This is a genomic window from Mycolicibacterium wolinskyi str. Jessa 2025 (genome assembly GCF_049241375.1).
GTDB lineage: Bacteria > Actinomycetota > Actinomycetes > Mycobacteriales > Mycobacteriaceae > Mycobacterium > Mycobacterium wolinskyi.
This window is the reverse complement of record NZ_CP185960.1, coordinates 6911111-7138622: the sequence shown is the minus strand read 5'-3', so window position 1 is coordinate 7138622 and position 227512 is coordinate 6911111. Positions and strand designations below refer to the sequence as shown.

The following is a 227512-nucleotide window of genomic DNA, read 5'->3' as shown; positions in this document are numbered from 1 at the left end:
CTGTGCTGGGCGGAAGGTTGGCGAGGCACATCGACAGCCATGTGCGGACCTGGCTCACGGTCGCCCTCGGCGTGGAAGTCGTTATGTTGACCGCACTTTCGGTCCTTGCCGGCACCGGAGTGCTGCGTTATCACGACAACTCCAAACTGTTCCTGATCGCCGGACTCGCCCTGACCTTCGGCATCCAGAACGCCACGGCCCGTCAGTTCGGGATACAGGAGCTCAGCACCACGGTGCTCACGTCGACGATCGTCGGCATAGGGTTCGACAGCCGCCTGGCCGGAGGTACCGGACAACGCGAGAAGCTGCGCTACGCAGTGGTCGCCACGATGTGCGGTGGTGCGGTGATCGGTGCGACCCTGTCGAGGTTCACCGTGGCGCCCGTGATCGCGCTGGCTGCGGTTGTGGTGGCGATCAGCGCGCTCATCTTCAGGTTCGGTCGCTAGAACGGCGGTGCGCTTGCGCTCGGGCGATGACTGCCGCATCCTATTCTTTGTCGATCAACAAAGAATAGGACAGTCGATGCGCGCATCCGTCATAGAACAACTCGGAACACCGCCGGTCATGGCCGAAGTGCCCGATCCGGTATGCCCGCCCGACGGCGCGATCCTGCGCGTCGAAGCCAACGGCATCTGCCGTACGGACTGGGCGTTGTGGTCGGGCCAGTTCTGGTCCGGCGGGCCAGTTCTCACGGCGCCGTTCGTCCTCGGGCACGAGTTCGCCGGAACGATCGTCGAAGTCGGCGCTGACGTCCGGAACTGGAAGCCCGGCGCCAGAGTGACGTTCCCGATGAACCCGGGCGACGGGACCTGCCAGACGTGCCGAACGGGAAATCAGCAGGTATGTGAACACTTCGCCGATTTGGTGCCCGGTGTGTCCTATTGGGGTGGCTATGCCGAGTACGTCGCGGTGCGGTTCGCCGATGTGAACTTGGTGGAGTTGCCGGAGACGCTGAGCGCGACGGCCGCAGCCAGCCTCGGCTGTCGGTACATGGCGGCGTTTCATGGCATCGCCGAGCAGGCCAGGACGCGCGGCGGCGAATGGGTGGCCGTGCACGGGGCGGGCGGCGGCATGGGACTGGCCGTGGTGCAGATCGCGGCCGCAGTCGGCGCGAACGTGATCGCCGTCGACATTTTCGATGACAAGCTCGAAACGGCCCGCGGCCTCGGCGCTGTGCACACGGTGAACGCCGCCAAGGACGATGCGGCAGGCGCCGTGCGCGAACTCACCAGTGGCGGTGCGCATGTGTCGGTCGACGCCGTCGGAATCGCGGCATCCTGCCGGGCATCGGTGGAGTCACTTCGTATTCGGGGCAGACACGTCCAGCTGGGCCACACCACACCCTCCGAACGCGGCAACGTCGCGCTGCCGATTGACGTCATGATGATCCGGGAACTGGAATTCCTCTCCGCCTTCGGGATGGCAGCACACCGGTTCCCCTCGATGTTGTCGATGGTCAAGGCCGGCACGCTCGACCCTGGGAAGGTCGTCTCCTCAACCGTCGGTCTCGACGGTGTGGGCGGCGTACTAGAGTCGATGGCGGCCTACGGTACAACCGGTGTGGTTGTGATCGACCGATTCTGAGAGCTGCGTGATGGCTGGACGTCCAAGGGAATTCGACCGCGACGCCGCCCTGCGGACAATGCAGGAGTTGTTCTGGCGACACGGATTCGAGGGTGTTTCGATGGCCGACCTCGTGGCAGCGACCGGATTGGCATCCGCACGTCTGTACGCGGCATTCGGATCCAAGGAGCAGATGTTCCGCGAGGCCGTCGAGCTCTACATGCAAACCGAGGGCGGTTTCGCCGACCGGGCAATCGCCGAGGAGCCCACCCTGGTGGACGCCCTGCGTCGCATGCTGCGCGACGCGGTCGACGTCTATGCCAAACCCCATCCGCGCGGCTGCATGGTCGTGACCGCGGCAACCAACTGCACGCCCGGGCACGAAGAGATTCGTGAGTGGCTCGAGAAGCACAGACACGAGAGAGCGCAATCCATCACCGGGGCCGTCCGTGCGGCCAAGAAATCAGGTGAACTGCGCCCAGACGCCGACGTCCAGCAATTGGGTGACTACTTCGCAACCGTGCTGAACGGCCTATCGGTTCAGGCCCGAGACGGCGTATCGCCAAGGCGGTTACGCGCTGTCATCGAGCCCGCGATCGCGGTGCTTCCGCTGCGCTAGAACGGCGGGGGCGCATTGCACTCGGCGACGAAGGCGTCGTTGAGACGTCGTTCGGCGGCGATGGCGCGCAGGGTGTTCTCGGCTCGGGTGTGATTCCGTCTGGGCATCATCACACTTCGGTCGCCGGATTGCGTCGGCACCGAATCGGGCAACACCAGGGTGCCGGTCGGCACAGCAAGAGCGGGAACGTGGAGGCGGCTCCCGGGCACGGTGGTGTACTCGTGTCCGGTGGGCGCGGTCCAGATGACTGTGCCGTCAGGCAGTTGGCGGTCTTTCCAGCCGCCTTCGCCAATCCAGAACGTTTTCAGCAGGTGATGAAAACGGCACAGGCACTTCAAGTTCGACGCATGTGTACACCCCCACGGATGAGGCACCGTGTGGTCGATGTCGCATCGGTCCGCCGGTTTGTCGCAGTAGGGAAAGCGACACGTGAGATCGCGGCAGCGCACGAAATCGGCCAATGCCCGTGAGGGGATGTATCCGGGCTCAGGGGGCGCGTCGCCGGGGTGGATCACCGGCCGCACGGTCGCGAACGGCAGGATCTCGGCCAAGGCGTAGGCAGGCAGGACTCCGCCGCCCAGAATGAACGCGGGCGCGACATCGTCGGCTCGCGCTTCCGGGGGAGGGGGCGCGAGCTCCTCGCTGGTCTCGTCGGCTGACTCGTCCGGCGTGGCGGCCGCAGCCTCGACCGTGGCCCGGTCGGCCACCACATGCACCACAACGTTGTTCGTCGACGCATCCGATGTGCCTGCGGTGCAGTCGTCTCGGCCGCACAGACACGCCAGGTCGGTGCGGGCCGCCAGCGCGCCCATGGCGTCCGAGCGGCGTTGATCGAGTGTGCGGGGATCGTGGGCGCACACCGATCTGGCCATCTCGTCGATGACGCTGTCCACCAACTCGGCGTTGTGCGTCTGCAACCGACCGGACATGCTTGTCGTCCCGGGCTCGTCCCCGGGCGAACCGAAGTCGACATAGCGGGCCCGCACGGCGGCCTTGCCGCGGCGCAGCGCACCCGGATCATGCTCGATGACCAACGCGTCGATGGCCTTGCGGATCGCGCGGTCAGACCACGCGCCCCACCGGGTGATCCGGGCGGCCAGGTCGGCATCGACGCGGGCCAGCGCGACGGGGTCTTGTATGAGATGGGTACACCAGACGATGGCACGCACCAAGTCCTCGTCGACCAGACCGGTGGCGAACAACGCGCCCACCGCGGGCAGCCGGTCGCGCACCACCACGCCGATCCGGGCCTGCGACAGGGCATTCCAGGAACTGACTCCTTGAGACGCACCGAGTTCGGCTCCGACCGCGGCGCTCGGATCCACCCACCACAGCTCGCGATCCTCGGCGGTCGGGGTGTCGGTGCGGCGGGTGAAGATCTCGGCCATCGTGGCGAGTTTGCGGGCGGCCGCGGCGGCCTCGACCTTGGCCCACCCGGCCGCGGTGTCGTTGAGCGTGGCGTCGTCCAAGCCCGCCAGCTCGGCGATCTCAGCGAGCGATCCATCGAACATGTATTCGAATCTACCCATCCCGGCCGGCCCGCCGCACACCAAATCGGTCGCCTGTGGATGAAGTACAGGTTGGGGATAACTCGGAGATCGGGCAGTACTCTCGCGGCTATGCCTACAGTTCTCGTCACCGGCGCGGCGCGTGGCATCGGCAGAGCCATCGTCGAACATCTGGCTGCGTCCGGATGGACCGTGGTCGCCGGCGTCCGTACCGAGGCCGATGCCGCGGCGGTGGCATCGGTGAACCCGGACCGCATCTCGACCGTCATCCTCGACGTCACCGATGCCGGCCACATCGCGGCACTGCCCGATGTGTTACCGCAGCGGTTGGATGCCGTCGTCAACAATGCCGGAATCGTGGTGGCCGGTGCGGTGGAGGCGCTCACCGCGGAGGACTGGCGTAAACAACTCGACGTCAACGTGATCGGTCAGTTCGCGGTCACGCGCGCGGTTTTGCCCAAGCTTCGGGAATCGCGTGGCCGGGTGGTGTTCATCTCCAGCGTGAACGGACAACTGTCGTTGCCCATGCTCGGCGCGTACTCGGCGTCGAAGTTCGCCTTGGAGGCGGGCGCGGATGCGCTGCGGGTCGAGTTGCGGCCGTGGGGTGTTTCCGTTGTGGTGGTCGAGCCGGCGCAGACCGACACCGACATGTGGCGCACGGCCGACGATATGGTGATCCAGACGGAAGCGGCGATGTCGACCGAGCATCGTGTCCTGTACGCCCAACACGTGGCGGGGATGAAGAAGTTCATCCCGATGGCGCGGAAGATGGCGGTGCCCACCTCCAAGGTGGTCGCCGTTGTGGAGGAGGCGTTGACAGCGCGTCGCCCGCGCGCCCGCTACATCGTCGGCTTGGGCAACAAGCTCCAGGTCGCGTTCGTGACGAATATCCCTGCAGCGCTTCGTGATCGCATGCTCGCCCAGATTGCCGGCGTGCCGCGCCGGCGATAGTGGACGAGTTCGTCAAGCGCAATCCGGCTGCGCCGCCGGGGTTCTTCGCTGCCGAGGCGGCAGGCCTGCGCTGGCTCGCTGTCGATGGCGGAGCCGAGTGCGTACGCGTGTTGGCCCACGACGCCACATCGTTGACGTTGCAGCGCCTGAAATCCGTTGCGCCGTCGGCTGAAGCCGCCCACGACTTCGGTCGACGACTCGCCGTCACCCATGACGCGGGCGCGCCGACGTTTGGCGTTGGACCCGACGGATATGACGGTCAAGGTTTCTTCGGGCCGATGGCGCATCCGTTGCCGATGTCATTGGCCGGGCGCGAATCCTGGGGTGAGTTCTACGCCGAGGAACGGTTGCGGCCGATGGCCCGGCTGGCCGCGCCATCGATGAACGGTGCGACCCGCGAGGCCGTCGATGCGGTGATCGAGCTCTGCGGCACGGGGAGATTCGACGACGATGACGCGCCATGCCGCCTGCATGGTGACCTGTGGAGCGGCAACGTGATGTGGACGCCGAACGGTGTCGTATTGATCGACCCGGCCGCGCACGCCGGACATCGTGAGACAGACCTGGCGATGCTGGACCTGTTTGGTTGTCCGCATCTCGGCGAGATACTTGCGGGCTATCAATCGATCCGGCGATTACGCGACGGTTGGCGAGACCGTATCGGTCTGCATCAGCTGTACCCGCTGCTCGCACACGTGGTGTTGTTCGGCGGGGCTTATGAGCGCGAGGTGGAGTTCATCGCCGGCCGGCTGGTCAAGGATTTCTAGTAAACAGCGCAATGCCCAGTGCCGCCCCGAGTGGACGCTTCTACGTAGCAACTGACGCGCGCGTAGATATGGACCATCGCTGGAATGGCGGAGAACGGATGCTTGATACGCATTATCCAGCCCATACGCGTTGAATGCTACGACGGCGTTCGTTTGCTCAAGGGTCAATTACCGCGGCGTGAAAATTTCCTCAGCAACCATAGTGATCGCCATCACGGCGGTGTACGGTGCCTGAGAACAACCTAAGAAATCGGTCGAAAGGACAGCTCGTATGGGCGTCAAACACCGTATGCGTCGGCAACGTGTGAAGAAGATCGCGACTATCGGCGCAGCGACTGCAACGGTGACCGCCCTGACTGCCGGAATAGCCCCGCTGCCCGAAGCGAACGCGGCCGCGGTCAAGCGAGATGTCGACCTGCAGGCCGGCGTGCACATCTTCCCGCCGCCGGACCAGATCGATGATCTCACCAACGGGCTTGGCCCCCAGGTGTACAACCTGTCCCAGGCGATCGGCCACGAGCTGATGACGGCCTTGGTCAACAACGTCAATCTCGCGGCGGCCGCCGAGGCTCTGGGTATCGACTTGGAGACCTTGGCGGCCGGAGTCCTCAACCAGGTGCTGGCCGGCGTCCTGACCGGTGCGCTGGGCGACTTGCCGGTGGATCTCGACCCGGTGTTCGATGCGCTAGCGCTCGGCGGTCTGCTCACCGAGCTGAACGACGCTCTCGCGGCAGTTGGCCTGCCCGGACTCGACACCACCACGACACTGACCGAGTTGCTCAAGCCTCTCGGCCTCGACCTCAGTGACCCGTTGAACCTCGCCGCGGTGCCAGACACCGCAGGCATCAACGTCATCACGGCAGGGCCGATCTTCACTCTTCTCAAGTTGTTCGGCGTCGACCTCGGCTGGGTGCCGTCGTTTCCCAACTCGGTGGCCGACGAGATCAACGGCACGGAGTACCTCTCGGTCACGTCGGCCGAGGTGGACCAGCTACTGAATTCGTTGGTGCCGACCGGCGGGTTGAACCACATTCTGGTGAAGGAAATCCTCAAGAAGATCGAAGACGAGCTGAACCACTTCCCGAGCGTGGTCGACCTTCGTGTACCGATCGTCGTCGGCATGGGACTGGGTGCCTTCGCCGCAGGGGCGGCGTATCAGCAAGTCGTCGACGATCTGCCGAATCAGCCTGGCGGAGCTAATTATTCGGGCAACGATCCGCTCCTCGGTAGCTTCACCCTGCTGCCGATGGTCCTCATCGACAACCCCGGGCGTGCCAACGGCGGCATCCTGGCCCGGATGTATCCGCTGTTCCGGTTGGTCGGGATCGACACCGTCACGCCGAATACCCAGGTGCAGAGCAGCACTGACGGGGACGGGTTGCTGAACGACATCCAGATCTTCGGCCTGGCCCTTGGCGGGGCCAACCTCATCCCGGTCAAGATCGACGCGACGGCGGAGTATCTGCCGCTCTCGGACTTCGCGGCTTGGCCCAACCCGTTCACGATGGCCAATAATGTTGCGGCGGGGCTGTTCCCGACGTACATCCTCAGGGGTCAGACCCTCGACGGCATCCTCACCGACGTCGTGCTGGATCAGATCGCCCAGCAGCTCGGCGAGGACATCACCGACTACCTGGCCGATCCCGGAGACGATCCCACCAAGGGACCGAAACTCAACATCTACATCACCATCCCGGCGCGCAGCCTGCCGCTGCTCGAACCGACCTATCTGGCGTTCGATGTCATCAACCTGCTGACCGGTGCGAATCTCAACAACCCGATCGGAACGGCGTTGAGTCCCTTGCTCACAAGCCTGGTGAATCTCGGCTACACCGACGTGTACTACAACGAGGCGACCGGCGAATACGACCGCACGCTCGACGAAGCCGACGTGCCGACCGCCTTTGGCACACTGCCCGATCTTGACTGGGGACAGGTGCCCGGTCATCTCGTGAACGCGCTCGCGATCGGCGTTCAGAACGCCATCGACGACGGGCTCGTCAACCGGGATGGCCCGGTACCCAACGTCATCGCCACAGTCCTCGGACTTCTCGGCCTAGATGACGCGCTGCCCAACGCCGGTAACGGATTTGACGTCTCCGGCCTGCCACAGGCGTTGGAGAATCTCACCAACGGAGCGCTCGACACTGCCGACGCACCCGACGTCACGACGACCAACTTTGAGCCGCAGGGTATTACGGAAACCGGGATCGGTGCGCCGGACAAGAAGACGTTGAATTTGGATGCCACGGCCGATGCAGACGACACCGAGGCCACCGCCCCGAAGAGGTTGAGCAATGCCGCTGACGACGCCCGTGAGCAACTCCAGACGACGGTCAAGGAGGCGAGTGACCGGGCCAAGGCATCCGCCGAAAAGGCTCGCGAGCGTACTCAGAAGGCTGTGCAGGACGCTCAAGACCGCATCAACAAGGTCGCCGAGAACGGCCGCAAGCAGATCAAGGCAGTGACCGACGGTGTCGAGAAGGCCGTCAAGAACGCGACCGACAAGCAGCAGGACAAGAAGGAGAAGGACGCCGCGTAGCGACGAGCCTGCGCGAAAGGCTGCGCCGCGGATTTGCCGCGTGGAATCCGAAGGTCATGAGAGGCCTTCGCTGTCATTGCTTTCCGGTAATGACGTCACAGCGCATCGTCAACTCCCATATGCAGCAACAGTTCTCCGGAATCACGCTGCAATCACCCACCATTTGCTAGAAGTGCACGTCCATGCCATTTACCGATGACAACATCGGGTAGGCGAAACCCCATGCGATGGCTGGTTTCGGACATCTGCGACAAGTTTTCGGCCTGCCCGCGAGTCGAGCGAATTCGGCCTGGCGCGAACGGTATGCAGCAATGAATCCGTAGCTGCGCCGCGGCATGTATTTGCTCACTGAAATACCGAAGATTGACACCGGAGAAAATTTACGGCAAACGATGTGGGCGGTAGTAGCGTCCCGATCGCCACCTGAGAGAAACCTGAGAGCGGGGCGATGAAATGCGTAAACTGGGAGCGATCCACGAACCTTCGCGGACCCGCCGACGTCGCCTGGATCGGGCGAAGGCAAAGAAGCTGGGCCTCATGGGTGGGATCGCCGCGAGTGCACTCGCGGTGGGACTCACCCCCGCGTTCGCAAATGCCGCAAACAGTGAGACGTACTTCATCGGGTTTCCGGATTGGTTGCCGGTGGGCGGATCGACGTTGCCATCGGATCCGCGGGCGATCAACAACGCCATCGTCGGGGCGAAAGACGACAACCCCCTGATCGCCTGGGGCATCGGCGAAGTCGATCTCCAACCCGTCTGGGTAACGTGGATCGACGGTGTGCCGTCCTACACTCTGCCGGTCGTGGGGCAGACCGGCTCCCACACCGAACCGAACCCCGCCTACCAACCGGCCTATGACGCCGCTTACGACGTCGCGTACAACTTGCCGTCGTTCCTCGGCGGTTGTCGCGGCCTGTCCAACCGCGCGCAGTGCGCCACCAACAAGGCGCTCGCTGCCGTCGCCAACATTCCGCAGACCATCACGGTGCCCGACTTCGGGATCGTCGAACCGGGCTTCTGGACCACGCAGACCGAGGGGCAGTGGGTGTCGCCCAGTGACCTCGGCACCTTGCCGACGGCGGGCCAACTCGCCTATCTCGCATATGCTCTCGAACACGGTGACGCAGGCGCACTCGCCCCGATCCTGAACTGGACCGCGTACCTGACCAACGTAAATCTGATCGCATACGGCGACGGCGCGATCGCGGCCGGGACGGCCTACCGAGCATTTATCGACAGCGTTCAGGGCGCCACACACGAGGGTTATGACCCGTATGAGGTCGGCGCGCCGCAGACCGGGCCGCGCCAGATCGCCATCGTCGGACCGAACGGTCAGGTCACCCTCGTCACGGTCACCACCCAGAACCTTCCGACCCCGTTGCCCACGCCGCAGTACCCGCAGCCCGGCCAACCTCCCGAGTACGAGGTGACGCAGCCCGGCGGCGTCATCGACGTCACGGTGCTGTCGCTTGTGCTGGTGCGGAATCCGGGCCGGGCCAACGGCGGACTGTACGCGCGATTCGCGCCGATCTACGAAGAACTCACGGGCGTCGATCCGGTGAGTCCCGAACGTCAGGATGTGTTGCCGGAAGGCGTGGACCCGGATCTGATCCGCGATCTTCTGACCGGCGGCGACATCAGCATCGACCAACTCGGCAATCTGCAGACAGTGATCGAGAATGCCGACGGGGAGCCGATCGTCATAACCCTCAAGGCCGACATCGGCTGGCAATATGACCTGTTGTCCGACGCTCCCGCGACAGCGAACCCGATCGCATGGGCGAACTCGGTGGCATCCGCCCTGTTCCTGACGAACCTTCTCACCGGAGTCGACTTCGAAAACCTCGGTGCGGGCGGCTACGTTGGTGAAGACGGCACGGTCTACTACACCCTTCCGGTCGATGAACTGCCGCTCTTGACGCCCATGCGGTTGCCCGCGCAATTGATCGGCCTGGCGACGGGCAACACCGACATCAACACACCGTTGGCCGACGCACTCGAACCGGCGCTGGACATGCTGGTCAAGATCGCTTACCCGGACGTCGTGCGCAATCCGGATGGTACGTACACCCGCACGCTCGACGAGTTCGGCGAGCCAACGCTGTTCGGCACCCGCACGCTCACCCGCGAGCAGAGGGCCCTGCTGCCGGGCGATCTCATCGCCGCGCTTGGTGCCGGCTTCGGAGATGAACTGAGCGACAGCCTGATCCGGGTGAAGAACGACGTCGTCGAGACGTTCGACATCGAACTCACCGAAGAGCAGGACGACGCTGTGGAACAGGTCTTGACGGCGCCGGGCACCACGATCAGAAACGTCAGCCGCGACGCCGGTGACGGGGTGTCCCAGGTGTTGACCGCCGTCGAATCGCAACTTCCGGATGAACCGGAAGTCACGCAGGAACATCTGGGCAACGTGCAGCGCAGTGTCGGCAAGTTCTTGGCGGAGGTGCGTGACGGTGCTCCCGAGCGGCCCGGCAGCACAACAACTTCCGACACCGAACTGAAGCGCAAGACGCCGGTGCGCGACGCGGTCAAGAAGGCCGGCGACAATCTCAAGAAAGCTGTCGACAAGGTCGGCGCGGACGTCAAGAAGAAGCTCGGCGCGAATAAGAAGGACAAGAACGAGAGCCAGGACTCGGGTAGCGAGAGCGATGGTTCGGAGTAGTCCGCGCCAAGACCGTCACTACGATTGACCGGTGGCTTCAGTCAGGCGCGGACGCGGAAGGCCTGTCGGCCCCGGTGTCGATGTCGAGCAGCGACGATCAGACCTGCTTGATGCCGCCGAGCGGGCCATCCGTGAGAAAGGGCCTGAGGTAGGCATTGCGGAGGTGGCCGGCGAGGCGGGATTCGTCCGGTCGGCCGTCTACGCGGTGTTCCCGAACCGGGCGGCAATCCTCGCCGCGCTCAGTGAGCGCCAAGCCGGCAGACTGCTCGCGAAGATCACGAAAAGAGCTGATGGCTCAACGGATTTGCGCCGTCGCATGGAGTTGTTCTTCGACGTCATCTGCCAGTGGATGCAGGACGAACCGAACCTCTACCGGGCGCTGGATGTGCACGAGGCGCTTGCCGGCGCGGTCGAGGCGATGCTGAGCGCGTCGCTGGCGGCCGGCGGCGCAAACACCGCGGCCGCCGCGCCGTGGGCGCGCGCGATCGTCGGGTCCGCGACGGTGACCGCGGAATGGTGGATCCGTAGTTCGTCGATGCCGCGTGCGGAGCTCGTCGAGCATCTGACGCGACTGTGCTGGGACGGCGGCGCGGCGCTGCCGTTCAGCCCGTTCGATGTCGACGCTATTGACAGGAAGCAGTCATAAAAGACACCATGTCTTTTATGACTGCACCCGCGTCACCCGAGGTCCATGGACCGTCGCACTACTGGGAAGACGTGCCGGGCGAGTACGACCTGGCCGTCACCGAGATCACCGGCAAGCTGCCTGAGGGCTTGACCGGCACGCTGTACCGCAATGGATCCGGGCGATGGAACGTCGGCCAATCGCGTGTCGAGAGCATCTTCGACGCCGACGGTATGGTGACCGCCTTCGCCATCGACGGCTCCGGAGTGCGGTTCAAGAACCGCTTCGTGCGGACGCAGCATTATCTGCGCACCACGGCCGCCGGGCAGATGGTGCAGCGCGGATTCTCCTACCAGCGGCCGGGAGGTGTACGTGCCAATGCCTTTCGGTTGCCTGCCAACACCGCGAACACGAATGTCCTCGTCGGCAACGATCAACTGCTCGCACTGTGGGAGGCCGGACGCCCGCACGCGATGGATCTCGACACGCTCAACACGATCGGGCTGTGCAGCCTGGATCGGGTGCTGAAGGGACCGATCGGCGCCTACTCCGCGCACCACACCTACGACGCGGTCAAGGATTCCAGGGTCAACTTCGGTTTCGAGCCGTACTTTCCGCGCATCGATCTGCGCCATGTCCGCACCGCGCCCACCAGGTCCGAAAAGCTGCGCCGACTAGGCGAATTGGCCGGCGAAGCCATCCCGCGGGTCCGTCTGCGCCTCTACGAAACCGACAACCGGGGCGTCACCCGTTACCTCAGGGCGGTGCCGATGCCGGGCATGGGTCTGGTGCACGACATGGCGTTGACACGAAGGTACGCGATCTTCGTGGTCAGCCCGCTGCGCATCAACCCGTGGGCCCTGCTCGGGCACAAAACCTATTGGGACGCCATGCGATTCAAGAAGGACGAACCCTCGTACTTCATCCTCGCCCCACGCGACGGCGGCCGTGTTCGCGTCGTCGAGACCGACCCGTTCTACATGTGGCACTACGCCAACGCCTACGAGCAGGGCTCGGACGTGGTGGTGGAACTACCGCGGTTCGCGCCGGAGACCTTCGAGGGCATGCATTCGTGGGTGTCCGACATCCGCACCGACATGTCCCAGATGTATGCCGAGGTCGCACCTGAGGAGCAGCCGAAAGCCGTGCGGATGACGCGGTTTCGGATAACGGCCGACGACCGGGTGACCGCCGAACCGCTGGCCGAGTTGGGATGTGAGTTCCCGCAGATCGATCAGCGCCGCTCGACCCAACCCCACCGGATCACCTACGTGACCGCTCCCTCTGACACCGGTGAGGGGATAGGCCGGTTCGATCACGTCGACGGCTCGGTCCAGACGTACTGCCCGCCGAACAACAAGCTCGTCGAGCCGATCTTCGTGCCCCGTCCCGGCAGTACCGCCGAACGGGACGGCTGGGTGCTGACGGTCGGGTATGACGAAGCGCAGCACCGTAGTCGGCTCATGGTGTTCGACGCACCCCACATCGACGCCGGACCCATCGCGGAAGCGTGGTTGCCGTTCAATCTGCCGATGAGTTACCACGGCGCGTTCACGCCGAGGGTGGCCGCGCTCTAGTTGCGTGCGAGCGCACCCTGCACGAGCTGGTCGATGATCGGCGTCATCAGTTGCGCGTACTCGGCCGTGATGTGATTGTCGTCGAAGAACACCAGCGTGTTGCCGACGATCACCGGGCAGCGGGTGTCCGTACAGAAGAACTCGCTCAGATTCGCATACTGGCCGCCGCCTGCCCGCACGGCCGCCTCCTCGGCGGCAATGCCGTTGTCGTTCATGGCCTTCGCGCGATCCGGCGTACAGAATGCGGCGTCGTCCATGTGGGCGGACAGGCACGTCGGCACCATCGAGTGCGGGTCCGGGACCGGGCCGAGCACCAGGACCCGGGCGCCCGTTCCGCGCAGCTGTGACACCAGCGCCGTCAACCCGTCCAGCCAGGCTCGGTCGTAGCTCACGAAGCCGAAGTCGGCCCCGTAGCGGCGCACCATGTCCAGCACGACCAGTGCGGGACGCTCCTTCTGGATGCGGGCGAGTACCGCAGCCCGCCACTGCTTGCACTCGGTGAACTCCCGGCCGAGGTAGGGACTGAAGATCGGCAGCTTCATCAATGGGCACGTGACCTTGGCCATGGTCTCCAGTCGCCAACCGTTCTGCTGCGCAACCGGTTCCAGCGCCGGCTGCCACATCGCGGCGTGCGAATCACCGATCAGCGCAACCGTCGTCGTCGAATCGGCGTCGCCGGACACACATTCCGGAAGTGTGACGTCCTTCCACGACACCACGCACCCGTCGGCGAACGGCTCGGGTTTGGTGATGTTGTCCAGCGGTGGCGACAGATTCGAGGGAACGGCCCGCAGATCCGCTGATGCCGCGACCGCGGCACGCAACTGCTCCTGCGGCGTGAGCACCCGCTGTTGAGGCGATGCCGGCGACGCGACCGCCGCCACGGGCACCGCGGCCGGACCCGAACCGGTCGGCACCGGACGAATCGCCAACAACACCAGGCCGGCACACACCGCTGCCGCCGTCGCGGTGGCTCCCACCGCCAGGCTGCGCCAGGCCGACGCCCGCAGCGCGGCTGCGAACCGGGCCGGGTTCTCGATCAGATGCAGCGTCAGGATCGCCAGCCCGAGAGCTATCACCACCATCGCCAAGCGGCCGGCCACGCCGAGCTCGGTGCGAAACAGCGCCGGGGCCAACAACAAGGCGGGCCAATGCCATAGGTACCACGAATACGACACCCGGCCGATCGAGCGCATCAGGGGTTTTGCCAGCAGTCGGCCCACGCCGAGGTCGGGCGTCGCGCACCCCGCGCCGATCACCAGTGCGGTACCGAGAACCGGCAATAGCGCCGCGGTGCCCGGGTACGGCGTCGACTCGCCGATCTGGGTGCATGTCACGAGGATCAACGCCAAGCCGCCCCAGCCGGCGACGGCGGCGCAGACCGGTGGCAGCTTGCGCCAGCTCGCGGCGGTCAACGCGATCAGACCGCCCGCGGCCAGCTCCCAGGCCCGGGTCGGCAGTGAGAAGAACGCCCACGCCGGCATGGTGCGCGTCCACGTCAGCGACAGGACCAACGAGGCGCCCACGACGACTGCCAGCACGCCGACGTAGGGCAGTGCGGACCCCGCGTCGCGGCCGCGGCGGGTCAACAGCCAGGCGATACCGAGAATCAACGCCGGCCACAGCAGGTAGAACTGCTCTTCGACCCCGAGCGACCAGTAGTGCTGCAGCGGTGATGGCGGGGTGTCCGCCGCGAGGTAGTCGGTGCCCTCGGCGGCGAATCGGTAGTTGCCGACGTAGAGCGCGCTGGCGATGGTGTCGCCCAAGACATTGCGCGCCTGCAACGGCGGCAGCAGCACGGCGGCCGCGACCGATGTTGCGACGAGGACGACAGCCGCGGCCGGTAGCAGGCGTCGGGCGCGCGCGGCATAGAACTTCGTGAGTTTTATCGTGCCGGTGCGCGACGCTTCGCGCCACAGCAGCCCGGTGATGAGAAAGCCCGATACGACGAAGAACACGTCGACGCCGATGAAGCCGCCGTGCAGCCCCGGCACCCCCGCATGGAAAAGTACGACGGCCACCACGGCCACCGCCCGCAGACCCTCGATGTCGGGCCGAAACTGTTTGCGAGACAGGTGCTCCCGTCCACTCACGGTGCTGTCGCGGCGGGAGGTGACGTCCGAGGATGTGGTAACTCTATTCACTCAAGTACCGATGGTCCCACGAGACTCTGTGGATACCGGGCATTTGTTGCTAGCGTCGTGGCGATGCGGCGAAGGATCGGCACCGGCCTGGCGGCGGTGCTGTGCGCGGTCGTCGTCGGCTGTGAGTCCGGGACGGACACCGCCGCGGCCGACGGGACCTGCAGCCTCGACACCTTGCCACCGCAGGCCGCCGAAACGGTTGAGCTCATCGAAGCCGGTGGCCCATTCCCGTATCCACGCAACGACGGCGTGGTGTTCGGCAACTTCGAAGGCCGGTTGCCCGCGCATGAGCGGGGCTACTACCGCGAGTACACCGTTCCGACGCCCGGGCTGAGCCACCGTGGCAAGCGCCGGATCGTCACCGGGGGCAAGCCGTTGGACGATCCGGCGGAGTACTACTACACCGGGGATCATTACGAGTCGTTCTGCCTGATCGGAGGCATGTGAAGACGTATCGGATCGACGGGGCGAAGGTCGCATCGAAGGCGGATTTCTTCACCGAGATCGGCCGGGCGGTCAACGGTGACGGCGGCTACTTCGGCTCCAACCTGGATGCGCTCGCGGACTGCCTGCGCGGTGGCTTCGGGACTCCCGACGATGGCGGGTTCAGATTCGTCATGACCTCCTACAAACAGGTCAAGACCGCCCTCGGAGACGACACCTGGAGCACGTTGTTGTACATCTTCACCGCCGAGGGCGTCGATCTGTGGCTTGAAGCCTGAGTGAATGCCAAGTGGTACCAGCAAATTTCGGCCCAGGGTGTCACGTGGGCATTCAAGCCGATAACGGCAGGGTGCCCGTGAGTTAGCAACCTGCCTGTGTCGCAACGGGGTTGACAGTTCAGCCCAAAGGTGTGACGGCGGCCGCGGGCCAATCTCCGAAGCGGTTACGCTGGCGTTCTGCAATGTGTTAGCTGAACTCGTGGACCGACGAAAATGACTGAAGCGACCTGGGTGTGACCGTGAAGCTGCCAACCGGAGCGGTGACGTTGATGGCGGGTGCCGAGGGTTCGGCCCGGCTGTGGCAAACGCAGCCGGACGACATGGCGGCCGCGCTCCCGTGGTTGCGTACGACCGCGGTCCACCTCATCGCGCTGAACGACGGCATCCTTCGCTCAGGCCTCGACAACACCGAGGGTTTCGTGGCGACCTTCGGCCGCGCGTCGGACGCGCTGTCCTGCGCCCTGGCCCTGCAATTGGCACCGACAGACCCGTTTTCGTTGTGCATCGGCGTGCACAGTGTCGCGGATGGAGCCGCGAAGCTGTGCGATGTCGCCCACGGTGGCCAGACCCTGATATCGGGCACCACGGTGTCATCGGGGTTCGGCGGTCTACCGGCCGGTGCGACGTTGACGCACCTCGGCAGTCATCGCCTGGACGATCCGCAATGGCAGGAGCGGCTCTTCGAGCTGCGTCACCCCGGTCTGCCCAAGCGCATCCAGCTCTTGGACGTACCCCAGGCCGTGCTCGCCCACGACCTCTTGAACTGATGCCGGGCGGCGTCAGGTGAAGGCGAGCCAGCTGGGCAACGCGCGCTCACCGGAATCGCACAACACCTGACGCGTGTCGCAATTACCGCGTGGCGAGCCCGCGCCGCTCCACATGCCGCCGGTGTCGCGGCGTAGCACGATCGCCGACGAGCCGCCGCCGTCGAGCAACACCGCGTTGTCGGCGCCAAGGCCGCGGAACAGATCCTGCATGTTGTCGGGTGTGTAACTGCCGCCCTGGAAGACATAGAGCTGATCGTTGCCCCGGTTGTAGCCGACCGCCGTGCGGGCAGCGCTCGGGCCGTTGTCGTTGAGTTGACCGGTTTCACCCGGCGCCAACAAACCGATCCCGGCCACTGCGACGAACCTGGCACCGCGATCGAGGAGCCGCTGAATCTCCGGCGAGGCCGCGTCATAGTCGTTGTCGCCCTTGGGCATTATCACGTACGGTGCGCCACCCACCGGGAGGATCATGGTCGCCAGCGCCGACCAGTGTTCGTTACCTCCGGACAGGCCCTGCTTGCCCGCGTAGGCCAGTGTGCCGGTCACCGCGACGTTGGCGCGGCCCTGGCCGCGGGTGTTGTCGACGTAAGCGCCCAGTGGCGAACTGCATTTCGTGTCGCGCCACGAACCGCCTCGTTGGCCGCGCACATCGAAGAAGTTGGCATTGACCGCCATGATCGGTTGACCCAGCACCTGCCAAGCGGCAAGGGGCGCATAGGTTTCCGACGCTTGCCAGAGGCCCTCACCGGTGCGCGCACCAGGGGTGCGTTCGCAGCGCGACTGATAACCCTGGTGAGTGTCGACCAGCAGCCGCGGATTCAGCCGGGTCGAAGCGTTCTTGATGGTCATCAGATGACCGCCGCCGTTGAGGGTGTACGCGCGGCCGTCGGCGGTCAGAAAAGGTGCGGCGAACTGACCGCCGAAGTTGTAGACGAGGTAGGAACCCTTGGTGTTGGCGATCGCACCCAGCAGCAGGGCCTTGGCATCCTCCGCCTTGGCCGCCGGCGGTCCGCTCGTACCGACGGCGGCACACAACGAGAAGATAGCGGTACCCGCTATCACACGTCGCAGCAGCTTTGCCAGCCCAGGCACGGATTACACAATAACCACACAGGAAACTCTGTCAACATAGGTAACGGGGCAGTCACGGTTGCGCATCGGGGTGGTCCCGACTTTGCCGACCGTGCGAAATGCAGTTAGCTGCCGACGTATTCAGCCAGATGCTCGCCGGTGAGCGTCGCGCGTTTGTCGACGAGCTGAGCAGGGGTGCCCTCGAACACGACCCGCCCGCCGTCGTGCCCGGCGCCCGGCCCGAGATCGATGATCCAGTCCGCGTGCGCCATCACCGCTTGATGATGCTCGATGACGATGACTGATTTTCCGGAGTCCACGAGCCGGTCGAGTAGTGCGAGCAGCTGGTCGACGTCGGCGAGATGCAAGCCCGTGGTCGGCTCGTCGAGGATGTAGATTTCGCCCTTGTCAGCCATCTGCGCCGCCAGCTTGAGGCGTTGCCGTTCGCCGCCCGACAGCGTGGTGAGCGGCTGGCCGAGCGTCAGGTAGCCGAGCCCGACGTCGGCCATGCGGTCCAGGATCTTCTGGGCAGCAGGGACTTTCGCATCCCCGTCGGCGAAAAATCCCGTCGCTTCATGAACCGGCATGGCGAGCACTTCGGCGATGTTCCTGCCGCCGAGCGTGTACTCCAGCACCGACGGCTGGAATCGTTTGCCTTCACACTCCTCGCACGTGGATTCCACCGTGGCCATGACACCCAATTCGGTGTAGATGATCCCGGCGCCGTTGCACGCCGGGCAGGCGCCTTCCGAATTCGAGCTGAAGAGAGCGGGTTTGACGCCGTTGGCCTTCGCGAACGCCTTGCGGATCGGGTCGAGCAGCCCGGTGTAGGTGGCCGGATTGCTGCGCCGGGAACCGCGGATCGGGCTCTGGTCGATCGACACCACGCCGTCGCGTCCGGCCACCGAGCCGTCGATCAGCGAGCTCTTGCCGGAACCCGCCACGCCCGTGATGACGACCAGGACGCCGAGCGGGATGTCGACGTCGACGTCTTGCAGGTTGTGCGTGCCGGCGCCGCGAATTTCCAACGCGCCGTTGTTTTCCCGCACCGAATCCTTGAGTGTCGCCCGGTAGCCCAGATGGCGGCCGGTCACCGTGTCACTTCCATGCAGACCGGCCACGGTGCCTTCGAACACGACCTCGCCGCCTGCCGTGCCCGCGCCGGGGCCGAGGTCGACGACGTGATCGGCGATGGCGATGGTCTCGGGCTTGTGCTCGACGACGAGGACCGTGTTGCCCTTGTCGCGCAGCTGCAGCAGCAGGTTGTTCATCCGCGCGATGTCATGGGGATGCAGACCGATCGTCGGCTCGTCGAAGACGTAGGTGACATCGGTGAGTGCGGACCCGAGATGGCGGATCATCTTGACGCGCTGCGCTTCACCGCCGGACAGCGTGCCGGCCGGCCGGTCGAGAGACAGGTAACCGAGCCCGATCTCGACGAACGAGTCGAGGGTGTGCTGCAGGGCGGTCAGCAGCGGCGCGACGGACTTCGCCTCGGCCTTCTTGTCGAGGCTTCCGATCCACTGCGCGAGGTCGGTGATCTGCATGGCGCACGCCTCGGCGATGTTGACGCCCTTGATCTTCGACGATCTCGCGGTCTCCGACAGTCGAGTGCCGTCGCATTCCGGGCACGTCGTGAACGTGACGGCACGCTCCACGAAGGCGCGAATATGCGGCTGCATGGCCTCGACGTCCTTGGACAGGAACGATTTCTGGATCTGCGGGATCAACCCCAGATAGGTCAGGTTGACGCCGTCGATCTTGAGTTTCGTCGCCTCCTTGTACAGAAGCGCGTCCAGTTCCTTCTTCGTGAACTTGTTGATCGGTTTGTCCGGATCGAAGAACCCGCAGCCGTTGAAGATCCGGCCGTACCAACCCTCCATGCTGAAACCCGGGATGGTCAACGCACCCTCGTTGAGCGACTTCGTGTCGTCGTACAGCGCGGTCAGGTCGATGTCGTTGACCGCGCCGCGGCCTTCACACCGCGGGCACATCCCGCCGGCGACGTTGAACTCGCGGCGCTCCTTGACCGTGCGTCCGCCCTTCTCGAACGAAACGGCGCCGGCTCCGCTGACCGATGCGACGTTGAACGAGAATGCCTGCGGCGAACCGATATGAGGTTTCCCCAAGCGGCTGAACAGGATTCGCAACATCGCGCCGGTGTCGGTCGCGGTGCCGACGGTTGACCGCGGGTCGGCGCCCATGCGCTGCTGGTCCACGATGATCGCCGTCGTCAGCCCCTCCAGCACGTCGACCTCGGGACGCGCCAGGTTCGGCATGAAGCCCTGCACGAACGCGCTGTAGGTCTCGTTGATGAGCCGTTGGGATTCCGCGGCGATCGTGTCGAACACCAGTGAGCTCTTACCGGAGCCGGACACCCCGGTGAACACCGTCAGCCGACGCTTCGGCAGTTCGATGCTGACGTCTTTGAGGTTGTTCTCGCGGGCTCCGGTGACCCGGATCAGATCGTGACTGTCGGCGGCATGCGTCATTCAGGGCAGCTCCTGGATTCGGACGGTGTTGCCCGCGGGGTCGCGAAACGCGCAGTCGCGGGCGCCCCACGGCTGGTCGGTCGGCTCCTGCATCACCTCGGCGCCGCTGGCCTGAACCTTCTCGAACAGGCCGTCGACATCGCTGGTCGCGAGCATGATGCTCGCGTAGGTTCCCTTGGCCATCATCTCGGCGATCACGCGGCGCTCGTCGTCGGTGATGCCGGGGTCGGCGGCGGGTGGAGTCAGGACGATGTTCATGTCGGGGCGGCCCGCAGGACCGATGGTGATCCAGCGCATGTCCTCGTAGCCGACGTCCTTGCGGACCTCGAAGCCGAGGGCATCGCGATAGAACGCCAGGGACTCCTCAGGGTCGGTGTGGGGCAGGAAGCTTGCGTTGATCGTGATTTCCATGACGGTCACGCTAGCGGCGAGCCGGAGACCGAAGCTTCTCGATTCCTGATCGGTCTGGTGACCTGTTTGGCGAGGCAGGATGGGATGCCTGCGGTCACATCGGTGGCGTTGCGGCGGTACACGCTCGGCGGCACGCCGACGAGTTCGGTGAAGCGCGTGCTGAACGTGCCCAACGACGAACAGCCGACCGCGAAGCACACCTCGGTGACCGACATGTCGCCGCGCCGCAGCAGGGCCATCGCCCGCTCGATACGGCGGGTCATCAAGTAGGAATACGGGGATTCGCCATAGGCGGCCTTGAACTGGCGCGACAGGTGTCCGGCCGACATGTTCACCCCGCGCGCGAGCGCTTCGACATTCAACGGCTGCGCGTACTCCCGGTCGATCCGGTCGCGCACCCGGCGCAGCAGCTTCAGATCACGCAGCTGTTGGTCGGCCACATCGGCGATCGTACGTCTACCCGGGTATGGCCACGGTCGCGACGACGAAGCGACTGTTCTCGAACAGCGTGGGTGTGCAGGCCACGCCGGTGATCCGCTGCGCGAGCGCGAAGCCTGCCGCACTGAGGTCGACGTCGGCGATGTCGGCCGGATCGGCGTCCAGCGGTATCCCGACGCCACGGATGTCGTCGAGCAGCGCGTCGGGCTCGGCTCCGAACCGTTCGGTGGGGAACAGCAGATCGAAATCGACCAGCAACCGGCCGTCGCGCCACCAGTGGAACCGGTGCACCGCATTGACATTGCGGAAGTGCGAGACGACGGTTCTGTTACCGGACACGGGCTCGATCACGCTCTCCGTGACGCCGGCGTAGCCGTTTATCTCGGCGATCAAGGACCATCCGCCATCGATACCGGCGATGCCGACCAATGCCTGCGACGGGTCATAATCGTCGGGCCAACCCTCGACAACATGCTCGTAGAGGGCGTCGATGCCATGCACCTCGGTCAGCCGATCAGCGGCCAGTGCGCCGACGAGGCGATCCGGCGTGATGTCACTGACCAGCGTCACACAGTGCGCCTCCGCCCACGCCGGACGCCAGGAGTTCCACCACGAGTAGTCGTCGACCGTCGCAGACACAGTTCGTCATTCCTCCTGATCACGGCGGTGCGAGCCGATACACCGCGCCGGCGAAGTCGTCGCTGATGTACACCGCCCCGTCCGGGCCGGTTACTGCGGCGACCGGGCGGCCCCAACGCAGGCCGTTGTCGGCTTGGAAGCCGCCGACCAACGTCTGCTGCGAGCCCAATGTGCCGTCGCGCCAAGCGAAGAACGACACCTCGGGCTCGCGCGGTGACTCACGGTTCCACGAGCCGTGCACCCCGACGAGCGCGCCGGGGCCGAACGGGTCCGGTAGCTCGCCGAAAGCCATGCCCAGCGGAGCGGAGTGAGCACCGAGGGTCTGCTCGACCGGTTCGAGTGCGGCACAGTCCATGCGGCTGCCGTCGGGGTTGGTCTGCACGTCTCGGATGAAAGCGGCGGGCGGTGCGCCGTCGGGATTGCAGTACGGCCAGCCCAATTCGCGTCCCGGGGTCAGTTTCGCGATCGATTCCGGCGGATGTTCGTCGACGTACGACTGCACGACGCGGCCCTCGGGGTCGGCGACGTTGTCCCGGTTGTTGACCGCGGTCCACAGCGTGCCGTCCGGGGCGAACGCCAGACCGGTTCCGTTACGCACACCCGTGGCGAACGGCTCCGGCGGCCCGCCGCCCGGCGGCACCCGCATGATCGTCGCGCGCGGCGGATCGGCCGTGCGGTCCTCGGCGGAGATGTTGCCCGTCGAGCCGATCGAGAAGTACACCGCGCCATCGCTTCCCACCACCACGCTCTTGAGAGCGTGGGCATATGCGCCGTGCAAGTCGGGGCTCTTGGCGTCGGGGAGATCGCCTGCGATGGTGCGGCGGTTCACGGCCCTGCCGTCGACGTAGTCGTAGGCGTCGATCTGATCGCTCTCGGCCACGTACAGCGTGGACCCCGCGAACATCAGCCCGTGCGGTTGGTCGAGCCCCTCCAGCAATGTCTGCTGTTCGGGACGCACTTTCAGCACCTGCCCGGTGCTCGGGACCGATACCAGCAGCGCGCCGTCGGGTGCCCACGTCAGCATCCTCGCCTTCGGGATGCGGGCCATGACCTCGATCGTCCAGCCGGTGGGGATCAGCGCCTGGCGCGGTTCGTCGAGCGGCGCCTCGGCCAGCTCGCCGGGTACCCGCACGGTGGCCGGAGCCAAGCCGGTCGGGGGCTGTGCCGCCGCCGTCGGCGTGGTCGGCGGTGATGCCGGGGGCGGATCGTCGGTGTTCGTACCGCACGCGGTCAGCACAACCGCGGCAGCCACTGCTAATGCTCTACGCCCCAGCGAGACTCGCATGCATCTCCCAGACCAAGATCTCGGCGTTGTCGTTGGCGACGATCCGTTGGCCACCCGAGTCGGTGAGCCGTGCGGCGTCGCCACCCGAGAGCGGGCCCGAGCCCTCGACAGTCACCTCGCCGCGCGCGACGAAGAGATGCACGAAGCGGGCGTGCGGCAGTTCCACCGAGTCACCGCGCCGCAGGCGCGCGCCGTGCAGCGTGGCGTTGCGGTTGTGCAGTGTCACGGCCGCGTCCACGGCGCCCGACGCGATCGGAGTCAGGGTATTGCCGAGTTCGATCTCCTGCTGCTGGTAGCCCGGCGTCACTCCGGCCTGATCGGGCAGCACCCACATCTGCACGAAACGCACCGGCTCGCTTGACGACCCGTTCTTCTCCGAATGCTGCACCCCGGTGCCCGCCGACATCCGCTGCGCCAGGCCGGGATAGATCACGCCCGAGTTGCCCATCGAATCTTTGTGCGCCAGTTCGCCATCCAGCACCCACGTGACGATCTCCATGTCACGATGCGGGTGGGTGTCAAAACCCGCGGCGGGCGAGACGATGTCGTCGTTGTTGACCAGGAGCAGGCCGTGATGAGTGTTGGCCGGATCGTAGTAGTCGCCGAACGAGAAGGAATGCCGTGACTGCAGCCAGTCTGTGGTGGTGACACCGCGGTCGTCGGCGCGTCGGATATCGACGGTCGGGGTCATGCCGCCCAGCCTACCGACGGGGTGGGCTGACCAACCGGTCGATTGACGCCTAATCTGTCGTCGTGGATATCAACGGAGCTAGCGCAATCGTCACCGGTGGCGCGTCAGGTATCGGCGCGGCATCCGCCCGCCAGTTGGCTGCCAAGGGAGCCCGCGTTGTCGTGGCTGACCTGCAGGCGGAAAAGGGCGAGGCCCTCGCCAAGGAGATCGGCGGCGCGTTCGTCAGCGTCGACGTCACCGACACCGCCCAGATCGAGGCCGCGGTCAACAAGGCCACGGAAATTGGTCCGCTGCGTGCCCTGGTGAACTCGGCAGGCATCGGCTGGGCCCAGCGCACCATCGGCAAGGACGGCGAATTCGCGTCGGCGCACAACCTGGACGCCTACAAGAAGGTGCTCGCGATCAACCTGGTCGGCACCTTCGACTGCATCCGGCTGGCGGCGACCGCGATGAGCCGCAACGAACTCACCGACACCGGCGAGCGTGGCGCGATCGTCAACATGACCAGCGTCGCGGCCTTCGACGGCCAGATCGGTCAGGCCGCCTACTCGTCGTCCAAGGGCGGCGTCGTCGGCCTGACGCTCCCCGTCGCCCGCGACCTGTCGGCGGTCGGCATCCGGGTCAACACCGTGGCCCCCGGACTCATCGACACCCCGATCTACGGCGAGGGCGAGGCGTCCGAAGCATTCAAGGCCAAGCTCGGCGAGTCGGTGCTCTTCCCGCACCGCCTCGGCAAGCCCGAGGAACTCGCGTCGATGGTCATCGAGCTGATCACCAACTCGTACATGAATGCCGAGGTCGTCCGCGTCGACGGCGGCATTCGGATGCCACCCAAGTAACTCGTGCACCCGCCGGGCATCGGCCATGATCGTCACATGGCCGATGCCTGGTGGGTCGACGCACTGATCGGCTTGGCCGTCGCCGTGCTGCTGAGCTGGGTGGTTCTGGTCATTGCTCTACTCGTCGTGCGCCCACGCGGCAATCTGCTCACCGAAGCGCTGCGGCTACTCCCGGACCTGTTGCGCCTCATCCCGCGCCTCGCGGCCGACAAGTCGCTACCTCGCGGCGTGCGGATCCGGCTGGCGCTGTTGGTCGTCTATCTGGCGGTGCCGATCGACCTGATCCCCGATTTCATCCCCGTCCTCGGTTACGCCGACGACGCCATCATCGTCACCTGGGTGCTGCGCAGCGTCGTGCGCCACGCCGGGGTCGACGCGGTCCGAGCGCACTGGCCGGGCAGCGAAGACGGATTCGATGCCATGGCCCGGCTGACCGGTCTGTCGCGGTGAGGCTTACCAGTCCGACTCGTCGAAGCGGATCACACCGCGAATGTTGTTGCCGTCCAACATGTCCTGGTAGCCCTGGTTGATGTCCTCGAGCTTGTAGGTCCGGGTGATCATGTCGTCGATGTTGAGCAGGCCCGACTTGTAGAGCGCGACCAGGCGCGGAGTCTCGACGTGGCTGCTGCCGCCGCCGAAGATGTTGCCCTTCAACGTCTTCTGCAACATCGTGAACAGGAACAGGTTGAGCTTGACGTCGGCGTCCATCATCGACCCCATGCCCGTCACCACGCAGGTGCCGGTCTTGGCGGTCAGGATCAGGGCCTCTTCGATGTACTCGCCCTTCATCTCACCGACCGCGATGATCACCTTGTCGCCCATCAAGCCGTAGGTGACGTCGATGATCGGCGCGATGGCCTCGGCCATTGACGGGTAGACGTGCGTCGCGCCGAACTTGAGGGCCTGCTCGCGCTTCCATTCGTTCGGGTCGATCGCGATGACGTGCTTGGCGCCCGAGATGACCGCGCCCTGCAGCGCGCTCATGCCGATGCCACCGACGCCGACGATGATGACCGTCTCACCCGGCTTCACGTCGGCCACGTTGGTGGCCGAACCGAAACCGGTCGGCACCGCGCAGCCCATGATCGCCGCGGTCTCGAACGGCACATCCTTGTCGATCTTGACGACCGAGTCCTTGTGTACGGTCATGTACGGCGCGAACGTGCCGAGCAGGTTCATCGGCGAGACTTCATGGCTGCCGGCGTGGATGCGGCTCGTGCCGTCGGCGATCGCCTTGCCGCCGAGCAGGACCGCGCCCCGGTCACACAGCGAACGGAAGCCTTTCAGACACGGCGGACACACGCCGCATGCCGGGATGAACGCGAGGATGACGTGGTCGCCCTCCTCGATGCCCGTGACGTTCTTGCCGACCTTCGTGACCACACCCGCACCTTCATGGCCGCCCAGTGCGGGCAAGCCGATGGGCGTCGCGCCCGTGGTGATGTGGTAGTCGGAGTGGCACATGCCCGCGGCATGCATCCGGATCTGTACCTCGTCGGCGACGGGGTCACCGAGATCGATCTCGTCGACCTTGAACGGCGAATTGAGTTCCCACAGCAGGGCGCCCTTGGTCTTCATGGATTGCGATAATAGAACACGTTGCAAAATTGTCCAGGGCCGGTCATCTACCTGCGAGTTTGTTTGCTTGCTGTTCTTCTGTCAGGTGGGCGGGTTTGATGGGTGGAAGTTGGTTCGCGTGGCATCACTGGCCACTCGGCGATGAATAATGCGACCGCGCTCGGTCTATCCACCATGACCGAAATCAACGCCAGCATCGTCCCCAATCTGTGGTTCGACCGTGAGGCCGAACAAGCCGCCGAGCACTACATCGCCGCCTTCGGTGGAAACGGCCGGATCACCAACACGATCGCCGCACAACCCAATTCGCCGTCCCCGCAGGATGTGCCGTTGGTCGTCGAGTTCGAACTCGCCGGGCAGCGGTTCGTCGGCATCAACGGCGGCCCGCAGTTCAAATTCACCGAGGCGGTTTCACTGGAGGTGCGGGTGACCGGACAGGATGAGCTCGACCGGCTCTGGGCCGCCCTCGTCGAGGGTGGGCAGGAACAGCCGTGCGGCTGGCTCAAGGACAAGTTCGGGTTGTCGTGGCAGATCACGCCGACCGAGTACTACGACTTGCTCGGCAAGGGTGACGCCGCGGGCGAGGAGCGGTTGATGGCCGCAGTGATGTCCACCATGGGCAAGTTCGACATCGCCAAACTGCAGGCCGCGTACAACAACGGCTGAGGTCGCCGAGCAAACTCCGATTTGGATGTTTGGTCCTGTGTGGTAGACACTACGGCCATGGTGGGCAAATCTCTGACGCCTCCGCCGGGCGGGGCGGGCTAGGTGGCCGAGTCAGGTGGCGACTGGGCGCCGTATCAGCAACTCCAGGAAGCGGCCGCGGTCTACCTGCGGGATCCCCAGATGGCGATGGAAGCCCTGCGTGGCGTCGTTGACCTCGACGCCATACAGGGTTTCACGATGGACCGGTACACCAAGCAGCGCGACGGCCGAGAGGTGCTCTATCAGGAGATCGCGATCACCGACGGCCGCCGCCTGATCCTGTGGATGGGTGATGACCTGTTTGCTGACGACGATGGCGAAGGCTTTGACGACGATGATGACGACGAGCCGGCAGCGGTGTTGTTCGAGTCCGCGATCCGCGTCATCCCGTTGTCTTGGATCTACGACGTGTCGCTCGATGCGAACTATCGCGTCGATGGCCAGCGCAGAGCCCTGCACAGTGTGGAACTCAGGATCTACGTGGGAAGCACCGACTACACCAAGGCAAGGACACCGGAGAAAACGGAGTTCCATTCTGAGGACTTTGTGTTCAGCAAATCGCAGAGTGATGGCGGAGTCGCCCAGGCGCAGCGGCTCATGCAGTTCGGAAAGTTGATGGCCACACATGTCTGACGACTTCGACTGGGCAAGCTACTCGCGCCTTCGCGACGCGGTGATGATCGGAACGCGTGACGCCGATGTTGCGCTCGCCAGGCTGGAGTCGTTCGTCGACCTCGACGCGGTCACGTCGTTCGTCCTCAGCGACAACCGCATGGAATACGACTGGGGCACGTCACTCTGGCAAGAGGTGGCAGTGACCGATGGGCAACGCCTGATCATGTGGCACGGCTGTGACGCGCACTGTCCCGGTACCGAGGATCTCCCGCCGCACCTGACATTCGAATCGTCGGTACGGACTGTGCACCTGTCAGAACTGCGCGATCAGACCGTCTATGCGGAGTACATCGTCGAAGATGACGGGACCCGGGCACTGAGCCACGTGGATGTGAACATGCAGATCTCGCGGCTCAAGAAGACGATTCAGACCACCGTGACAGAAAGCGAACCGCGGTACTCGTACTTGACGTTCAACAAGTCACGTCACGAGCACGGCCTCGCTCAGATGGAGCGGCTGATGGAATTCGGTGCTGCGCTAGCTCGCGGGTAGCCCACTGCCCGTCAGAGCGCGGCAGGCAACCCGAACTTCTCGAACAGCGACTGCTCCATGAACGCCACCACGTGGGAGATGCCGTCGGGCGTGATGTCGAGGACGTGGATCTGGAAGGCCTCGTGCGTGCCGGTCTCCCGGTTGAGCATGTAGAGCGCCGCCGCGGGCTGCCCGTTGGCCGTCGTCCGGATGAACCGCATGTCGCCGGCCTTCTCGGCCGGGCACTTGTGGCGGGTCAGATCGCCGATGGCCTGCGGGCCGCGGTACCAGCTGTCGAACGGCGGCATCTCCCAGATCGCCTCCGCGGTGAACAACTCGACCAGCCTGTCGACGTCGTAGGCCTCGAACGCCGAGATGTAGCGGCTCAGCAGATCCTGCGCCTCGGCCGAGTCCGGTGGCTCGATCTTGTCGTCCTCGGTGGGGCCGACCGCGTCGAGTTGGGCCCGTGCCCGTTGTAGCAGGCTGTTGACGGCGGCCGTCGACGCACCGATCGCGTCGCCGACCTCGGCGGCCTTCCACTGCAGCACCTCGCGCATCACCAGAACCGCGCGTTGCCGCGGTGACAGGTGCTGCAGTGCGGCCACGAACGCCAGCCGCACCGATTCGCGCGACCCGACGATGTTGGAGGGATCGGTCGAGTCGTCGGGGAGGGGCTCCAGCCAAGGCACCTCGTGGTGCTCGGCGATCTCGTCGGCGCCCGCCGAACTCGGCGTGCCAAGGCCGGACGGCAAGGGCCGGCGTTGACGGCCCTCCAGCGAGGTCAGGCAGGTGTTGGTGGCGATGCGGTACAGCCACGTACGCACCGAGGACTTGCCCTGAAAGCCCTTGTACGACTTCCATGCGCGCAGGTACGTCTCCTGCACCAGATCCTCGGCGTCGTGCAGCGAACCGGTCATCCGATAGCAGTGGGCAAGCAGCTCACGCCGGTAGCGCTGGGCGTCGGCCAGGAAGGCATCGGCCGGACTGTCGTCGTCGAGGCGGTGTGCGAGGACGGTCACATTCGTGAGCTTACGCAGCACCACCGACAACTACGATCGATAAATGTCCGAGCGATCGGTGAGCGGCTGGAACATCGCGGGTTTCGTGCTGTTTGTGCTGCTCCTGCCCGTCGCGTACATCGAGTTCATGATCGCTGCCCTCGCGTTCGGGATGTCCACCGACGCGTGTCATGACGAGGCGTGCGACGCGAGCTACCACGAAGAAGCCGCCATCCTCACCGTGGTCGTCGGCATCGTCGTCGTCCTGCTGACCACCGGCGGAGCGATGGTCTACGGCGCGATGCGCGACAAGAACGTCTTCGGAGCCCCGTTCTTCGGGCTGTTCGGTCTCTTCGTCGTCTTCCTCATCGGTCGGGCGGTGCTGCACTGACCCGCCGCCACTACGCTCGCCAGGGTGACCAGCACGCGCAGTGAACAGACCTTCGACGGTGTCGGTGGGGTACGCATCGTCTACGACGTCTGGACCCCCGACGTCGAGCCGCGCGGGGTGGTCGTGCTGTCCCACGGCTACGCCGAGCACGCGGGCCGCTACCACCACGTCGCCCAGCGCTTCGGCGCGGCGGGCCTGATCGTCTACGCGCTCGACCATCGCGGGCACGGGCGGTCCGGCGGTAAGCGCGTGTACCTGCGGGACATGTCCGAGTTCGTCGGCGACTTCCGCACGCTGGTCGGCATCGCCGCCGCCGAACATCCCGCCCTCAAGCGCATCGTGCTCGGCCACAGCATGGGCGGCGGCATCGTGTTCGCCTACGGCGTCGAATACCCCGACGAGTACGCCGCGATGGTGCTGTCCGGGCCCGCCGTCCATGCGCAGGACGGGCTGTCGCCGGTGCTCGTGGTCGCCGCCAAGGTGCTGGGCAAGATCGCGCCGGGGTTGCCGGTCGAGAAACTCGACGCCGACGCGGTGTCGCGCGACCCGGAAGTGGTGGCCGCCTACAAGGCCGACCCGCTGGTCTACCAAGGCCGACTCCCCGCCGGTATCGCGCGGGCACTGATCGGCGTCGGGCAGACCATGCCGCAGCGCGCGTCGGCACTTGGCGTGCCGCTGTTGGTCGTGCACGGCGAGAAGGACCGGCTGATCCCGGTCGCGGGTAGCCGGCTGCTCGTCGAATGTGTCGCCGTCGAGGACGTGCATCTCAAGGTGTACCCCGGCTTGTTCCACGAGGTCTTCAACGAGCCCGAGAAGGCCGTTGTCCTCGATGACGTCACCTCCTGGATCGAGACGCACCTGTGAAAAAGATTGTGGTAGCACTGTTTTCAGTGCTCGTCCTCGCTGCCTGCGGATCGCAGGACGCCGAGAAGCCCGCCGGCTGGTCCGACAACGACGTCAGCTTCGATGCCGACGGCCTCACGATCCACGGCACCTACCGGCACGAGGGCAAGCAAGGTCCCGCCGCGCTGCTGATCTCCGAGAGCGGGCCGACCGACCGCAACGGCGACAACAAGGTCGTCGGACCCATCGGCAACATGCGCCAACTCGCTGAAGCCTTGTCGGACAAGGGTGTTGCGAGCCTGCGCTACGACAAGGTCGGCACCGGCAAGACCGGGCTTGGCCCCTACGAGCAGAAGCCCACCGACGTCACGAGCGCGGTCTACACCACGGGCGCGGCCGCGGCCCTGCGCTATCTGGCCGATCAACCCGACACCGACGACGGCAGGCTGTCGGTCTACGCGGTGGGGGAGGGCGCCATCCACGCCATGACCCTGGCCGGTGCGGGTGACCCGAAAGTCCACTCCCTCGGCCTTTTTCAACCACTGCCCGGCCGCTACCTGGACATCATCACCAACCGCGTGCGCACCGACGGCAACCCGGAGGCGTTGACGACGTGGCTGGCAGCCGTCGAGCAGATCCGCACGAAAGGCACGCTGCCGCCCAATCTTCCCCAGGGTTTGAGCGCGATCGTCAACCCGGGCAACCTCAGCGCGGTCGTGGAAGCCGACAAGATCGACCCGCTGGAGCTCGCCGCGAAGCTGCCCGACGGGGTGCCGGTGCTGCTGACCTGTTCCGATGTCGACAAGCAGGCGACCTGTGAAGCCGAACGTCCGCTCATCGACGCGCTCGGCCACACCGCGCTGACCGTCGTCGAACTCAAAGGCGTCAACCACATCTTGCGTGATGACCCCACCGACAGCATTGCCAACTACAGCAAGCCCGCGCCGCTCTCACCCCAGGTCGTCGATGCGCTGGCAGGTTTCGTGTCGAAGTGATGTCAGTGGTTAGAACTAGGTTGTTTTCATGAGTTTCAGCGAGGAGCGGAGCGGATCGCGCCATGGCTGACGACAAGATGCTCGCGCGCATCGCCGCGCTGTTGCGCCAGGCCGAGGGCACCGACAATCAGCACGAGGCCGAGGCGTTCATGGCCGCCGCGCAGCGTCTGGCGACTGCGACGTCGATCGACCTGGCGCTGGCCCGCGCGCACTCGGCGGAGCGCACCAGGTCGCAGATGCCCGTGCAGCGCACCATCACGATCGGCCAGGCCGGCACCAAGGGCCTGCGGACCTACGTGCAGCTGTTCGTGGTGATCGGGCTGGCCAACGACGTGAAATGCGATGTGGCGTCCAATTCGACGTTCGTCTACGCGTACGGCTTCGCCGAGGACATCGACGCCACGCACGCGCTCTACGCCAGCCTGGTGTTGCAGATGGTCAAGGCGTCCGAGGCGTACATCGCGTCCGGCGCACACCGGCCCACCCCCACCATCACGGCGCGCCTGAACTTCCAGCTGGCTTTCGGTGCGCGCATCGGTCAGCGCCTGTCGGAGGCGCGCGAGGAAGCAAAGCGGGAAGTCGACGAGGCGCATCGCCCGGGTACGGCAATCGCGTTGCGGGACAAGGATATCGAGCTGAGAAGTTTCTACCGCGAGGCGTCACAGGCGCGCGGCACGTGGCGCGCCACGAGTGCGTCGGCCGGATACTCGTCGGCCGCGCGGCGGGCCGGGGACCGGGCCGGCAAACGCGCACGGCTGGGGCCGAGCCAGGAGTTGTCGGGCGCCCGCGGCGCATTGGAGAAGTGACGGCCAAGGACGCCCAGCGGGCCCGCGTGTACGCCGCGGAACAGTTCGTGCGAACGATGTTCGACCGTGCGGCGCAGCACAGTTCACGTGCCATCGACTTCTTCGGTACGTCGCTGACCCTGCCGCCGGAGGCCAGGTTCGCCTCGGTGGAGTCCGTACAGCGCTACGTCGACGACGTGCTCGCACGTGTCGGCGCAGCGCCCGTCACCGTACGGGCCCGCCGTGGCACGACCGCCGCGCACTACGAACTGGTCGACGGTGCGGCGGTGATCGCGGTCCCCGAACGCGACACGACCTGGGCGCTGCGTGAGCTCGTGGTGCTGCACGAGCTCGCACATCACCTGTGCAGCGAAGGGCCACCACATGGTCCGGCATTCGTCGCGACGTACTGCGAGCTGTGCGCGACCGTGATGGGTCCGGAAGTGGGTCTCGTACTGCGCATGGTGTACGCCAAAGAAGGTGTCATCTAACCTTGCGGACGTGGCCGAGCCCCGTGATGTCGATGTCATGTTCGATCAGTTGCTACGCACGGAGGACGAAGCGCTGATCGCGGCGCGCGAATCCGCACCCGCCGCGGACATGCCGCCGATCGAGGTATCGGCGCAGTACGGGAAACTGCTGTCGCTGCTGGCGACGATCTCCGGGGCGCGGCGAGTCCTCGAAATCGGCACTCTGGCCGGCTACAGCACCATCAACCTCGCGCGCGGCATCGGCGCCGACGGCAACGTCGTAACCCTCGAATACGAACCCCGCCACGCCGAGGTGGCCCGCGCGAACCTGCAGCGGGCCGGCGTCGCCGACCGCGTCGAGATCATCGTCGGCGCCGCGCTGGACACGCTTCCCACGCTGGCCGAGCGGGGCGATGTGTTCGACTTCATCTTCATCGACGCCGACAAGGAGAACAACGTCTCTTATGTCGATTGGGCGATCAAACTCGGCCGGCCCGGCTCAGTCATCGTGGTGGACAACGTGACCCGGTTCGGCCGCGTGCTCGAGCCGGCCGCCGACGACCCGCAGGCGCTCGCGGTGCACGACATGCTCGAGCTCATGGGAAACCATCCCCGCCTCGACGCCGCGGCCATTCAGACAGTCGGCGCCAAGGGCTGGGACGGCTTCGCCGTCGCGCTCGTCAGGTGAGTGCGTCCTGCGGATCCTTCTGGACCGGTTTGGGCCACGGCTGCGGCTTCGGACGCTGACGGACCATCTGCGGCCACCAGAACCACTTGCCGAGCAGCGCCGCGATCGACGGTGTCATGAAGGACCGGATGACCAGCGTGTCGAACAGCAGACCCAGGCCGATCGTGGTGCCGACCTGACCGATGATGGCCAATTCGCTGACGGCCATGGACATCATGGTGAAGGCGAACACCAGGCCCGCGGCCGTCACCACCGAACCACTGCCACCCATGGCGCGGATCATGCCGGTGTTGAGGCCCGCGTGTATCTCCTCTTTGAGGCGGGATACCAGTAGCAGGTTGTAGTCGGCGCCGACGGCCAGCAACACGATGACCGACATCGCCAACACCATCCAGTGCAGCTCCAGGCCGATGAAGTGTTGCCAGATCAGCACGGAGAGACCGAAGGCGCTACCGAGCGAGATCACCACGGTGCCGACGATCACCGCGGCCGCCACGACGCTGCGGGTGATGATCAGCATGATGATGAAAATCAGGCACAGCGAAGCGATTCCGGCGATGAGCAGGTCGTAGTTGGCGCCTTCCTGCATGTCCTTGAAGGTGGCCGCGGTACCGCCGAGGTAGATCTTGGAGCCTTCCAGTGGCGTGCCCTTGATGGCTTCCTTGGCGGCCAACTTGATCGCGTCGATGTGCTTGATGCCTTCTGGGCTCATCGGATCGCCCTCGTGGCTGATGATGAACCGCACCGCGTGCCCGTCGGGGGACAGGAACATCTTCATGCCGCGCTTGAACTCTGGGTTCTCGAAGGTCTCGGGCGGCAGGTAGAACGAGTCGTCGTTCTTGGCCTTGTCGAACGCCTCGCCCATGGCGGTGGAGTTCTCCTGCATGGCCGCCATCTGATCCTGCAAACCACCGTTGGTGGCCTGCATCGTCAGCATCATGGTCTTCATCGTCTTCATGGTCGCGATCATGGGCGGCATGGTCGCGAGCATCTGCGGGATCAACGCGTTCATGCGATCCATGTCGGGGAGGATCTGCTCGAAGTCGGCGGTCATGGTGTCGACCCCGTCGAGCGCATCGAAGACCGACCGCATCGCGTAACACATCGGGATGTTGTAGCAGTGCGGTTCCCAGTACAGATAGTTACGGATCGGGCGGAAGAAATCGTCGAAATCCGATATGTGGTCCCGCAATTCGCGGATGTCTTTGACCATGTCGTGCATCTTGCCGACCATGCTGTTCATGGTGACCTGCATCTGCTCCATGAGCGCGATCATCTTGGTCATCGTGTCGATCGTGACCTGCATCGAATCGGCCTGGATCAGCATGTCGTCCATGCGGTCCTGCATGTACTTCTGATTCATGGTCTGCGTGGTGCCCTGCATGCTGATGTTGAACGGGATCGAGGTGTGCTCGATCGGCGTACCCTGCGGGCGCGTGATCGCTTGCACCCGAGAGATACCCGGCACCCCGACCACACGTTTGGCGATGCGCTCGATGACGAGGAAGTCGGCCGAGTTGCGCAGGTCGTGGTCGGTCTCGATCAGCAACAGCTCGGGGTTCATGCGTGCCGGCGAGAAGTGCCGGTCGGCGGCGGCATAACCGGAGTTGGCCGGCAGATCCTGCGGCAGGTAATGACGGTCGTTGTAGTTGGTCCGGTAGCCGGGCAGGGTCAGCAGCCCGATCAGGGAGATCGCGGTCGCGCCGATGAGGATCGGACCGGGCCAACGCACCACGGCCGCACCGACTTTGCGCCACCCACGGGTACGCATGGCGCGCTTGGGCTCGAGCACCTTGCCGAACCGGCTTGCCACCGTGATGATGGCCGGCCCGACCGCGAGGGCGGTGAAGACGACGACCGTCATGCCGATCGCGAGCGGAATGCCCAGGGTCTGGAAGTACGGCAGCCGGGTGAAGTGCAGGCACAGGGTGGCGCCGGCGATCGTCAGACCCGAGCCCAGCACCACGTGAGCGGTGCTGTGAAACATGGTGTAGTAGGCCTGTTCCCGGTCTTCACCGGCACCTCGGGCCTCTTGATATCGGCCGATCAGGAAGATCGCGTAGTCGGTCGCCGCGGCGATCGCCAGCGTCACCAACAGGTTCGTGGCGAACGTCGACAGCCCGATGATCTCGTAATAGCCGAGGAACGCCACCACGCCGCGCGCGGCCGTCAGGCTGAACACCACCATGACCAGCGAGAGAATCACCGTGATGATGGACCGGTAGACCATCAGCAGCATGATGATGATGACCGTGAAGGTCAGCATTTCGATCATCCGCATGCTGCGGTCACCGGCGATCTGCTGATCGGCCGACATCGCGGCCGGGCCTGTCACGTAGGCCTTGACGCCCGGCGGGGCCTGCACGCTGTCGACGATGTCCATCACGGCTTCGACGGACTCGTTGGCCAGTGCCTCACCCTGGTTTCCTGCGGTGTAGACCTGCACGTACGACGCTTTGCTGTCGGAGCTCTGGGCGCCGGACGCGGTCAGCGGGTCGCCCCAGAAGTCCTGGACATGCTCGACGTGCTTCTTGTCGGCCTCGAGCTTGTCGATGATCTCGTCGTAGTACTTGTGCGCGGCATCGCCGAGCGGCTCGTCGCCCTCGAGCACGATCATCACCGAGCTGTTGGACTTGAACTCCTGAAAGACCTCGCCGACGCGCTTCATCGCGATCATCGACGGCGCATCGTCGGGCGTCATCGACACCGTCCGCAGCTTGCCGACCTCTTCGAGCTGCGGGACGCTCACGTTGAGGAACGCGATGATGGCGACCCAGACCAGGATGATCGGGATCGCGAAAGACCGGATCAGCTTGGCGATGCCGCCGTGCTTGCTGTGCTTGGCGCCTGCGGTCGGGAAGGCGTCGGTGGGGGCGTCGTGGTTGCTCATGCAGATTTCACCAAGCAGAAGGTCTGGGCGTTCACGCCGTTGGAGGTTCTCTCGTCTTTGAGTTCGTCATCGACGGTGATGCGGCAGCTGATAGAACTGCCGTTGCCCTGGGCGACGATGTTGGGAAAGACCGAAGGGGCAGTCGATTCCAGCCGCAACGACCAGGGCAGCGCGACCCCGTCGATCCGTTGCGGCTGCGCGTCGAGATCGAGGTAGTTCACGTCAGCGATCGCGCCCGGCTCGCCGTAGATCTCATAGACCACGACCTTGGGATCGAACGGCTTGGTGTCATCGACCTTCGCGCTGGCGATCCCGGTCCCATCGCCGGCGCCGAAGAAGGTGCGTACCCGCATGACGGTGAATGCCCCGACGACCACCACCACGGTAATGAGCAACGGAATCCAGAACCGCTTCAACAGCCTCATGTTCGCTCGTGGGCCTTTCGGATGGGAGGTGTGCAGTCACGTACTGGCCGGCTGCGAAGCGCCACTGCCACTTCACGATCATGTCGGCGTCGGCGAAATCGCGCCAATCCTTATCCGCGCGGCACTGCTCGAAGCCCGTGAACGGGTTCGCCGACATCTCGGTCACCAGCCTGCTGCCCGCGGCACTGAGCGCAGTGATGTCAACGACCATTCGCCGTTGCTCGTCGAATGGAAGGTAGGGCAGCAGACCCTCGACGCTCCAGATCGTCGGCTGGTCGGCGCGGTAGCCGGCCTTGACGAGTTCCGTCGTCCAGCTCCGATCGAGATCGGCGGGCACCGGCCGCAGGTCCGCCGTCGGACGTGCGTCGGCGAGTGCCTCGGTCTTGACGTCGAGGATCGCGGGCTCGTCCACCACATAGACGGTGGTGCCGGCGGGCCAGGGAAGTACATATGGGCGCGGGTCCAGATCCGACGCGAGGAAGATCACTTGGCGGATGCCGGACTCAACGGCTTTGATCAGGTATTTATCGAGGAGGGGAGGTGCGGCGGGGCTCGCCACGCACGAAATTGGCAACGGTGGCTCCTCCCCGCAGATGTCCTTGCCGCATGTCAAATGAAACCTATACAGTCGGCTAACTGCGATCAAGTCGCTCGGTCAATTGACGGTGTGATCTAGCCCGCGCTTGGGTACGCTCAGCGCGACGAAGGGACAGGTGTGGCGAAGACGGTGTCGCCGCGCGGGTTTGCGCGCGAGCGGGTGCTCGAAGCAGCGCTCGGCCTGTTTGCTGAGCATGGTGTCAACGGAACCTCACTGCAAATGATCGCCGACCGCCTCGGCGTCAGTAAGGCAGCGGTCTACTACCAGTTCCATTCCAAGGACGACATCGTGCTGGCGGTCGTGCAGCCGGTTTTCGACGACATGACCCGGTTGGTCCGGATCGCCGAGGCGATGTCGACGCCCGAGGCGCGGCGTGAGGCCGCCGTGAGCGGCATGGTCGAACTGTCCGTGCGGCACCGCCGCGTCACCGCGATCTTCCACGGCGATCCTGTCATCGACAGCCTCGTCCACACCCGCGCCGAGCTTCAGTCCACGATCGAACGGCTCACCGCGATTCTCCTCGGCCCCGACCCGGACACCGCGAGCAGGATCGTGATGTCGATGCTCATGTCGGGCGTCTATGGCAGCGCGACCGACCCCGAGCTCAACGACGTCAACGACGACGACCTGCACCGGGTCCTGCTGGACTGCACGCAACGGTTGTTGCGCGAACCGGCGAGGCCGGTCGTTCAGAGCTAGGCGCGGTGCGACGGGCTAGGGTCCCCTGGCACTGACTTTGACCAGAGGGCTGCTGATCATCGGTTGACGGCCGCAATTCACCGCCCTGGTGTCGAACTCAACGCCAGGGGCGATCGGAGTCAGTCGCCTACCGGCCCTTGCGCGTATACGCACGAAGCAACTCCGCGGCCTCGGTCTGGTAGGCATGTTCGGCCCAGCCCAGCGGCGTGCTTTCGAACCGTGAGTCGGTCACGGATGGGTCGGCCCCCGCGTCGAGCAGGCGCTGGATCGATGTGAGATCGCCTTCCCATGCCGCGTGGTGCAGTGACGTCGCGCCTTCCTCGTCTCGCGCATTGAGGTCGTCCGGCGTGGTCGGCTCGACCACTTCGGCGCCGGCGACGTCGATTCCGTGCCGCGCGAGCAGCTCGAGTCGATCGGTGAAACGATGCGTTGCGGCCCAATCGATTTGGCGCTGCCACATCTGGCTGCGGGTCTCCATCGCCTCACCTAGGCGAAGCTCCCACGGGCTCGGCCCGGCGTCGGCGAGACCGTATGCGAACAGCAATTCGAGGTGCGAATCGTCGGCGCGGAACATCCGGTTGTACAACGTCTGCTGGTCGACCGGATGCGCGCCACGTTGCAGCAACAGCGTCGCGAGCTCGGTGGCGAACGGGTGCCGGGGCTGTCGACGCGGTCCCTGCTCGCCTTCGCCGAAGACTCCGGTCAGCACCGTGAACGGTGTCGACATGCCACACCACAGGTATCCGGCGTTCGGGTCCGCACCGGCGTCGAGCAGCAGCCGCGCCGCGGAGAGCACGTCGTCACGGCTGCGATTCAGCGGTGCCCGTGAGTAACTCAGGTACATCAGCGGAGCCCAGCCGAACGGGCCGCCTCCGATGCTGGCCGACTCGGGGTGGGTATCGAGATGACGGGCCAGTGCGCCAGGATCGGCCGCCGAGGCAGCCGCCCACACATGCCGGTCGACCATGCCGGTGTCGGCGGCCAACAGCTCGGCGGCGGCCTGCCGGCGCGGTGGCGCGTCGGATTCGTTGTAACGCAAGGACGCCCACGCACAGAATCGGTCCGGCGGGTCGATTGAGTGTTCGTCGAGTGCGCCTGGATCGACGCTGAGGTCGGCGGCGGCCTCGAGATAGCGCACCAGGGCGGGCCAGCCGGTGAACCCGTAGGCCCGGGCGACGGTCACATGGGCGTCGTGAAGCGGGAGGCGGTCCTTCGCGAGCGCGATGTCGGGTCGCGGGTGATGCCGATGGACGAGTCCGGTGGCCTGGGGATCGCCCGCGATGACGCCGCGTTGCAGCTTGCGGGCCTCGTCGCGCAGACGGTCGAGGGAAGGATTGTTGGGCAGGGTGCTGGCCATGACGGCCTCCTCTCATGTGCCCGCGTCCGCGAATCGGGCTGAGAAGAGGTCGGTCACAAGCAACTAACCAGCAGGGAGGCTGAGCCTCTTCGAGCGGACGTCGGGCGGTCCTGCGCGCCCGAACGTCACCCTACCGGCCCGCGAGCGACCGCTGAAGTACGCAAATTTGCGGTGTGTCGGCGTACAGACACGGTCGCTCGCGGTGTGAGGGGCAGGGGGCTACTACGTGCAGACGGCGCCGACGGCGGCCGAGCCGACCAGCTTGGTGTACTTGGCCAGCACGCCCGTGGTGTAGCGCGGCGGGAGCGGCTCGAAACCGGCCTTGCGGGCTTCGAATTCGGCCGGATCGACGAGGACGTCGAGCGTGCCCTTGGCGACGTCGAGACGGATGCGGTCACCGTCGCGCAGGAACGCGATCGGGCCGCCGTCGACGGCCTCGGGTGCCACGTGGCCGACGCACAGTCCGGTGGTGCCACCGGAGAACCGGCCGTCGGTCATCAGCAGCACATCCTTGCCGAGGCCGGCGCCCTTGATCGCGCCGGTGATGGCCAGCATCTCGCGCATGCCCGGGCCGCCCTTGGGACCTTCGTAGCGGATGACGACGACATCGCCCGCGGTGATGGTGCCGTCTTCGAGCGCGTCCATCGCGGCCCGTTCGCGGTCGAAAACCCTTGCGGTTCCTTCGAACACGTCGGAGTCGAAGCCGGCGGACTTGACGACGGCGCCCTCGGGGGCAAGCGATCCGCCGAGGATCGTGATGCCGCCGGTCGGGTGGATCGGGTCGGCGAGCGCGCGAAGCACCTTGCCGTCGGGATCCGGCGGGGCGATGTGTTCGAGGTTTTCGGCCATGGTCTTGCCCGTCACGGTCAGGCAATCGCCGTGCAGCAGACCGGCATCCAGCAGCGCCTTCATCACCACGGGCACGCCGCCGATGCGGTCGACATCGAACATCACGTGCTTGCCGAACGGCTTGACGTCGGCCAGGTGCGGCACCTTCGCGCCGACGCGGATGAAGTCGTCGAGCGTGAGCTTGACACCGGCCTCGTAGGCGATGGCCAGCAGGTGCAGCACGGCGTTGGTGGACCCGCCGAACGCCATCACGACCGCGATGGCGTTCTCGAAGGCCTCCTTGGTCAGGATGTCGCGTGCGGTGATCCCGCGGCGCAGCAACTCGACGACGGCCATGCCGCTCTTGCGGGCGTAACCGTCACGGCGGCGGTCGGTGGCCGGGGGAGCGGCGCTACCGGGCAGCGACATGCCGAGCGCCTCGGCGGCCGAGGCCATGGTGTTGGCGGTGTACATACCGCCGCACGCGCCTTCGCCGGGACAGATGGCGCGCTCGATGGTGTCGACGTCCTCGCGCGACATCAGGCCGCGGGCACATGCGCCGACCGCCTCGAACGCGTCGATGATCGTGACGTCGCGCTCGGTGCCGTCGGACAACTTGGCCTTGCCGGGCAGGATCGAACCGGCGTAGAGGAAGACGCTGGCCAGGTCGAGCCGCGCGGCGGCCATCAACATGCCGGGCAGCGACTTGTCGCAGCCGGCCAGCAGCACCGAGCCGTCCAGGCGCTCGGCCTGCATGACGGTCTCCACGCTGTCGGCGATGACCTCGCGGCTCACCAGTGAGAAGTGCATGCCTTCGTGGCCCATCGAGATGCCGTCGGACACCGAGATGGTGCCGAACTCCATCGGGAAGCCACCGGCCTCGAACACGCCTTCCTTGACGGCCTTGGCGAGCCGGTCGAGGGAGAGGTTGCACGGCGTGATCTCGTTCCACGAGGACGCGACGCCGATCTGCGGTTTGGCGAAGTCCTCGTCACCCATGCCCACCGCGCGCAGCATGCCGCGGGCCGCGGCCTTTTCCAGGCCGTCGGTGACGTCGCGACTACGGGGCTTGATATCGGGTTTTGCATCTGAGGGCGCAGAAGACATAGCTGCAAGTATGCCCCCGGGCGTTTACCCTGACCAAACCGATATGCATACCCCGGTGGGGTACCTGTATGCTGGTGTGATAACGCGACGACAATGAGGCGGATGGTGGAACGTGGCTGACGAGTCGGTACTGCATGGCTACTCGCCGCAGAAGGAAAACTACGCGAAGCGGCTGCGCCGCATCGAGGGTCAGGTCCGTGGCATCGCCAAGATGATCGACGAGGACAAGTACTGCATCGATGTCCTGACCCAGATCAGCGCCGTCAACAGTGCGCTGCAGTCGGTCGCCCTCGGCCTGCTCGATGAGCACCTCGGGCACTGTGTCACCCAGGCCGTCGCCGAGGGCGGCGATCAGGCCGACGCCAAACTGGCCGAAGCGTCGGCCGCCATCGCGCGGCTCGTGCGGTCTTAGGTGCCGAGCTCGCGCTCGATCCGTTCGACCTTGGCGGTGAGCTGGCCGGTGTAGCCGGGGCGGATGTCGGCCTTGAGCACCAGGCTCACCCGTGAGGACACGGCCGCGACGGCCTCCACCGCCCGCTTGATCACCGCCATCACCTCGTCCCACTCGCCTTCGATGTTCGTGAACATCGCATTGGTCTCGTTCGGCAGGCCCGACTCGCGCACCACCCGCACGGCTTCGGCCACCGCGGCGCCGACGCTGCCGGAGTCGTCACCACCCGTGGGGCTGACACTGAAAGCAACAATCACATCGTCGATTCTGCGCGGTCGAGGCATTACCGTGACACCCAGATGACCGTGGAATCGCCGACGACGGCAAGCCCGTGGACGCTGCGCGTCACCGTGCAGCTCACGGTGCTCGCGGCGGCCGCCTTCGTCTACGTCACCGCCGAGATCCTGCCGGTCGGCGCGCTACCCGCGATCGCGGCCGATCTCGATGTCAGCGAAGGCCTGGTCGGCACGCTCATGGCCACCTACGCGTTGGTCGCCGCACTCACCACGGTGCTGCTCGTCCGCGTGACCGCGCACTGGCCGCGCCGCCGCACGCTCCTGCTCACCCTCGTGTGTCTGACTGTCTCCCAGATCATTTCGGCGCTCGCACCGAACTTCGCGGTGCTGGCAGGCGGGCGTGTGCTGTGTGCACTGACCCATGGCCTCATGTGGTCGGTCATCGCACCGATCGGTGCGAGGCTGGTGCCGCCGAGCCATGCCGGGCGGGCGACTGCCGCCGTCTATGTCGGCACGGCCCTGGCGTTGGTGGTGGGCAATCCGCTGACCGCGGCGCTGAGTGCGCTGTGGGGGTGGCGTCTTGCGGTGGTAGCGGTGGCCGTGACCGCGCTCGCGGTGACGCTTGCGGCGTGGGCGACGTTGCCTGCGATGCCGTCGACGCAGGACGTCGCTGCGACACCCCGCAAGCACCGCCGCAACCGGCGGCTGATCACGCTGTCGGCGCTGACGCTCGTCGGCGTCACGGGCCACTTCATCGCCTACACGTTCATCGTCGTCATCATCCGCGACGTGGTCGGTGTGCACGGCGCGCACCTCGCCTGGCTGTTGGCGGGTTACGGCGTCGCGGGCCTGCTCGCGATGGCCGCGATGGCTCGGCCGCTCGATCACTGGCCCAAGGCATCGGTGGTCGGGTGTCTGGCAGCGCTGGCGGCCGCGCTGACGGCGTTGACGGGGCTGGCCGTCGATCAACGCCCGGGCCTGGCGACCGTGCTGGTGGGCGCGGTGGCGGTCGTGCTGTGGGGTGCGGCCTCGACAGCGCTGCCACCGATGCTGCAGGCGTCGGCGATGCGATCTGCCCCCGACGACCCCGACGGTGCTTCCGGTTTGTATGTGGCCGCATTCCAGGTCGGCATCATGGGCGGCGCGCTGATCGGTGGCGGGATCTATGACCAGGCTGGCTTGGCTGCCATGGTCGGCACAGCCGCAGCGTTGATCATCGTCGCGATGAGCGGCGTGCTGGCAACGCGAGGCCTGTTCCGAGTTCCCTGCGCCACCAGCGACAAGTAACGCCCGACACGTTCGCGACGATCAACACCGCAGTTCAGCGCCGTTGGCTCGGTCGGTGTCGGGGTGAAACGGCCTCGCGCGGCAGTAGCTGGTCTCCGCGCTGTGCGACACTGGAGCGAGTTGTGCTGTCTGGAGGTAACGCATGCCGAATTCGGCAAAACGCAGACTGATCACCGCACTCATGGCAGCGGGTTTGGTCGGCGGACTGGTCACGGCCCCGTCCGCACTCGCAGAGCCCGTCCCGCCGCCGCCACCGCCGGCTCCGATCGATCCGGCCGCCGCGCCCGCGCCGGTCGTACCGCCGCCGACGGATCCGTTGGCGCCCGTGACGGCAGCCGACCCGGCCGTGCCGGAGCCCGTCAACAACTACGGCGCACCGGCCGTCCCGATCGAGGGCACGCCTGCCGGCCAGAACCCGGAGCCGTTCACCGGCCAGCCGCCGTTCCTGCCGCCGTCGTTCAACCCGGTCAATGGCTCGATGGTGGGCGTCGCCAAGCCGATCTACATCAACTTCCAGCGGCCCATCGCGGATCGGCAGATGGCGCAGGACGCCATCCGCATCACGTCGAATCCGCCGGTGCCGGGCCGGTTCTACTGGGTCACCGACACGCAGCTGCGGTGGCGCCCGCAGGACTTCTGGCCGGCCAACACCGTGGTGAACATCGATGCCGCGGGCACCAAGTCGAGCTTCCGCGTCGGTGACTACCTGGTGGCGACGGTCGACGACAGCACCCATCAGATGGAGATCATGCGGAACGGGAAGCTGGAGAAGACCTTCCCGGTGTCGATGGGCAAGAGCGACGGCAAGCACGAGACCAGGAACGGCACGTACTACGTGCTGGAGAAGTTCCCCGACATCGTGATGGATTCGTCAACCTACGGTGTGCCGGTCGACTCCGCCGAGGGTTACAAGCTCAAGGTGCAGGATGCCGTCCGCATCGACAACAGCGGCATCTTCGTGCACAGCGCCCCGTGGTCGGTGGGTGACCAGGGCAAGCGCAATGTCAGCCACGGCTGTATCAACCTCAGCCCGGCCAACGCCCAGTGGTTCTACGACCAGTTCGGTAGCGGTGACCCCGTGGTGATCAAGAACAGCAAGGGCGCCCTCTACGACCTGCCCGACGGCGCATCCGACTGGCAGATGTTCTAGAACGAGCCGTGAAAAGCGTCCGATCCTGTTGGGTCGGGCGCTTTTTCGTTACCGCTGAGTTCCCTCGCCGAGCAGACGCGCAGGTACCCGGGAACGCGCATTCCAGGGTACGTTCACGTCTGCTCGCGCGAGGAGAGTGCGGCGGCGGTCAGTTCCAGATGCGAACGCGCGCGGCGGGCTCCAGGTAGAGCTCGTCGGACTCGCTCACGTCGAACGCCTCGTAGAACGAGTCGATGTTGCGGATGACGCCGTTGCACCGGAACTCGGGCGGGGAGTGCGGATCCACCGCCAAGCGCCGGATCGCCTCGGCGTCACGGGATTTGGTGCGCCACACCTGAGCCCAGCCGAAGAACACGCGCTGCACGCCGGTGAGCCCGTCGATCACCGGGGCCGGCCCTTGAGCGACAGCTGGTAGGCCAGCAGCGCGATCGACAGCCCGCCGAGATCGCCGATGTTCTCGCCGACCGTGAAGGCGCCGTTCACATGGTGTGCGGGGTCAAGGCCGCGAGGCGTGAACTGCTCGTACTGCTCGATGAGAGCCTTTGTGCGCGCACCGAATTCGGCCCGGTCGGCGTCGGTCCACCAGTCGACCAGGTTGCCGTCACCGTCGTACTTGGCGCCCTGATCGTCGAACCCATGGCCGATCTCGTGACCGATCACCGCGCCGATGCCGCCGTAATTCGCGGCGTCGTCGGCCTGCGCGTCGAAGAACGGCGGCTGCAGAATGGCTGCGGGAAAGACGATCTCGTTCATGCCCGGGTTGTAGTAGGCGTTGACCGTCTGCGGCGTCATGAACCACTCGTCGCGATCCACCGGTCCGCCCAGCTTGGCCAGCTCGCGGTCGGAGCTCACGACGTAGCCGCGGCGGTAGTTCCCGTACAGGTCGTCGCGCTCGATCACCAGCGCCGAGTAGTCGCGCCAGCGGGCCGGATAGCCGATCTTCGGCGTGAACTTGTCGAGCTTGGCCAGCGCCTTGGCCCTGGTCTCCGGGGTCATCCACTCGAGCTCGTTGATGCTGACGCGGTACGCCTCACGCAGGTTGGCCACCAGCTCGTCCATGCGGGCCTTGGCCTCGGGCGGAAAGTGCTGCTGCACATAGAGCTTGCCCAGCGCATCGCCCATGAGGTTCTCCACCACCGACACCGCGCGCTTCCACCGGTCGCGGATCTGCTCGGTGCCGCTCAGCGTGCGGCCGTAGAAGGAGAAGTCCTCGGCGACGAGATCGTCGGTGAGCAGCGCGGCACGCGAGTGGATCACCCGCCAGCGCGCCCACGCTTTCCAGTCCTCGAGATCTTCCGAGGACCACAGCGCGGCGAATGCCGTCAGGAAATCGGGCTGACGCACGACCAGCTCGGCGACCTTGTCCGGCGTCGCGCCGAGGGCCTGCACCCAACCCGACCAGTCGAAGCCCGGGGCGTCGTCGGCGAGCTCGGCGAACCGCCGCAGGTTGTAGGTGAGATCGGCGTCGCGGCGCTTGACCACATCCCAGTGGGCTGCGGCGATCTTGGACTCCAGCGCCACGATGCGCGCCGCGGTCTCGGTCTGATCCCCGCCGTACACCAGGCCGAACATGCCGGCGATGTGCTGCGGATAGCCGGCCAGGATCTCGGCGTGCTGTTCGTCGCGGTAATACGACTCGTCGGGCAGGCCGATGCCCGACTGGCCCATGTGCAGCAGGTAGCGCGTCGAATCCTTGGAATCGGTGTCGACATACACGCCGGTACCGCCGCCGACGCCGGTGCGCTGCAACTCGCCCATTACGACGGCGAGCGCGGCCGCGTCCGGGGCATCGTCGATCAACGCGAGTTCGTCGAGCAAGGGCTGCAGACCACGCTCGGCGATCGTCTGCTCGTCCATGAAGCTGGCGTAGAGATCGCCGATGCGCTGTTCATCGGTGCCTTTCTCGGCCCCGGACTCAGCTGCTTCGGTGATCAGATCGCGGATCTGCTCCTCGGCGCGGTCGTAGAGCGAGCGGAACGCGCCATCGGTGGCCCGGTCGGCGGGAATCTCGTAGTCGGTCAACCAGCGGCCGTTGACGTGGCCGAACAGATCGTCTTGAGGGCGGGATTGCGGGTCGACATGGCTCAGGTCGATACCCGACTTGATGGCTTCTACCGTCACCCCGACATTCTTCCAGACGCCTCGGCGGTGGCCGGGGGCTTGCGGCGCACCGGTACCCTCACGGCCATGCCAGACGCGCCCAGCAAGGACGGACCCGACGAGGCCCCCGACCGCGGTGACGGAATGTTCACTGCTTACGGGGTCGCGTCGGCAGTGCTGGGCGTCATCGCGGTGGCCGCCGTCGTGCTCGCGGCGATGATCTGGTCCGGGCATCGCAGCGACGTCGCCGAGCGCAACTATCAGACGCGCGTGCTGCAGGCCGCGGCCGACTGGACCGGCGTGCTCATCAACATGAACGCCGACACCGTCGAAGCCGACATGCTGAAACTGCACGAGGGCACCGTCGGGCAGCTCAACACCGACTTCGATTCCGCCGTGCAGCCGTACCGGGACCTGGTGCAGCGGCTCAAGTCGAGGACTTCCGGGCAGATCGACTCGGTGTCCATCGAATCCCTCTACCACCCGCCCACCGGTCCGGACGGCGCCGCGCAGCCCGGGCCGCCGCCCGGTCTGAGCGGCATGGTGTCGCGGGTGGACACCGTGCTCGTGGTCGCCACATCGGTCACCGAGAACGCAGGCACCGACAAGCCTCAAACCGTGCGGTGGACGCTGCGGTTGGACGTCTCGGACGTCGACGGAGCGCTGATGATCTCGCGACTGGAGCCGATCCGATGAGAAACCGACTTCGGGTACTGGCCTTCGACATCGCCGCACCACTCGCCGCGATCGCCGCACTCGTCTTCCTGGGCGTCGCCCTGGCCTGGCCGCTGTGGTGGGTCTCGGTGTGCTCGGTGCTGTGTCTGCTGATCGTGCAGGGCGTCGTCGTCAACGTCGTGTTGGCCCGGCGCGACGGCGTCACGGTCGGCACCGACGACGACGGACCGGGTTTGCGGCTCGCGGTGGTCGGCGTGGCCACCGCCGCGCTGATCGCCGCGGTGGTCGTGGGCTACCTGCGCTGGACCGTGCCCGACCGGACCTTCGAGCAGGACCGGGACGAGGTCGTGCGGATCGCCAGCAGCGTCTCGGAGGCCACCGCGACGTTCACCCCGCAGAGTCCGACGGCATCGATCGACCGCGCGGCCGGTCAGATGTCACCCGAGCGTGCCGAGGCGTTCAAGAACGAGTTCGCCACGGTCGCAAAGGAATTGACGAGCCGCAACGTCTCGGCGCAGGCCAGCACCATATCGGCGGGTGTCGAGGCGCTCGGACCGCAGGCCGCCAGCGTGGCCGTGGTGCTGCGCGGTACGCAGAGTGTGCCGGGCAAACCCACCGACAATGCGGTGCTGGCGCTGCGGGTCACGTTGAGCAAGTCCGACGGCCGCTGGCTCGTCGACAACGTGACGCCGCTGCACTCGCGGTGAGCCGGCGTCAGGCGTAACCGGCGAGCCCGGCAGCGAGTTCCGCCTCGTCGCCGTCGAGGTGTCCGTCGAGCGCTTGCTGCAGGGCGAACGTCGCGCGTATTGCGGCCACCCGACCCAGCAGCGACGGATCGGAACCCGCGAGGTGCTCGAGCACCGGCAGGCCGAAGCTCGCCGCGAGTGCGGCAATATCTTCGGCGGGATCGCCCAACATCACCGAATCCCAGTCGATTACGCCGGACAGGCGAGGGCACTCGGCGTCGTGCCGCCACAGCAGATTCTCGCCACCGAGATCACCGTGCACGACGGCCGAGGTGAGGTGCGGCAGCGTGGCCGCGGCCGCCAACTCGTCCTCGGCGCGGTCACGACCGGCCGTCGACATGCGCGGGTAGAGCTCGGCGCGCACCGCGTCCGCGAACTGCCGCCACCGGTCGGCGCCCGCGACCGGCAACGCCGCACGGACCGCCGGGTCGGCGCCCGCGCGCTGCAGTCGGGCGAGTAACCGGCCGCACTGTTCGGCGACTCGCGGCTCATCGAAGAAGGCAGGTTGCAGCGGTTCACCCGCGATGCGGCTCAACACCAGATACGGGGGCTCGCCCGGAGGGGATTCCGCGATGGGCTGGGGCACATCGACACCGAGATCGAGGGCTGACACGATGCGCAGTCGCTTGGCTCGGTCGCCGAGACGAGCGGCGGCCGCCGGCGTGCGCGGATAGCAGACCACCCGCTCGGCACCGAGAACGACGCGATAGAACTGGCCCTCGCGGACCTCGGCGTCGGGGAGATCCGGAATGTTACTTCGCGGCGCGCTGCGCGGCGATCTTGGCGAACCGGTCCGAGAGCCGCTGCATCCGCAGCAGCAGCGACGCCGGCGGGCTGGTCTTGCCCTCCAGGTACGTCGCGAACGACTCGTTGGAAACCCCGATGCGCGACGCGAACTCCTGCGGTTCGAGCTTGGAGCGCCGCAGCATCGCCTGGATCTGGCGGGCCACCTCCGCGCGCTCGGTCGCCTCAAGATGCTCGCGGGTGCGCACGAGCACCTCGGACAGGGCCTTGGAAACGCCGTACGGGCGGGCGGTTTCGAGCACTTCCTCGACCTGGCGCGCGGTGCGGCCGTAAGGGTCGCGCTTGACCGCGGCCACGATGCGCTGCCACACCGTCATGTCGTCGGTTTCCAGCGCGGCGCGGATCGCGGCGGTGGGCCAGTACTCGACCGGGCGGTCGTCGAACGGAGGCTGTCGCGGTGGCTGCTGCTGGGCGCCCTGCGCCGGCCGCTGCCGGGCGTTCTGCGGGCGCTGCCCCTGCGGGCGCGGAGCCTGGGAGCGCTGGCCCGAAGACCGGCCCGAAGACTGTTGACTCGGCGGAACGCCTTCGCGACGCGCATCCCGCGCAACCCGAACGTCGGGGGCCAACGTCACTTCGCCTCCTCCAGCATTGCTACCGCAACCGACAGGCAACGCTGCCTGACCTTTGCCCAGTCTGCAGCCGCGTCGGGCCCCGACATTCTCACGTCGTGCTCGTCGGACGGCTGTGGGTCGGCCAACCGGCGTACCAACTGGGTGGACACCCATCGATTCCGTGGGTGCTGCCCACAGTAATACCGGTCCATGCCCGACAACACCAGAGCTGCAGTTTCAGTTTCCATCGACTCGACAAGATCGGCAAACTCGGCATAGTCGCGGGTGCTGTTCCGGCACATGATCAGATAGCCCTTCAACCGCAGCGTTTCCGCGCCGGTCGGGATCTGCAGCCGGTCCCCGGTGGGCAGCTGGACGTTGGTCGTCTCGACCGGGCCGCGGCGTTCGACGGGCGCCCGTTCCGCATCGGCCTCGGTTTCGAGCGCGTCCACGGCAACCGAGAGCCGGCCGCGCCACATCGTCACCGGATGCACACCCGGCGGGCACGGTTTGGCCTTGCCGGGACGCTGTGAAAGTCGCGTGGTCGGCTGGTGGCAGCCGCTGAACGCCAACGGATCGGTGACGATGATGGTCTGCGGCGCAAGGCTTTTCATGCGTGCGGCGGTTCGTACCATCATGCGCAGATCGGCGCCCGACGGGCCGAGGGCCGAGATGTCGTCGGGGATGATCACCAGATCGGTGACCTCGACCTTGGGCAGCGGCTTCTCGAAGTCGACCTCGGGCAGCAACTTGTCCAGCCAGCGCGGCAGCCACCAGTTCCACTCGTCGAACATCGCCATCAACGCGGGCACGAGGACCAGCCGCACGACTGTGGCGTCGACGGCGATCGCGACCGCACAGGCCACGCCCAGCTGTGCCACGAGCGGCATGCCGGCAAATGCGAAGCCGATGAAAACCGCGATCATGATCAGTGCGGCGCTGGTGATGGTGCGCGCGCTCGTGCTGACGCCGTATGCGACGGCGTCGCGGGTGTTGTTGGTTTGCAGGAACCGTTCCCGGATCCGGGTGAGCAGGAAGATCTCGTAGTCCATCGACAGGCCGAACGTCATGGCCAGGACCAGGGGCGGGATGGTGCTGTCGAGCGAGCTGATCTTCTCGAAGCCCAGCTTCTCGAACCAGCCCCACTGGAAGACGGCCACCAGGCTGCCGTAGGCCGCGGCCACCGACAGCACCGTCATCAGCACGCCCTTGAGCGCCAGGAACACCGACCGGATCGACACCAGCAGCATGACGAACGCGATCATCGCGACGAACGCGAACACCAGCGGCTGCGTGGCGGACACCCGGTCGTCGAAGTCTTTGATCAGCGCGGTGGGGCCGCCGACGGCCACGGACACGTCGGGCCCGGCTGCCGCGGGGAGTTCGGCCCGCATCCAGTCGACCGCCTCACGGGCGGCCATGTCCTCGGGATCCACCGACAGCACCGCCGACAGCAGGGCGCTGTCGTCGTTGTCGGCGAACACCGGCGGCTGCACAGTCACGACACTCGGCGCCTTGGTCATCTGCTGGCGTACCGCGTCGAGCGTCGCGGTGCCCGCAGGCCCCGACGCGTTCCCGTCGGGGAACGTCACGAGCACCCGCACGGGCCCGAGCGCGCCGGGCCCGAGCGCGTCGGCCGCGGCGTTGACCCCGCCGCGGATCTCGTGGGTCGGTTCGAACTGACGCTGCATGCTGTTGCCGAGCACCATCCCGAAGGCCGGGGCGGCGAGCGCCAGCAGCAGCACGACGGCCCCCAGCGCCGACGCCCACGGGCGGCGCATCACCGCGCCGGTCCAGCGGGTCCAGAACCGCGACTGCGTGGCCTCGGCGCGCCGCGACCAGTGCAGGTACGACGAACGTTTGGCGGCCGCGCGGCCGAACGTCGCGAGTACCGCGGGCGTCAGCGTCGTCGAGGTCAACACCGCGACCGCGACCGCGAGGATCGCGCCGGTCGCCATCGACACGAGCACCGGGGTGTTGATGAGGTAGATGCCGGTGACCGAGGCGATGACCGTCAGGCCGGACAGCGCAACCGCCAGCCCCGACGTGGCCATCGCCGCGTCGACGGCATCGGCGGGCTCGCGGCCCGCGCGCAGTTCCTCGCGGAACCGCATCAGGATGAACAGCGAATAGTCGATGGCAAGGGCGATGCCGAACATCGACACGGTCGATGTCACGAACACGCTCATGGTGGTGTACATCGACAGCAGATAGACCAAGCCCATCGTCACCACGACCGTGCAGATGCCGAGCACGAGCGGCAGCGCGGCGGCGGCCAGCGAGCCGAACACCGCGAGCAGCACGATCAGGACGATCGGCAGGTTCCACTTCTCGGCCTGGGCGATGTCGGTCTTGATCGCCCCCGAGGCGGCCGCGCTCAGCGCGCCCTGACCGATGACGTAGTACTTGACCTTGCCGTTCTCGCTCTCGCCGGGTTCCTCGCCGTGTATCCCGACCTTCTGGCGCAGCTGCTTGGCGACGTCGGTGGCTCCGGTGTTGTCGAAGTCCAGTTGCAGGGTGATGACGTAGGGCCGGTCGGGCTGTGGCGCGGGCTGCTGCGGATTGGGCACGATCTTGACGCTCGGCACCTCGGACGCGACCTGCTCCAGTCGCACCACCGCGGCGTTCATGTCGTCGAACGACGCATCCGCTCGCGGGGCGGCGACCAGCGCGAGAGGTGACGAACCCTGATCGGGAAAGTGTTCTTCGAGTTGCCGCTGTACCTGCAGCGACTGCGAACCCTCGACCTCGGCCCCGCCACCCGTCAGATTCGACGACTGATTGAGCGCCAGGTAGATCGAGGGCACCAGTAGCAGCAGCCACGTCGCGAACACCGCCCAGCGGAATCTGCGCAGGCTGCTGCTCAAGCGCATCATGAACTGCTGGATGCGAGGCCCCTTCTTTCTCCCCCGGCGGCGTTGCGTCAGCGTGAGCGTACCTCCACGGGAGTATGGTGGCCCGCCGCTCTCCGCATCTGAGATCGCTCCGAGACGTGCTTTCCGTTACCTGTGCGGTTGCTAACGGAAGTGGTCGGCCCGGCGACATAGATGGCAAGATGGCCCTCGATCTAGATGAGCGTCGGGGGCCCGAGTTCTGTCATGCCGCCGATCGCAGCGTTTGCGAGGAAGTAAACGTTCGCAAACTCGAAGGAGCACTTCCATGAAACCGACCAAGGGTGAACTGCGTCGCAAATTGGCCGTCGCGTTCGCGGCCACCGCAGCTGGAGGCGCCGCCGTCGCCGCGCTCTTGGGGCCATCGGCTACCGCCGCATCCGATCCGTGCGCGGCCAGTGAGGTGTCGAGGACGGTGGGCAAGGTGGCCACCAACACCGGCGACTACCTCGACTCGCATCCGCAGACCAACCAGGCGCTGACCACGATCCTGCAGCAGCAGGCCGGGCCGCAGACGCTCGCTTCCCTGAAGGCCTACTTCGATGCCAACCCACAGGTGGCCAAGGACATGCAGCAACTGCAGCAGCCGTTGCAGAGCCTCGGCACGAAGTGCAAGCTGCCGGTCACGCTCCCGCAACTGCTTGGCCTGATGCAGGCCGCGCAGCAGCAGGGCGCCACGCTTCCCGGAGGTTTGCCAGGAGGGCTGCCGTCGGCACAGACCGTCGGGGTGCCGAGCGCCTCGGTGCCGGCCCAGTCGTCGCCCGCGTCGGCGGTGACCCAGGGCGCAGGCCCGCTCCCCGGACCCGCGACCGTCGTCGGCCGCTGAAACCGGACCCGTCGCGTCGTCGACAGCAGGCCTTCTGAACTGCGGGTTCCGACGTTCTCACGATTGGTTGAGCACAAGGCAAGAAACTCTCCACAGATTCTGCTTAGCTTTCCTAAGCCGGTAACCGTTTGGCGTTACGGCCATCCACATCCGATGAAGGAGCTTGACCATGTTGCTCTCGGCCCGAAATGCCCGGCGTGTAGTAGCTGGCGCGGCCGGCGCCGGCGCACTCGCCGGTGCGATGCTGTTCGGTGCTGTCCCGTCGGCCCTGGCCGAACCGGCGCCCAATCCCCCGAACTGCACGGCCGCCGATCTGGCCGGCGTGGCCGCCGGGGTTTCGGCGTCGACCTCGGCCTACCTGTTCACCCATCCCGACGTGAACAACTTCTTCACGAGCCTCGAGGGCCTGCCGCGCGAAGAGGTCCGTACCAAGGTCCACGACTACCTGGAGCAGAACCAGCAGGTGAAGGCCGAGCTGACCGGCATCCGTCAGCCGCTCGTCGACCTCAAGAACCGCTGCGGTACCGCTCCGGCGCCTGAAACCCCGTAGTCCGAGTGCGGGCGGAAACCATCCCCGCCAGCGGCGAAGGACCACACACGCCCGACGGCGTGAATCGAACGGTGCTGATGGTCGACGACGACCCGGACGTCAGGACCTCGGTTGCCCGCGGATTGCGGCATTCGGGTTTCGACGTTCGGGTCGCGGCGTCCGGCAAGGAAGCGTTGCGGCTGCTGTCGAACGAGTCGCATGACGCCCTCGTTCTGGACGTCCAGATGCCCGAACTGGACGGGGTAGCCGTGGTCACCGCGCTGCGTGCGCTGGGCAATGACATACCGATCTGCGTGCTGTCGGCCCGCGACACGGTCAACGACCGCATCGCCGGCCTGGAGGCAGGCGCCGACGACTATCTGACCAAACCGTTCGATCTCGGCGAGCTCGTGGCGCGACTGCACGCGCTGCTGCGCCGTGCCAGCCATTCCGACCGGCCCTCCGACACCATGACCGTCGGGCCGCTGACCATCGACACCGCCCGGCGTCTGGTGTTCGTCGGCGGTGAACGCGCGGACCTGACCAAGCGGGAGTTCGACCTGTTGGCGGTTCTCGCCGAGAACGCCGGTGTGGTGTTGTCCCGGCAGCGGCTGCTGGAACTCGTCTGGGGCTACGACTTCGACGTCGACACCAACGTGGCCGACGTGTTCATCTCCTACCTGCGGCGCAAACTCGAACGTGAGGGCGTGCCCCGCGTCATCCACACCGTGCGCGGCATCGGGTACGTGTTGAGGGAAGAAACGTGACGATCGAGCCAGGGACGCACGACTAGGTGCGGCTCTTTCGCTTCATCCGTTCTGCGTCGCTGCGTACCAGGGTGGCGGTCGCGTCCGCGGCAGCGGCTGCCGCGGTCGTCGCGGCGTTCACGATCCTGACCTCGCTCGTGCTCGTCAACAATGACGCGGCGCAACTCGACCGCAGGCTCGACTCGATCGTCGACGCCAGCATCAACCCCGAGCACCTGCAGGATCCGCGCCGCGGTGTGCTCACTACGGGCCGGTCCAGGTCGACGGGGCAGGTGGTGTTCCAGCGCGGCTTCCAGTTGCCTGCGCTGCCGCCGGGCACCGAGACCGTCCAGGTCAACGGCGTCGACTATCGCGTCCGCACCATCCAGGTCGACCAGCAGGGCGGCGTGCTGATGTCGATCGGCATCCGCGCCGACAGTATCCTGTTGAGCGCCAACCGAATTCCGCTGTACGCCGCGGTCGGGTTGGTCACCGTGCTCGTCGCGGGTGGGCTGGGCTGGCTGCTCGCCGGCCCGGCGATCCGGCCGCTGCGCAAGCTGACCGAGCACACCTCCAAACTCGGCAGCGGCACCGAGACGATGCCCGAGGTGCGCGGCGTCCGTGAGGCCGAAGACCTCTCCGAGGCGATGGCCGGGATGCTGACCCGGCTGGCGGCCGCACAGCGGGCAACGACGAATTCCCTTCAGGCAGCGCAGGATTTCGCCGCCAACGCCGCCCATGAGCTGCGCACCCCGCTGACCGCGATGCGCGCCGACCTCGACACCCTGCGGATCCACAACCTACCCGAGGACGAGCGCGACGAGGTGGTCGCCGACCTGTCGCGCGCCCAGCGGCGCGTGGAGGCCATCATCACCGCGTTGGGGCAGCTGGCCTCCGGTCAGTTGGCGCAGGCCGAGGACCGCGAGCTCATCGACATCACCGACATGCTCGACCGGGTCGCGAGAGAGAACAGCCGACCGGGCGGACCGGTGAGCATCGACGTTCAGGTCGCCGACGACGTCGGCCTCGTGCTGGGCTGGCCGGGCGGCCTGCGGATCGCCGTCGACAACCTGGTGCGCAACGCCATCACGCACGGCGAGGCCACCCGCATCGTGCTGGCCGCCCACCGCAGCGGGCAGATGCTGACGATCGTCGTCGACGACAACGGCCGCGGTCTGCCGGTCGAGGAGCACGAAACCGTGCTCGGCCGGTTCCGGCGCGGCAGCACCGCCGTCAGCGGGGGATCGGGTCTCGGCCTCGCGCTCGTCGCGCAGCAGGCTCAATTGCACGGCGGTGAGATCCAGTTGTCCGACGGGCCGCTCGGCGGGTTGCGCGCCACCCTGACAATCTCGATGTCGCCCGCGGCCGAACCCGGCCAGCCGGACTGAGCGCGGCGGCGCACGCCCGTCAGCGCCGCGCGCCACCCGAGCAGCAGCACCCCGGTGACGAGCGAGGCGACGACGATGAAGCTCGCGGCCACCCCGGCCGACGTGAGTTTGCGCAGCAGCATCCCGATCACCACCGTGCACACCCACACCGCAATCCCGGTGGGCGCCAACGAGGTCGGACGCTGCCAACCACGCGATACCAGCCAGCCGACGCCCGTGCCCACCAGGAACGGCCACGCGGTCTCGGCGACGCCCGCCACGGTGATGCCCTCGTCGTGGCTGCGCCGCCCGATGGTGCAGAACACCACCACGCAGACCACGTCGGTGAGGAGCGAAAGGGCGCTAGTTCGTCGCATAGGTCATCACGTCCAGTACCAGTGGGCTGACTTCGGATTGGTCGCGGGCTGCGAAGCCCGGCTGCAGCGTAACGGGCCTGCCGTCGATCAACGGATCGAGTGCCCCCATACCGGTCAGCCGGGAGTCGAGCCGGAATGATTTGAGTACGAACGGTAAGCCGTTGGACGCCAACGGGTCCGGGCCGTCCATCACGTGGAAGTGCAGGTGCGGCGCATCGGAGTTCCCGGAGTTGCCCAGCGCGGCGATGACCTGCCCGGTGCTGAGCTGATCGCCCGCCTTGACCTTGAGGCTCTGCGGTTGCAGGTGGGCATAGAACGCGTAGTTGCCGTCGCCGATGTCCTGCACGATGTGGTTGCCGCCGTATTCGTTGAGCGCGAGCCCGCTGGGCGCCGTGCCCGGGGTCTGCTCGGGCAGGCCGTCGAGCACCGCGACCACCGGACCGTCGGCGACCGCGTGGATCTCGGCACCGAAGTCCGGGTAGCTCTCGACCTTGGCCTTGTCGCCGGAGAACAGCGTGCGGTCGGCGCCGAGCTGGACGTAGTCGATCGCGAATCGCTCGGCGGCCCAGACCTTTCCGTTGATCGGGTTGAGCGCCATCCGGTGCGGGGTCATGTCACAGCAGCTGTTGGCGTCCACCCAATCCTCGCCGGCCAGCGGTGGCGAGATCGACACCGGTTTGCGCGTCTGCACCGACACCGGCGCGACCGTCTCGGTCAGATCCGGCGGGATGAGCGGCGGCATGGGTTTTGCGACCTTGACGCCCACGGCGTGGGTGAGTTCGGTCGGAACCTGTGCGGGGTCGTCGGCGACCACGTCGAGCCACACGTATGCGCTCTGACCCGGCCCGAGCACATTCGCACCGGCGGCCGGGCTTCCCACGAGGCGAGTCCAGTATTTGAGGCTGTCACCGGACAGCGTGAGCAGCTTGCGATCGCCGGCCAGTGCACTCACCGACGTCAGGGTGACGTTGCTCGGCATCGTGTTGGTCAGCATCAACTCGTAGGCCAGGTGCGTCCGGCCATCGGTGGCGGGCACCGAAACCGGGGCTGCCAGAACCGATCCGATCACCGGAGTCGCGACCGGAGGAGGCGTTGTGGTCGTCGTCGGTTCCGACTGCGACGTCTCCGCCGACGAACACGACGTCAGCGCGAGCGCGAGCAGCGCCGTACCGGACGCGAGGGTTCGGACCCGCATGGTGTCTCCTAGCGTTCGGTTTCGTTTTCGGCTGCCGTGTCCAGATTTGGCTCCGCCTCGGGCTCGTCAGGCTCGTCGGGGTCGATGTCCTTCTCCGTCCGGAACACGAAGAAGAACACCACCCAGCCGATGGCCGAGATGAAGATCCAGCTGACCAGCCGGTAGATGAGCATCGCGGAGATGGCCGAGGCCAACGTCATGCCCGACGACACCAGACCGGGTACCAGCACGGCCTCGACCACGAGCAGACCGCCCGGCATCAACGGGATCGTGCCCACCGCGCGGGCGGCCGCGTAGGCCACGGTGACGCCGGCCAGCGACGGGTGCCCGCCCGTCGCATAGCAGGCGAACGCCAGGCACGCGACGTCGGCGACCCAGTTGAACATCGACCAGCTGAACGCCAAGCCCAGATCGCGCCTGCCGAGGCTGACCGATTCCAGTTGCTGCAGGATCTCCCGCCATTTCGCCAGACCGGTATCTGTTGGCTTGCCGCGCAACGAGTTCGCCCACGACAGCACTTTCGCGCCGATGCCGTCGATCAGTTCGGGTTTGGTCGCCACAGCTTGACCGAGCAGCACGATGGCAAGCAGCCCGCCCAGCGAAAAGATAAGCGACAGTGGGTTTTTGCTGGCTCCCAGCAGGAACGCCCCGCCGAGCCCCAGCAGCGCCAGCCCCACGATCTGCAGCACGCCCGACATCACGAGCTGCCACGAGGCGATCAGGGGAGTGGCGCCCCAGATGCGCTGCTGGCGGTAGGTGAAGGTCGCCGACAGCACCGGGCCGCCCGGCATGGTGGTCGACAGCGCGTTGGCCGCGTAGTACGCGGCCTCCGAGCGCCACTGTTTGACCTTCACCCCGGCCGAGCGCAGCAGCGTCCGCTGGATCTGCGCGAAGCTGTGGATCGAGGCAAGGGCGGCGACCACCGCGGCCAGCACCCACCACCAGTTCGCCGAGATCAGGCTCTTCCACGCCTTCGCCAACTGGTCCCACACGAGCGTGATCTCGACCGCCAGCACGGTGACCGCGATCGCGATGATCACCCAGCGGACCCACCAGTACTTGCCGCGCGTGGAGCCGGCCCGGTCGCGGGCAGTGTCCGCCGGCGCGTCGTGTGACACGCCCTAAGGGTAGCCGTGCAGGTCGCGCCGACATCGCCGCTCGGCGGGCGCGCCGCGGCTACGCTACCGACATGCTTTCGGATTCCGTTGCCGATGAGTCGGTGACGCCCCTCGTTCGCAAGACTGCAGCCTGGTCATGGCGCCTGTTGGTCATTCTTGGCGCCGTCGTGGCGTTGCTGTGGTTGGTCAAACGGCTCGAGCTGCTCGTGGTGCCGGTGGCGTTGGCCACCATGGTCACCGCGTTGCTCCTGCCTGCCGTCGACTTCATGGACCGCCGCGGTGCGCCGCGCGGATCCGCGGTGGCGCTCGTGCTGCTGGCCGGCATCGCGATCGTCGGCGGCATCCTCACGTTCGTCGTGTCGCAGTTCATCGAGGGTGCGCCCGATCTCGTCGAGCAGATGACGCGCAGCATCGACGGCGTCCGCAACTGGCTGATCGAGGGCCCGCTGCACTTGAGCAGGGAGCAGATCGACCAGGCGGGCAACACCGCGATCGAGGCGTTGCAGCGCAACCAGGAGCAGCTGACCACGGGTGCGCTGTCCACCGCGGGCACCCTCACCGAACTCGTGACCGGCGCGCTGCTGATGCTGTTCACGCTGATCTTCCTGCTGCAGGGCGGCCGCAACATCTTCGCGTTCGTGACGAAGATCTTCCCCGACCACGTTCGCGACCGCGTACGCGACGCCGGGCGTGCCGGCTTTCACTCACTCGTCGGCTATGTGCGGGCGACGTTCCTCGTCGCGCTCGTCGACGCGGTCGGGATCGGCACGGGCCTTGCGATCATGGGCATCCCGCTGGCGCTGCCGCTCGCGTCGCTGGTGTTCCTCGGCGCGTTTGTGCCGCTGGTCGGCGCGGTGGTCGCCGGGTTCTTCGCGGTGGTCGTCGCGCTGCTGTCCAAAGGTTTCGTCTACGCGCTGATCACCCTGGGGCTGATCATCGCGGTTCAGCAGCTGGAAGGGCACGTGCTGCAGCCGCTCGTGATGGGCCGCGCCGTGTCGATCCACCCACTGGCCGTGGTGCTCGCGATCGCCGGTGGCGGCGTGCTCGCCGGAATCGTCGGCGCGCTGCTCGCCGTCCCGGCCGTCGCGTTCCTCAACAGCTCGGCACGCGTGCTGCTGGCCCGAGATCCCGCCGCCGAAGAGGCCAGACAGGAGACCGAAGGCGAAACCATCCTGGAAGCGCCCTCGGACGACCTGTCCGAACGCGAGTAGCCGCGTCTAGAGCCGGCCCTCGCGCCGCAGCAGGTCCTGTGCGCTCATTCCGCCACCGCGCCGCTTGGGCTCGTCGGTGTCGCGGGTGTTGAGCTTCTCGGTCGCCGGATCGCCACCCGCGGGCGGGCGCTGCGCGCTGAACGCCGTCGTGGGTGCGTTGTCGCCGGGCGCCTGCCGCGACTGCGGCATCGCGCGCGTCGCATCGGCCGACGGGCGTGCCGGCGGGGGAGGCGGCGGCGGTGTGCTCTTCGCCGGGCCGTTCGCCGGCCCGCCACGCAGTGCGCCCAACCACGATTCGATCTCGCGTTCCTCGCGCGGAGTGCCAGGTGGCGGCTGGGGTGGCGGCGGAGCCGGTTGGGCCCCGGGTCGCGGCGTGCGGGCCGTCGGCGCGTTGGCATTGCCGGTCGCGGTGTTGACCGCGCTGTTGACCGCGTTACGGACGGCGTTGCGCGCCATGGCGAACCGCGTTGTCGCGGGCTCCTCGGCCTGCTGCGGCGGCGGCCCGATCCGTACCGTGCCTGCGGCCGACGGCGCGTTGGTCCGTATCGGCGGCGCCTGGCGGCTCGGATCGACGCCCGGGTGCGTGGGATCGTGCGGCCGGGGTGGTGGCGGCGGGGCACCGACACCCACCAGTGCACGCTCGTCGTCGGCCGGCTCGCGCACGGTCGGACGCTTGCGCTCGTCGGGCAGTTCGGTCTCGCCGAGGCCGATCTTTTCCTGGATCCGCTTCATCCAGCGCGGCGCCCACCAGCAATCGTCGCCGAGCAGCTTCATGATCGCGGGCACCAGGAACATACGAATGACGGTGGCGTCCAACAGAAGTGCGATGAGCAGACCGAACGCAAGGTATTTCATCATCACCAGGTCGGAGAACGCGAACGGGCCGGCGACGACGGCCAGGACCAGGGCGGCGCCGGTGATCAGCCGACCCGTGGTCGCGGTACCGATCCGGATTGCCTCGGCGGTGGACATGCCGCGTTCGCGGGCCTCCACCATGCGGGACACCAGAAATACCTCGTAGTCCGTCGACAGGCCCCAGATCACCGCGATGATCAACCCGATCATCGGTGCCATCAGCGGCTGTGGTGTGTAGTTCAACAGGCCAGATCCATGGCCGTCGACGAACATCCAGGTAAGGATGCCCATCGTCGAGCCAAGCGTGAGCGCGCTCATCAATGCGGCCTTGATGGGCAGCACGATCGAGCCGAAGGCCAGGAACATCAGGACGGTCGTGGTGATGACCAGGATCGTCACCATCAACGGCAGCCGGGAGAACAGGCTGTGGATACTGTCCTGCTCCAGCGCGGGGGTACCACCGACATAAACGGTGATGCCGTGTGGCGGCTGCAGCGCGCGCAACCCCTCGATGTTCGTCGCCGCGTCGCCGCGGTTCACCAGGCCGTTCTGGATCACCCGCACCGACGGGTCCTTCGATCCGCTGTCGGTGGCCGGGCGTTCCTTCCACATGGCATCGGGATCGTTGTCAGGATCGGTGAACCCGGGGACGGTCAGCGCCTTCGCCCGCATGTCGGCGATCTGCGAGTCGGTGATCGGTTCGCCGTCCTCGCGTTGCATCACCATCGTGATCTGTTCGGTGCGGAAGCCGGGGAAGAGCTTGTCGAACTCCTCCTGGGACTGCCGCACCGAGTTGTCCGGCGGCAGATACTTCTCGCTGATGCCCGCGAGCGTGAGCGAACCGATCGGTATGACGAGCAGAGTCATCACGACGAGGATCGGCGTGGCGAACGCGACGGGCCGTTTCATCACGACGTTGACGAGCTTGCCCCAGAAGCCTCTCTCGACTTCTTCGCGGGTCTTGGTCTTCTGGGTCTTCTCCGCGAACCAGTCGATGATGCGGCGCGAGAAGGGCCAGTTGGCCAGGAACGGCACCTTGAGCAGGGTGCGAACCCCCAGTGCGTCGACACGGGCGCCGAGAATGCCCAGAACCGCAGGCAGCACCGAGATCGACAGGATCGCGGCGAGCATGACCGACGCGATGATCGCGTAAGTGATCGATTTCAGGAAGCCGAGCGGGATCAGCAGCAGCGGCATCGATGACGCGACGATGATCACCGCGGAGAACGCCACCGTTCGGCCGGAGGTCATCACAGATCTTCGTACGGCCGCCTCGGTGTCATAGCCTTCGGCGAGTTCCTCCCGGAACCGGCTCACGATGAACAGGCCGTAGTCGATCGCGATACCTAGGCCCATCATCGTCACCACCGGCTGGGCGAAGAAGTGCACGGGCCCGAATTCGGCGGTGAGCCGCAGAATGCCCAATGCGCCTGCGATGGTCAGGCCGCCGATGATCGCAGGCAGGGCCGCGGCGACCGCGCCGCCGAACACGAAGAACAGCACGACGGCCACCAACGGGATGATGGCGATCTCGGCACGCTTCTGGTCGGTGCCGATGGTTCCGGTCAGTTCGCTCGCGAGCGGGTTGAGGCCCGCCAGTTTGATGTCGCCGCCGTTGACCTGCCGCAGCTCGGGCTCGATGGCCTGGTAGTTCTTGAGGATTTCGTCGTCGTTCTCACCGTTGAGCGGCACGCTGATGAAGGTGTGACGCAAATCCTGCGTCTTCATCTGGCTGACCGTCGGGTCGGTGGTGTCGGGCGCCTTCAGCCACCCGACCCACCCGACGACCTGGTCCGGGTTGTCCTCGACGAATTTGTCCAGCTCTTCGGTGACAGATTTCTGCCAGGCCTTGTCGGTGACCTTCTTGTCGTCCGGCGGGGTGAGGATCGCCACGATGTGGCTGGTCCGGTCACGGCCGTACACCTCGTCGGCCAAGAGCGAGGCCTTGACGGACTGGCTGCCCTCGTCGTAGAAGCCGCTCTGGGTGACGTTGTCGCCCAGACTTATCCCGTAGACGCCGCCACCGAGGCATAGCGCCACCATGACACCGATGACGATGTACCTGAATCGGTACACCGTTCGACCCCACCAGGCGAACACTTACGCTCCTAACTAAAAAACTTGTGTGACCCGCATATCGCACTTGAAACCGGTCATTTGCAGTTGTTACACACGCGAGGTCAGTAGCGATGACAACGGCCGGAATGGCTGCAGCCACGCGCCCTGCTCGGGTAGCGAGTCCAGGCCGATCCGTGGCAGCGGTTCCCGGAAAACACCAGGAATGTCCTCCAGATCGACAAACTCCAAGGTATCCGACGCTAGCGCCCAGCTTGCATGTTCGCGAAATCCAAGCACCTGCACGGGTGTGCCCTCACGGGCGATTTCCTCAAGCGGTTCCCGGAATGCCTGACCATCCGCCGAGGCAACCAGCACCGCCGCCAGCCCCTCACTCCTCCGCAGGGCGATGTGGTCGAGCATGTCGCTGTCGACGTCGCTGTCGTCATCGATCTTCGGTTTTGCGAAGACTGCGAAACCCACGTTACGCAACGCCTCCACCCATGGGCGGACGACGTCCGCGCTACCTGGGGCGATGTTGGTGAAGACGGTGGCTTCGGGCTCGAGGGAAATCGTCGGTTCGCCCTCGGCCGCGGAGGCGGCCGAAAGGTCGGCGGTGTATGCCAGCAGCCACCGGCCCAACGCGTCGAACCGCGGCCGGTGCGCGGCGGTCGGGCGGCCCCCGAGGATCGAACCCAACCCCATGTCGAGATTCGGTGCGTCCCAGACCAAGAGCACCCGCCGGACGCCGGTGCGCGCGGACGTGTCGGCGGGTGAGACATCCTGGCTCAGGCCCTGTTCGATGTCGGGGCTCACAGTCACGGTCGCTTCTCCCAGACCAGTTCGGCGACGTCGGTGCCGGCCAGGGCTTTGCGCTCGTACTTGGTGACGGGCCGTCGCACCGAGATGGGCAGCGCCGAGTTCAGGTCGACGCGACGCAGGAGCGGCTCGGCATCGCCGACTTCGGCGATGTGCTCGGCATATCCCATGTGGTCGGTGGCCGCATGCAGGATGCCGCCGGGGCGCAGCCGGTCGGCGATCAGCGCGACCGTCGCGGGCTGCAGCAGCCGGCGCTTGTGGTGGCGGGACTTCGGCCATGGGTCGGGGAAGAACACGCGCACGCCCGTGAGCGACTCGCTCTTGAGCACGTGTTCGAGCACGTCGACACCATCGCCGCGGATCATGCGGATGTTCGTCACGCCTTCGCGGTCGATGGCGGTGAGCAGTTGGGCCAGCCCTTTGCGGTACACCTCCACGGCGATCACGTCGATGTCGGGCTCGGCCTGGGCCATTGCCAATGTCGACGTACCGGTACCCGAACCGATCTCGAGGACCAGCGGTGCGGAGCGGCCGAACCAGGCTTCGATGTCGAGGTCGGTGACCGGGTTGCCGTCGTCGTCGCGGGCCTGGATGCCCAGGTCCGGCCAGCGCCGGTCCCACGTGTTCTGCTGGCCGCCGGACAGCGTCGAGCGGCGGGTGCGAAAGCTCGTCACCCGCGGAAGGCGGTGGGTCCCGGCCGGGTCGCCTGCGACATCGGATGTCGGGGTCGGTTCGCCGACGACATCAGACTTCGGCGCGTGCATCCGTCCATCGTCGCCTATCGACGGCGAAGTGCCCGCATCGTGGTACAGATTGATACCCAACAGTTGCCTTGAACTGTTAGGTCCCAAACATCCGTTCGCGAGCCTGCCCGGGACGTGCCACGATTTTCTCGGAGGACCGGGGAGCTCACAGGGAAGGCCGCCAGATTTTCGCAGACGAGCTCAAGCGCTTTGCCGACCGCGACGGCGATCAGCGGTTGGCCCAGATCAGCGCGCGCGTGTCGGCCGATGTGACCGTTGCCGTTCACGGTCGTCGCGGGGTCGGTGTCAGCACTGTCGCCGGTGCACTGGCCGACTGCGGGGTGGCGGTGCGCGACTCCGGCGAAATCGCCGTTCTGGTGATCGCCGAGGTGCTCAAACCCGAGGATCGCGCGAGTCTGGCCCGGCTGCGACAGGACGGCACCCCGGTGCTGATCGTGCTCAACAAGGCCGATCTCGCCGGGTCGGGTCCGGGTGGGCCGATGGCCACCGCCCGCAGGCGCGCCGATCAGCTGCGGCGACTGGCCGGGGTTCCGGTGGTCCCGATGGTGGCGTTGCTCGCGGGTGCCGATCCCGCGCCGCATCTGGTGCGGGCGCTGCGGGTGGTGGCGGCCGAGCCGGCCGATCTGACCTCGCCCGACGCGTTCCTGCGCGCCCCGCACGGTTTGCCGGTCGAGGTGCGCGTCGAGCTGTTGGACGCATTGGACCGGTTCGGCATCGCACACGCGGCCCTGGCGCTGAGTCGCGGCGCCGACGCCGACGGGCTGCCCACGCTGTTGCATCGTCTCAGCGAGGTCGACCAGGTGCTTGCCGCGCTGTCGGCCGTCGCCGCACCGGTCCGGTATCGCCGGATGCGTCGTGCGGTCGCCGAACTGCGCGCCCTGCGCAGCGAGTCTGCCGCGCGTTTCCTGGCGGCCGATGAGACCGTGCTCGCGATGATGGCGGCCGCCGTCGACGTCGTGGAGGCGGACGGGGTCGCGGTCGACCGCGGCGATGATCGAAAGGCGCACCTGCACCGCGCCCGGTACTGGCGGCACTACAGCCGCGGTCCGGTCAACGCGCTGCATCGCAGCTGCGGTGCCGACATCGCGCGGGGCTCGCTGCGGCTCCTCGACGGTGCCCCTGACCACCGGGTCATCGGGCGGTGACTGGGCCGGATCCGGTCGGAGCCGCAGACGCCGCAGATGCTGTGGTGGCGGCGATCGACCCCGGGCTCAACTCGCCGGGAGTGGAATCCCGTGACGTCGTGCTGGTGGCCGGCCCGTGGCTGGCGGGCGCGAGCAGCGTGCTGGCGGCGCTGCGCGACCGGATGCCGGAGTACACGTTCGTCGAGTCCACCGAGATGCTCGCCGGGGAAGCACCGATGGCGGTGGTGTTCGTCGTGTCGGCGGCCGCTGTCGTCACCGAATCCGACTGCGCCCTGGTCGATCTGGTGTCCCGATACACCGACCTGGTGGTCGGGGTGCTGTCGAAGATCGACGCGCACCGCAACTGGCGCGAGGTGCGCGACGCCGACGCGGCCGTTCTCGCCGAGCGGGCATCGCGCTATGAGCGGATGCCGTGGGTCGGGGTCGCGGCGGCGCCCGACCTCGGCGAACCCCAGCTCGACGACCTCGTCGAGCTGTTGTCTAAGCGCCTGGCCGACCCTGATCTGTTGCGTCGAAACAGATTGCGGGCCTGGGAAACTCGACTGGAGGCCGTGATCGGCCGGTACGAGGCCGACGGGTCGGGCGCCGACCGCAAGGCGCGCGTGGATGCGCTGCGCGAGCGGCGTGACGAGATCAACCGCAACCGCAGGCTCGCCAAGACCGAACGCAGCATCGCGCTGCGCAGCCAACTGCAGCAGGCCCGGGTTCAGCTCGGGTATTTCGCCAGGAACCGGTGCAACTCGGTACGTACCGAATTGCAGGAGGACATCGCAGGCATCGGCAGACGCCGTATTTCGGGCTTCGAGGCGTACGCGCGGCAGCGGGCCGGCGAGGTGGTGACCGAGGTCGACGAGGGCGTCACCAAACACCTCGGCGATGTCGCGGTCGAGCTCGGTCTGACGCCGCCCGCGCCCGCATCGACGCCGCGGCAGCCCGACATCGCCGCGCCACCGCTGAAGTACCGCAACCTGGAGACGCGGCTGATGATGGTGCTCGGCGTCGGCTTCGGCCTTGGTGTCGCGTTGGCGGTGAGCCGCCTCTTGGCGGGTGCGGCTCCCCGGTTGGCCGTCGCCGGTCTGGTCGTCGGTGCCGTCGTCGGCCTGCTCCTGGCGGGGTGGGTGGTCAGCACACGGGGCCTGCTGCACGACCGGGCGGTGCTGGACCGGTGGGTCAACGACGCCACGACCGACCTGCGGTCCAGCGTTGAGGAGCTCGTCGCGACCCGGGTGCTCGCGGCCGAAACCGCGCTCACGACCGAACTGGCCGGACGCGACGAGACCGAGAGCGCGACCGCGGCCGAACAGATCGCCGCGATCGATGCCGAGCTGCGTGAGCACGCGGTCGCGACGGCCCGCGCGGCTGCCCAACGCGACCGCCGGATCCCGCCGCTGCGGCGCGCACTGGAGGCTGTTCGGGCCGAACTTTATGCCGATTCGGGCGCTACTGACGAGTAACCGGCTTCTTACGTAAAACTGAATCGTTCCTGTGAGTCATCGGACATAGCACTGGTTCACTCTGGGTATGTCACCCGCGTTAACCTCTACCCAAAGGGGCAGCCGTGACCGCGTCGTGACGTGGCTTGGGTATCCACTCACGTTCGACAAAAAAATCCTACGCAGGAGAATTCGATGACCTCAGCGACCATTCCGGGTCTGGACACCGCACCGACCAAACACGAAGGACTGCTGGCCTGGGTTCAGGAGGTCGCAGAGCTGACACAACCCGACCGGGTGGTGTTCGCCGACGGCTCCGAAGAGGAGTACGACCGGCTCACCGCCCACCTCGTCGAGGTAGGCACCTTCCAGAAGCTCAACGACGAGAAGCAGCCGAATTCGTTCCTCGCCCTCTCCGATCCCTCCGATGTCGCGCGCGTGGAATCGCGGACCTTCATCTGCTCGCAGCGCGAGATCGACGCAGGCCCGACCAACAACTGGATGGACCCGGCCGAGATGCGCGAGATCATGACCGGCCTGTACCGGGGCTCGATGCGCGGCCGCACCATGTGGGTGGTGCCGTTCTGCATGGGTCCGCTGGACGCCGAGGACCCGAAGCTGGGTGTCGAGATCACCGACTCCGAGTACGTCGTCGTCTCCATGCGCACCATGACGCGCATGGGCAAGGCCGCGCTGGAGAAGATGGGTGACGACGGATTCTTCGTCAAGGCGCTGCACTCGATCGGTGCTCCGCTGGAGCCCGGCCAGGCCGACGTGCCGTGGCCGTGCAACGACACCAAGTACATCACCCACTTCCCCGAGACCCGCGAGATCTGGAGCTACGGCTCGGGCTACGGCGGCAACGCGCTGCTCGGCAAGAAGTGCTACTCGCTGCGCATCGCCTCGGCCATGGCCCACGACGAGGGCTGGCTCGCCGAGCACATGCTGATCGTCAAGCTGATCTCGCCGGAGAACAAGGCCTACTACATCGCGGCCGCGTTCCCGTCGGCGTGCGGCAAGACCAACCTCGCGATGCTGCAGCCCACCATCCCGGGCTGGCGCGCCGAGACCGTCGGCGACGACATCGCGTGGATGCGCTTCGGCAAGGACGGCCGCCTCTACGCGACCAACCCCGAGTTCGGTTTCTTCGGCGTCGCGCCGGGCACCAACTGGGACTCCAACCCCAACGCGATGAAGACCATCGCCAAGGGCAACACGGTCTTCACCAACGTGGCCAAGACCGACGACGGCGACGTGTGGTGGGAGGGCCTTGAGGGCGACCCCGACCACCTGATCGACTGGAAGGGCAACGACTGGTACCGCGAGTCGGAGGACAAGGCGGCGCACCCGAACTCGCGCTACTGCACCCCGATCGCCCAGTGCCCGACGCTGGCGCCCGAGTGGGACGACCCGCAGGGCGTTCCGATCTCGGCGATCCTGTTCGGCGGCCGCCGCAAGACCACGGTTCCGCTGATCACCGAGGCGCGCGATTGGCAGCACGGCGTGTTCATCGGCGCGACGCTCGGCTCCGAGCAGACCGCTGCCGCCGAGGGCAAGGTCGGCACCGTGCGCCGCGACCCGATGGCGATGCTGCCGTTCCTCGGCTACAACGTCGGTGACTACTTCCAGCACTGGATCAACATCGGCAAGAACGCCGACGAGTCCAAGCTGCCGAAGGTCTTCTTCGTCAACTGGTTCCGCCGTGGCGACGACGGCCGGTTCCTCTGGCCGGGATTCGGCGAGAACAGCCGCGTGCTCAAGTGGGCCATCGAGCGCATCGAGCACAAGGCCGAGGGCCGGTCCACCCCGATCGGCATCGTGCCGTCGGCCGCGGACCTCGACCTGAGCGGTCTCGACGTCGACCCCGCCGATGTCGACGAGGCGCTCGCCGTCAACGCCGAGGAATGGCGTGCCGAGCTTCCGCTCATCGAGGAGTGGTTCGAGTTCGTCGGCGAGAAACTGCCGACCGGCATCAAGGACGAATTCGACGCACTCAAGCACCGGCTGGCCGAGTAGCTTTCGGCGTCTGCTCGGCGCGGGTCAACGCCGCGCCATGTCCCAGAACGCCACCTCGTGCTCGAGTACCTCGCGCACCACATCGTCGTTGCCGTGTGTGACGGCGAGCTCGCCGAGCGCATCGACGTAATCGCCGAATTCCGGTGTGGTCCAATGCTCGACGAAATCGCGGAACTTCGACGTCTCCGATGCGGCATGCGTCCACGCCAGTAAGTAGACGCGTTCCACGACCCACAACGCGGTCACAGCGGTATCGAAAGGTTCGGCGTCGAGGCGGTCCAGCAGCTTCCGGTAGGCCAGCGTGGCGGGCAGCGCTTCCTGCGTCATCTGCAGGCCGCGTCGCCGCGCCTGCTCGTCGAACCAGTCCAGTTCGGCGACCAGTGCCGCGCACCCGGCCGCGAGCGTGGTCTGTGCCCGCCGCGGCGCCCGCGCCAGCAACCGGGCCTGAAACGTCAGCAGGTCGGCGACGAAGATCGCGTCCTGGCACAACCAGCGGTCGAACGCCGCATCGGTGATGGTGCCGTCACGGACGGCGTCGAGGAACGGGTGGCGGGTCGCGGTCGTCCAAAGCTCATCTGACACGCCACGAACAATAGCGACGCGCCCACTTGACACCCGTCAAGTGGCGCCGATTACAGTCGGCTCATGCAGATCCGTGAGCACGCCAAGGCCAGCCCGGACAAGCCGGCCATCATCCTGTATCCGTCGGGAACCGTCGTCACGTTCGGTGAGCTCGAGGCCCGTGCCAACCGGCTGGCCCACCACTTCCGCGAGCACGGGCTGCGGGAGGGTGACGTGGTCGCGATCCTCATGGAGAACAACGAGCACATCCACGCCGTGATGTGGGCGGCGCGCCGCAGCGGGCTGTACTACGTGCCCATCAACACCCATCTGACACCCGCCGAGGCGGCGTACATCGTCGACAACAGCGGCGCCAAGGCGATCGTCGGCTCGGCCGCGCTCACCGATGTCCTGAGCGGTCTCGAAAGCGAGCTGCCGAACGGGCTGCCCGACATCCTGCTGATCGCCGACGGGGACCTCGACGGCTGGCAGCGCTATCCGCAGGCCGTCGCCGATCAGCCCGATACCCCGATCGACGACGAGATGGACGGCGATCTGCTGCAGTACTCGTCGGGCACCACGGGCCGGCCCAAGGGCATCAAACGCGAACTGCCGCATGTGCCCCCGTCGGAAACCCCCGGCATGATGGCCGCGCTCGTCGGCTTCTGGATGCATCCCGATGCGGTGTATCTGAGCCCGGCGCCGCTGTATCACACCGCGCCGTCGGTGTGGTCGATGCAGGTGCAGGCCGGCGGCATCACGACCGTGGTGCTGGAGAAGTTCGACGCCGAAGGCGCGCTCGACGCGATCCAGAAGCACGGTGTGACGCACGGCCAGTTCGTCCCCGTCATGTTCACGCGCATGCTGAAACTGCCGGAATCCGTACGTAATTCATATGACCTGTCGAGCCTGCAGCGCGTCATGCACGCCGCGGCGCCGTGCCCGGTGGAGATCAAGAAACAGATGATCGACTGGTGGGGGCCGATCGTCGACGAGTACTACGCGTCCTCGGAAGCCATTGGCGCAACGCTGATCACCGCCGAAGAGTGGCTGACGCATCCCGGTTCGGTGGGCAAGGCGATGACGAGCGTCGTGCACATCCTCGACGAGGACGGCAACGAGCTGCCGCCGGGCCAGGCCGGGGAGATCTACTTCGAGGGCGGCCAGGACTTCGAGTACCTCAACGACGCCGAGAAGACGGCATCGTCACGCGACTCGCACGGCTGGAAGACGGTGGGCGACATCGGATACGTCGATGAGGACGGGTACCTCTACCTGACCGACCGGCGCCACCACATGATCATCTCGGGCGGGGTCAACATCTACCCGCAGGAAGCCGAGAACATGCTCGTCGTCCACCCGAAGGTGATGGATGCCGCGGTGTTCGGCGTGCCGGACGACGAGATGGGCCAGAGCGTCAAAGGTGTCGTACAGACCGTCGACCCCTCCGACGCCACGCCGGAATTCGCCGAGGAATTGCTGAGCTGGCTGCGGGAGCGCCTGTCGCACTACAAGTGTCCGCGCTCCATATCGTTCGAGGAGCAGCTGCCCCGCACCGACACCGGCAAGCTGTACAAGCAGGAGCTGATCAAGAAGTATTCATGACGTGATCGAGCTGCCGGGTGGTATCCGCGTCAGTGTCGAAACTCCGGACGAGGGCGCCACGTTCACGCTCACCGAGTCCGCGGCCGACGATCGCAGGACGGTCACCGTGGACTCGGTGGAGCACACGCTCGCCGAACTCACCGAGCGATGCGGACGCTGGCCGCAGGCCGCCGCGGTGTGCGACGACGTGTTGTGCAGTATCGACGTCGCCGCACCCGCGTTCGGTGGCGTGATCACCGAGTCGCTCGCATACTCGACTCTGCAGTCCGGACCGGAGTTCGGCCGCTGGCTGGCCGAACGTGGACCGGCGACCGTGCCGGAACTGCCCGATCCGGTGCAGGCCCGCCGCGACGGCAACACCCTGCACGTGCGGTTCAACCGGCCGCGGCGCCACAACGCGTTCTCCACCGACGCCAGGGCCGCGCTGCTCGAGGCACTCGACGTCGCGCGGCTCGATCCGTCCGTCGACGAGGTCGTGCTCGGCGGCAACGGCCGATCCTTCTGCAGCGGTGGTGATCTCGCCGAGTTCGGCTCGTTCGCCGATCCGGCGAGCGCGCACCTCGCCCGCACCCGCCACAGCCCCGCGCTGGTGCTCGACGAACTCACCGCGCGCTTGGGCCGTCGCTGCCGTGCGCGCGTGCACGGCCAGGTGCTCGGCAGCGGACTGGAGATGGCCGCCTACTGCGGCTGGGTGAGCTGTGACCCCCACGCCACGCTCGGACTGCCCGAACTCGCACTGGGCCTGATCCCCGGTGCCGGCGGCACGGTCAGCATCACTCGCCGAATCGGCCGCTGGCGCACGGCCTTTCTCGTGTTGTCCGGCCGTACCATCGACGCTGCGACCGCACTGGCGTGGGGACTGGTCGACGAGATCGTCAGCGTTGGCGGGCCGGCCTGATGATCATCTCGTTGACGTCGACCTCGGGTGACTCGTTCACGGCGTAGGACACCGCACGGGCGATCGCATCGGGCGGGATCGAATCGGCCCGGTACGTGCGCATCGCTTCCGCTGCCGTCGGATCGGTGATGGTGTCGGCGAGTTCGGATTCCACGACGCCGGGCGAGATGGTCGTGACGCGGATGGCGGGGTCGAGCTCCAACCGCAGCCCCTCGGTGATGGCCCAGGCGGCGTACTTCGTCGCGCAGTACACCGCGCCGGTCGGCGCCACTTCATGGGCACCGATCGACGCCATGGTGACGAAGTGGCCGTGACCTTGCCGCTGGAAATGCGGTAGCGCGGCGGCGATGCCGTTGAGCAGCCCGCGGACGTTGACGTCGATCATGGTGTCCCAATCGTCGACCAGCAGTGCGTCGAGTCGCGACAGCGGCATCACACCGGCGTTGTTGACGATCACGTCGATGCGCCCGTGCTCCGACACCGCCCAGTCGACGAACGACACCACGTCGGCGCGATCGGTGACGTCCAGGCGGCGCACGGCCAAGTTGTCGCGCGCCAGTGCGGCGAGGCGGTCTTCGCGGCGGGCACCGCCGATGACGTGGTGGCCTTCGGCGGCCAGTCGGGTCGCGATGGCCGCGCCGATGCCGCTGGTGACTCCGGTGACGAGAATGATCTTGGATTCGCTCATGCCAGCCAGGCTGCCGCGCCGCGCCATCATGAACCAGGGTGCAGCGCACCCAGGCACGGCAGCCGGGCCGCGCATAATGTGGCGGTATGACCGAGCTCGGGGATTACCTGCGCAGCATGCGCGCGCTGGTCGGGCCGGCCGAGGTCGGCTTGACGAGCGTGGGGCACCGGCGCGTGCCCGGGCTGCGGCGTGAGGAGGTGGCGCTGCTCGCCGGGGTCAGCGTCGACTACTACGTCCGGCTGGAGCAGGGCCGCGAGCGGTCGCCGTCGGCGCAAGTGCTCGATGCGCTCGCGGCCGCGTTGCGGCTCGACGACGACGGCCGCGGTCACCTGTTCCGGGTGGCCGGGCTGGCGCCGCGCCCGCGCAGCGTCCGGACGGCCGACCGAGTCGATCCCGCGCTCCTGCGGCTCATGACGGCCTGGCCCGACAATCCCGCGCTGATCTACAACCGGGCGTTCGACGTGCTGGCCGCGAACCCGCTGGCCGAGGCGCTGTTCGGCGACTTCGGCGCGGACGGGAACCTGATCCTGTTGGTGTTCACCGAGCCGAGGGCCCGCGATTTCTATGTCGACTGGCACGACATCGCAGCCAATGCGGTGGCCGGATTTCGCCGCAACCATGGCCTGGCGCCCCATGATCCGCGCGTCGCGGCCGTGCTCAACGAACTGCTCGCCCGCAGCAAGGAGTTCACCGACCTGTGGGCCAGGCACGAGGTCCGGGGAAAATCCATCGCAGCCAAGACCTTTCACCATCCCGATGTCGGCACGCTCACCTTGGAGATGCAGACGTTCGACGTGCGGTCGGCGCCCGGCCAAGAATTGGTGGTCTACCAGGCCGAACCGGCCACGACGAGCGCCGATGCGCTGAAGCTTCTGGGCAGCCTCACCGCCTCGATCGGCATGTGAATAGCATGTGAATTCGTGACTGCACATGGCCAGTTCTTCGGGGGTCCGTACTTCGACGACCTGGAAGTGGGCCAGGTATTCGACACCGCGCCGTCGATGACGCTGACGGCAGGTGCCGCAGCCGCCCACCAGGCGATCATCGGAGACCGGCTGCGGTTGGCGCTGGACGCCGAACTGGCCGCCGCGGTGACCGGCGCCCCCGGCCCGCTCGCCCACCCGGCGCTCGTGTGCGACGTCGCGATCGGCCAGAGCACGCTCGTCACGCAGCGGGTGAAAGCCAACCTCTTCTATCGCGGGCTGGCATTCCACCGCTATCCAGTCATCGGTGACACGTTGTTCACGCGCACCGAAGTGGTTGGCCTCAAACAGAACTCGAACAAGCCCGGGCGTGCGCCGACGGGCTTGGCCGCGTTGCGCATGACGACCGTCGACCAGGACCAGCGCCTCGTGCTGGATTTCTACCGGTGCGCCATGCTGCCGCTGTCCGACGGCGCGGGAGACACCGGCCATACCGACGACCTGACCGCGATCGGTACCGACGCGACACCCGACCCGACGGCAGGGTGGGACGCCGACGCCTACCGGGCGAGGGTTCCCGGCCCGCATTTCGACGCGGCATTGGCAGGTAGCGTCTTGCGCAGCACCGCCGACGTGGTCTCGAGCGCACCCGAGCTCGCTCGATTGACACTGAATATCGCTGCTACACACCATGATTGGCGTGCAGGTGGCAAGCGGCTCGTGTACGGCGGTCACACCATCGGGCTGGCGTTGGCGCAAGCCGGCCGCTGTTGCCGAACCTGGTCACGGTGCTGGGCTGGGAATCGTGCGATCACACCGGGCCGGTGCACGAGAACGACACGTTGTTCAGCGAACTGCACGTGGAGTCGGCCGAAGCAGGTGTGCTGCGGCTGCGCTCGCTCGTGTTCGCCGCTGCCGGTCCCGACGACGCAGCGGACCGCCAGGTGCTCGACTGGCGGTTCAGTGCGTTGTTGTTCTGAGAGATGGTTGTGATGAATTCGGCGGTGCTCGGCCGGGCGCAACAGGTTGCAGACGCGTTCGCCGCCTCCACCGGCGTCGCCGTCGATGCCGCCGAAATCCTGACCGGACGTGCAGCGCTGCTCGGCTTGGCGCCGCACGGCCGCATCTCGGCGGGCGGGGCCACACGTCTGCTGAAGACCGGCGACGGCTGGGTCGCGTTGACGTTGTCGCGGCCGGATGACGTCGCCGCGGTACCCGCACTGGTCGGCGCCGACACGGTGAACAGCGATCCATGGCCGGCCGTCGAAGAGTGGGCGGCCCGCCGCGATGCCGCGCAGTTCGCCGAGCGGGCCCGGCTTCTCGGCCTGCCCGCCGCCGTCCTCGGCGAAACCGCGGCGGCCCAGCCGCGGATCGCCCGAATCGGCGATCGGGGCCCGGCCCGGCCGCTGACCGGCCTGCTGGTCGCCGATCTGTCGTCGATGTGGGCCGGGCCGCTGTGCGGCCAACTGCTCGTGCGCGCGGGCGCCACCGTGGTGAAGGTCGAAAACCCGGGACGGCCGGACGGCACCCGCGCCGGAGCCACGGTGTTCTTCGACTGGATGAACCACGGAAAACTGTCGTACGCAGCAGATTTCGATGACATCGGCCCGCTGCTCAAGACAGCTGACATCGTGATCGAAGCGTCGCGCCCCACCGCGCTCACGCGCCGCGGGCTCGGCCCGGAATCGGCGAGTGCCCGCGACGGGCGGGTGTGGCTGCGCATCACCGGATACGGCACGGCCGGCGAGCGGGCCGACTGGGTGGCATTCGGCGACGACGCCGCGGTGTCCGGAGGTCTGGTCGAATACCACGCCGGGACACCGGCTTTCACCGGCGACGCGATCGCCGACCCGCTCACCGGTCTGCATGCCGCGCACGCCGTCGTGGAGTCCTGCGCACACGGGGGCGGCGAGCTCATCGAGTTCGCGATGGCCGCGGTTGCCGCCGAGTACGCGCCGCTTGCCGGCGACGGCGACGCGGTCGGCGTGGTCGCGCCGCCGCTGTCGCCGTCCGGGCCCACGCTGGGCGCCGACGACGCCGAAGTGCGGCGGCTGATAGCCGAACGTGAGGCGCAGGCATGCTGATTCGGCGTGCGAGCCTGATCGACGGAGCAGTGGTCGACATCCGGGTCGGCGAGCGGATCGAAGAGGTCGCGGCGTCGTTGCCGGAGAGCGAACCGGTGCTCGACGCGGCCTTCGGCACCGTCATCCCTGGCCTGCACGACCACCACCTGCACGTGTACTCGGCCGCCGCCGAACAGGATTCGATCCGGGTCGGGCCGAACCTTGTGCGGGATGCCGCGCAGCTGCGGCACGCGCTGACGACCGCGCAGCCGGGCGGTGACGGTTGGATCAGGGCGGTCGGCTATCACGAAGTGGTGGCCGGACCGCTGGACCGGCATCGGCTCGACGAGCTCACGTCGACCGGGCCGGTGCGGATACAGCATCGCAGCGGCGTCCTGTGGATCCTCAACTCGGCCGGGCTGGATGCCGTCGGGCGACCCGATCATCCTGACGGCAGATTGCGCAGCGCCGATCCCACCTGGGCTGAGCCGTTGCAACGCAGACAAATTCAGGTGGGGCAGTTCAGCGAGCGCCTGGCCCGCTACGGCGTCACCGGTGTCACCGACGCCACGCCCGACCTCGACGCCCTGCCGACCGGCCTACGTCAACGGGTGCACCGGCTCGCACCGGGTAAACGCATACTGCACGACGACGATCTCGACCTGGACGCCCTGACCGCGTGGATCGGCCGCCGCCACGACGACGGCAACCCCGTCGCTATCCATTGCGTCACCGCAGCCCAACTCATCGTGACGATCGCGGCGCTGCGCGTCGCCGGAATCCACCCCGCCGACCGCATCGAACATGCGGCGATGGTTCCCGACGACTGCATCGCCGACCTCGTCGACCTCGGGGTGACCGTGGTGACGCAGCCGAACTTCGTCGCCGAACGCGGCGACCACTATTGCACCGACGTCGCTGAAACCGAACAGGATCAACTGTGGCGCCTGGCGACGCTGTCGGCCGCAGGCGTCCCCGTCGCGTTGTCCACCGATGCCCCGTTCGGTGACGCGGACCCGTGGGCGGCGATGCGCGCCGCGGTGCATCGCCGAACGCCGCGGGGCGTGGTGCTGAATCCGGTCGAGCGTGTCTCGGCGCGCACGGCCCTTGAGATGTTCTGCGGTGTGGCCGAACACCCGGCAGTCCCGCGGACGATCGCGCCGGGCCAGCCCGGCGATCTGTGCGTGCTGTCGGCGGGGCCGGCGCAGGTGCTCGACCAATTGGACGCGGGTTTGGTGGCGGCCACCATCGTCGGCGGTGTCGTGGTGTTCGCCCGGTGAACGTATGGCGCACGCCGGGCATGCCGGCCTTGTTGGCATCGGCCGCACTCGGATTCACCGGGTTCGCATTGCTGTTGCCGGTCGCGCCGATGTGGGCTGTGCACATCGGCGCCGACAATCTCGGGGCCGGCCTGGTCAACAGCGTGCTGATGGGATGCACGGTGCTGGCGCAGCTGTTGGTCGGACGGCTGCTCAAGCGTGTCGGCGCGCCGGTGACCTTGGCGATCGGACTGGTGTTGTTGGGCGCGCCTGCGCTGGCACACATGGCCGCGGGCTCGTTGTGGGCGGTGCTGCTGCTCGCGGCGCTGCGAGGTTTCGGTTTCGGGATTCTCACGGTGACCGGTGTCGACGGCATCGCCGGTCTGGTACCGCAGGAGTATCGGGGCCGCGCGGTCGGGGCATACGGATTGGCCCTCGCCGCACCGCAATTCGTCCTCACCCCGGCCGGGCCGTGGCTGGCCGAGCACGTCGGTTTCGAGCTGGTGTTCGTGCTCGCCGCCGCCCCGCTGCTGGCGGTGCCGCTGGCACTGGCGTTCACCCGCTCGGTGCCGACGCCGCCCCGCACCACCGAGGACCGAATCTCGGTGAGCCGTGGCCTGGTGGGGTCCATCGCGGCGCTCGTCGTGATCACCGCGTCGGGTGGCGCGATCCTCACCTTCGCACCGCAATTCGGCAGTGCGGAGGTGGCATTCGGTGCACTGCTGGGTCTGACCGGTGCGGCGGCGTTGACGCGGTGGCTGGTCGGCGGTGTGGCCGACCGATTCGGCCCGGCAAAGTTCATCGATCCGATGCTGTATGTGGGTGCGATCGGCCTGGTTACGGTCGCGTTCGGGATCGGCGCTCACGGCTTGCTCGTCGTCGCGGGCGCGGTGCTGGTCGGCGTGGCCTACGGATCGTTGCAGAACGTCACGCTGGTCCAGGCGTTCGCGGCGTCCGGCGAACACGCCCGCCGCGCCGTCAGTGTGGCCTGGAATGTCGGGTTCGATGCGGGCACGGGCCTTGGCGCGCTGGCCGTCGGTGCATTGGCCACGTCGAATTCGTTCCCGTCGGCGTTCGCGGCGATGGCCGTCGGATGCGTCGTGGTCGGGGCCTGCTGGACCGTCGGGCGCCGATTGTAAGTGCCCAGCGACGGGTAAACCGTCTGGATGAACCAGTCCGAAGCACCTCTCCTCGACGCCTTGAACTCCTACCACGCGTCAAACCGGTACGGTTTCTCGCCGCCCGGGCACCGGCAGGGCCGTGGTGTGGACGAGCGGGTCCTGCGGGTCCTCGGCCGCGAGCCGTTCCTGAGCGATGTGCTGGCGAGCGGCGGACTCGACGATCGGCGTAGCAGCAACGGCTATCTGACGCGCGCCGAAGATCTCATGGCAGAGGCCGTGGGCGCCGACGTGGCCTGGTTTTCCACATGCGGCAGTTCGCTGTCGGTGAAGGCCGCGATGATGGCCGTCGCCGGTGGTGACGGCAGCCTGCTGCTGAGCCGGGACAGTCACAAGTCGGTCGTGGCCGGGCTGATCTTCTCCGGGGTGACACCGCGCTGGATCACGCCGCGCTGGGACGCCGAACGGCACATGTCTCATCCACCGTCGCCACAGCAGGTCGAAGAAACGTGGCAGCGCTATCCCGACGCCGCCGGGGCGTTGATCGTCAGCCCGAGCCCGTACGGCACCTGCGCGGATCTGGAGGGCATTGCCGAGGTGTGTCACGCGCGCGGCAAGCCGCTGATCGTCGACGAGGCGTGGGGTGCGCATCTGCCGTTCCACGAGGACCTGCCGACATGGGCGATGAATGCCGGTGCGGATGTGTGCGTGGTGAGCGTGCACAAGATGGGTGCCGGATTCGAACAGGGTTCCGTATTCCACCTGCAGGGCGACCTCGTCGACCAGGACCGGCTGTCACAGTGTGCCGATCTGCTGATGACGACCAGCCCGAACGTGTTGCTGTACACCGCGATCGACGGATGGCGCCGGCAGATGGTGCAGCGCGGCCACGAGTTGATGGGCGCTGCGCTCGAACTGGCCGAGCGGACCAGGCACCAGATCGAGACGATCCCCGATATCGAGGTTCTCGACGACGAGCTTCTCGGAGTGCAGGCCTCGCACGACCTCGACCGGCTGCAGGTACTGATCGACGTCGCGGAAACCGGGACGTCGGGTTACCAGGCCGCCGACTGGCTGCGCGAGTACTGCCAGGTGGACATGGGGATGACCGACCACCGCAGGATCCTGGCGACCATGTCGTTCGCCGACGGCGCCGACACCACGGGCCGGTTGATCGACGCGTTGACCCTGTGGCGCAAAGCCGCCGACGACTTCGACCGGCCACCGCGCGTCGATCTGCCGTCACCCGAGGAGATCCAGCTGACGACCGTCACGTCACCGCGCGACGCGTTCTTCGGTCGGGTCGAGAAGGTTCCGGTCGAGGAGGCGGCGGGCCGGATATCCGCCGAGCAGATCACCCCCTATCCGCCGGGTATCCCGGCAGTGGTCCCTGGCGAACGTCTCAATCAGGCCGTACTCGACTATCTCCGAACGGGTTTGGAGGCTGGCATGAATCTGCCGGATCCGGCGGATCCCCAGCTGCGCACGGTCCGGGTGACGGCCTAGCGGGGTCAACGCGTCGCCCACGCACCACCGTTGACGGCCAGTACCTGACCGGTGAGGTGACGCGCGCCCGGCGACGCAAGGAACTCCACGGTGGCGGCGATGTCCTGTGGTGTGCCTGCCCGTCCCGTCGCGGTGGCAGCGATGAGCTCTGATGTGCGTTGACCGGACAGTTTGTCGCGGAAGAACTCGGTGTCGGCGATGTAGCCGGGAGACACGACGTTGGCGGTGACGCCCAGTGGGCCGAGCGCTCTGGACAGCTCGATGTTCCACGATGCGACAGCGGCTTTCGCCGCCCCATAAGAGCCTGAGCCCTGGTCGGCGGCGATCGAGCCGAGCGTGATGACCGCCCCGCCGCTCGCGAGCTTGTGGCGACACGCGGTGGTCATGATGACCGCGGACAGCACGTTGGCGGTGAAGTTCGACAGCCAGGCGTCGGCGACCTCGCGCAGGGTCTGGCCGGGCGCGGAGACGTCGAAGTCGCGGTTGCCGCCTGCGTTGTTGACCAGGACGTCCACGGCGCCAAGCGATTCCACGAACCCGCCGACGGCATCGGGATCGGTGGCGTCGAAGCAGGCGGATACGACGTTGCCCGGCAATGTGGCTGTCGTCTCTTCGAGCACCGCCTTGCGGCGGCCGGTGATGACGACCGAGTCTCCGGATACGGCAAATCGTTGCGCGATGGCCCGGCCTATTCCGGTGCCGCCGCCGGTCACCACGACGGTGCGTCCCATGGTCACTCCTCTGTCTCGGGTAGGTTGTTTAGAGCTAAACGTAGCAGATCGTTTAGTGCTAAACGAGGAGATGGCATGCTTGATCCGCACGACCCCGTCGATGCGATCGCATTGGCGTGGGCGAACGAACGGCCAGGCACCGCGGTCGGATCGATCGGCATCGTCACGCGTGTCTGGCACGCCGCGAAGCTTCTCGGCGAGGACCGGCGCCGCACCCTGGCCGCGGCCGGTGCGGATGCCGCGGTGCTCGACTTGTTGTCGGTGCTGCGCCGCAGCGGCGAACCGTACCGGTTGACCACCCGCGAACTGGCGGAGGCGACCATGATCACCGCAGGAGCGATCTCGCAACGGATCACGCGAGCCGAACGTGATGGCCTGGTCACGCGCACCGCCCGGGTGGACGGCTCACGCAAGGTCGATGTCGAGCTTACGGCCGCGGGCCACGCGCTCGTCGAGCAGCTCGTCGACCGGGTGCTGGGCCGAGAGGCCGAGTTGATCGATCATCTCGACGCCGATCAACAACGACAACTCGCCGAGCTTCTGCGCCGGCTGTTGGACGGTCTCGACCGCAAGCTCGGGAACCAGAAGATCAGCCAGGTCGGTGACATCGCCGAGTAGCACCGCTAAGCCGGCGCGTGGCAGAGCGAAGCCGCCAACCGGAGGTCGTCGACCAAACCGTCGAAGGCGACGTCTCGGTCCTCTTTCGGTCCGCGCAACAACGACGACGGGTGCACGGTCGCCACGAGTTCGGGTTCGCCCGTGGTGACCCCGCTCGGTAGGTGCAGCACCTCGCCGCGGTGCTGGGTGACGCGGAAATCGTTGCCCAGTACCGATTTCGCCGCCGTGGCGCCGAGGAGCACGACGACCTCGGGCTCGACGGCATCCAGTTCGGCCACGAGCCACGGCCGGCACGCGACGACCTCGGTGCGGCTCGGCGTCTTGTGAATGCGTCGCTTACCCCGCTCCGCCTGCGTGAACTTGAAATGCTTGACCGCGTTGGTCAGATACACCGAATCACGCTCGATGCCCCGCCGCGTGCAACGCATCGTCGAGGACCCGGCCTGCCGGGCCGACGAACGGTGCGCCCGCTCGGTCCTCCCGGTCGCCGGGCTGTTCACCGATCAGCATCATGCGCGCATCCCGCGCTCCCGCCCCGAACACCGTCTGACTGGCGTCGCGATACAAATCGCAGCCACGGCAACCCCGGGCCGCGGTGGTCAGCACTTCCAGGTCCCGGGAGTCCGGGACGAATACCTCTGCTCCGGCCATACCGACTGGATACCCACTTTGCCGTTTCAACAGCTTTCGCCGGGGTATGCCGCCATCAGCAAACAGGAGAAGGTAACCATGACCACGGCCGCAGTCTCGGTTGACGACAGCCCGGGCACGTCGACCGGCAAGCGCATCGAACATCGCCGGCGAAGTGTCGAAGCGATTGCTCTGGCCACGGGGTGTCGGGTCGTGGTGCGCAACGCCGTCCGGATGTGGGCCTTGCAGCCCGGTCTGGGCTGGCCGTTGGCTTCGATCGACCGCATGGTGGGCCTGATCCCGCGGCGCATCGGCGCGACAGTCGAGCCGGTGGCCCTACCCACGTGTCGAGCCGAATTCGTGCGCGCATCCGGTGCATCGGACCGGCGCGCGATCCTCTACCTGCACGGCGGCGCGTTCATGACGTGCGGGCTCAACACTCACCGAGGCCTGGTGGCGCGGCTGTCGAAGGCGGCCGATGCGGCCGTGCTCAATATCGGCTACCGGATGCTGCCCGCGTGCGGGTTGGCCGAGGCGATCGACGACGCGCTCGCGGGTCTTCGGTGGTTGCGGCGTCGCGGCTACGACTCGCGACAGGTGGTCATCGCAGGCGATTCGGCCGGCGGCTACCTGGCGCTCGCCACCGCGCTGCGCCTGATCGCGCGGGGTGTCGAGCCCGCTGCCGGGGTCGCGGCGATCTCGCCGTTGACCGATCTCGACCCGGCCCGCAAGCTCGCGCACCGCAACGCACGCCGGTGCTCGATGTTCACCGGCGCGGCGCTGTCGGCCTTCGCACGGTACCTGCACCAGTGTGAACAGGGGCTCGTCCGTGACCGCGATGCGCAGGCCGTGGTGAACCCGGCCGCCGCCGATCTGTCGAACATGCCGCCGGTGGCGGTGCACGTCAGCGGTGACGAATCGCTGTTGGCGGATTCGGAGCTGTTGGCAGATCGGCTCGCCGATGCGAACGTCCGGTGTGATCTGCATGTGTGGAACGGGCAGATTCACGACTTCCCGTTGGCCGCGGATGTGCTGCCGGAAGGCCGGCGGGCCATCCGGTATCTCGGCGATTTCGTCAGGGAGGTGACCCGTACCGGAGGCCACGTCGCATCGAGTTTGTCGGGTCGGGGCCAGGGGTATTCGGCGCCTGGTGCCTGATGCGACGAGGGAGTACATGGTGGCCGACGTAAACGATGGCAAGGCAAATCCGAAACAAGACCAGCTCGACGAGAACCGGGTGGACCGGGCGACCGGATATCTCACGACACAGCAAGGTGTCCGGGTCGACCACACCGACGATGCGCTGACGGTCGGGGAGCGCGGCCCGACGCTGCTGGAGGACTTCCACGCCAGGGAGAAGATCACCCATTTCGACCACGAACGCATACCGGAGCGGGTGGTGCATGCGCGTGGCGCAGGAGCTTACGGGTTCTTCGAGCCCTACGACGATTCGCTGGCCGAGTACACGGCCGCGAAGTTCCTCACGACACCCGGTCTGCAGACTCCGGTGTTCGTCCGGTTCTCCACGGTCGCCGGTTCACGCGGATCGGCCGACACCGTGCGCGATGTCCGCGGTTTCGCCACGAAGTTCTACACCGAGCAGGGTAATTACGATCTGGTGGGCAACAACTTCCCGGTGTTCTTCATCCAGGACGGCATCAAGTTCCCGGATTTCGTGCACGCGGTAAAACCCGAGCCGCACAACGAGATTCCGCAGGCGGCGTCCGCGCATGACACGCTGTGGGATTTCGTATCGCTGCAGCCGGAAACCCTGCACGCCATCATGTGGCTGATGTCCGACCGCGCGTTGCCGCGCAGTTACCGGATGATGCAGGGTTTCGGCGTGCACACGTTCCGGTTCGTAAACGCCTCCGGTAAAGGCGTTTTCGTCAAGTTCCACTGGAAACCGCGGCTCGGCGTGCACTCGTTGCTGTGGGAGGAATGCCAGAAGATTGCGGGTACCGATCCCGACTACAACCGGCGAGATCTGTGGGATTCCATCGAATCCGGCCAGTACCCGGAGTGGGAACTCGGCGTGCAGCTGGTCGATGAGTCGGACGAGTTCAACTTCCCGTTCGATCTGTTGGACTCGACGAAGATCATTCCCGAGGAGATGGTCCCGGTACGGCCCGTGGGGCGGATGGTGCTCAACCGGAATCCGGACAACTTCTTCGCCGAGACCGAGCAGGTGGCCTTCCACACGGCAAACGTCGTGCCGGGCATCGACTTCACGAATGATCCGCTGTTGCAGTTCCGGAACTTCTCGTATCTCGACACGCAGCTCATTCGCCTGGGCGGCCCGAATTTCGCCCAGCTTCCGGTCAACCGGCCGATCGCCGAGGTGCGTAACAACCAGCACGACGGATACAGCCAGCACACCATTCCGCGGGGCAAGACGAGCTACTTCAAGAACAGCCTCGGGGGCGGCTGCCCGGCACTCGCCGACGAGGACGTCTTCCGGCATTACACGCAGAAGGTCGACGGCCACAAGATCCGGCAACGGGCCGAGAGCTTCAAGGATTTCTACAGTCAGGCCCGGCTGTTCTGGAAGAGCATGTCGCCGGTGGAAGCCCGGCACATCGTCGCTGCGTTCGCATTCGAGCTGGGCAAGGTCCACGAGTCGACCGGTATCAGGCCCAGGGTCGTCGAGCAGCTCAACCTGGTGGACAACGATCTCGCTTCACAGGTCGCCGCCAAGCTCGGTCTGCCTGCGCCGAGCGCGGTGCCGATCGAGCTGGACCTGCCGGAGTCACCGGCGTTGTCCCAGCTCAATCTTGTCAGCGGCGGCATCGAGACGCGAAAGATCGCACTGTTGGCCGACAACGGAGTCGACGTGGCGGCCGTCGAGCAGTTCCGCGCCGCAATGGATGAACGCGGAGCGACGGTCGAGGTGCTCGCACCTGCGGGTGGCGGCACGTTGCAGGGCGCGTCCGGCGGTGAGCTGGCGGTCGATCGCGGCATGACGACGATGGCCTCGGTGCTCTACGACGCCGTTGTGGTGCCGGGCGGCGCTGAATCGGTCAGTGGGCTGACCGGTGACGGCTATGCGGTGCACTTCGTGCGGGAGGCCTACAAGCACCTCAAGGTCGTCGCGGCTTTCGGCGACGGTTGCGAGATGCTGCGTACGGCGGGAGTGGGTGAGCAGGTGTCCGAAAGCGGCGACGTCACCGCCGAGCGCGGCGTCGTGACGACGGCCGCCACCGGTGAGGTCTCGGCCGATTTCGTCGACGCGGTTGCCGACGCCTTGGCCCTACACCGGGTGTGGGACCGCGAAACCGACGCGGTGCCGGCGTGATGATCGACGTGTTTCCCCGGCCGGTGCCGTGGGCACCCCACTGAGATGACTGACGAACGCAGCGACGTGACGTCCGAGACCCCCGAGGAAGGCGGTCCGGACGACACGCTGTCGCCAAGTGAGGCAACGGATTCGGACGAGGTGGCCAACGCCGACGGTGACGAGGTCGTCGATCCGCCGGAGGATTGGCAGGCCGCCGATGAGACGGAACCCGAGGAGTCGCTCGACCGCAAGCTCGAAGCCGAAGAACCGGATGTTTCCGCGCAGGAGCCCGCGCCACGTGACATCGACGAAACCGCGGCCGAGCCGAGAGACGTCGAAATCGTGCACCCCGACGACCGGCGCGAGGACGGGCCGGATGACAGGCCGGATGACGGAGAGGAGTCCCTCTTCCCGGTGGTTCGGTGACCGAAAGTCAACCGGCCTGGCGCTGAAGCGTGACCGACGCGGTGTTCGCGTCGGCCTGCGCGGCGATCCCTTGGCCTTTCGCGGTGACCGCCAGCGCGGTGCGGTCCCCGCGGAACAGGTCGCGCGAGAACTCGCACGGTGACCCGTCCTGGTCGTATGTGACGCGAGTGATCAGCAGCAGCGCGGCTTTTGGTTTGATGCCGAGCAGGGTTGCTTCACTGCTGGTGGCGTTGACGGCCTCGATGCGCTCGTCGGCGCGGCCGGCGACCTTGCCGTACTGGGATTCGAGGATTTCGTAGAGGGACCCGCCCAGTTGTTGTTCGAGCAGGCCGGGAAAGGCGTCGGCCGGGAACTGGGCGTGCTCGAGCGAGATGGGGGAGCCGTCGGCCAGGCGGACCCGCTGAATCTCGACGACGTAGTCGCCCGGTCCGAGGCGTAGCGCGGTCCGGGTGGCCTGGTCCGGTGTCGTGATCCGCGTGGACAGGACGCGGGTGCCGGCGATATAGCCCTGGTTGGCCAGGAAGGCCGGCACCCCGACGACGTCGGAAAGGTTGCGTTCGACCTGCCCGTGGCTGATGAAGATGCCGCCGGCCCGGCCGATGACCCGGTGCACCAGCCCCGCCTCCTCCAAGGCGGCCAGAACCTGGCGCAGGCTGGACCGGCTGGTGCCGTAGCGGTCGGCGAGATCGCGTTCACTGCCGAGTTTCGCGCCGGGGGCACCCGCGTTGATGTCGGCGACTATGCGACGCCGCAACTCCTCGCTCTGGATTGCCACCCGGCCCCCTCACCGTGTATTGGTCCAGCCAATTCTAGCCGGAGGTGCCTCAGAGTTCGGCGATGGCCAGATGCGATTCCGGCAGAATCTGCCCACCGTCGACGACCAGCGATTGGCCGGTGATGTAGGCCGCTTCGTCGGTGGCGAAGAACAGTGCCGCATTGCCGATGTCGGCGACCGAACCGAGCCGGCCGGCGGGCACTGCGGAGGCCATTTGGTCGAGGTAATCCTGGCCCATTTCACCGAGACCCTCTGTGACGATGTTGCCCGGCAGCACCGCGTTGATCGTGATCTTCTTGGGCGCGAGTTCCATCGCGGCGGTCCGCAGGAAGCCGAGCTGCGCGGCCTTGCTGGCCCCGTAGTGCGACCAGCCCGGATAACCGGTGATCGGACCCGTGATCGACGACGTGATCACCACGCGACCGTGACCGCTGGCGGTCAGCGCCTGCAGGGCCGCCTGCACGATGTAGACCGTGCCCTTGAAGTTGACGCCGAGCACCTGCTCGATGTCTTCGGGCGTGAGCTCCTCCAACCGGCCCGACGGGAAGATTCCGGCGTTGGCGCAGACGATGTCGAGACCGCCGTGCCGCTGCACCGCCTCTGCCACCGCACGCTGCGCGTCCTCGGGGCTGGAGACATCGGCGCTCAGCGCGCTGACACGGCCCGGCGCGTCGGCCAGATCTGCGACCGCGGCTTCGAGGTCGGCCTGATTGCGCCCGGTGATCAACACGTCGACGCCCGCGTTGGCGAACGTCTGGGCGATGCCGCGGCCGATACCTTTACTGCCGCCGGTGACGATGGCCGAACGGCCCTGCAGAGAAGTGAACATGGCTGTGTCCTTCGGGAATTGTGATGGGCTCAGGTGAGGCTCAGGCCGTCGGAACTGAGGTAACGCTCGGCCAGTTCGCAGCTGCCCGCCGCGTAGCTGATCGCCTTGGTGGCCGATTCTCTGGAGTGGCTGTGGCTGCCCATCCAGGCCAGCAACAGCAGTCTGCGCAGCAGCACGAACGAGGCCAGCATCTCCTCGTCGGCCGCAGGTAGTTCGCGGCGGGTGCGGTAACCCTCGACCCAGGCCGCCTGCCAATCCGGCAACGCCGGGTCATCCTCGATGAATGACACCGCGGTGCCGAAATCGTAGAAATACCAGCCGAATCCACAGTCATCGAAATCGATGACGGTGATCTGCGATTCCCCGTCACCCGGAGCGACCAGCAAGTTGGCCAACCGCAGGTCGGCGTGAATCAGGCCGTACCGGTCGGGTGTGGTGCCGTACTTCTCCAGGCGTTGCCGCAACAGCATCTGGGCCCGTTCCAACAGACGCGTCTCGGTCGGCCCGACGCCTTCCGCGTCCTGCCAACGGCCCCATCGCGGCTGGGCTCCGAGGCTGTGCTCCCAGTCCCACGAGAACCGGCCGAAACCCGCAGGCCTGGTCCACCGCTGCGAATGCTCGTGCAGCGCAGCGGTGATACAGCCCAGCGTGTGGAAATCCTGGACGGTGAGCGAACTCTCGTCGGGCTCGACACCACCCACCATGTCGAAATGCACGACGTGGCGGGTGGTCCCGGCCGGGTCATCGCTCTTCACGCTGACGAGCCGGCGGCCGTCACGCGCGGGCAGCACCGTCGGCACGGTGACATCGCTGTCAGCGCGCAGCGCCGCCAGCCAGTCCAGTTCCGATTCGATTTCGTGCGGGCGGTGATAGTTCTGCCGGTGCACCCGCAGGATCGACTGCGTGCCGCCGTCTTCGACGAGATAGGTGGCGTTCTCCGACAAGTTCAGCAGCCGCAGCGACGCGTCGGGCGAGATGTCGTAGTCGGCCAGCGCAAGCTGCGCGACGACCCGGTCGTCCGAGATCACGCTCATCAGTGCTCCCGTCCTTCGATCCCCGCCAACACCGCCGTTATGCGGTCACGGGCCATCGTGACATCGGCCGTACTGCCGCCGATGTACAGCCGGCCGGCCGCCCCGATCATCTGCACGTCCACCACCGTAAGCCCCGGCGCGGCCCGCTCGGCCTCGTTGGCCGCCACCGCGGCGAACAACGCCGGCGTCATCTCGTACACCAGCAGCGACTGGCCCGGCAGGATCATCGAGGCCTGCCGGTTGCGGTTGAGGATCACCGCGTGCTGGTCGGTGATGTCCTCGATGATGTCGTGGTAGAGCACCCGGGGCCGCAGCTGGTCGGCTGCCTTGTTGCCGGTACCGGCAAGGATCGCCTCGCCGGCCCGGCGGACATCGTCCAGGTTGGCCGAATGGATCTCCAGGACGCCGAATTGCCGTTCGACATAGAGGATTCCGGGCTGCACGCCGGGGACCTCGCGCAACGCCAGATCGATCACCCGCTCGATCGCCAAGGCCGGGGAGACCTCGACGATCAGCGCGTGTTCGCCTTCGTACGGCGGGTATCCCCGGGCCCGGGTCGGTGTCCCCAGATAGGCGGCGAACTGGCGTTGGAGATCCTCGACCAGGAGGTAGACGCGGATCTGGGTGCGGATCCCAGGTTCCCGCGCCGTCTCGGTCACGGTGTCGGGCGGAGCCATGGCTACTTGCTGGACACCGAGAAGTGCGCGCCGAGCTCGTTGTGCGGACGCGGAATGACATGCACGCTGACCAGTTCGCCGACCTGCGATGCGGTCTCGGCGCCGGCCTCGGTCGCGGCCTTGACGGCACCGACCTCACCGGTGACGATCACGGCGACCAGCCCGTCGCCGACCTGCTGACGGTCGGTGATGGTGACGTTCGCGGCCTTCACCATGGCATCGGCGGCTGCCAGCGCGGCCACGTAACCCTTGGTCTCGATCAGTCCGATTGCGTTGCTGGACATTGGTTTCTCCTTATTGGTTGGGGTTGTTGTCGATGGATCCGATGATGAGGGCGTCGATCGGGGGCGGGGTGCCGGTGAACCAGCTCGCGGCCACCGAACCCTGGGCGATGAGGACATGTTCACCGACCCCGCTGCCCAGGACGTCGAAGGCGATCATCCGCGAGCCCGATCCGTCGATCTCGACCTCGAGGAACGCGCCGGCCGGGACGCCGTCGATCCGGCGGGTCGACCACACGTTGCCGGTGACTGTCGCTGAAATCATTTGCGCTCCTTCTCGATCGTGATCCCCAGAGCCCTGGCCTTCTCCCGCGCCAGCGGGGTCAGTACCGCCCGGCGGCCCAGGACGAGCGTGCCGCCCGCCATGTCGGCGATGTGCCGTTCGGTCACCGCACCGCTTTCGATCCGGTGGGTGACCGGACCGCCGGACGTGAGCGGTGCGCCGGCGAGCCGGAAACTCAACCGGCCGGCTTTGAGGTCCGCGCGGGTCTTCGGGCTTTCGAAGAGCCGCAACAGTTTCCGCACGAACGAGTCCAGGTCCTTGTCGTTGGCCAGCCGCACCTCTTCGGTGCGGTTGCGCCCTTCGACGGTTCGCGGTCCGGTGGGTTCCAGACCCATCTGCTCGGCGACCGTCTGCGGCGGTGGCGGGGCCGGCTCGCTGCGTACTGGCGCGGTCTTGAGACCTGCCACGGCTTCGCGGACCACCTCGCGCACCAGCGCGCGCAGTTCCTCGCGGGGATAGGTCATCGCACACCCTGCAGCACGGCCAGCGCGTCCTGTGCGGCCTCGGCGGCCTGTCGGACGTCGGCCTCGGCGCCCGACAGGTACACCCGGCCCGTGGCGCCGATCATCCGGAAGTCGACGACTTTGATGTCGGCGGCTTTCTCGGCCTCGTTGGTCGCCAGGATCGCATACGACGCAGGCTGGACCTCCAGCACGAACAGGGATTCGCCCGGCAGCACCATCGATCCGATCTTGTTGCGGTTGATCAGGAACGCGTGCTGGTGATCGATGCTGGAGATGATCCGGGACGCGAGCACCGTCGGGCGCACCGCGGCGTCGGGGTCACCACCGAGGAAATCCAGGGCGGCGTCGGCGGCGGCCTTGACCGCACCCGTTTCGCCGTGGAACTCCAGATACCCGAATTGCCGTTCCACGACCAGGATCCCGGCCTTCACCTCGGCGTGCTTGAGCGCGACGTCGGTGACCCCCTCGATGTCGAGGCCAGGGGCCACCTCGATGATCTGGGCGGCCATGTCGGCGCGCGGCAACGCACCTTTGATCCAGGTACCCAGATACGACATGGTCTGCGGCTGCAGCCGGTCGATGAAGATGAAGGAACGCAGTTGTGCCACAGCTGTCACCTCTTGATCAGTTGAGCGAGTTCTTCGACGACCAGCGCCCGCAACTCGGCACGCAGCGCATCGAGTCCGGGGTCGCCGGGCCGGTTGACGGTCGGGTACGAGCGGCGCGCCGCGGTGCTTGTCCGGGACGGCGCACCGTCGCGGTCGTTGGAGGCACGCGGATACTCCGGAACCGGGCCGGCCGGCGAACGCCAGGGGTTGATGCCCGCGAAATTGCCCATCACCACGCCGGGTTCGCTGTTGTAGGCGACCCGGGCCCAGTTGACGAGGTTGTGGGGCTGCAGGTTCTCGCCGATCGAGCTGCGGCCGACGAAGCCGGTGCCGATCGTCATCGACGGCGCCAGGTTGGTGTCCAGGCCCGAGCTGCCCGTGCTGTTGCCGACGTTGACCGACACCCGCAACACCGGCACCTGCGCGGCGAAATCGGTGATGACGGCCGGGTTTTCGCTGTGGATGGCCGCCGAGTGGCCGGCACCGCCGATGCGCACCACCGCACGCGCGGCCCGGATACCGCGGGCGGCGTCGGCCGCGGTGGTCATGCCGAGTACCGGGGACAGCTTCTCGTGGGCGAGCATCTCCTCGGCGACCACATCGGTGAACGGCGCGACGAGCACGCGCGTCTTGGGCGTGACCCGCAAACCGGCCTGTCCCGCGATCCATGCCGCATCCCGGCCGACCACGTCGGTGTTGAGGTGTCCGTCGGCGAACATGTAGGCCCGCAGCCGGCGCGCACCGTCCTCGTCGAGTATGTGGGCGCCCGCCCGGGTCAACGCCCCGCGCAGCTTGTCAGCGATCGAATCCTCGGCGATCAACACCGATTCGTTCGTGCACAACACCGAGTTGTCGAAGGCCTTGCTGTCGACGATGCGCTTGGCGGCCGCGGCGACATCGGCGCTCGCGTCGACGAACACCGGCACATTGCCGGGACCGACACCCAGCGCGGGATTGCCCGACGCGTATGCGGCGCGGACGACGCCGGTGCCGCCGGTCGCGACGATGACGTCGGTGCGCTCGTCGGCCATGAGCGCCTGCACGAGGGGAATCGACGGTTCGTCGATGACCTGCACGACGCCGTCGGGCGCACCCGCCGCCACCGCGGCCTCGGCAAGCACCCGCGCGGCGTCGGCCGAGCACTGCTTGGCCCGCGGGTGCGGTGCGACGACGACGGCGTTACGTGTCATCAGAGCGAGGATCACCTTGAAGTACACGGTCGCAACGGGATTGGTCGTCGGCGTCAGGGCCAGTACCACACCCGCCGGCCGGGGCAGCTCGACGATCTTGCGGGCTTCGTCGATCCGTGGGGACACGAAGTCTTCCCCACGGTAGAAGTCGACGATGCCGCGCGAGCACGCCCGGTTCTTGATCACCTTGTCGGCGACGACTCCCATACCGGTCTCGGCGACGGCCTCGGCGGCGAACCGCTCGGCCTGCGCATAGCCCGCGTCGGCCACGGCGTTGACGATGTCTGCCACGGTCGCGGCGTCATAATCGGCATAGGCTGCGGCGGCCCAGCGGGCCCGTTCGAGCATGTGGCCGGCCTGCGCAACGTTTGTCATGATGCTTTTCGTCCCTTCGCAGCGGTCTTGGCCCGGGACACCGCGACTTCGAGGCGGTCCAGGACGTCCTCACACAGTTCACGTGAGAGGAGAAGACCCGGTTTGAACTGCAGCACACGGGGATCCAGCGTCGAAAAGATCGCCCACACCCCGTTCTCGTAGAGCTCGCGCATGACGAACTTGGCGCCTTCGGGATGGTCGAACTCCAGCCCGATCACCACGCCGTTCTGCCGGACGCCGACGAACCAGTCCGGGTGGTCGTCCTGGATGCGGCGCAGCCCTTGGTCGAACAGGTCGGCGATGTAATGCACCATCGACCGCACCTCTGGGCGGGTGCAGATCTCCAGCGTCTTGATCGCCGCGACGCAGCCGAGTTCCGCGCCGCCGAACGTCGAGATGTGGCCGAAGCCGTCCTCGTCGAGCCACTGCGCGGCGCGCTCGCTCAGCAGCGCCGCGGTGATCGGATACATACCGCCCGACAAGCCCTTGCCCGTCACCAGGATGTCGGGGTCGATGCCGTGCTTGGTGATGCCCCACAGCTCGCCGGTGCGCATGAGCCCGGTCTGTACCTCGTCGGCGATGTAGAGCGTGCCGTGCTTCTCGGTCGCGGCCTTGACGGCTTCCAGGTAACCCGGTGGGGGAAGCGGGAATCCGTAAGTGGCCGGGATGGTCTCCATGATGACGGCGGCGACGTCGTTGCCGGCAAGCGCCTGTTCCATGGCGGCCACGTCGCCGAACGGCACCTGGATGAACTCCTCGGGCAGGTCGGCGAGGAACATCTTGGCGAACCGGTCGTCGCCGGTCGCGACGGCCAGGCCGGTGTGACCGTGATAGGCCTTGATGATCGAGACGATCTTGCGGCGCTTGGTGGCATGCCGCGCGCTCTTGAGCGCGATGTCGATGGCCTCGCCGCCGCCGGATCCGAAGGCCACCTTGCTGATCGACGCCGGAGCCGTAGCCACCAGTCGCTGCGCCAGTGCCGTGCGGGCCACCGACGGGAAGTGGTGGTTACCGACGTCGAAGTGCGACATGCCTTCCGAGATCGCCTGCATCACTTCGGGATTGCGGTGGCCCAGGTTGTAGGTGCCGCCGTTGAGATGCATGTCGATCAGGCGGCGGCCACTCATATCCCACAGGAAGTACCCCTCGCGGCGGTCGATCACCAGATCGACGCCGGAGTCGGTCCAGAACTGTGTCTTGTCCGGATTCCAGAACGTTTTGGCTTGTTCCAGCACCTCGGCCTTGGACGCGAATGCGAACGTGCCGTAGTCGTACATGCGGCTCCCTCTTGAGCTACCCGGTAGCTGTGATGGCCCTCACCGTAAACGGTTACAACCATTTATGTCAATGGTTCAGAAAGGGCCTTGCCATAGGCATTTGGTAGTGCCAATATACGTAGGGTTCGCACTGTGGCGCAGGCCACACCGAACGTCCACTGTAACCTGGAAGGTATTCCGCTAGATGACCGATCAAGCTGTCGCTGGTAGCGAAAATGCAGCTCATGATGTCCAGAGACTGAAACGCAACGCCGTCGGCACCGTCGGCGTCATCTTCATGGCAGTAGCCACCGCTGCGCCCATCACGGCAATGGTCGGCAACGTCCCGATCGCGGTCGGCTTCGGAAATGGTTCACACGCGCCGGCCGGGTACATCGTGGCCACGATCGTGCTCGGACTGTTTGCCATCGGCTACGCGACCATGGCCAAGCACATCACCGCCACGGGGGCGTTCTACGGCTTCATCTCCCACGGTCTGGGCCGAATCGTCGGCATGGCGAGCGGCGCCCTCATCACGATGGCCTATGTCGTGTTCGAGGCTTCGCTGATCGGCATCTTCGCGTTCTTCTTCCAGAACCTGTTCCTGTCCCAACTCGGGATCCACATCCACTGGATCGTGCCCGCGCTACTCATGTTGGCGGCCAACGCAATCCTCACGTACTTCGACGTCAACCTGACCGCCAAGGTGCTCGGTGTGTTCCTGGTGACCGAGATCGTGATGCTGGCTCTCGGCGCGCTGGCGGTGCTGTTCAAGGGCGGCGGTCCCGACGGCTTCGCCGTCGCCGAGACGCTCAACCCGATCGGCGCCTTCACGCCAGCGGCGGGCATCGCCGGTGCCAGTGCGGGTCTCGGCTTGTTCTTCGCGTTCTGGTCATGGGTCGGCTTCGAGTCGACGGCGATGTACGGCGAGGAGTCCCGCGATCCCAAGCGCATCATCCCGCGCGCGACGATGCTGAGCGTTCTGGGTGTCGGCCTGTTCTACGTCTTCGTGTCGTGGATGGCGATCGCGGGCACCGGTCCGCAGCAGTCGGTCGAACTCGCGCAGGACGCGGCGACATCGTCGGAGATCTTCTTCGGCCCGGTGCGCGGCACCTACGGCGAGTGGGCGATCACCGTGTTCAACATCCTGCTGGTCACCGGGTCGTTCGCGTGCGGCATGGCGTTCCACAACTGCGCGTCGCGCTACCTGTACGCGCTCGGGCGTGAGGGTCTGTCCGTGGGACTGCAAAAGACCATCGGCGCAACACATCCCAAGCATGGCTCGCCCTACATCGCGTCGTTCGTGCAGAGCGGCATCACGCTCGTGATCGTCCTGGCCTTCCTGTTCGCCGGCATGGACCCCTACGTGCACATGTACACACTGCTGGCGATCCTCGGAACGATGGCGATCCTGATCGTGCAGTCGCTGTGTGCGTTCTCGGTGATCAGTTACTTCCACATCCGCAAGAACCACCCGGTGTCCAAGCATTGGTTCAAGACGCTCGTCGCTCCCGGCCTCGGCGGGATCGGCATGCTCTATGTCGTCTATCTGCTGTGGCAGCACCGCGACACTGCGGCGGGTACCGCGTCGGGCACGCTGCTGTTCCAGCTGACGCCGTGGATCGTGGTGGGGCTGTTCGTCTTCGGCGCTGCCATGGCCACCTACTTCAAGCTGCGCGATCCGCGCCGCTATGAGTTGATCGGCCGAATCGTGTACGAGGACGCCGAAATACGGGATTGATGGACTCGTACGAGCGTGACCTACTGAGGTTCGTCCTCGCGTGGGCTCCCTATGGGGGTCCACGCGAGGACGATGTCTGGCTTGAGTTCGGCATGACGGCCGATCAGTTGTGCGGCCGGTTCGCTCGCGTCGTCACGGGCCTGTTGCCCCGGGTCCGGTCGCTCCCCACGCCGGACCGGTGTCTGCTTGAGCAAGCCTGTGTGTACCTGCGCAAGCAGCGGATGGTGGCCCGGTCAGGCGAACGCCGCCCGTAGGTTCGTGAACTGGCTGGCCAAGAAGTCGCGTGACACCGGCGTCTTTGGTGCGATCTGGTCGAAGCCGTGGAAGGCCCCGTCGACCACTTCGACCTCGCAGGGCACACCCGCTGCCCGGAGCCGCTCCGCGTACGCGAGGTCCTCGTCGTGGAACAGGTCGAGCGTGCCAACGCCGATCCATGCCGGCGCGAGGCCCGACAGATCCTCGTGGCGGGCAGGCACCGCGAGAGCCGGGTCGGCGTCACCGAGATACGCCGCCCACCCGAACTTGTTGCTGCCCTGGGTCCAGAGCCGGTGTCCCGGCGAATCGAGCTCCGGTCCCGTGCTGCGATCGTCGAGCATCGGATAGACCAGCAGCTGCGCGGCCAGTGGTACCCCACGGTCGCGGGCCAGGATGGCCAGCGCAGCGGCCAGGCCACCGCCCGCGCTTGCCCCGCCGATCGCGACGCGTGCGGGATCGACCGTGGGCAACGCGGCCAACCACGTCAGCGCGGAGTAGCAGTCCTCAAGCGCAGCCGGGTATGGGTTCTGGGGTGCGAGCCGGTATTTCACGGCGGCCACCGTGGCGCCGAGCTCGTTGGCGAAGCGCCGGCACAGCGCGTCGTCCTGGGCCGGGCTCCCGAGCACATATCCGCCGCCGTGCATCCACAGCAGCGCCGGGCCGGGTGTCGCGCGGCCGGCCGCCGGAACAACCGGACGCCTGCGCCCGAGGTCAGCGTCAACACCTCGACATCCTTCGGGGTGCGACGACCCTGCAGGCCGGTCAGGCGCTGAAAGATCGGCAGCGTACGGCGCGTGACCAGTTGGCGCGGGATGAAGCGGGCGATGCGTTCCAGATCGGGATGAAACGCGGTGGCCTCAGTGGCTGACGTCACACCGTCTGTTCTACCGTGTGGCGTTCAGTAGCGTGGGACGAGGTCGGCGGTCTCGCAAGAATTTGTCACGTCAGCAGGGTCTCGAACGCCACCCGGTCGCCGCGATACAGCGCCCGCACGATTTCGACGGGCAACCCATCGGTGTCTACCGTGCGGCGGTTGAGCAGCAGCATCGGCATGGCTGTCGACGACTCGAGCAGCGTGGCCTCCCTGGGTGAGGCCAGTGCGGTCTCGATGCGTTCGGTTGCCGAGCCGAAGTCGACGCCGCCGGCGCGGATCGCGGCGTAAAGCGACGTCGACGGATCGAAGCTGTCGTGCAAGTGTCCGAACCGGGCCGAGGACAGGTATGTGCTCTCCAGGCCGATGCGCTGATCGTCGGCGAGCAGTATGCGTTCGAGGTGCATGACCGGCGCGCCCGGCGCAACGTCGAGCCCGGCGGCGAGTTCGGTGGTGGCCTCGACGGTTTCCCACGTCACGAGCAGACGGCCCGGCCGCCGCCCCATCGCGAGGGCGCCCTCGGTGTAGGACTGCAGGCCGAGCGGTTGGGTGAGCTTGGGCCGCGACACCACGGTGCCTCGCCCGCGCCGCTCGATCCGTCCGGCGACCAGCAGCTCGTGCAGCGCCTGGCGCACGGTTTCCCTCGCCACCCCGAATCGCACGGCGAGTTCGCGCTCGGCGGGCACCGGGTCGCCCTCGGCGAGATCGGCGAGCATGGTGTCGAGCGCGGTCCGAATGACGTAGGGCTTGGGAAGAGGCTTCATATCGCCTGCCGGGCAACGCGTTCGGCGACGGCAAGCACATCGTCGATCGTCATCCCGTCAGCGTACGGATCCTTGGCGGCGTCGTCGTAGCGGCGCAGGCGCAACGCGTCGGAAAACCACGGATGGTCGACGAATTCGGCGTCGACACCCGGACCACCCTGGTGGCGCAGCGATACCGCAGACGTGTCCGACAGCGCATAGCCCGGATCGGTCGCCGCGAGATACCGCTTGGCCGCGACATGCGCACCGGCCAGCCAGCCCACTCGTTCGCCGAATCTCGGAGACAGCCATTCGCGCGCGAACAGGTCGTGGCGCTCGGCATGGGGCCCGTGGAACAACGGGCTGTGGGCAAGATCGTGCAGCGCGGCGGCCAGCACCAGTTCGTCGTCGGCGCCGTCGTCGCGGGCGCGGGCCGCCGACTGCAGGGCGTGATCCAGTTCGTCGACGGCTTCCTCGTCCCACACCCCACGCAGTGAGCGCAGTACCCGGCCGACTTCCTCGACGTGTTGCATGATGACAGCGTACCCGGGTTTGGTCTATACCAGTTCTTAACCTGCTGTTCGGCGACACAACACCCTCAGGTGGCGGGACGGACTTGATCAGTCGAGAGGGTCAACGGTTATGCGGGTGACGATCATCGGTGGCGGCATCCTCGGCACAGCCCACGCACTCGAAGCGGTGCATCGCGGGCACCGGGTGGTGCACCTGGAACGCGAAAGGGAGGCGCGGGGCGCCACGGTACGCAACTTCGGCCTGATCTGGGTGTCGGGCCGGTCCACCGCTGAGCTTGAAGCTGCGCTGCGTTCGCGCGAACTGTGGGAGAAACTCGGCGCGGACATACCCGGAATCGGTTTCCGCCCTGCGGGATCCATCACCCTGCTGCGAACGGAAGCCGAGTTCGCGGTGGCCGAAGAGGCCGCGGCCCGCGCCGACGCCGGACATCGCGGTTTCACCCTGCTGGATCCCGAGCAGGTGCGCGCGCTCAATCCCGCGCTGCGTGGGCGTTACGTCGGTGGCCTGCACTGCTCGCTGGATGCCGCGGTCGAATCCCGCCAGGCATTGCCGGCTATTCGTGAATACCTCACTGCCAGTGGGCGTTACGAGTTCGTCGCGGGTTCCGAAGCGCGCGCGGTGGACAACCGGACCGTGCGCGACGACCGCGGCAACCGGTACGAATCCGACCTCGTGCTGGTGTGCGCCGGAGCCGCCCACGGCGGGCTGGTGCGCGACCTCGCCGGCGAACTTCCCGTGCGCCGGGTGCGGTTGCAGATGATGCAGACCGAACCGCTCGACGAACAATTGACCACCGCGATCGCCGACGCCGACAGCTTCCGCTATTACCCGGGATTCGCCGGGCCCGCGCTGGATACCCTGCGTAGCAACGAAACCCAGCATCCGGTCGCCGAGGAGCAGCACATGCAACTGCTGTGCGTCCAGCGGCTGCACGGTGGTCTGACGATCGGCGACACGCACGAGTACGACGAGCCGTTCGGTTTCGACGTGCACGAAGCGCCATACGCCTACCTCGTGGACGTCGTCGAAGAATTCCTCGGCCGGGCACTTCCGCCGATCCGGCAGCGCTGGGCCGGCGTCTACAGCCAATGCCTGGATCCACACCAGTTGGTGTGCCGCGCCGCACCCGAGGACGACGTGTGGGTGATCACCGGTCCGGGCGGCCGGGGCATGACGCTGGGCCCGGCCATCGCCGAGCAGACCGCAGACCTGATCGGTCTCTGAGTAAGGAAGAAGAATGCCGAACGACGATATCCAGCTCGCTGTCATCGACATGGCCGGAACCACCGTGGCCGACGACGGTCTGGTGAACAGCGCCTTCGAGGCCGCCGCCACCGCGGCCGGGATCCCCGCGGAAGGGGAGCAGCGGGAGAACGCGCGTCAATACGTACTCGACACCATGGGGCAGTCGAAGATCGTCGTGTTCCGCGCACTGCTCGACACCGAGGAACTCGCGCAGCTCGCGAACGCCGAATTCGAGCGCACCTACGCCGAGCTGATCGACAACGGTCAGGCTCACGCGATAAACGGTGCGGCAGAGGCGATCACGGAACTGCGTGACGCCGGCATCAAGGTTGCCCTGACGACCGGGTTCAGCGGCCCTACCCAGGAAAAGCTGCTCGCCGCGCTGGGTTGGCAGGACGTGGCAGACCTCGTGCTCGCCCCGGGCGACGGCGTGCGTGGCCGCCCGTACCCCGATCTCATCCTGACCGCGCTCATCCGTCTGCAGGCCGACGGCGTCGCCAATGTCGCCGCCCTCGGCGATACCGCCAACGATGTCGAAAGTGCCCGCCGTGCGGGCGTCGCGATTGCCGCGGGCGCGCTCACCGGCGCGCATGTCGAGGAGCAGTTGCGGGCCGCCGGCGCCACCCATGTCGTGGGGTCGATCACCGACTTCGCAGATCTTTTGCTGCGCTGAGATGACCGATACCGGACTGGGCGACGTCAGCGTTGCCGGCCTGGCCCGGCGGCGGTTCGTCGCGAAGGAACCGGCGACCCCGGCTGTCGTCTTCGACCGTGTCGGCGTGTCGTACGGCCGCGGCGCGCGGGCGACGCCTGCGCTGATCGACTTCAGCCTGCGCGTGGCGCCAGGGGAGACGGTCGCACTGCTGGGACCGAGCGGAGCGGGGAAGTCGACTGCGCTTCGCGCCCTTGCCGGAGTCGTGCGGCCCAGCTCGGGCACGCTCTGGGCGGCCGGTCGCGACATCACCGGCCTGCCACCCGTCAAGCGGGGCATCGGGGTGGTGCTGCAGTCAAGTTCGCTCTTCCCGCATATGCGGGTGGCCGACAACGTCGCATTCGGTCTGCGGGCCCAGCGTGTCCCGCGGCGCGAGATCGAGGGCCGGGTCGCCGAGGCGCTCGGGATGACCGACATGACGTCTTACGGAAGATGTTTTCCGCGTGAGCTTTCCGACGTCCAGCAGCTGCACGCCTCGATCGCCAGGGCGCTGGCCATCCGGCCCACGGTGCTGTTGCTGGACGAACCACTGGCCACGCTGGATGTCCAACTGCGGCAGTCCGTTCTGGTCGAGCTGCAACAACTGAAGAAGACGTTGCCGGACATCGCGATGCTCTACGTCACCCATGACCCGGCAGAGGCGCTCGCGCTGGCCGACCGCATCGCGGTGATGGCCGATGGTCGGCTCGTGGACGTCGACAAGGCTGAAATCCTCTGGAAGCGTCCGCCCACCACCTACACCGCCACGTTCCTCGGCGGAGCCAACCTGCTGCCGTGCACCGTCGGCCGGGTGATCGGCACCTCGGCGTTGGTGACGGTCGCGAATCGCACGGTCAGCGCCGAGGCGCCGCAACCGGCGGTGGGCCGGATCGACTGGGCGCCGGGTTCGGCCGCACTGCTGTGTATCCGTCCGCACGCCTTGCAGGTCGTGTCACTCGGCAATCGCGACGCCCTGCGCGCCACCGTGAATGCCGCGATATGGCGCGGTGCGACGACGCGGCTGGTGGCCTCGGTCAACCAGTTGCCCGACCACTTGATCGAGGTCGACGTACCTGGCCATGCCCGCTTCGAGGTGGGCAGTGAGGTCGGTGTGCGCATCCCCGAACCGGCCGGTGTCCTCGTGCGAGCGGGGTAATTCGCAGTGAACAACTTCGCGAAGTTGTCGACTGATGGGCCGTGCCGCGCGGTAGGCTCGAAAAATGACGGCACGACCGGATACCCGGTACTCCGGACCGAGCTTGGCCAGCCGCGCCCGGTGGTTGCTACACGCCAAGCCTGCCGATCACATGCTGGCATTGAGCGTCGCATCGGCTTCGCTGCCCGTCGTCGGCAAGCACCTGGAACCGCTCGGTGCGATGGCGGCCATGAGTGTGTGGGGTTTCCGCCACATGCCCGACTTCGTCGCCGCATCCGCGAGGTCCTGGCTGGCCCCGGATCCGGCCGGGCTGCGTAAGGCGGATCGAGACAAGACCAATTCCGTTGCTCGGCAGGCACTGCAAAACCTCGTGGCCGCCGCTGATTTGGCGATCGACTGGCCCGCGCCGCAGAGCATGCCGCCGCTGTGGAACACGATCGCGCACCGGCGCAGCGTCTACCGGACCTCCGTACGCTACGGCGACAGTCCGTCGCAGTTGCTCGACGTGTGGCGGCCAAAGGATCTGCCGACCGAACCGGCGCCAGTGCTGATCTTCGTCCCCGGTGGCGCGTGGGTCCACGGCAGCCGCATGCTGCAGGGTTACGCGTTGATGTCGCACCTCGCGCAGCAGGGCTGGGTGTGTCTGTCGATCGACTACCGCGTGGCGCCGCACCATCGCTGGCCGCGTCACATCACCGACGTCAAGGCCGCGATCGCCTGGGCGCGCGCGAATGTCGACAAGTTCGGTGGGGACCGAAATTTCGTTGCGATCGCCGGGTGTTCGGCGGGCGGACACCTGGCCGCCCTTGCCGGCCTGACCCCCAACCACCCCGATCTGCAGGGTGATCTGTCCGAAAGTTCGGACACCACGGTCGATGCCGTCGTGGGCATCTACGGCCGCTACGACTGGGAGGATCGCTCGACCGCCGAACGGGTGCGGTTCGTCGATTTCCTGGAACGCGTTGTGGTCAAACGCAAGATCGACCGGCACCCGGAGATCTTCCGGCTTGCCTCGCCGATAGCCCAGATCCATCCGGACGCTCCACCGTTCCTGGTGGTTCACGGTACGGCCGACACCGTCATCCCGGTCGCGCAGGCGCGCAGCTTCGTCGACCGTCTCAAAGCGGTGTCGCGTGCCCCGGTCGGCTATGTGGAACTGCCTGGCGCGGGCCACGCCTTCGACATGACCGACGGGGCCAGGACCGGAGCGATGGCCACCGCAATTGGCTTGTTCCTCAACGAAATTCACCGAAACCGGACGATTGACCGGACTAAAGCGGTTATATAGACGCCTCCACAGGGGAGGTACACCGTGAAGCGGTTGAGTGGGTGGGACGCGTTCCTGCTGTACACCGAGACGCCCAACGTCCACATGCATACATTGAAGATCGCCGTCATCGATCTTGAGGGGATCGGCGACCGCACCTTCGGTGTCGACGACTTTCGTAAGGTGCTGCACGGCCGGCTCTACAAGCTCGACCCGTTCCGCTATCAGCTCATCGACATCCCGTTCAAGTTCCACCACCCGATGTGGCGCGAGAACTGCGACGTCGACCTCGATTACCACGTCCGGCCGTGGCGGCTGCCCGCTCCCGGCGGCCGGCGCGAACTCGACGAGGCCATCGGTGCGATCGCCAGCACGCCGCTGGATCGCAGCCGCCCGCTGTGGGAGATGTATTTCGTCGAAGGGCTGGCCAATGACCGCATCGCGGTGGTCGGCAAGATCCACCATGCACTGGCCGACGGCATCGCGTCGGCCAACCTGCTGGCCCGCGGGATGGATCTGCAGGAGGGGCCGCAACGCGATCGCGATTCCTACGCGACGGATCCGGCACCGTCCAAGAGCGAGTTGGTGCGTTCGGCATTCCGCGATCACCTGCGGCAGATCGGCCGGTTGCCGGGCACCATCCGTTACACCGCGGAGGGCGTCGGACGGGTACGACGTAGCAGCCGCAAGCTTTCGCCCGAGCTGACCCGGCCGTTCACGCCGCCGCCGAGCTTCATGAACCACGTGCTGACGCCCAGACGGCTGTTCGCGACGGCGACGCTGGCGCTGTCCGATGTCAAGGAGACGAGCAAAAAGCTCGGCATCACGATCAACGACCTGGTGCTGTCCATGTCGTCGGGGGCGCTGCGCACCCTGCTCCTCAAGTACGACGGCAAGGCCGACCATCCACTGCTGGCCTCGGTGCCGATGAGCTTCGACTTCTCACCCGACCGGATCTCGGGCAATCGATTCAGTGGCGTGCTCGTGGCGTTGCCGGTCGATGAGGCCGACACCGCCGAACGGGTCCGCAAGGCGCGCGAAGCGGCCGGCCTCGCCAAAGAGAGTCACCAACTCATCGGGCCCGAGCTCATCGCACGCTGGGCCGCCTACATCCCGCCGGCCCCGGTCGAAGCGGCGTTCAAATGGCTCTCTGGCAAGGACGGCCAGAACAAGGTGCTCAACCTCAACATCTCCAACGTTCCCGGTCCGCGTGAGCGGGGCAAGGTCGGTGGGGCCACGGTCACCGAGATCTACTCCGTCGGCCCGATCACCGCAGGCAGCGGGTTGAACATCACGGTGTGGAGCTATGTCGATCAACTCAACATCTCGGTGATCGCCGACGACGCCACTGTCGACGATCCGCATGAGGTGACCGACGCGATGCTCGACGAGTTCCACGACATCCGAAGAGCTGCAGGACTTCCCGACAAACTCACGATCGTCGAGACCGCGATGCCGCAGTAGCAGCGGTCAGCGGACCACGGCCAGCAGGGTTGCCGCAGCTTCGGCGAGTTGACTGTCGCCATTCAGTTCGGCACGCGCGCGCCCTTGCTCCTCGGTGATTCCGCGGGTGGCCAGTCGCCACACCGTGTCCTGATCGATCCGGACCGATGCGTCCGGGCCGTGCACCGATTCCGCTGTGAGGTCCCATTGGGCGCCATCGGAAGTCACGGCCCAACGCCCGCCCGCCGGGCCGGTGACTTCGAATTCGACCGCCGTGCCGGACGGTCGCGGGTGATCACGTAACGCAAAGGGCACGGCATGGAGGAACGTCACGATAACCGGACGGAGCATATCGGCACCGTCAGCGCCCGGTTGGGGCACCGCGTCGCGGATCTGCTGTTGGTGCACCCAGTACTCGGTGTAGTCGCGTGCGACATCGAGCCAGGCGGGGCTCGTCGACGCACCAGCCCACGAAACATCCAGATGCGCGGCACCGTCCATGTCGATGTCTGCCCAGACGGCGTCCAATTGCGGCCCCAGATGGGCCAGCACGTCAATGATCGTGTTGGGGCTGCATTGGCGCATCGCGCGGACAAACTCGTCATTCACGCGAGCCAGGTAGGTCGGCAGTGTCTCGTCATTGGCGAACACCGCTCCTCCGTACCCGTCCCGGCTACCCGAGAGCCGACGCATGTAATCGTTAAGTATGTGCGACGCAATGTCTTTCACGTCCCAACCGTCGCACACCGTTGGCTTGGCCCAGTCGGCCGGCTGTAGCGACGCGAGCAGTTCGAGCAGTTCCTGCCGCTCCACCGGAAACAGCCGGCGGACATCGATTGGAATCATGAGGCCAAGCTAATGGGCGTGCCAGGACGTGCGCGACCGGTTTCTTTGTTGCCGAGCTTCAGCCACCGCGCGCGAGGCTTCACTGCGACATCATCAGGTCGAGTACCTCGGAGGTCAACATGCCGCCCGGCTGCGGGCGCGGTCGTGGTGGTGTCCGAAGACGGTGCGGGGTGGTGTTCATGGCGATCAACGGGATCGAGCTACCCGACTACACGGCCGTCTGAGCCTACTCCGCCTGCACCCCGAAAGCGTTGACGGCCAGCGCAAGCAGTTGGTATCCACCGATGAGGAACACGAGGTCCATGCGTTGGTTCTCGTCGAGGAACTCGGCGAGGCGGTCCCACGTCGACTGCGTGATGGTGTGGAAAGCGACGAGATCGTCGACCGCACATACGATCACGTCATCATGGATGTCCGAGCAGTGACCCGACCGGATGCCGTCGATGTCGTCGTCGGTCAGGCCGGCCTGCCGTGCGATGGGCACGTGGTGTGTCCACAGGTAATCGCAGTCGCTGCGCAGCACGATTCGCAGTAGCGCCACTTCCCGAATACGTGGGGACAGCCGCGATCCGCGCAGCAGATAGGCGTTGAACGGCAGGTAAGCGCACGTCAGGTCCGGATTGCGCACCAACGTCGACAGGACGTTGCCCGCGCCTTCGGGGTTGGCTCGTTCGGCCGGGATGAGGGAGGCCAGTGCCGCGCGCGTGTTGTCGTCCCATTGCTCAAATGGCAATGGGGTCAACCGTAGCGGGTGCAATCTACTGGATCGGTTCGTCGCCGAGCACCGTGGTGCGCAGCATGTGGCGGGGCGAGTTGGGCTCGTACGGGGCGGCACGATGCAGCACACCCTGGTTGTCCCAGATGACGGTGTCACCGACGGACCATTTGTGGCTGTACACCTTGTCGGGCGTGGTGGCGTGCTCGAGGAGCTCGGCGAGCAGCGCGCGGCCTTCGTCGCGATCCATACCGACGATGTAATCCGCGGAGGCGCCGAGCACCAGCGATTTGCGGCCGCTGCGATGGGTCCACACCAGCGGGTTCTCGTGTGTTGGCCGGGATTGCCACCGCTGCAGCTGTTCCGGGGTGGGTTCGGGATAGACCCGTCGTTGGGAGGCCTCAAGCGAGTGGACCACCCGAAGACCTTCGTAGCGTTCCTTTTCGGAATCCTCGAGCGTGTCGTATGCGGCATACGAGTTCGCGAATTCGGTTTCACCGCCACGCGCGGCGACTTGCAGCGCCGAGAGCACCGTCGCCTTCTGCGGGCATTCGTCGTGGAGCGGTGTGCAGCCGTCGATGTGCCAGTCGAACGTCGCCTTGAGGTATTCGGCAGCCTTGTTCTTCGACTGGTCCAGCGTGATCGGGTAGATGCCCGAGACCGGATGGTGGCCGTCGGCGGACCGGTCGATCTCGCCGAGCCGTTGCGAAAATGCCACCTGTGCTTCGGGTTCCAGATGCAGATCGTGGAACACCAACACACCGTTGTCTTCGAGTGCATCGAGGATCGCGGCGCCAAGACCACTGTCGCTTGCGAGACGGTCGGGGTCGACGCCGCAGACCTCGGCGCCTACCGACGTCGTCAGTTTGTTGATCGTGAGCACGCTCATCGGAGTGTCCTTTCGGGTGCGGTCATGGCACCGGTTCACCGGTGCGGATCATCACGGCATCGGCCGCGTCGACCGGGGCGGGCTGATGCATGATCTCCACCGACATCGCCACCATGATGAGCGAATAGATCAGGTGCAGAAGATTGAGTGCATCGTCGGGCAGTCCGTCGAGCGGGAACTTGTCGCAATAGTCGATCGCCTCTTCGAGACGCGGGAATAAGGCGTCGTAGAACTGCTCCATCTGCGGCATGGTGGACGACAGGCGGGCGTTCCAGCGTTCGGTTTCGGTGGCCAGACACCAGGTCTCGGCGTAGGGTTCGAGTTCGGCAAACGCGCTGGGCAGCATGGGTTCTGCCATCTCACACCTCCGCCGGAGTGCGCTCGCGTTGGTACTCGTCGACCCAGTCGACGACGACTTTGTGCAGGTGGCGGACCAGGATTTCCTGATCGTTGAGCGGATAGTCGTCGACGATGCCGTACTCCAGCGCGGCCTGGGTGCCGCCAAGCATGCCGGCGTCCTGCAGCGCGAACTCCTTGAGTACCACGGCGGCGACCTCGTGCTCGATGCGTTCACGCACGTTTCGCGCCGGATGGAAGTACGTGTACGCCTCGAAGCGGTGGGTGTTGTGAGACGTGGGCCAGTACCGGTACAGCAGATACCAGCCGCCGTAGATGAGGATCTCGGTGTTGGGAAAGATCTGGAAGTTGCTGATGCCCCACGGTTCGATGCCGCCCGGATTCAAACCCGGTGGCAACTCGCCGATGTCGGGCGTCCGCCACGGACCCACCAGGCCGCTGCGGGTGGCCCGCTCGATCGGGTACATGTACTCCGGGGCCAGCAGCCAGCGGCGCGTGCCTGCGGTCGACACCAGCCGGTGAGGCCCGTCGAGCTGGAAGTGACCACAGGTGAAACCCGCGTTGGGATCGCGCACCTCGGGCGGCACCTGTTGGGTGTGCAGCGACGGCACGTGGTAGTACTCCTGGAACGCGTCGGCGAAGATCTTCCAGTTGCTGTTGTTGTGGGCAACCCAGTCGTAGCGTTCGGTGAGTTTGTGGAACGGATAGTCGTCGAGATCCGTGATCATCGGCCCCAGGAAGTCACGCAAACTCTGCCGCGGTGTCGCGTCGAAGTTGATGAACACGAAGCCGTTCCACACATCGCAGTGCACCGGCACCAGGCCGTAGTCGGCGGTGTCGACCGTGAACGGTTCGGGAACGTACGTCAGCGTGCCGTCGAGGCCATAGCGCCAGCCGCATTGCCTGCACTCGAAGAACTCGGCGGAACCGGCAGTCTCCCGCTCAGGGAAGTCGTTCCATAGCAGCTTGTTTCCGCGATGACGGCAGGTGTTGTGAAACGCCCTGAGTTTGTCGTCGGCGCCCCGGACCAGGATCACCGAGGCGCGGGCGGCCTCGATCTCCTTGGTCGCGTAGTGTCCGGGGGCTGGGACCTCCTCGACGCGTGCGACGTTGAGCCAGGCCCGTTTGAACACCGCTTCACGTTCCACCTCGTAGAACTCCGGCGAGGTCGAGTCACGGAACGACACCGGTCCAGTGCCGAGTTCCGGGTAATGCTCGGTCCAGGAGCCTTCTGCCGGCTTAGGCCATCGCTTCATCGGTACCTCCCTGTCTGGTCACATCACCGCTCCACCGTTGACGCCGAGCACCTGACCGGTGATGAACCCGGCTTCCTCGGAACACAGAAACCCCACGGCTGCGGCGATATCCGCGCCAGTACCCAAGCGGCCCAGCGGGATGTTCCCGGCGATCTGCTCGTTGGGCGGCAGATAGCCGGCGGCCTGTGACTGATGCTGCATCGGCGTCTCGATGCCCGAGGGCGGGATGTTGTTCACCGTGATGCCGTACTCCGCGTATTCGCGGGCCAGCGACTTCGTCAGCGTGATCACGGCGCCCTTCGACGCGGCGTAGTGGGCGGCGAACGGCGACCCGCGCTGGGCGCTGGACGACGAGATCATCACGATGCGACCCCATTTGGCGTCGATCATGTCCGGCAGTGCGGCGCGGCAACTGTAGAACGTGCCGGTGAGGTTGACGTCGATGATCCGCGCCCAGGCGTCGTCGCTGATGTCCAGGAACGGTGAGTATCCGAACACGCCCGCACTGGTTACCAACGCGCTGACCGGTCCGAGCTCGCCGCGGACCTTCGCAAATCCCTGCTCGACGGCCCGGCTGTCGGTGACATCGGCTCCGATGGCCATGGCAGTGCAGCCGGCGGCGCGCAGATCATCGGTAACCCGTTGAGCTGCATCTTCTTTCATGTCGACGACGCCGACTTTGAAGCCCCGTCTGCCGAGCTCGTGACAGGTCGATTCCCCCATGCCCGAGGCGCCGCCGGTAACCACCGCGACCCTGCTCATTCGTACACGACCTTCACCGTGCGACTCGTCGGCAATGCCTGACACGTCACCACCAAGCCGTCGGCCACCTCGTCGTCGTCGAGCGCGTCGTTGTTGAGCATGCGAGCACTACCTTCGGTGATCTGAGCGATACACGTCCCGCACGAACCGGTTTCACATGACGAGGGCGCGCGCAGCCCGCCCATCCGAGCGGTCTGCAGCAACGTGTGTCCGGGGCGGTACGCAAGTGTGACCGAGCGGCGGTCGAGTTCGATCGTGACTTCCTCGGTCACCGTGGCGGTTTCGACAGGAGCCGGCGCGACGGTGAACCGCTCCAGGTGGAGCCGGTCCGCCGATACCCCGGCTGAAAGCAGTGCCTTCTCGACCGTGTCCATGAACGGCCCAGGCCCGCAGACGTAGAAGTCGGCGTCGGTGACCTCGGCGATGAATGTTTCGACCTGTTCGGCCGTGACCAAACCCTTTTCGTCATCGAGGTGATGACACAACGTGAAGCGGTCCGGGTGGCCCTCCCGCAGCGCGGCCAACGACTTCTCGAAGATGATCGAATCGCGGCTGCGGTTGGCGTAGAAGAGGCGCGCGCCGCGGCCGGTTGTTTCAAGCGCCGACCGTAACAGTGAATACACCGGGGTGATCCCGCTTCCGCCGGCGAAGGCCACGAGGTCGCGCTCCTGCTCGCGCATCACGAACCGGCCTTGCGGAGGCGCGGCATGCAACTCGTCACCGGGTGCCGCGGTGTTGTTCAGCCAGTTGGACACGACGCCGTCGCGGTCGCGTTTGACGGTGATCTGCAGATCTTCGTCGAGCGCGGGGGACGACGACATCGAATAGCAGCGCCGGTGTTCCTGGCCGTCGACGTGGACCAGCAAGGTGAGGAATTGACCGGGAAGATAACGGAATTCCGCTGCGCCACCGGGTGGGCGGTCGAAGACGAGCGACACCGCATCGGAGGTCTCGCGAACCACTTGCTTTACGCGCAGTGGTACGAAGCCCTCGGTCTGGGTGGTGGCTGGCTCAAGCATCCCGGCCAGAGTATCAACTACTTGTCATTAGTATCAAGTACTAGATACATCGCCGATTGTGCGGCCCCATACGGGTGTGTCGGCGGGTCGCGGATGAAACCGCAACCTCAGCGCGAACAGCGCGAACGGCCCGCCAGACGGCGGCTCAGTGTTCGACGTGGTCGTCGAACAGTTCGTGGCCCGTGCCCTTTTCGACGACCCGGCTCAACAGCTCACGCAGCGTCTTCTGCTCCTCGGCGGTGAGAACGCCGAACACCTTCTCATGGGCGGCGATCGCATCGGCGACCACTGCCGCGGCGACCGAACGTCCCTCATCGGTCAGGAACGCCTGCAGGATGCGGCCGTGCTGGGGATTCTGCTTGCGCTCGACGAGGCCACGCTTCTCGAGGGCGGTGAGGGCCAGCTGCACGCCCTGCGGGCTGATCAGCAGCCGGCGGGCCAGCTCGGCGCCGGACAGGCCCGGTTCGTTCGCCAGCTGTCTGAGCACACCGATCTGTGCGGTGCTCACGCCATGGTCGCTGACCGCATCGTTGACGGTGGTCAGCGAGAAGTAGAAGGCCTGCTTGAGCAGCCACAGGATGTTGTCGGTGAGTTCCATGTCCGTCCCTTCACCACGACGGTATCGCGTGATCAGGCCGCTTTGTGCACTACGCCGTCCTTCATCACGAATGACACGTCGAGCGTGGTGGAGATGTCGGCCGAGGGGTCACCGGGCACGGCGATGATGTCGGCGAGGTAGCCAGGCGCCAGCCGCCCCAGTTCGTCGTCGGCGTCGATCAACTCGGCGGCAACCACGGTGGCCGCGCGGATCGCCTGCATCGGAGTCATCCCGCGCTCGACCAACGCGCACAGTTCCTTGGCGTTCTGGCCGTGCGGAATCGCCGGTGCGTCCGTACCGCACGCGATGCGGACACCGGCCGCAATCGCCTTGGGCAGCATGGCTTTCGCACGCGGGAACACGTCGAGCGCCTTCTTGCGCAACTCGGGGGCGATGCGGTCGATCGCCATGGCGTCGGTGAGGTAGGTGGTGGAAACCAGGAAGGTGCCGTGGTCGACCATCATCTGGATGGTCTCGTCGCTCGCGAGGAAGCCGTGTTCGATGCAGTCGATGCCGGCGCGGATGCAAGCCTGGATCGCGGTGTCACCCACGGCGTGCGCGGCCACCCGGACCCCGGCGCGGTGCGCCTCGTCGGCGATGGCCGCGAACTCGGCGTCGGAATACTGCTGGGCGCCCGGGGCGGTGCTGTGCGACATCACCCCGCCCGACGCGGACACCTTGATCAGTTTGGCCCCGTGCCGGATCTGGTAGCGCACGCACGCGATGACGTCGGGCACCCCGTTGGCGATGCCCTCGGCCACGGACAGCGGCATGATCCCCGGTGCCAGCCGCTGGAACACCGTCGGGTCCAAGTGCCCGCCGTACGGCGTCACCGCGTGCCCGGCCGGATAGATGCGCGGCCCGGCGTGCCAGCCCTGATCGATCGCCCGCTGCAGCGCGACGTCCAGCAGGAACCCACCGGTCTTGACCATCAGCCCGAGGTTGCGCACGGTCGTGAATCCGGCGTCGAGCGTCGTACGCGCGTTGACCGCACCGCGCAGGGTGCGATACGCCGGATCGTCCTGCACGCCGTGCATGGGCGTGGGCAGCCCCTCGGGGCCGCCCGGCCCGCCGATCAGCAGGTTGAGCTCCATGTCCATCAGGCCCGGCAGCAACGTGACGTCACCGAGGTCGATCACTGTCGAATCGGACGGCAGCTCTGGGGGATTCACCGCCGTGATGCGGTTTCCGTCGACCACGATGACGGCCGGTGTGCACACCCGCCCGGCCTCGACATCGGCCCACCGCGCGGCGCGCAGGACGACCGTCACGGCACGGGCTCGAAGTCGCAGTCCAGCCAGGTGGCACCGGAGTCGGGGACCCGCGGCTGTTTCCAGCACTCCACCGGGAACGACACCGTGATCATCGAATACAGCATGTGCATGAGCGCCAGGACGTCGTCGGGCAGATCGTCGAGGGGGAACTTGTCGCAGTACGCGATAGCTTCCTCGGCCCGCGCGGTGATCGCGTCGTAGAACGCCTGCATCTCCGTCATCGAGCTGGCCAACCGCTTGGCGTAGCGCTGCCGTTCGGTGGACAGACACCACTCCGAATACGGTTCGAGGTCGGCGAATTCCGTTGGCAGCATGGCGCTCACACCCCCACGGCCGATATGCGGTTCTGGTAGTCGGCTATCCACGCCGCTGTCTCCTTGTGCAGGTGCCGCAGCAGGATCTCCTGATCGTTGAGCACGAACTCGGAGATAGCGCGCGACTCGATCATCGTCTGGGTGGCCTCGAGCGTGTTGGCGTCCTGCAAGCCGTATTCCTTGAAGGAGGCCGCCGCCAACTCCTGGGCGATGCGCTCGCGCGGGGTGCGCGGCTGCGGGAAGTAGAGCGTGCCTTCGAAGACGTGTGTGTTGTACGACGTCGGCCAGTAGTGGTAGGTGAGATACCAGCCCTGGCCCCAGAACAACATCACGAAGTTCGGGAACAGCTGGAACGAATCCAGGCCCCACGGATCGCATTTCGCCGGGTTCAGGCCTGCGGGCATGGGCCCGAGATCGGGTTTGTCCCACGGGCCGAAAAGCCCGCTCTGGCAGATGTCTTCGATCGGCTTGCGCATCTCGGCCGACATCTCCCAGGCCCGCACGCCCGATGTGCTGACGAGCCGGTGCGGGCCTTCGAGGCGATAGTGCGGTGCTTCGAATCCGGCCTCGGCCGCGGCCTTCGAATACGCGGTCGGTGACTGGTTCGCGTGCAGGACCGGTGCGTGGTAGAACTCCTGGAACGCATCCATGTAGAGCTTCCAGTTCGCGTTGACCTCGGAGCGGTAGTGCCAGCGTGAGGTCAGCTTGTCGAACGGATAGCCTTCCAGCCCAACGATCATCGGCCCGAGGAACTCACGCAGCGACTGCTCGGGAGCCTTGGCGAAGTTGACGAAGATGAACCCTTCCCACACGTCGCAGTGCACTTCCACCAAGCCGTAGCGGGATTTGTCGAGGTCGAAGAACTCCTCTTCTTGCTGCACGAACGTCAAGTTGCCGTCGAGGTCATAGCGCCAGGCGTGGTACTTGCAGGTGAACTGGCGGCACACGCCGCGGGTCTCCTCGCGCGGCATGTCGTTCCACACCAGCTTGTTCCCGCGGTGGCGACAGACGTTGTGGAAGGCTTTGACTTCACCAGAGGTGGTGCGCACCAGGATGATCGAGGTCTTGACGACCGGCAGTTCCTTGGTGAAGTAGCTGCCCTTGCGTGGCAGCTGTTCGACGCGGCCGACGTTGAGCCAGGCCCGTTTGAAGATCGCCTCGCGCTCGAGCTCGTAGATCTCCGGGCTGATCGAGTCCTCGTAGGACACCGGGCCGGTGCCCAACTCGGGGTAATGCTCGGTCCAACTGCCTTCTGGCGGCTTGGGGAAACGTGGCATCGCTACTCCTGTCCCGATGACTTGGGCCGACCGTATCGGCTCATCCCAATAATGACAAGTAGTTGATAATGCATGCTGTCACCGCCCATACTGGAAGGACGACGGCGGGAGGATCCGGATGGATCAACATCTGGGGGAGTACATCGGCATCGAGGCCGACTGGTCGCTCGACGGTGACCACCCGCACCAGATCGAGGTGGTGTCACCGCACACCGAGCAGCCCATCGCCCGGGTGGCGGCGTCGCTGCCTGCCGATGTCGACGCGGCCGTGGCGGCCGCACGCGCGGCCGTCGATCGGGGACCATGGCAGCGGCTTCCACCCGACGAGCGCATCGTGGCGCTGCGACGCCTGGCCGACGTGTATGCGCAGCGACGTGAACAGATGGCCCAGCTCATCTCCGCGGAGATCGGTGCGCCGATCAGCTTCGCCAAGCGTGCTCAGGTCGGCTTGCCGACCATGATGATGTCGGCGTTCTGCGATGTCGCCGAGACTTACCCGTGGCACGAGAGCCGGCCGGGCTTCTTCGGTGCCGACGTGCGCATTCGCCGGGAACCGGTCGGTGTTGTCGCGGCCATCGTGCCGTGGAACATGCCGCAGTTCCTGATCGTGACGAAGCTCGTGCCCGCGCTGATCGCGGGATGCGCCGTCGTGCTGAAGCCGGCGCCGGAGTCGCCGCTCGATGCGCTGCTCCTCGCCGAGATGATCGAGCAGATCGGGTTGCCGGACGGTGTCGTCACTGTCGTGCCGGGTGACGCGGCCGTCGGTGCGCACCTCGCAAGCCATCCCGGCGTGGACAAGGTTTCGTTCACCGGGTCGAGCAGCGCAGGCCGTGCGGTCGCCACGGCATGTGCGGCCAATCTGACAAAGGTCAGCCTTGAGCTCGGCGGCAAGTCCGCCGCGATCGTTCTCGACGACGCCGATCCCGAGACAGTGGCAGCCGGCGTGCGCTCGGCGAGCCTGTCCAACAGTGGGCAGATCTGCAACGCCCTGACCCGCATCGTCGTGCCTGCCGCGCGGGAGGAGGAGTTCGTGGACGCCCTTGCGGCTCGGATGTCGGCGCTCAAAGTGGGCGATCCCGCGGATCCGGCCACCGAACTCGGCCCACTGGTGTCCCGTAGGCAACAGCAGCGCGTCCGCGACTACATCGAACTCGGCCGGCGCGAGGGCGCTCGCCTCGTAATCGGCGGAACCGACCTGCCGACGGGAGTCGACACCGGGTGGTACGTGCAGCCGACGTTGTTCGCCGGTGCGGACAACTCGATGCGCATTGCCCGTGAGGAGATTTTCGGTCCCGTGCTGACCGTCATCCCGTATGAGGACGAGCGCGACGCCATCGCGATCGCCAATGATTCCGACTACGGGCTGGCCGGATCGGTGTGGACCGCCGACACCGATCGCGGGATACGAATCGCCGAACAGGTACAAACCGGCACCTTTGGGGTAAACCAGGGGTACACAATGGATCCGTTCGCACCGTTCGGCGGTGTCAAGGACAGCGGCTACGGCCGCGAGCTCGGCCGCGAAGGTCTCGACGGCTACGTGGAGACCAAGTCCATCGCCGTCGCCGGTTGAACGAGAGGGAGACCATGACCGCAATAGCTTCGCACCGGACACCGGCCGCCGAACGCATCGCCGTTCGCTGCGTCGATTCCGACGTGCATCCCGTGCCGCGTCGCGGTGTGCTCGGCGAATACATCCCCGAGCCGTGGCGCAGCAGGTATTTCGGCACGCACGACGTCGGTGAGCTGATCTACTACGACGCTCCCGACTACGCCCACGCCTACGCGATGCGCACCGACACGTTCCCATCCGACGGCGAATTCGCGGGCAGCGATCCCGATCTCGCGTTCCGACAGTTGATCATGGAAGCCGGGGCCGACATCGCGATCCTTGAGCCCGCGGCGTATTCGGCGCACATTCCCGAGGCCAACCACGCCATGAACTGCGCGCTCAACGACTGGCAGGCCAATCACTGGCTCGACAGCCACAACAACTGGCACGAGCGGTGGCGCGGATCGATCTGCCTTGCGGTCGAAGCCCCCGAGCTAGGGGCACAGGAGATCGAGCGGTGGGCCGGCCACCCGTACATGGCCCAGATCCTGATCAAGGCCGAGCCGCGTCCGTCGTGGGGCGACCCGAAATACGACCCGCTGTGGGCCGCGGCCACCAAACACGACATCACCGTGAGCTGTCACCTGTCGCGCGGCGAGTACGACGAACTTCCGCTCCCGCCAGTCGGTTTGCCGAGCTACAACCACGACTTCATGGTCACCTACTCGCTGCTGGCGGCCAATCAGGTGATGAGCCTGATCTTCGACGGCGTGTTCGACCGGTTCCCGACGCTGCGCGTGGTGTTCGTCGAGCACGCGTTCACCTGGATCCTGCCGCTCATGTGGCGCATGGACGCGATCTACGAAGCGCGCAAGTCATGGATGGACATCAAGCGCAAGCCCAGCGAGTACGTCAAGGACCACATCAAGTTCACGACCCAGCCCCTCGACTATCCCGAGGACAAGACCGAACTGTCGCGGGCCTTCGAATGGATGGAGTGCGACAAGATCCTGTTGTTCTCATCGGACTACCCGCACTGGACGTTCGACGATCCGCGCTGGCTCGTCAAACACCTGCCGGAACACGCGCGCGAAAATGTCATGTTCCGCAACGGGATCGAGACCTACAAGCTGCCGGAGACCGTACCCGTGCTCGAAGGACAGGTGCGAGTCTTCTAGGGCAGTTTGATAGCTGACACGTACATGTCGACGATCGGCCGATAGAGGTCGACGTCGTCGAGTTCGCTGCCCAGCACCACTGAGTCGCTCGTGGCGATGAGGACCTGAGCGAACGTCTTGGGCGGTATCAGCAGGGTGCCGCCCAGGCGGTCGATGCCGTCGACGATGAACTTCGCCAGCGCGTCGACCACCTCAGAGCGCTTGGCGGCGACGCGTTCCCGCGATTCCGGGTTTCTCCGGAGGTAGAGCGTGAACTCATGTCCGAGGGCGGCGTGTTCGGCGCCGCGGTCCTGGCTCAATTCACGCCAGCGCTTGGCGATCTCGTCGCGTTCGCGTGCGCCGACCTGTTTCGCACTCGACATCACGTCGGCGAAGTTGTCGAAGTACCGGCGCCAATACCGGTCGCTCACCGCCAGGAACAAGTCCTCCTTGGTGGCGAAGTGCTTGTAGATGGCGCCCTTGGTGTAACCGGCGGCGCGTGCGATGTCGTCGAGAGTGGCTGGCGCGAAACCCTTTTCGGCGAACACCTCCTCGGCGGCGTCGAGCAGCACTGAGCGCGTGTGCTCCAGGCGTTTCTCTCGGGTCCACCGCTCGACCATGGCTGAAATTCTTCCACAGAATCTCAGATACCTATTGGTCACTGAGATACCGATTGGTATATTTTCGGCGAACCGCCACGAGAGCGAACTTCAGGAGGCGTCGTGAGCGATCTGTCCAAAAAATCCGCCGTCACCGAATCGATCGGCGGAATCGCCGACCTCGAGAAGCAAGGCCCGTCGTCGTCGAACGCGTACAAGTTCTGGGCGACCGTCGGCTCTGTCTTCCTGGTGCTGACGCTGTATGTCGCGATCCGGTGGGTCACCGGCCCCTATTTCGAGCCGGTGTCGAGCGGCCCGAGCGAACCACCGCTGTACATGAAGATCCCACTGATCGCGAACGCCGTCGTGCTCTGGATCGGCTTGCCGTTTGCCTTGTGGTTCTTCCTCATTCGGCCTTGGATGCGCGAGAGGCGCATCACGCTCGACGGCATGCTGCTGGTGTCGATGGGCCTGATGATGTTCCAGGATCCGATGCTCAACTACTACAGCACCTGGTGCACGTACAACGCGTGGCTGTTCAACCAAGGTTCGTGGGCACCGTACATCCCGGGCTGGGTGGCGCACGAGGAACCGGGGCACACGGTGCCCGAACCGATACTGACCAACATCCCCGGCTACGCGTACGGCGTCTTGCTGCTCACGATCGTCGGGTGCTGGATCATGCGAAAGATCAAGAACCGGTGGCCCGGGATCAGCAACCTGCGGCTGGTGTTGGTCACCTACGCGATCGCGTTCGTATTCGACTTCATCATGGAGGCGCTCATCCTCCTGCCGATCGGCTTCTACTCCTACCCCGGCGCCATTCAGTCGTTGTCATTCAACGCGGGCACCTACTACCAATGGCCCATCTACGAGGGGCTGATGTGGGGTGGCGTCCAGACGGCGCTGGTCTGCCTGCGCTTCTTCACCGATGACCGGGGCCGCACCGTCGTCGAACGCGGAATCGACCGCGTCCGCGGCGGATTCGTCAAACAACAGTTCATCCGGTTCCTGGCGGTCTTCGGCGGTGTCAGCGCGTGCTTCTTCCTGTTCTACAACGTGCCGGCGACCTGGCTGGGCATGCAGGGCGACGCGTGGCCGGAGGACGTGCAGAAGCGTTCGTACTTCAACCCCGGCATCTGTGGCGAGGGCACCGACCGGCCGTGCCCGAACCCTGACCTTCCCGTACCGACCCACCGTTCGGGGTACGTCAACCACGAAGGTGAACTGGTCCTGCCGGATGGGGCGACCATCCCGCCCGTCGTGCCCATCCAGCGGGCGAACACCGATGACGGTCAGTAAGTTTCGGCCGATCACCGAACCGGGCGTATCGGCGCCGTTCTACCGAGCGGTCGGTGACGAGGTCGAGGTGTTCCGGGCTGCGGCTCGCCGCGGTCTGCCGGTGTTGCTGAAGGGGCCGACGGGGTGCGGAAAGACCCGCTTCGTGGAGGCGATGGCGCATGACCTCGGTCGGGAGCTGATCACCGTCGCGGGTCACGAGGACATGACGTCGGCGGATCTGGTGGGCCGCTTCCTGCTCAAGGGTGGCGAGACCGTCTGGGTCGACGGCCCGTTGACGAGAGCGGTTCGCGAGGGTGCCATGTGCTACCTCGACGAGATCGTCGAAGCACGCCAGGACACCACCGTCGTCATCCATCCTCTGGCCGATCACCGACGCGAACTGCCCATCGACCGGCTCGGTACCACCTTGCCCGCGGCACCGGGATTTCAACTGGTGATCTCCTACAACCCCGGTTACCAGAGCATCCTGAAAAGCCTCAAAGACTCGACCCGTCAACGCTTCATCGCGATCAGCCTCGACTTCCCGGCTGCCGAGATCGAGACCGAAGTGGTCGCCCGCGAGGCAGGGATCGACGAATCGACCGCTGGGTCGCTGGTCATGCTCGGAAACGCGATCCGGAAGCTGGACCGCTCGGCGCTCAGCGAGGTGGCCTCCACCCGCATGCTCATACTCGCCGGCGGACTCGTCGCCGAAGGACTGAGCCTGCGCAGCGCTGTCCAGTCCGCCGTTGTGGAGGTGCTGTCCGACGATCCCGACGTGATCCGGGGACTCGGAGAACTGGTCGACGCGGTACTGCCACCACCGTGAGTACCGATAGTCCAGAGCCGCACCACTTCCGGTTTCTGGCCGGTTTCCTCGCCGGGCGCCCCGTTGACGTCGCCGTAGCGGACGAGCTGGCGTACACCGACGGTCACGTCGTGTTCGTATCGGCACGTGCCGATCCAGATAGGCAGCGTCGCGAAGTGCTTGTCCAGAGCGCGCTTCTGGGAGCCGGAAGCCTTGAACGTCGGTACGTCAAGCGACTGCGGGCGCGGCCTCTGCTTGCCCGCCGTTATCTGGCGGTCGAAGGGCACCGGGTGCTGGCCGAGTTCGCCTCGCGGATACCGTTGGCCGCCACTGCCATCCCCGACTTTCCCGTGCGGTCGACCAGTTCCGAGGAATCGTTGCAAATCGCCTTGCGTAGAACCGAACTCGACGCACCGCCGGACTGGTTCGGGACGATCAAACCGTCCACACTGTTCCGCGTCCGCGGCGGAACGGTTTCGCAGACTGCAGATGCCGCGCATGCGTACGAGATGGACGAGGGCGATGACGCCGACGGACCGGCAGAAAAGAGTTGGATCCTCAAGCTGTTCGAGGTTCCGATCGGCGCGCAGGCACCCGCGAGGTTTCTGCGGACACTGTTCGGAAGCTCCCGCTCGTCCGGAAGCGAGGGCGCCGGCGGCGAGTTGGGCGTCGGCTCGATGCGACGGACCTCTCACCCCGGCGCGTACGCGCGTCCGGTACCGACTCCGATCAAATTCACCGGTGCCGAGTTGCCCGGTGCGGCACTCTCGATCGGTGGCGCTCTGTATCCGGAATGGGACGTCTTCGGTGGCCGGTATCGGGAGGACTGGTGCCGCGTCATCGATTTCCCGGTCAGCGCGGCCGTGGACGTCTCAGCCGTCGGTGTGGCACGTGACGCCGTGCTGCGGCGCAGGCTCGCGCGAGTCAGCTTGGGCCCCAAAGTGTTGCGCGGCCGCACCGATGGCGACGACGTGGACACCGATGCGTTGATCAACCTCTTCGTCGATCTACGCTCCGGTTATTCACCACCCGAGCACGTGTACTCCGAGCGCCGCAAGCTTGCCCGCAACCTCGGTGTGCTCATCCTTGTCGACGCGTCGGGATCGGCGACCGACGCCGACTGCGACGGCCGCGCCGTCCACGATCACCAACGCCGTGCGGCGGCGACGCTCGCCATGACGCTCGAGGAACTCGGTGACCGCGTCGCGGTGTACGGGTTCCGATCACAAGGCCGCCTGGCGGTGCACCTGCCGGCGATCAAGTCGTTCGGTGAACGGTTCGGTGCGGCCGGTCGGGCGCGCCTCAACCAGCTGTATCCGTCCGGCTATACCCGGCTTGGCGCGGGCATCCGCGGTGCCGGGGAAATCGTGAAGAATGAAGCGGGAACGCCGAATCGGCTGCTGATCGTGCTGTCGGACGGTTTCCCGTACGACGACGGCTATGAGGGCCGGTACGCGGAAGCCGACACCCAGAAGGCACTTGAAGAGCTGCGTATGAACGGCATTGCGTGCCTGTGCCTCTCGCTCGGAGCTGCCGCCGCCTCGGATGCGCTCGAACGAGTTTTCGGCGCCGCGAGCTATGCGTGTGCTGCGACGCTGTCCGATCTGAGCCCGCGGATGGACGAACTGTTCTTGTCCGCCCTCGCCGAACTGGCTGCGCCGCAACGGCGGTGAAGTTAGCGCTTCGCCAACACCCAGTTCAGGAACTTCTCGACGGCATCGGCCGTGTAGTGGCCGTGCGGTGAGCCGAAGAAGTCGAAGGCATGCTGTGCGTGCGGGATCTCGGCGTAGACCACCGGCGACGTGGATGCTTCGCGTAGTGCCTTCGCGAACTCACGGCCCTCACCGACGGGGATGAGCGAGTCATTGACGCCGTGGAGGATGAAAAACGGTGGGGCATCGGGGCGTACCAACGTGATGGGCGACGCGTCGCGGTACACCTGCTCATTGCCCGAGAGCGGCAGCTTCACGATGAGCCGTTGCAGGATCTCCATGAACTCTGAGCGCCCGGTTCCGCTGGTGCTGAACCAGTCATAGCGACCGTAGACCGGCACCGCGGCGACCACCGAGGTATCGGCGTCCTCGAATCCCGGCTGCCACTTGGGATCGTTGGGGGTCAGCGCCGCCAAGGCGGTCAGATGTCCACCGGCCGAACCGCCCGTGATGCAAACCGACTCCGGATCGCCGCCGTACGAGGCGATGTTGTCCTTGACCCAGGCCAGTGCCCGCTTGACGTCGACGATGTGATCGGGCCACGGGTGGCGTGGGCTGATCCGGTACCCGATCGACACGCAGATCCAGCCTTGCTCGGCGAGGTGGCTCATCAGCGGATAGGACTGCGGGCGGCGCATTCCGATCATCCAGGCGCCGCCGGGTACCTGCAGGAGCACCGGCGCCTTGCCGTCGCGTGGCAGGTCGGTCCGCATCCAGATGTCGGCCAGGTTGGCCCGGTGCGGGCCGTAATGCACGGTCTTCTGCGCGTAGCGGCGTCTGCTCCACGACGTGGACCACACCTCGCCGCGCCGCAGTGGCCGCGGTGCCACCGCGTAGTCGGCACCGAGCGCGGTGCGCAGCGGATCCTCGAAACACGGTTGGGAGGCCAACCCGCGACGATGGATGAGATACAGCAATGCCCAGGAAATCGCCTTGAGCACCAATGAGATCCGGCCCTGTGCAGACCGGTAGTCGCCGCGGATACCGCGGCGCAGGGCGTCCGCCACTGACACCGTCGTGACCAGCGGTGCGTTTTCCGACGTCGGCCAGCCGAACGCGAAGGCCGCGACGGTGGTGTAGCCCTTGCGGCCGAGCGGCTTCACCGCGTTGACCGCGTTGAGCAACTCCGCGGCTGCGGGCAGCAGTGGTCTAGCCATCGACCCGGTCCTGCAGTTCGCGGCGCGCGATCTTGCCGGTGCTGTTGCGGGGCAGTTCATCGAGAACGGTGATCTCGCGTGGCACTTTGTAATTGGCGAGGTTTTCTCGCACGTGGGCCTTGAGCTCGTCGACATTGACCGCACCGGACAACACGACGAACGCCGCCAACCGCTGCCCGAACTGCTCGTCGTCGACGCCGATCACCGCGGCCTCGGCGACCTCGGGATGGCCGGCGAGAACCTTCTCGACCTCGATGGGATACACGTTCTCGCCGCCCGAGACGATCATCTCGTCGTCGCGGCCCACCACGAACAGCCGGCCGGCGTCGTCGAGATATCCGACGTCGCCCGAGCACATGTAGCCGTCGTGGAAGTCTTTCGTCGTACCCGACGTGTATCCGTCGAACTGCGTCGAGTTACGCACGTAGATCGTGCCCACCTCCCCGGTCGGGACCTCGCGGAGATCGGGATCCAGGATCCGGATATCGGTGCCCTCGGCGGGTTTTCCCGCGGTATCGGGCGCGGCCCGCAGATCGGCAGGCGTCGCCGTGGCGATCATCCCGGCTTCGGTCGCGTTGTAGTTGTTGTAGATGACGTCGCCGAAGCGGTCCATGAACTTGATGACCACATCGGGACGCATGCGCGACCCCGACGCGGCGGCGAACCGCAGCGACCGGCCGTCGTAGCGGCGCAGCACGTTGTCGGGCAGTTCCATGATCCGGTCGAACATCACCGGGACCACACACAACCCGGTGGCGCGGTGCCGGTCTACGAGCTCGAGCGTGGCCTCCGGGTCGAACTTGCGCCGGGTGATGATCGTGCAGGCCATCGACGCGGCGAACGCCAGCTGGGAGAAGCCCCACGCATGGAACATCGGCGCCACGATGACGACGGGCTCCTCGGCGCGCCACGGCGTGCGGTCCAGAATCGACTTGAGCACTTCGGGACCACCGCCGGAATGCTTGGCGCCCTTGGGCGTTCCGGTTGTCCCCGAGGTCAGCAGGATGACGCGGCTCTTCTCGGACGCCCGGCGCGGCTGCTTGCCCGCGAACTGCTCGACGAGTTTGGCGACGGTCTTCTCGTGTGCACGGGTGTCGGTCCAGGCGACGATCCGGGCCCTGTCCGGATGCCCGGCAAGCGCTTGGTCGACAGTTCCGGTGAACTCCTCGTCGTAGATGACGGCGTCGACCTTCTCGCGGCCCACCACCTCGGCCATGGCCGGTCCGGCGAATGAGGTGTTGAGCAGCAGTACGTCGGCGCCGATGCGGTTGGCGGCGATCAACGACAGCACGAACCCACGGTGATTGCGCGCCATGATCCCCAGCACGTGCGGTGCACCACCCGGCAGCGCCTGCAGTCCGGCGGCCAACGCGTCGGCCTGTTGGTCGATCTGGCGCCACGTGAGCGTGCCGAGTTCGTCGACGAGACCCGGCCGGTCCGGGCACCGCTGGGCCGCGCTCGCGAAACCCGATGTGACGCCCATGTTCTCGCGGGCCATCGCGGCGGCGATCCGCAGATACTTGTCGGGCCGCATCACCGCGATCAAGCCGGCCCGGCGCATGGTGGTGGCCAGGCCGACGGCGTCGGTCAGGCGGTCGAGCGGGCCCACCGCGGATCAGCCGATCACCGGGAAGCGGCGTTCTTCCGCGAGCTCGTCCAGCGCCCGCTGCATCACATGGCGGACATGTGCGTCGACCTCGTCGATGTCGGGATTCTCACCGAACTCGGCGACGATGTCGACCGGCGGAAGCGTCTTCATCACGATCTTGGTGGGCAACGGCACGTTGAGCGGCACGACCGCGGACAACCCGAACGGAAAACCGAACGACAGCGGCACGATCTTGGTGCGGGCCATCCGGGCGATCGGGCCCAGCGCCTTGGCCACCGCGGTGCCGCGGGACAGGAAGAGCTGGGCTTCCTGTCCTCCTATCCCGACCATCGGAACGATCGGCACACCGGCATTGAGTGCGGCTTTGACGTATCCGGTGCGGCCGTCGAAGTCGATCTTGTTGGCCGCCAGGGTGGGCCGGTAGACGTCGAAGTCGCCGCCGGGAAAGACGACTACCACGCCGCCCGAGCGCAGTGCCTCGTCGGCGTTCTCGTGGTTGGCGCGGATGAATCCGGTCTTTTTGAAGAAATCCGCGGTGGGCCCCGTCATCAGCATGTCGTGGCTCAGCGTGTACACCGGGCGGCCGTACCCGAACTTCTCGTAGAAGCCCGTCGCGAACACCGGCACGTCCATCGGGAACAGCCCGCCCGAGTGATTCGACACCACGAGGGCGCCGCCGTTGGGGAAGGTTTCCAGGCCGCGCACCTCCGCGCGGTGGTAGCCCTTGATCAGCGGCCGCAGCCAACCCATGACCTTCTCGGTCAGGCCTGGATCCCACTTGGTGATCTCGGGCGGATCGATGTCGGTGGCGGCCACAAGTCCCCCTGATACGAATTGAAACGTGTTCTAGTTTTGCAGTGTACCCAGGTAACGCCCGGATTTTCACAAAACCGCAGGTTGCTGTGGGTGCTATTGGTCAAGCGGATGACGCCAGCGCAATCGACGGAAGCGGGCAAACCCACGGTCAGCGCTGAGCCACGTGGCGTTGTTCTCAAGTGCGTAGGCGGCGACGTACGCGTCCTGGACATCGTTGCCACGTGCCGCGATGTCTTCACAGAGTTGCCGGAACAGCTGCCAGTGCCGCTCGCCGCTGCGCACAGTGAGTGCCGCGGGTGCCGCGACGAGCGCGTCGATCGCCTCCCATGCTTGCTGTGGATCTGTGGGCTCGGTGAAGACACGGCGATTGGTGATCACGCGGTGAAACCCGCTGAGCACGATGTCGGGCAACCCAAGTGGCTCATCGCCGTTGGCGATCCGCTCGAGCAGTGACCGGTAGTCGGCGTGCTCCGGCAGGTCGGGTCGATGGGCATGGACGAGGACGTTGACGTCAACGCAAAGCATCGAACGATGCGCTCTCGTCCATTGCCTCGGCGACGATGCTGTTGAAGGCGATGTCGATACCTGGCCGAAGCCCGCCGGAGCCCGTCGGTCGGACGGCGTAGGGAGGCCGGTCTTGGTGCGCGGCCGGCTCGAGCCCACGTCGCACCGCATCCTCCAGAACAGCCGCGACTGTTCGCCCGGAGCGCGCAGCGCGAGCCTTCACCTCGCGGTAGAGCTCGTCGTCGATCCGGATGGTGGTGCGCATGCTGTCATCTTAGCTTCAGCACCAGGCATAAAGATGCCTGGTTGACCTGAACAGCCGTTGAGGTCGCACGATGGTGCGCATGGCAACCGACCTCACCGCATACTTCGCGCGGATCGGCTTCTCGGGACCGGCGCGCACCGACCTCGACACGTTGCGTGCAATCGTGGCCGCGCACAACCGGTCCATCCCGTTCGAAAACCTCGACCCGCTGCTGGGCATACCGGTGGTCGACCTGAGTTTCGGGGCGCTGCACGACAAGCTCGTCGACCGCCGCCGCGGCGGATACTGCTACGAGCACAACGGCCTGCTGGGCTACGTGCTGGAACAGCTCGGGTTCGGGGTCGATCGCCTGGCCGGCCGCGTGGTGTGGATGAAAGAGCCCGACGCGCCGCTGCCCGCGCAGACCCACAACGTCCTCGCCGTGACGGTGCCCGGCGAGGACGAGCGCTACCTGGTGGACGTCGGATTCGGCGGTCAGACACTGTCATCACCGATCCGGTTGGCGGCCGGACCGGTCCAGGAAACGCGCCACGAGCCGTATCGGCTTCTCGAACACGGGGACGGGCTCGTGCTGCAGGCGCAGGTCCGCGGGGACTGGAAGCCGCTGTACACGTTCACCACCGAGCCCCGGCCGTGCATCGATCTCGAAGTCGGAAGTTGGTACGTGTCAACGTATCCCGAGTCGATCTTCGTCGTCGGGCTGACGGCCGCACTGATCACCGACGACGCCAGGATCAACCTACGGGGTCGCAATCTGGCCATCCACAGCCGCGGTGAGACCGAGCGGGTGCGCTTCGACACCGCAGGCCAGGTGCTCGACGCGCTCGAAGGCCGATTCGGGATCGATCTGACCGACCTCGGTGCGCACGTCGACCTCAAGGCCCGGGTCGACGAGGTGCTCGACGCCTGAGGCAGACAGCAGGAAAAGTCATGTTCCTGGCGCCGGCGGCCGACCATACTCGGTGAATGTGAGCGTGCAGCCGAACGGACGGGACCGATTGCGGGAGTTGCTCGACGCGGTGGTGGCCGACGACAACGCCGGCGTCGGCGAGATGGCCCGCAGCAGTCACGCCTCGGAATTTCATTTCTCGCGGGAGGTACGCCGACTCACCGGTGAACCACCGGCCGCGTTGCGCAGGCGCGTGATGCTGGAACGTGCCGCGTGGCGGCTTCGGCAAGGTGAGGGTGTCGCGGAGGTCGCCGCCGCCGAGGGTTGGTCGTCGGCGGAGGTGTTCTCGCGGGCGTTTCGACGGGCGTTCGGGGTGCCGCCGTCGCGGGCGAGCGCCGTCGGATTCCGTTTGGCCGCACCGAACGGCGTGCATTTCCACCCGCCGCACTCGTTGTGGTGTGACGGCCGTGCGGGCGGTTCCGGGCCTGACATCGCGCAGTTCATGCTCGTCCACGACGTCGCCGACAGCGGGTATCTGATCGAGCAGGCCGCGGCGCTCACGGAAACGCAATGGCGACAGGAGATTTCACCCGGACAGGTGGTACTGGACTGGGACGGCCCCGAACCCAGTGTCGCCGAGGTGCTCGGCACGATCGTGTGGACGAAAGAAGTGTGGCTGGCCACGATCGAAGGCCATGACTTCCCGTCGCGTACGACTACTGCGGAGGCGACCGCAGAACAACTTGCCGTCCACCACGAGGTGATCGGAAAGCGGTGGACCACAGTGATTTCCGAACACGCAGCGGCGGGCAGGCTGGCCGATACGGTGATCGACGCGCTGTGCGATCCGCCGGAATCGTTTCAGCTGTACGGCATCGTCGCGCACGTACTGAACTACTCGGCGCACCGGCGCGGGCTGGCCCGCGCGATGCTCGCGCGTCACGGCATCGACACGCACCGGGGTGATCCACTGGAATGGATGAGAAGGGACTGATGAGCAAAACCGTCTACTACACCGCATCAAGCCTCGACGGTTACATCGTCGACGACAACGACAGCCTGGACTGGCTGATCACGCGAAACATCGACCAGGGCGGCCCCTTCGGCTACGACGATTTCATCAAGACCATCGGTGCACTGGCGATGGGATCGGCGACCTACGAGTGGATCGTCAAGAACGACCCCGATGGATGGACGTACGACCAGCCGACGTGGGTGCTGACCCATCGGCCGCAGATCATCGTCGAGGGCCATCCGGTGCAGGTCTTCGAAGGCGACATCACCGAGTTGCATCCCAAGCTGGTCTCGGCCGCCGCGGGCAAGGACGTCTGGGTCGTCGGTGGCGGAGAGATCGCGGCGCAGTTCGTCGCGGCCGGCCTGATCGACGAGATGATCGTCAGCTATACGCCGTGTTCTCTCGGGGCGGGCTCGCGGGTGTTGCCGATCCGCTCGGAGTGGGTTCTGGCGGAATCGGCGGTCAACGGCGACTTCGTGTGCGCCCGCTGGACGCGCGCGTAGATGAGAGCGTTCTCATCTGCGTCTAACCGACGGGAGACTCACCACCCGCAGGCTTGACGGTGTGCGCACGACGATCCTGATCCCGATCGCGGCCCTGGTGATCGCCGGGGGCGCGACAGTCGTCGGCGTCTCCATGACCTCGAGCGCCGACGAGCAGCCGATCGGGCCGATCGTCGTGCATGCGCCGCAGCGGCCGGCCACCGCCCAATCCGTCGCACCGCCGCCGGAGCCGTCCGGAGTCCCGGCCCCGCCTCCGCCGGTCACCCAGGGTGGGCCGCCGGCGAGCGGCTCGTGGGGCGGTGGCGATGACGACGACTGGGGCGACGACGGGGATGACGACGACGGGGATGACTGAACGCGGCGATACCGTCGTGCAGGCGCCCGCCGGGCAGTATGGGTTTCACCCAGCAACGAATCCCAGGATGTCGTCGATGCCCCGCACCCCAGCAGCACGTTCGCGTCTGCGTCGGCTGCTGCCCTCGACCGCGCGGACCAGGATCATCGCGTGGATGCTGCTGCTGGTGCTGGCTGCGCTCGGCATCGTCACGTTCGTGACCTGGCGGCTACTGGTCTCGGGTATCGACACGCGGATCGACGAGGCGCTGCGGTTCGAGGTCAGCGAATTCACCGAACTCACCGCACCCGGCGTCAACCCGCGCACGGGCGAACCGTTCACCAGCGTCGACGAGGTGATCCGGGAAGCCATCGCCTACAACCTCGCGCGGCCCAACGAGAAGTTCCTCGGGTACGTCGACGGCGAGTACCGCACGCAGAGCCGTCAGGAGCCCGGTACTCCGGAGGTGCTCGCGAGCGATCCCGAGTTCACCGCTCTGGTGGCGTCGTTGACCGCCCCCACCGACGGCAACTACGCGCATCTGGAGGCCGGCGACGTGCGATACCTCGCCATCCCGGTCCGGCTCGACGGGGACCCGGGCCACGGCGTGATCGTCGCGGCCTACCTCAGTGACGCCGAGCGGGACAGTGCCGACGACGCGGCCCGCCTCATGCTGATCGTCGGGGCCATCACGGTTCTCGGCGCGGCGGGTGCGGCCTGGTTGGTGGCCGGCCGCATCCTGCGGCCGCTGCGCGATGTCGTCGACACCGCGCGCACGATCACCGAAACCGATCTGTCCCAACGCATCCCGTCCAGCGGTGAAGGCGATGAGCTCGATGCCCTCGTCGGGACCGTCAACCGGATGCTCGACCGGGTCGAAGCCGGGGTTTCGGCCCAGCGGCGGTTCATCGACGACATCGGCCACGAGTTGCGCACCCCCATCACGATCGTGCGCGGGCATCTGGAGGTGCTCGATCCCGGCGACCGGGCCGATGTGGAGTCGACCGTCGCGCTCGTCGACGACGAACTCGACCGGATGAACCGCATGGTCGCCGATCTCCTGCTGTTGGCCCGGGCCGAGCAGCCCGCGTTCTTGCAGCCCGTGCCCGTCGATGTCGGGGCGCTGACCGCCGACGCGTTCGGCAAGGTCAGCCGGCTCGGCGACCGTGAGTTCACGTTCGACGCGTGCGCGCGCGTCGTCGCGGTGCTCGACCCGCAGCGCATCACCCAGGCGCTGGTCGCGCTGGCCGACAACGCGTGCCGCTACACGAAGCCGGGGGACCGGATCGGCATCGGCTCCCAGCTGTCCGGCGGCTGGCTGCGGTTCTGGGTGTCCGACACCGGCCCGGGCGTCAGCGAGGCCGATCGGTCGCGGATCTTCGAGCGGTTCGGGCGGGGGAGCGCGGGTGGCCGCCGGTCCGACGGTGCCGGCCTGGGTCTGGCGATCGTGCGGGCGATCGCCGTCGCGCACGGTGGTGAGGTGCTGCTGGACACCGTCGTGGGCCAGGGCGCGACGTTCACCGTGGTCATACCCGCGATCCCGGAGGAGGCGCCGTGGCCCGCATCCTGATCGCCGAGGATGAGCCGCGCATCTCGTCGTTCATCGAGAAAGGTCTGTCCGCCAACGGTTTTGCGGTGACGGTGGTTGCCGAGGGCGGTGCGGCCTACGACTACGCGATGACTGGGGGATTCGACCTCATGATCCTCGACATCGGCCTGCCCGACATCGACGGTTTCAGCGTGCTGCGCAAACTGCGGGCCGACCGCAACCCGATCCCGGTGATCGTGCTGACGGCGCGAGACAGCGTGCAGGACACCGTCGCCGGTCTGGAGGGCGGGGCCGACGACTACATGCCCAAGCCGTTCCGGTTCGAGGAGCTGCTGGCCCGCGTTCGTCTGCGGCTGACCTCGAACCGTGCCGCCGAGCTCACGGTGTTGTCCTACGGCGGTCTGCAACTCGATCTCCGCACCCGGCGCGCACGGGTGGGCGGCGACACGGTCGACCTGTCGGCACGCGAATTCGCGCTCGTGGAGACGTTTTTGCGCCACCCCGGCCAGGTGCTGTCCCGCGAACAGCTGCTCAGCCACGTGTGGGGCTACGACTTCGATCCCGGGTCGAACGTCGTCGACGTGTACGTGCGCTATCTGCGCCGCAAGCTCGGGGCCGATCGGTTCGTCACCCTGCGCGGTATGGGTTACCGGCTCGAAGACCTGCCGTAGCGGCGCCCGTCACCCCGGGAGGTGACGGGCGCCCACTGTCGGGGCGAGCGTTCAGTCGTCGCCCCAGTCGTCCCAATCATCGTCCCAGTCGTCGTGGCCGTACCAGTCGTCGTCGCCCCAGTCGTCGTCATCGTCGAGCGCCAACGTCGTGTTGACGGTCGTGACTGGGGCAGGCGACGTGCTGTCGGCGAACGCGGTGCCCGCGCCGACCAAGCCGAGGCCGGTCAACGCCAGACCGACTGTCAGGACCTTCCATATCTCCGGTCGCTGCATGAGGTGCTCCTTCTCGTGTGTGGTTTCCCGACAACACAAGACTCACGGCCCTGCATGAGGCGTTCAGGAGCCGAAGATGAGCACCTTCTCATGCTCGCGGATTTACTCCGGCGTGTAGCCGAACGGCAGCAGCACGCTCTTGGCCTGGGTGTAGGCCTCGATGCCCTCGGGGCCGTTCTCGCGGCCGATGCCCGAGTTCTTGTACCCGCCGAACGGAGCGCCCGGGTCGAACGCGTACATGTTGACCGCGTACGTCCCGGTGCGGATCTTGGACGCGATCTCCATGGCCTTGCCGAAATCGGTCGTGTACACACTGCCGGCCAGGCCGTAGGGCGAATCGTTGGCGATCCGCACCGCCTCGTCCTCGGTGTCGTAGGGGATCACCGCCAGCACGGGCCCGAAGATCTCCTCCTGCGCGATGGTCATCGAGTTGTCGACGTCGGCGAACACCGTCGGCTCCACGAACCAACCCGAATCCAGGCCCTCGGGCCGGCCGCCACCCGTGACGATCCGGGCACCTTCCTCGACGCCCTTCTTGATGTAGCCCTCGACACGCTCACGCTGCTTCTCACTGATCAGCGGGCCGATCATCGAAGCGGGATCGTCGGGCAGCCCGGCCTGCATCCCGGCGGCTGCGGCCGCGAGCTTCTCTACGACCTCGTCGTAGCGCGACCGGGGCGCCAGGATGCGGGTCTGACCGACACAGGCCTGCCCGCTGTTCATCAGCCCGGAGAACACCAGCATCGGCAGCGTCGAATCCAGGTCGGCGTCTTCGAGGATGATCGCTGCCGACTTGCCGCCCAGCTCGAGCGTGCACGGCTTGAGTTTCTCGGCCGCGATCTTGCCGATCTCCTTGCCGACCGCGCTCGACCCGGTGAACGTGAACTTGTCGAGCTCGGGGTTGTTGGTGAGGGCGCGACCGGTCTCCACACCGCCAGGCACGATCGACAGCACGCCTTCGGGCAGGCCCGCTTCGGCGAACACCTCGGCGAACAGGTTGGTGGTCAGCGGGGTCTCGGCGGCCGGCTTGAGCACGACCGTGCAGCCCGCGAGCAGCGCCGGACCGAGCTTGTTGCAGGCCAGGAAGAACGGCACGTTCCAGGCGATCACCGCGCCGACCACGCCGATGGGCTCCTTGAGCACCATGGTCTGGCCGTAGATGCCGTCGCGGATGTCCTTCCACGCGAACTTGTCCGCCGCACCGGCGTAGTACTGCAGCCCGGACACACCCGCGCCGAACTGCATCATGTCGACGATGGTCGGCGGCTGGCCGGTCTCCAGCTTCAGCAGGTGCTTGAACTCGTCGGCCCGCGCGTTGACCAGTTCCACGGTCTTGGCCAGCACGGCCTGGCGCTCGGCGGGCGACATCCGCGGCCACGGGCCCTCGTCGAACGCCTTGCGGGCTGCGGCGCACGCGGCGTTGACATCGGCCTCGGCGGCCAGCGGCACCTGGCCGACCTTCTCGCCGGTGGCGGGGGAGAAGACTTCGATGATCTCGGAGGTCGACGGCTCGACCCAGTGGCCGCCGATGAACAACTTGTCGTAATCGGTCTTGGCGACATCCACACTCTGTGTCATGAGCGTCACACTACCCAGATTTCGGTGAAACGAGAACCTGTTCCAGTTGGGCGGCCTACCGGGGCCGCAGAACGAGTACCAGATTGCTCACCATGAACTCCCGCAACCCCGGCGCCGACGTCATCCACCATGCCCATCGTGGGTGGTAGCGGGGAAATGCGGCGATCAGCGATCCGGTGCTCGCGGCCCATTCCAAGCCGTCGGCGGCCGACACCGCGAACAACGACGATCCGTAGTCGTTCTTGGGTCGGTGGCCGTGTTTGCGGGCGTAGCGATCGGCGGCTCGCGCACCGCCGAGATAGTGCGTGAGACCCATCTCATGACCGCCGAACGGACCGAGCCACACCGTGTAGGAGAACACCGCCAGACCGCCGGGGCGGGTCACCCGCAGCATCTCGTTGCCCAGCCGCCACGGCTGCGCCACGTGCTCGGCGACGTTCGACGACAGGCAGATGTCGACGCTGGCGTCGGCGAACGGCAGCGCCGTCCCGGACGCTCGGACAAAGGTCCCCGCCCCCGGCTCTCCGGCCGGACCTGCGTGCATCTCGCGCGGATCCGGCTCAACGCCGATGTAGTGCATGCCCGCGGCCTCGAAGGCCGATGCGAAGTAACCCGGCCCACCGCCCACGTCGAGCACCGTGCGGCCGGTGGCGGAGTTGCCGGTCGCTCCGGTCCACAGGTCGGCCACCATCGCGACGGTGTCGTCGGCCAGCGCCCCGTAGAAACGGGCCGGTGCGGTCTGCTCGAAGCGGAACTGCGACAGCAACCGCACCGACCGGCGCAAAGTCGCGCGGCGGGCAAAGCGGTCGGTCGGATTCACTCGCCCAACGTACTGGCCGGTACTCTCAACACGATGTCCGCTGCGCCCATCTCGTCCGTCCTGCTGCTGTGCTGGCGCGACACCGGGCACCCGCAGGGCGGTGGCAGCGAAGCTTACGTGCAGCGCATCGGCGCGCAGTGGGCCAAAGAAGGCATGAACGTCACATTGCGCACCGCACGCTATCCAGGGGCGGCGCGCGAGGAGATCGTCGACGGGGTGCGGATCAGCCGGGGCGGGGGCCCGTACTCGGTGTACATCTGGGCCGGGTTGGCGATGGTGCTGGCCCGCATCGGCCTCGGGCCGTTGCGCCGGTCGCGGCCCGACGTCGTCGTCGACACCCAGAACGGACTGCCCTTTCTCGCGCGGCTGGCCTTCGGCCGGCGCGTGGCGGTGCTCGTGCACCACTGCCACCGTGAGCTGTGGCCCGTTGCCGGACCCGTGATGGGCCGGGTCGGCTGGTTCGTCGAGTCGAAGTTGTCGCCGCGCCTGCACCGCCGCAACCAGTACGTCACGGTGTCATTGCCATCGGCGCGCGATCTCAACGAGCTCGGCGTCGATTCCGGCCGTATCGCCGTGGTGCGCAACGGACTTGACGAAGCGCCCGAGCGCACGCTGGAGCTGCCCCGCTCCCAGACGCCTCGTATCGTGGTGCTCTCGCGGCTGGTACCGCACAAGCAGATCGAGGATGCTCTTGAGGCCGTCGCGCAGCTGCGGGACGACATCCCGGGCCTACACCTCGACATCCTGGGCGGTGGCTGGTGGCAGGAGCGCCTCGTCGACCACGCCAACCTTCTCGGCATCCCCGACGCCGTCACGTTCCACGGCCACGTCGATGACGTCACGAAACATCGAGTGCTGCAGCAGAGTTGGGTGCACGTGCTGCCGTCCCGCAAAGAAGGCTGGGGGCTCGCGGTCACCGAGGCCGCTCAACACGGTGTGCCCACCATCGGCTACCGCTCCTCGGGCGGGTTGACGGACTCGATCGTCGACGGCGTCACCGGGATGCTGGTCGACGATGGCGACGGTCTGGTGTCCGGGCTTCGGCAGCTGCTGACCGATCCGGTGCTGCGTGCGCAGCTGGGCAGCAAGGCCCAGGCGCGCAGCGACGAATTCTCCTGGGCGCAAAGCGCGGACGCGATGCGTAGCGTGCTTGAGTCGGTTCGCGATGGGCGCTACGTCAGCGGTTTGGTCTGAGTTCGGCCGAGGTGTGGGTCTGCCCGCCTGTGAGCGACAATGTCGCTGAAATCGCCTCTGCTGCATCGGTTGTCCCGCTGGCCACACCAGTTTTGGGCTGATTGGCCACAGGAGTCGGCTGGCGCAACAGCAGCCTCAGCGGTTACGTGCCCGCTTACGAGCGACTTTGTCGCTGGAGAGGTGGGCAATGGATGACGCTGATTGCCAACGGTATTCGGGGTGGCGTCTACGCCTTGGGCTGCTGTCACATACTGACTGGAGTCCTCGGCGTAGCGACAGATAGCACTCCAGAGGCTCCGGCCGCGAATGCAATAACCCCCGCGCGCGACATTGTCGCTGATAGGTGGACAGCCGAATTTGCGTTACCGATAAGGCCGGTGGGGGCAAAGTGACCGATGTTGCTCACGCCGTGGGGCTCAAGTGAAAGATGTTGCACCCGAGGCGATTTCAGCGACATTGTCGCTCATAGGCGGGCAGGTCGGCACCTCACTGGGTCGCCGTCACGGCATCGCGAACGCGCCGCCCTCGAAGCGCCGTGATCACCATGCCGAGCGCGCCCGCCACCAACACCCCCAGCCACACAAGATGCGCGGCGATCATCAGCGGCCGGCCGGACGCCGCCGGTGCCGATCCGCCGATGCGGTGCACGGTGATATCGCCGTCGCGGTAAGCCACCGGCAACGGCAGATTCGACGGGATGCCGTTGGTTTGAACCACCAGCCAGCCGACGCCGGCGTCGGCCAGCGTCTGCCGATCGGCGCCCGTCCGCAGCAGATCTTGGACCTCGCGGGCCCGTGCTCCCTCGCCGGGCACGATCTCACCGCCGATGAACAGATCGCCGGTCGTCAGCACGTCGGCTCGCACCCAGCGAGGCAGCGGGTCCAGCACCGGTGCGGCGCCGGCCCAGTAGAACAGCCGCATGCTGTCGGGGGGCAACACCGCGACGGGGCGGGGATCGTCGTTGATCACGTCGGCCGCGGCAGCCCAGCCGGATGGGTATTGCACGGTGGTGACCTTGCCGCCGACGCCCCAGGCCAGGTCGGGCAGCACCGCGATGTGCGCGGCACAGCACACCGCCGCGGCCGCACCGGCCGGCACGCGCAGCCGCTGCAACGCCTGCGGGGCCGCCGCTGCCGCCAGCACATACCCGGGCATGGCCAGCGCGACCCACTTCTGCCCGTCGCGCACGACCCCGAGACCGGGAACCGCACGCGTCACGGATTCCACGACGGCCAAACCCGGCCCCGTGGCCATCGCCGCGGGCATGAGCACGGCGAACGCCGCGAGCACCAGCAACGGCACCGCCGCAGGCTTGCGTAGGACGACCGGAAGGCCGAGCGCGACGATTCCGAGCAGCACCGCGGCGGCCACGACCGCGAAAAGTCCCGCGCGGGAGGCAGGGACGGCATCGCTGTTCCAGATGCCACCGAGGCTCGCCAGGCTGCCCAGCGTCGCCAAACCCGGTTCGGCGCGTGCGGCGAACGCACGCACACCGGCAGCCGGATCGGGCGACGACGAAACCGCACCCCCCACGGCCGCTGCCACGAGCCACGGCACCGCGGCCAGCACCGCCAATCCAAGACCGCACCCCGCGACCCGCCACCGCTGCCAGCCGTCGCCCGGTACGGCAACGCAGGTCAGCGCGACCGCGGCGGCCATCATCAGCCCTGTCGGCGTCAGACCGGCCAGGGCGATCCAGAAGGCCAGCCCGAACGCCGCACGCCACGTAAAGCCGTCGGTCCGCATGCGCACCACCGTCGCGGCCACCCAGGGCAGGCAGCAGTAGCCGACCAGCAGGCTCCAATGGCCTTGCAGCAGCCGCTCGGCGACGTAGGGATTCCAGATGGCCAGCGTGGCCGCGATGAACTGGCCGGCGAGCCCGGCCGGTGGGACCACGAGCGATACGAGCCGCGCCGCGCCCCAGCCCGCGAGCCACAGCGCGGCCACCAACAGGACTTTCACCACCACGCCGCCGTCGATCACGGTCGACGTGAGCGCGACGAAGAAGTCCTGCGGCAGGGCCCGCGGCGCGGCCTCGGACAAGCCGAGCGCGGCGTCGGTCAGATAGGACCGCGGTGTCGACACCGCGTCGCGCAACAGCAGGTATCCGGGTGCCAGCAGCGGGGCCGTCACCAATAACGACAGTGCCAGCGCGTACGCAGGCAGGTGGAAGGAGCGCCGGCTCAGATCGGTCGGTCCGGAGGCAGGTCAGACGGTCGCTGCGCAGGCAGCTTCTCGGTCTTGGCCTCCGCACCCGGTACCTGGATGCCCTGGGTGTCGAAGAACCCGTGGTCGGCGGTGTCGAGCCCGGGGTCGATCAGCGTCGACTCCGCCCGCACCGCAAACGAACCCACGACTGCGCCGCCGACCAACGCGATCAGGCCGAGCGCGGTGAACGTGATCGGCAGGATCCGCGTCCACAGCGCCACCCGGTCGCGTTCGTCTTGAGCGGCCGAGACCTGGGATTCGACGGTTTCCTCGGTCGAGGTGACCTTGTAGTCGACGTAGGTCACCTCGGGTTTGAGGGCCTCGCGCGCGTAGTACTGATAGCCGTGCTCCTCGGCCTTGACGATGGTGCCCGACACCGGGTCGACCCAGAAGGTGCGCTGCGCGGCGTAGTAGCGGTCCATCGTGATCGACTCGTCCGGCTCACCCGGCACGCCCCACATCTCGGCTCGCGCGGTCACCGACGAGTCAGCGTCGTCTTCGTACAGCGATGAGTACTTGACCGGCTCCACCAATTTGCCTTCGGCGTCGTAGCCGACGTTCTGGATGAACCGGTAGGCGGTCAGCCCGTTGACGTCTTCTTCGCCGTCGTAGTTGGCGTCGAACGGCTTCTGGGCGATCGGATCGAAGAACGGATACGTCTTCTTCTCGGTGTCGAACGGGAACCGGTAGGTCAGGCCCTCGTGCGGCAGGGCGATGTTGGTCGGCGGCTTCTCGTCCTCGATCGCGCGCGGCTTCTGCACCGCACCGCCGGGGTTGTTCTCGCTGGACACCGCGAGCGCCGAGTTCCGGTTCACCGTGACGGTGTCGACCATCGCCAACAGCAGGCCGTTGTCCTGCTGGCGGTCCGTGCGGCGCAGCGAGCTGCCCACCTGCAGCGTCACCACTTCGGCGTTCGACGGCGCCTCGACGCTGATCTGCTGCTGCAACGCGACCGGAACGTTCCGGTCGATCGAGAACTTCTCAGCGGTCAGCGATGCCGGATCGAAGGCGGTTGCGGTTCCGTCGCTGACCAGCGTCGTGTCGATGTCGAGCGGAATCTTGGCGATTTTGCTCTTGGTGTACGTCGTCAGCAACAGTGCGGCGATCAGCAGGGCAGCACCCAACCCCATGAGTCCGCATGCCGCGATACGCAGCGCCACAGCGCGGTTCAAACCGGGCCTCCTTCGGTGTGGGCCAACTCGTCCTGAGGCAAACCCGTTCGACCCTAACAGCACTATTTAAGGCCATCACTTACTACGACGGCATCCGGCTGTGTGCATTAACCCGCAGTTTGGCGTGGGTGCGCCCGCCCGGCACACTGGTCGCCGTGACCACCGGAGAGTCGACGGTCGGCGGCACGCGTAGTTTCCTGCCGGCGGTCGAAGGCATGCGCGCCTGTGCGGCGATGGGCGTCGTGCTCACTCACGTGGCCTTTCAGACTGGTCACACCGGGGGCATCACGGGCCGCATCTTCGGCCGGTTCGACCTCGCGGTCGCGGTGTTCTTCGCGTTGTCAGGGTTCCTGCTGTGGCGTGGCCACGCCGCCGCGGCCCGCGGACTGCGCGAACGCCCGCCGACGGGCCACTACCTGCGGTCGCGGATCGTGCGCATCATGCCCGGCTACCTGGTGGCGGTCGTCGTGATCCTGCTGCTGTTACCGGAGGCCAAGGCCGATCTGACGGTGTGGCTGGCCAATCTCAGCCTCACGCAGATCTACGTGCCCTTGACCCTGACGGCCGGCCTGACACAGATGTGGAGCCTGTCGGTCGAGGTCAGCTTCTACCTCGCACTACCGCTACTGGCCTTCTTCGCGCGCCGGCTGCCGGTGCGCGCCCGCATCGGGGTGATCGTCGCGGTCGCCGCGTTGAGCCTGTTGTGGGTGCGCATCCCGTTCGACGGCACCACCGGCCTCAATCCGTGGAACTGGCCGCCCGCGTTCTTCTCGTGGTTCGCCGCGGGCATGGTGCTGGCCGAACTGACCGTCAGCCCGTTCGGATGGGTACACCGCCTGGCCCGGCGCCGCGTGTTGATGGCCGTCATCGCGGCCGTCGCGTTCGGCATCGCGGCCTCTCCGCTGGCCGGCCTGGAGGGTCTGCATCCCGGTTCGGTCGGCCAGGTGACACTGAAGACCGCGATGGGCGCCGTGGTCGCGGGCGCGCTGCTCGCCCCGCTCGTGCTCGATCACCCCGACACGCCGCATCGCATTCTGGGCAGCCCGGTCATGGTCACCCTGGGTCGTTGGTCCTATGGGCTGTTCGTGTGGCACCTCGCCGCGTTGGCGATGGTGTTCCCGATGCTCGGCGAATTCCTGTTCAACGGCCGCATGCTGGTGGTCCTGGTGTTGACGACGGTGTTCGGGTTCGCGCTCGCGGCCGTCAGCTATGCGCTCGTCGAATCGCCGTGCCGCGAGGCGCTGCGGCGGTGGGAGTACCGCCACGAACGCCCGGTGCCACCGCTGGACAGTTCGATTACCCCGGAGCCCGAACCTATTTCACGCTGACGTCAATCAAACACGCCGGTTTCAAACGACTCTCGCCTGCGGAGGCGGTGAGTGTTCTACGCCACGCTGTACGTCGCGATCGCCTCACTGCTCTATCCCGACAAGATGGACGACTACGCCGGGTTCCAGGACTATTTCGAATCGCGACGCAAATGGTTCTACAGCCTGCTGGCAGTCATGTTCCTGATCGACCTGGTGGACACCGCGATCAAGGGCGCGGACTATTTCCACTCACTCGGCACCGAGTACGTGGTCAAGCAGGTGGTGCTGGTCGTCTGCTCGCTGATCGCGGTGTTCGTGGCCGACAAGCGCTACCACCTGACGTTCGTGGTGGTCGCGATCGTCTACCAGGTCTTCTGGATTGTGCGGCTATTCGACGTGCTGCAGTGACAGTCGAGCGATAACCTCGTCGCGTATCGCGGACCTCCGCGCCTTGCCTGCGTCGTCACGCAACGGGGTGTCGACGAACTCCACCGAGGCGGGCACTTTGTAACCCGAAAGCGATTTCCGCACAAAGTCTTTAACGGCCTCGGCGGCCAGCGTCGACTCCTCGGTCCTCTGCACCAGGGCATGGGGCATCTGTCCGAGATCCTCGTGGGGCACACCGACGACGAGGCAGGACAGCACGTCGGGATGTGCCGCGAGGGCGGCTTCGATCTCGGCCGGGTAGACGTTGCGACCCCCGACCGTGAACATGTCGACGCGACGGTCGTTGAGGTAGAAGTAACGCTCGTCACCGTCGTCGACGTAAAAACCCAGATCGCCCAACGTATCCCAGCCGTCGCGGCTCTTCGCCGTGGTGCCCACATAGCGGTATGTCGGCGCGCTGCCTGGCCCGGGCCGCATGTAGATCTCGCCGGTCACCCCGGGCGGGCATTCGTTTCCGTCGTCATCGAGCACCTTCATCTCCCCGGCCACCACGGTGCCAACCGAACCGGGGTGTGCGAGCCACTGCTCGCCGGATATGAAGGTCAGCGCTTGAAGTTCGGTGCCGCCGTACAGTTCCCACACCGTCTCGGGGTCGAGCAGCTCGATCCAAGCCTCTTTGACCGTGGGTGGGCACGGGGCACCTACGTGCCAGAACCGCCGAATCGACGACAGGTCATAGGCGTTCGGATCTGCCCGGTACGCCGCGAGCGCACGCTGCATGATCGTGGGCACGGTCGTCAGGAACGTGACCCGGTGCTCGCTGATCAGGCTCAGGAATTCGGCCGGCTCGAAGCGCGGCATGAGGACGAGATGCTGACCCATCAGCAGCGCGATCGCGAACGTGGTGAATCCGGTGTTGTGGCTCATCGGCACCGACATCAGGGTGACGTCGTCATCCTGCGCACCGAGCGGGAATCCGATCAGGGCAGGCACGCGGCTATCATGGCCTGCCTCGATCAGTTTGGGCCGCCCGGTGCTGCCGCCAGACGCCATCGACTTCCACGTCGGTGAGACGGCTTCCGGCAGCGGCTCGTCCGACAACGCCGGATCCGGCGTGAAACCGTTTGGTACCCAAGGGGTTTCGCCGCCATCGCGGCCGACGACGAGCGCCCGCGGGCGCAGCGCGAGGATTCCGGCGAACTCCGCGTCCGGTAGCCGGGGCGACAGTGGCTGGGGGATCGCGCCCAGTTTCCAGGTGGCGAGCACGGCCTGCACCCATTCGATCGAGTTGGGCAGGCTGATCGTCACGTAATTGCCTTGTCCCACCCCGAATTCGGCGTACGCGCGAGCCAGCCGGTTCGTCGAACGATCGAGTTCGCCGCGCGTGATGGTGCGGCCTGCGCAGGTCACCGCCGGCCGGTCGGGCTCGGCCTCGGCCAGCCGCGCGGTCTGGGTGCCGATCGGCGGCACGCGGTCAGGCATGTCAGTACCCGCCTTTCCGGCCGAAGATCCGGCGTGGGTTGTCGACGAGCATCGTGTTGATCTGCTCGTCGGTCACGCCGCGATCTTTGAGCGCGGGGATCACATCGTTGTGGATGTGCAGGTAATGGCTGTTGGGCAGCGCCTTACTGGTCATCTCGTCGGGCAGCGCATCGAAATAGCACCAGGTGTCGTGCGAGAGCACCATCCGGTCGGCGTGCCCGCGTTCGCACATCGTGGCGACGGTTTGCACGCGCTCGGCGAACGGCAGGAACACGTCGACGCCGAACCGGTCCATGCCGATGTAGGAGCCGTTGGCGATCAGCTCTTCGAGATAGCCGATGTCGGTGGTGTCGCCGCTGTGGCCGATGACCACGCGCGACAGGTCGACGCCTTCATCGGCGAAGATCTGCTGCTGCTCCAGACCGCGGCGGGTCGCCGCGTGCGTATGGGTGGAGATCGGCACGCCGGTCTGGCGGTGCGCCTGCGCGACGGCTCGCAGTACGCGTTCCACACCGGGTGTGACGCCCGGTTCGTCGGTGGCGCACTTTAGGATTGCGGCCTTGATCCCGGTGTCGGCGATGCCGTGGTCGATGTCGCGGACGAACATCTCGGTCATCGGTTCGGACCCGCCCATGGCCGGCCCGCGGAAGTGGAACGTCATCGGGATGTCGTTGTAGGTGTAGAGCCCGGTTGCGACGACGATGTTGAGGTCGGTCGCGGCGGCGATGCGGGCGATCCGCGGGATGTAGCGGCCGAGCCCGATGACGGTGAGGTCGACAATCGTGTCGACGCCGCGCGCCTTGAGTTCGTTGAGCCGGGCGATCGCGTCGGCTTCCCGGCCGGCCTCGTCACCCCACGATTCGGGGTAGTTCTGGGTGAGCTCGGTCGACATGATGAAGACGTGCTCGTGCATGAGCGTGACACCGAGGTCGGCCGTGTCGATGGTTCCGCTGGCGGTGTTTACAGTCGGCACCTGGCCGATGCTAGGACGGCGCGGATGGTCCGGTGGCGGATTCGGGCCAGTCGCGCGTCTACTTCGTGTCGGCGGTCTGGAGATAGGCGTGAAGCCTGGTGAAAACACGCTCGATGCAAGTCAGTTCGTCGGGCTCGATATGGTCCATGAACAGCTTGCGTGCGTAACTCGGTGCCGGCCTTGACCATTGCCTGGCAGACCGACGGAGTCTGCTTGTCGATGTAGATGCGATCGGGCGCCCGTCAGCCCTGCCGCGCCTTGACGGCGGCGACGGCATCGGGGGTGACGGGGTCGAGGATGTCGTCGTAGTCGTGGTGGCGTTTGACGTACTTGGCGATGTACGGGCATACCGGCACGATGCGCTTGCCGGCCGCCCTGGTGTCGGCCAGGGCTTGCTCGACGAGCGTGCCGGCCAGCCCCTGGCCGCCGAACTTGTCGTCGATTTCGGTGTGGTAGAGGATCCGTTGGCCTTCGGTGTCGACGTAGTCGATCAGACCGGCGTGCTCACCGTCGACGGTGATCTCGTACTGGAGGGCGTCGGGGATATCGCGAACTTCAGCCATGGCTCCCACTATGCCGCAGCCGACCGCGCGGCCTGGCAACATCGTGTCGGTGGCTCGACACGGGGGTGGCCGATGACGACTCCGACACCGCGGACGCCGGCGACCTCGACATGGGCACCGCTGGCCTCACCGATCTACCGCGCGTTGTGGATCGCGCAGTTCGTGTCCAATCTCGGCACCTGGATGCAGACGGTCGGCGCCCAGTGGATGCTCGTCGCCGATCCGCGCGCCGCCGTCCTGGTCCCGTTGGTCCAGACCGCCACCACGCTGCCGGTGATGCTGTTGGCGTTGCCGTCCGGTGTGCTCGCCGATCTGGTGGACCGGCGCCGCTTGCTGATCGCCACCCAGGGCGCGATGGCCGCGGGTGTGGCAGCGCTCGCATCGCTCACCGGTGCCGGCCTCGCCACCCCGACGGTGCTGTTGATCCTGCTGTTCCTGATCGGCTGCGGGCAGGCCCTCACCGCGCCCGCCTGGCAGGCCATCCAGCCGGACCTCGTTCCGCGCGAACAGATCCCGGCCGCCGCGGCGCTCGGCAGCATGAGCATGAACGGTGCGCGTGCGATCGGCCCCGCGGTCGCGGGCGCCCTGGTGTCGCTGTCCGGGCCGACGCTGGTGTTTTCGCTCAACGCGGTGTCGTTCGTCGGGATCGTCGCCGTGCTGGTGATGTGGCGCCGCCCCGCCGCCGAACATCTCTTTCCCGCCGAACGGCCGCTGGCGGCGCTGAGCGCAGGCGGACGGTTCATCCGGAGCTCGCCGATCATCCGGCGGATCCTGCTGCGTGCGGTGCTGTTCATCGTGCCCGGCAGTGCCCTGTGGGGACTGCTCGCGGTGATCGCGAAGAACCAACTGCACTTGTCGTCGTCCGGTTACGGCCTACTGCTGGGCGCGCTCGGTGTCGGGGCGGTGCTCGGCGCGTTCGTCTTGTCGCGGCTGCAGGCGGCGTTCGGGCAGAACACCCTGCTGGTCGCCGCGGCCATCGGATTCGGCATCGCCACCACGGTGCTGGCGTTGGTGCACCAGGTGGCCGTGGTGATGGCGACGCTGGTTGTCGGCGGCGCTGCCTGGTTGTTGGCGCTGTCGACACTCAACGCCTCGATGCAGCTGAGCCTGCCTGCCTGGGTGCGGGCGCGCGGGCTGTCGGTGTATCAGCTGGTCTTCATGGGCGGGCAGGCCATCGGCTCGCTGGTCTGGGGCTTCGTCGCGGGGGCTGCGGGCAGCGTCACCGCCCTGTTGGTGAGCGCGGCGTTGATGGCCGTGTGCGCGCTGTCGGCGCTGTGGTGGCCGCTGCACGCGCGCACCGGCGACCTCGATCTCACACCGTCGGCCCATTGGCCCGAACCGGCACTGGTGTTCGAGCCGGAGCCACCGGACGGTCCCGTCGTGGTGCTCACCTATTACCGCGTCGAACCGGAGCAGGAAGCCGAGTTCCTCACCGCCATGGCGGCACTCGGCCGGTCCCGGCAGCGGACCGGCGCGGCGCAGTGGCAGCTGTTCCGCAGCGGCGAACAGGCCGCCACGTTCGTGGAGGCGTTTGTGGTGCGGTCGTGGGACGAGCATCTACGCCAGCACCACACCCGCCTGACCGGTCACGATCTGCTGGTCGAGCAAGCTGTCGAACGCTACATCGAGGGCGAGCCCGTCTCGCACCATCTGATCGCGGTGAAGAGACGCTAGTGTGAGGTGTACCACAAAGGGGGGCGGGCGGACCCGGAGGAGGTCGACCTCATGACTCGGACACAATTCGGCTCACTCGGCGCGGGTGGTCTCAACTGGAACAGCCTGCCGCTGAAGCTGTTCGCCGGTGGCAATGCGAAAATTCTGGAATCCGGCGGACATCGACTTCTCGCGCGATCGCGCGGACTGGGAGGCGCTGACGGAGCGCGAACGCGAGTATGCCACGCGCCTGTGTGCCGAGTTCATCGCCGGCGAGGAGGCCGTCACCAAGGACATCCAGCCGTTCATGAGTGCCATGCGCGCCGAAGGCCGGCTCGGCGACGAGATGTACCTGACGCAGTTCGCGTTCGAAGAGGCCAAACACACTCAGGTGTTTCGGATGTGGCTCGACGCGGTCGGCGTTACCGAGGATCTGCACAGCTATCTCGACGAGGTCCCGGCCTACCGCCAGATCTTCTGCGAAGAGCTGCCCGATGCGCTGACCGCGTTGACGGCCGACCCCTCGCCCGCTGCGCAGGTCCGGGCCTCGGTCGTCTACAACCACGTCGTGGAAGGCATGCTGGCGCTCACGGGATACTATGCATGGCACAAGATTTGCGTCGATCGCGGCATTCTGCCCGGTATGCAGGAGTTGGTCAGGCGCATCGGTGACGACGAGCGACGGCATATGGCCTGGGGCACGTTCACGTGCCGGCGGCACGTCGCTGCCGACGATGCCAACTGGACGGTGTTCGAAACCCGCATGACCGAGCTGATCCCGCTGGCGTTGCGTCTGACCGAGGAAGGGTTCGCCCTCTACGCCCCCGACATCCCGTTCGGGCTCGAAGAAGACGAGTTCCTGCAGTACTCCAGTGACAAGGGGATGCGGCGGTTCGGCACGATCGGCAGTGCGCGTGGCCGGCCGCTCGCCGAGATCGATGTCGACTATTCCCCGCTGCAACTCGAAGACACCTTTGCCGACGAGGACGAGCGAGCCCTGGCGGCCTCGGCGTGATCTTGTCTACGCAGCACGCGAGCGCGCTGTGGTGTCGGCGAACCCCTCCGCCGCCGACACCACAGCCTTGTGCACGCGGGCGTGCACAACCGCCCGGATCCAGCTAATTCATCGACCCCCGCTTGCGCGGGTGAACAACTTCCTGGATCTGCCTACACGCCGTCGCGGCCGGCTCAGGGCCTCCCCCATGTAGCAAACCTTGAAGCCGGCGTTAACGGTGTGCGTCAGTACCGTAGGTATCGGGTACCTGCCTTGTCAACCGGTACAACGGACAGCCCTGGTCAGCCCCGGTGTATGGGGCTGCACCGCATGCTTCAAAGTTCGCTGGGCGCCTGCGGACCGGGTTTGCCGGTGGGGCTACGCCACGGTGGCACGGCCGAGGCAGCCAAGAACGCCACCGAGACCAGGGCAAGGAACTGCACACCGGGGGAGTGCCCGATGTACCCGTCGACCGACCGCCACGGGTTCTGGCTCAGAACCGCCCCGGCGAGGATGAAGCCGACCGCCGCCGCGCCGACGGTGACGTTGTCACGCCAGCGTTCGCGGTTGCGCAAGAGATGCCGCACACCGATCGCCGCGCCCACTACGGCCAGGCCGGCAAGCCCCGAGACCGCGGCTCCCGCGACCAGCACTCCCGCTCCCGCGATCGATGGTCCGGGGCGCCACGGACGGGCCGGCTCCGTGGCGGGCACCGGCCGCCGCACCGGCAACAGCGCCAGCAGTGCCAGGAGTGGCAGTAGCGCCAGGCCTCCGATCAGGCCGATGCGGTATGGGGTGTTCGAGGCGAACGACAGCGTCACCGTCCCGTCGGTCCCTGCCGGGATCAGCCAGCCCTGCTGCCACCCGTTCACCGTCACAGGCGTCAACCGATTGCCCTCGGCGTCACGGGCGGTCCAGCCCGGGTTCACGCTTTCGGGCACCGTCAAAACCCGCTGGGTGGGCGCCGCACCGACGCGGACCTCGCGGTGGTCCGGTGACCACGCTGCGATGTCGACGGGAGTGGTTGGGGCGGTATGCAATTCGTCGGCCAGGGGAGTGGACAGCACCACGCCGTCGACGATGAATGCCGCACCCGGGCTGACCAGAAGCTCTTGCTGCCCGGCAGGCAGGGCCACCGGTTCGCTGCGGCACGGCTGCGCCGGGATCGGGTCGCCGTCGAGCAGCGCGCCGACTGTCGTCTTCACCGACGTCTGGATGAACTGCCCGGCGACGCCGATGATCGGGCCCTGCCCACACGGAAGACTCACGGCCCGTTCGCGATTGGACGCGGCGTCGGCAGCGCCAACCGGCTTGCCGCGCCCGTCGAGCACGGTCAGTTCGGCCAGCCCAGGCGGCTTGAGCTGATCGAACCCGAGTGACGTGCGGTCGATGATGTCGTTCCAGGCCAACAGCGAGACGGTGATGGTGTCGGTCACCTTGGGCTTGAGCGTCAGCGTCTGTGGCTCGCCGTTGCCCGGCAGTTCGTGCATCTGCGGGCCGTCGCCGAGATCGACCGCCACCAGGGTCGGATGCGCCGGCGGCTGCGTCGAACCAGGATCGATGCGCAGGGCACCGACTTCGGTGCGGGCCGGCAGTTTCAGCGTCAGTGTCGGTGGCGACTTGAACTGCACGACGCGCTGCGAGGCGGTCCACGACGTCCGCGGATCCCCGTCGGTGGCGGCATAGGCCGAACCCAGGATGTCGATCGGATCGGCATCTCCGAACGCTCGGGTGGTGCCCGGCTGAGCGACCAGATCGGCCAGCTTGGGCCCCTGCCTGCCCCGTATCCACACCGTCGGTTGCACTTCGGTGGCCTCCGGGACGGTCAGGGTGCGGCTGAGGTTCACCGGTTCCTCGGAGGCCAGCGCCATCGCGGCCGCGCAGCGCACGCCCACCGGGCTGTCCGCGCAACCCGCCCGGCCGAGCAGTTCGGTACCCAGATCCCATTGCGCCACAACCGAACCCGCTGGCGGGCCGGGTACCTCGACGGTATGGCGAAGGTTGACCGGATGGGCGAAGCCCGAGGCGTCGTACTGGGTGATCGCCAGATCGGTGATGCCGAACTGCACGCCGGCCGAGCCGTCGTCGGTGCCCACCGCGGTGACACGAACCCAGGGTGTCTCGCCGACCGGCAGCGGAATCGTCATCGGCTTGCCCGCGGTTTCGAACCGGCGCGTGCTGGTGCCGGTCGCCGTGGCCACCTCGATCCGGCGCACCTGCGCACCGACGGCGGTGGCACTCGGCGTGATGGTGATGCTGGCGTTGGTGACGGGATGATCGAAATCGACCTGCAGCCATTGGCCGATGGCGGCTTGCAGCGCGTTGGACACCCACGCGGTCGAACTGTCGCTGTCGATGGCTGCCGCAGGTCCCGTGGCCGGTGCGACGTTGGGCAGGGCCGTGGAGTCCGCGGCCGAACTGGACACCGACAGTCGCCCACCGGTCCAGGCGCCGTAGACCGGATCGGCGCCACCCGCGGGATAGTCGGGCACCCGATTGTGGGTGTGGCGCGCATCGTCCGGCGTGCGGATGGCCGACGCGTGGTCATCGACGCGGCCGTAGTCGATCTCGCGTGCGGTCGGGGTGTCGGTGACAACGACGTCGGTCACCGGTAGACCAGCGCGCTGGGCGTCGGTGGCCAGCAGCATCGGACCCAGCGGCGGCTTTGCCGACAACCGGCGTCGCTCGTCGAGGCGCAGCAGCGCCTCCGGGGCGCCCGCGACGCGCGTCATCGCGTCGGCGTCGACCAGGTAGGGCGCTGCCGGATTCGATCCGCCGGTGTCGACGCGATAGATCTGCACGGCCGGATAACGCGGCCGCAGTCCGCTGTCGGCCACGAATCCCTCGAGGGTTCCCGGGCCCACCGGATCGCCGAACTCGGCCACCTTCGACAACCCCGGTGAGCCTTCGATAGCCCGGTGCACGAGGATCGGCCTGGCGGATCGCGACACGTCCGGATCCAGGTCGTTGCGCACGACGACGTATGAAATTCCTTGGCGGGCAAGCGTATCGGCGAGGCCGGCAGACGGGCGGCCGGCTGCGAACAACCGCTGCACCGAGTCGAGGGCGCGAATCGTCTCAGGTGGCGTCAGCGGTATCGAATCGCGCACCCCCCACGGGCTCTCACCGAGAACCTGCAGCGGCTCGTCATGGCTGTTGCCCCACACCTGGGTGGCGAACGGCGCACCGGGCGCAACCAGCACGCGGCCGCGTTCGGTGTTGTGCTCGTCGAGCCAGTCGGCGGTCTCGTGCCAGTACTGCGGGATCGCGGTGAACGTGCCGGGCGGGGTCAGCCTGCCGGTCCAGGCGAGTGAGGTGCCCGCCGCGAGCGCGGCGAGCACCACGATGGCAACCGCGATCCGCTTGTCGCGTTCCGGGCGCGCGAATGCCCGAAGCCACACCGGGCGGGGTGCGCTGCCCGGCAGCGGGATCCGGCCCAGCAAGTGCGCCAGTCCGAGCGCGAGCGGCAACCGGATCACCGGCTCGAGCTTGGCGAGGTTGCGCAGCGGCGTGCCCGCGCCGTCGAGGAACGCCTGAACCTGCAGCGCGACGGGTGAGCCGAGGCCTCCGGAATAGCCGAGCGCCAGCAACACGACGCCGATCAACAGCATCGCGATCAACCGGCCGCGCGCGGGCATCGAGCGCAGCGCGAGCCCGGCCAAACCGGCCGCCGCGACCAGCGTGGTGGCCAGAACCGCCATCGTGCTCGTCACGAGCGAGGCGCCCGCGGTCGCGCTGGGCGCCACGAACGGCGTCCAGCTGTCGGTGCCGCGCAACATCTCGGTCAATGACATCCACTGCGTGGTGACGCCCGAGGACTCGATGAAATCGAGGAACGGCGGGCTGATGCGGCCAAGCATCACCAGCGCGACCACCCACCACGTGACCGCCAGCACCGAGCACAACGCCCACCACGCGGTGAACCGCCACCAGAGCCGGTTCGGCCGATGGCACGCCCACCAGATGACCGCGGCCAGGCATCCGGTCAGGGTCGCGACGGCGTTCACCGCCCCCATCAGTGCGACCGCACCCGCCGAACGCGCGGCCATCAGCCGCACCGAATGCGTGCCGCGGAACGCGAGGATGACCGGCAGCAGCACCCATGGCGCCAGCATCATCGGCAGCGTCTCCGACGAGATCGCGCCGAGGGTGGTCAGGACGCGCGGCGACAGCGCGAACGCGACGGCCCCCAGCACCCGCGAACTGGGACTGCCGATGCCGAGGGCCTCGGCGACCCGCAGCACACCCCAGAACCCGACGGTCAACAACAGCGCCCACCACAGGCGCTGCGTCACCCAGCCGGGGATGCCGAGCAGATCACCGGCCAGGAAGAACGTGCCGTGCGGGAAGAGATAGCCGTAGGCCTGGTTCTGGGCCTGGCCGAACGGCAGGTCGCTGTTCCACAGGTTGAACGCACGAGCCAGGAACCGCAGCGGATTCGCGGTGAGGTCGAGCTTGGTATCGGGTGATATCTGTCCGGGCGACTGGGCGAAAGTCAGGACGAGTGTCGCCGCAGCGACCACCCACAGCCAGCGCCGCGAGAGCGGCGGGGCCGGGTTAAGTACGGTCGCCGTACTCGACCCGGTTGAGTACCGATGACGCCGGATCGCCCGCTTGCAGCGGAGGCTTCGTATCCTGCTGCACCATCAGCGTCACACCGAAGACGGCGGCCGCGCCCAGGAGCAGGCCGACCACGATGCTGGCGGCGGAGGGGACGACGAACCGGTTCACCCGGCCAACCTAGCACGCTGACGATAGTGATCGAGGCCACTGACGAGCGGGTGTTCCGGCGTTCCGGCCGCCGGTGAGTGGGCCTGGCGCGACACGCAGGGGATCGATTACCGCTTCGCCACCGGCTAGGGTCAGGCCCCATGGCTTCACCGCGCCTCCTCGCGACGTTCGTAGCGATGTCCGGACTGCTGCTGGCCTGTTCCTCGCCGAGCAGCCCGCAGCCCGCACCCACGACCGAGCCGCCGGCCATGCAGCCCGTGGCGACCAATGAGCCGTTGCCCGCCGCGCCGCAGAGCTGTGATCTGGCGAGCCTGCCGGTGCGTGACAAGCTGGCGCAGCTGCTGACGGTCGGGGTCACCGGCGCTGCGGACGCGCGGGCGATCGTCGCCAATCAGCATGTCGGCGGCATCATGGTCGGCAGTTGGACCGACCTGTCGATGCTCACCGACGGTTCGCTTGCCGACATCGTCGCCAACTCGGGACCACTTCCGCTGTCGGTCAGCGTCGACGAGGAAGGCGGTCGGGTATCGCGGCTGTCGTCGCTCATCGGCAGCCAGCCGTCGGCTCGCGACCTCGCCCAGACCCGCACCGCCGACGAGGTGTACGGCATCGCGCTCGAGCGCGGCCGGGCGATGCGCGGCCTCGGCATCACCGTCGACTTCGCGCCCGTCGTCGACGTCTCCGCGAACAGCGCCGCGATCGGTGACCGGTCGTTCGGCGATGACCCGGCCGTCGTCACCGAGTACGCCGGGGCGTACGCCCGCGGACTGCGCGATGCCGGGGTGCTGCCGGTCCTCAAGCACTTCCCCGGCCACGGCCACGCCTCGGGCGACTCGCACACCGGCTCGGTGACCACGCCGCCGCTCGCCGATCTGCAGAACAACGACCTGGTTCCGTACAAGACCCTGACCACCGCCGCACCGGTCGCCGTCATGGTCGGGCACATGCAGGTGCCCGGGCTCACCGGCGCAGACCCGGCCAGCCTGAGCCCCGCGGCGTACCAACTGCTGCGCTCCGGCGGTTACGGCGGCCCCGGCTTCAACGGCGTCGTCTACACCGACGACCTGTCGAGCATGGCCGCGATCAACCAGCGCTACGGCGTGGCCGACGCTGTTCTGCGCGCCCTGCGGGCCGGTGCCGACAACGCGCTGTGGGTCACCACGGGCGAGGTGCCCGCGGTTCTCGACGGGCTGGAGCAGGCGGTGGCCGCAGGCGATCTCAGCCAGGCCGCCGTCGATGCGTCACTGCAGCGGGTAGCGGCCGCCAAGGGCGGGATCCGCTGCGGCTGACGCTCACTTCACGACGGTGACGGTGCCCAGTTCCGGGTCCGATGCGCTGATCGGATTGCCTGCCGCACGCAGCGCCGTCAGCAGGTCGACGACCTCGGCCGTCAGACGTTCACCGGGCATGACGAGGGGAATGCCCGGCGGATAGGGCGTGATGGCCTCGGCCGCGATGCGATCGGTCGCCTGGCTGAACGGCACCGCGCCCGCATCGGCGAAGAACGCTTCACGCGGGGTCAGCACCGTGTCGGCGCGAAACGCCAGCAGGTCGGCGATCAACATGTCGTCGGCGCTGGCCGGCCCGGCGCTGCGGCCCGACCACTGCGCCACCTCGGTGAAGCCGGCCACCAGCCGGTCCATGTCGGCTTCCGTGTTGCCGATGGTCGAGATGCAGAGCACGTGGCCCGGCCCGCTCAATTCGGGCTGCACGCCGTGCACCTTGTTGAGCCGCGCGACGAGATCGCGCGCGTCGGCGGCAAGACCACGGGTGCCGATGAGCAATTTGGTCTCGTCCAGTCCGTGAAAGCCGGTGTGCGCGCCGGTGGCGTCACCGGGCCGCAGTACCCGCAGGCCGTCGATCGCGGCCAGCCGGGTCGCGGCGCGTCTGGCCCGATCCAACGTCGCGTCGAGCATGTCGCGTCCGTTCACCATCATCTGGCGGCGAGCCAGATCGATCGACGCCATGATGGCGAAATGCGGGCTGGTGGTCTGGATCAGCTGCAATGCGCGGCGTACGGCGGCCGGATCGAGTTCGCCGGGGTCGATGTGCAGCACCGCGGCCTGGCTGAGCCCCGACAGGATCTTGTGCACCGATTGCACGGTCGCGCTCGCGCCGGCCCGCTCGGCCGCCACCGGCAGTTCGGGATGGAACGCGAAGTGCGGCGAGTGCGCCCCGTCGACCAGAAGTCTGGCGCCGAAGCGCCGGCACAGCGACGCGAGCGCCTCGATGTCGGCGGTGGTGCCGTAGTACGTCGGGTGCAGTGCCCACAGCGCTTTCGCGCCGGTCTCGGCGAACGCCCGTTCGACCACGTCGGCGTCCAACCCGTGTGCGACGCCGAATCCATCGTCCCAGCGAGGCTCGAGCCAGACGGGCCGGGCGCCGACCTGCACCAGCCCCGCGAGCACCGACTTGTGCGCATTGCGTTGCACCAGAACCGGTTCCCCGGGTGCCAGCGCCGACAGCGCCATGGCGATGTTGCCGCTCGTCGAGCCCTGCACCAGGATGAAGCTCGCGCCGACACCCCACGCGTCGGCGATCAGTTCCTCGGCCGCCAGGATGGGGCCCTCCGGACAGTGCAGGGTGTCGGTGTCGGGCAGGTTGTTGAGGTCAACGGCGGCAATGTGATCGCGGAACCACGGGTCGAGTGTGCGTCCGCCCTTGTGGCCGGGGCTGTAGAACGGCGCCTGGTCGCGTTCAACGAACCGGCGCAGCGCCTCGAACAACGGTGCGGCCTCGTGGTTCACAACGCGTACACCCGGTTCGCGTTGTGTACCCCGATCATGTCGACGATCCGGATCGCGTCGGCCTCGGTGCAGTCCCCGGCCCGCACCCACTCACCGAGCACCAGCCCCATCGCGCGGCGCCACAGCACCGAGCCGAGCAGATGCAGTTCGGGCGGGCCGAACGCATCCGACGAGTACAGCTGCTTGGCAAACGGCGCGGTCTCCAGGGCTTCGGCCACCAGGCCCGTCGACCGCACACCGAGATAGTTGATACCAAGTCCCACATCGAAATTCACGTGATCGAACGCCTGCGCGAGATAGCCGGCCTTGCGGTGGAACGGATAGCAGTGCAGCAACAGCACCGGCACCGGTGTCATGGTGCGCAGCAACGGCAGCAGCAGCATCGGGTCGGTGCGGTGCAGGTCGAGGTCGCGGTCGCCGAACCCGACATGCACCTGGATCGGCAGGCCGTGCGCGGCGGCCTCATGCACACCGAACGCGATCAGCACCGGACTGTCGAGCCGCAGCGTGTCCCGCCCGGCGAGTTCCCGGGCGTGCTCGACCACCTGCGCATCGGCCGGGCGAGACCAGTCGATGTCGAACGAGGTCCGGTACGCCGCAATCGTCTTGGTACCCACGGTGTCCGCGGCAGCATCGGCCAGCGCGGCGCGGAACGCGTCGGGAAAGTCCTCGGGGCGCGTTCCGTCCTCGAGCAGTTCCTCGGCCAAGCGCTCGAGCCGCAGGATCGACGAGGATGGCCGTCCGCTGAGCTGGGTCAGCCGCTCGGGGGTGGTGATGAGATCGCCCTGGAAGCCGGTGTCGACGACCCAGCGCTCGACGCCGGCCAACGGCAGCATGAGCTCCGACAGGTCGTCGGGGCTGAGCTCGCTGCGGCGTTTCCAGTACTCGTCGGCGCCCGCATGGGCGGGCAGGCCGAGAACCGGTGCGCACCAACGCCGTATCGACAGCCCCAGCGGGGAGTCGAACTGCGTCATGAAATCCGGTATCGGATCGGTGGATCCCTCGTTGATCGACGCCTCGAACCCGGCCCGGTCCACCGGCTTGTCGAACGTCCCGTGCACATGGTGGTCGACGAGGCGGACGGTGCGCAGGTGGTCGGCGAGTTCGGCGGGCACGGCGGATCCGACGCCGTCGAACACATCGATGGGTGAGCCCGCGAATTCACCATCCGGCATATCGTGCGACCTCCTCTGCGTCGACCTTTCCCGCGGCCGCGTCGTCGATGGCCCAACCGAGGATCTCGGCGGCCCGCACAGCTTGCTCTTCACTCAGTATCAGCGGCGGCGTGATCTCCAGGACATTGCCTCCGACGTAGTAGACCACCGCGCCGAGCTCCCAGGCCCGGTAAGACACCTGGGCGGCCAGCCGGGGATCGGGACCCCCGGTCGCGGGATCGATGAGTTCCAACCCGATCGCCAGCCCACGGCCCCGCACGTCGCCGATCACGTCGCTGTCGACCGCGCGCAACGCATCCTGCAGTACCGCACCGACTTTCGCCGACCGCTCAGCGAGCCGCTCACCGACGATCGTGGCGAGTACGGCGCGGCCGGCCGCGGTGCAGACGGGGTTTCCGGCGGTGGTCAACAGCGCCGAAGCGGCCGGCTCGTCGAGCAGTGCGGCAGGTCCGACCGCCGCCGACAGCGGCAATCCGCCGCCCAGCACCTTGCCGAATGTGACGATGTCGGGGACGACGCCGTCGTGTTCGAACGCGTGCAGCGTGCCCGGCCTGCCCAGGCCCATCTTGACCTCGTCGCAGATCAACGGGACTCCGTGGCGTCGGCATACCTCGTGCAGGTCGGCGAGGAACCCGTCGGGCGGCACGACGAGCCCGCCGTCGGACAGGATCGGCTCGACGATCAGACACGCGACCGTTCCGGTCGCCATGTGCCGGTCGGCGAGGTCGAGGCAGGCCGCGACGTCGGCGCCGACCTCATCGCGAGCCGGCCGGAACGGGTTGGGATAGGGCAGGAATGCCACGTCGGCGTCCGCGGGCACGCCCGCGTCGACATGCACACCCGAGACGCCCATCGCGACGCCGACACCGCCGTGATAGCTGTGCTCGAACGCCAGTACGGTGCGGCGTCCGGTCGCGTGTCTGCAGGCCCGAAGGGCGACGTCGTTGGCGTCGGATCCGGCGTGGCCCAGATACACCCGGCGCTCACCGGTTCCCGGCACCAGGGCCAGCAGATCCTCGGCCAGGCCGACGGAGTCCGGATGGACTGCCGACAGACCACCGGCACCCGGCGCGGTGCGCACGGCACGGCTGACCGCGTCCGCGACTGCCGGGTGCCCGTGCCCCAACCCCGACGCCGTCCACGTCGCCGAAAGGTCCAGCAGTTCACGGCCATCGGGGGTGATGAGCGTGCAGCCGTTCCCCGAAACCACCTCCAGCGGGAAGAACCGCAGCTTCTCGATCCCGGCGATGACGGCTTCGTCGCGCTCGTAGAGCGTGTTCACCGCACCTCCACCGGCGGTGTGAGCGCCAGCTCGGCGGTCAACGATTCACCGACACGTTTGGCGATCCCCGAGGCGGCCAACGCGATCAACAGACCGATCGCGCACCAGTACAGCCCCAAAAGCGGTGCTGCGGTCCACGTTTCGGCGTCCTTGACGTTGAACCACAACACCACCGCGATCACCACCGCACCCAGCAGCGGCAGCGCCAGGCCCAGGACCTTGCCATGGCCGCCGTGCACGTCGACGAACTTGGGTGCGCCGACGAACCACGCCGCGGCGATCTCGACAAGCAGGTAGCACACCATCAGGCACACCGAACCGGCCACCGCGAACAGGAAGTAGGTGTCGATCGCGTCGTTACCGGTGCCCATGTCGGGCCAGCCGATCGCACCGCAGATCAGGTTGATCACCAGCGCCAGCCCCACCACGAGCCACGAGGCGCGCCGCGGCCCACCCGTCGCTTCGTGGATGTGCGCCAATGACTTCGGGCCGAAGCCGTCGCGGCCGAACGCATAGAGCATGCGGCCCGACGTCGCGGCGGTGGCCATGTGGCAGCCGAATGCCGCGACAGTCGCGGTGAAGATAATCAGCAGCGAGAACCACTGCCCGATGTAGCTTGAGCCCAAGTCGCCCAACGTGTTACCCGAGCTCTGGAACGCCGCGAGCCCAGCCTCGTCGGTGCCGAATCCGATGACCTGAGCGAACATCACGACGACGAACAGCACTCCGGTCAGGATCAGCGTGCCGCCCAGCGCGCGCGGGATGTTGCGGCCCGGGTTGTCGGTCTCCTCGCCCATCGATGCGCAGGCCTCGAATCCGGCCCAGGACAGGAACGCGGCGACCACACCGCTGAGCACGGCCGAGGCCGAGACACCGCCGCCGGAGAACGAGAACACGCTGAAGTCGATCCCGGTGGTCTCGGCGCCGCCGCGCGCGAAGATCACGACGACCAGCACGACCATCGCGACGACGCCGATGCCCTCGATGCCGAGCAGGATCTTGGCGAGCAGCCTGATGTCACGACCGGCCAGTGCGAACGAGATCACCGCTGCGATCACCACGACCACCAACCAGGGCAACTGGTAAGGGTTTTCGCTGGCCGGTTGCAGTTGGGCGATGAACGCGTTGGTGAAAGCCGCTGTCAATGCCAGGGTTCCGATGGAGAATCCGACGTAGGCGCCGAGCATCGCGAAGCCCGAGAAGAAGCCGGCGCGCGGCCCGACGGTGCCGCCGACCAGGGCGTAGGCCGATCCGGCGTGGTTGAGATGACGGGTCAGCCGCACGAAGCTGTAGCCGACCAGCGAGACCCCGATGAGGCCGATCAAGAACACCAGCGGGATGGCCTTGCCGACGGTGCCGATCAGTCCCTGCCCGTTTCCCGACATGGCCAGGGTCGGGCCGACGGTGGCGACCGACAGCGCCAGCGCCACCCAGAACGGCAGGCGCCGGTGTGGCAGTTGATCGGATTCCGGTGTGGCGCTGGTGGTCATCGAGAGTCTCCTTCGGGTGGGTCAGCAGCTCCACGCCAGGCGCAGGGCCTGGCAGGTCTCGGCGGGTGGGCGGTCGCCATAGGTGACGAGCTCGTGCCGACGCACGGCCGCCAGTCCTTCGACCACCGCAGGCGTCAGGAGCTCGGCGGCGACGGCCGAGGATTCCAGGAGTTCGATCACCGTGCGGTGATCGGCCGGTAGCGGTCTGGCTTCACTGTTGGCCGGATCGTCGATGACCTCGGCGGGCAGTCGCAGGTCTTTGTCGATGCCGCGCAGTGCGCTGCCCAGCAGGGCCGCCGCGGCGAGATACGGGTTGGCGCTCGGATCGATGATCTTCAGTTCGACGTTGGCGCCGTGCGGATTTCCCGGGGTAGCCGCGATGAACCGCACGGCCGCCTCCCGGTTCTCCAGCCCCCAGCATTTCGCCGCGCCCGCCCAGTTGCCGGGCTTGAGCCGCGCCGCCGAGATCACCGAACCGGCGTATACCCCGACCAGATCGGGCAGGCCATCGAGCACGCCCGCGACGGCCGAGCATCCGGACGACCTCATGCCGTGCGGTCCGTCGCCGCCCGACAGCAGCGGGCCGGTGTCGTCGGCCAGTGACAGGTGCAGATGCGCGCCGTTGCCGGCCTCGCCGGCGAACGGCACCGGGGAGAAGGAGACCGTCATGCCGTGCCGGGCCGCGACCCGGCCGATCACGATGCGCGCCAGGATGACTGCGTCAGCGGCGGCCACCGGTGTGGCGGGCGCCAAGGACACCTCGAGTTGGTCGTGGCCGTACTCGGTGTGAAGTTGTTCGACGGCGAGGCCGGCGCGGGCGGCTGTGGCGTTGAGGTCGACGAGGAAAGCCGATTTGTCCAGCGATGTACGTATGCCGTAGGGCGACCAGTTGGCCGTGGTGGCGTGCCCACCGTCCGGTGCGAGCATCGTGCATTCGAGTTCGGCCCCGACGAGGACGTTCAGGCCGCGGTCCGCCGCGGCTCGTTCGGTGTCCGCCAACAACGACCGGGTGCACAGCGGGGCCGGATTGCCCTGCTGGTCGTACAGGCTCGCCGGGGCCCACGCGACTTTCTCCTCGACCAGGCGCAGGTCGGCCGGGTCGATGCGGATCCGCTGGTCGCCGACCACGCCGATGCTCGGGGTGAAGGCGATGCCGCTGTCCACGCAGAACACGCTCCACGACGGCGAGACCCCCATGCCGGATTGTTCGAACGCCGAAAGGCGGTGCAGCGGGACGTATTTGGCGCGAGTGACGCCTGCCAGGTCGGTCAGCGATCCGGCCACGATCTCGACGCCTTCGGCGCGCAGTTCGTCGATACGTGGCGTGATGGCTGCCGGCATAGGTCCTCCTGACGTTCCGAGTCTGCGAGCACGCTATGTCATAAATGTTTCATATTCTTTAATATGAGCGCTATAGGTTCGATTCATTAAATTTTGGCGGGGAGGGGCGAATCCATGTGCCGACTGCTGGGCGTGGTGTCGACGACACCGATTTCCGTCTCGGACGCGGTCGGCGCCCACGTCCTCAAGGACTTCGTCGCGTTGACGCGCGTGCACGGCGACGGTTGGGGTATCGCCCGGGTCGAGCAGGCCGGGGGTGTTCCCGGCGTCGAGGTGTCGGCGGGCAGCGCGCTCGACGACCCGGCGTTCGATTCAGCGGTGCGGCGCCCGCCCGCGCTCGCGAGCATGGTGCACCTGCGTTGGGCCACCAACGGGCTGGCCGTCGAACCGCAGAACTCGCATCCCTTTGTCGTGGACGGAATCGCCATGGCGCACAACGGATCCATCAAGCCGGCCAGTCCGCTCGACGACATGCTCGAACCAGACATCGCCGCGTCGCTGCGGGGTACCACCGACAGCGAGCGCTACTTCGGCGTCATCCGGCAGCATCGCCGCACCGCACCCGATCTGGCCGAGGCGGTCCGGCGTGCGGTGGCGCAGTTGCGGCCGATCTACCGGGAAGCGAGCCTCAATGCGCTCGTGCTCGGCGAGGGGCAGCTGATCGCCGTGCACGCCCACGCGCACAGTTTTCTGCCCGACGAGGACGTCGAGGAGATCACGGCCGCCGAGCTGCCGACCGAGCACCTCGAGGACTACTTCGCTTTGCGGTGGGCCCGCCCCGCCGACGGCACGCTCGTGGTGGGGTCAACCGGATTCGGCGATCTGGACTGGCAGCCGCTGCCGCCCGAGAGCGTCACCGCAATCTCGATGAGTGACTTGTCGATGACTTCGGTGCCGGTCATGGCAGATTGAGAAGCGTGTCCGAAGATTCCGCAAACGCCGAGCCGACGGTGGAGGCGCGTGCGACGGCGGCACTGCCGACACTGAGTAAGGCCGAGCGGCGGGTCGGACGCGCGTTGCTCGCCGACTATCCGAGCGCGGGTCTGGCCAGCGCGGCGCGGCTCGCCGAACGGGCCGAGGTGAGCCCGCCGACCGTGCTGCGGTTCGCACAGTCCCTCGGCTATGAGGGATTCGCCGATCTCCAGGTCGCCTTGCGTGCCGAGCTGTCGGCCAGATCGAGCGGACCGATCACCCGGCTCCCGGATGCCCCTGCCGCGGGCAGCATGCTCGACCGCCTGTTGCAGCAGGCCCGCGCGCAGAACGAACGGGCCGCGGAAACACTGGCGATGCTGCCGGAGTCCGCGCTGGAAGCCGCGGTCGCGCTGCTCGCGGACACCGGCCGGACCCTGTACCTGCACGGCGGCCGGTTCTCGCAGCTGCTGGCCGTTCACCTGGCCGCCCATCTCGAGCAGTTGCGACCCGGTGTGCGGGTGCTCACCGACCCGACCGGCCGCGACCTCGGTGCATTGCTGGAACTGTCGCGCACCGACGTGCTGGTGTTGTTCGACTACCACCGTTACGAGCGCAGCGCCGCCGTCCTGGCCGGCCGTGTGCACCGGGCCGGCGCGACCGTGCTGCTCATCACCGACGACCTGGCCTGCCCGGTCGCGCCCGACGCCGAGGTGGTGCTCGCGGCGTCGAGCACCGTGGGCACGACCTACCAGAGCATGGCGGCGGGATTCCTGCTCACCGAGCTGCTCATCCCGCTTGTCATGGACGCCGTCGGCGAACCCGCACGCACCCGCATGGCGCTGTGGGAAGAGCAACGGCGTACGGAGTTGCTGCCCTGACAGATACCCTGTTCGGATGGCTGGTGGAACGAAGCGGCTCCCGCGCGCGGTGCGCGAACAGCAGATGCTCGATGCCGCGGTACAGATGTTCTCGGTCAACGGTTATCACGAGACTTCGATGGACGCGATCGCCGCCGAGGCCGAGATTTCCAAGCCGATGCTGTATCTGTACTACGGCTCCAAGGAGGAGTTGTTCGGGGCCTGTCTGAACCGTGAGCTGACCCGATTCGTCGACGTCGTGCGCGGCCAGATCGATTTCACCCAGAGCCCGAAGGACCTGCTGCGCAACGCGGTGCGGTCGTTTCTGACCTACATCGACACCAACCGCGCGTCCTGGATGGTGCTCTACACGCAGGCCACGAGCTCACAGGCATTCGCGCACACCGTGCGTGAGGGCCGTGAGCGCATCATCGACCTCGTCGCCAGGCTGTTGAGTACGGGCACCCGTAATCCTCAGCCCGACAGCGACTTCGAGATGATGGCCGTCGCGCTGGTAGGTGCGGGCGAGGCCATCGCGACCCGGGTCAGCACCGGCGACGCCGATGTCAACGAGGCCGCCGAGTTGATGATCAACCTGTTCTGGCGCGGTTTGAAGGGCACACCGTCGGACGCGGCAGCGCAGTCGGTTTCGAACGGCTGACGCGTGCCTTGATCAAGCGGTCACGCGCGGGCGCTGTAGGACGAGTTTCGTTGTGTGGGCCCGGTAGGCGTCTGGCGCGTCGTCCCACTCCGCGGTGACACTCGTGACGAGTTCGGCGGGGAAGCCGGTGCGGCCGACGAAGTCGAGAACGTCCGGCAGCACGGCGCGCACGTTCGAGACGCCGATCTTGAGGATGGCGTCGTTGGCGTACATGTGCATCAAGGGCACTCTCGTTCCACGCGGTAGGTAGTAACCGACGGGTTGCAGGATGCCGCCTGGGGCCAGGCTGCGGGCAGCCGTTGCGATGCCCGCGGCCGACGATGTGCCCTCGACCGCGACGTCGTAGTCGCGGCCCGGAATGTCAGATTGGCGGCGCTCGTGCTTCTTGACGCGGTGTGCGCTGGCACCGAGACGCTCGGCGATCGCGAGCCGTTCGGGTTGGTGGTCGACGTAGTCGACGACCTCGGCGCCTAGGCACACCGCGAGTCCTGCGGCGTACAGGCCGATACTCTGAGCGGCGCCGCCGAGGATCAGCACGCGGCCGTTCGGGCGGGCGTCGAGGGCGGGAGCGACGCAACGCCACGCGTCGGAAAGATTGTCACTGGCGGCGGCGACCCGCAGGGGATCCATTTCGGCAGGGACCTTGACCAGCATATGGTCGGCGAACGGGACACGAAGCAGGTCCGCGACCATGCCGCCCCACGGTCCGCTGGCGGAGCCAAAACCGAACGCTGCGAGTGTGCCGGTCCGGGTGGTCGAGCATTTGGCGGTTATCCCGCGCCGGCAATTGACGCAGTCGCCGCAGGACACCGACCAGGGCACGATCACGACGTCGCCACGGCGGACGTCGGCGTCCGGGCCCGCGGCGATGACCTCGGCAACGCACTCGTGGCCGATGCTGAACGGACCTCGAAAGGGCACTGGCCCACAGATGCTCGCCACGATCGGGTCGACGATTCCGGTCCGCATGCCGACCTGCATGAGGCGTGAGACGTGGCGGTGGATCGGCATGGTGTCGCCGTCGCAGCGGCCTGCCACGAACGGCCGCACCAGGGCATCGCGTGGGTCCTGTAGTCGAGGTTCGGGCCGTTCGCGCCACTGCAGCAGTCCCGTGCGGACGAACGTGAGTTCACGCATCGGATCGCTGCGCCTGGGCCGCCGCCTTGAGTTCGGCGAACTTCACGACCGCACCGCCAGCACCCCAGGTGCCTTCTGGCTGCTCGTTCACGAGCACCCAAACCCGCAGCGCCTCAGTTGAATCCAGGTCCGCGGCGGTCAGCACCTGCGCAGTGAGCTCCTTGACCAAACCGGCTTTCCGCCGTTCCGACAGCGCCCCTTCGGGGACCGTGACATCGACGCGGAACCGCGGTGCGTCGTCACCGAGAGCGCCGAAGGCTCCGACGGCGGTCTCCTCGATACGTGACCACGCCTGCGCTCGGAAGAACGCCGTGTCGGGTGCGCCTTCCCAGCGGAGCAGCGTGGCGGCGAGTGTCCGTCTGAGCGTTGCGCGGGCATCGGGCCCGAGCACGCCCGCGGGCATTGTCAATTGGACCATCGGCATGGTGACCTCCGTTATAACGACTGTCATAGATTCCGTGACGCTAGATTAGAACAGTCGTCATAGCAAGGATGGGGGCGGGCATGACCCGGGAACCGGATGAATCGTCGCGAATGCGCATGGTCGCCGGCGCGGCTGACATGATTCGTCGTCGCGGGCTGAACGCCACGAGCGTGCGGCATCTCGCCCAGCATGCGAACGCGCCGCTCGGATCCGTCTACCACTACTTCCCGGGCGGCAAGGACCAACTCGCCACCGAAGCGGTGCGCTGGGCCGACGACCTCACGGTTACGGGTCTGCGCGAGGCTATGCGCGCGGGGCCAGTGCAAGGCCTGCGAGTTTTCACAGATATGTGGCGGAAGATCGTTCTGGACAGCGACTTTCGTGCCGGATGCCCGGTGCTTGCGGTGGCGGTCGAGGACTACCCCGACGATGACCGCGCCCAGCCCCGCGACGCCGCGGCCGCCGCATTCGCCAATTGGACCTCGCTACTCGCCGACGCGTTGCGCGAGCACGGCGCGCCTGACGGCGATGCCGTCGAAACCGCCACGCTCATCGTCGCGGCGATCGAGGGCACTGTGGCGATGTGCCGGGCTCAGCGGAGCATTGAACCGCTGGACCGGGTGGCTGATCAGCTCAAAAAACACATCGCACACGTCACCGCGAGGTGAACGGCGTCAGACCGCTTGCCCCTCAACCAAACTGAACGGTGATGCCGTCGGCACCACGCGGGTCAGCCGGAACCCGGCCTGCTCGTAGAGCTTGCGGTAATCGGCCTCGGTACGCTCGCGGGCCGCGATGCCGATCAGCATTTCCATGTCGGTCCACTTGCCGATGAATTCGCGGTCGTGGTCGGGGATGACGCCCTCGATGAGCAACAGTGTGGTTCCCGGTGCTGCGGCGGCGCGCACGTTGCGCAAGATCGTCAGCGCCTGTTCGTCGGGCCAGTCGTGAATGATGTTTTTCAAGATGTAGGCGTCGGCCCCCTCGGGTACGCGTTCGAAGAACGACCCGGGCAGCACTTGCACCCGCTCCGCGGTGCCGTACCTGCCGAGCAACTCCGGGGCGCCTTCGACGACCTGGGGCAGGTCGTAGAGCAGACCCCTGGCCGACGGCGTCGCTTCCAGGATGGCCGACAGCAGCCGACCGTGCCCGCCGCCGACATCGGCGATCGTGGCGAAACGGCTGAAATCGTAGGCCGCGACCACCGGGGCGATCGCCAATTCCGAGATGCTCGTCATCGCGTCGTTGAAGATCGCGGCGAGTTCGGGCTCGGAACCGATGTAGTCGAAGGCCTCTTTGCCGCGCAGCTTGGGGATGACGGCTTCGCCCGTGCGTACAGCGTCGCCGAGGTGGCTCCAGTGCTCGCGATGCTGCGGCGAGCCCACGAATCTGGCCATCGCCGCGATCGACACCGGAGCGTCCTTGCGCAGGCTGTCGGCGAGTGTGTTGAGCGCATAGCGTCCGTCGCGCGTCCGGCGGAACACCCCCTCGCTGACCAGTGCCCGCATGAGCCGGTCCAGCGCATCGGCGTCGGCGCCGACCCGGCGGGCCAGCTCGTCCGGGCGCAGCGGACCGCCGGCCAGCGCGTCGGCGACTCCGAGCTCCGCGGCGACGGTGATGCCCTGTGCGACCCAGGCGGACAGGATCAACTCGAGCATCACGGCGGGCGGCGGGGCCGTGCGCTGATAGAGCCTGCGCAGGTGATGGCGGACGCGTTCGGTGGCGCGGACCAGCCCGACGGGAGGCACCTTGGCGGTAGTCACCGGATGAATGTAGGGCAGCGCGGGTGTCTTGGCGGCCGGACGGAAAAGTTGCCAGGGGTGGCGTTCAACGCCTTAATGAAAATGATTATCATTAACGCGTGCTGATGCCTTTTGTGCCCACCTGCGCCGCCGAGGCGCCCACCCGATCCGGCGCGCTGGTATGGTCCGGTCGAGCCAGTCGTACCCAGCCCGATTGGGTCAGGGAATCCGGTGCGAATCCGGAACTGACGCGCAGCGGTATGGAGGACAGGCGGAGCAACGGCCACTGGCCCCTCGACGGGGCTGGGAAGGCGCTCCGCCTGGATGATTCCGAGTCCGAAGACCTGCTGGCTCGGGCCTCGTCGCCGGGTTGCGGCGCGAGGTCCGCCCATCGGACGGACTCCGCGATCGGGTCCCGGATCGAAAGGTCTCGTCGTGTCTGAGCGCACGCGCACCATTTCCGTTCTCCTACTTGCCATGTCGCTGCTGGCCGGGTGCGGCTCATCGGCGGGCAAGACCACCACCTCGTCCGGCGGCGACACCGCTGGCTATCCCGTTGCCGTGGAGAACTGCGGCCGAACGGTGACGGTGAAAGCTCCGCCGCAACGAGCGGTCTCGATCAATCAGCCGGCCACCGAGCTGTTGTTGACGCTCGGACTGGCCGATCGCATGGTCGGCAGCGCATCGTGGAGCGACGAGGTCCGCCCCGAGCTTGCCGCCGAGAACGCCAAAGTGCCGGTGCTGAGTCGCGATTTCCCGTCGTTCGAACGTGTTCTGAAGGAGAAGCCCGACTTCGTGTACGCGACGTTCGACTGGTCGTTCACCCACGAGGGAGTGGCCCCGCGGGACCGCTTCGAGAGTCTCGGCGTGCCCACCTATCAATCGTCGAGCGAATGCGGTGGGCAGGACGCCGCCCAGCAGCGGCCGCTCACGCTCGATGACATGTACGCGGAGATTGCCGATGTGGCAAAGATATTCGGCGTCCAGGATCGGGCCGATCAGCTGATCTCGTCGCTGCGTGCCCGGAAGGCCACCGCGGCCGACGGGCTCAAGGCCGACGGCGTCACGGTGATGTGGTGGTACGCGGGCACCAAGACTCCCTACATCGCGGGCTGTTGCGGTGCGCCGGGCATCATCACCACCGAACTCGGAGCACGGAATGCATTCGCCGACAACCGCCAACTGTGGCCCGAGATCTCGTGGGAGGCCATCCTCGAACGCGATCCCGACGTACTCATCCTCGCCGACCTGACCCGCGGTGACGACGGCGACAGCGCGGCCGCCAAGATCCGGTTCCTGGAAACCGATCCGGCCGCCAAGCGGTTGACCGCGGTGCGGGAACGCCGGTGGATCGTGTTGCCGGGCACTGCGATGGACCCGTCGCTGCGCAATGTCGATGCGATCGAGACTGTCGCGGCCGGGCTGCGCACGCTCGGGGTGGTCGGCAAATGAGCGGCGCCGAATCCGCGGCCGCGCTTCTGGCATCGTGGGACGAGCAGCAGGCCGCCTATATCGCCGACCGCGAGGGCAGGTTCCGCATCATGGTGGAGTTGTTGGAACTCGCGTGCGGCGACAGCCCGGTCGTCGTCGACTTGGCTTGCGGGCCAGGGTCATTGACCAGGCGAGTGCTCGATGCGCTGCTGAACGCCAGGGTCGTCGCCGTCGACCACGACCCGCTGCTGCTCGACATCGCGGCCCGGGCGTTGCGGCCGGTCTACGGGGACCGGGTGACGGTCCTCGACGCCGATCTCGCTGACGAGAACTGGCCGGCTCTCGTCGCCGGGGCGCTCGGCGGCAGTGCGCCCGATGCCTTCGTGTCGACGACGGCGCTGCACTGGCTCATGCCCGATACCCTGCTACGCGTCTATTCGGACGCCGCGGCGTTGCTCGGCACCGGCGGAATCCTGCTCAACGGCGACCATTTCCGCTTCGACCGCCGATCACCGGCGCTCGGTCGCTTCTCCGCCGCACATGACGAAGCGACTCAGCAGCGCGCACACCGCTCCGGCGCACTGAGCTGGGACCGGTGGTGGCAGGCGGCACGGACCCAGCCGGGCGCCGCCGCGCTCGCGGCGGTTCGCGACGAGCGGTTCGCCGAGCGTCCCGACCCGCCGTCTACCGCCGTCGACTTCCACCTGTCGGCGCTCGCCCAAGCCGGTTTCGCCGAGGTGGGCACGGTGTGGCAACTGCTCGACGACTATGTCGTGCTCGGCGTGAAGTGAGCGCCAAACCGGCGTTGCGCAACCCGGGGATGCTGTTGCTCGTACCGATCGCTGTCGGCGGTCTGCTGCTCTCGATCATGGCCGCAATCCTCATCGGACCCGCCGAACTCGGTGTGCGCGACGTTTACGCCGTTATTGCACAACACCTTTGGAACCACGCCGCCGACGTGGCGCCGATCGACGACGGCATCGTCTGGGAGCTGCGGCTGCCACGCGCATTGCTGGCCTCGATATGCGGTGCCGGCCTGGCGATCTGCGGCGCGGTTCTGCAGTCGATGATGCGCAACCCGCTCGCCGACCCCTTCATGCTCGGCATCTCATCCGGCGCCTCGACCGGAGCGGTGCTGGTGGTGATCACCGGCATCGGCGGTGCGCTCAGCCTGTCTGCCGGGGCATTCGCCGGGGCGCTGACGGCGTTCGTCCTCGTGCTGATCCTCGCAGCCGCCGCGGGTGGCGGACAGGATCGGGTCGTGCTGGCCGGAGTCGCAGGCACTCAACTCTTTTCGGCGATCACCTCGTTCATCGTGTTCTCCTCCGCCGACGCCCAGCAGACCAGAGGTGTGTTGTTCTGGCTGCTCGGCTCGCTCGGCGGGGCCAACTGGGATCAGGTGGCGCTGTGCGGTGCGGTGTGCGCGCTGGGCCTCGTCATCTGCTGGACGCAGTCGGATGCCTTGGACGCGTTCGCATTCGGGCACGACGCGGCAGCCTCGCTCGGGGTGGCGGTCATGCGGGTGCGGGTTCTGCTCCTGGTAACGACGGCGCTGCTGACCGCGGTCCTGGTCAGCGCGGCGGGCGCGATCGGGTTCGTCGGGCTCGTATTGCCACATGCGGCGCGGATCATCGTCGGTCCGGCGCATCGCCGGCTGCTCGTGGTCACGGCGCTGGCCGGTGCGATCTTTCTGGTCTGGGTCGACACCGCGGCACGCACCGTGTTCGCCCCGCAGGAACTGCCGGTCGGTGTGGTGACCGCGTTGGTCGGCGTGCCGATCTTCGTGCTGATCCTCGCGCGCAGGAAGCGACCCCGATGAGTGTCGAGCAGCAGGCGGGCCCGATCGTGGCCGACGCCGTCAGCTGGTCGGCCGGCGGGCGGCTCGTCATCGGCGGAGTGTCGCTCGTGCTGCGAGAGGGGGAGACGCTCGGCCTGCTCGGGCCGAACGGCTCGGGCAAATCGTCGTTGCTGCGCCTCCTTGCCGGGCTGCGGCGGCCCAGCGGCGGCGCGGTGCTTCTCGACGGCCGGTCGCTTGCCGGTCACCGCCGCCGCACGGTCGCGCAACGCATCGCCGTCGTCGAACAGCAGGTCAGCACCGACATCAACCTGACCGTCGAGCAGATCGTGCGGCTGGGCCGGATCCCGCACCGCGGCGTGTGGTCCGGCGACGCCGCAGCCGACGATGCCGCAGTCGAGCGTGCGCTTGCCCACACCGGCACGGTGCATATGCGCAACCGTGACTGGCGCACCTTGTCGGGCGGGGAACAACAGCGCGTGCAGATCGCGCGGGCGCTCGCCCAGGAACCGCGCGAGCTGTTGCTCGACGAACCCACCAATCACCTGGACATCCGCCACCAGTTCGAGCTGCTCGCGCTGATCCGTGACCTGCCGGTGACCGCGGTCGTCACCCTTCACGACCTGACCCTGGCCGCATTGTTCTGCGATCGGCTCGTCGTGCTCGCCGAAGGTCGCGTCGCTGCGGCGGGAGTACCCGCCGAGGTGCTGACGCCTGCGCTGATCTCGGCCGTTTACGGGGTGGACGCGCGTGTCATCGCCGATGGTGCGGGTGCCGGCCGGCCGTCGGTTCACCTCTTGCCGCCGCAGCCGTGAGGTGGCCGCCTGGCAAATCCGGTGTCTTCGGCGCCGCCTAAAGTAGGACGGATGAAGACGAGTCTGATCCAGCCGGTGGGTTCCGGCGGGGTGCTGTGGTTGCATGCAGCACGCTGACGTGGGTCGGCCGTCGTTGGAGCGGCTCTACGAGCTGAACCGGACCGTCGCGGACTCGAGGTCCATCCGCCTGCTCGTGACCAACAACCTGGCCGGCTACCTGACATTGATGGAGCGCCATCTCGATCGGGGTGCCAAGCTCACCGAGACCGAGCTCGTGGTTCGGCTGGAGCGTGACCTGGCCGCAATGGGATCCGACAACGAACAATCGGGCCTGCAGCTGATCAAGTACTGGGCCAGTCAGGGGTGGTTGCACCGGATCACCGAGCAGGCCGGCGACGGTGAACGCAACGTCTGCTACCTGACCTACGAGGCCCGGGCGGTGCTGGACTTCGCCCGCCGGATGCGACGTGAGGACACCATCGCGACCGGTGGTTCGATCGCCGGCGTAGCGGCGGGGTTGCGGCGCGTCGCGGGCCAGGTCAGCAACGATCCCGAGCGGATCCGGGCCGACATCGAGCAGGAGATCGAGAAGCTGCAGGCCGAACTCGATGCGCTCGACGAGGGCAGGCGGCCCGAACCCAACCCGCTCGACGTCGAGGACGAGGCACGTGCGATCGCTCTGCAGATGGAGCAGATCATCTCCGACATCGGGCAGTACGGCAGCATGCTGAACCGCATCACCACGCGGTTGCTCGATTCGTCGGCAGACACCGATCTCGGCTACCGGGAGCGTCAGCGTCAGCTGTTCGACGACTACGAGTCGCTGTTCGCGTCGCGCGAGAGCGCGTCGTACACCGCGTTCACACGCATGGTCCAGGATCCCGAACAGCGGGCCGGGCTCGTCGCCGACATCGAGATGGTGACCAGTCAGCTGCCCCATCTCGACCCGGGTCTGCGAGAGGTGATGACCGGGTTCTTCACACTCGTGTCGGCGCAGACCGCGGAGGTCGGCCGCACCCGGCAGCGGTGTGCGCGGCGCATCAAGCGCTTCGTGGCATCGGGGACGCTCGAGGAGAGCCGCGGCGTCACGCGTCAGCTCAACGATGCGCTGGCCAGCGCTCACGAGCTGCTCAAGGTCTCACTGGCGGACAGCCGCGTCGGTCTTGAGGTACCGCTGGCACGTGCCGACTTCAACTCGATCGGTGCGGTGGCGTTCAAGATTCGCGACGCGGTTCCACCGACACCGGCCGAACCCTCGGACGGCGAGGTGAACCTGTCGGCGTTCGCGGCGTTGGCCGCCCAGGTCGACGCCACCGAGCTCGCCGACCTCGTCAACGCCGCCGTCGAGCGTGGACCGCTGCCGCTGCCCGCGGCCATCGGCATGCTCGACTCCGCCTACCTCGGCCACGTGATCGTGCTGTGGTCCTGGGCCCTCAAACAGCCGCACGACGACGGCATCGAAACGGTACGGGTGCGGTTCCAGTCGCTTGAGGGGGCTGACCGTGAAATTGAAGTCCCCGCACTGGTCTTCACCGAACCGATCCCTATTGTCAGCGAGAGTTTGTTATGAGTGACACGTCCATTGACTTCGATGCGCTGCCCAGCATCGACGCGGTCGAACGGTCGGCACCGGAGCGGCGCGCGCCGCGTTTCGACGGCGACGCCAGTGAACTGCCCGACCGCGCGTGCTGGGCGCTGCAGCACCTGCTGTCGCGCCGCTACATCCGCAAGGACAACCACGCCGAACTGTGGTCGTGGGTGACCCGGTACCGCACCGAACTGACGGTGCGGCTCTCCGAGCTGGATCTGCGCCTGTGCATCGCCGACGACCACGACATCGCCTACGTCGAGCAGGCGGAGTATGAATCTCAGTGGCGCCGTAAGCTTTTGCGCCGCGAAACGCTGAACACCTACGACTCGATCCTGGCGCTGCACCTGGCCAAACTGATGCGGGCGGCGGCGCGCGACGAGGATGTCCTGATCAGCCGTGAGGAGATCCACGAGCTCTTCGCCGGGGTGAACAACGACACCGACCGCGATGCCGCATCGTTCGACAAGCGCATCGACAACGCGATCGAGCGGTTGACCGACATCGAGATCCTCGTCCGCAATCGCGAAGACGAGGGCAGTTTCACGGTCAGCCCGGTGATCAACGCGATCATGACCGCCTCAGTGATCACCGAACTCGCCCAGCAGTTCGACCAGCTCAAACGAGCGGCCGGGCGAGGTGCCGACGACGCCGACGCCGATGCAGTCGAGGATGAGGTGGACGCCCATGGCCGCTGAACCGACCAATCAGTTCTATCTGTCGCGCCTTCAAGTCATCAACTGGGGCGTCTTCGACGGTTACCACTCGATCCCGTTCAGCCCGCAGGGCACGCTCATCACCGGATCGTCCGGCAGTGGCAAATCATCACTGCTGGATGCCATTTCGCTGGCTTTCCTGCCATCTCACCGACGGAACTTCAACGCGTCGGGTGACACCACCGCCGCGGGTTCGGGCACCGGGAAACGCACGGTCGACAAGTATGTGCGCGGCGCATGGGGTGAGCGCCGCGACGGCACGAGCCGCCAGATCATGTATCTGCGCGGCACCGGGCCGGCCTGGTCGGCGGTCGCGGTCACGTATTCCGATCACACCGGGCGCGCCGTCACCGGCCTGGTTCTGAAATGGCTTGCTGCCGAGAAGGTTTCCGATCCGGGCAGTCGCTACTATCTCATCGACGCCGACCGCGACATCTTCGGCCTGTGTAACCGCTGGGCCGCCAACGGTTACGACGCGGCGGTGTTCCGCGACGACGGCTGGTCCGGCGGCAGAAGCGAAAGTCAGTATCTCGCGCAGCTGTACTCCATCATCGGTATCCGGGCCTCGGAAGCCGCTCAACAGCTGCTCGGCAAGGCGAAATCGCTGAAAAGCGTTGGCGGGCTCGAACAGTTCGTTCGTGAATTCATGCTCGACGAGCCCGCGAGCCTCAGCGGGGTCGAGGAGGCGCTCGAGCAGATCAACCCGCTCGTCGAGGCACGCGGTCTGCTCGACGTCGCGCGCCGTAAACGCAACACGCTCGGCAATATCGAGGCCGTACAGGCGCGCTATGCCGACGAGGCGGCCAAGTTCGGCGTCATCGACACCGTCGACAACGCGATGGTGCGTGACTACGTCGACCATCTGCGGCTCCAGCAGGCCGGTCCCGAGATCGACAACCTCGACGACCAGATCACCCAACTCGGCGCGCAGCGCGACGAATTCGGCGCACAGCAACGACAGCTCAAGAACGAGCACAACTCGCTGATGGCGCAGATCAACACCGTCACCGTGGACCTGGTGCCGTTGCAGCAACGGCTCAGCGAAGCGGAGCGCGTGAGCGAAGAGGTCGCCAGGCGGCGCAGCGGCTATGAGGACAAGATCGTCGCACTGGGGTTCACCGCACCCGACACTGCCGAGGACTTCTGGTCGTTGCGCGAATCCCTCATGGAGGAAGCGGACCGTCTGCACCGCGAACTGTCCACCGGTAACACGGCTTACGTCGAAGCGTCCGCGAAAGAAGTACGGGCCCGTGAGGCACGCGAGGCCGTCGAGGCCGAACTGGAGCGGGTCCAGCGCCTGGGGTCGCCGCTGCCGCGCACCGAGTACGAGATGCGGGCCCGGATCGCCCGTGCGCTCGATGTCGCCGAGCGGGATCTGGTGTATGTCGCCGAGTTGATGGAGCTCAAACCCGACGAGGCCCGCTGGCGTCTCGCGGTCGAAAAGGTGCTGCGGGGGGCCGGGTTACGGCTGCTGGTGCCCGACGAGCACTGGGATGCCGCGCTGCGCTTCGTCAACGAGAACGACATGCGGGGCCGGATTCAGCTCCAGCATGTCAAGCACGGGGCGCAACTGCGTGAGCCGGCGCCCGAGACGCTCGCGACCAAGGTTCGGGTCGCCGACCCGACCCATGACAGCGCCGTCGAAGCACTCAACGTCATCGCGTCCGTCGGCGACTACGCGTGCGTGGACCGCCCGGAGGAGTTCGCCGAGCATCCCCGGGCCGTCACCGATCAGGGCCTGCGCAAGGACAGTGGACGGCTCTCGATCAAGGACGACCGGTCCAAGCTGCGGCCGTCGGACTACATCTTCCTCGGTGACTCCGAGGCCAAAGTGCATGCTCTGCAACATGATCTGGCCAACGCGCACGACGCCTACAGTACGGCGCGCAGCGCGCGGGAACGGCTCGACGAACACCGCGCGAGACTGCAGGCGCGCGAGCGGGCGTGCCGGGCCCTGTGCGACCAGTACATGCAGTGGAGTGACATCGACACCGACTCGGTCGACGAACTGCTCGAGCGTCTGCAGGACGAGCATGATCTCCTCGTCACGGAGAACCCCGACGTCGAGCGGCTCCAACAACGCGCCGACGACTGCTGGGAACGTGTCGAGAAGGTGATTCAGCAGATCGGGTCGCTCAACGAGCGCGAGACCAACCTCGATCGTCGGCGTACCGCGCTGCTGGAGCTCGTCGAACGCCTCGACCCCGGCGGGGTTCCCCAACATGCCCGCGACACGCTCGACAGCTACGCGGCCGACATCGCGCTGCCACTGGAACTGCTGGAGTCCGATCCGTTCCGCAACGAGCTGATCAGGGTGATCGGCCGCGAACGCGACCGGCTGCGTGGTGACCGCAACCGCTCGCACGACGAGCTCGCGGGAATCATGGCCGCGTACGACAGTTCGTTCCCCGATGCGATCCCCAACGACAGCGACGATTTCGACGAACGCGTCCACGACTATGTGGCACTGTGCCGGCGCATCGACGAGCGCGAACTGCCCGACGCCTACGAGCGCATGCAGCGGCTGATCACCGAACAGGCTCCCGGCGCGATCCTGAACCTGCACATGATCGCCGACAACGAGGCCCGGCGGATCACCGAGCAGATCGCCCGCGTCAACACCGGGCTCGGTGCGGTCGAGTTCAACCGCGGCACCAGGCTCACGCTGCACGCAGGCACGCGCCACCTCGCGGCCGTCGATGAACTCAACGAGAAGGCCCAGCGCATCGCGGCCCGGGTGTCACTCGTGAGCTTCGGCGACGAGACGGCGATGTTCGAGCAGTACACCGACATCCTGCAGTTGCGAAAGCTGTTGGCCGGCAACACGCCTGAGGATCGGCAGTGGACCCGTGACGCGCTCGACGTGCGCAACCGGTTCGTGCTGTACTGCGAGGAGCGTGACGCCGAAACCGGTGAGGTCATCCGGACCTACAGCAACTCCGGCGACAACTCCGGCGGTGAGCAGGAGAAGCTCATGGCGTTCTGTCTGGCCGGGGCGCTGAGCTTCAACCTGGCCAGCCCGGACAGCAATGACACGCGGCCGATGTTCGCGCAGCTGATGCTCGACGAGGCGTTCTCGAAGTCCGACCCGCAGTTCGCGCAGCAGGCGCTGTCGGCGTTCCGCAAGTTCGGCTTCCAGCTCGTGATCGTGGCGACGGTGCAGAACACCACGACCATCCAGCCCTACATCGAAAGCGTCGTCATGGTGTCCAAGGCCGACGCCGCGGTGCCCAACGCCCGTCCGGTCGCATCGGTCACCGCCGCGTCGATCTCCGAATTCACCGATCTACGACGGAATTCGGGGGATGTGGTCCCGGCGTCCTAGCGGGTGCCGCCGGCGTGTCCGGTCGGGCGACGGGTTCAGTCGGTAATCGTCCCGCTCCACGCGGCGGGGCAGAGGACCCATACGACCTCTGCGGGCTGGTCGGATGGGTTGCGCCACGTGTAGGGTTCGCGGCCGGGCATCGTCAGGGTGTCACCTTCGTTGAGCACGAAAGTCTCAGTGGGAAGCCGTATCTCCATCACCCCGGACAGCACGTGTGTGACTTCGACATCGCAGTTGACCGTGAACATCTCGTCGCCGCCGGTCGACCCGGGTTCCAGCGTCGAGCGCAGCACCTGGACCTTGGCTTGGGCGCGTGGCGTGAGCAGCCGCTCGAAGGCTCCTCTGCCGCCCATGTGGACCGCCGGGGCCGAGGCGAGCGGAACGACCCCGGTGTCTGAATCCTTGAACAGTGAACCCACATCGAGCGAAAGCACCTGACACAGGCTGACGAGAGTTGCGACGCTGGGCGAGGTCTCGTCCCGCTCGACGCGGGACAGGAATCCTCCGCTCAACCCGCATGCGACCGCGACCTGTTCGATGGTCATTCCTTGTGACTTACGCGCGGCGCGCAGCCTGGCGCCGATTCGCACCGGATCGCCTGAGGCCGACGGATGTACTGGTCTCAACCGTTACCTCCCCACACCGGTGTACGCCGCGTCCACACGATCATCGACCGTAAAGGCGCGATACCGGAAATTAACGCACCGCGTCTTGACCACCTCACACCTCGACATTACTGTGATGCAAACTTTCATGCCTATAAGGCATGAAGAACTCAAACCTTGCTTGGCCGACAGAGGAATGCGATGAGTCAACCGCTGGACAATCGTCTCGCCCGCAACGCCCTGAACCTGCCCGATCTGGTGTTCACGGTGCTCGCCACGCTGGCCCCGCTCACGCTCGTTATGGCGGTGGCGCCGCTGCATTTCCTCAAGGGCGGCCCGGCTGTGCCGGGTGGATACCTCGTCGCGGCGGCTGTGATGGCATTGTTCGCGGTCGGCTTCTGCACGATGACCCGGTACGTCCGCAACACCGGTGCGTTCTACGCGATCATCACCAAAGGACTGGGCCCGATCGCGGGCGCAGCTGCCGCGATGCTCGCGGTGGTGGCCTACAACGCGCTGCAGGTGTCGACGTATGGCGCGATCGGCTATTACGCAGGCAGCACCGCCGCACGATTCCTCGGCATCTCCTGTCCGTGGTGGGTGTTCGCCGGCGCTGCGCTGGTCGCGGTCGGCTACCTCGGGTATCGGGGAATCACCACCAGCGCCAAAGTCCTGGCCGCTGTTCTCATCGCCGAGATCGCTGTTCTGATCATCATGGCGGTCGCGGTGCTCGCCACCGGCGGGTCGGAGGGCTTCAGCGCTCGCCCGTTTGAGCCGTCGACGGTTTTGTCAGTTCACAACAGCGCGATGTTCGCGCTCATCTTCGGAGCCTTCATGGGTTTCGAGTGCACCGCGATCTACGCCGAAGAGGTCAAGGGTGGCGCGTCGACCGTGCGGCGGGCCACGTATCTGGCGGTCGGTTTCATCGGCATCTTCTATGCGGTCATCACCTATGCGATCGTCACCGCATACGGCGCCGATCACATCGCCGAGGCCGCTGCGGCCGACCCTGCAGAATTGGCGCTCAACGTTGTCGCCGACTACACATCGCCCATCCTTCTCGACATCACCGAGGTGCTGCTGTTGCTCAGCGCCTTCGCCGCGTTGTTGGCGCTTCACAACGCGTCGAACCGATACGCCTTCGCGCTTGGCCGGGAGGGCTTGCTACCCAGGGCTTTCGGAAGTACCCATCACCGCACACACGCACCTCTCGTGGCTGGTGTCGCGCAGTCGGTGCTCGCGGCGGTCGTCTTGGCGTTGTTCGTCATCTTCGGTCTCGACCCCTATCTGGGCCTGTTGTTGTGGGGTAGTGCCCTCGGATTCCTCGGCATCATTGTGCTGTGGGCGTTCTGCTCCCTAGCCGTCATGGTCTACCTGCGTCGTCACGCGCCTGAGGCGGGATTGTGGCGCACCACGGTGGCTCCGGTGCTGTCGTTCGCAGTGCTCGCCGTTGTGGTGGTGCTCGTGTTCGCGAACTTCGATTTCCTCACTGCGGGTGGGCCGGTCGTGAACACCGTCCTCATCGTCGCGGCCGGCCTGGCGATCGTGGGTGGTGCGGCACGCGCCGGCTATCTCCGTAGAACCAATCCTGAGGCATACCTGGCCTTGGGCCGTACCGAAGCAGGGGTGGGCCAGTGACCGATCAGCTGCGCGGATACACGCCGCTCGATCTTCACCGTTGGTACAACTGCGACGTCTCGATATTCGATGATCCCGACAATGCCACGCTCGATGAAAAAGAGTTGTACGGCTTGCCATTCCACTTCGGCGACAGGCAGCGAACAGCGTTGCTCGTCGGACCCGGAGGTGCCGCGGACGCAGTGACCGTTCCCGTAGGCGCCGTCGCCCGGTGGCTGATATTCGCCCATGCTCTCTATGAGACCGACTTGTTCGACGGTGCGCCGGTAGGTGCGCCATGTGGTGCCTACGCATTGCTGTACGCCGACGGCACCAGTGCCGAACACACGCTCAGGCAACGTTTCGAGATCGGGCCGTCTCCACGGCTGTGGGAAGGTCGTCCTCTTCCGTTGGATTGGGGCCAAACTCCATTCCTCGCGCACAATGGTGCCGAACACGAACTGATGGACCGTGTCTGCGGCCGATACGACGAAGCAGGCGCGCGCCTGGTCGACATCGAGGACGCTCAGTCGAGGGTGCCCTACGTCCTGCCCTACCGGTATTACCTGTGGGCCTATCGCAATCCTTTTCCGGACAAGCAGATCGCCGAAGTTCGGATCAGCGCGCGTGACCGTTCGCTGCTCGTCGGCGCGATCACGATCAGCGACCTCGTCGAAGAGCCGTTCACCCGCGACGTGTCGCGCGAAGTGGTGATCACGGTGCCTGACGGTGAGATCGACGAACACCTCGCCCTAGCCGTGGACCGCGGAACCGCGACATACGTGTATCGGACGGTAGGGGAGGGCGAGGAGTCTGAACTGCCGGCGTGGGGGAAGCCGCGCATTCCAACTCGAACCGGGTATGCGAGAGTATCGGCCTCGCCGTCGGCCACGCTGCGACTCACACGTGGTTCCGAGGAGTTGGGTCAGTGCGGTTGGCAGGATCTGGCCGAGGATGCGCCGCTCGTCCTGCCGAGCGGCGCCACCCTTACGTTGGCCCCCGCCGCGAAGGCGTGGGTGCGAATCACGGTCCGTGACAGCGAGACGGGTGAGCCGCTGGCCGCTCGCCTGCATTTTCACACCGATGACGGAATTCCGTTCGCCCCGTACGGACATCACGCCCACATCAACTCCGACGGCGGCACGTGGAATCTCGACATCGGAGGCGACGTGCGCCTCGGCGCCCACACCTACGCGTTCGTCGATGGTGAATGCGAGGGTTGGCTGCCGGTCGGCGATCTCACGGTCGAGGTCTCGCACGGTTTTCACTACCGGCCGGTGCGGGAGGTGGTCCGGATCGAGCCCGGACAACGCCATGTCGAGTTCGCGCTGACACGGCTGTTCGATCCGCGCCGGCGCGGATACTTCAGTGGCGACACCCACGTCCACTTTGTATCCACTCGAGGTGCCGATCTCGAGGCACGTGCCGAAGACGTCGACGTGGTGAATCTGCTGATGAGCCAGTGGGGCCACCTCTACACCAACACTGAGGAGTTCACGGGCCGTCCCGAGGTGTCGCACGACGGGCACACTGTGGTGTTCGCCGGGCAGGAGAACCGTACCAATATGCTGGGCCATATCAATCTGCTCGGACTTCGTCGGCCGATCATGCCATGGTGCACCGGCGGTTCCGAGGAGGCAGATCTCGGTGGCGGGCTTGAGACCACGCTGTCTCACTGGGCCGATGAATGTCGCGCGCAAGGTGGCACCGTCGTCCTCGCGCACTTCCCGGTGCCCAACGGCGAGACCGCAGCGCTGATCGCCACCGGGCGCATCGACGCCGTGGAGACAATCGCCTACGACGACTACAACATCAACGAGTACTACCGCTATCTCAACGCCGGTTACCGACTGCCCCTTGCCGCAGGTACCGACAAGATGACTGCCGAGGTCCCGATCGGCCTGATGCGCACCTATGCACGAGTCGCGGACGGTGCTCAATTCGACTATTGGTCATGGTGTGCCGCGGTGCGCGAAGGCGATACATTCGCCAGCAGCGGTCCCTTGCTTCACCTGACGGTCGACGGCCGGCGGCCGGGAAGCGAGGTTCAGGTAGCCGCCGAAGGCAGGGTCGGCGTCCACGTGGAACTGTCGTCGATCTTTCCCGTCGGGTCGATCGAGATCATCGTCAACGGTGTCGTCGCCGACCGTATCGACTTGTCCGGCGGGGGATTCGAGAGGGAACACCGCACCGAGGTGGACGTGCCCGGTGACTCGTGGATCGCCGCCCGATGCTTCGGACTCGGCCCGGAGATATTGCGGCACAACGACACCTGGCAAAGACCAGTGGTCGCGCACACCTCGCCGGTGTACGTATCTACCTCCGGTGGCTACAGCCGCTTCGACGGCGACGTCGTCGCATCGATGCTCGCCCTCGTCGACGGCGCGGCCGAATACATCGAGCACCGCGCCCGGCGGCACTGGCCGGCCGACGTGTGCCACCGACACGGGCGTGACGATCACCTGGCCTTTCTTCTCGAACCTCTCGATGAGGCCAGGCGTCGGCTCGAATACCGAATCAGCCAACAGCGCTGACATTCACCGCACGAAGTAGATGGGAGTAGACGTGTCGTTGACCGACATGACGGAAATCAGTGTGAAGCCGGCCTTTGCCTGGTCGCCGGCCGACTGGCCGTCAGAGCGGCCGTTCGTCAGTGGCGGTCCAGAAACCTGGTTGTACACCGACAAATTCAGCTATTACCCGACCGAAACCGTGGCATTTCACATCAACAGTTCGGCGCAGGCCTTCGAGCTTGAGATCGTCCGTGACGGTGCTAACCCTCGGACCGTCTACAGGGCGGCCGATCTGACCGCGAACAGCCAGAACACACCCGAGGACGCTTATGCTGTCGGCTGCGACTGGCCGGTCCGCCATACCTGGGTGATACCGGAGAACACCGCTTCGGGCTGTTATCTCGTCATCGTCCGCAATCGTCGTCCCGACGGCACCGTGTGGGAGCGCGAGCACTTCTTCGTCGTCAAATCCCCGGTATCGCAGCGCAAACGGATCGCGTTGGTGCTCACCACCAGTACGGTGCTCGCCTACAACGACTGGGGAGGAGCCAATCATTATCGGGGCCTCGGCAATGATCCGCGCAACGACGCAGGCAGTCCGGCGTCGTCAGTACGCCGTCCGATTGCGCGTGGCATGCTGCGCAAGCCTGCCGGCGCCCCGCGGGAGTACCACCCGTACGATCCGCCGATCGGCTGGATCCCACGCTACGACAGTTACGAATGGGCCCGTTTCAACGGCTACAGCCGACATCACGCTGACGCCGGATGGGCAACGTACGAAAGGCCATTCGTGGTCTGGGCCGAGCAGAACGGATATGACGTCGACTATCTGACCCAGTTCGATCTCCATGAGGAGCGGGACAGCCTGCGAGGCTACTCGTGCGTGGTGACCGTGGGTCACGACGAGTACTGGAGTTGGCGCATGCGCGATGCTGTCGACGACTTTGTCGACAGCGGAGGCGGTTTCGCCCGGTTGGGTGGCAATTATCAATGGCAGGTACGGCTCAGTGACGATATGGCCACCCAGTACTGCTATCGGCTGCCGGCTCTCGACCCGGAGGCCGTCGAAACACCCCACCTGGCGACCACGGTGTGGGAAGCGAAGTCGGTCGGCAGGCCCGGCGCGACGACGATCGGACTGAACGGCCTTGGCGGTATCTACAATCGCTACGGTGTCGCCACGCCGCGGTCGTCGGGCGGTTACACCGTGTATCGCCCGGAACACTGGAGCTTTGCCGGCACCGATCTCTATTACGGTGACCTGCTCGGCGGTTCACCCGCATTTCTCGCGGCCTTCGAAGTGGATTCGGTGGAGTACACATTTCGCCGCGGGTTGCCCTACCCGACCTTCGAAGACGGTGCGCCCAGCACGCTCGAAATTCTTGCGATGTGCCCGGCGGTACGAGGTGAGGAAGACCGCTTCGGTGGCCGTTACCCGCTGGGCGGGCCGGAGGCCGAGGTATACAACTACAACGCTGAACTCGGAGACGATTTGCCCGACTACGTCCATGAAGGCGAAATGCGCGGTGCGGGAATGATTGCCGCATTCACTCGCGGTGACGGGGAAGTGTTCAACGGCGGCAGCACCGAGTGGCCGCATGCTCTCAGCGTCGGCGATCCGCAGGTCGACCGGATCGTTCGCAATGTCCTGGATCGCTTCGCCGCAAAGGAACGCCGATGAACATCGACGCCGTCACGACCGTCGACACCGTCCATACGATTCGCGTCGTTCCCGATCCCGACAGTTATACGAGCGTCAGCTCCGAGTGGGCCGAAGAAGAGTTCAGGGCCTTCGAGTTGGACAACGGATCGCTCGGCGGTCTGTGGCGCGGACAACCGGGAAGTGTGTACTTCGAACGCTGGCCCTACACCGAGATGTGCGTCATCATCAACGGGCACATCGCGATTGAAGACAGTGACGGCGGACGCCGCGACTTCCGCACCGGCGACGCATTCGTGATTCCCGAGGGCTTCCGCGGAACATGGGTGACCGTCACACCTACGGAAAAGTACTTCGTCGGTGTGGCCACCGGATCATCGCTTACGTGAGGGCTTCCGCGAATCTTCACCGTGCCAACGTTCGCGCTGTTGCTCCAGCCCGTCGAGGATGAGGTCGAGCCCGACCTCGAATTCCTCGGCGTACGCGTAGCCCGGGTTCAGCCCGCGCTCGACGATCATCTCGGCGAGGTGCGGATACTCGTCGCTGGGCATCTGCTCCAGGATGGATCCGGCAACCTCCTCGAGCTCGGCGGATGATCGGAATGGCAGGCTGAGCTCCTGGAGCGTGAAGCCGTAGATATAGCTGTCGAGCACCGAGAATGCGTGTGCCGCACCGGCAATCGAGAATCCGCCCGACCGCAGGCAACCGATGGCCGCGTTGTGCTGGCGCAGCGTCGCGGGGCCCGGGTTCGCTCGTGAGTCCATCAGGCGGATTGCCCACGGGTGGCGGATCATTGCGTCACGCATCGATACCGCCCTCCCTCGCATCGCGGTCCGCCAGTCCACATCGGCGGACGGAAGCTCGATCTCGTCGAAGACCAAGTCGACCATGCCGTCGAGGATCAGGTCCTTGTTGCGGAAGTGGTGGTAGAGCGACATCGACTCGACGCCGAGCCGCTCGCCGAGCCTGCGCATGCTGGGTACGCCGGTGCCGGATTCATCGGCCAGTGCGACTGCTGTACGAAGCACCAGCTCCTTGCTGAGCGGCTGGCGGCGAGGCGCGGACGTGCCGGTTTCGTCGGTGGTCACTTGACAACCTTACGCAGCAAGGCTGTACCTTACGCCATAAGGCTGGTGCGGCGGCGAGTGGAAGAAGGGGTCGGGAGTATGAGTGGGACGGCGAAGCGGATCTGCGTCGTGGGCGCATCCGGGAAGCTCGGACGCTATATGGTGCAGCACGCACTGGACCGTGGATACGAAGTCGTGGGTGTCTGCCGGGAGCGCAGCGTGCCCAAGCTAGCCGATTTCGCGGACCGGATCACGGTGATCGCCGGCGCGACCGACGACCCCGCGGTCATCGCACGGGCGGTGAATGGATGCGACGCCGTGCTCACGGTCCTGGTGCCGTGGGGCGTGCGCGGATACGCCTCGGGCACCGCGCAGGCGGTGCTCGACCACGCGCGTCCCGGGGCCCGGCTGGTGTTCTCCTGCGGGTGGCACATCACGCGCGACGGGAAAGACCTCTACACCAGGAAGTTCAAGCTGTACGCGGCGGTGTTCGGCCGGCTGGCCAAGCTGGCCCGGGTGGTGGACGTCGATGACGAGGTCGAGGCGTGCCGGAGGATCTTCGCAAGTGACACCCGCTGGACGGTCGTACGCGGCAGTGACCTGGAGGAGGGCGAGAGTCAGGGCATGCCGGTGTGGAGCAGGCACGTTGGCGATCCGATTCTGGCGAGCAATCTCACCCGTCGCGTGGACTACGCATCCTTCATGGTCGAGGCGGTGGACAACGAGGCGCTCGTCCACGAGGCCCCGGCCATCGTCGGACGGCTGACCCCCTCTGCCCTGGCTCACACCGGTGACCCGGCATGAGCGTCGGATACGTGCTCGAACCGCCGACAACGCCCAAGGCGCTCGCGAGAATCGCCGGGTGCCTCTATCTGGCTGTCGCGATGCTCACGATCTTCGCGGGAGTGGTGAACACCAGCACCGTCGTGCCCGGAGATGCGGCGGCCACGACCGCGAACATCGGCGGGTCCGCCACATTGTTCCGAATCGGCTTCGTCAGTGAACTCTTGGGCGCCACAGCATTTCTCGCGACGGGTATGACTCTATATGTCCTGCTCAGGCACGTCAGCCGGCTCGCCGCTGCCGCGATGGTGACGATCGTGGCGGTCAGCGTCGCGATCCAAAGCCTGAGCCTGCTCAACCAGAAGGCCGCACTGATGATCGCCACCGGCCACTATGCATTCAGCCCAACGGTTTCCGATCAGCTCGCCCTGTTGTTCGCCGACCTCCAGCGTGAGGGGTACTTGATCGCCCAAACGTACTTCGGCCTGTGGCTGCTGCCGCTGGGCTATCTGGTGATGAAATCGGGCTACTTTCCCAAAGGGTTGGGTGTCCTGCTCATGGTCGGCTGCTTCGGCCACCTCACGGACGTGGTCATGCGCTCGCTCGCCCCGAGCCTCGGCGAAATCACTTCACTTCTCGCCCTCGGCATTGCGGCCGTCGCGGAACTTTCGTTCATCGCGTGGCTTCTGGTGAAGGGAGTCCGGGAGCCGCGACCTGAATAGGCGCTGAGTCTGCGCACAGATCGCGATTTCACGCAGAAACGCGATCTGTACGCAGTCTCGACGCTCAGAGCCCGCGCACCGTCGCGGAGAGGTGCGGGTAGCCCTTCGACAGATGCCGCAGGGTGAGGTCCCAGCCTTCGCCGTCACGCTCGACGTAGAGCCCCGCCCGTGCGGGCAGCACTACCGGCTTCGCGAACCGCACCGAGTACTTCACCGCATCGGGCATCTGGCCCTCGATGTTCGCGAGCACCGCTGCCGCACTGAACATTCCGTGTGCGATCACGGTCGGGAAGCCGAACAGTTTGGCGGCCACGGCATTGGTGTGAATCGGGTTGTGGTCGCCGCCGACCGATGCGTAGTGGCGAATCTGGCCGGGCGTGATGTGCAGCACCGCGTTGGGCGGCGGCAGCTTCGGCTGTTTCTGCGGTTCGGGTTTCGGCTCGTCGGACAGGCTCGTCCGCTGCTGGTGCAGAAACGTCGTGATCTGATGCCACGCCGTGTCGTTGCCGACCTTGATCTCCGTCACGATGTCGACCAGAAGGCCGCGACGGTGCTCACGCAGGTTCTCGGCGTGCACCGCAACGCTCACGGTGTCGGTCACCGCGATGGGCCGATACTGGGTGATGTGGTTTTCGATGTGCACCGAACCCATTGCGGCGAACGGGAAGTCGAATCCGGTCACCAGCGACATCACGGTCGGGAAGGTCAGCGCGAACGGATAGGTGAGCGGCAGCGTGTCGCCGAACCGCAGGCCCGTCACCTGGGCGTATGCCGCGACGTTGGCCGGATCGATCGTCAGGTCGTCGACCGTGACGGTGCGGTCGGGCAACGTTTCGCTGCGCGGGACGAACGGCAGCGCACCGGCCACCGCGCGGAGCATCGTCAGATCCACCTCAGGCTCCCAGCATGGCCTGGCCGCAGACGCGGATCGTGTTGCCGGTCACCGCATTCGACGCCGGGCTCGCGAAGTATGCGATGGTCTCGGCCACATCGACCGGCTGTCCACCCTGGAACAGCGAGTTGAGCCGGCGGCCGACCTCGCGGGTGGCGAGCGGGATGGCCTCGGTCATCTTGGTCTCGATGAATCCGGGTGCGACGGCGTTGATGGTGATGTTCTTCTCGGCGAGCACCGGTGCCAATGCTTCGGTGAGACCGATCATGCCGGCCTTGGTGGTGGCGTAGTTGGTCTGGCCGCGGTTGCCCGCGATACCTGCCATCGACGACAGGCCGATCACCCGGCCGCCTTCGCCGAGTGTTCCGTTGGCCACCAGGCCCTCGGTGAGCCGCTGCGGGGCAAGGAGATTGACGGCGATGACGGCGTCCCAACGGCCCTCGTCCATGTTGGCCAGCAGCTTGTCGCGCGTGATGCCTGCGTTGTTGACGAGCACGTCGACCTTGCCGCCGTGGTGCTCGGTCACATGAGCGGTGATCTTGTCGACCGCGTCGTCGGCGGTCACGTCGAGCGTCAGTGCCGTGCCGCCGACCTTGTGGGCGACCTTGTGGAGATCGTCGGACGCACCTTCGACATCGACGGCCACCACCGTGGCGCCGTCGCGTGCGAACACCTCGGCGATCGTCGCACCGATGCCGCGAGCCGCGCCCGTCACGACCGCGACCTTGCCGGCCAGCGGCTTGTCCCAGTCAGCCGGCGGTGTGGAGTCTTCGGCGCCGACGTGGAACACCTGCCCGTCGACGTAGGCCGACTTGGCCGACAGGATGAACCGCAGCGTCGACTCGAGGCCGGTGGCGGCGGGCTTGGCGTCGGCGGCCAGGTACACCAGCGCGGCTGTGGCGCCGCGGCGCAGCTCCTTGCCCAGCGAGCGGGTGAAGCCCTCCAGCGCGCGCTGGGCGATCTGCTCGTGCACGCTCGCGGTCTGATCCGGCGTGGTGCCGACGACGACCACCCGGGCGCATGAGCCGAGGTTGCGCAGCAGGGGAGTGAAGAACGTGTAGAGCTCCTTGAGTCCCGCGGCGTCGGTGATGCCGGTCGCGTCGAGCACGACGCCGCCGAACGAATCGGCCCAGCGGCCGCCGATGTTGTTCGACACCACGTCGTAGTCGTCGGCCAGCGCGGCACGCATGGGTTCGACCACGCGTCCGGATCCGCCGATCAGCAAGGAACCGGCCAGGGGCGGATCGCCGGGGCGGTAGCGGCGCAGCGTCTCGGGCTGCGGCACGCCGAGCTGTTTGGCCAGGAACGATCCCGGCCCGGAGGTGAGCACTTGGGAGAACAGGTCGGAAGCCACTTCAGCTGCCTTTCGCTTCGCAGTACTGCGTTGTCCATACCGAACTTACTCCAGAGTAAGAACAGTGGGTAATATGGCCCCGGACAACCCGACAGTGGGAGGCAAACACATGGCGAACAACACAACAAGGCGTCGCGTTGCCGTATTGGGTGGCAACCGGATTCCGTTCGCGCGGTCCGACGGCGCGTATGCCAATGCCTCCAACCAGGACATGTTCACCGCAGCGCTGGACGGCCTGATCGACCGCTTCGACCTGGCCGGGGAGCGGCTTGGCGCCGTCATCGGCGGCGCGGTGCTCAAGCACAGCCGGGACTTCAATCTCATACGCGAGTGCGTGCTGGGCAGCGCCTTGTCGCCCTATACGCCTGCCTACGACATTCAGCAGGCCTGCGGTACCGGCCTGCAGGCCGCGACGGCGGCCGCCAACGCCATCGCGCTCGGCCAGTACGAGGTCGCGGCGGCCGGCGGCGTGGACACCGCGTCGGATGCCCCGATCGCATTCGGTAACGATCTCCGGCGCGTGCTGCTCGGGCTGCGTCGGGCGAAGTCCAACGTCGACCGGCTCAAGCTGGTCGGCAAGCTGCCCGCGGCGCTCGGGGTGGAGATTCCGGTCAACAGCGAACCCCGCACCGGCATGTCGATGGGTGAGCACGCCGCCGTCACCGCCAAGAAGATGGGCATCAAGCGCGTCGACCAGGACGAACTCGCCGCGGCCAGCCACCGCAACATGGCCGCCGCCTACGACAACGGGTTCTTCGACGATCTGGTCACACCGTTCCTGGGCCTGTACCGCGACAACAACCTGCGCGCCGACTCGAACCCGGAAAAGCTCGCGAAGCTCAAGCCCGTGTTCGGGGTCAAGGCCGGTGACGCCACGATGACCGCGGGTAATTCCACCCCGCTGACCGACGGCGCGTCGGTCGCACTGCTGGCCAGTGAGGATTGGGCGGCCGCGCACGGGCGCGAACCGCTGGCCTACTTCGTGGATGCCGAGACCGCCGCCGTCGACTACGTCAACGGTCCGGACGGTCTGTTGATGGCGCCGACGTACGCGGTGCCGCGCCTGCTCGCCCGCAACGGCCTCACCCTGCAGGACTTCGACTACTACGAGATCCATGAGGCGTTCGCGTCGGTCGTGCTCGCCACGCTCGCGGCCTGGGAGTCCGACGAGTACTGCAAGGAACGGCTCGGCCTCGACAGTGCGCTCGGCTCGATCGACCGCTCCAGGCTCAACGTCAACGGCTCCTCGCTCGCGGCCGGTCATCCGTTCGCGGCCACGGGCGGCCGCATCGTGGCCCAGCTCGCCAAGCAGCTGCACCTCAAGAAGAAGGAAACCGGGCAGCCGGTTCGCGGCCTGATCTCGATCTGCGCCGCGGGCGGCCAGGGCGTCGCGGCCATTCTGGAGGCCTGACCAGGGCTGATACCGCGCGGTCAGACGGCGACAAAACATTCGAAAAGTTTGTTTTGGAAGTGTGTAACGGCCGTCCCTAGGGCCCCGATACATGGGTAGCTCCGTGTTGCCGTCTGACCCCCCGACCCGACGGCAACACGGGGCCACCTTTAGGAAACACCCCATGAACGTCGGTCGAAATTTCCTCTGGTCTGAGGGGTACCCGAGGCGTACGATCGACCGTACGACGGGTTCGGGAGTGACTGATCCAAAGAGTCGGTTTACGGGGTGAAAAACCGGCGGCGCGAGACGAACTGAGACGCCCCCAAGTGTCCTCCCGAACCCGCCCTATTTTTTTGCCCAACCCACCGCTTAGCGTGGGCACATGCAGATCAGCATCCTCAGCTCACTCAGCGATACCGGCGGCCGCTCGCCGATCGACGCCACCGTGCAGACCCTGGCCCAGTTGCGCGACGAGGGATTCCGACGGGTGTGGATGACGCAGATGCCCTACGAGCCCGATCTGCTGACCGTCCTGGCGGTTGCGTTCCGCGAGGTCGACGGGATCGAGGTCGGCAGCGGGGTCATCCCGATCCAGAACCAGCATCCGATGCTGCTCGCCCAGCGCGCCCTGACGCTCAACCTGATCAGCGGCGGCCGGTTCATCCTCGGACTCGGCATGACGCACCAGGCGGTCACCGAGGGGATGTGGGGCATTCCGTGGGACAAGCCGGTGCGGCGGCTGCGGGAGTACCTCGACGGGCTGCAGCCGCTGCTGGCCGGTGATCCGGCCGACGCGCCAGGCGAGACCGTCACGACGCGCGGTGCGCTGCAGATCCCGGGCGCTGCCGCGCCTGACGTCTACATCGCCGCGCTCGGGCCGCAGCTGCTCAAGCTCGCCGGGCGCCGCACCGCGGGCACCGTCACCTGGATGACCGGACCCAAGACGCTGGCCGAGCACGTCGCACCGACGCTGCGCGACGCCGCCGCCGGGCGGAAAGTCAACGTGGTGGCCGCACTTCCGGTCAGCGTGACCGACGACGTGGACACCGCCCGCGCACAGGCCGCCAAACAATTCGCGATGTACGGCCAGCTGCCGTCCTACCGCGCGATGCTCGACCGCGAAGGCTACGCCGGACCCGAGGACGCCGCGATCATCGGCGACGAAACCGCCGTCGCCGAACGGATCCGGGCCCTCGACGGCGTGGACGAATACGTCGGTGTGGTGTTCGACGCGTCACCCGAGACCAGGGCCCGCACCCGTGCGCTGCTGCGCCGACTCGATGCCTGACGGTGTGGACAACCGCACCACCGATTGGCCGGGCAGCACGCTCGTCGGCTGCCGCCCCGTCCGGCGACCATGGTTCCCGTGACTACAACCGCGTTGGCACCGTCGGCCACCCATGACGACTGGCGCCGAATCCTGCTGACCCCGCTGCGGGCGCCCGCCTGGCGGGCCTATCTGTACTTCGTCCTGATCAGCGTGCTCGCCGTCGCCGGTGTGGTGTACCTCTTCTGCACCGGGCTGGTGTCCGGGCTCCTGCTCGTCACGTTGATCGGGGTACCGCTGCTGGCGTTGGTCGTGCTGAGCGGGCGGTTGTGGAACCGGCTCTACCGAGCACTGGCCCGAATCGTCGGGGTCCAGATCGACGAGCCCGAGCGCTTCGTCCGCCCTGCCGGCTGGCCGCATACGGTGGCGGCCGCGCTGACCGACGTGGTCGGCTGGCGTGCCCTCGGGTTCCTGGCTCTCCAAGCGATCGTCATGACACCGGTCGGCTATTTCGTGCTCATCGGAATCGCCATCTCGGCGGTGCTCGTGGCCGCGCCGGCGCTGTGGCTGATCACCGGGGAGTCGGTCGTGAGCTTCGGCGAACCGGTCGATTCGCTGGGGCTCTACCTGTTGATGGCCGTCGGCGGCGCCGTCGCCCTGTACCTGCTGGGCTGGGCGATGATCTGGATCGGGCGCGCCCATCTGTGGCTGGCCAAGACCTTGTTGGCGTCCACCGGCCGGGAGCGCCGGGTGGCGCAGCTCGAGCAGGCCCGCGCCGAGGTCGTCGACGACGCCGCCGCGCGGTTACGCCGCGTCGAACGCGATCTGCACGACGGCACTCAGGCCCGGCTCATCGCCGTGGCGATGACGCTGGCACGCGCCGAAGAGCAGTTGGCGCAGCCCGACCGCGCCGACCGTGCGCGTGAACTGGTCGCCGACGCGCTGGCCAACACCCGCGACACCCTCACCGAGCTACGCGACCTGGTACGCGGAATCCGGCCGCCCGCATTGGATCTCGGGTTGGGTCCCGCGGTGCAGACCCTTGCCGCCCGCAACCCCATCCCGGTGGAGTTGGTCGACGACATCAAGGTGCGACCGTCGCTCGGAGTGGAAACGTTGGCGTACTTCTGCGTGGCCGAGCTCCTGGCGAACGTGTCCAAACACTCCGGTGCCACCCAGGCCACGGTATGGCTGCACAGCGATGGCACCGAACTGCGGATAGCGGTCGCGGACAACGGGTCCGGCGGGGTCACCCCGGCGAACGGATCCGGCTTGACCGGCCTGGCCGACCGGCTGCGGATGGTCGATGGAACGCTCGACATCGACAGCCCGGAGGGCGGCCCCACCACGGTGACCGCTGTGGTGCCGTCCGGAGCGGAGCGATGACCCGGCTGGCAATCGCCGAGGACAATGCGATCCTGCGCGACGGCCTGACCCAACTGCTCTTGGAACGCGGGCACGATGTGGTGGCCAAGGTCGCCACCGCCGAGGAACTCCGCGATATCGCCGACACGTTGAGCCCCGAAGTGTTCGTGATCGACATCCGCATGCCACCCACCTACACCGACGAGGGGTTGGTCGCGGCTGTGTCACTGCGGCGCACCCACCCGCACATCGGCGTGCTGCTGTTCTCGCAGTGGGTCGAAACACGTTACGCCGCCGAACTGTTGGCCGGTCGTCCGGAAGGCGTGGGTTATCTGCTCAAGGATCGGGTCGCCGATATCGGCGAGTTCGACAATGCCGTACGACGCGTCGCAGCGGGCGGGACGGCACTGGATCCCGAGGTCGTGCGCCAACTCATGGGCGCCCGGCGCGGTGTCGACGTGCTCGACCGCCTGACCGCGCGCGAACGCGAAGTGCTCGCCCTCATGGCCGAGGGGCATTCGAATAGTGGCCTGGCGGACAAGCTTTCGATTTCCGAGCGGGCTGTCGAAAAACACGTCACCAGCATCTTCACCAAACTGGACCTGCCGCCGTCACAGGCCCACCATCGCCGTGTGCTGGCGGTCGTGACGTATCTGAATTCCTAAGTGTGCTCGCCACTTCCGGCGAGCAGACGCTCCGGTACCCGGGAACGCGCATTCCTGGGTACCCACGTGTCTGCTCGCGGGAGGGCTAGAGGTCGAGCGCGTCGATCGTACTGCCGGGATTGGGGCCGAGCAGTGCGGCCAGCCGCGGGCTGAGATCCCGGCATGCGCCCATCAGCGGGCCGGCGAGGCGGAGCAGGCCCTCGTCGGGAAGACGTTCGGCAGGACCGGCAATCGTCATGGCGCCCAAGGCAATCGGAGGGCAAGCCGCATCGTCGGGTTCGGCGAGCAGCGGCACGGAGATCCCGTTGATGCCTGGATGGTTCTCCCCGTGCGACGTCTCATAGCCGCGCTCGCGGATCGCTGCCAGTTGTTGCGGCGTCACACCGTCGAGATCGATGCCCGCACGCTCGTCTTCGGTGAGATAGGCGAGGATGATCCGGCCACTGGCTCCCGACGCCAGCGGCGTCCGTTCCCCGAGGACGCCCGCCGGATCGAGAATCGGCCCTGATCGTGCGGGCACACCCAGCACGAGTACCCGGAAGTGCCCGGCGCGCAGGTGAATCACTGCGGCTTCGCCACTGATTCCGGCAAGCCGCGCGACAACGGGATACATCAACCGCAACATCGCCGGACGCGGGCCGATGACGGTCGCCAGTGCCAGTGAACGGCTTGCCAAGCGGTAGCCCGAGCGGCCCAGGTGGTGCAGATAGCCCTCCTGCTCGAGTGCTTGCAGGATTCGGAACGCGTTGGATTCGGAGAGGCCGGCGCGGTCGGCGATGTCACGCAGGGTCGCGGGCTGTCGCATCCCGGCCAGCGTCTCCAGCATCTGCAGTCCGCGCAGTGCTGTCGTAGCCATCTCCCGATGCTACTTGCGGATCTCGCAAGTTGACTGGTCTGTTGCCGACGAGGCGTCTGCAATGGGCGGTATGAACGCATCGTCGACGCAACCGCAGGCCGCATTACCGAGCGCCCCCGACGGCCCCACCGGCCGGCTGGTGGACTGGGTCCACACCCTGGGTTGGGATGACATCCCCGATCCGGTGCGCCGGCGCGCGACCCACCTGCTGTTGGACGGCATCGGATGCGGGCTGATCGGCGCGCAGTTGCCGTGGTCTCGTGCGGCCACCAAAGCGGTGCTCGGCATCGAGGGAGCGGGCACCGTTCCGGTCATCGGTACTGGCCGGACCACCACACCGGTCGGGGCGACGCTGCTCAACAGCACGTTCATCCAAGGCTTCGAACTCGACGACTTTCACCCGCTCGCACCCCTGCACTCGGCGTCGCTGCTGGTGCCGTCGCTACTCGCGACCGCGGCTCAGATGGATCGGCCCGTGAGTGGTCGAGAGCTACTGGTGGCCGCGGTCACCGGGTTCGAAACCGGCCCGCGGATCGGTTACGCGCTCGGCGGCACCGAAATGCTCTCCCGCGGATGGCATTCCGGGCCGATCTTCGGGGGGATCGCGAGCGCACTGGCCTGCGGCAAGCTGCGTGGCCTCAACGGTGCCCAGCTTGAAGATGCGGTCGGTTTCGCCGCCACGCAATCCGCCGGGCTGATGTCGGCTCAGTACGAGGCGATGGGTAAGCGGATGCAACACGGCTTCGCCGCCCGCAACGGCTTCTACTCCGCCGCACTCGCCGAAACCGGCTACACCGGCATCGACCAGGTTCTCGAACGGCCCTACGGCGGCTTCCTCGCGGTGTACGGCGAGGGCCATCACATCGACGCCGACGCGATCACCCGGGGACTCGGAGAAAACTGGGAGACCACGGTCATCATGGTGAAGTCCTGGGCCGTGATGGGTGGTCTGCACGGCGTGGTCGAGGCCGCCCGCACGCTGCGAGAAGGCCTGGGCAGTCGTGTGATTGACCGGATCGACATTCGCGTCGGCGACGTCATCTACCACCACGGCTGGTGGAAGCCGCAGCGTCCGCTGACCGCGATCGGTGGGCAGATGAACATCGGCTACGCCGCGGCCGTCACCTTGCTGGACGGCGTCGCGCTTCCACAGCAGTTCACCGCTCAACGCCTCGATGCCGACGATGTGTGGCAGTTGCTGGATCGCACGCACGTCGAACTCGACCGCGGTATCGACGAATTGCCGATGACCGAGCGGTTCCAGACACACCTGAGCCTCACTTTCAGCGATGGCACCACCGACACCGCAACGGTGATCGCGCCGCACGGCTATCCGGGAGACCCCGTCACCGACGACGAGCTTGTCGCGAAGTTCCACAGCTTGGTCGAGCCAGTGATGCCGGTCGAGCGTGCCGCCGCGATCGAGCGTGCCGTGCTCGGTCTGCCCGACATGGAAGACGTCGCCCCGTTGGTGGACCAACTTGGCGGCGAAGTGGGACGGGCGCTGGACTGATGACCACCGACGCAGGAGCTACCGCGACGCTGGCCGACTTCGTCGCACACACCACGCTCGACGATGTACCCGATCAGGCGCGCACCCGGCTCACCCAATGCTTGCTCGACTTCATCGGCGTAGCTGCCGCTGGATCCCGGTACGCCGAGTCGAGCCATGCGCTACGAACCTCGTTGCGCGGACTGGTCATCGGCGGTGAGACGACGGTGGTCGCCGATCCCGAACCCTGGCCGGAACCGTATGCCGCGATGCTCAACGGGATCTACGCGCACAGCCTCGATTTCGACGACACCCACATCGCCGGCGGCCTGCATCCCGGCGCCGCGGTGATCCCTGCGGTTCTCGCGGTTGCCGAACGCACGAATGCCACCGGCGCAGAGCTTCTGACCGCACTCGCGGTGGGTTACGAGGTGTGTTGCCGCGTCGGGGCGGCGCTCGGGCGCGGTGCTTACCACCGTGGTTTCCACCCCACCGCGATAGCGGGTCTGATCGGCGCGACGGCGGGTGCGGGACGGCTGCGTGGTCTCGACGCAGACGGCGTCGCGCAGGCGATCGGCCTGGCGGGATCGATGGCATCCGGGTCGATGCAGTATCTGGCCAACGGCGCGGAGAACAAGCGTCTACATCCCGGGCTGGCAGCACACAATGCCATCCTGGCAACGACTTTCGCCGAGGCCGGTGTGCGTGGTGCGGCCGCGGCGCTCGAAGGGACCTACGGCCTGCTGCACGGGTACAGCGATCAACCACACCCCGAACAGCTGACCGCAGATCTCGGCCGGGTATGGATCCTGGAGGGCACCGGCATCAAGCCCTACCCGTCATGCCGCCTCACCCACGGCGCCATCGACGCCGCCCTGCAGATGCGCGCCGAGCTCGGCGCGAGCCCACCCGCCGAAACCACCGTTCGCCTCGCGATCTCACCGACCGCAAACCAGCTCGTCGGCGGAACGGATCCACGTAAGCGGGCTCCGGAGAACTCCGTCGACGGTCAATTCAGTGCGGTGTTCCAGGCATCCGTCGCACTGCTGGACGGCCACGTGGGCTGGGAAAGTTACCAGCGCATCGCCGATCCCGGCGTACGTGCGCTTGCCGCCCGCATCGAGCTCGCCACCGACCCGACCCTTCCGGAGGCCGGCGCCGAGCTCAGCGTCACCGCCGACGGTCCAACCCACACTGTCCGCATCGAGAAGCCCTCGGGAGAACCGGGCGGGAGCCTGTCATGGGATCTTGTCCACACGAAGTACGAGGGCCTCACCCGACATGCATTGCCGGACACCGTCGCCGCGACGGTTGCCGACCTCGCCGCCTGCCCCTCCGCCCGCAGCCTAATCCGCCAGCTACGCACACCGACTGAACCACAGGACAACTCATGACCACAACAGCTCGCGCCCGGCTGCGCGACCTCCTCGACCGTAGGCAGCTCATCGTTGCTCCCGGCGTGTACGACGGCATTTCCGCGCATCTGGTCAAGCGCACCGGTCACGTGGCGGCCTACCTCACCGGCGCCGGTGTCGCGGCGTCCGGGTTCGGCCTGCCCGACATCGGTCTCGTGACTCAGACCGAGATGGTCGAGCGCGCTCGAATGATTGTGCGTGCGCTCGGCGACGTGCCCGTGCTGGCCGACGCCGACACCGGTTACGGCGCGCCCATCAACGTGATCCGGACGGTGCGGGAATACGAAGACGCCGGCGTGGCCGCAATCCAAATGGAGGATCAGGCGTTCCCGAAGCGGTGCGGACATCTTCCCGACAAGGAACTGGTCTCCGCCGACGACTTCGTCCGCACGCTGACCGGCGCTCTGGACGCGCGCACCGACGACGGCATGCTGGTGATCGCCCGCACCGATGCCCGCGGGCCGCTCGGCCTGGACGAAGCGATACGCCGCGCCAACCGTTACGCCGCCGAAGGGGCCGACGTTCTCTTTGTCGAAGCACCTCAGAGCGATGACGAGATCGAACGCATCGCCGCCGAGGTCGAGGCCCCGCTACTGCTCAACCTGGTGCTCGGCGGCCTGACCCCCGAGCAGTCCGCGCAGCGTCTGCAACAACTGGGTTTTGCGGTCGCCATTCACCCATCCGCGGTTCTCGCACCGTCGACGCTCGGTGCGCTCAGCGCGCTGTGTCAGATGCGCGGTATCGATGCCCCGGATCTGATGCCCACCACCCCGGAAGATTTCTTCAACCTGGTCGGCATGGCCGAGTGGTTCGCGCTCGGCGAGAGATATCAACCGGCCCGACAGGAGATTTGACATGGCCATGACGATGATCGAGCGGATACTGGCACGTAAGGCCGGCATCTCCGAAGTACACGCCGGCGACATGGTCACCGTCGACGTCGACATGACCGTCCTGATCGACCTGCAGTTCGCCACCATGTGGATACAGCCGCTCAAGATCAACGATCCGGACAAGGTCGCAATCGTCATGGATCACGCGGTGCCGGCACCCACCATCAAAGACGCCGCCGGCGGACCCAAAGCGCGAAAGTTTGCGGCCGACTTCGGCATTCATCGCTTCTACGACGTCGGACGCCACGGCATCTGTCATCAGGTGATCGCAGAGAATGGATTGGCCCGCCCCGGTGAGGTCCTGGCGTGCACCGACAGCCACACGTGCGCCGGCGGTGCCTACAACACCGCGGCGCGAGGTCTGGGGCCGGCCGAGGTGTACTCGATCCTGTGCACGGGCAGTACGTGGTTTCAGGTGTCGCCGACGATCCGCTATGAGTTCACCGGCAGCCTGCCGGCCGGTGTCAGCGGCAAGGACGTGTTCCTCTACCTCGCTGACCAATACGGCGATGCTGCCAATGTCAACCTGGAGTACGGCGGACCGGGACTGGCGTCGATACCGCTCAACGATCGCCGCACCATCGCCACCCAGGGAGCCGAGGTGTCGGCCGACTTCTCCACGTTCGCCTACGACGACGTCCTCGCCGAGCACTTCCACGAACTCGGCATCAGCGGATACGAGCCGACTTACGCCGATCCCGATGCCGCATACAGCGCGGTGCGCGCAATCGACCTCTCGAGGCTTGTTCCCTATGTCGCGCGTCCAGGAACGGTGTCGCGAAACGGCAAACCCGTCAACGAGATCGAGCCACGCAAGATCGATCAAGCTTTCATCGGGTCGTGCGCAAACGGCCAACTCGACGATCTGCGCATCGCCGCGGATGTTCTTCGTGGCCGCCAGGTCGCGCCCGGCGTGCGGCTGATCGTCACCCCAGCCAGTCAACAGGTCTATCGCGATGCCATGCGTCTGGGTTATCTGCAAGACATCGCCGACGCCGGTGCCGTCGTCACCAACGCCACGTGCGGAGCCTGCTTCGGCTACCACATGGGCGTCGTCGGGCCGGGTGAAGTCTGCTTGACGTCGTCCACCCGCAACTTCACCGGACGGATGGGCTCGACAGAGGCCGAGATCTACATGGCCTCACCGGCCACCGTCGCCGCGTCGGCCGTGGCCGGGCATATCACCGATGCCAGGGAGGCAGTGACCCGATGAGCGCCAATCTCACCGTGAGTGGCCGTGTCTGGGTGTTCGGCGACAGCCTCAACACCGACGCCATGTACCCACCCGACGCCATGAAACTCGACGTTCCCGAAGCCGCCAAGATGGTCTTCTATGAAGTGCGGCCCGGCTGGACCGACCAGGTCGCGCGCGGCGACATCGTCGTCGCCGGCAAGAACTTCGGCGTCGGATCGTCGCGCCCGGTCGCCGCGCTGTTCAACCAGCTCGGCGTGGCGGCGCTGATCGCCGAGGAGTTCAACTCGCTGTTCTTCCGCAACGCGGTCAACGCCGGCCTGCCCGCCATGACCGTTCCCGGCGCCACTGCCGCATTCGCCGACGGCGATACCGGCACGTTCGGCCTGCGCACCGGGGTGTGGCGCAACGACACCACGGGCGTCGGCGGAACCGTCGGCAAGCTTCCCGACCTCATACTCGACATCCTCGCGAGCGGTGGTGTGCTGCCTCGATTGGCCGAACAAGGTTATATCCCAGCAGAACTCGCCGATACGCTGCGCTCACCGGCGGTGTCGGCGGCCGCACAGGGCAGCGGCGCATGACTGCTCTGCCCGGGCGCATCGGAATAGCCCTCCGGCCCGTACGAGCCGGCCGCCATCGCAGCCGGTTGGCCGCGCTGGCACCGGCGTCGACCATCGAACTCCGCAGCCCCATGTTCAGCGATGGCGCTGCCATGCCCGTCAAGTACGCCGGAAGAGGTGTGGGAGAGAATGTTTCGCCGCCCTTGAAGTGGACTGGCGTGCCCGAGCACACCGGGGCCCTGGTGCTCATCATCGAAGACGACGACGTGCCGCTGCCACGCCCGCTGATGCACACCGTCGCGGTCCTCGATCCCACTCTCAGCCAGATTGACGAAGGTTCGCTGCAACCCGGCACGCCTGGACTGCGCTTCCTCAAAACCGCACTCGGATATGGGTATTCAGGACCGCGTCCCATCCCCGGTCATGGAACGCATCACTATCGCTTCTACCTCTTCGCGACAAGCGCGCCCGTCCCCGACGATGTGACGACCCGACTCGGCCTCGTGAGAGTTTTGCGTGACAGCGTTACCGCATGCGGTGTGCTGACTGGGACCTACCAGCGGCCTTGAGCTGACTAGCATCCAGTCATTCGGCCAGGGGGTCGGACTAGGGCTTCCCTGCGCAGTGCAACGAGCCGGCTCGACAGCACCAGCTGAGAACGTGCGCCTTTCATTGGTTTAGGTAGACACGGCTTCGATGTGACGTCAGCGACGCAAACATGACTCAAGTCGCATGTGTCGGATGGGTCACCGCTGCGAATGTCGCCGCCGCTCCAACTTCTGTGGCCGCGGCCGCTTAGTCCCTGACTGAGCAAAAGGCATGTCGACTCAAAGTCACGCTGCGAGGCAGGGAAACAAGATTCGACGCGCCTCGCGCCTGGTTTATGTTCTCGAAGAAGTCGCGCTGGATCTGCGTGGTCCGCGGCAGCGATTGCCCAGTCTGTTGTGGAAACACGAATCGGAGTCGTGTTGCGGTACTGTTTCCATTGGCTGAGGGACGTCGGACGGCATCGATTGCCATCCTCGCGGCGGCTTTCGTGTCGGCGTTCGACAAGAGCGAAGGAGTGCTTATGAGGCGAGCCAAGAGTTCGCCGGAGGTCGGGGCATGGCACCATCCCCTTGCTGGAGGTCTACGCAAGCGCCCGTTGCAGGAGCGGTCAAGGGCGATGATTCAGTCCATCCTGGACACCGCCACCGAGTTGGTCATTGACGTGGGATACGAAGCAGTGGTGTCATCGCCCACTTTGCTCCTGGACCGCTCGGGCGTGAGCCGTGGGTCGTTCTACTCCTTTTTCGAATCCCCGGAACGGGTGCTCGACGAGCTTGCGTACCAGGGAGTGCAGCAGTCCATCGAATCGTTCGACAAAGCTCTCGCCGCGATTCCCCGCAAGCACTGGACCGAAGTCATCGATGTCCTGATCGACCAGTACACAGTGGAACACCGTGCTCCTCTCGTCCGCGAACTGTGGGTTCGTCAAAATCTGACACAACGGGCGCGCGAACTCGATCACCTGGCCATTGCCGACATGGCGGTCTTGATGCTCGCCGCATTCAGGACGTTCGGCCGTGTTTTCGACACGTTGACCGAGTTGCAGTGCCGAGTGGCGATTCACGCCGTTGAGCGACTTTTCCAATACGCGTTCATCGACGAACCAAACGGAGACCCTCTGATCATCGCCGAAGCGAAAAGGATGCTGATTGACTATTTCGCGGGCTACTCACGCATCTGAGCTGCCTGAGGAGAGTAAGGGCTGGCTGACGATCACCAAGGTCGGTGGCGGGTTCGATGACGTCTATCACCGTCACGTTCGGTGGACCGAGCCGGTGCCTGTCAGTGCCGCAGGAAGCCGGCAAAGTAGTCGATCAGCATTCGCCGTGCCTCGCCCAGGACTGAAGGGTCGCCGTCGGACCGATCGATGAACGCGTACTGGAAAAGTCGTTCGACGACGTGTAGGGCCGCTCGGCAGTGCAGTTCGGTCAACGCATCGAATGCCGGGCCGTATGACCGGAATTCAGTGAGCATCAGCACGGCCATATCGCTGATGGCCAGATCATCGAGCTCGCGGGCTCGCTGGGTCAGATGCTGGCGTACCCAGAGTTCTCGGATCAACGGAACTCGGTACTCAGTTATGTAGAGCTCGATCAGGACATCGATGACCTCGGTCCAGTGGTTCCCGGACATATTGCGGAAGGCGCGCTCAAGCGAGGCCGTGCATTGGCGCACTCCCTGGTACGCAAGCTCGTCGAGCACCCGTTCCGGGGATTCGAAAAAGGAGTAGAACGACCCACGGCTCACCCGGGAGCGGTCCAGTAGCAAGGCTGGGGACGCGAGCACAGCTTCGTAGCCCACTTCGACGAGTAGTTCGGCGGCTGCCTCCAGTACCGACCGGATCAATGCCCTCGAGCGCTCCTGCACGGGATGTTTGCGCAAGCCCCCCGCAAGGTCGTGGTACCACGCCCCGACAGTCGGTGCACTGATGGCGCGCGTCATGGATACCCTCCGCGGTTGTGTGCCGGCACCGCCGGACTCGGTGAGTTGCGGCGGTGTGACAAATGTGACGTTAGCATTAATAAGACTCTCGTACGTATTAGTCCAAGGGCTGGATCACCTGGGCTTGGATCCCGGGTCCGACTCGAGAACGCGGCGATACCGCGCCCGAAGGTCACTCGGCTGATGTCCGGCAGGGATGCCTTCTCTGCCATTCTCTACGCAAAAGCCTTCGATATCAGGCAGTTTGAATCGCGAGCGAGAGTTGAACCAACCGTTCGTCACCGCGGATGGTGCCCGATGTGTAACCGCGACGTAAACAAATGTTCCAGGGCTGGCCGCGTCATTCCGGGCGGCGTAATTTCTCCAAAAGACTGGACGTGCGTCGCGTCTAGGGTTTAGTTTGAACGCCGAAACGTGTCCCAGCTCACATCAAGGGTGAACATGTCCGACAGGGTCAGTGTCGAGGGAGTTCGAGCTGAGCTCCGCTCCGCCGGACCGCTGCCGTCGCAAGATCACCGACGTCGATCACATGTTGGCGGTTCCAGGCTTCCCCTGAGGCGCATCCGCTTCGAAAGCCTTGTCGCAGTGCGCAATGTTCAGACAACGTACGAAAGGCACACCCATGAACCCAGTGACCATCCTGTTCGGAACCGAATCCGGGAACTCCGAGTTGGTGGCCGACGACCTCTGTAGCGCGTTGGAGCGCAACGGAATCAAGGGCGAAGTGTTCGGTATGGAGGACTACCCTATCGACGATCTCCAGAACCAAGAACTGATTTTCGTCATCACCTCGACCTACGGGGAAGGCGACCTGCCCGAAACCACCGAGCCCTTCTTTGCGGCGCTCACCGCAGCCAAGCCCGACCTGTCGTCCACCAAGTTCGCGGCATTCGGCCTCGGTGACAGCAGCTACGAAACCTACAACCAGGGCATCGGCACGTTGAGCGCAGCCTTGACCGAGTACGGAGCAACGCAGCTCGGTGCCACCGGCTACCACGACGCCAGCAGTGGACTCGACCCGTCGGCGGTCGCGCTCGACTGGCTCAAGACGGTTCCGGTCCCCACTGACGCGTAACCGCAGCGATCCCTCACCCCACCAATCCTCCAGCCCAAGAAAAGGCATGACATGACCGAAGGAACTCTTCCGGCGGAACCGCCGATAACAACCTCACGCGGCGGCCACACGGAGACCAAACTGACCGGCAACATCGGTGTCGGCTCGTTGATGTTCACCGTGCTGGCATTCTCAGCGCCCATCGCCGCCGTTGCCGGCTACATCCCTTTCACCATCATGTTCGGAGGACGCGGCGCCACGCTGATCTTCGTACTGGTGACGTTCTCGCTGCTGATGTTCGCGATCGGCTATGTGACGATGGCGAAATCGCTGCCGAAGCCCGGGTCGTTCTATGCGTTCGTCAGCGCCGGTCTGGGCAAGGTGCCGGGCCTTGGTGCGGCCTTTCTCGCGGTGGCGTCGTACTTCCTGATGCTCGCCGGCGTCTACGCGTTCATCGGGTTGACGGCCACCGAGCTCATCTCAAGCATGGGTGGGCCCGAAACACCGTGGTGGCTCTGGGCAGTCGCTTCGTGGTTGATCGTGAGCGTCCTGTGTTACTTCCACATCGAAGTCTCCGCGAAGGTGTTGAGCGTCGCGATGATGTTTGAGGTGGCCATCGTCTTGATCTTCAACATCGCCGTGGTGGCTCATGGCGGCGGGCCTGAGGGGTTTTCCGCCGCCCCCATCAGCCCGCCAACCCTCGCCGAGGGTGACTTCGGCGTCGCGTTCCTGTTCGCGGTCATGATCTTCCTCGGCTTCGAAGCCACTGCGCTGTTCCGCGACGAAGTCCGTGATCCTGACAAGACAATCCCGAGGGCGACCTACGGCGCGGTGCTCACCGTCGGCACGCTCTACATCGTGTCCAGTTACCTGCTGATCACGGCGTACGGCTCCAACGCCGTCCAGGCCGCTACCGACGACCCAAAGGGCATGTTCTCCAACGCAATCGGTCATCTGGTGGCGCCCATGTTCAGTCAACTGACGTTCATGCTGATCATTACCTCCGAGATCGCTGCCGGCATCGCGGTGCATAACGTCGTCTCGCGGTACATCTACAATCTGGGTGTCGATCGCGCTCTGCCGGCCTTCGTGGCGCGGGTCCATCCGCGCCACCACTCGCCCGCCCGGGCATCCATGCTCGTCGCCGTTGTCGTTGCCCTGGTGCTCGTTCCGCTGGGTCTCGGGAACCTGGCCGGTGTCGGTCTCGACGCCCAGTTGTTCGGTCTCGGGACCGTCGGTGTTCTGGTTTTGATGGGTCTGGTCAGCCTCGCAGTGATCGGGTGGTTCGCCCGTCGAGGTGTCCCCGCCGGGGCAAATCTGTTCAAATGCTTTGTCGCACCGGCTATCGCGATCGTGGTTCTCGTGCCCGTCCTCATCATGGCGGTACTCAGATTCGATCTTGTGGTCGGCGGAGCGCCCGGCCAGAATCTGGGCCTCTTGTTGGTACTCGCCGCCTCCCTGGCCATCGGTGCGGCTCTGGCGCTCTACTTCCGAGCGTCGAAACCGGGCACGTTCGCCGCGCTCGGACGCGCCGACACGGGCCAGTACTGAACACCGCCGACTCACCTCAATTCCCCTGATCCGCTTGACTTTTCGAAGGAAATGCTCAGATGACCGCATTGAAAAACGATTCCGCCACCACGACAGAGGTGGCGACTGACGCTCCGGTCACCGGCGATTACCTGCCGTGGAAGGACCCGCAGCTGCGGATCAATCCCTACCCCTTCTACGCCCGCGCCCTGGCCGAAGCGCCCGTATCGAGGGACTGGGATGGAACCTATGTTTTGACCAAGTACGAGGACATCATGCATTACGGTCGGCTTCCGTCGGTCCTCATCGCACCGGAGTGGGAGAAGGCCGGGGCCTGGTCCGTCCTCAAGGACATGGCGCTGGGTTGTGATGAACCCGACCACACCAGGCTGAAACGCATCACCGGAAAATGGCTCACTCCCAAGCAGATCAAAGTGTGGCTCGGGTACACCGTCGAGATCGTGGACGAGATTCTGGATCGGGTGGGCGACGACGGCCTGGTCGACGGTTCTGCGCTTGCCGTCGAAGCGCTGCACCGGACGATCTGCCGGGTTCTGCAGGTGCCGGCCGACGAAATCGAAGAGCTCCGGCTCCAGATGCGCGATGCGATGTTCATCCTCAGCGCTATGCCCGACCCACAGGATTTTGATCTGTGCGTGAAGGGACACGAGTACATGCGCCGGCGCACGGCCGAACTGATCGATTACAAGAGAGCCAATCCAGGCGACGGGCTGCTCGACGAACTGCTGCGCCTGCAAGACCTCGGGGAAATGACAGCGGATGAGGTCTTCGCGACGACGATGTTCTTCTGGCAGGTGCCCCACATGGACGCGAGTTATCTGGCGTCGTCAGGATTGCACCTTTTCGTCCGCCGCCCAGAGCTTTTCGAGACCTTCCGTGCGCACCCGGAGTTGCACGACGCATTCGTCACCGAACTGGTTCGCTACGATGCACCCGAACCCGTAATCACCCGGGCGACAAGCGAAGACCTCGTCATCCGAGGCGTACACGTGCCCGCAGGCAGCAGCCTTCGTCTCGTTCTCGGTGCTGCCAACGTCGACCCGGACGTGTTCGACAACCCGCTCGAGTTCGACTACACCCGGCCACCGGAGCAGTCCCGCAGCCTGACCTTCAGCTTCGGAAGTCACAGCTGCCAAGGAAGGTTGATGGCGCAATCCCAGATCCGGATCATCTGGGAGAGGATCGCGGCCCGCTATTCGCGCGTGGAACTTGCCTCCGAACCGGTGATCAAGAACACCGACGCCTCCCGCCACTATTACACATTGCCGCTGCGCCTGATCCCGTAGCAGCTCGCTCTCTACCCACTTCTGCAATTCACAACAAAGAGAAAGAAGAGAAAACACATGACTGCATCGAGCCAGTCGGCGCTCTCCACCGTCCGCATCCGGGACGTGGCATCACTCGAACTCGACGATTGGGGTCCCCTGCCCGAGGCCACGGGGGAGCCGATGGCCACCGAAGGCAAGAAGCTCTGGACCGGGGAAGGCATCAACGAGGTCGGCATCTGGAAGTGCGCCGCCGGACCGTCGCGGTGGACCTTCGAAACCAACGAGAGCATCACCGTGCTCTCGGGCCGCATGACGGCCACCGAGGACGGCGGCGAGGCCGTGGAGATCAAGGCGGGTGACAGCGCTGTCTTCCCGAAGGGGTGGACGGGCACCTGGGACATCCACGACACCATCCTGAAGGTGTACACGGTCTTCTGAGAATGACGGAATCCACGGCGGGTCAGGGGCGTTGTCCTTGACCCGCCGTGCTGTATCCGGCCCCCGTTGATGGTCATCTTGCGAAGTGTGGTGCGAATCGCCGATCGTGTGGAACACATCGACTCTTTTCGTCTGTGCTGCACCGCATTTCCTGAAGCGCGATGACGTCTGGTTGCGGTCGGACTGTTGCGCCAGACATCACGTCCGTCTGCGGCCGACACGCTGGGAACTCGCGCCGTTGAGCCCCTTTCACATGGCGGTCCTCGCGAAAACCCAAGTCTGTGACGGGAATTAACGCTACAAGGAAACCGGTGCGTCAAGAAACTCCCACCCGTGGACATCGGCTCCCCGTCGTACTAGCCTCGCTTTATTGGACTTGAGTCGCGTCCGCGATCTGGATTCTGAATGTGACGCCCCGTTCGACAAGATCCCTCGGGTGCGTGTCGGTGAAAGGAATGAAACTGATGACAGCCCACCTGGATGGCAGAAGCGTTCCGCTTCAGGAGTCGATGTCGTTCACACACATCGGGCCGGGTCCGTTGCGGGGGAATGCGCAACACCACATGGTGAGGATGCGTGATGGAGTAAAGCTGGCGACTGATGTGTATTTGCCAGACGTGGATGGACCTGTCCCGGTAATCCTGACCCGGCTTCCCTATGACAAGTGCGGCATGATCATCCCGATCGACGTCTTTGCGGAGGCGTTGCTGGAGAACGGGTATGGGTTTGCCGTGCAGGATGTCCGTGGCAAGTTCAGGTCAGAGGGTGACACGGTACCCTGGCTCAATGAGGCCTATGACGGGTACGACACGATCGATTGGATTGTTCGTCAGTCATGGTCGAATGGGCGCGTCGGAATGACGGGTCTGTCGTACACCGGTTACACCCAGTGGGCCGCATTGTCCACCAATCACCCTGCCCTGCGTGCCATTGCTCCGCGGAACACCAACACACGCCTCGGACACACGGAGATGACACCGGGAGCGCCGGAGTGGTCCTACCCGTACCAGTACGTCTTGGATTTCTACGCATCGAACGATTTGTACGACCGGAGCTCGGATTACGACTGGGCGCATCGCCCGCTCATAGAGTCGTTCGAAGATGCGGTGGAACGCTTGGGTATTCGGCCTCCAGCTCTCGATATGCACTTGTCGACCGTCCGTGACGAGGCCCGATTTCCGGCCGGGCACCCATTCGATGCCAAACCGATTCCCGTCCTTCTCTCGCTGGGGTTTTTCGATCCATTCTGTTCGGGGTATGGATTTCGCGATTACCAGGCGATGATGGCGGACCCGTCCTGGAGGCCATTCGTTCACCTGAGGCTGAGTCCGTCCGATCATGACGACTTCCGACACGATGCGGCCCGAAAAGATGCACGTTCCGGCGATCTGCACGGCGCGGATGCGGGCAGCATCGATATTCCCGATGCCGATCCAGCAGAGATCCGAGCTTGGTTCGACGGTGAGATCCAGTTCTTCGACCGGTATCTCCGATCCGACGCCACGGTTGCCCCACTCGCGCCGGTGCAGTACCACTTGGCGAACAGCAGTCAGGTCGTGAATACGACGTCGTGGCCCCCGCCGGAATCCAAGTCGAAGGTCCTTTACCTCGTCAACGGCGACGACGACACAAACGCGCGGTTGTCTGAAGTGGGCGCCGACGAATTCGGGACTTTGTCGTGGGTGCATGATCCAGAAGCGCCCGTGCCAAGCGCCACCAAATTCTGGTCGATGCTGGTCCACGAGTATCCAGACTTCAGCCCCATGCTGACGGGAGAATCCGTCCTGGCGTTCCACGGTGCGCCGCAAGTCGAGCCGTTGGCGTTGGCCGGCCCGGTCACCCTGCACGCGAAAGTCCAGACCACGGGTCCGGCCATGGACCTGTTCGCCACGCTTCTGGATCTGGAGCCGGACGGTACCGCCCGGTTCATCGCACGCGGTCAACAGCGCCTGCAAGCATCAGAACCGACCGATGTGGCGGTCTCCGTGGGATCAGCGGGATATGTACTGGAGCAGGGGCATTCACTTGTGCTACTGCTACGCAGCAGCGACTACCCGGATTTCCTCCCGCTATCGGGAACGTCGCAGCGGTGGTGGTTCGCCACCCACGTGCAATCCACCACGCAGTCGATTGTGGTCGGAGGTCCGGACAGTGCGCGGCTCGACTTGACCGTGCTCTAACCCCGAGCAGACCACCAAGGCAGCATCCGACATGCGGTCGCGGCCACGAGGGCCCCGATAGTTGACTGCGATCCATTGATGTGCGGTGTGGTGTGAGGCAATGCAAGGAATTTGTCGCGATCGGTTGAACAGCTCGAATTTCCAGGGCATTTCAATCGTTCGACCGGGTTTCGACGGAGTGACGGTGATCGGGCGCTATCCACGTGCCGAAGTGCGATTGCCGAGCCACAATACCGCCGCGGTGAGCGTGACGAGAACGACACCAGCACCGAAAGTCGTGAGATCGAACGCCCGTGCCGCAGGCCATCCGGCCGCGGCACGTGCCGAGCCGTGAAGGAATGGGACGACTGCCAATACGGCAACCGCGACGAGGGCCTCGACGCTTACTACGGCCGGGAAGTGGTGTGCGGCAAGGTGGAATGCCGATCGGCTGTCGCCGGCGCATCGTGCAGCGCGGATGTTGGGGATCAGTACGCGCACGTTGTATGCACCGGCCGCCAGGAGTGCGAGGACGAGCACCAGCTTCACTGCCAAGGCGCGACCGTACGGCGTGGTGAACAGCTGGCCGACAGTGCCGACGTGGATCCAGCTGAGCCAAACGCCGCTGACGAAAACCGCACCGACTGCGTATAGCGCCACGAGGCTGAATCGCTCCCAGATCTGCGTCCAATCGTCGGCGGCGCGCATTGCTGCTTCGTGGGCTGAACGGCGGCGTCCGAGCAAGCCGGCGATCGACAGCGCGATCAGCCCGCCCACCCAGAAGAGGGCGCCGAGCAGATGGACGATGGTGATCCCGTTATGCGCGAAACCTTTCAACGCGGACAGTGAGAGCGGCAGGCTGGGAAGTACCGCGGTCACGGTGGCGCTCGCTGCGACTCCGGCTGCCACCCACCGTGACCGCAGCCTGCGCATCGCCACCAGACCCGCGACACAGAGCGCAAGACCGATCACCTGGGCGAGAGCGATTGTTCCGGCGCCCACTGTGCCGCCCCGGGACGGCGGGGCGGTGATGAGCTGGCCGATCGTCTCTGGCCGCAGCGCTCCCAGGATGCTGGTGTGCGTTGCCCGTGCGACCGCGTTGAAGAAACCCGACGCCGCAGCGACACCGACGACGACCGCCGCCGGTATCAGCGCAGGGCGCAAACGTCCTGTCACCACGCCGCCGCGCGACTCGGGGATAGCCAACATGGCCACCGTCATGCCGATGCCGATCGGCAACGCCAGACTGATGTAGTAGACGATCTCGGCCAGGATGCTGAGAAGTCCCGGCGTCGGCGGGTTCATGACGGGCAGCCCATATGTGCGCTCCCGTACCGGTGATGTCGAGCGGCGTCGGATCCGCTAACGTTCCGGTCGTCGAGACGATCCAGCGAGGACAACACCTGGCCCACGCTAGTTCGGCAGTATTTGTCTGCGCTGTGAGCCGGCTATGGATCAGTCTGGTGCCGAAACACACGCGGACGATCATCGTTCGGTGGCTGGGACTCCGGTGAGAATCGGTGCACGGTAACGATGTTTGGCCACGAGATACATCACCACACCGAGCGCGGCCAGCGCCGCGAGTGCTGTCCATTCGGCGGAGCTGAAATCAACGGCACACATTATGGCGACCCAGCCGAGTAGCACCGCACCGACCAACGGTAGGACGCCGCCGAGGAGCGCGTCGCGCCAGTTGGACACCACCCGGTCACGCATGGCCCAGGCCGCGGCCAGAGCGGTCAGCGCGTAGTAGCAAGCGAACATGAAGCCGATAGTGGCAATGAGAACGTCGAGGGTGTCCGAGACGCTCGAGGCCAAGATGTATACCCAGGTGGCTACGATACCCAAACTGCCGATCAACAGTGTGCTGGTGGCCGGTGTCTGAAATCGACTGTGCACCTCGCCGAAAACCGAGGGCAGTACCTTGTCGCGACCCATCGCCAGCATGATGCGGGCCAGGCCCACGATGGTGGCCTGGGTCGCGGCCAGTACGGACGCGACCACCGCCAACGCCATCGCCTTGGCCCAACCGCTGCCGGTCAACTCCTCGGCCACGAACACTGCGGCGTTGGTGGAATGCTGCTTCATCGCCTCGGGCGGTGCGACGGTGGCGAAGGCGAAACATATCAGTGTGTACATGACACCCAAGGTGATCACGGCGATGATCACCGCTTTTCCTGGGTTGGTCTCGGCGCGTTCGGTTTCCTCGCTGAGATAGATCGAGGTGTCCCACTGCGCGATCATGAAGATCACCAACAGCATCGTCGCGACAAACCCGCCACTCCCGCCAACGCCATGCGGGCTGAGCCATTCCCACGTCGGATGGACCGAGTTGGGACGATCGTTGACGAACAGCGCCCAGAACGCGATCGCCGAAAACATCAGCAACACCGCGTATTCGGCGATTGCCAGCGACAATTGGAGCCGTCCGGTCAGTTGTACGCCGATGACAGCGAACGCGGTCAGGAACGTGCCGAGCACGGTCGCGGCGATGACGGTACCCCACTGACTGCTCGGATCGAACCCGAGCAGCGCCAACACGGCGGGACCGATGCTGACGAAGTTGATGATCAGAGAAACGACGAAGGTCACCACCAGGATCCAACCCACCCCGAAACCCGCGCCCGGGTTCACTGCGCGTCCGACCCACGAATACGGGCCGCCACAGTTCTGGTCCCACAAGTTCATTCGCTGAAAAGCCACGGCGATGCACAGCATCGCGATCGAGGCCACGATGATCGACGGAATGAATCCGTAGCCACTGGCAACGATCAACGGCGCCAGGGAGACCGCGACCACCTGACCGGGCGCCGCGCCGGCCATGCTGATGATCGTGCTCTCCCTGAGTCCGATCGCACTCTTCTTGAGAGTCGGAGCACCACCGCTCGATGGCGAAGCGGTGCGGTTGCCGCGGTGCTCGTCGGGTGTAGAGGGCTGCGTGAGCGGCATGGACGTCTCCGATCGGGCGAGAGATTCAACAGTTGTGGCTTGAAAAGGTCAGTGGCCGCGTTTGACCCAGTCGTCGTAGTGGACGATTTCGTTGCCGATGGTGGTGGTGTCGCCGTGGCCGGTGTAGACGACGGTTTCGCCGGGCAGGGTGCCCAGGCGTTTGGAGATGGAGTCGAGGATGGTGGGGAAGTCGGAGTAGGAGCGTCCGGTGGCGCCGGGCCCGCCGTGGAACAGGGTGTCGCCGGAGATGACGGCGTTCAGGTCGGGGATCGACCAGCACACCGAGCCGGGGGAGTGGCCGGGGGTGTGGAGGGCGTGGATGTCCAGGCCGCCGACGGTCAGGGTGAGTCCGTCCTCGACGCTGCGGAATTCTTTGTCGGGGTGGGTCATTCGCCACAGCATGTCGTCGGCGGGGTGCAGCAGCACCGGGGCGTCGAGGGTGGTGGCGAGTTCGGGGGCGACGGTGATGTGGTCGTTGTGGCCGTGGGTGCACACGACCGCGAGCACGTTGCGGCCGGCGACGGCGTCGACGATGGGGGCGGCGGTGTGGGCGGCATCGAAGACGACCACGTCATGGTCGTCGCCGACGAGCCAGATGTTGTTGTCGACGTCCCAGGAGCCGCCGTCGAGTTCGAATGTGCCGCTGGTGACGACCCGCTGAATGGTGGTGCTCATTTCAGTACCACCACTGAGCGCAGGACTTCGCCGGCGTGCATACGATGGAATGCCGACTCGACCTCCTCTAAGCCGATGCGTTCGGAGACGAATTTTTCCAGCGGTAGGCGGCCTTGCAGGTAGAGGGAGATGAGGGTGGGGAAGTCGCGTTCGGGTAGGCAGTCGCCGTACCAGGAGGACTTGAGTGATCCGCCGCGGGAGAAGAAGTCGACGAGCGGCATTTCCAGGGTCATGTCGGGGGTGGGCACGCCGACCAGCACGACGGTGCCGGCCAGGTCGCGCGCGTAGAACGCCTGCTCATAGGTCGCAGGCCGACCCACCGAATCGATCACCACATCCGCACCGTGACCGTCGGTCAGATCTTGAATCGACTTCACCACATCCGCATTGGCGGCATTGATCGTGTCGGTGGCGCCGAACTCCCGCGCCCACTCCAACTTTCGATCATCGAGATCGACGGCGATGATTTTCTTGGCGCCGACGAATGCGGCGCCGGCGATCGCGGCATCACCGACGCCGCCGCAGCCGATGACGGCCACGGTGTCATCGCGACCGACGGCGCCGGTGTTGATCGCCGCGCCGATACCGGCCATGACGCCACAGCCCAGCAGCCCGGCCACGGCCGGATCGGCCTCGGCATCGACCTTGGTGCACTGGCCCTCATGCACCAGGGTCTTGTCGGCGAACGCGCCGATACCCAGCGCGGGGGTGAGCTCGGTGCCGTCGCTCAGCGTCATCTTCTGCGCGGCGTTGTGGGTGTCGAAACACAGGTGCGGGCGGCCCCGCTTGCAGGCGCGGCATTCCCCGCACACCGCGCGCCAGTTCAACACCACGAAGTCGCCGGGCTCGACATGGGTGACACCCTCGCCGACCGCCTCCACGGTGCCCGCGGCCTCGTGGCCCAACAGGAACGGGTACTCGTCGTTGATGCCGCCCTCGCGGTAAGTCAGATCGGTATGACACACCCCGCAGGCGATGATGTTGACCACCACCTCACCCGGACCCGGATCCGGGATCACGATGTCGACCAACTCGACGGGCTGCTTCTTGGACCGCGAAATCACACCGCGCACTGTCTGAGGCATGGTGAGTCCTTTCTGTGAGTTCGATTGGTGTGCCCGCCTTTTCCGGTGGAATGAGTTCCCGGGCGCGGGCGAGCAGGCGACGCTGGCGTTGGTTGAAAAATGTGCCGCTGTGCAGCGTCAGCACGCTGACGAGTTCGATGAACCGAGCATCGAGCCGCTGTGCGTCCATGCCGAATCGCGGCAGGATATCCTCGTCGAGTGGGCCGCCGTACGGGGCCCACTCGACCACGTAGCGAACGATGTCCCAATCGAACTCATCGATGCGCTTGTCGGCCATCAGCGGTTCGGCCAAACCAGTGTCTACGGCGCGGTGTTGAAGAAGACGTTCTTCACTTCGGTGTAGGCGTCGAGCGCATCTGGACCGAGTTCGCGGCCCAAACCTGACTGCTTGAAACCGCCGAACGGCGTCGTGATGCGTACGGAGGTATACGAGTTCACGGCCAGTGCCCCCGCGTCCACACCACGCGCAACGCGCATCGAACGTGCGGCGTTCGACGTCCAGATCGATCCGGCCAAGCCGTAGATGGTGTCGTTGGCTCGGGCAACCGCCTCGTCCTCGCTGTCGAAAGCGAGGACGGAGACGACGGGCCCGAAGATCTCCTCACGCGCCGAACGATGATCGTCGGCGATGGGATGAAGCACGGTGGGGGCAAACCAGTACCCGGGCCCCGTCGGCGCCGAACCACGGAACAGCACCGGTGCATCATCGACGTAATTCTGCACGGTGGCGGCATGGCCCGCCGATATCAGCGGGCCCATCTGAGTGTTCTCCGCGAGCGGATCGCCGACGACGATGTTGGAGACGACCTTCTCGAGCTTCTCGAGGAACGTTTCCAGAGCGGACCGTTCGACGAACACCCTCGACCGTGCGCAGCAGTCTTGTCCCGAGTTCCCGAAGACGGCGCCCGTCAGGCCCTCGGCGGCCGCGTCGAGGTCGGCGTCGGCGAACACCAGCGCCGCCGACTTACCGCCCAGTTCCAGGGTCACGCGTTTGATGCCCTCGGCGGCACGCCGCGCGATGTCCTTGCCGACATCGGTCGAACCGGTGAACGCGACCTTGCCGACCGCGGGATGCTCGACGAGCTGGCTGCCGATCGTCCGTCCCGGACCGACGACGACGTTGAAAAGGCCCGCGGGCAGCCCGGCTTCGACGGCGAGCTCGCCGAGCCTCAATGACGTCAGCGGTGTGAGCTCAGCGGGCTTGAGCACCACCGCATTGCCCGCCGCCAACGCCGGCGCCACCTTCCAGGCGGCGATCGTCAGCGGATAGTTCCATGGCGTGATCAGCCCCACCACACCGATGGGTTCGCGGAACGTCATGTCCACGCCGCCGGCCACCGGAATAGTGTGTCCCATAAGGCGTTCCGGGGCGGCAGCGTAGTAGCGGAATGTCGCTGCGACGCCGGCGATCGCGCCGCGGGCATCGCTGATGGGCATGCCGACGTTGCGGGCCTCGAGCTGGGCCAGGGCTTCGCGGTTGTTGTCGACCGCCGCCGCGATGGCCAACAGCACCTCAGCACGGAACTGGGGTGGCTGCGCGGCCCACTGCCGCTGCGCAACGGCGGCGCGGGCGATCACGTCGTCCAGCCCCGCGGGTGTGATCTGTTCGAGCGATTGGAGGACCTTCTCGGTCGCGGGCTCGATTACGTCGATGACGGCCATGTCAGTGGTTTCCTCCGAGAGCGTGAGTTGCGCTGTTGATGAAGTCGGTCAGTGCGTGTTGCAATTCGGCCGCCTCCGGATGCCACTGCACCCCGAGCACGTACCGATGGTCGGGCCATTCGATTGCCTCGGGCAGTTGATCGGGTAGCGACCGAGCCGTGACGACGGCGCCGTTGCCGAGCCGGTCCACCCCTTGGTGGTGGTGCGAGTTCACGACCTGTATTCCGCTGCCGCACAACCGCGCCGCGTGCGTGTCGCAGTCCACCTCAACTTCGTGGAACGTCGCGTGATCGAGCCGTCCCGGGCTGGGGCGGTGTTCGGCGTAGCCGGCGTCGAGCAGGTGTTGATGCAACGTCCCCCCGGCCGCGACGTTGAGAACCTGCATGCCTCGGCACACTCCGAGTACGGGAATATCCCGGCGCATGGCTTCCCGGGCCAACATGAGCTCGAACTCGTCGCGCAGCGGCTCGGTCGCCTCGGTGCGGCCGTTGTTCGCCGCTCCGTACGAAGACGGCTCGACATCGACACCGCCGATCAACAGCAGCCCGTCGATGCGGTCGATGAGCAATCCGGGGTTCTCGACCGCGCGCGTGTCGGGCACGAGGCCGAGTGGTATCCCGCCTGCCGCATGGATTTTGGCGAGGTAGGTCGCGGGAATGATCGCGGCCTGCTGATTCCAGAAGCCCCAGCGAGCGATTTCGAACGCCGTGCAGACGCCGATGACCGGTGCGATCACGTCTGATCAGCCGATCTCGTGGGCAAACTTCGCCTCTGCCTCGGTGAGGCAGCGGTCGACGATCTCGATGGCGCGCTCGGCTTCGCTACGCGTCAGCACGAACGGCGGCGCGAGGTGCAGAACGTCCCACACCCGGGTGACCAGGCCCTCTTCCTGCGTGCGCAGTGCGAGCTGCTTGATGAACGGATGCGATGTTCCCCACGCTTCGCGCGTCTCCTTGCTCTTGACGAAATCGATTGCGCACAAGAGACCTTTGCCGCCACGGACATCACCGACAGTGGGGTGGCTGCGCAGCTCCTGGGCGAGCTCGAACAGGTACGTGCCCATCTCGGCGGAGCGTTCGACCAGGTTTTCGCGTTCGAGGATCTCGATGTTCTTCAGGGCAGCGGCAGCTGCCACGGCATGACCGCCGAAGGTGATCAGGTGTCCCAGTGCGTGCCCGTCGGGACGGAAATCGTCAAAGATCGACGACCGGACCGCCACGGCCGCAACCGGTGCGTAGCCACTCGAAAGGCCTTTGGCCATGGTCATGATGTCGGGAACAACGCCGTAGTGCTCGGCGGCGAACACCTTGCCCGTGCGTCCCCAGCCGGTGATGACCTCATCCATGATGAGCAGAACGCCGTACTTGTCGCAGATCTCGCGCAGCATCTGCCAGTACACCGGGCTCGGCAGGTGAGTCCCGTTGGCGACCGAGATCGGTTCACCGATCACCGCGGCGACATGCTCCGGACCCTGGATGAGGATCTCCTGCTCGACATAGCGGGCGCACATGATGTCGCCGGCCTCTCCTTCAAGACCGAAATCGTTGCGATAGTGGTTGGGGTTGGGCACCTTGCTGACGCCGGACATGAACGGCCCGAAGTACTTTTCGCTCGCACTGCCGGTCAGGCTCGCAGCGCCGAACGTGGTGCCGTGATAGGAGCCACGCCGTGCAATGATCTTGTAGCGCTTGCCAAATCCACGCATCACCTGAACCTGCTTGGCGATCTTCATCGCGCTCTCGACTGCCTCGGATCCGCCCGAGCACAGGAACACGCGGTCGAGGTCGCCCGGGGTGAGGGACGCGATCTTGCCGGCAAGCTTGATCGCCGCCGGGTTCGCGGCATTCGATGCGGCGGTGTAGGCAATCTTGCCGGCCTGCTCGGCCATGGCCTCGCCGATCTCGGTGCGGCCGTGGCCCGCCGCGACCACGAACAGCCCGGCCAGGCCGTCGATGTACTCCTTGCCGTTCACGTCGATCAACGTCGAGCCGCGGCCCTCGACGAAGACCCGTAGCCCGCCCTGGATCAGTTCGTTCCATTCCAGGTCGTTGCTGTGCAGCCAAAGGTGGTCGAGAGCTTGTGTCTCCAGCTCGTGGCGAGTTTGCAATGACGTCATGATGTGTTCCCTTTCTTGATGTTTCGTCTTGTCACCAGCCGCGTTGGGCGAGGCGGTGTGGGGTGGGGATGTCGTCGACGTTGATGCCGACCATGGCTTGGCCGAGGTTGCGGGAGACTTTGGCGAGGACGTCGGGGTCGTCGTGGAAGGTGGTGGCTTTGACGATGGCGGCGGCGCGTTGGGCGGGGTCGCCGGATTTGAAGATGCCTGATCCGACGAAGACGCCTTCGGCGCCGAGTTGCATCATCATGGCGGCGTCGGCGGGGGTGGCGATGCCGCCGGCGGTGAACAGGGTGACGGGTAGTTTGCCGGCGCGGGCGACCTCGGCGACGAGTTCGTAGGGGGCTTGGAGTTCTTTGGCGGCGACGTAGAGTTCGTCGTCGCGCAGGGTGGCGAGTCGGCGGATTTCGGCGCCGATGTGGCGCATGTGGGTGGTGGCGTTGGAGATGTCGCCGGTGCCGGCTTCGCCTTTGGAGCGGATCATCGCCGCGCCTTCGGTGATGCGGCGTAGTGCTTCACCGAGGGTGGTGGCTCCGCAGACGAAGGGGGCGGTGAAGTGCCATTTGTCGATGTGGTGGGTGTAGTCGGCGGGGGTGAGGACTTCGGATTCGTCGATGTAGTCGATGCCGAGGCTTTGCAGGATTTGGGCTTCGACGAAGTGTCCGATGCGGGCTTTGGCCATCACGGGGATGGTGACGGCGTCGATGATGGCTTCGATCATGTCGGGGTCGGACATGCGTGCGACGCCGCCTTGGGCGCGGATGTCGGCGGGGACGCGTTCGAGGGCCATGACCGCCACGGCGCCGGCGCCTTCGGCGATGCGGGCCTGTTCGGGGGTGACGACGTCCATGATCACGCCGCCCTTGAGCATCTCGGCCATACCCCGCTTCACCCGCGCGGTACCGACGTTGACCGGAGATGGGTCGACCGTGAGTTGATTGGATTGCGACACGATCCATTTTCTACCGTGGCGATGACGGTCCGTCAAGACATGGACCGTTGCGCCTCCCGGGGTGGCCGGCAAAGTCGTTGATTACGGGAGTGTTTCGTCTGCCGATCGGCTGCACGTTGACGTCTCAGGTATTGCCAAGCGTCAGGACGTCTGATAAAAAGGCGCTCACCGAACTCCATTTAAGGATGTGCGATGCCGATCTACACAGTCCTTGGCCCCATCGAACCGTCCGAGTTGGGCGAAACCAGCATGCACGAACACCTGCTGATCGACGGTCGCGTCTGGTTCGAACCAGCACGTGAACCCGTACCGGAACCACCGGCGGTCAGCCTCGAGAACTTGGGATTCGTTCACTGGAACCTGGTCAGTCTCGAGGACAACCTGCTGATCGACGACGTCGACCTGGCCGTGCGAGAGCTTGAGTACTTCTCTGGCGTACCGAACGCCGGCCTGGTGGACCTCACCAACATCGGCCTCGGCCGCCGGATCGATGATCTGGCGACGATATCGAAACGAGCCGGCGTGCACGTGATGAGCGGCTGCGGGTTCTACATCCACAACTCTCACCCCGACTACGTCGAGCAGTCGAGCGTCGATCAACTTGCCGAGCTGCTGATCGGTGAGCTCCGGGTAGGCGTCGACGGCACCGGCATCAAAGCGGCGCTCATCGGTGAGATCGGCACCAGTTCACCGGTCACCGAGCGGGAGAAGAAGGTGCTCGCCGCGGCCGGTACAGCTGCGGTGGAGACACAGGCATCAGTGAGCATCCACCTGGAGCCACGTGGCGCGGAAGCGCTGAACGTCCTGGAAATCCTTTTGGCTCAAGGCATGTCGACCGATCGCGTCATCATGGGACATCTCGACGAACATCTCGACAAGGCCTATCACGCCGATGTCGCGCAGTCCGGCGTCGCCATGGCATTCGACACCTTCGGTTCCGACTTCTACTTCAGTGGACTGTTCAAGGATCCCACCGACCTCGAACGGATCGACCACCTCCTGCCCCTGCTCCACGACGGCCACGCCGAGCAGCTCGTGCTGGCTTGTGATGTGTGGACTAAGGCGAATCTCAAGCACTACGGCGGTTTCGGATACGACCACCTGCACCGCCGCATCCTGCCGCTGCTGCGTGACGAGCACGGGGTCAGTGACGACACGATCACGCAGATGATGGTCGAAAATCCCCGCCGATTGCTGGATCGGCCTTGAGCCCATTTACCTAGAGGAAAATCAGTTGTCCACAACATATGCCGATTCGGCACGAGCCGCCGTCGTGAACGGCCTTCCAGCCGACGCACATTCAGTCGTACCACTCTTCCCGGACATCCACGGAAACCTTCGTGGCAAGCTCGTGGATCCCAAGGTGATCAGCTCGGACCGGGCACTCACCGAAGGAATTCCGACCACGGATCTGCTGCTCGCGGTCGACCCCCTCGACGAGCCGATCACGACGTTGAGCACCATGGGGCTGAAGGGCGGCGCGAAAGATCTCCTGCTTCGTCCCGATCTCACCACGCTGCGTCCGATGCCGTGGTTCCCGGCCGCCTACCTTCTGCTGGGTGACTTGTACGAGACCAGCGGTGAGCCATGTGCCGTCAGTCCGCGTCAGGTCCTGCGCAGAGCCCTGGACGCGCTGGCAAGTCATGGACTGAAGCTCAAGGCGGCGTTCGAGTTCGAGTTTCGGCTGTTCCGTGAAGGCACCTGGGAACCCGCGACTGCCGGCCTGAGTTACAGCCCGCTGACCCTCTCCCATGTCACCGACTTCATCGGCACCCTCCGCCGATATGCCGACGAGCTACGACTCGGCCTCTCCGTCGTGCACAGCGAGGGGGCACCCGGCCTGGTCGAGGTCAACGTCGACCCACAGGACGGTGTGGCGGCCGCCGACACCGCCGCATTGTTACGGCTGGTCGCGGTCGAAGCCGCCCGCCGGCACGGCCTGTCTGCCAACTTCATGGCCAAACCCATTGCGCACGAAGAGGGCTCGAGCGCACATGTGCACTTCTCGATGTGGGATGAAGTCGGCGACAACGCATTGGGCGCGGCCGCGGGCAATCGAGACGATGAGTTCTACCGGCGCGCGGCGTGGGGAATGCTCACCCATCTGCCCGCCCTCAGCCTGATCTACAACCCGACGATCAATTCGTACAAGCGGCTCGTTCCGGGCTACTTCGCACCGGTCAGTGCGGCCTGCGGGCCCGACGACCGCTCGTTTGCCCTTCGCGCACTGCTGAAGAGCCCGGCGGCGAGCCGATTCGAACTGCGACGTCCCGGCGCGGACTGCAATCCATACCTGACGCTGGCAGCCATCGCGGCGTCGGTGCATCTCGGCTTGATCGATCGCACTGTGCCCGATCGTGGCCAACTCGACGGTCACGATGGTGCCCTGCCGACGAGCCTCGAAGGGGCGATCGTCGAATTCCGCAACCGGGACGGACGTTTGGACCAGGTCCTCGGTGCTGAGTTCTGCACACATTATCTGCAGACGCGGGAATGGGAATTGCACGCATGGCAGAACGCTGTGAGTGAATGGGAAAGGCAGCGCTATGCCTGAATCGCAGGAAACCACTGACGCCGTGGCGAAAACCGAGCGCTATGAACAGGAACTGAGCCGTAGCCTTGGCCTCTGGGGCAATGTCGCGTTGTGCGTCGCTGCGATCACGCCCGCTGTCGGGGTTTTCGCCATCGCACCGATACTGCTCAACATGGCCGGGACCGGCGCGGTGTGGGCGTTGGTCATCGCGGGCCTGCTCGGGCTGTCGATGGCAGCGTGTTACGGCGAACTGGGCAGCGCCTATCCGATCGCGGGCGGTGACTATTCCGTCGTGGCCCGAACCCTCGGTAAGGCGGCGGGCTTCGTGTCCCTTGTGTTCACCGGGCCGGTGTGTGCGTTTCTGATCCCCGCGGTGGTGGCGTTGACGATTGCCACCTACCTCAACGTCGTCGTGCCCCTCGACGCGCGTTGGGTCGGCGCCGCGGTGATCGCCGTCGGGACGGTCATCGCGATTCTCGGCGTCCGGCTGAGCGCGCGGCTCGTCGGCCTGCTGCTGGCGGTCGAACTGCTGGTCGTCGTCTTCGTAACGGTTCTCGGATTCGTCAAGACCCAGCATTCATTGGTCGAGGTGCTCACGCCCACCGTATTCGGGCCCGACGGTCCGCAAGCTCTGGCCGTGGGCACCCTCATGGCGGCGGTCGCCGTTGCCGCCTTTACGTACAACGGTTTTCAAGGTGCACTGTTGTTCTCCGAGGAGACGTCGGGCGGCGGGCGCAACATCGCCCGATCGGTGTTCATTTCTTTGGCGGTCGCGGTGTCGTTTGGTGTCATCCCGGTGCTCGGCGGCCTGCTGGGAGCGCGATCACTGGAGGAATTCACCACGTCGCCGACGCCATGGCAGCAGTTCCTCACCGATACCGGCGGCGAGCTGTTCAACACGATCGTCAGCCTTGGTATTGCGCTGGCGGTGGTGAACGGCGTCATGGCGCTCACCCCGTACTTCGCTCGGGTCATCTACAGCTCGGGCCGCGACATGATGTGGCCTGCGCCGATCAGCAGGGCGCTGGCCAAGGTGCATCCGCGGTTCGAGACACCATGGGTCGCAACGCTTGTCATCGGAATCGCCGGCATCATCTTGATTCTGACGATGGATGTCGAGGCCATGGCAACCGTGATCGGCACGGTCATCGCGTTGGAGATGATCCTCGTCGCGCTGTCGGCGATCGTCAGCAGGGTTCGCTTTCCCGAACTCGTCCGGCCGTATCGCATGCCGCTGTGGCCGGCGGCGCCGGTGGCTGCGATCGCGCTGTGCCTGGTAGTACTCGTCGAGCAGACGCGAAAAGACCAGCTCACCGCCGTCGTCATCGTCGTCGTGTCCCTGGCGTACTACGTCGGCTATCTGCGGACCAGGACGGCGACGCACATGAAAATGCTCAACCCGGCCGAGTCCGACTGAGAAAAGCGCCGGTCATGACGAGCAGTGTCGAGTGGGTAGCATTGGGCGATGAGCCATCGCAGGCGAACGGGTCAGCTGAGCGCATGAGTCTCCTGATCAGCGGCATATCGAGCGGGACCGTGTCGCTCCCACCGACCCACGTGGACGTCAACCGGTACGTGGCCGACCTCGTTCGCCGGGAGATCCGCCTCGGCCTACTTCCCCCCGGTTCGGCGTTGCCGTCCGAGCGGGACTTCGCCGAAATGCTCGGCGTCGGTAGGACTCCGGTTCAGCTGGCATTCCGCCAACTGCAGTCGGAAGGCCTCATCGAGCGCCGCCGTGGTCGCAACGGCGGAGCCTTCGTCCGAGGCGCAGGCGAAGACGAGTCGCGATTCCACGACGTCATCATGGAAGCTATCGAGAACCGCGACGAGATTCGCCTCGCGATGGAGTACCGGTGTCTCGTCGAACCCTCGGTGTCACGGCTGGCAAGCGAAAGGCGCACGGCAACAGAGCTGAACGACCTGGAGGCCGCCCACGCGTTGCTGCAGGAGGCGTCCGACGACGCTTCGTTCATGAGAAGTGACGCGGTCTTCCATCTGACGCTGGCGCACATCACCGCGAACCCCTTCTTGATCCGCGGTATCGAGGAGTCCCGGCAGTGTTGTCACCCCGCCTTGGCGTTGCTGCCCGAGGGCGGCACGTTCCACGAAGCCACCATCGCAGAACACCAGGAAGTTCTGGAGGCGGTGCAGGCGCGCAAGCCCGACGAGGCCGAGCGGGCGATGAGCGCGCACGTTCAACGCAGTATGTGGAGCGTGCAGAAACTACTGGCGACGCTCAAGGATCGCCACGTGGAGGCTTCGGCCGGGTGACGATGCGTGGCTCACTCGCCGGAGTAGCCGGCGAAGTAATCGGCGAGCATGCGCCTGGCCTCGGCGATCGTGGCGGGGTCGCCGTCGGGATCATCGGTGAACGCCATTTGGAAGAGGCGTTCGACAGCGTGCATGGCGACTCGGCACTGCAACTGGGTGAGCGAGCTGAACAGCGGAGTGTGCCTGCGGAATTCGTCCAGCACAACGGTTGCGAAGTCGTCGATCGCCTGGTGATCGAGTTGCCTGACCCGGTGCGTCAGGTTCTGGCGTACCCACAACTCCCGGATCAACGGAATCCGGTGTTCGGCGGTATAGAAGTCGATGACGGCATCGACGATCTCGATCCACCGGTCACCGGGCCGGTTGCGCACCGCCTCCTCGAACGCGACCGCCGACTGCTGGATGCGCTGGTATGAGAGTTCGTCGAGGACCCGCTCCGGCGTCTCGAAGAAGGCGTAGAACGAACCGCGGCTGATTCCCGACTTGTCGAGCAACAGTGTCGGCGACCCGACCACCGCTTCATACCCGACCTCTTCGACCAACTCCGCCGCGGTGTCGAGGATGCGCTGGATCATCGCCCTCGACCGCCCCTGAAGCGGCCGCTTACGCAACCCGCCGGCAAGCTCGTGATGCCAGGCGGTGCCGACCGTCGGACTCACGGACTGTGTCACCCATGCCCCCTAGTTCATCGCTCGCCCGCTCCGAAGGAGCGCTGGCAACGCGAGTGTAACCGGGTTGCGATTCCAGTCCTGTTACCGGTCGCCTGATAGGCGGGCGACGATCTGAAGTCCTCTCGTAACCGGTGTGTAAACCCTACTTGCACCTATAGACACGCGCAGTTGGGAGATTTAATCTTGTGAAATACACGACTTAAGTCGCGTCTTCAGTCTAAAGTCTGGTTTGACCACCGTTCGGCCACTTTCCCGAGGTGAACCAATGTACGACCCCAACCTGGTCGCCGGCCCAGCATCGGCTTCCAATCCGCTACGACCGGCGATTGCCGTCGTCGGTAGCGGCCCGTCCGGCTGCTACGTCGCTCAGTTCCTCGCCAAGCAGTGGGCGGATGCCGACATCACGATCTTCGAATCACTCCCGGCGCCGTACGGCCTCATCCGCTACGGCGTCGCCGCTGACCACCAGGGTGCGAAGGGTGTGGCGCGCCAGTTCGATCGCATGTTCACGAAGGGCTCGGTGCGGTTCGCCGGCAACGTGTCGGTGGGCCGAGACATCGATTTTGATCTCTTGGCGAGCAGCTTCGACATCGTCGTCCTGGCGACCGGTCTTCCCGAAGATCGGCCGTTGGGAATTCCGCAAGAACCGGGTACGCGCGTGCTCGGTGCAGGGGCACTTCTGCGGGCCCTAAACGGGTTTCCGTCCAAGACGTTGCCCCAAGACGCGACCGGCCGCCACATTCCGCTCGGCCGGCGGTTGGCGGTCGTCGGAATGGGAAACGTGGCCGTCGACGTGATTCGGTTGCTGTCCAAGGACCGTGACGGCTTCGTCGGATCCGACATCGACGATGAGCTACTCCGCGAACTGCGTCCGGCCGCACCGGAGACCATCGATGTCATCAGCCGATCGGCGGTGACCGACGCCAAGTGCGACACGGCGATGCTGCGTGAAGTGGTGTCCCTTGGCAACATCGACCTCGAAGTGACCGGGTTGCATGAACACGACAGCGGGCCGACGGCAGATCTCTTGCGTCCGTTCGCTTGCTCGCCGGCAGCGGCGCCGGGCGTCGACACTCACCGCACGCGGGTGCGCCTGCACTTCGGCGCCGTACCCGAACTCATCGAGAACAGCGACGGCTGCACGCTTCTACGTGCCCGCCGTCGGTACGGTGACCATCGCCCCGTCGACTTCGCCGTGGACACGTTGATCACCGCGGTCGGCTTCACCTGTGGCCCGTCCGATGATCGATGCTGCCCCTCTCAGGCGTGGGCGGGTGCCCACGTCTATCGCGTCGGGTGGCTGAGCCGCGGCGCAAAAGGGACGATCCCGGAGAACCGCAAGGACGCGCAGCGGATCGTCGTCGAGATCGTCAAGGACGCCGAATCACGACGAATTCCGCTGGGAAGGCCTGGTTTTCGCGCCGTGGAAGCGCTCGTCGGAGACCGCGTCGTCAGCTTCGAAGACTGGCAGCGGATCGAAGCCTACGAGCGTCGATCCGCCCACCCCGACCGATGTCGCCGCAAGGTCGTAGATCTCGACAAAATGATCGAGATCGCAACCGCGCCGGTGACCAGCAATCTCTAGCCCCTCGCACACGAACAATCCGACAGGAAGGCCAACGCATGGACACGGTGACGATTCTCTTCGGCACGGAATCCGGAAACTCGGAGATGGTGGCCGACGACATCTCCAAAGCACTGGAAGACAACGGAATCAAGAGTGAAGTCTTCGACATGGAGGACTACGACGTCGGTGACCTCGGCATGCAGGAGATGGTCATCCTCGTCTCCTCCACGTACGGCGAAGGCGAGCTGCCCCAGACCGCGCTGCCGTTCTTCAAGGCGCTCAACGAGATCAAGCCCGACTTGTCGTCCACACGCTTCGCCGCGTTCGGCCTGGGCGACAGCACGTACGACACCTACAACCGGGGTATCTCGACCCTCGTCTCGGCGTTCACCGAACTCGGCGCGACGCAAGTCGGAGAGACCGGCCGCCATGACGCCGACAGCGGACTCGACGCCTCCGACGTCGCGGTTCCCTGGCTCAACGACCTGTTCACCGCTGCGCGGGTCTGACGCGCCCATCTCCATCCAACCTCTAGAAAGTCAACGGATATGACCGAAAACCAGTTGGCGGCCGATCCGCCCGTAGTGCCGGCCGGCGGCGGAACTTCTCAGTCCAACCTCACCGGGAACATGGGCGTGGGCTCGCTGATGCTCACCGTCCTCGCATTCTCCGCTCCCATCGCTGCCGTCGCCGGCTTCATCCCGTTCAGCATCATGTTCGGTGGCGAGGGAGCGACTCTCGTGTTCGCCGTCGCGACAATCAGCATGCTGTTGTTCGCCGTCGGCTATGTGACGATGACCAAGTCGCTGCCCAAACCCGGCTCGTTCTACGCCTTCATCAGCGCCGGTATCGGTAAGGCAACCGGATTGGGCGCCGCGTTCATGGCGGTCGTGTCCTACCTGTTGATGCTGAGCGGATGTTTCGTGTTCACCGGTCTGACCGTCACCGAACTGGTGTCGAGCATGGGCGGTCCGGAGACCCCGTGGTGGCTTTGGGCCATCGGCTGTTGGGTGATCGTCAGCATCTTGTGTTACTTCCACATCGAGGTGTCGGCCAAGATCCTCAGTGTCGCCATGGTTTTGGAAGTGGCGATCGTGATGGTGTTCAACGTGGCCGTGTTGCTGCGCGGCGGCGGCCCGGACGGATACTCGGCCACTCCACTCAACCCGGCGAGCCTGTCGCACGGCGACTTCGGGATAGCGCTGCTGTTCGCGATCATGATCTTCATCGGATTCGAAGCGACGGCGCTCTTCCGTGACGAGGTTCGGGACCCGGACCGGACCATTCCGCGGGCGACCTATGGCGCGGTGCTGTTCGTCGGCGCGCTCTACACGGTGTCGTGCTACCTGCTCACCACGGCCTATGGCGCGAATGCTGTGCAGGCGGCGACGGACGATCCGAAGATGATGTTCCCGGGCGCCATCGGCGCTTTCGCTGCACCCGTGTTCACACAGTTGACCTTTGCTTTCATCATCACCTCCGAAATGGCCGCGGCGATCTCGGTCCACAACGTGACCGCCCGCTACATCTACAATCTCGGCGTCGACAAGGCGCTGCCCGCGGTATTCGCCCAAGTGCACCCACGGCACGGTTCACCCGCGCGGGCGGCGGTCGCGGTCGCGGTCGTGGTCGCTCTGCTGGTCTTGCCGCTCGGTCTGGCGAATCAGGCAGGCGTGGGACTGGATGCGCAGCTGTTCGGGCTGGGAACAGTCGGTGTTCTGGCCTTGATGACCCTGGTGAGCATCGCGGTGATCGTGTGGTTCAGCCGTAGGGGAATCCCGCCGGGCGCCAACTGGTTCAAGTGCTTCGGCGCGCCGGCGCTGGCCGTCGCCGCCCTGGGACCCACCATCGTGCTCGCGATACTGCACTTCGATCTCGTCGTGGGTGGCGCACCCGGGCAGAACCTGGGACTCCTGCTGGTGCTCGGCGCTTCGCTCGTGATCGGTGCGGGGCTCGCGCTGTACTTCCGTTCGGCCAAGCCTCAGGTGTTCGCCCGGTTGGGCCGGGCCGACACCGGCGAGGCGGAGAAGGCCGACGCCGTCGTGCCGACTCGTATGTGACCACGAAACATTAAGGTGCACAGCCTAGTTGAAAGGATTTATGTCATGACAGTGACCCAGACTCGGACGACGAGTGACTGTCCGGCCACCCGGGATTATCTCCCGTGGAAGGACCCGGAGCTTCGTATCGACCCATACCCCTTCTACGCCCGAGCGCAAGCCGAGGCGCCCGTCTCGCGGGACGAGGACGGTACGTTCGTCCTCACCAAGTTCGAAGACCTCATGCACTACGGCCGCCTACCTTCGGTGATCATCGCGCCCGAGTGGGAGAAGGCCGGGGGATGGCGCATCCTCAAGGACATGGCCCTGGGCCACGACGAGCCCGACCATACGCGGCTGCGCCGATTGACCAGCAAGTGGCTGACCCCCAAGCGGATTCAGGACTGGATCAAGATCACCGCCTCGGTGACCGATGAGATCCTCGATCGGGTCGGCGAGGACGGGCTGGTCGATGGCTCCGACCTGGCGGTCGAGGCCACCCACGTCACGGTGTGCCGGCTGCTGCAGGTGCCCGAGGACGAGATCGAATCGGTGCGGCGCGAGATGCGCAAGGCCATGCCCGTCCTGAGTGCGGTACCCGATGCCAGTGACTTCGAGGCCTGTGAGGAGGCCCACGAGTATCTGCGGGCGCGCACCGCATTCCTGATCGAGCACAAGCGGGCGAATCCCGGCGATGGGCTCCTCGATCACCTGCTTGCCCTGCAGGACAGCGGCGAGATGAGCGAGGCCGAGGTCTTCGCGACGACACTGTTCTTCTACTTCGTCGGGCATATGGATGCCAGCTATCTGATCTCGTCGGGCCTGCACATGTTCACCCGACGACACGACATCTTCGATGCCTTCCGGGCTGAGCCGGATGTCCGGCAGGCCATCGTCACCGAACTTGTCCGCTTCGATGCGCCCGAGCCGGTGATCACCCGAACGACCACGGAGGACTTGGTCATTCGCGGTGTTCACGTTCCCGCGGGTAGCGTCCTGCGCTTGGTCATGGGGGCGGCCAACCGCGACCCGGACATCTTCGACAACCCGCACGAGTTCGACTTCAGGCGGCCCCCGGAGCAGTCGCGCAACCTGACGTTCAGTTTCGGCAGCCACAGCTGTCAGGGACGCCTGCTGGCCGAAGCCGAGGTCCGGGTGGTGTGGGAACGCATCGCCGCCCGCTACTCCCGCATCGAACTCGCAGGGGAGCCGGTCATCAAGAACACCGACGCCTCACGGCACTACTACACCCTGCCACTTCGTCTGTGCCCGTAATGATTCACACAACCAGAAAGGCAACCCATGACCACGTCAAGCACATCAACGGAGAGCGCGGTCGTCGTCGGCGACGTCAACGCAGTCGAATTGGAAGACTGGGGCCCACTGCCCGAGGCCACCGGCGAACCCATGGCGACCGCAGGTAAGAAGCTGTGGACCGGCGACGGAATCCGGGAGTTCGGCATCTGGAAGTGCGCACCCGGCCCGTCGCGGTGGGTGTTCGAAACCCACGAGAGCATCACAGTGCTGTCGGGTCGGATGACGGTCACCGAGGACGGCGGCGAGCCCTATGAGGTCAAGGCAGGCGACAGCGCCGTCTTCCCGAAAGGTTGGACGGGCAACTGGGACATCCATGACACGATCCTGAAGGTCTACACGGTCTTCTGAGCTGGCCTCCCTCGGCCGGTCGGGTCCCACCGGACCCGGCCGGCCGACGGCCGCTTCCATCGAATTTCGAGGCCGATGTCGAGAACCTCGTCGCGGTTCCGTCCCAGGGGTGACGCGACCAACTAGGGTCGCGAACCTGAAGGGAGAACAACATGGCCAAGTATCTGCTCCTCAAGCATTATCGGGGCGCGCCTGCGGCCGTCAATGACGTGCCGATGGATCAGTGGGCGCCCGAAGAAGTCCAAGCTCACCTCAAATACATGAACGATTTCGCGGCCCGGCTCGAAGCCAGCGGCGAGTACGTGGACAGTCAGGCCCTCGCCCCGGAGGGCGCATGGGTGCGCTACGACGGTGAAGGCAAACCCCCGGTGACGGACGGACCGTTCGCCGAGACCAAAGACCTGATCGCGGGCTGGATGATCATCGATGTCGACTCCTATGAGCGCGCAGTCGAATTGGCGGGTGAGCTGTCGGCCGCACCCGGCGCGGGCGGTAAGCCCATCCATGAGTGGCTGGAGGTCCGGCCGTTCTTTCACGCCGCGCCGACGGTCACCGACTAGATGACCGCGGTGGACGACGCTCGCCTGCGTGACCTGATCCCCGCGGTCCTGGCGACGCTCGTCCGCCGCGGGGCAGACTTCGCGACTGCCGAGGACGCCGTTCAGGAGGCGCTGGTTCGAGCCGTTCGGACGTGGCCGGACCAGCCCCCCGACGACCCGAAGGCGTGGTTGATCACCACCGCCTGGCACTGTTTCGTCGATCTCGTTCGATCCGATGTCGCTCGGCGCCGCCGCGAAGACCAGGTTTCCTATGAACCACCGCCCGGGCCGACCGCAGCAGCGGACGACACGCTGGCGCTCTACTTCCTGTGCGCACACCCGAGCCTGAGCCCCGCGTCGGCCGTCGCCCTCACGTTGCGGGCCGTCGGCGGGCTCACCACACGCCAGATCGCCCAGGCCTACCTCGTCCCGGAATCGACCATGGCGCAACGGATCAGCCGGGCCAAACGCACCGTCAGCGAGGTCCGGCTGGATCAGCCGGGTGACCTCCGCACGGTCCTGAAGGTGCTGTACCTCGTGTTCAACGAGGGGTACAGCGGCGATGTCGATCTCGCCGCCGAGGCGATCCGGCTGGCCAGGCAATTGGCCGCAGGCACCGACCATCCCGAGGTCGCCGGGCTGCTCGCGCTCTTCCTGTTGCACCATGCCCGGCGCGCGGCCCGCACACGCGCCGACGGAAGCCTCGTTCCGTTGGCCGAGCAGGACCGCAGCCTGTGGCGGCGCGACCTGATCGCCGAGGGGGTGGACGTGCTCCAGCGCGCGCTGGCTCGCGACCGGCTCGGGGAGTACCAGGCGCAGGCCGCGATCGCGGCGCTGCACGCCGACGCGCAGCACGCGGATGAAACCGATTGGGTGCAGATCGTCGAGTGGTATGACGAGCTCGTGCTGCTCACCGACAGCCCCGTGGTGCGGCTCAACCGCGCCGTCGCCGTCGGCGAGGCGGACGGACCGCAGGCGGGCCTCGCGGCACTCGCCGAGCTCGACCCGGCGTTGCCCCGCCATACCGCGGCGGCCGCGTATCTGCATGAGCGCGCGGGCGAATTCGACACGGCGGTACGACTTTACGTCGAGGCCGCGGCACAGGCGGACAACGTCGCCGAGCGCAATCACCTGACGCTCAAGGCGGCGACCCTGCGCAGGCACAACAAATGAGGCCCCCGGGAAAACCCGGGGGCCTCATCGGTTGAGCGGTTTTAGAACGCGGCTTCGTCGAGTTCCATCACGTCGTTGTCGATCGTCTCGATGACCTGACGGGTGCTGGTCAGCAGCGGCAGGAAGTTCTTGGCGAAGAACGATGCGGCTGCGATCTTGCCCTCGTAGTAGGCGCGGTCATCCCCGGTGGCGCCGGCGTCGAGCTTCTCGATCGCCACCGCGGCCTGGCGGGCCAGCAGCCAGCCGAGCAGCAGGTCGCCGACCGACAGCAGGAACCGGACCGAGCCGAGGCCCACCTTGTAGATGCTGGCCTGGTCTTCCTGAGCGGCCATCAGGTAGCCGGTCAGCGAGGCGGCCATGCCCTGCACGTCGGCCAGCGCGGTGGCCAGCAGCGCACGCTCGGTCTTCAGCCGGCCGTTGCCGGACTCGTTCTTGATGAACTGCTCGATCTCGCCGGCGACGTAGGCCAGCGCCTGGCCCTTGTCGCGAACGATCTTGCGGAAGAAGAAGTCCTGGGCCTGGATGGCCGTGGTGCCTTCGTACAGCGAGTCGATCTTGGCGTCGCGGATGTACTGCTCGATCGGGTAGTCCTGCAGGAAGCCCGATCCGCCGTAGGTCTGCAGGCTCTCGGTGAGCTTGGCGTAGGCCTGCTCGGAGCCGAAGCCCTTGACCACCGGCAGCAGCAGGTCGTTGACCTTGTGGGCGAGTTCGCCCTCGATGCCGTGCACGGCCTTGGCGACCGCCGCGTCCTGGAAGGTCGCGGTGTAGAGGTACAGCGCACGCATGCCCTCGGCGTAGGCCTTCTGGGTCATCAGGCTGCGACGCACGTCGGGGTGGTGGGTGATGGTGACGCGCGGCGCGGTCTTGTCCATCATCTGGGTCAGATCGGCACCCTGCACGCGCTCCTTGGCGTACTCAAGAGCGTTGAGGTAGCCGGTCGACAGGGTCGCGATGGCCTTGGTACCCACCATCATTCGGGCCTGCTCGATGACGTCGAACATCTGCGCGATGCCGTTGTGCACCTCGCCGACCAGCCAGCCCTTGGCAGGCTTATCGTGCTGGCCGAAGGTCAGCTCACACGTGGCCGAGACCTTCAGGCCCATCTTGTGCTCGACGTTGGTGACGTAGACGCCGTTGCGCTCGCCCAGCTCGCCGGTCTCGAAGTCGAACAGGTACTTCGGTACGAAGAACAGCGACAGACCCTTGGTGCCGGGGCCAGCGCCCTCGGGGCGGGCCAGCACCAGGTGGAAGATGTTTTCGAACAGGTCATCGGAGTCGGCGGAGGTGATGAACCGCTTCACGCCGTCGATGTGCCACGAGCCGTCGTCCTGCTTGACGGCCTTCGTGCGGCCGGCGCCCACGTCGGAACCGGCGTCGGGCTCGGTGAGCACCATGGTGGCGCCCCAGCCGCGCTCAGCGGCGATCTCGGCCCACTTCTTCTGCTCTTCGGTGGCCTGCTTGTAGAAAATGCTCGCGAAGCCCGGGCCGCCGGCGTACATCCACACGGCGGGGTTGGCGCCGAGGATGTGCTCGTGCAGGGCCCAGACGAGAGCCTTGGGCATGGCAACGCCGCCGAGCTCGTCTTCGATGCCTACGCGGTCCCAGCCGGCTTCCTGCACGGCGCGGACCGATTTCTTGAACGCCTCGGGCAGCGTGACGGTGTGGGCGTCGGGATCGAACACCGGCGGATTGCGATCGCCCTCGGCGAACGAATCGGCGATGGGTCCCTCGGCCAGGCGAGCCATCTCGTTGAGCATCTCGCGGGCCGTGTCGGCGTCGAGGTCGCTGTAGTCGCCGGTACCGAGCGCCTTGTCCACGCCGAAAACGTCGAACAAGTTAAAGGCCTGGTCACGCACATTGCTCTTGTAGTGGCTCACAATTCCTCCTCGGTGAGAATGCCACTTGAGGTTGGGTACTCCGGATAAGTTACCCACCAGTAACTGGGGCCAACTATACCGTCCAGTAACTTCAACGCAAAGCGAACGCGAGCAATTTCCCTGGCCTAACCAACCCAGCGGTTGATCGAAGTTCGTACCAACCCCGCTTCGGCGCGCTGAGCTGCGGTTTTCCGTGATTGTGAGGATCATCACGAAACTGCCCGCTAGGGTGAGCGGATGCGTCGGATCGCCGTGTGGGGCACAGGCAATATGGGGGCAACCGCGATCCGGTCGGCGGTCGCATTTCCCGGCCTTGAACTGGCCGCCGTCATCACCTCATCGCAGGACAAGATGGGTCGGGACGCCGCGACGTTTGCCAGGCTCGATCAGGCGACCGGCGTCACGGCCACTGACGACATCGACGCCGCGCTGGCCGAATGCGACGCCGTGGCCTACATGTCCTCCGGCGACATCCGGCCCGAGGAGGCGATCGCGGAAATCGCGCGTTGCCTACGTTCTGGCAAACATGTGGTGACCCCGTCGCTGTACTCGCTCTACGACCCGGCCTCGGCGCCGCCCGAGTGGGTCGAGCGGCTCACCGACGCCGCCGTGGCAGGCAACGCCGCGCTGTTGGTCAGTGGCGTCGACCCGGGCTGGGCCAACGACGCCCTCGCGGTGACGGCCGCCGGGTTGTGCACGCGCATCCGGTCCATCCGGTGCCAGGAGATCTTCGACTACTCGACCTACAACCAACCGCACGCCGTTCGGGTGCTGTGCGGGTTCGGCGGTTCGATGGACGACGTCCCGATGATGCTGTTGCCGTCGATCCCGACCATGGTGTGGGGCGGCAATGTGCGGCTGATCGGCCGCGGCCTGGGTATGGAGATCGACGACATCACCGAGAAGGTCGAGCGGCTGCCGCTCGACGAATCCGTCGACAACGTGCTCGGCCGCTTTGAGAAGGGCACCCAGGGTGCCTTCCGGGTGCAGGTCATCGGCTGGTCGCAGGGCGTCGAACGAGTCGTCGTCGACCACATCACCCGCATCGACCCAGCCTGCGCACCGGATTGGCCGCAACCCGACCAGGGCGTCGGCGACCACCGCGTGATCATCGACGGCGACCCGCAGCTGAGCATCGTGGTGCGCGCCGACGTGCCGGGCGGCACCCGGGCCGACGGCGGCAACACGACCGCGGCCAACCGGCTGCTCGGTGCGATCGACTGGCTGGCCACCCAGAAGCCCGGGATCTACGACGGGCTCGACGTGCCGTTACATCCGCCGCTGCCGGCCGAGGTCGAAGCGACGCGCTGGGCCTGACATATGTCTGCCGAGCTCAGTTCTCGGCATCGGGCAGCTGGCCCACGAGATACTCCGCGAGCCCGCCGATGGTCGGATAGTCGAACACCGCGGTCGCGTTGATCGTGAACTTGCCGCCGAACTGACTGTGCAGCCGGTTGCGGAGTTCGATCGCCATCAGTGAATCCGTGCCGAGGTCGAGGAATCGGCTCGTCGCGGCGGGTGGTTGTGCGAGGCGCAGGAAGTTCTGCACCTCCCGCTGAAGGAACTCGGTCACGAAGCCGGCGCGCTGCGGCACCGGTATGTCCATCAGCTTCTTGAGCAGCTCACTGTCACCGGTGACCTCGCCGACGGCACTCGGCAGCACCAGGTCGAGGATCGGTGGCCGTGAACTGCCGAGCACCTTCGCGGCCCGCTGCCAGTTGGCCTTGAGGACCGTGGCTTGGCCCGTTCCGTTGGCGATGACCTCGGACA

209 protein-coding genes, 6 pseudogenes and 1 riboswitch (2 of these 216 cut by a window edge) are annotated in these 227512 nt (G+C 66.4%); of the genes and pseudogenes, 118 read left to right on the top strand and 97 right to left on the bottom strand.

Annotated features, from left to right (window positions below):
* The 3 genes from ACOI2T_RS35240 to ACOI2T_RS35230 all read left to right on the top strand — a co-directional run.
* Positions 1 to 446 carry the 3' portion of a YoaK family protein gene (locus ACOI2T_RS35240; protein WP_067848783.1) on the top strand. It extends 223 nt beyond the left edge of the window, so only the last 446 of its 669 coding nucleotides appear in the window; its start codon lies beyond the left edge, outside the window; it ends in the stop codon at positions 444 to 446.
* Positions 447 to 522: 76 nt separating this feature from the next.
* The gene (locus ACOI2T_RS35235) at positions 523 to 1584 is read left to right on the top strand and encodes an alcohol dehydrogenase catalytic domain-containing protein (protein ID WP_409502915.1); all 1062 of its coding nucleotides are present in this window, start codon (positions 523 to 525) and stop codon (positions 1582 to 1584) included.
* Between the two features lie 10 nt (positions 1585 to 1594).
* Positions 1595 to 2182 (top strand): TetR/AcrR family transcriptional regulator, encoded by a 588-nt coding sequence (locus ACOI2T_RS35230; RefSeq protein WP_409502914.1) that lies wholly within the window; start codon positions 1595 to 1597, stop codon positions 2180 to 2182.
* On the opposite strand, the gene ACOI2T_RS35225 is transcribed toward ACOI2T_RS35230, so the two are convergent.
* Positions 2179 to 3693, bottom strand: a complete 1515-nt coding sequence (locus tag ACOI2T_RS35225; protein ID WP_409502913.1) for an HNH endonuclease signature motif containing protein — start codon at positions 3691 to 3693, stop codon at positions 2179 to 2181. The two genes, ACOI2T_RS35230 and ACOI2T_RS35225, sit on opposite strands and share 4 nt — an antisense overlap.
* A 108-nt stretch (positions 3694 to 3801) precedes the next feature.
* On the opposite strand from ACOI2T_RS35225, the gene ACOI2T_RS35220 reads away from it, so the two are divergent.
* The 6 genes from ACOI2T_RS35220 (at position 3802) to ACOI2T_RS35195 (ending at position 12819) form a co-directional block, all read left to right on the top strand.
* Entirely contained in the window at positions 3802 to 4641 is an 840-nt protein-coding gene (locus tag ACOI2T_RS35220) for an SDR family NAD(P)-dependent oxidoreductase (protein ID WP_409502912.1), read from the top strand.
* Entirely contained in the window at positions 4641 to 5408 is a 768-nt protein-coding gene (locus ACOI2T_RS35215) for a fructosamine kinase family protein (protein ID WP_409502911.1), read from the top strand. The genes ACOI2T_RS35220 and ACOI2T_RS35215 overlap by 1 nt, the downstream gene beginning before the upstream one ends.
* 343 nt (positions 5409 to 5751) lie before the next feature.
* Positions 5752 to 7950: an AAA family ATPase gene (locus ACOI2T_RS35210; protein ID WP_409502910.1), complete on the top strand. Its 2199-nt coding sequence runs from the start codon at positions 5752 to 5754 to the stop codon at positions 7948 to 7950.
* Between the two features lie 453 nt (positions 7951 to 8403).
* The gene (locus ACOI2T_RS35205) at positions 8404 to 10617 is read left to right on the top strand and encodes a PE-PPE domain-containing protein (RefSeq protein ID WP_409502909.1); all 2214 of its coding nucleotides are present in this window, start codon (positions 8404 to 8406) and stop codon (positions 10615 to 10617) included.
* A gap of 31 nt (positions 10618 to 10648) precedes the next feature.
* Positions 10649 to 11263, top strand: a complete 615-nt coding sequence (locus tag ACOI2T_RS35200; RefSeq protein WP_409502908.1) for a TetR/AcrR family transcriptional regulator — start codon at positions 10649 to 10651, stop codon at positions 11261 to 11263.
* Between the two features lie 17 nt (positions 11264 to 11280).
* On the top strand, positions 11281 to 12819 hold the full coding sequence (locus tag ACOI2T_RS35195) for a carotenoid oxygenase family protein (RefSeq protein ID WP_409502907.1): 1539 nt from the start codon (positions 11281 to 11283) through the stop codon (positions 12817 to 12819).
* On the opposite strand, the gene ACOI2T_RS35190 is transcribed toward ACOI2T_RS35195, so the two are convergent.
* Positions 12816 to 14912: an acyltransferase family protein gene (locus tag ACOI2T_RS35190; protein ID WP_409502906.1), complete on the bottom strand. Its 2097-nt coding sequence runs from the start codon at positions 14910 to 14912 to the stop codon at positions 12816 to 12818. The genes ACOI2T_RS35195 and ACOI2T_RS35190 overlap by 4 nt on opposite strands.
* Before the next feature lie 114 nt (positions 14913 to 15026).
* Here ACOI2T_RS35190 and ACOI2T_RS35185 point away from each other — a divergent pair, with 114 nt between their 5' ends.
* From ACOI2T_RS35185 to ACOI2T_RS35175, 3 genes are all read left to right on the top strand, one after another.
* Positions 15027 to 15410, top strand: coding sequence for a guanyl-specific ribonuclease (locus ACOI2T_RS35185; protein ID WP_067848754.1), 384 nt, complete (start codon positions 15027 to 15029; stop codon positions 15408 to 15410).
* Positions 15407 to 15685 (top strand): barstar family protein, encoded by a 279-nt coding sequence (locus tag ACOI2T_RS35180; RefSeq protein WP_067848751.1) that lies wholly within the window; start codon positions 15407 to 15409, stop codon positions 15683 to 15685. Before ACOI2T_RS35185 ends, ACOI2T_RS35180 begins: the two co-directional genes overlap by 4 nt.
* 239 nt (positions 15686 to 15924) lie before the next feature.
* Entirely contained in the window at positions 15925 to 16452 is a 528-nt protein-coding gene (locus ACOI2T_RS35175) for a LuxR family transcriptional regulator (protein ID WP_234790825.1), read from the top strand.
* Positions 16453 to 16464: 12 nt separating this feature from the next.
* Here ACOI2T_RS35175 and ACOI2T_RS35170 read toward each other — a convergent pair whose 3' ends face one another.
* The 7 genes from ACOI2T_RS35170 to ACOI2T_RS35140 form a co-directional block, all read right to left on the bottom strand.
* Positions 16465 to 17544 (bottom strand): phosphodiester glycosidase family protein, encoded by a 1080-nt coding sequence (locus ACOI2T_RS35170; protein WP_207626492.1) that lies wholly within the window; start codon positions 17542 to 17544, stop codon positions 16465 to 16467.
* 104 nt (positions 17545 to 17648) lie between these two features.
* Positions 17649 to 20015, bottom strand: coding sequence for an ATP-binding cassette domain-containing protein (locus tag ACOI2T_RS35165; protein WP_409502905.1), 2367 nt, complete (start codon positions 20013 to 20015; stop codon positions 17649 to 17651).
* Entirely contained in the window at positions 20016 to 20426 is a 411-nt protein-coding gene (locus ACOI2T_RS35160) for a VOC family protein (RefSeq protein ID WP_409502904.1), read from the bottom strand.
* A gap of 5 nt (positions 20427 to 20431) precedes the next feature.
* Complete coding sequence (locus tag ACOI2T_RS35155) at positions 20432 to 20875, bottom strand: helix-turn-helix transcriptional regulator (RefSeq protein ID WP_409503081.1); 444 nt, start codon at positions 20873 to 20875, stop codon at positions 20432 to 20434.
* 7 nt (positions 20876 to 20882) lie between these two features.
* Complete coding sequence (locus ACOI2T_RS35150) at positions 20883 to 21503, bottom strand: DUF6461 domain-containing protein (protein ID WP_409502903.1); 621 nt, start codon at positions 21501 to 21503, stop codon at positions 20883 to 20885.
* Positions 21504 to 21522: 19 nt separating this feature from the next.
* Complete coding sequence (locus ACOI2T_RS35145) at positions 21523 to 22788, bottom strand: PQQ-dependent sugar dehydrogenase (protein ID WP_409502902.1); 1266 nt, start codon at positions 22786 to 22788, stop codon at positions 21523 to 21525.
* Positions 22766 to 23479 carry a pirin family protein gene (locus ACOI2T_RS35140; RefSeq protein ID WP_409502901.1) on the bottom strand — a complete coding sequence of 238 codons (714 nt, stop codon included), beginning with the start codon at positions 23477 to 23479 and terminating at the stop codon, positions 22766 to 22768. The genes ACOI2T_RS35145 and ACOI2T_RS35140 overlap by 23 nt, the downstream gene beginning before the upstream one ends.
* Positions 23480 to 23541: 62 nt before the next feature.
* On the opposite strand from ACOI2T_RS35140, the gene ACOI2T_RS35135 reads away from it, so the two are divergent.
* Both ACOI2T_RS35135 and ACOI2T_RS35130 read left to right on the top strand, forming a co-directional pair.
* Positions 23542 to 24318, top strand: coding sequence for an SDR family NAD(P)-dependent oxidoreductase (locus ACOI2T_RS35135; RefSeq protein WP_409502900.1), 777 nt, complete (start codon positions 23542 to 23544; stop codon positions 24316 to 24318).
* A 36-nt stretch (positions 24319 to 24354) separates the two neighbouring features.
* The gene (locus tag ACOI2T_RS35130; protein WP_409502899.1) at positions 24355 to 24768 is read left to right on the top strand and encodes a YkvA family protein; all 414 of its coding nucleotides are present in this window, start codon (positions 24355 to 24357) and stop codon (positions 24766 to 24768) included.
* A gap of 3 nt (positions 24769 to 24771) precedes the next feature.
* Here ACOI2T_RS35130 and ACOI2T_RS35125 read toward each other — a convergent pair whose 3' ends face one another.
* Entirely contained in the window at positions 24772 to 25896 is a 1125-nt protein-coding gene (locus tag ACOI2T_RS35125; RefSeq protein WP_067848703.1) for an NDMA-dependent alcohol dehydrogenase, read from the bottom strand.
* 174 nt (positions 25897 to 26070) lie between these two features.
* Here ACOI2T_RS35125 and ACOI2T_RS35120 point away from each other — a divergent pair, with 174 nt between their 5' ends.
* From ACOI2T_RS35120 to ACOI2T_RS35110, 3 genes are all read left to right on the top strand, one after another.
* Positions 26071 to 26562 (top strand): VOC family protein, encoded by a 492-nt coding sequence (locus tag ACOI2T_RS35120; protein ID WP_085150306.1) that lies wholly within the window; start codon positions 26071 to 26073, stop codon positions 26560 to 26562.
* Positions 26563 to 26742: 180 nt separating this feature from the next.
* Entirely contained in the window at positions 26743 to 27234 is a 492-nt protein-coding gene (locus tag ACOI2T_RS35115) for a hypothetical protein (protein ID WP_409502898.1), read from the top strand.
* The gene (locus ACOI2T_RS35110; RefSeq protein ID WP_067848695.1) at positions 27227 to 27769 is read left to right on the top strand and encodes a hypothetical protein; all 543 of its coding nucleotides are present in this window, start codon (positions 27227 to 27229) and stop codon (positions 27767 to 27769) included. The genes ACOI2T_RS35115 and ACOI2T_RS35110 overlap by 8 nt, the downstream gene beginning before the upstream one ends.
* Positions 27770 to 27780: 11 nt before the next feature.
* Here the strand turns inward: ACOI2T_RS35110 and ACOI2T_RS35105 are convergent, their stop codons facing one another.
* On the bottom strand, positions 27781 to 28797 hold the full coding sequence (locus ACOI2T_RS35105) for a sigma-70 family RNA polymerase sigma factor (RefSeq protein WP_409502897.1): 1017 nt from the start codon (positions 28795 to 28797) through the stop codon (positions 27781 to 27783).
* A 13-nt stretch (positions 28798 to 28810) separates the two neighbouring features.
* Between ACOI2T_RS35105 and ACOI2T_RS35100 the strand changes: the two genes are divergently transcribed.
* The 6 genes from ACOI2T_RS35100 (at position 28811) to ACOI2T_RS35075 (ending at position 32918) form a co-directional block, all read left to right on the top strand.
* On the top strand, positions 28811 to 29137 hold the full coding sequence (locus tag ACOI2T_RS35100; protein ID WP_409502896.1) for a hypothetical protein: 327 nt from the start codon (positions 28811 to 28813) through the stop codon (positions 29135 to 29137).
* A gap of 24 nt (positions 29138 to 29161) precedes the next feature.
* Positions 29162 to 30001 carry an alpha/beta hydrolase gene (locus ACOI2T_RS35095; protein WP_409502895.1) on the top strand — a complete coding sequence of 280 codons (840 nt, stop codon included), beginning with the start codon at positions 29162 to 29164 and terminating at the stop codon, positions 29999 to 30001.
* The gene (locus tag ACOI2T_RS35090; RefSeq protein WP_409502894.1) at positions 29998 to 30975 is read left to right on the top strand and encodes an alpha/beta fold hydrolase; all 978 of its coding nucleotides are present in this window, start codon (positions 29998 to 30000) and stop codon (positions 30973 to 30975) included. The genes ACOI2T_RS35095 and ACOI2T_RS35090 overlap by 4 nt, the downstream gene beginning before the upstream one ends.
* Before the next feature lie 62 nt (positions 30976 to 31037).
* Complete coding sequence (locus tag ACOI2T_RS35085) at positions 31038 to 31781, top strand: DUF2786 domain-containing protein (protein WP_409502893.1); 744 nt, start codon at positions 31038 to 31040, stop codon at positions 31779 to 31781.
* Positions 31778 to 32251, top strand: a complete 474-nt coding sequence (locus tag ACOI2T_RS35080) for a TIGR04338 family metallohydrolase (protein WP_067848672.1) — start codon at positions 31778 to 31780, stop codon at positions 32249 to 32251. The genes ACOI2T_RS35085 and ACOI2T_RS35080 overlap by 4 nt, the downstream gene beginning before the upstream one ends.
* Positions 32252 to 32288: 37 nt before the next feature.
* Positions 32289 to 32918: an O-methyltransferase gene (locus ACOI2T_RS35075; protein WP_409503080.1), complete on the top strand. Its 630-nt coding sequence runs from the start codon at positions 32289 to 32291 to the stop codon at positions 32916 to 32918.
* Here the strand turns inward: ACOI2T_RS35075 and ACOI2T_RS35070 are convergent.
* The 3 genes from ACOI2T_RS35070 to ACOI2T_RS35060 are packed head-to-tail and all read right to left on the bottom strand — an operon-like array spanning position 32911 to position 36792.
* Positions 32911 to 35808, bottom strand: coding sequence for an MMPL/RND family transporter (locus tag ACOI2T_RS35070; RefSeq protein ID WP_409502892.1), 2898 nt, complete (start codon positions 35806 to 35808; stop codon positions 32911 to 32913). The genes ACOI2T_RS35075 and ACOI2T_RS35070 overlap by 8 nt on opposite strands.
* Positions 35805 to 36185 carry an MmpS family transport accessory protein gene (locus ACOI2T_RS35065; protein ID WP_409502891.1) on the bottom strand — a complete coding sequence of 127 codons (381 nt, stop codon included), beginning with the start codon at positions 36183 to 36185 and terminating at the stop codon, positions 35805 to 35807. Before ACOI2T_RS35065 ends, ACOI2T_RS35070 begins: the two co-directional genes overlap by 4 nt.
* Positions 36097 to 36792, bottom strand: a complete 696-nt coding sequence (locus tag ACOI2T_RS35060; RefSeq protein ID WP_421875386.1) for a class I SAM-dependent methyltransferase — start codon at positions 36790 to 36792, stop codon at positions 36097 to 36099. Before ACOI2T_RS35060 ends, ACOI2T_RS35065 begins: the two co-directional genes overlap by 89 nt.
* Before the next feature lie 156 nt (positions 36793 to 36948).
* On the opposite strand from ACOI2T_RS35060, the gene ACOI2T_RS35055 reads away from it, so the two are divergent.
* Positions 36949 to 37530, top strand: a complete 582-nt coding sequence (locus tag ACOI2T_RS35055; protein ID WP_409502889.1) for a TetR/AcrR family transcriptional regulator — start codon at positions 36949 to 36951, stop codon at positions 37528 to 37530.
* A 127-nt stretch (positions 37531 to 37657) separates the two neighbouring features.
* Here the strand turns inward: ACOI2T_RS35055 and ACOI2T_RS35050 are convergent, their stop codons facing one another.
* Together ACOI2T_RS35050 and ilvD are read right to left on the bottom strand one after the other, a co-directional pair.
* Entirely contained in the window at positions 37658 to 38887 is a 1230-nt protein-coding gene (locus tag ACOI2T_RS35050; RefSeq protein WP_409502888.1) for an ankyrin repeat domain-containing protein, read from the bottom strand.
* 222 nt (positions 38888 to 39109) lie between these two features.
* Positions 39110 to 40822, bottom strand: coding sequence for a dihydroxy-acid dehydratase (gene ilvD / locus ACOI2T_RS35045; protein WP_067848657.1), 1713 nt, complete (start codon positions 40820 to 40822; stop codon positions 39110 to 39112).
* 112 nt (positions 40823 to 40934) lie between these two features.
* Between ilvD and ricR the strand changes: the two genes are divergently transcribed.
* The gene (gene ricR / locus ACOI2T_RS35040) at positions 40935 to 41234 is read left to right on the top strand and encodes a copper-sensing transcriptional repressor RicR (protein WP_067848655.1); all 300 of its coding nucleotides are present in this window, start codon (positions 40935 to 40937) and stop codon (positions 41232 to 41234) included.
* Here the strand turns inward: ricR and ACOI2T_RS35035 are convergent.
* Positions 41231 to 41530, bottom strand: a complete 300-nt coding sequence (locus ACOI2T_RS35035) for an MTH1187 family thiamine-binding protein (RefSeq protein WP_409502887.1) — start codon at positions 41528 to 41530, stop codon at positions 41231 to 41233. The genes ricR and ACOI2T_RS35035 overlap by 4 nt on opposite strands.
* 42 nt (positions 41531 to 41572) lie before the next feature.
* Between ACOI2T_RS35035 and ACOI2T_RS35030 the strand changes: the two genes are divergently transcribed.
* Together ACOI2T_RS35030 and ACOI2T_RS35025 are read left to right on the top strand one after the other, a co-directional pair.
* Positions 41573 to 42796 (top strand): MFS transporter, encoded by a 1224-nt coding sequence (locus ACOI2T_RS35030; protein WP_409502886.1) that lies wholly within the window; start codon positions 41573 to 41575, stop codon positions 42794 to 42796.
* Positions 42797 to 42938: 142 nt separating this feature from the next.
* The gene (locus tag ACOI2T_RS35025; RefSeq protein ID WP_085150200.1) at positions 42939 to 43946 is read left to right on the top strand and encodes a L,D-transpeptidase; all 1008 of its coding nucleotides are present in this window, start codon (positions 42939 to 42941) and stop codon (positions 43944 to 43946) included.
* Positions 43947 to 44094: 148 nt separating this feature from the next.
* Here ACOI2T_RS35025 and ACOI2T_RS35020 read toward each other — a convergent pair.
* Positions 44095 to 46067 (bottom strand): annotated as a pseudogene (locus tag ACOI2T_RS35020) (M13 family metallopeptidase).
* Positions 46068 to 46133: 66 nt separating this feature from the next.
* Between ACOI2T_RS35020 and ACOI2T_RS35015 the strand changes: the two are divergent.
* Positions 46134 to 46742 carry a hypothetical protein gene (locus tag ACOI2T_RS35015; RefSeq protein ID WP_409502884.1) on the top strand — a complete coding sequence of 203 codons (609 nt, stop codon included), beginning with the start codon at positions 46134 to 46136 and terminating at the stop codon, positions 46740 to 46742.
* Positions 46739 to 47428 carry a hypothetical protein gene (locus ACOI2T_RS35010; protein ID WP_409502883.1) on the top strand — a complete coding sequence of 230 codons (690 nt, stop codon included), beginning with the start codon at positions 46739 to 46741 and terminating at the stop codon, positions 47426 to 47428. The genes ACOI2T_RS35015 and ACOI2T_RS35010 overlap by 4 nt, the downstream gene beginning before the upstream one ends.
* Before the next feature lie 7 nt (positions 47429 to 47435).
* On the opposite strand, the gene ACOI2T_RS35005 is transcribed toward ACOI2T_RS35010, so the two are convergent.
* From ACOI2T_RS35005 to ACOI2T_RS34995, 3 genes are all read right to left on the bottom strand, one after another.
* Entirely contained in the window at positions 47436 to 48149 is a 714-nt protein-coding gene (locus tag ACOI2T_RS35005; RefSeq protein WP_421875380.1) for a phosphotransferase family protein, read from the bottom strand.
* 70 nt (positions 48150 to 48219) lie between these two features.
* Positions 48220 to 48843: a hypothetical protein gene (locus tag ACOI2T_RS35000; protein WP_409502882.1), complete on the bottom strand. Its 624-nt coding sequence runs from the start codon at positions 48841 to 48843 to the stop codon at positions 48220 to 48222.
* On the bottom strand, positions 48840 to 51698 hold the full coding sequence (locus ACOI2T_RS34995) for an MMPL family transporter (RefSeq protein WP_409502881.1): 2859 nt from the start codon (positions 51696 to 51698) through the stop codon (positions 48840 to 48842). Before ACOI2T_RS34995 ends, ACOI2T_RS35000 begins: the two co-directional genes overlap by 4 nt.
* Positions 51699 to 51981: 283 nt before the next feature.
* On the opposite strand from ACOI2T_RS34995, the gene ACOI2T_RS34990 reads away from it, so the two are divergent.
* The 4 genes from ACOI2T_RS34990 (at position 51982) to ACOI2T_RS34975 (ending at position 55202) form a co-directional block, all read left to right on the top strand.
* Entirely contained in the window at positions 51982 to 52539 is a 558-nt protein-coding gene (locus ACOI2T_RS34990; RefSeq protein WP_067848632.1) for a hemophore, read from the top strand.
* Between the two features lie 169 nt (positions 52540 to 52708).
* Positions 52709 to 53089 (top strand): heme-binding protein, encoded by a 381-nt coding sequence (locus ACOI2T_RS34985; protein ID WP_067848631.1) that lies wholly within the window; start codon positions 52709 to 52711, stop codon positions 53087 to 53089.
* Between the two features lie 77 nt (positions 53090 to 53166).
* Positions 53167 to 53835 carry a response regulator transcription factor gene (locus ACOI2T_RS34980; RefSeq protein WP_198538857.1) on the top strand — a complete coding sequence of 223 codons (669 nt, stop codon included), beginning with the start codon at positions 53167 to 53169 and terminating at the stop codon, positions 53833 to 53835.
* 26 nt (positions 53836 to 53861) lie between these two features.
* Entirely contained in the window at positions 53862 to 55202 is a 1341-nt protein-coding gene (locus ACOI2T_RS34975; RefSeq protein ID WP_067848625.1) for a HAMP domain-containing sensor histidine kinase, read from the top strand.
* Here ACOI2T_RS34975 and ACOI2T_RS34970 read toward each other — a convergent pair.
* The 3 genes and pseudogenes from ACOI2T_RS34970 to ACOI2T_RS34960 all read right to left on the bottom strand — a co-directional run.
* Positions 55202 to 55558: pseudogene (locus ACOI2T_RS34970) on the bottom strand (DUF3054 domain-containing protein); the annotation flags it as partial. The gene ACOI2T_RS34975 and the pseudogene ACOI2T_RS34970 overlap by 1 nt on opposite strands.
* Positions 55545 to 56753, bottom strand: a complete 1209-nt coding sequence (locus ACOI2T_RS34965; protein ID WP_409502880.1) for a M23 family metallopeptidase — start codon at positions 56751 to 56753, stop codon at positions 55545 to 55547. The gene ACOI2T_RS34965 and the pseudogene ACOI2T_RS34970, both read right to left, overlap by 14 nt.
* An 8-nt stretch (positions 56754 to 56761) precedes the next feature.
* On the bottom strand, positions 56762 to 57871 hold the full coding sequence (locus ACOI2T_RS34960; RefSeq protein ID WP_409502879.1) for a lysylphosphatidylglycerol synthase transmembrane domain-containing protein: 1110 nt from the start codon (positions 57869 to 57871) through the stop codon (positions 56762 to 56764).
* Positions 57872 to 57942: 71 nt separating this feature from the next.
* Here ACOI2T_RS34960 and ACOI2T_RS34955 point away from each other — a divergent pair, with 71 nt between their 5' ends.
* On the top strand, positions 57943 to 59082 hold the full coding sequence (locus tag ACOI2T_RS34955) for an AI-2E family transporter (RefSeq protein ID WP_409502878.1): 1140 nt from the start codon (positions 57943 to 57945) through the stop codon (positions 59080 to 59082).
* A gap of 6 nt (positions 59083 to 59088) precedes the next feature.
* On the opposite strand, the gene mmpL3 is transcribed toward ACOI2T_RS34955, so the two are convergent.
* From mmpL3 to trmB, 3 genes are all read right to left on the bottom strand, one after another.
* Positions 59089 to 62037: a trehalose monomycolate exporter MmpL3 gene (mmpL3, locus tag ACOI2T_RS34950; RefSeq protein ID WP_409502877.1), complete on the bottom strand. Its 2949-nt coding sequence runs from the start codon at positions 62035 to 62037 to the stop codon at positions 59089 to 59091.
* A 66-nt stretch (positions 62038 to 62103) separates the two neighbouring features.
* A complete protein-coding gene (locus tag ACOI2T_RS34945; RefSeq protein WP_409503078.1) occupies positions 62104 to 62784 on the bottom strand; it encodes an NYN domain-containing protein in 681 nt (226 codons plus the stop codon).
* Positions 62785 to 62810: 26 nt separating this feature from the next.
* Complete coding sequence (gene trmB / locus ACOI2T_RS34940; protein WP_409503077.1) at positions 62811 to 63593, bottom strand: tRNA (guanosine(46)-N7)-methyltransferase TrmB; 783 nt, start codon at positions 63591 to 63593, stop codon at positions 62811 to 62813.
* Positions 63594 to 63790: 197 nt separating this feature from the next.
* Here trmB and ACOI2T_RS34935 point away from each other — a divergent pair, with 197 nt between their 5' ends.
* From ACOI2T_RS34935 to ACOI2T_RS34925, 3 genes are all read left to right on the top strand, one after another.
* The gene (locus ACOI2T_RS34935) at positions 63791 to 64720 is read left to right on the top strand and encodes a P-loop NTPase family protein (protein WP_409502876.1); all 930 of its coding nucleotides are present in this window, start codon (positions 63791 to 63793) and stop codon (positions 64718 to 64720) included.
* Positions 64717 to 66174 carry a hypothetical protein gene (locus ACOI2T_RS34930; protein ID WP_409502875.1) on the top strand — a complete coding sequence of 486 codons (1458 nt, stop codon included), beginning with the start codon at positions 64717 to 64719 and terminating at the stop codon, positions 66172 to 66174. Before ACOI2T_RS34935 ends, ACOI2T_RS34930 begins: the two co-directional genes overlap by 4 nt.
* A 174-nt stretch (positions 66175 to 66348) precedes the next feature.
* Complete coding sequence (locus ACOI2T_RS34925) at positions 66349 to 68169, top strand: phosphoenolpyruvate carboxykinase (GTP) (RefSeq protein ID WP_409502874.1); 1821 nt, start codon at positions 66349 to 66351, stop codon at positions 68167 to 68169.
* Positions 68170 to 68193: 24 nt separating this feature from the next.
* Here the strand turns inward: ACOI2T_RS34925 and ACOI2T_RS34920 are convergent, their stop codons facing one another.
* Entirely contained in the window at positions 68194 to 68751 is a 558-nt protein-coding gene (locus ACOI2T_RS34920; RefSeq protein ID WP_409502873.1) for a TenA family protein, read from the bottom strand.
* 63 nt (positions 68752 to 68814) lie between these two features.
* Here ACOI2T_RS34920 and fadD4 point away from each other — a divergent pair, with 63 nt between their 5' ends.
* Both fadD4 and ACOI2T_RS34910 read left to right on the top strand, forming a co-directional pair.
* Positions 68815 to 70335 (top strand): fatty-acid--CoA ligase FadD4, encoded by a 1521-nt coding sequence (gene fadD4, locus ACOI2T_RS34915; RefSeq protein WP_409502872.1) that lies wholly within the window; start codon positions 68815 to 68817, stop codon positions 70333 to 70335.
* A gap of 4 nt (positions 70336 to 70339) precedes the next feature.
* Positions 70340 to 71233: an enoyl-CoA hydratase/isomerase family protein gene (locus ACOI2T_RS34910; RefSeq protein WP_409503076.1), complete on the top strand. Its 894-nt coding sequence runs from the start codon at positions 70340 to 70342 to the stop codon at positions 71231 to 71233.
* Here the strand turns inward: ACOI2T_RS34910 and ACOI2T_RS34905 are convergent.
* Positions 71211 to 71921 (bottom strand): SDR family oxidoreductase, encoded by a 711-nt coding sequence (locus tag ACOI2T_RS34905; protein WP_067848588.1) that lies wholly within the window; start codon positions 71919 to 71921, stop codon positions 71211 to 71213. The genes ACOI2T_RS34910 and ACOI2T_RS34905 overlap by 23 nt on opposite strands.
* Before the next feature lie 86 nt (positions 71922 to 72007).
* Here ACOI2T_RS34905 and ACOI2T_RS34900 point away from each other — a divergent pair, with 86 nt between their 5' ends.
* From ACOI2T_RS34900 to ACOI2T_RS34875, 6 genes and pseudogenes are all read left to right on the top strand, one after another.
* The gene (locus ACOI2T_RS34900; RefSeq protein ID WP_409502871.1) at positions 72008 to 72826 is read left to right on the top strand and encodes a helix-turn-helix domain-containing protein; all 819 of its coding nucleotides are present in this window, start codon (positions 72008 to 72010) and stop codon (positions 72824 to 72826) included.
* A 96-nt stretch (positions 72827 to 72922) separates the two neighbouring features.
* Positions 72923 to 73824, top strand: a pseudogene (locus ACOI2T_RS34895) (hotdog family protein).
* 12 nt (positions 73825 to 73836) lie between these two features.
* Complete coding sequence (locus ACOI2T_RS34890; protein ID WP_409502869.1) at positions 73837 to 74928, top strand: CoA transferase; 1092 nt, start codon at positions 73837 to 73839, stop codon at positions 74926 to 74928.
* The gene (locus ACOI2T_RS34885) at positions 74922 to 76187 is read left to right on the top strand and encodes an amidohydrolase family protein (RefSeq protein ID WP_409502868.1); all 1266 of its coding nucleotides are present in this window, start codon (positions 74922 to 74924) and stop codon (positions 76185 to 76187) included. The genes ACOI2T_RS34890 and ACOI2T_RS34885 overlap by 7 nt, the downstream gene beginning before the upstream one ends.
* Positions 76184 to 77305: an MFS transporter gene (locus ACOI2T_RS34880; RefSeq protein WP_409502867.1), complete on the top strand. Its 1122-nt coding sequence runs from the start codon at positions 76184 to 76186 to the stop codon at positions 77303 to 77305. Before ACOI2T_RS34885 ends, ACOI2T_RS34880 begins: the two co-directional genes overlap by 4 nt.
* Positions 77306 to 77332: 27 nt before the next feature.
* A complete protein-coding gene (locus tag ACOI2T_RS34875) occupies positions 77333 to 78790 on the top strand; it encodes an aminotransferase class I/II-fold pyridoxal phosphate-dependent enzyme (protein WP_409502866.1) in 1458 nt (485 codons plus the stop codon).
* Between the two features lie 5 nt (positions 78791 to 78795).
* Here ACOI2T_RS34875 and ACOI2T_RS34870 read toward each other — a convergent pair whose 3' ends face one another.
* A complete protein-coding gene (locus ACOI2T_RS34870) occupies positions 78796 to 79521 on the bottom strand; it encodes an SDR family NAD(P)-dependent oxidoreductase (RefSeq protein WP_409502865.1) in 726 nt (241 codons plus the stop codon).
* Positions 79522 to 79596: 75 nt separating this feature from the next.
* Here ACOI2T_RS34870 and ACOI2T_RS34865 point away from each other — a divergent pair, with 75 nt between their 5' ends.
* Complete coding sequence (locus ACOI2T_RS34865; RefSeq protein WP_409502864.1) at positions 79597 to 80139, top strand: MarR family winged helix-turn-helix transcriptional regulator; 543 nt, start codon at positions 79597 to 79599, stop codon at positions 80137 to 80139.
* 5 nt (positions 80140 to 80144) lie between these two features.
* On the opposite strand, the pseudogene ACOI2T_RS34860 reads toward ACOI2T_RS34865, so the two are convergent.
* A pseudogene (locus ACOI2T_RS34860) lies at positions 80145 to 80790 on the bottom strand (UdgX family uracil-DNA binding protein).
* A gap of 78 nt (positions 80791 to 80868) precedes the next feature.
* Here ACOI2T_RS34860 and ACOI2T_RS34855 point away from each other — a divergent pair.
* Genes ACOI2T_RS34855 through ACOI2T_RS34845 form a run of 3 tightly spaced genes read left to right on the top strand, consistent with a single transcriptional unit; the run spans position 80869 to position 84472 of the window.
* Entirely contained in the window at positions 80869 to 81927 is a 1059-nt protein-coding gene (locus tag ACOI2T_RS34855) for an alpha/beta hydrolase (RefSeq protein WP_409502863.1), read from the top strand.
* A gap of 16 nt (positions 81928 to 81943) precedes the next feature.
* Positions 81944 to 84064, top strand: a complete 2121-nt coding sequence (locus ACOI2T_RS34850) for a catalase (protein WP_409502862.1) — start codon at positions 81944 to 81946, stop codon at positions 84062 to 84064.
* A 45-nt stretch (positions 84065 to 84109) separates the two neighbouring features.
* On the top strand, positions 84110 to 84472 hold the full coding sequence (locus ACOI2T_RS34845) for a hypothetical protein (protein WP_409502861.1): 363 nt from the start codon (positions 84110 to 84112) through the stop codon (positions 84470 to 84472).
* Positions 84473 to 84479: 7 nt separating this feature from the next.
* On the opposite strand, the gene ACOI2T_RS34840 is transcribed toward ACOI2T_RS34845, so the two are convergent.
* From ACOI2T_RS34840 to ACOI2T_RS34795, 10 genes are read right to left on the bottom strand one after another with little or no spacing between them, the layout of a single operon-like run.
* Positions 84480 to 85247: a GntR family transcriptional regulator gene (locus ACOI2T_RS34840; RefSeq protein ID WP_067848560.1), complete on the bottom strand. Its 768-nt coding sequence runs from the start codon at positions 85245 to 85247 to the stop codon at positions 84480 to 84482.
* Positions 85248 to 85296: 49 nt separating this feature from the next.
* Positions 85297 to 86076 (bottom strand): 3-oxoacyl-ACP reductase FabG, encoded by a 780-nt coding sequence (gene fabG / locus ACOI2T_RS34835; RefSeq protein ID WP_409502860.1) that lies wholly within the window; start codon positions 86074 to 86076, stop codon positions 85297 to 85299.
* A gap of 29 nt (positions 86077 to 86105) precedes the next feature.
* Entirely contained in the window at positions 86106 to 87110 is a 1005-nt protein-coding gene (locus ACOI2T_RS34830; RefSeq protein WP_409502859.1) for a phosphotransferase enzyme family protein, read from the bottom strand.
* Positions 87110 to 87787: a microcompartment protein gene (locus tag ACOI2T_RS34825; protein WP_409502858.1), complete on the bottom strand. Its 678-nt coding sequence runs from the start codon at positions 87785 to 87787 to the stop codon at positions 87110 to 87112. The genes ACOI2T_RS34830 and ACOI2T_RS34825 overlap by 1 nt, the downstream gene beginning before the upstream one ends.
* 2 nt (positions 87788 to 87789) lie before the next feature.
* Positions 87790 to 88071: a BMC domain-containing protein gene (locus ACOI2T_RS34820; RefSeq protein ID WP_085150254.1), complete on the bottom strand. Its 282-nt coding sequence runs from the start codon at positions 88069 to 88071 to the stop codon at positions 87790 to 87792.
* Between the two features lie 10 nt (positions 88072 to 88081).
* On the bottom strand, positions 88082 to 88333 hold the full coding sequence (locus ACOI2T_RS34815) for a EutN/CcmL family microcompartment protein (RefSeq protein ID WP_067848544.1): 252 nt from the start codon (positions 88331 to 88333) through the stop codon (positions 88082 to 88084).
* A complete protein-coding gene (locus ACOI2T_RS34810; protein WP_409502857.1) occupies positions 88330 to 88815 on the bottom strand; it encodes a hypothetical protein in 486 nt (161 codons plus the stop codon). Before ACOI2T_RS34810 ends, ACOI2T_RS34815 begins: the two co-directional genes overlap by 4 nt.
* Positions 88812 to 89423 (bottom strand): BMC domain-containing protein, encoded by a 612-nt coding sequence (locus tag ACOI2T_RS34805; protein ID WP_067848538.1) that lies wholly within the window; start codon positions 89421 to 89423, stop codon positions 88812 to 88814. The genes ACOI2T_RS34810 and ACOI2T_RS34805 overlap by 4 nt, the downstream gene beginning before the upstream one ends.
* Before the next feature lie 5 nt (positions 89424 to 89428).
* Entirely contained in the window at positions 89429 to 90988 is a 1560-nt protein-coding gene (locus tag ACOI2T_RS34800) for an aldehyde dehydrogenase family protein (protein ID WP_409502856.1), read from the bottom strand.
* Entirely contained in the window at positions 90985 to 92265 is a 1281-nt protein-coding gene (locus ACOI2T_RS34795) for a class-III pyridoxal-phosphate-dependent aminotransferase (RefSeq protein WP_067848532.1), read from the bottom strand. Before ACOI2T_RS34795 ends, ACOI2T_RS34800 begins: the two co-directional genes overlap by 4 nt.
* A gap of 184 nt (positions 92266 to 92449) precedes the next feature.
* Here ACOI2T_RS34795 and ACOI2T_RS34790 point away from each other — a divergent pair, with 184 nt between their 5' ends.
* Both ACOI2T_RS34790 and ACOI2T_RS34785 read left to right on the top strand, forming a co-directional pair.
* The gene (locus ACOI2T_RS34790; protein WP_409502855.1) at positions 92450 to 93985 is read left to right on the top strand and encodes an APC family permease; all 1536 of its coding nucleotides are present in this window, start codon (positions 92450 to 92452) and stop codon (positions 93983 to 93985) included.
* A complete protein-coding gene (locus ACOI2T_RS34785) occupies positions 93985 to 94239 on the top strand; it encodes a hypothetical protein (RefSeq protein WP_085150263.1) in 255 nt (84 codons plus the stop codon). Before ACOI2T_RS34790 ends, ACOI2T_RS34785 begins: the two co-directional genes overlap by 1 nt.
* Here ACOI2T_RS34785 and ACOI2T_RS34780 read toward each other — a convergent pair.
* The 3 genes and pseudogenes from ACOI2T_RS34780 to ACOI2T_RS34770 all read right to left on the bottom strand — a co-directional run bounded on the left by ACOI2T_RS34780 (position 94219) and on the right by ACOI2T_RS34770 (position 96387).
* A pseudogene (locus ACOI2T_RS34780) lies at positions 94219 to 95114 on the bottom strand (alpha/beta hydrolase). The gene ACOI2T_RS34785 and the pseudogene ACOI2T_RS34780 sit on opposite strands and share 21 nt — an antisense overlap.
* 65 nt (positions 95115 to 95179) lie before the next feature.
* On the bottom strand, positions 95180 to 95875 hold the full coding sequence (locus ACOI2T_RS34775) for a GntR family transcriptional regulator (protein ID WP_067848517.1): 696 nt from the start codon (positions 95873 to 95875) through the stop codon (positions 95180 to 95182).
* Complete coding sequence (locus tag ACOI2T_RS34770) at positions 95872 to 96387, bottom strand: HD family phosphohydrolase (protein WP_409502853.1); 516 nt, start codon at positions 96385 to 96387, stop codon at positions 95872 to 95874. Before ACOI2T_RS34770 ends, ACOI2T_RS34775 begins: the two co-directional genes overlap by 4 nt.
* 109 nt (positions 96388 to 96496) lie before the next feature.
* Here ACOI2T_RS34770 and ACOI2T_RS34765 point away from each other — a divergent pair, with 109 nt between their 5' ends.
* The 5 genes from ACOI2T_RS34765 (at position 96497) to ACOI2T_RS34745 (ending at position 102211) form a co-directional block, all read left to right on the top strand.
* Positions 96497 to 97612, top strand: a complete 1116-nt coding sequence (locus ACOI2T_RS34765) for a TIGR03364 family FAD-dependent oxidoreductase (RefSeq protein ID WP_409502852.1) — start codon at positions 96497 to 96499, stop codon at positions 97610 to 97612.
* 13 nt (positions 97613 to 97625) lie between these two features.
* Complete coding sequence (locus tag ACOI2T_RS34760; protein WP_409502851.1) at positions 97626 to 98306, top strand: phosphonatase-like hydrolase; 681 nt, start codon at positions 97626 to 97628, stop codon at positions 98304 to 98306.
* Position 98307: 1 nt separating this feature from the next.
* On the top strand, positions 98308 to 99480 hold the full coding sequence (locus tag ACOI2T_RS34755) for an ABC transporter ATP-binding protein (RefSeq protein ID WP_409502850.1): 1173 nt from the start codon (positions 98308 to 98310) through the stop codon (positions 99478 to 99480).
* Between the two features lie 64 nt (positions 99481 to 99544).
* Positions 99545 to 100768, top strand: coding sequence for an alpha/beta hydrolase fold domain-containing protein (locus ACOI2T_RS34750; protein WP_409502849.1), 1224 nt, complete (start codon positions 99545 to 99547; stop codon positions 100766 to 100768).
* Between the two features lie 24 nt (positions 100769 to 100792).
* Positions 100793 to 102211 (top strand): WS/DGAT/MGAT family O-acyltransferase, encoded by a 1419-nt coding sequence (locus ACOI2T_RS34745; RefSeq protein WP_409502848.1) that lies wholly within the window; start codon positions 100793 to 100795, stop codon positions 102209 to 102211.
* A 6-nt stretch (positions 102212 to 102217) separates the two neighbouring features.
* Here ACOI2T_RS34745 and ACOI2T_RS34740 read toward each other — a convergent pair whose 3' ends face one another.
* The 11 genes from ACOI2T_RS34740 to ACOI2T_RS34690 all read right to left on the bottom strand — a co-directional run bounded on the left by ACOI2T_RS34740 (position 102218) and on the right by ACOI2T_RS34690 (position 111497).
* Complete coding sequence (locus tag ACOI2T_RS34740) at positions 102218 to 103003, bottom strand: maleylpyruvate isomerase family mycothiol-dependent enzyme (RefSeq protein WP_409502847.1); 786 nt, start codon at positions 103001 to 103003, stop codon at positions 102218 to 102220.
* Positions 103004 to 103262: 259 nt separating this feature from the next.
* Entirely contained in the window at positions 103263 to 103778 is a 516-nt protein-coding gene (locus tag ACOI2T_RS34735) for a carboxymuconolactone decarboxylase family protein (protein WP_409502846.1), read from the bottom strand.
* 16 nt (positions 103779 to 103794) lie between these two features.
* Positions 103795 to 104640, bottom strand: a complete 846-nt coding sequence (locus ACOI2T_RS34730) for a TauD/TfdA dioxygenase family protein (RefSeq protein ID WP_409502845.1) — start codon at positions 104638 to 104640, stop codon at positions 103795 to 103797.
* Positions 104641 to 104662: 22 nt separating this feature from the next.
* Entirely contained in the window at positions 104663 to 104998 is a 336-nt protein-coding gene (locus ACOI2T_RS34725; protein ID WP_409502844.1) for a hypothetical protein, read from the bottom strand.
* A 1-nt stretch (position 104999) separates the two neighbouring features.
* On the bottom strand, positions 105000 to 106253 hold the full coding sequence (locus ACOI2T_RS34720; RefSeq protein WP_409502843.1) for an aromatic ring-hydroxylating oxygenase subunit alpha: 1254 nt from the start codon (positions 106251 to 106253) through the stop codon (positions 105000 to 105002).
* An 18-nt stretch (positions 106254 to 106271) separates the two neighbouring features.
* Positions 106272 to 107015, bottom strand: a complete 744-nt coding sequence (locus tag ACOI2T_RS34715; RefSeq protein ID WP_409502842.1) for an SDR family NAD(P)-dependent oxidoreductase — start codon at positions 107013 to 107015, stop codon at positions 106272 to 106274.
* Entirely contained in the window at positions 107012 to 108034 is a 1023-nt protein-coding gene (locus ACOI2T_RS34710; protein ID WP_409502841.1) for a 2Fe-2S iron-sulfur cluster-binding protein, read from the bottom strand. The genes ACOI2T_RS34715 and ACOI2T_RS34710 overlap by 4 nt, the downstream gene beginning before the upstream one ends.
* A 145-nt stretch (positions 108035 to 108179) precedes the next feature.
* A complete protein-coding gene (locus ACOI2T_RS34705; protein ID WP_067848479.1) occupies positions 108180 to 108632 on the bottom strand; it encodes a MarR family winged helix-turn-helix transcriptional regulator in 453 nt (150 codons plus the stop codon).
* A 32-nt stretch (positions 108633 to 108664) separates the two neighbouring features.
* On the bottom strand, positions 108665 to 109903 hold the full coding sequence (locus ACOI2T_RS34700) for a metal-dependent hydrolase family protein (RefSeq protein ID WP_409502840.1): 1239 nt from the start codon (positions 109901 to 109903) through the stop codon (positions 108665 to 108667).
* Entirely contained in the window at positions 109900 to 110220 is a 321-nt protein-coding gene (locus ACOI2T_RS34695) for a hypothetical protein (RefSeq protein ID WP_409502839.1), read from the bottom strand. Before ACOI2T_RS34695 ends, ACOI2T_RS34700 begins: the two co-directional genes overlap by 4 nt.
* A 5-nt stretch (positions 110221 to 110225) precedes the next feature.
* Complete coding sequence (locus tag ACOI2T_RS34690) at positions 110226 to 111497, bottom strand: aromatic ring-hydroxylating oxygenase subunit alpha (RefSeq protein ID WP_409502838.1); 1272 nt, start codon at positions 111495 to 111497, stop codon at positions 110226 to 110228.
* A 118-nt stretch (positions 111498 to 111615) separates the two neighbouring features.
* On the opposite strand from ACOI2T_RS34690, the gene ACOI2T_RS34685 reads away from it, so the two are divergent.
* Both ACOI2T_RS34685 and ACOI2T_RS34680 read left to right on the top strand, forming a co-directional pair.
* The gene (locus ACOI2T_RS34685) at positions 111616 to 113070 is read left to right on the top strand and encodes an aldehyde dehydrogenase (RefSeq protein WP_409502837.1); all 1455 of its coding nucleotides are present in this window, start codon (positions 111616 to 111618) and stop codon (positions 113068 to 113070) included.
* 14 nt (positions 113071 to 113084) lie between these two features.
* The gene (locus tag ACOI2T_RS34680) at positions 113085 to 114227 is read left to right on the top strand and encodes an amidohydrolase family protein (protein ID WP_409502836.1); all 1143 of its coding nucleotides are present in this window, start codon (positions 113085 to 113087) and stop codon (positions 114225 to 114227) included.
* On the opposite strand, the gene ACOI2T_RS34675 is transcribed toward ACOI2T_RS34680, so the two are convergent.
* Positions 114224 to 114826 (bottom strand): TetR/AcrR family transcriptional regulator, encoded by a 603-nt coding sequence (locus ACOI2T_RS34675; protein WP_409502835.1) that lies wholly within the window; start codon positions 114824 to 114826, stop codon positions 114224 to 114226. The two genes, ACOI2T_RS34680 and ACOI2T_RS34675, sit on opposite strands and share 4 nt — an antisense overlap.
* 102 nt (positions 114827 to 114928) lie before the next feature.
* Here ACOI2T_RS34675 and ACOI2T_RS34670 point away from each other — a divergent pair, with 102 nt between their 5' ends.
* Genes ACOI2T_RS34670 through ACOI2T_RS34660 form a run of 3 tightly spaced genes read left to right on the top strand, consistent with a single transcriptional unit; the run spans position 114929 to position 118567 of the window.
* The gene (locus ACOI2T_RS34670; protein ID WP_409502834.1) at positions 114929 to 116107 is read left to right on the top strand and encodes a spirocyclase AveC family protein; all 1179 of its coding nucleotides are present in this window, start codon (positions 114929 to 114931) and stop codon (positions 116105 to 116107) included.
* The gene (locus ACOI2T_RS34665) at positions 116094 to 116915 is read left to right on the top strand and encodes a CbbQ/NirQ/NorQ/GpvN family protein (RefSeq protein ID WP_409502833.1); all 822 of its coding nucleotides are present in this window, start codon (positions 116094 to 116096) and stop codon (positions 116913 to 116915) included. The genes ACOI2T_RS34670 and ACOI2T_RS34665 overlap by 14 nt, the downstream gene beginning before the upstream one ends.
* Positions 116912 to 118567, top strand: coding sequence for a nitric oxide reductase activation protein NorD (locus ACOI2T_RS34660; RefSeq protein ID WP_409502832.1), 1656 nt, complete (start codon positions 116912 to 116914; stop codon positions 118565 to 118567). The genes ACOI2T_RS34665 and ACOI2T_RS34660 overlap by 4 nt, the downstream gene beginning before the upstream one ends.
* Positions 118568 to 118569: 2 nt before the next feature.
* Here ACOI2T_RS34660 and ACOI2T_RS34655 read toward each other — a convergent pair whose 3' ends face one another.
* From ACOI2T_RS34655 to ACOI2T_RS34635, 5 genes are all read right to left on the bottom strand, one after another.
* A complete protein-coding gene (locus ACOI2T_RS34655; protein ID WP_409502831.1) occupies positions 118570 to 119763 on the bottom strand; it encodes an alpha/beta hydrolase in 1194 nt (397 codons plus the stop codon).
* Positions 119756 to 121324: an acyl-CoA ligase FadD12 gene (fadD12, locus tag ACOI2T_RS34650; protein WP_421877476.1), complete on the bottom strand. Its 1569-nt coding sequence runs from the start codon at positions 121322 to 121324 to the stop codon at positions 119756 to 119758. The genes ACOI2T_RS34655 and fadD12 overlap by 8 nt, the downstream gene beginning before the upstream one ends.
* Positions 121325 to 121378: 54 nt before the next feature.
* Complete coding sequence (locus ACOI2T_RS34645) at positions 121379 to 122188, bottom strand: 1-acyl-sn-glycerol-3-phosphate acyltransferase (RefSeq protein WP_067848445.1); 810 nt, start codon at positions 122186 to 122188, stop codon at positions 121379 to 121381.
* A gap of 93 nt (positions 122189 to 122281) precedes the next feature.
* Entirely contained in the window at positions 122282 to 122713 is a 432-nt protein-coding gene (locus ACOI2T_RS34640; protein WP_409502829.1) for a type II toxin-antitoxin system VapC family toxin, read from the bottom strand.
* On the bottom strand, positions 122700 to 122957 hold the full coding sequence (locus ACOI2T_RS34635; RefSeq protein WP_409502828.1) for a ribbon-helix-helix protein, CopG family: 258 nt from the start codon (positions 122955 to 122957) through the stop codon (positions 122700 to 122702). The genes ACOI2T_RS34640 and ACOI2T_RS34635 overlap by 14 nt, the downstream gene beginning before the upstream one ends.
* 79 nt (positions 122958 to 123036) lie before the next feature.
* Here ACOI2T_RS34635 and ACOI2T_RS34630 point away from each other — a divergent pair, with 79 nt between their 5' ends.
* The 6 genes from ACOI2T_RS34630 (at position 123037) to ACOI2T_RS34605 (ending at position 127918) form a co-directional block, all read left to right on the top strand.
* Positions 123037 to 123867 carry an arylamine N-acetyltransferase family protein gene (locus ACOI2T_RS34630; RefSeq protein WP_409502827.1) on the top strand — a complete coding sequence of 277 codons (831 nt, stop codon included), beginning with the start codon at positions 123037 to 123039 and terminating at the stop codon, positions 123865 to 123867.
* Between the two features lie 64 nt (positions 123868 to 123931).
* On the top strand, positions 123932 to 124840 hold the full coding sequence (locus tag ACOI2T_RS34625) for a helix-turn-helix domain-containing protein (RefSeq protein ID WP_409503075.1): 909 nt from the start codon (positions 123932 to 123934) through the stop codon (positions 124838 to 124840).
* Positions 124840 to 125364, top strand: a complete 525-nt coding sequence (locus tag ACOI2T_RS34620; RefSeq protein WP_409502826.1) for a dihydrofolate reductase family protein — start codon at positions 124840 to 124842, stop codon at positions 125362 to 125364. The genes ACOI2T_RS34625 and ACOI2T_RS34620 overlap by 1 nt, the downstream gene beginning before the upstream one ends.
* 61 nt (positions 125365 to 125425) lie before the next feature.
* Entirely contained in the window at positions 125426 to 125719 is a 294-nt protein-coding gene (locus ACOI2T_RS34615; protein ID WP_409502825.1) for a hypothetical protein, read from the top strand.
* A 76-nt stretch (positions 125720 to 125795) separates the two neighbouring features.
* Positions 125796 to 127268 (top strand): sensor histidine kinase, encoded by a 1473-nt coding sequence (locus ACOI2T_RS34610; RefSeq protein WP_409502824.1) that lies wholly within the window; start codon positions 125796 to 125798, stop codon positions 127266 to 127268.
* Entirely contained in the window at positions 127253 to 127918 is a 666-nt protein-coding gene (locus tag ACOI2T_RS34605; protein ID WP_409502823.1) for a response regulator transcription factor, read from the top strand. The genes ACOI2T_RS34610 and ACOI2T_RS34605 overlap by 16 nt, the downstream gene beginning before the upstream one ends.
* Positions 127919 to 127969: 51 nt before the next feature.
* On the opposite strand, the gene ACOI2T_RS34600 is transcribed toward ACOI2T_RS34605, so the two are convergent.
* The 3 genes from ACOI2T_RS34600 to ACOI2T_RS34590 all read right to left on the bottom strand — a co-directional run bounded on the left by ACOI2T_RS34600 (position 127970) and on the right by ACOI2T_RS34590 (position 130589).
* On the bottom strand, positions 127970 to 128191 hold the full coding sequence (locus ACOI2T_RS34600; protein ID WP_409502822.1) for a hypothetical protein: 222 nt from the start codon (positions 128189 to 128191) through the stop codon (positions 127970 to 127972).
* A 102-nt stretch (positions 128192 to 128293) separates the two neighbouring features.
* Positions 128294 to 129769 carry an aldehyde dehydrogenase gene (locus ACOI2T_RS34595; protein WP_409502821.1) on the bottom strand — a complete coding sequence of 492 codons (1476 nt, stop codon included), beginning with the start codon at positions 129767 to 129769 and terminating at the stop codon, positions 128294 to 128296.
* A 55-nt stretch (positions 129770 to 129824) separates the two neighbouring features.
* Positions 129825 to 130589 carry a class I SAM-dependent methyltransferase gene (locus ACOI2T_RS34590; protein WP_409502820.1) on the bottom strand — a complete coding sequence of 255 codons (765 nt, stop codon included), beginning with the start codon at positions 130587 to 130589 and terminating at the stop codon, positions 129825 to 129827.
* 33 nt (positions 130590 to 130622) lie between these two features.
* Between ACOI2T_RS34590 and ACOI2T_RS34585 the strand changes: the two genes are divergently transcribed.
* Positions 130623 to 131783 carry a glycosyltransferase family 4 protein gene (locus ACOI2T_RS34585; protein WP_421875347.1) on the top strand — a complete coding sequence of 387 codons (1161 nt, stop codon included), beginning with the start codon at positions 130623 to 130625 and terminating at the stop codon, positions 131781 to 131783.
* 486 nt (positions 131784 to 132269) lie between these two features.
* On the opposite strand, the gene ACOI2T_RS34580 is transcribed toward ACOI2T_RS34585, so the two are convergent.
* Both ACOI2T_RS34580 and pgfA read right to left on the bottom strand, forming a co-directional pair.
* Entirely contained in the window at positions 132270 to 133949 is a 1680-nt protein-coding gene (locus tag ACOI2T_RS34580) for an MmpA family trehalose lipid delivery protein (protein WP_409503074.1), read from the bottom strand.
* Positions 133950 to 133966: 17 nt separating this feature from the next.
* Positions 133967 to 135163: a cell envelope lipid trafficking protein PgfA gene (gene pgfA / locus ACOI2T_RS34575; RefSeq protein WP_067848413.1), complete on the bottom strand. Its 1197-nt coding sequence runs from the start codon at positions 135161 to 135163 to the stop codon at positions 133967 to 133969.
* Positions 135164 to 135378: 215 nt separating this feature from the next.
* Between pgfA and ACOI2T_RS34570 the strand changes: the two genes are divergently transcribed.
* Both ACOI2T_RS34570 and ACOI2T_RS34565 read left to right on the top strand, forming a co-directional pair.
* The gene (locus ACOI2T_RS34570) at positions 135379 to 136491 is read left to right on the top strand and encodes an acyltransferase family protein (RefSeq protein WP_234790828.1); all 1113 of its coding nucleotides are present in this window, start codon (positions 135379 to 135381) and stop codon (positions 136489 to 136491) included.
* A gap of 51 nt (positions 136492 to 136542) precedes the next feature.
* Positions 136543 to 136881, top strand: a complete 339-nt coding sequence (locus tag ACOI2T_RS34565; RefSeq protein ID WP_409502818.1) for a hypothetical protein — start codon at positions 136543 to 136545, stop codon at positions 136879 to 136881.
* Here the strand turns inward: ACOI2T_RS34565 and ACOI2T_RS34560 are convergent.
* From ACOI2T_RS34560 to ACOI2T_RS34550, 3 genes are all read right to left on the bottom strand, one after another.
* On the bottom strand, positions 136861 to 138342 hold the full coding sequence (locus ACOI2T_RS34560) for an AMP-binding protein (RefSeq protein ID WP_409502817.1): 1482 nt from the start codon (positions 138340 to 138342) through the stop codon (positions 136861 to 136863). The two genes, ACOI2T_RS34565 and ACOI2T_RS34560, sit on opposite strands and share 21 nt — an antisense overlap.
* 1 nt (position 138343) lies before the next feature.
* Entirely contained in the window at positions 138344 to 139315 is a 972-nt protein-coding gene (locus ACOI2T_RS34555; protein WP_409502816.1) for a phosphotriesterase family protein, read from the bottom strand.
* Between the two features lie 242 nt (positions 139316 to 139557).
* Positions 139558 to 139878 carry a GNAT family N-acetyltransferase gene (locus ACOI2T_RS34550; protein WP_409502815.1) on the bottom strand — a complete coding sequence of 107 codons (321 nt, stop codon included), beginning with the start codon at positions 139876 to 139878 and terminating at the stop codon, positions 139558 to 139560.
* 72 nt (positions 139879 to 139950) lie between these two features.
* On the opposite strand from ACOI2T_RS34550, the gene ACOI2T_RS34545 reads away from it, so the two are divergent.
* A complete protein-coding gene (locus ACOI2T_RS34545; RefSeq protein WP_409502814.1) occupies positions 139951 to 141552 on the top strand; it encodes an MFS transporter in 1602 nt (533 codons plus the stop codon).
* A 51-nt stretch (positions 141553 to 141603) separates the two neighbouring features.
* Positions 141604 to 142546: pseudogene (locus ACOI2T_RS34540) on the top strand (R2-like ligand-binding oxidase).
* A gap of 314 nt (positions 142547 to 142860) precedes the next feature.
* On the opposite strand, the gene ACOI2T_RS34535 reads toward ACOI2T_RS34540, so the two are convergent.
* Together ACOI2T_RS34535 and ACOI2T_RS34530 are read right to left on the bottom strand one after the other, a co-directional pair.
* Positions 142861 to 147048 carry an alpha-(1->3)-arabinofuranosyltransferase domain-containing protein gene (locus tag ACOI2T_RS34535; RefSeq protein WP_409502813.1) on the bottom strand — a complete coding sequence of 1396 codons (4188 nt, stop codon included), beginning with the start codon at positions 147046 to 147048 and terminating at the stop codon, positions 142861 to 142863.
* A 34-nt stretch (positions 147049 to 147082) separates the two neighbouring features.
* The gene (locus ACOI2T_RS34530) at positions 147083 to 147256 is read right to left on the bottom strand and encodes a DUF2613 domain-containing protein (protein WP_018602702.1); all 174 of its coding nucleotides are present in this window, start codon (positions 147254 to 147256) and stop codon (positions 147083 to 147085) included.
* A gap of 140 nt (positions 147257 to 147396) precedes the next feature.
* Between ACOI2T_RS34530 and ACOI2T_RS34525 the strand changes: the two genes are divergently transcribed.
* On the top strand, positions 147397 to 148545 hold the full coding sequence (locus ACOI2T_RS34525; RefSeq protein WP_067848387.1) for a glycoside hydrolase family 3 N-terminal domain-containing protein: 1149 nt from the start codon (positions 147397 to 147399) through the stop codon (positions 148543 to 148545).
* A 3-nt stretch (positions 148546 to 148548) separates the two neighbouring features.
* Here the strand turns inward: ACOI2T_RS34525 and ACOI2T_RS34520 are convergent, their stop codons facing one another.
* Genes ACOI2T_RS34520 through ACOI2T_RS34500 form a run of 5 tightly spaced genes read right to left on the bottom strand, consistent with a single transcriptional unit; the run spans position 148549 to position 155291 of the window.
* On the bottom strand, positions 148549 to 150003 hold the full coding sequence (locus ACOI2T_RS34520; protein ID WP_409502812.1) for an aminotransferase class I/II-fold pyridoxal phosphate-dependent enzyme: 1455 nt from the start codon (positions 150001 to 150003) through the stop codon (positions 148549 to 148551).
* Positions 150000 to 151178 (bottom strand): amidohydrolase family protein, encoded by a 1179-nt coding sequence (locus tag ACOI2T_RS34515; protein WP_409502811.1) that lies wholly within the window; start codon positions 151176 to 151178, stop codon positions 150000 to 150002. Before ACOI2T_RS34515 ends, ACOI2T_RS34520 begins: the two co-directional genes overlap by 4 nt.
* Complete coding sequence (locus ACOI2T_RS34510) at positions 151165 to 152460, bottom strand: aspartate aminotransferase family protein (protein WP_409502810.1); 1296 nt, start codon at positions 152458 to 152460, stop codon at positions 151165 to 151167. Before ACOI2T_RS34510 ends, ACOI2T_RS34515 begins: the two co-directional genes overlap by 14 nt.
* Positions 152457 to 153950, bottom strand: a complete 1494-nt coding sequence (locus ACOI2T_RS34505; protein ID WP_409502809.1) for an APC family permease — start codon at positions 153948 to 153950, stop codon at positions 152457 to 152459. Before ACOI2T_RS34505 ends, ACOI2T_RS34510 begins: the two co-directional genes overlap by 4 nt.
* Before the next feature lie 21 nt (positions 153951 to 153971).
* Entirely contained in the window at positions 153972 to 155291 is a 1320-nt protein-coding gene (locus tag ACOI2T_RS34500) for a type I glutamate--ammonia ligase (protein WP_409502808.1), read from the bottom strand.
* A 114-nt stretch (positions 155292 to 155405) separates the two neighbouring features.
* Here ACOI2T_RS34500 and ACOI2T_RS34495 point away from each other — a divergent pair, with 114 nt between their 5' ends.
* From ACOI2T_RS34495 to ACOI2T_RS34485, 3 genes are read left to right on the top strand one after another with little or no spacing between them, the layout of a single operon-like run.
* The gene (locus ACOI2T_RS34495; RefSeq protein WP_409502807.1) at positions 155406 to 156203 is read left to right on the top strand and encodes a class II glutamine amidotransferase; all 798 of its coding nucleotides are present in this window, start codon (positions 155406 to 155408) and stop codon (positions 156201 to 156203) included.
* Between the two features lie 5 nt (positions 156204 to 156208).
* Positions 156209 to 157081 carry a MurR/RpiR family transcriptional regulator gene (locus ACOI2T_RS34490; RefSeq protein ID WP_409502806.1) on the top strand — a complete coding sequence of 291 codons (873 nt, stop codon included), beginning with the start codon at positions 156209 to 156211 and terminating at the stop codon, positions 157079 to 157081.
* 16 nt (positions 157082 to 157097) lie between these two features.
* Entirely contained in the window at positions 157098 to 157721 is a 624-nt protein-coding gene (locus tag ACOI2T_RS34485) for a TetR/AcrR family transcriptional regulator (RefSeq protein WP_409502805.1), read from the top strand.
* Between the two features lie 12 nt (positions 157722 to 157733).
* Here ACOI2T_RS34485 and ACOI2T_RS34480 read toward each other — a convergent pair whose 3' ends face one another.
* Entirely contained in the window at positions 157734 to 158858 is a 1125-nt protein-coding gene (locus tag ACOI2T_RS34480) for a zinc-dependent alcohol dehydrogenase (protein WP_409502804.1), read from the bottom strand.
* Positions 158851 to 159309 (bottom strand): tautomerase family protein, encoded by a 459-nt coding sequence (locus tag ACOI2T_RS34475; RefSeq protein ID WP_421875336.1) that lies wholly within the window; start codon positions 159307 to 159309, stop codon positions 158851 to 158853. The genes ACOI2T_RS34480 and ACOI2T_RS34475 overlap by 8 nt, the downstream gene beginning before the upstream one ends.
* A gap of 53 nt (positions 159310 to 159362) precedes the next feature.
* Between ACOI2T_RS34475 and ACOI2T_RS34470 the strand changes: the two genes are divergently transcribed.
* On the top strand, positions 159363 to 159950 hold the full coding sequence (locus ACOI2T_RS34470) for a TetR/AcrR family transcriptional regulator (RefSeq protein WP_409502802.1): 588 nt from the start codon (positions 159363 to 159365) through the stop codon (positions 159948 to 159950).
* 6 nt (positions 159951 to 159956) lie between these two features.
* Here ACOI2T_RS34470 and ACOI2T_RS34465 read toward each other — a convergent pair whose 3' ends face one another.
* Entirely contained in the window at positions 159957 to 161045 is a 1089-nt protein-coding gene (locus tag ACOI2T_RS34465; RefSeq protein WP_409502801.1) for a methyltransferase, read from the bottom strand.
* Between the two features lie 158 nt (positions 161046 to 161203).
* Positions 161204 to 161390: riboswitch (cobalamin riboswitch) on the top strand.
* Positions 161391 to 161501: 111 nt separating this feature from the next.
* Between ACOI2T_RS34465 and ACOI2T_RS34460 the strand changes: the two genes are divergently transcribed.
* The 7 genes from ACOI2T_RS34460 to ACOI2T_RS34430 all read left to right on the top strand — a co-directional run bounded on the left by ACOI2T_RS34460 (position 161502) and on the right by ACOI2T_RS34430 (position 170694).
* Positions 161502 to 162476: an ABC transporter substrate-binding protein gene (locus ACOI2T_RS34460; RefSeq protein WP_409503073.1), complete on the top strand. Its 975-nt coding sequence runs from the start codon at positions 161502 to 161504 to the stop codon at positions 162474 to 162476.
* Entirely contained in the window at positions 162473 to 163246 is a 774-nt protein-coding gene (locus ACOI2T_RS34455) for a class I SAM-dependent methyltransferase (protein WP_409502800.1), read from the top strand. Before ACOI2T_RS34460 ends, ACOI2T_RS34455 begins: the two co-directional genes overlap by 4 nt.
* A gap of 29 nt (positions 163247 to 163275) precedes the next feature.
* Complete coding sequence (locus tag ACOI2T_RS34450) at positions 163276 to 164274, top strand: FecCD family ABC transporter permease (protein ID WP_409503072.1); 999 nt, start codon at positions 163276 to 163278, stop codon at positions 164272 to 164274.
* Positions 164271 to 165065, top strand: a complete 795-nt coding sequence (locus ACOI2T_RS34445; RefSeq protein ID WP_409502799.1) for an ABC transporter ATP-binding protein — start codon at positions 164271 to 164273, stop codon at positions 165063 to 165065. Before ACOI2T_RS34450 ends, ACOI2T_RS34445 begins: the two co-directional genes overlap by 4 nt.
* Before the next feature lie 103 nt (positions 165066 to 165168).
* Positions 165169 to 166635: a DUF3375 domain-containing protein gene (locus ACOI2T_RS34440; RefSeq protein WP_067848347.1), complete on the top strand. Its 1467-nt coding sequence runs from the start codon at positions 165169 to 165171 to the stop codon at positions 166633 to 166635.
* Positions 166632 to 167351: a DUF4194 domain-containing protein gene (locus ACOI2T_RS34435; protein WP_409502798.1), complete on the top strand. Its 720-nt coding sequence runs from the start codon at positions 166632 to 166634 to the stop codon at positions 167349 to 167351. The genes ACOI2T_RS34440 and ACOI2T_RS34435 overlap by 4 nt, the downstream gene beginning before the upstream one ends.
* Positions 167341 to 170694, top strand: a complete 3354-nt coding sequence (locus ACOI2T_RS34430; RefSeq protein ID WP_409502797.1) for an ATP-binding protein — start codon at positions 167341 to 167343, stop codon at positions 170692 to 170694. The genes ACOI2T_RS34435 and ACOI2T_RS34430 overlap by 11 nt, the downstream gene beginning before the upstream one ends.
* A 35-nt stretch (positions 170695 to 170729) precedes the next feature.
* Here the strand turns inward: ACOI2T_RS34430 and ACOI2T_RS34425 are convergent, their stop codons facing one another.
* Positions 170730 to 171239 (bottom strand): helix-turn-helix domain-containing protein, encoded by a 510-nt coding sequence (locus tag ACOI2T_RS34425; RefSeq protein ID WP_421875331.1) that lies wholly within the window; start codon positions 171237 to 171239, stop codon positions 170730 to 170732.
* Between the two features lie 261 nt (positions 171240 to 171500).
* Between ACOI2T_RS34425 and ACOI2T_RS34420 the strand changes: the two genes are divergently transcribed.
* The 4 genes from ACOI2T_RS34420 to ACOI2T_RS34405 are packed head-to-tail and all read left to right on the top strand — an operon-like array spanning position 171501 to position 177478.
* Positions 171501 to 172937, top strand: coding sequence for an APC family permease (locus tag ACOI2T_RS34420; RefSeq protein WP_409502796.1), 1437 nt, complete (start codon positions 171501 to 171503; stop codon positions 172935 to 172937).
* Positions 172934 to 175450 (top strand): CehA/McbA family metallohydrolase, encoded by a 2517-nt coding sequence (locus tag ACOI2T_RS34415; RefSeq protein ID WP_409502795.1) that lies wholly within the window; start codon positions 172934 to 172936, stop codon positions 175448 to 175450. The genes ACOI2T_RS34420 and ACOI2T_RS34415 overlap by 4 nt, the downstream gene beginning before the upstream one ends.
* A gap of 31 nt (positions 175451 to 175481) precedes the next feature.
* Positions 175482 to 177110, top strand: a complete 1629-nt coding sequence (locus ACOI2T_RS34410; protein ID WP_409502794.1) for a N,N-dimethylformamidase beta subunit family domain-containing protein — start codon at positions 175482 to 175484, stop codon at positions 177108 to 177110.
* The gene (locus ACOI2T_RS34405; protein ID WP_409502793.1) at positions 177107 to 177478 is read left to right on the top strand and encodes a cupin domain-containing protein; all 372 of its coding nucleotides are present in this window, start codon (positions 177107 to 177109) and stop codon (positions 177476 to 177478) included. Before ACOI2T_RS34410 ends, ACOI2T_RS34405 begins: the two co-directional genes overlap by 4 nt.
* On the opposite strand, the gene ACOI2T_RS34400 is transcribed toward ACOI2T_RS34405, so the two are convergent.
* Complete coding sequence (locus tag ACOI2T_RS34400; RefSeq protein WP_409502792.1) at positions 177464 to 178177, bottom strand: TetR/AcrR family transcriptional regulator; 714 nt, start codon at positions 178175 to 178177, stop codon at positions 177464 to 177466. The genes ACOI2T_RS34405 and ACOI2T_RS34400 overlap by 15 nt on opposite strands.
* 78 nt (positions 178178 to 178255) lie before the next feature.
* On the opposite strand from ACOI2T_RS34400, the gene ACOI2T_RS34395 reads away from it, so the two are divergent.
* Both ACOI2T_RS34395 and ACOI2T_RS34390 read left to right on the top strand, forming a co-directional pair.
* Complete coding sequence (locus ACOI2T_RS34395; RefSeq protein ID WP_409502791.1) at positions 178256 to 178960, top strand: NAD(P)-dependent oxidoreductase; 705 nt, start codon at positions 178256 to 178258, stop codon at positions 178958 to 178960.
* The gene (locus tag ACOI2T_RS34390; RefSeq protein ID WP_409502790.1) at positions 178957 to 179661 is read left to right on the top strand and encodes a DUF4386 domain-containing protein; all 705 of its coding nucleotides are present in this window, start codon (positions 178957 to 178959) and stop codon (positions 179659 to 179661) included. The genes ACOI2T_RS34395 and ACOI2T_RS34390 overlap by 4 nt, the downstream gene beginning before the upstream one ends.
* Positions 179662 to 179725: 64 nt before the next feature.
* Here the strand turns inward: ACOI2T_RS34390 and ACOI2T_RS34385 are convergent, their stop codons facing one another.
* Together ACOI2T_RS34385 and ACOI2T_RS34380 are read right to left on the bottom strand one after the other, a co-directional pair.
* Entirely contained in the window at positions 179726 to 180541 is an 816-nt protein-coding gene (locus tag ACOI2T_RS34385) for a MaoC/PaaZ C-terminal domain-containing protein (protein WP_409503070.1), read from the bottom strand.
* A gap of 13 nt (positions 180542 to 180554) precedes the next feature.
* Positions 180555 to 181907 (bottom strand): 3-oxoacyl-ACP reductase, encoded by a 1353-nt coding sequence (locus ACOI2T_RS34380; RefSeq protein WP_409502789.1) that lies wholly within the window; start codon positions 181905 to 181907, stop codon positions 180555 to 180557.
* Positions 181908 to 182016: 109 nt separating this feature from the next.
* Between ACOI2T_RS34380 and ACOI2T_RS34375 the strand changes: the two genes are divergently transcribed.
* The 4 genes from ACOI2T_RS34375 to ACOI2T_RS34360 all read left to right on the top strand — a co-directional run bounded on the left by ACOI2T_RS34375 (position 182017) and on the right by ACOI2T_RS34360 (position 186597).
* Entirely contained in the window at positions 182017 to 183318 is a 1302-nt protein-coding gene (locus ACOI2T_RS34375) for an acetyl-CoA C-acetyltransferase (protein WP_409502788.1), read from the top strand.
* A gap of 364 nt (positions 183319 to 183682) precedes the next feature.
* Positions 183683 to 184588, top strand: a complete 906-nt coding sequence (locus tag ACOI2T_RS34370) for a TIGR03564 family F420-dependent LLM class oxidoreductase (protein ID WP_409502787.1) — start codon at positions 183683 to 183685, stop codon at positions 184586 to 184588.
* A 69-nt stretch (positions 184589 to 184657) separates the two neighbouring features.
* Complete coding sequence (locus ACOI2T_RS34365) at positions 184658 to 185953, top strand: sensor histidine kinase (protein ID WP_409502786.1); 1296 nt, start codon at positions 184658 to 184660, stop codon at positions 185951 to 185953.
* Positions 185950 to 186597, top strand: coding sequence for a response regulator transcription factor (locus ACOI2T_RS34360; RefSeq protein ID WP_409502785.1), 648 nt, complete (start codon positions 185950 to 185952; stop codon positions 186595 to 186597). Before ACOI2T_RS34365 ends, ACOI2T_RS34360 begins: the two co-directional genes overlap by 4 nt.
* A gap of 85 nt (positions 186598 to 186682) precedes the next feature.
* On the opposite strand, the gene ACOI2T_RS34355 is transcribed toward ACOI2T_RS34360, so the two are convergent.
* Complete coding sequence (locus tag ACOI2T_RS34355) at positions 186683 to 187453, bottom strand: IclR family transcriptional regulator (protein WP_409502784.1); 771 nt, start codon at positions 187451 to 187453, stop codon at positions 186683 to 186685.
* 70 nt (positions 187454 to 187523) lie between these two features.
* Here ACOI2T_RS34355 and ACOI2T_RS34350 point away from each other — a divergent pair, with 70 nt between their 5' ends.
* From ACOI2T_RS34350 to ACOI2T_RS34320, 7 genes are all read left to right on the top strand, one after another.
* Positions 187524 to 188966 (top strand): MmgE/PrpD family protein, encoded by a 1443-nt coding sequence (locus tag ACOI2T_RS34350; RefSeq protein WP_409502783.1) that lies wholly within the window; start codon positions 187524 to 187526, stop codon positions 188964 to 188966.
* Positions 188966 to 190339 (top strand): MmgE/PrpD family protein, encoded by a 1374-nt coding sequence (locus ACOI2T_RS34345; protein ID WP_409502782.1) that lies wholly within the window; start codon positions 188966 to 188968, stop codon positions 190337 to 190339. Before ACOI2T_RS34350 ends, ACOI2T_RS34345 begins: the two co-directional genes overlap by 1 nt.
* Positions 190336 to 191214 (top strand): isocitrate lyase/PEP mutase family protein, encoded by an 879-nt coding sequence (locus ACOI2T_RS34340; RefSeq protein ID WP_409502781.1) that lies wholly within the window; start codon positions 190336 to 190338, stop codon positions 191212 to 191214. Before ACOI2T_RS34345 ends, ACOI2T_RS34340 begins: the two co-directional genes overlap by 4 nt.
* A gap of 1 nt (position 191215) precedes the next feature.
* A complete protein-coding gene (locus ACOI2T_RS34335; RefSeq protein ID WP_409502780.1) occupies positions 191216 to 192466 on the top strand; it encodes a 3-isopropylmalate dehydratase large subunit in 1251 nt (416 codons plus the stop codon).
* 14 nt (positions 192467 to 192480) lie between these two features.
* Entirely contained in the window at positions 192481 to 193029 is a 549-nt protein-coding gene (locus tag ACOI2T_RS34330) for a LeuD/DmdB family oxidoreductase small subunit (protein ID WP_409503069.1), read from the top strand.
* Complete coding sequence (locus ACOI2T_RS34325) at positions 193026 to 193577, top strand: YbhB/YbcL family Raf kinase inhibitor-like protein (protein ID WP_409502779.1); 552 nt, start codon at positions 193026 to 193028, stop codon at positions 193575 to 193577. The genes ACOI2T_RS34330 and ACOI2T_RS34325 overlap by 4 nt, the downstream gene beginning before the upstream one ends.
* Before the next feature lie 596 nt (positions 193578 to 194173).
* Positions 194174 to 194737 (top strand): TetR family transcriptional regulator, encoded by a 564-nt coding sequence (locus tag ACOI2T_RS34320; protein WP_067848258.1) that lies wholly within the window; start codon positions 194174 to 194176, stop codon positions 194735 to 194737.
* A gap of 101 nt (positions 194738 to 194838) precedes the next feature.
* Here ACOI2T_RS34320 and ACOI2T_RS34315 read toward each other — a convergent pair whose 3' ends face one another.
* Entirely contained in the window at positions 194839 to 195498 is a 660-nt protein-coding gene (locus ACOI2T_RS34315) for a TetR/AcrR family transcriptional regulator (protein WP_409502778.1), read from the bottom strand.
* Positions 195499 to 196120: 622 nt separating this feature from the next.
* Between ACOI2T_RS34315 and ACOI2T_RS34310 the strand changes: the two genes are divergently transcribed.
* From ACOI2T_RS34310 to ACOI2T_RS34290, 5 genes are all read left to right on the top strand, one after another.
* The gene (locus ACOI2T_RS34310) at positions 196121 to 196573 is read left to right on the top strand and encodes a flavodoxin domain-containing protein (protein WP_229479494.1); all 453 of its coding nucleotides are present in this window, start codon (positions 196121 to 196123) and stop codon (positions 196571 to 196573) included.
* Between the two features lie 51 nt (positions 196574 to 196624).
* On the top strand, positions 196625 to 198103 hold the full coding sequence (locus ACOI2T_RS34305) for an APC family permease (protein ID WP_409502777.1): 1479 nt from the start codon (positions 196625 to 196627) through the stop codon (positions 198101 to 198103).
* 59 nt (positions 198104 to 198162) lie between these two features.
* Positions 198163 to 199389, top strand: coding sequence for a cytochrome P450 (locus ACOI2T_RS34300; protein WP_409502776.1), 1227 nt, complete (start codon positions 198163 to 198165; stop codon positions 199387 to 199389).
* A gap of 57 nt (positions 199390 to 199446) precedes the next feature.
* Positions 199447 to 199809, top strand: a complete 363-nt coding sequence (locus ACOI2T_RS34295) for a cupin domain-containing protein (RefSeq protein ID WP_409502775.1) — start codon at positions 199447 to 199449, stop codon at positions 199807 to 199809.
* Between the two features lie 464 nt (positions 199810 to 200273).
* Positions 200274 to 201989, top strand: a complete 1716-nt coding sequence (locus ACOI2T_RS34290) for a CocE/NonD family hydrolase (RefSeq protein WP_409502774.1) — start codon at positions 200274 to 200276, stop codon at positions 201987 to 201989.
* 195 nt (positions 201990 to 202184) lie between these two features.
* Here the strand turns inward: ACOI2T_RS34290 and ACOI2T_RS34285 are convergent, their stop codons facing one another.
* The 9 genes from ACOI2T_RS34285 to pdxS all read right to left on the bottom strand — a co-directional run bounded on the left by ACOI2T_RS34285 (position 202185) and on the right by pdxS (position 211335).
* A complete protein-coding gene (locus ACOI2T_RS34285) occupies positions 202185 to 203273 on the bottom strand; it encodes a CopD family protein (RefSeq protein WP_409502773.1) in 1089 nt (362 codons plus the stop codon).
* A 180-nt stretch (positions 203274 to 203453) separates the two neighbouring features.
* The gene (locus ACOI2T_RS34280) at positions 203454 to 204917 is read right to left on the bottom strand and encodes an APC family permease (RefSeq protein ID WP_409502772.1); all 1464 of its coding nucleotides are present in this window, start codon (positions 204915 to 204917) and stop codon (positions 203454 to 203456) included.
* 48 nt (positions 204918 to 204965) lie between these two features.
* Entirely contained in the window at positions 204966 to 205592 is a 627-nt protein-coding gene (locus ACOI2T_RS34275; protein ID WP_409502771.1) for an MBL fold metallo-hydrolase, read from the bottom strand.
* The gene (locus ACOI2T_RS34270; protein ID WP_409502770.1) at positions 205589 to 206677 is read right to left on the bottom strand and encodes an S-(hydroxymethyl)mycothiol dehydrogenase; all 1089 of its coding nucleotides are present in this window, start codon (positions 206675 to 206677) and stop codon (positions 205589 to 205591) included. The genes ACOI2T_RS34275 and ACOI2T_RS34270 overlap by 4 nt, the downstream gene beginning before the upstream one ends.
* Positions 206586 to 206969: a hypothetical protein gene (locus ACOI2T_RS34265; RefSeq protein WP_409502769.1), complete on the bottom strand. Its 384-nt coding sequence runs from the start codon at positions 206967 to 206969 to the stop codon at positions 206586 to 206588. Before ACOI2T_RS34265 ends, ACOI2T_RS34270 begins: the two co-directional genes overlap by 92 nt.
* Before the next feature lie 8 nt (positions 206970 to 206977).
* The gene (locus ACOI2T_RS34260) at positions 206978 to 208339 is read right to left on the bottom strand and encodes an aldehyde dehydrogenase family protein (protein ID WP_409502768.1); all 1362 of its coding nucleotides are present in this window, start codon (positions 208337 to 208339) and stop codon (positions 206978 to 206980) included.
* A gap of 1 nt (position 208340) precedes the next feature.
* Positions 208341 to 209075 carry a gamma-glutamyl-gamma-aminobutyrate hydrolase family protein gene (locus tag ACOI2T_RS34255; protein ID WP_409502767.1) on the bottom strand — a complete coding sequence of 245 codons (735 nt, stop codon included), beginning with the start codon at positions 209073 to 209075 and terminating at the stop codon, positions 208341 to 208343.
* A 6-nt stretch (positions 209076 to 209081) separates the two neighbouring features.
* Entirely contained in the window at positions 209082 to 210455 is a 1374-nt protein-coding gene (locus tag ACOI2T_RS34250) for an aminotransferase family protein (RefSeq protein ID WP_409502766.1), read from the bottom strand.
* Positions 210456 to 210486: 31 nt separating this feature from the next.
* On the bottom strand, positions 210487 to 211335 hold the full coding sequence (gene pdxS / locus ACOI2T_RS34245; protein WP_421877471.1) for a pyridoxal 5'-phosphate synthase lyase subunit PdxS: 849 nt from the start codon (positions 211333 to 211335) through the stop codon (positions 210487 to 210489).
* Between the two features lie 264 nt (positions 211336 to 211599).
* On the opposite strand from pdxS, the gene ACOI2T_RS34240 reads away from it, so the two are divergent.
* From ACOI2T_RS34240 to ACOI2T_RS34225, 4 genes are all read left to right on the top strand, one after another.
* Positions 211600 to 212616: a phosphotriesterase family protein gene (locus ACOI2T_RS34240; protein WP_409506376.1), complete on the top strand. Its 1017-nt coding sequence runs from the start codon at positions 211600 to 211602 to the stop codon at positions 212614 to 212616.
* Between the two features lie 25 nt (positions 212617 to 212641).
* On the top strand, positions 212642 to 213961 hold the full coding sequence (locus tag ACOI2T_RS34235; RefSeq protein ID WP_409506377.1) for a glutamine synthetase family protein: 1320 nt from the start codon (positions 212642 to 212644) through the stop codon (positions 213959 to 213961).
* Entirely contained in the window at positions 213954 to 215357 is a 1404-nt protein-coding gene (locus ACOI2T_RS34230; protein WP_409506378.1) for an APC family permease, read from the top strand. Before ACOI2T_RS34235 ends, ACOI2T_RS34230 begins: the two co-directional genes overlap by 8 nt.
* 83 nt (positions 215358 to 215440) lie before the next feature.
* On the top strand, positions 215441 to 216211 hold the full coding sequence (locus ACOI2T_RS34225) for a FadR/GntR family transcriptional regulator (protein WP_409506379.1): 771 nt from the start codon (positions 215441 to 215443) through the stop codon (positions 216209 to 216211).
* An 11-nt stretch (positions 216212 to 216222) separates the two neighbouring features.
* On the opposite strand, the gene ACOI2T_RS34220 is transcribed toward ACOI2T_RS34225, so the two are convergent.
* Complete coding sequence (locus ACOI2T_RS34220) at positions 216223 to 216882, bottom strand: TetR/AcrR family transcriptional regulator (protein WP_234790815.1); 660 nt, start codon at positions 216880 to 216882, stop codon at positions 216223 to 216225.
* Between the two features lie 265 nt (positions 216883 to 217147).
* On the opposite strand from ACOI2T_RS34220, the gene ACOI2T_RS34215 reads away from it, so the two are divergent.
* The 7 genes from ACOI2T_RS34215 to ACOI2T_RS34185 all read left to right on the top strand — a co-directional run bounded on the left by ACOI2T_RS34215 (position 217148) and on the right by ACOI2T_RS34185 (position 223865).
* Positions 217148 to 218467: an FAD-dependent oxidoreductase gene (locus ACOI2T_RS34215; protein ID WP_409506380.1), complete on the top strand. Its 1320-nt coding sequence runs from the start codon at positions 217148 to 217150 to the stop codon at positions 218465 to 218467.
* 38 nt (positions 218468 to 218505) lie between these two features.
* On the top strand, positions 218506 to 218958 hold the full coding sequence (locus tag ACOI2T_RS34210; RefSeq protein ID WP_409506381.1) for a flavodoxin domain-containing protein: 453 nt from the start codon (positions 218506 to 218508) through the stop codon (positions 218956 to 218958).
* Between the two features lie 39 nt (positions 218959 to 218997).
* Positions 218998 to 220509, top strand: coding sequence for an APC family permease (locus tag ACOI2T_RS34205; protein ID WP_409506382.1), 1512 nt, complete (start codon positions 218998 to 219000; stop codon positions 220507 to 220509).
* A gap of 45 nt (positions 220510 to 220554) precedes the next feature.
* On the top strand, positions 220555 to 221763 hold the full coding sequence (locus ACOI2T_RS34200; RefSeq protein ID WP_409506383.1) for a cytochrome P450: 1209 nt from the start codon (positions 220555 to 220557) through the stop codon (positions 221761 to 221763).
* A 27-nt stretch (positions 221764 to 221790) separates the two neighbouring features.
* The gene (locus ACOI2T_RS34195) at positions 221791 to 222153 is read left to right on the top strand and encodes a cupin domain-containing protein (protein ID WP_409506384.1); all 363 of its coding nucleotides are present in this window, start codon (positions 221791 to 221793) and stop codon (positions 222151 to 222153) included.
* A 152-nt stretch (positions 222154 to 222305) separates the two neighbouring features.
* Positions 222306 to 222713, top strand: coding sequence for a YciI family protein (locus ACOI2T_RS34190; protein WP_067848184.1), 408 nt, complete (start codon positions 222306 to 222308; stop codon positions 222711 to 222713).
* On the top strand, positions 222714 to 223865 hold the full coding sequence (locus ACOI2T_RS34185) for an RNA polymerase sigma factor (RefSeq protein ID WP_409506385.1): 1152 nt from the start codon (positions 222714 to 222716) through the stop codon (positions 223863 to 223865). It begins immediately after the preceding gene.
* A gap of 41 nt (positions 223866 to 223906) precedes the next feature.
* Here the strand turns inward: ACOI2T_RS34185 and ACOI2T_RS34180 are convergent, their stop codons facing one another.
* Positions 223907 to 225742 (bottom strand): acyl-CoA dehydrogenase, encoded by a 1836-nt coding sequence (locus tag ACOI2T_RS34180; protein ID WP_067848179.1) that lies wholly within the window; start codon positions 225740 to 225742, stop codon positions 223907 to 223909.
* Between the two features lie 237 nt (positions 225743 to 225979).
* Here ACOI2T_RS34180 and ACOI2T_RS34175 point away from each other — a divergent pair, with 237 nt between their 5' ends.
* Positions 225980 to 227059 (top strand): NAD(P)H-dependent amine dehydrogenase family protein, encoded by a 1080-nt coding sequence (locus ACOI2T_RS34175; protein ID WP_409506386.1) that lies wholly within the window; start codon positions 225980 to 225982, stop codon positions 227057 to 227059.
* Positions 227060 to 227075: 16 nt separating this feature from the next.
* Here ACOI2T_RS34175 and ACOI2T_RS34170 read toward each other — a convergent pair whose 3' ends face one another.
* Positions 227076 to 227512, bottom strand: the end of a protein-coding gene (locus ACOI2T_RS34170) for an SDR family NAD(P)-dependent oxidoreductase (protein ID WP_409506387.1). The gene runs 10558 nt beyond the window's last position; 437 of the gene's 10995 nt are visible here — the last part of the coding sequence; its start codon lies off the right edge, out of view; its stop codon occupies positions 227076 to 227078.

What these genes read in the sequence shown, in the direction of transcription:
- ACOI2T_RS34815 (WP_067848544.1), bottom strand. Translation starts at nt 88,333, where the DNA reads ATGATTTCAGCGACAGTCACCGGCAACGTGTGGTCGACCCGCCGGATC.
- ACOI2T_RS34285 (WP_409502773.1), bottom strand. Translation starts at nt 203,273, where the DNA reads ATGAACCCGCCGACGCCGGGACTTCTCAGCATCCTGGCCGAGATCGTC.
- ACOI2T_RS34355 (WP_409502784.1), bottom strand. Translation starts at nt 187,453, where the DNA reads ATGGCTACGACAGCACTGCGCGGACTGCAGATGCTGGAGACGCTGGCC.
- ACOI2T_RS34240 (WP_409506376.1), top strand. Translation starts at nt 211,600, where the DNA reads ATGCCGATCTACACAGTCCTTGGCCCCATCGAACCGTCCGAGTTGGGC.
- ACOI2T_RS34335 (WP_409502780.1), top strand. Translation starts at nt 191,216, where the DNA reads ATGGCCATGACGATGATCGAGCGGATACTGGCACGTAAGGCCGGCATC.
- ACOI2T_RS35110 (WP_067848695.1), top strand. Translation starts at nt 27,227, where the DNA reads ATGTCTGACGACTTCGACTGGGCAAGCTACTCGCGCCTTCGCGACGCG.
- ACOI2T_RS34855 (WP_409502863.1), top strand. Translation starts at nt 80,869, where the DNA reads ATGACCACGGCCGCAGTCTCGGTTGACGACAGCCCGGGCACGTCGACC.
- ACOI2T_RS34995 (WP_409502881.1), bottom strand. Translation starts at nt 51,698, where the DNA reads ATGATGCGCTTGAGCAGCAGCCTGCGCAGATTCCGCTGGGCGGTGTTC.
- ACOI2T_RS34310 (WP_229479494.1), top strand. Translation starts at nt 196,121, where the DNA reads ATGAACCCAGTGACCATCCTGTTCGGAACCGAATCCGGGAACTCCGAG.
- ACOI2T_RS34710 (WP_409502841.1), bottom strand. Translation starts at nt 108,034, where the DNA reads ATGCTTGAGCCAGCCACCACCCAGACCGAGGGCTTCGTACCACTGCGC.
- ACOI2T_RS34685 (WP_409502837.1), top strand. Translation starts at nt 111,616, where the DNA reads ATGGATCAACATCTGGGGGAGTACATCGGCATCGAGGCCGACTGGTCG.
- ACOI2T_RS34320 (WP_067848258.1), top strand. Translation starts at nt 194,174, where the DNA reads ATGATTCAGTCCATCCTGGACACCGCCACCGAGTTGGTCATTGACGTG.
- ilvD (WP_067848657.1), bottom strand. Translation starts at nt 40,822, where the DNA reads ATGTCTTCTGCGCCCTCAGATGCAAAACCCGATATCAAGCCCCGTAGT.
- ACOI2T_RS34595 (WP_409502821.1), bottom strand. Translation starts at nt 129,769, where the DNA reads ATGACACAGAGTGTGGATGTCGCCAAGACCGATTACGACAAGTTGTTC.
- ACOI2T_RS34495 (WP_409502807.1), top strand. Translation starts at nt 155,406, where the DNA reads ATGTGCCGACTGCTGGGCGTGGTGTCGACGACACCGATTTCCGTCTCG.
- ACOI2T_RS34775 (WP_067848517.1), bottom strand. Translation starts at nt 95,875, where the DNA reads ATGAAGCCTCTTCCCAAGCCCTACGTCATTCGGACCGCGCTCGACACC.
- ACOI2T_RS35220 (WP_409502912.1), top strand. Translation starts at nt 3,802, where the DNA reads ATGCCTACAGTTCTCGTCACCGGCGCGGCGCGTGGCATCGGCAGAGCC.
- ACOI2T_RS34450 (WP_409503072.1), top strand. Translation starts at nt 163,276, where the DNA reads ATGCTGTTGCTCGTACCGATCGCTGTCGGCGGTCTGCTGCTCTCGATC.
- ACOI2T_RS34980 (WP_198538857.1), top strand. Translation starts at nt 53,167, where the DNA reads ATGGTCGACGACGACCCGGACGTCAGGACCTCGGTTGCCCGCGGATTG.
- ACOI2T_RS35010 (WP_409502883.1), top strand. Translation starts at nt 46,739, where the DNA reads ATGAGAAACCGACTTCGGGTACTGGCCTTCGACATCGCCGCACCACTC.
- ACOI2T_RS34900 (WP_409502871.1), top strand. Translation starts at nt 72,008, where the DNA reads ATGACCGAGCTCGGGGATTACCTGCGCAGCATGCGCGCGCTGGTCGGG.
- ACOI2T_RS34785 (WP_085150263.1), top strand. Translation starts at nt 93,985, where the DNA reads ATGGACTCGTACGAGCGTGACCTACTGAGGTTCGTCCTCGCGTGGGCT.
- ACOI2T_RS34260 (WP_409502768.1), bottom strand. Translation starts at nt 208,339, where the DNA reads ATGGCCGTCATCGACGTAATCGAGCCCGCGACCGAGAAGGTCCTCCAA.
- ACOI2T_RS34870 (WP_409502865.1), bottom strand. Translation starts at nt 79,521, where the DNA reads ATGGGACGCACCGTCGTGGTGACCGGCGGCGGCACCGGAATAGGCCGG.
- ACOI2T_RS34515 (WP_409502811.1), bottom strand. Translation starts at nt 151,178, where the DNA reads ATGCCGGATGGTGAATTCGCGGGCTCACCCATCGATGTGTTCGACGGC.
- ACOI2T_RS34800 (WP_409502856.1), bottom strand. Translation starts at nt 90,988, where the DNA reads ATGACAAACGTTGCGCAGGCCGGCCACATGCTCGAACGGGCCCGCTGG.
- ACOI2T_RS35145 (WP_409502902.1), bottom strand. Translation starts at nt 22,788, where the DNA reads ATGCGAGTCTCGCTGGGGCGTAGAGCATTAGCAGTGGCTGCCGCGGTT.
- ACOI2T_RS34485 (WP_409502805.1), top strand. Translation starts at nt 157,098, where the DNA reads ATGGCTGGTGGAACGAAGCGGCTCCCGCGCGCGGTGCGCGAACAGCAG.
- ACOI2T_RS35205 (WP_409502909.1), top strand. Translation starts at nt 8,404, where the DNA reads ATGCGTAAACTGGGAGCGATCCACGAACCTTCGCGGACCCGCCGACGT.
- ACOI2T_RS34635 (WP_409502828.1), bottom strand. Translation starts at nt 122,957, where the DNA reads ATGCGCACCACCATCCGGATCGACGACGAGCTCTACCGCGAGGTGAAG.
- ACOI2T_RS34300 (WP_409502776.1), top strand. Translation starts at nt 198,163, where the DNA reads ATGACCGCATTGAAAAACGATTCCGCCACCACGACAGAGGTGGCGACT.
- ACOI2T_RS34405 (WP_409502793.1), top strand. Translation starts at nt 177,107, where the DNA reads ATGAACATCGACGCCGTCACGACCGTCGACACCGTCCATACGATTCGC.
- ACOI2T_RS34505 (WP_409502809.1), bottom strand. Translation starts at nt 153,950, where the DNA reads ATGACCACCAGCGCCACACCGGAATCCGATCAACTGCCACACCGGCGC.
- ACOI2T_RS34500 (WP_409502808.1), bottom strand. Translation starts at nt 155,291, where the DNA reads ATGCCGGCAGCCATCACGCCACGTATCGACGAACTGCGCGCCGAAGGC.
- ACOI2T_RS34385 (WP_409503070.1), bottom strand. Translation starts at nt 180,541, where the DNA reads ATGCTCCGCGCGGTGGCCGGTGCGCTGCCGTTCGTCCCGCGCAGCGAA.
- ACOI2T_RS34655 (WP_409502831.1), bottom strand. Translation starts at nt 119,763, where the DNA reads ATGGCTAGACCACTGCTGCCCGCAGCCGCGGAGTTGCTCAACGCGGTC.
- ACOI2T_RS34560 (WP_409502817.1), bottom strand. Translation starts at nt 138,342, where the DNA reads ATGCCTGACCGCGTGCCGCCGATCGGCACCCAGACCGCGCGGCTGGCC.
- ACOI2T_RS34365 (WP_409502786.1), top strand. Translation starts at nt 184,658, where the DNA reads ATGGTTCCCGTGACTACAACCGCGTTGGCACCGTCGGCCACCCATGAC.
- ACOI2T_RS34305 (WP_409502777.1), top strand. Translation starts at nt 196,625, where the DNA reads ATGACCGAAGGAACTCTTCCGGCGGAACCGCCGATAACAACCTCACGC.
- ACOI2T_RS34585 (WP_421875347.1), top strand. Translation starts at nt 130,623, where the DNA reads ATGTCCGCTGCGCCCATCTCGTCCGTCCTGCTGCTGTGCTGGCGCGAC.
- ACOI2T_RS34820 (WP_085150254.1), bottom strand. Translation starts at nt 88,071, where the DNA reads ATGTCCAGCAACGCAATCGGACTGATCGAGACCAAGGGTTACGTGGCC.
- ACOI2T_RS35195 (WP_409502907.1), top strand. Translation starts at nt 11,281, where the DNA reads ATGACTGCACCCGCGTCACCCGAGGTCCATGGACCGTCGCACTACTGG.
- ACOI2T_RS35185 (WP_067848754.1), top strand. Translation starts at nt 15,027, where the DNA reads ATGCGGCGAAGGATCGGCACCGGCCTGGCGGCGGTGCTGTGCGCGGTC.
- ACOI2T_RS34705 (WP_067848479.1), bottom strand. Translation starts at nt 108,632, where the DNA reads ATGGAACTCACCGACAACATCCTGTGGCTGCTCAAGCAGGCCTTCTAC.
- ACOI2T_RS34675 (WP_409502835.1), bottom strand. Translation starts at nt 114,826, where the DNA reads ATGGTCGAGCGGTGGACCCGAGAGAAACGCCTGGAGCACACGCGCTCA.
- ACOI2T_RS34390 (WP_409502790.1), top strand. Translation starts at nt 178,957, where the DNA reads ATGAGCGTCGGATACGTGCTCGAACCGCCGACAACGCCCAAGGCGCTC.
- ACOI2T_RS34695 (WP_409502839.1), bottom strand. Translation starts at nt 110,220, where the DNA reads ATGCTGCCAACGGAATTCGCCGACCTCGAACCGTATTCGGAGTGGTGT.
- fabG (WP_409502860.1), bottom strand. Translation starts at nt 86,076, where the DNA reads ATGTTCACTTCTCTGCAGGGCCGTTCGGCCATCGTCACCGGCGGCAGT.
- ACOI2T_RS35015 (WP_409502884.1), top strand. Translation starts at nt 46,134, where the DNA reads ATGCCAGACGCGCCCAGCAAGGACGGACCCGACGAGGCCCCCGACCGC.
- ACOI2T_RS34275 (WP_409502771.1), bottom strand. Translation starts at nt 205,592, where the DNA reads ATGAGCACCACCATTCAGCGGGTCGTCACCAGCGGCACATTCGAACTC.
- ACOI2T_RS35120 (WP_085150306.1), top strand. Translation starts at nt 26,071, where the DNA reads ATGACCGAAATCAACGCCAGCATCGTCCCCAATCTGTGGTTCGACCGT.
- ACOI2T_RS34830 (WP_409502859.1), bottom strand. Translation starts at nt 87,110, where the DNA reads ATGAGCGTGATCTCGGACGACCGGGTCGTCGCGCAGCTTGCGCTGGCC.
- ACOI2T_RS34435 (WP_409502798.1), top strand. Translation starts at nt 166,632, where the DNA reads ATGAGTGACACGTCCATTGACTTCGATGCGCTGCCCAGCATCGACGCG.
- ACOI2T_RS34640 (WP_409502829.1), bottom strand. Translation starts at nt 122,713, where the DNA reads ATGCTTTGCGTTGACGTCAACGTCCTCGTCCATGCCCATCGACCCGAC.
- ACOI2T_RS35050 (WP_409502888.1), bottom strand. Translation starts at nt 38,887, where the DNA reads ATGGCCAGCACCCTGCCCAACAATCCTTCCCTCGACCGTCTGCGCGAC.
- ACOI2T_RS34955 (WP_409502878.1), top strand. Translation starts at nt 57,943, where the DNA reads ATGCTTTCGGATTCCGTTGCCGATGAGTCGGTGACGCCCCTCGTTCGC.
- ACOI2T_RS34195 (WP_409506384.1), top strand. Translation starts at nt 221,791, where the DNA reads ATGACCACGTCAAGCACATCAACGGAGAGCGCGGTCGTCGTCGGCGAC.
- ACOI2T_RS34760 (WP_409502851.1), top strand. Translation starts at nt 97,626, where the DNA reads ATGCCGAACGACGATATCCAGCTCGCTGTCATCGACATGGCCGGAACC.
- ACOI2T_RS34620 (WP_409502826.1), top strand. Translation starts at nt 124,840, where the DNA reads ATGAGCAAAACCGTCTACTACACCGCATCAAGCCTCGACGGTTACATC.
- ACOI2T_RS34470 (WP_409502802.1), top strand. Translation starts at nt 159,363, where the DNA reads ATGACCCGGGAACCGGATGAATCGTCGCGAATGCGCATGGTCGCCGGC.
- ACOI2T_RS35085 (WP_409502893.1), top strand. Translation starts at nt 31,038, where the DNA reads ATGGCTGACGACAAGATGCTCGCGCGCATCGCCGCGCTGTTGCGCCAG.
- ACOI2T_RS35160 (WP_409502904.1), bottom strand. Translation starts at nt 20,426, where the DNA reads ATGGAAATCACGATCAACGCAAGCTTCCTGCCCCACACCGACCCTGAG.
- ACOI2T_RS35230 (WP_409502914.1), top strand. Translation starts at nt 1,595, where the DNA reads ATGGCTGGACGTCCAAGGGAATTCGACCGCGACGCCGCCCTGCGGACA.
- ACOI2T_RS34875 (WP_409502866.1), top strand. Translation starts at nt 77,333, where the DNA reads ATGAACCAGTCCGAAGCACCTCTCCTCGACGCCTTGAACTCCTACCAC.
- ACOI2T_RS34630 (WP_409502827.1), top strand. Translation starts at nt 123,037, where the DNA reads ATGGCAACCGACCTCACCGCATACTTCGCGCGGATCGGCTTCTCGGGA.
- ACOI2T_RS34570 (WP_234790828.1), top strand. Translation starts at nt 135,379, where the DNA reads ATGCGCGCCTGTGCGGCGATGGGCGTCGTGCTCACTCACGTGGCCTTT.
- ACOI2T_RS34985 (WP_067848631.1), top strand. Translation starts at nt 52,709, where the DNA reads ATGTTGCTCTCGGCCCGAAATGCCCGGCGTGTAGTAGCTGGCGCGGCC.
- pdxS (WP_421877471.1), bottom strand. Translation starts at nt 211,335, where the DNA reads ATGGCCGAGATGCTCAAGGGCGGCGTGATCATGGACGTCGTCACCCCC.
- ACOI2T_RS34765 (WP_409502852.1), top strand. Translation starts at nt 96,497, where the DNA reads ATGCGGGTGACGATCATCGGTGGCGGCATCCTCGGCACAGCCCACGCA.
- ACOI2T_RS34600 (WP_409502822.1), bottom strand. Translation starts at nt 128,191, where the DNA reads ATGCAGCGACCGGAGATATGGAAGGTCCTGACAGTCGGTCTGGCGTTG.
- ACOI2T_RS34440 (WP_067848347.1), top strand. Translation starts at nt 165,169, where the DNA reads ATGCAGCACGCTGACGTGGGTCGGCCGTCGTTGGAGCGGCTCTACGAG.
- ACOI2T_RS34545 (WP_409502814.1), top strand. Translation starts at nt 139,951, where the DNA reads ATGACGACTCCGACACCGCGGACGCCGGCGACCTCGACATGGGCACCG.
- ACOI2T_RS35130 (WP_409502899.1), top strand. Translation starts at nt 24,355, where the DNA reads ATGGCCGATGCCTGGTGGGTCGACGCACTGATCGGCTTGGCCGTCGCC.
- ACOI2T_RS34250 (WP_409502766.1), bottom strand. Translation starts at nt 210,455, where the DNA reads ATGACGTCATTGCAAACTCGCCACGAGCTGGAGACACAAGCTCTCGAC.
- ACOI2T_RS34325 (WP_409502779.1), top strand. Translation starts at nt 193,026, where the DNA reads ATGACTGCTCTGCCCGGGCGCATCGGAATAGCCCTCCGGCCCGTACGA.
- ACOI2T_RS34730 (WP_409502845.1), bottom strand. Translation starts at nt 104,640, where the DNA reads ATGAGCGTGCTCACGATCAACAAACTGACGACGTCGGTAGGCGCCGAG.
- ACOI2T_RS35235 (WP_409502915.1), top strand. Translation starts at nt 523, where the DNA reads ATGCGCGCATCCGTCATAGAACAACTCGGAACACCGCCGGTCATGGCC.
- ACOI2T_RS34340 (WP_409502781.1), top strand. Translation starts at nt 190,336, where the DNA reads ATGACCACAACAGCTCGCGCCCGGCTGCGCGACCTCCTCGACCGTAGG.
- ACOI2T_RS34680 (WP_409502836.1), top strand. Translation starts at nt 113,085, where the DNA reads ATGACCGCAATAGCTTCGCACCGGACACCGGCCGCCGAACGCATCGCC.
- ACOI2T_RS34550 (WP_409502815.1), bottom strand. Translation starts at nt 139,878, where the DNA reads ATGGCTGAAGTTCGCGATATCCCCGACGCCCTCCAGTACGAGATCACC.
- ACOI2T_RS34965 (WP_409502880.1), bottom strand. Translation starts at nt 56,753, where the DNA reads ATGCGGGTCCGAACCCTCGCGTCCGGTACGGCGCTGCTCGCGCTCGCG.
- ACOI2T_RS34480 (WP_409502804.1), bottom strand. Translation starts at nt 158,858, where the DNA reads ATGCGTGAACTCACGTTCGTCCGCACGGGACTGCTGCAGTGGCGCGAA.
- ACOI2T_RS34850 (WP_409502862.1), top strand. Translation starts at nt 81,944, where the DNA reads ATGGTGGCCGACGTAAACGATGGCAAGGCAAATCCGAAACAAGACCAG.
- ACOI2T_RS34455 (WP_409502800.1), top strand. Translation starts at nt 162,473, where the DNA reads ATGAGCGGCGCCGAATCCGCGGCCGCGCTTCTGGCATCGTGGGACGAG.
- ACOI2T_RS34460 (WP_409503073.1), top strand. Translation starts at nt 161,502, where the DNA reads ATGTCGCTGCTGGCCGGGTGCGGCTCATCGGCGGGCAAGACCACCACC.
- ACOI2T_RS34885 (WP_409502868.1), top strand. Translation starts at nt 74,922, where the DNA reads ATGCTGATTCGGCGTGCGAGCCTGATCGACGGAGCAGTGGTCGACATC.
- ACOI2T_RS34370 (WP_409502787.1), top strand. Translation starts at nt 183,683, where the DNA reads ATGCAGATCAGCATCCTCAGCTCACTCAGCGATACCGGCGGCCGCTCG.
- ACOI2T_RS34825 (WP_409502858.1), bottom strand. Translation starts at nt 87,787, where the DNA reads ATGGCTCCGCCCGACACCGTGACCGAGACGGCGCGGGAACCTGGGATC.
- ACOI2T_RS34430 (WP_409502797.1), top strand. Translation starts at nt 167,341, where the DNA reads ATGGCCGCTGAACCGACCAATCAGTTCTATCTGTCGCGCCTTCAAGTC.
- ACOI2T_RS34210 (WP_409506381.1), top strand. Translation starts at nt 218,506, where the DNA reads ATGGACACGGTGACGATTCTCTTCGGCACGGAATCCGGAAACTCGGAG.
- ACOI2T_RS34290 (WP_409502774.1), top strand. Translation starts at nt 200,274, where the DNA reads ATGACAGCCCACCTGGATGGCAGAAGCGTTCCGCTTCAGGAGTCGATG.
- ACOI2T_RS34755 (WP_409502850.1), top strand. Translation starts at nt 98,308, where the DNA reads ATGACCGATACCGGACTGGGCGACGTCAGCGTTGCCGGCCTGGCCCGG.
- ACOI2T_RS35025 (WP_085150200.1), top strand. Translation starts at nt 42,939, where the DNA reads ATGCCGAATTCGGCAAAACGCAGACTGATCACCGCACTCATGGCAGCG.
- ACOI2T_RS34925 (WP_409502874.1), top strand. Translation starts at nt 66,349, where the DNA reads ATGACCTCAGCGACCATTCCGGGTCTGGACACCGCACCGACCAAACAC.
- ACOI2T_RS34360 (WP_409502785.1), top strand. Translation starts at nt 185,950, where the DNA reads ATGACCCGGCTGGCAATCGCCGAGGACAATGCGATCCTGCGCGACGGC.
- ACOI2T_RS34810 (WP_409502857.1), bottom strand. Translation starts at nt 88,815, where the DNA reads ATGACCTATCCCCGCGAGGAACTGCGCGCGCTGGTGCGCGAGGTGGTC.
- ACOI2T_RS34230 (WP_409506378.1), top strand. Translation starts at nt 213,954, where the DNA reads ATGCCTGAATCGCAGGAAACCACTGACGCCGTGGCGAAAACCGAGCGC.
- ACOI2T_RS34315 (WP_409502778.1), bottom strand. Translation starts at nt 195,498, where the DNA reads ATGACGCGCGCCATCAGTGCACCGACTGTCGGGGCGTGGTACCACGAC.
- fadD4 (WP_409502872.1), top strand. Translation starts at nt 68,815, where the DNA reads ATGCAGATCCGTGAGCACGCCAAGGCCAGCCCGGACAAGCCGGCCATC.
- ACOI2T_RS34665 (WP_409502833.1), top strand. Translation starts at nt 116,094, where the DNA reads ATGACGGTCAGTAAGTTTCGGCCGATCACCGAACCGGGCGTATCGGCG.
- ACOI2T_RS34720 (WP_409502843.1), bottom strand. Translation starts at nt 106,253, where the DNA reads ATGAAGCGATGGCCTAAGCCGGCAGAAGGCTCCTGGACCGAGCATTAC.
- ACOI2T_RS34200 (WP_409506383.1), top strand. Translation starts at nt 220,555, where the DNA reads ATGACAGTGACCCAGACTCGGACGACGAGTGACTGTCCGGCCACCCGG.
- ACOI2T_RS34375 (WP_409502788.1), top strand. Translation starts at nt 182,017, where the DNA reads ATGGCGAACAACACAACAAGGCGTCGCGTTGCCGTATTGGGTGGCAAC.
- ACOI2T_RS35100 (WP_409502896.1), top strand. Translation starts at nt 28,811, where the DNA reads ATGTCCGAGCGATCGGTGAGCGGCTGGAACATCGCGGGTTTCGTGCTG.
- ACOI2T_RS34750 (WP_409502849.1), top strand. Translation starts at nt 99,545, where the DNA reads ATGACGGCACGACCGGATACCCGGTACTCCGGACCGAGCTTGGCCAGC.
- ACOI2T_RS35070 (WP_409502892.1), bottom strand. Translation starts at nt 35,808, where the DNA reads ATGAGCAACCACGACGCCCCCACCGACGCCTTCCCGACCGCAGGCGCC.
- ACOI2T_RS34770 (WP_409502853.1), bottom strand. Translation starts at nt 96,387, where the DNA reads ATGCAACACGTCGAGGAAGTCGGCCGGGTACTGCGCTCACTGCGTGGG.
- ACOI2T_RS34990 (WP_067848632.1), top strand. Translation starts at nt 51,982, where the DNA reads ATGAAACCGACCAAGGGTGAACTGCGTCGCAAATTGGCCGTCGCGTTC.
- ACOI2T_RS34345 (WP_409502782.1), top strand. Translation starts at nt 188,966, where the DNA reads ATGACCACCGACGCAGGAGCTACCGCGACGCTGGCCGACTTCGTCGCA.
- ACOI2T_RS34845 (WP_409502861.1), top strand. Translation starts at nt 84,110, where the DNA reads ATGACTGACGAACGCAGCGACGTGACGTCCGAGACCCCCGAGGAAGGC.
- ACOI2T_RS34185 (WP_409506385.1), top strand. Translation starts at nt 222,714, where the DNA reads ATGACCGCGGTGGACGACGCTCGCCTGCGTGACCTGATCCCCGCGGTC.
- ACOI2T_RS34205 (WP_409506382.1), top strand. Translation starts at nt 218,998, where the DNA reads ATGACCGAAAACCAGTTGGCGGCCGATCCGCCCGTAGTGCCGGCCGGC.
- ACOI2T_RS34865 (WP_409502864.1), top strand. Translation starts at nt 79,597, where the DNA reads ATGCTTGATCCGCACGACCCCGTCGATGCGATCGCATTGGCGTGGGCG.
- fadD12 (WP_421877476.1), bottom strand. Translation starts at nt 121,324, where the DNA reads ATGCGCCGGGCCGGCTTGATCGCGGTGATGCGGCCCGACAAGTATCTG.
- ACOI2T_RS34525 (WP_067848387.1), top strand. Translation starts at nt 147,397, where the DNA reads ATGGCTTCACCGCGCCTCCTCGCGACGTTCGTAGCGATGTCCGGACTG.
- ACOI2T_RS35140 (WP_409502901.1), bottom strand. Translation starts at nt 23,479, where the DNA reads ATGACCCCGACCGTCGATATCCGACGCGCCGACGACCGCGGTGTCACC.
- ACOI2T_RS35075 (WP_409503080.1), top strand. Translation starts at nt 32,289, where the DNA reads ATGTTCGATCAGTTGCTACGCACGGAGGACGAAGCGCTGATCGCGGCG.
- ACOI2T_RS34725 (WP_409502844.1), bottom strand. Translation starts at nt 104,998, where the DNA reads ATGGCAGAACCCATGCTGCCCAGCGCGTTTGCCGAACTCGAACCCTAC.
- ACOI2T_RS34445 (WP_409502799.1), top strand. Translation starts at nt 164,271, where the DNA reads ATGAGTGTCGAGCAGCAGGCGGGCCCGATCGTGGCCGACGCCGTCAGC.
- ACOI2T_RS34690 (WP_409502838.1), bottom strand. Translation starts at nt 111,497, where the DNA reads ATGCCACGTTTCCCCAAGCCGCCAGAAGGCAGTTGGACCGAGCATTAC.
- ACOI2T_RS34610 (WP_409502824.1), top strand. Translation starts at nt 125,796, where the DNA reads ATGCCCCGCACCCCAGCAGCACGTTCGCGTCTGCGTCGGCTGCTGCCC.
- ACOI2T_RS34715 (WP_409502842.1), bottom strand. Translation starts at nt 107,015, where the DNA reads ATGAGCAGGGTCGCGGTGGTTACCGGCGGCGCCTCGGGCATGGGGGAA.
- ACOI2T_RS34270 (WP_409502770.1), bottom strand. Translation starts at nt 206,677, where the DNA reads ATGCCTCAGACAGTGCGCGGTGTGATTTCGCGGTCCAAGAAGCAGCCC.
- ACOI2T_RS34425 (WP_421875331.1), bottom strand. Translation starts at nt 171,239, where the DNA reads ATGACCATCGAACAGGTCGCGGTCGCATGCGGGTTGAGCGGAGGATTC.
- ACOI2T_RS34350 (WP_409502783.1), top strand. Translation starts at nt 187,524, where the DNA reads ATGAACGCATCGTCGACGCAACCGCAGGCCGCATTACCGAGCGCCCCC.
- ACOI2T_RS35115 (WP_409502898.1), top strand. Translation starts at nt 26,743, where the DNA reads ATGGCGATGGAAGCCCTGCGTGGCGTCGTTGACCTCGACGCCATACAG.
- ACOI2T_RS35030 (WP_409502886.1), top strand. Translation starts at nt 41,573, where the DNA reads ATGACCGTGGAATCGCCGACGACGGCAAGCCCGTGGACGCTGCGCGTC.
- ACOI2T_RS34795 (WP_067848532.1), bottom strand. Translation starts at nt 92,265, where the DNA reads ATGTACGACTACGGCACGTTCGCATTCGCGTCCAAGGCCGAGGTGCTG.
- ACOI2T_RS35125 (WP_067848703.1), bottom strand. Translation starts at nt 25,896, where the DNA reads ATGAAGACCAAGGGCGCCCTGCTGTGGGAACTCAATTCGCCGTTCAAG.
- ACOI2T_RS34225 (WP_409506379.1), top strand. Translation starts at nt 215,441, where the DNA reads ATGAGTCTCCTGATCAGCGGCATATCGAGCGGGACCGTGTCGCTCCCA.
- ACOI2T_RS35225 (WP_409502913.1), bottom strand. Translation starts at nt 3,693, where the DNA reads ATGTTCGATGGATCGCTCGCTGAGATCGCCGAGCTGGCGGGCTTGGAC.
- ACOI2T_RS34890 (WP_409502869.1), top strand. Translation starts at nt 73,837, where the DNA reads ATGAATTCGGCGGTGCTCGGCCGGGCGCAACAGGTTGCAGACGCGTTC.
- ACOI2T_RS34420 (WP_409502796.1), top strand. Translation starts at nt 171,501, where the DNA reads ATGAGTCAACCGCTGGACAATCGTCTCGCCCGCAACGCCCTGAACCTG.
- ACOI2T_RS34280 (WP_409502772.1), bottom strand. Translation starts at nt 204,917, where the DNA reads ATGCCGCTCACGCAGCCCTCTACACCCGACGAGCACCGCGGCAACCGC.
- ACOI2T_RS34190 (WP_067848184.1), top strand. Translation starts at nt 222,306, where the DNA reads ATGGCCAAGTATCTGCTCCTCAAGCATTATCGGGGCGCGCCTGCGGCC.
- ACOI2T_RS34395 (WP_409502791.1), top strand. Translation starts at nt 178,256, where the DNA reads ATGAGTGGGACGGCGAAGCGGATCTGCGTCGTGGGCGCATCCGGGAAG.
- ACOI2T_RS34215 (WP_409506380.1), top strand. Translation starts at nt 217,148, where the DNA reads ATGTACGACCCCAACCTGGTCGCCGGCCCAGCATCGGCTTCCAATCCG.
- ACOI2T_RS34175 (WP_409506386.1), top strand. Translation starts at nt 225,980, where the DNA reads ATGCGTCGGATCGCCGTGTGGGGCACAGGCAATATGGGGGCAACCGCG.
- ACOI2T_RS34295 (WP_409502775.1), top strand. Translation starts at nt 199,447, where the DNA reads ATGACTGCATCGAGCCAGTCGGCGCTCTCCACCGTCCGCATCCGGGAC.
- ACOI2T_RS35165 (WP_409502905.1), bottom strand. Translation starts at nt 20,015, where the DNA reads ATGACGCATGCCGCCGACAGTCACGATCTGATCCGGGTCACCGGAGCC.
- ACOI2T_RS34905 (WP_067848588.1), bottom strand. Translation starts at nt 71,921, where the DNA reads ATGAGCGAATCCAAGATCATTCTCGTCACCGGAGTCACCAGCGGCATC.
- ACOI2T_RS34475 (WP_421875336.1), bottom strand. Translation starts at nt 159,309, where the DNA reads ATGACAGTCGTTATAACGGAGGTCACCATGCCGATGGTCCAATTGACA.
- ACOI2T_RS34790 (WP_409502855.1), top strand. Translation starts at nt 92,450, where the DNA reads ATGACCGATCAAGCTGTCGCTGGTAGCGAAAATGCAGCTCATGATGTC.